The organism is Microbacterium sp. AG157, assembly GCF_003385695.1.
GTDB lineage: Bacteria > Actinomycetota > Actinomycetes > Actinomycetales > Microbacteriaceae > Microbacterium > Microbacterium testaceum.
In genome coordinates, this window is the sequence record NZ_QRDK01000002.1 from 568263 (window position 1) to 778189 (window position 209927).

General features: G+C 70.6%; 203 protein-coding genes, 4 tRNA genes and 1 pseudogene (1 of these 208 only partly in view). 80 read left to right on the forward strand and 128 right to left on the reverse strand.

The features are described from left to right. Together DEU35_RS08520 and DEU35_RS08525 are read left to right on the forward strand one after the other, a co-directional pair. Window positions 1-155, forward strand: partial view of an HSP90 family protein gene (locus DEU35_RS08520; protein WP_116239222.1) — the final stretch only. The gene continues 1669 nt to the left of window position 1, outside the view; 155 of the gene's 1824 nt are visible here — the last part of the coding sequence; its start codon lies beyond the left edge, outside the window; the stop codon is at window positions 153-155. Beyond that, a complete protein-coding gene (locus DEU35_RS08525; protein WP_116239223.1) occupies window positions 152-2935 on the forward strand; it encodes a hypothetical protein in 2784 nt (927 codons plus the stop codon). The genes DEU35_RS08520 and DEU35_RS08525 overlap by 4 nt, the downstream gene beginning before the upstream one ends. 62 nt (window positions 2936-2997) lie before the next feature. Here DEU35_RS08525 and DEU35_RS08530 read toward each other — a convergent pair whose 3' ends face one another. The 5 genes from DEU35_RS08530 to gabT form a co-directional block, all read right to left on the reverse strand. Beyond that, complete coding sequence (locus DEU35_RS08530; protein ID WP_103205964.1) at window positions 2998-4359, reverse strand: NAD-dependent succinate-semialdehyde dehydrogenase; 1362 nt, start codon at window positions 4357-4359, stop codon at window positions 2998-3000. Between the two features lie 22 nt (window positions 4360-4381). Continuing rightward, entirely contained in the window at window positions 4382-5941 is a 1560-nt protein-coding gene (locus DEU35_RS08535; protein ID WP_116239224.1) for an APC family permease, read from the reverse strand. Beyond that, entirely contained in the window at window positions 5938-6810 is an 873-nt protein-coding gene (locus DEU35_RS08540; protein WP_103205962.1) for a universal stress protein, read from the reverse strand. The genes DEU35_RS08535 and DEU35_RS08540 overlap by 4 nt, the downstream gene beginning before the upstream one ends. Further along, a complete protein-coding gene (locus DEU35_RS08545) occupies window positions 6807-8267 on the reverse strand; it encodes an NAD(P)/FAD-dependent oxidoreductase (protein ID WP_116239225.1) in 1461 nt (486 codons plus the stop codon). The genes DEU35_RS08540 and DEU35_RS08545 overlap by 4 nt, the downstream gene beginning before the upstream one ends. Window positions 8268-8353: 86 nt before the next feature. After that, window positions 8354-9703: a 4-aminobutyrate--2-oxoglutarate transaminase gene (gene gabT, locus DEU35_RS08550; RefSeq protein WP_116239226.1), complete on the reverse strand. Its 1350-nt coding sequence runs from the start codon at window positions 9701-9703 to the stop codon at window positions 8354-8356. Window positions 9704-9794: 91 nt separating this feature from the next. On the opposite strand from gabT, the gene DEU35_RS08555 reads away from it, so the two are divergent. Then, window positions 9795-11324, forward strand: a complete 1530-nt coding sequence (locus tag DEU35_RS08555) for a PucR family transcriptional regulator (protein WP_116239227.1) — start codon at window positions 9795-9797, stop codon at window positions 11322-11324. Between the two features lie 140 nt (window positions 11325-11464). On the opposite strand, the gene DEU35_RS08560 is transcribed toward DEU35_RS08555, so the two are convergent. The 6 genes from DEU35_RS08560 to DEU35_RS08585 are packed head-to-tail and all read right to left on the reverse strand — an operon-like array spanning window position 11465 to window position 16416. Beyond that, window positions 11465-12313 (reverse strand): MurR/RpiR family transcriptional regulator, encoded by an 849-nt coding sequence (locus tag DEU35_RS08560; protein ID WP_103205958.1) that lies wholly within the window; start codon window positions 12311-12313, stop codon window positions 11465-11467. Then, a complete protein-coding gene (gene phnE, locus DEU35_RS08565; protein WP_116239228.1) occupies window positions 12303-13127 on the reverse strand; it encodes a phosphonate ABC transporter, permease protein PhnE in 825 nt (274 codons plus the stop codon). Before phnE (DEU35_RS08565) ends, DEU35_RS08560 begins: the two co-directional genes overlap by 11 nt. Then, window positions 13124-13918 (reverse strand): phosphonate ABC transporter, permease protein PhnE, encoded by a 795-nt coding sequence (phnE, locus tag DEU35_RS08570; protein WP_103205956.1) that lies wholly within the window; start codon window positions 13916-13918, stop codon window positions 13124-13126. Before phnE (DEU35_RS08570) ends, phnE (DEU35_RS08565) begins: the two co-directional genes overlap by 4 nt. Continuing rightward, on the reverse strand, window positions 13915-14733 hold the full coding sequence (gene phnC / locus DEU35_RS08575; RefSeq protein WP_103205955.1) for a phosphonate ABC transporter ATP-binding protein: 819 nt from the start codon (window positions 14731-14733) through the stop codon (window positions 13915-13917). Before phnC ends, phnE (DEU35_RS08570) begins: the two co-directional genes overlap by 4 nt. Further along, on the reverse strand, window positions 14730-15704 hold the full coding sequence (locus DEU35_RS08580) for a phosphate/phosphite/phosphonate ABC transporter substrate-binding protein (RefSeq protein WP_103205954.1): 975 nt from the start codon (window positions 15702-15704) through the stop codon (window positions 14730-14732). The genes phnC and DEU35_RS08580 overlap by 4 nt, the downstream gene beginning before the upstream one ends. 25 nt (window positions 15705-15729) lie before the next feature. Further along, window positions 15730-16416: an HAD family hydrolase gene (locus DEU35_RS08585; RefSeq protein WP_103205953.1), complete on the reverse strand. Its 687-nt coding sequence runs from the start codon at window positions 16414-16416 to the stop codon at window positions 15730-15732. 124 nt (window positions 16417-16540) lie between these two features. On the opposite strand from DEU35_RS08585, the gene DEU35_RS08590 reads away from it, so the two are divergent. Further along, complete coding sequence (locus DEU35_RS08590) at window positions 16541-17164, forward strand: amino acid deaminase (RefSeq protein WP_116239229.1); 624 nt, start codon at window positions 16541-16543, stop codon at window positions 17162-17164. A gap of 123 nt (window positions 17165-17287) precedes the next feature. Here DEU35_RS08590 and DEU35_RS08595 read toward each other — a convergent pair whose 3' ends face one another. The 14 genes from DEU35_RS08595 to DEU35_RS08660 all read right to left on the reverse strand — a co-directional run bounded on the left by DEU35_RS08595 (window position 17288) and on the right by DEU35_RS08660 (window position 35644). Next, window positions 17288-18415, reverse strand: a complete 1128-nt coding sequence (locus DEU35_RS08595; RefSeq protein WP_116239230.1) for a LacI family DNA-binding transcriptional regulator — start codon at window positions 18413-18415, stop codon at window positions 17288-17290. 10 nt (window positions 18416-18425) lie between these two features. Continuing rightward, a complete protein-coding gene (locus DEU35_RS08600; RefSeq protein WP_116239231.1) occupies window positions 18426-20285 on the reverse strand; it encodes a glycoside hydrolase family 3 protein in 1860 nt (619 codons plus the stop codon). 106 nt (window positions 20286-20391) lie between these two features. After that, entirely contained in the window at window positions 20392-21288 is an 897-nt protein-coding gene (locus DEU35_RS08605) for a carbohydrate ABC transporter permease (protein WP_103205949.1), read from the reverse strand. Window positions 21289-21299: 11 nt separating this feature from the next. Beyond that, entirely contained in the window at window positions 21300-22247 is a 948-nt protein-coding gene (locus DEU35_RS08610) for a carbohydrate ABC transporter permease (protein ID WP_103205948.1), read from the reverse strand. A gap of 4 nt (window positions 22248-22251) precedes the next feature. Continuing rightward, window positions 22252-23514 (reverse strand): extracellular solute-binding protein, encoded by a 1263-nt coding sequence (locus DEU35_RS08615; protein WP_103205947.1) that lies wholly within the window; start codon window positions 23512-23514, stop codon window positions 22252-22254. Window positions 23515-23736: 222 nt separating this feature from the next. Continuing rightward, complete coding sequence (locus DEU35_RS08620) at window positions 23737-24342, reverse strand: TetR/AcrR family transcriptional regulator (RefSeq protein WP_116239232.1); 606 nt, start codon at window positions 24340-24342, stop codon at window positions 23737-23739. Window positions 24343-24418: 76 nt separating this feature from the next. Next, window positions 24419-26020: a glucoamylase family protein gene (locus DEU35_RS08625; RefSeq protein WP_116239233.1), complete on the reverse strand. Its 1602-nt coding sequence runs from the start codon at window positions 26018-26020 to the stop codon at window positions 24419-24421. 260 nt (window positions 26021-26280) lie between these two features. After that, window positions 26281-27789 carry a helix-turn-helix domain-containing protein gene (locus DEU35_RS08630; RefSeq protein WP_116239234.1) on the reverse strand — a complete coding sequence of 503 codons (1509 nt, stop codon included), beginning with the start codon at window positions 27787-27789 and terminating at the stop codon, window positions 26281-26283. Window positions 27790-27895: 106 nt separating this feature from the next. Further along, window positions 27896-28903, reverse strand: a complete 1008-nt coding sequence (locus DEU35_RS08635; RefSeq protein ID WP_116239235.1) for a DUF917 family protein — start codon at window positions 28901-28903, stop codon at window positions 27896-27898. A 2-nt stretch (window positions 28904-28905) separates the two neighbouring features. Continuing rightward, the gene (locus tag DEU35_RS08640) at window positions 28906-30033 is read right to left on the reverse strand and encodes a DUF917 domain-containing protein (RefSeq protein ID WP_116239236.1); all 1128 of its coding nucleotides are present in this window, start codon (window positions 30031-30033) and stop codon (window positions 28906-28908) included. Next, window positions 30030-31118 carry a DUF917 domain-containing protein gene (locus DEU35_RS08645; RefSeq protein ID WP_116239237.1) on the reverse strand — a complete coding sequence of 363 codons (1089 nt, stop codon included), beginning with the start codon at window positions 31116-31118 and terminating at the stop codon, window positions 30030-30032. The genes DEU35_RS08640 and DEU35_RS08645 overlap by 4 nt, the downstream gene beginning before the upstream one ends. After that, window positions 31115-32668 carry a hydantoinase/oxoprolinase N-terminal domain-containing protein gene (locus DEU35_RS08650; protein ID WP_116239238.1) on the reverse strand — a complete coding sequence of 518 codons (1554 nt, stop codon included), beginning with the start codon at window positions 32666-32668 and terminating at the stop codon, window positions 31115-31117. The genes DEU35_RS08645 and DEU35_RS08650 overlap by 4 nt, the downstream gene beginning before the upstream one ends. 31 nt (window positions 32669-32699) lie before the next feature. Beyond that, complete coding sequence (locus tag DEU35_RS08655) at window positions 32700-34040, reverse strand: cytosine permease (RefSeq protein ID WP_116239239.1); 1341 nt, start codon at window positions 34038-34040, stop codon at window positions 32700-32702. 125 nt (window positions 34041-34165) lie between these two features. After that, window positions 34166-35644, reverse strand: a complete 1479-nt coding sequence (locus DEU35_RS08660) for an XRE family transcriptional regulator (RefSeq protein WP_258027826.1) — start codon at window positions 35642-35644, stop codon at window positions 34166-34168. Between the two features lie 130 nt (window positions 35645-35774). Between DEU35_RS08660 and aceA the strand changes: the two genes are divergently transcribed. The 3 genes from aceA (at window position 35775) to DEU35_RS08675 (ending at window position 40394) form a co-directional block, all read left to right on the forward strand. Further along, window positions 35775-37091, forward strand: coding sequence for an isocitrate lyase (aceA, locus tag DEU35_RS08665; protein WP_103205938.1), 1317 nt, complete (start codon window positions 35775-35777; stop codon window positions 37089-37091). Window positions 37092-37302: 211 nt separating this feature from the next. Continuing rightward, window positions 37303-38916 (forward strand): malate synthase A, encoded by a 1614-nt coding sequence (aceB, locus tag DEU35_RS08670; protein ID WP_396652086.1) that lies wholly within the window; start codon window positions 37303-37305, stop codon window positions 38914-38916. A gap of 185 nt (window positions 38917-39101) precedes the next feature. After that, on the forward strand, window positions 39102-40394 hold the full coding sequence (locus DEU35_RS08675) for a lipase family protein (protein WP_116239241.1): 1293 nt from the start codon (window positions 39102-39104) through the stop codon (window positions 40392-40394). 64 nt (window positions 40395-40458) lie between these two features. Here DEU35_RS08675 and DEU35_RS08680 read toward each other — a convergent pair whose 3' ends face one another. After that, on the reverse strand, window positions 40459-41250 hold the full coding sequence (locus DEU35_RS08680; RefSeq protein WP_103205935.1) for a DeoR/GlpR family DNA-binding transcription regulator: 792 nt from the start codon (window positions 41248-41250) through the stop codon (window positions 40459-40461). A gap of 75 nt (window positions 41251-41325) precedes the next feature. On the opposite strand from DEU35_RS08680, the gene DEU35_RS08685 reads away from it, so the two are divergent. From DEU35_RS08685 to DEU35_RS08695, 3 genes are read left to right on the forward strand one after another with little or no spacing between them, the layout of a single operon-like run. Further along, the gene (locus tag DEU35_RS08685; RefSeq protein ID WP_116239242.1) at window positions 41326-41976 is read left to right on the forward strand and encodes a bifunctional 4-hydroxy-2-oxoglutarate aldolase/2-dehydro-3-deoxy-phosphogluconate aldolase; all 651 of its coding nucleotides are present in this window, start codon (window positions 41326-41328) and stop codon (window positions 41974-41976) included. Window positions 41977-42032: 56 nt separating this feature from the next. Then, the gene (locus tag DEU35_RS08690; RefSeq protein WP_116239243.1) at window positions 42033-43325 is read left to right on the forward strand and encodes an MFS transporter; all 1293 of its coding nucleotides are present in this window, start codon (window positions 42033-42035) and stop codon (window positions 43323-43325) included. Window positions 43326-43379: 54 nt separating this feature from the next. After that, window positions 43380-43958 (forward strand): AAA family ATPase, encoded by a 579-nt coding sequence (locus DEU35_RS08695; RefSeq protein ID WP_116239244.1) that lies wholly within the window; start codon window positions 43380-43382, stop codon window positions 43956-43958. 23 nt (window positions 43959-43981) lie between these two features. Here DEU35_RS08695 and DEU35_RS08700 read toward each other — a convergent pair whose 3' ends face one another. Next, window positions 43982-45277 carry a chloride channel protein gene (locus tag DEU35_RS08700; protein WP_116239245.1) on the reverse strand — a complete coding sequence of 432 codons (1296 nt, stop codon included), beginning with the start codon at window positions 45275-45277 and terminating at the stop codon, window positions 43982-43984. Between the two features lie 207 nt (window positions 45278-45484). Between DEU35_RS08700 and DEU35_RS08705 the strand changes: the two genes are divergently transcribed. Then, entirely contained in the window at window positions 45485-46684 is a 1200-nt protein-coding gene (locus tag DEU35_RS08705) for a pyridoxal phosphate-dependent aminotransferase (protein ID WP_103205930.1), read from the forward strand. Between the two features lie 190 nt (window positions 46685-46874). On the opposite strand, the gene DEU35_RS08710 is transcribed toward DEU35_RS08705, so the two are convergent. The 4 genes from DEU35_RS08710 to DEU35_RS08725 are packed head-to-tail and all read right to left on the reverse strand — an operon-like array spanning window position 46875 to window position 49698. Beyond that, window positions 46875-48011: a UDP-N-acetylmuramate dehydrogenase gene (locus tag DEU35_RS08710; protein WP_116239246.1), complete on the reverse strand. Its 1137-nt coding sequence runs from the start codon at window positions 48009-48011 to the stop codon at window positions 46875-46877. Beyond that, complete coding sequence (locus DEU35_RS08715) at window positions 48011-48415, reverse strand: MaoC/PaaZ C-terminal domain-containing protein (RefSeq protein ID WP_103205928.1); 405 nt, start codon at window positions 48413-48415, stop codon at window positions 48011-48013. The genes DEU35_RS08710 and DEU35_RS08715 overlap by 1 nt, the downstream gene beginning before the upstream one ends. Next, window positions 48412-48861, reverse strand: a complete 450-nt coding sequence (locus tag DEU35_RS08720; protein ID WP_116239247.1) for a MaoC family dehydratase N-terminal domain-containing protein — start codon at window positions 48859-48861, stop codon at window positions 48412-48414. The genes DEU35_RS08715 and DEU35_RS08720 overlap by 4 nt, the downstream gene beginning before the upstream one ends. A gap of 39 nt (window positions 48862-48900) precedes the next feature. Then, on the reverse strand, window positions 48901-49698 hold the full coding sequence (locus tag DEU35_RS08725; RefSeq protein ID WP_116239248.1) for a sulfite exporter TauE/SafE family protein: 798 nt from the start codon (window positions 49696-49698) through the stop codon (window positions 48901-48903). Window positions 49699-50037: 339 nt separating this feature from the next. On the opposite strand from DEU35_RS08725, the gene DEU35_RS08730 reads away from it, so the two are divergent. Continuing rightward, window positions 50038-50673 (forward strand): NADPH-dependent F420 reductase, encoded by a 636-nt coding sequence (locus DEU35_RS08730; protein ID WP_103205925.1) that lies wholly within the window; start codon window positions 50038-50040, stop codon window positions 50671-50673. A gap of 323 nt (window positions 50674-50996) precedes the next feature. Here DEU35_RS08730 and DEU35_RS08735 read toward each other — a convergent pair whose 3' ends face one another. The 6 genes from DEU35_RS08735 to DEU35_RS08760 form a co-directional block, all read right to left on the reverse strand. Next, window positions 50997-52157, reverse strand: coding sequence for a cystathionine gamma-synthase (locus DEU35_RS08735; RefSeq protein WP_116239249.1), 1161 nt, complete (start codon window positions 52155-52157; stop codon window positions 50997-50999). Next, the gene (locus tag DEU35_RS08740; protein ID WP_258873438.1) at window positions 52154-53242 is read right to left on the reverse strand and encodes a pyridoxal-phosphate dependent enzyme; all 1089 of its coding nucleotides are present in this window, start codon (window positions 53240-53242) and stop codon (window positions 52154-52156) included. Before DEU35_RS08740 ends, DEU35_RS08735 begins: the two co-directional genes overlap by 4 nt. 44 nt (window positions 53243-53286) lie before the next feature. Beyond that, window positions 53287-54135 carry an SDR family oxidoreductase gene (locus DEU35_RS08745; protein WP_103205922.1) on the reverse strand — a complete coding sequence of 283 codons (849 nt, stop codon included), beginning with the start codon at window positions 54133-54135 and terminating at the stop codon, window positions 53287-53289. A gap of 72 nt (window positions 54136-54207) precedes the next feature. Continuing rightward, window positions 54208-54528, reverse strand: a complete 321-nt coding sequence (locus DEU35_RS08750) for a hypothetical protein (RefSeq protein WP_103205921.1) — start codon at window positions 54526-54528, stop codon at window positions 54208-54210. Then, window positions 54525-55097 carry a hypothetical protein gene (locus DEU35_RS08755; RefSeq protein ID WP_116239250.1) on the reverse strand — a complete coding sequence of 191 codons (573 nt, stop codon included), beginning with the start codon at window positions 55095-55097 and terminating at the stop codon, window positions 54525-54527. Before DEU35_RS08755 ends, DEU35_RS08750 begins: the two co-directional genes overlap by 4 nt. A gap of 5 nt (window positions 55098-55102) precedes the next feature. Then, complete coding sequence (locus DEU35_RS08760) at window positions 55103-55645, reverse strand: RNA polymerase sigma factor (protein ID WP_103205919.1); 543 nt, start codon at window positions 55643-55645, stop codon at window positions 55103-55105. A gap of 216 nt (window positions 55646-55861) precedes the next feature. Here DEU35_RS08760 and DEU35_RS08765 point away from each other — a divergent pair, with 216 nt between their 5' ends. From DEU35_RS08765 to DEU35_RS08780, 4 genes are all read left to right on the forward strand, one after another. Next, a complete protein-coding gene (locus DEU35_RS08765; protein ID WP_103205918.1) occupies window positions 55862-56704 on the forward strand; it encodes an NAD(P)-dependent oxidoreductase in 843 nt (280 codons plus the stop codon). A 62-nt stretch (window positions 56705-56766) separates the two neighbouring features. Further along, on the forward strand, window positions 56767-57060 hold the full coding sequence (locus DEU35_RS08770; RefSeq protein ID WP_116239251.1) for a hypothetical protein: 294 nt from the start codon (window positions 56767-56769) through the stop codon (window positions 57058-57060). A 72-nt stretch (window positions 57061-57132) separates the two neighbouring features. Then, window positions 57133-58542, forward strand: coding sequence for an NAD(P)/FAD-dependent oxidoreductase (locus DEU35_RS08775; RefSeq protein ID WP_258873439.1), 1410 nt, complete (start codon window positions 57133-57135; stop codon window positions 58540-58542). 12 nt (window positions 58543-58554) lie between these two features. Next, window positions 58555-59202, forward strand: coding sequence for a TetR/AcrR family transcriptional regulator (locus DEU35_RS08780; RefSeq protein WP_116239253.1), 648 nt, complete (start codon window positions 58555-58557; stop codon window positions 59200-59202). Between the two features lie 222 nt (window positions 59203-59424). On the opposite strand, the gene DEU35_RS08785 is transcribed toward DEU35_RS08780, so the two are convergent. Further along, window positions 59425-60744, reverse strand: a complete 1320-nt coding sequence (locus DEU35_RS08785; protein ID WP_103205914.1) for an MFS transporter — start codon at window positions 60742-60744, stop codon at window positions 59425-59427. A 122-nt stretch (window positions 60745-60866) separates the two neighbouring features. Here DEU35_RS08785 and DEU35_RS08790 point away from each other — a divergent pair, with 122 nt between their 5' ends. From DEU35_RS08790 to DEU35_RS08805, 4 genes are all read left to right on the forward strand, one after another. Next, window positions 60867-61259 carry a PaaI family thioesterase gene (locus DEU35_RS08790; protein WP_103205913.1) on the forward strand — a complete coding sequence of 131 codons (393 nt, stop codon included), beginning with the start codon at window positions 60867-60869 and terminating at the stop codon, window positions 61257-61259. Window positions 61260-61560: 301 nt separating this feature from the next. Then, window positions 61561-62076 carry an RNA polymerase sigma factor gene (locus DEU35_RS08795; protein ID WP_181904613.1) on the forward strand — a complete coding sequence of 172 codons (516 nt, stop codon included), beginning with the start codon at window positions 61561-61563 and terminating at the stop codon, window positions 62074-62076. Beyond that, the gene (locus DEU35_RS08800; protein ID WP_116239255.1) at window positions 62063-63058 is read left to right on the forward strand and encodes a hypothetical protein; all 996 of its coding nucleotides are present in this window, start codon (window positions 62063-62065) and stop codon (window positions 63056-63058) included. Before DEU35_RS08795 ends, DEU35_RS08800 begins: the two co-directional genes overlap by 14 nt. Next, window positions 63055-63438 carry a hypothetical protein gene (locus tag DEU35_RS08805; protein ID WP_103205910.1) on the forward strand — a complete coding sequence of 128 codons (384 nt, stop codon included), beginning with the start codon at window positions 63055-63057 and terminating at the stop codon, window positions 63436-63438. The genes DEU35_RS08800 and DEU35_RS08805 overlap by 4 nt, the downstream gene beginning before the upstream one ends. 7 nt (window positions 63439-63445) lie before the next feature. On the opposite strand, the gene DEU35_RS08810 is transcribed toward DEU35_RS08805, so the two are convergent. Both DEU35_RS08810 and DEU35_RS08815 read right to left on the reverse strand, forming a co-directional pair. Next, window positions 63446-64366, reverse strand: a complete 921-nt coding sequence (locus DEU35_RS08810; protein WP_116239256.1) for an aldo/keto reductase — start codon at window positions 64364-64366, stop codon at window positions 63446-63448. Window positions 64367-64400: 34 nt separating this feature from the next. Then, window positions 64401-65870: an MFS transporter gene (locus DEU35_RS08815; RefSeq protein ID WP_116239257.1), complete on the reverse strand. Its 1470-nt coding sequence runs from the start codon at window positions 65868-65870 to the stop codon at window positions 64401-64403. A 157-nt stretch (window positions 65871-66027) separates the two neighbouring features. On the opposite strand from DEU35_RS08815, the gene DEU35_RS08820 reads away from it, so the two are divergent. Beyond that, window positions 66028-66231 (forward strand): zf-TFIIB domain-containing protein, encoded by a 204-nt coding sequence (locus DEU35_RS08820; protein ID WP_116239258.1) that lies wholly within the window; start codon window positions 66028-66030, stop codon window positions 66229-66231. Window positions 66232-66301: 70 nt separating this feature from the next. Here DEU35_RS08820 and DEU35_RS08825 read toward each other — a convergent pair whose 3' ends face one another. The 9 genes from DEU35_RS08825 to DEU35_RS08865 form a co-directional block, all read right to left on the reverse strand. Beyond that, the gene (locus DEU35_RS08825; RefSeq protein ID WP_103205906.1) at window positions 66302-66751 is read right to left on the reverse strand and encodes a MarR family winged helix-turn-helix transcriptional regulator; all 450 of its coding nucleotides are present in this window, start codon (window positions 66749-66751) and stop codon (window positions 66302-66304) included. A 126-nt stretch (window positions 66752-66877) separates the two neighbouring features. After that, window positions 66878-68044, reverse strand: coding sequence for a thiolase family protein (locus DEU35_RS08830; RefSeq protein WP_116239259.1), 1167 nt, complete (start codon window positions 68042-68044; stop codon window positions 66878-66880). Window positions 68045-68047: 3 nt separating this feature from the next. Beyond that, the gene (locus DEU35_RS08835; protein ID WP_116239260.1) at window positions 68048-68686 is read right to left on the reverse strand and encodes a 3-oxoacid CoA-transferase subunit B; all 639 of its coding nucleotides are present in this window, start codon (window positions 68684-68686) and stop codon (window positions 68048-68050) included. After that, entirely contained in the window at window positions 68683-69426 is a 744-nt protein-coding gene (locus tag DEU35_RS08840; protein ID WP_116239366.1) for a 3-oxoacid CoA-transferase subunit A, read from the reverse strand. Before DEU35_RS08840 ends, DEU35_RS08835 begins: the two co-directional genes overlap by 4 nt. A gap of 112 nt (window positions 69427-69538) precedes the next feature. Then, window positions 69539-70300, reverse strand: coding sequence for an IclR family transcriptional regulator C-terminal domain-containing protein (locus DEU35_RS08845; protein ID WP_258873441.1), 762 nt, complete (start codon window positions 70298-70300; stop codon window positions 69539-69541). 96 nt (window positions 70301-70396) lie between these two features. Beyond that, window positions 70397-70470 (reverse strand) — tRNA-Met (locus tag DEU35_RS08850). Between the two features lie 34 nt (window positions 70471-70504). Beyond that, a tRNA-Thr gene (locus tag DEU35_RS08855) sits at window positions 70505-70576 on the reverse strand. A gap of 67 nt (window positions 70577-70643) precedes the next feature. Next, on the reverse strand, window positions 70644-72092 hold the full coding sequence (locus tag DEU35_RS08860) for a M23 family metallopeptidase (protein WP_116239262.1): 1449 nt from the start codon (window positions 72090-72092) through the stop codon (window positions 70644-70646). A 253-nt stretch (window positions 72093-72345) separates the two neighbouring features. Further along, complete coding sequence (locus DEU35_RS08865; protein ID WP_116239263.1) at window positions 72346-73143, reverse strand: inositol monophosphatase family protein; 798 nt, start codon at window positions 73141-73143, stop codon at window positions 72346-72348. 62 nt (window positions 73144-73205) lie between these two features. On the opposite strand from DEU35_RS08865, the gene DEU35_RS08870 reads away from it, so the two are divergent. Then, window positions 73206-74789, forward strand: coding sequence for an NAD(P)/FAD-dependent oxidoreductase (locus DEU35_RS08870; protein ID WP_116239264.1), 1584 nt, complete (start codon window positions 73206-73208; stop codon window positions 74787-74789). A gap of 123 nt (window positions 74790-74912) precedes the next feature. Here the strand turns inward: DEU35_RS08870 and DEU35_RS08875 are convergent, their stop codons facing one another. Both DEU35_RS08875 and DEU35_RS08880 read right to left on the reverse strand, forming a co-directional pair. Further along, window positions 74913-75716 carry a MerR family transcriptional regulator gene (locus DEU35_RS08875; protein WP_116239265.1) on the reverse strand — a complete coding sequence of 268 codons (804 nt, stop codon included), beginning with the start codon at window positions 75714-75716 and terminating at the stop codon, window positions 74913-74915. Window positions 75717-75733: 17 nt separating this feature from the next. After that, on the reverse strand, window positions 75734-77173 hold the full coding sequence (locus DEU35_RS08880) for a PLP-dependent aminotransferase family protein (RefSeq protein ID WP_116239266.1): 1440 nt from the start codon (window positions 77171-77173) through the stop codon (window positions 75734-75736). Window positions 77174-77254: 81 nt separating this feature from the next. On the opposite strand from DEU35_RS08880, the gene DEU35_RS08885 reads away from it, so the two are divergent. Next, complete coding sequence (locus tag DEU35_RS08885) at window positions 77255-77929, forward strand: pyridoxamine 5'-phosphate oxidase family protein (RefSeq protein WP_103205897.1); 675 nt, start codon at window positions 77255-77257, stop codon at window positions 77927-77929. Between the two features lie 99 nt (window positions 77930-78028). Here DEU35_RS08885 and DEU35_RS08890 read toward each other — a convergent pair whose 3' ends face one another. Next, on the reverse strand, window positions 78029-81496 hold the full coding sequence (locus DEU35_RS08890; protein WP_116239367.1) for a bifunctional proline dehydrogenase/L-glutamate gamma-semialdehyde dehydrogenase: 3468 nt from the start codon (window positions 81494-81496) through the stop codon (window positions 78029-78031). 99 nt (window positions 81497-81595) lie between these two features. Between DEU35_RS08890 and DEU35_RS08895 the strand changes: the two genes are divergently transcribed. Then, window positions 81596-82483, forward strand: coding sequence for a LysR family transcriptional regulator (locus DEU35_RS08895; RefSeq protein ID WP_116239267.1), 888 nt, complete (start codon window positions 81596-81598; stop codon window positions 82481-82483). A 3-nt stretch (window positions 82484-82486) separates the two neighbouring features. Here DEU35_RS08895 and aztD read toward each other — a convergent pair whose 3' ends face one another. The 4 genes from aztD to aztB are packed head-to-tail and all read right to left on the reverse strand — an operon-like array spanning window position 82487 to window position 86725. Next, complete coding sequence (gene aztD, locus DEU35_RS08900; RefSeq protein ID WP_116239268.1) at window positions 82487-83689, reverse strand: zinc metallochaperone AztD; 1203 nt, start codon at window positions 83687-83689, stop codon at window positions 82487-82489. 32 nt (window positions 83690-83721) lie between these two features. Further along, a complete protein-coding gene (gene aztC, locus DEU35_RS08905) occupies window positions 83722-84621 on the reverse strand; it encodes a zinc ABC transporter substrate-binding protein AztC (RefSeq protein ID WP_116239269.1) in 900 nt (299 codons plus the stop codon). A gap of 1 nt (window position 84622) precedes the next feature. Next, the gene (locus DEU35_RS08910; protein ID WP_116239270.1) at window positions 84623-85837 is read right to left on the reverse strand and encodes an ABC transporter; all 1215 of its coding nucleotides are present in this window, start codon (window positions 85835-85837) and stop codon (window positions 84623-84625) included. Window positions 85838-85870: 33 nt separating this feature from the next. Further along, the gene (gene aztB / locus DEU35_RS08915; RefSeq protein WP_116239271.1) at window positions 85871-86725 is read right to left on the reverse strand and encodes a zinc ABC transporter permease AztB; all 855 of its coding nucleotides are present in this window, start codon (window positions 86723-86725) and stop codon (window positions 85871-85873) included. Between the two features lie 56 nt (window positions 86726-86781). Between aztB and aztA the strand changes: the two genes are divergently transcribed. Continuing rightward, window positions 86782-87432 (forward strand): zinc ABC transporter ATP-binding protein AztA, encoded by a 651-nt coding sequence (gene aztA / locus DEU35_RS08920; RefSeq protein WP_220340844.1) that lies wholly within the window; start codon window positions 86782-86784, stop codon window positions 87430-87432. Here the strand turns inward: aztA and DEU35_RS08925 are convergent. Further along, a complete protein-coding gene (locus tag DEU35_RS08925; RefSeq protein WP_174799688.1) occupies window positions 87404-87832 on the reverse strand; it encodes a MarR family winged helix-turn-helix transcriptional regulator in 429 nt (142 codons plus the stop codon). The genes aztA and DEU35_RS08925 overlap by 29 nt on opposite strands. 140 nt (window positions 87833-87972) lie before the next feature. On the opposite strand from DEU35_RS08925, the gene DEU35_RS08930 reads away from it, so the two are divergent. Together DEU35_RS08930 and DEU35_RS08935 are read left to right on the forward strand one after the other, a co-directional pair. Next, on the forward strand, window positions 87973-88341 hold the full coding sequence (locus DEU35_RS08930; protein ID WP_103205888.1) for a hypothetical protein: 369 nt from the start codon (window positions 87973-87975) through the stop codon (window positions 88339-88341). 91 nt (window positions 88342-88432) lie between these two features. Then, window positions 88433-88780, forward strand: a complete 348-nt coding sequence (locus DEU35_RS08935; RefSeq protein WP_103205887.1) for a hypothetical protein — start codon at window positions 88433-88435, stop codon at window positions 88778-88780. A 60-nt stretch (window positions 88781-88840) separates the two neighbouring features. Here the strand turns inward: DEU35_RS08935 and DEU35_RS08940 are convergent. The 3 genes from DEU35_RS08940 to DEU35_RS08950 all read right to left on the reverse strand — a co-directional run bounded on the left by DEU35_RS08940 (window position 88841) and on the right by DEU35_RS08950 (window position 90389). After that, window positions 88841-88922: transfer RNA gene (locus DEU35_RS08940), tRNA-Tyr, on the reverse strand. Window positions 88923-89010: 88 nt separating this feature from the next. After that, window positions 89011-89892 (reverse strand): PfkB family carbohydrate kinase, encoded by an 882-nt coding sequence (locus DEU35_RS08945; protein WP_116239273.1) that lies wholly within the window; start codon window positions 89890-89892, stop codon window positions 89011-89013. Beyond that, on the reverse strand, window positions 89889-90389 hold the full coding sequence (locus DEU35_RS08950) for an FBP domain-containing protein (protein ID WP_103205885.1): 501 nt from the start codon (window positions 90387-90389) through the stop codon (window positions 89889-89891). The genes DEU35_RS08945 and DEU35_RS08950 overlap by 4 nt, the downstream gene beginning before the upstream one ends. 88 nt (window positions 90390-90477) lie before the next feature. Between DEU35_RS08950 and DEU35_RS08955 the strand changes: the two genes are divergently transcribed. From DEU35_RS08955 to DEU35_RS17135, 3 genes are read left to right on the forward strand one after another with little or no spacing between them, the layout of a single operon-like run. After that, a complete protein-coding gene (locus tag DEU35_RS08955; RefSeq protein ID WP_103205884.1) occupies window positions 90478-90966 on the forward strand; it encodes a YajQ family cyclic di-GMP-binding protein in 489 nt (162 codons plus the stop codon). Window positions 90967-90988: 22 nt separating this feature from the next. Beyond that, window positions 90989-91630, forward strand: coding sequence for a dihydrofolate reductase family protein (locus DEU35_RS08960; protein ID WP_116239274.1), 642 nt, complete (start codon window positions 90989-90991; stop codon window positions 91628-91630). Beyond that, entirely contained in the window at window positions 91627-91764 is a 138-nt protein-coding gene (locus tag DEU35_RS17135; protein WP_181904614.1) for a hypothetical protein, read from the forward strand. The genes DEU35_RS08960 and DEU35_RS17135 overlap by 4 nt, the downstream gene beginning before the upstream one ends. Window positions 91765-91773: 9 nt before the next feature. Here DEU35_RS17135 and arr read toward each other — a convergent pair whose 3' ends face one another. The 8 genes from arr to DEU35_RS08995 form a co-directional block, all read right to left on the reverse strand. Beyond that, entirely contained in the window at window positions 91774-92181 is a 408-nt protein-coding gene (arr, locus tag DEU35_RS08965) for an NAD(+)--rifampin ADP-ribosyltransferase (protein ID WP_116239275.1), read from the reverse strand. A gap of 15 nt (window positions 92182-92196) precedes the next feature. Then, complete coding sequence (locus DEU35_RS17140) at window positions 92197-92337, reverse strand: hypothetical protein (RefSeq protein WP_170210686.1); 141 nt, start codon at window positions 92335-92337, stop codon at window positions 92197-92199. 47 nt (window positions 92338-92384) lie between these two features. After that, complete coding sequence (locus DEU35_RS08970; RefSeq protein WP_116239276.1) at window positions 92385-94088, reverse strand: AMP-binding protein; 1704 nt, start codon at window positions 94086-94088, stop codon at window positions 92385-92387. Window positions 94089-94108: 20 nt separating this feature from the next. Then, window positions 94109-95071, reverse strand: a complete 963-nt coding sequence (locus DEU35_RS08975) for an alpha/beta hydrolase (RefSeq protein WP_116239277.1) — start codon at window positions 95069-95071, stop codon at window positions 94109-94111. A 199-nt stretch (window positions 95072-95270) separates the two neighbouring features. Next, a complete protein-coding gene (locus DEU35_RS08980; protein ID WP_116239278.1) occupies window positions 95271-96644 on the reverse strand; it encodes an FAD-dependent oxidoreductase in 1374 nt (457 codons plus the stop codon). A gap of 43 nt (window positions 96645-96687) precedes the next feature. Then, window positions 96688-97749, reverse strand: a complete 1062-nt coding sequence (locus DEU35_RS08985) for a polyprenyl synthetase family protein (protein ID WP_116239279.1) — start codon at window positions 97747-97749, stop codon at window positions 96688-96690. A gap of 61 nt (window positions 97750-97810) precedes the next feature. Continuing rightward, on the reverse strand, window positions 97811-98530 hold the full coding sequence (locus DEU35_RS08990; protein WP_116239280.1) for a demethylmenaquinone methyltransferase: 720 nt from the start codon (window positions 98528-98530) through the stop codon (window positions 97811-97813). Between the two features lie 9 nt (window positions 98531-98539). After that, the gene (locus DEU35_RS08995; RefSeq protein WP_116239281.1) at window positions 98540-99103 is read right to left on the reverse strand and encodes a DUF402 domain-containing protein; all 564 of its coding nucleotides are present in this window, start codon (window positions 99101-99103) and stop codon (window positions 98540-98542) included. 168 nt (window positions 99104-99271) lie between these two features. Between DEU35_RS08995 and DEU35_RS09000 the strand changes: the two genes are divergently transcribed. Then, a complete protein-coding gene (locus DEU35_RS09000) occupies window positions 99272-100486 on the forward strand; it encodes an isochorismate synthase MenF (RefSeq protein WP_103206412.1) in 1215 nt (404 codons plus the stop codon). A 1-nt stretch (window position 100487) separates the two neighbouring features. Here DEU35_RS09000 and DEU35_RS09005 read toward each other — a convergent pair whose 3' ends face one another. From DEU35_RS09005 to DEU35_RS09015, 3 genes are read right to left on the reverse strand one after another with little or no spacing between them, the layout of a single operon-like run. After that, window positions 100488-101345, reverse strand: coding sequence for a polyphosphate kinase 2 family protein (locus DEU35_RS09005; RefSeq protein WP_116239282.1), 858 nt, complete (start codon window positions 101343-101345; stop codon window positions 100488-100490). 54 nt (window positions 101346-101399) lie between these two features. Beyond that, entirely contained in the window at window positions 101400-103175 is a 1776-nt protein-coding gene (gene menD / locus DEU35_RS09010) for a 2-succinyl-5-enolpyruvyl-6-hydroxy-3-cyclohexene-1-carboxylic-acid synthase (protein ID WP_116239283.1), read from the reverse strand. Window positions 103176-103178: 3 nt separating this feature from the next. Further along, entirely contained in the window at window positions 103179-103595 is a 417-nt protein-coding gene (locus DEU35_RS09015) for a PLD nuclease N-terminal domain-containing protein (protein ID WP_116239284.1), read from the reverse strand. A 109-nt stretch (window positions 103596-103704) separates the two neighbouring features. On the opposite strand from DEU35_RS09015, the gene DEU35_RS09020 reads away from it, so the two are divergent. Next, on the forward strand, window positions 103705-104040 hold the full coding sequence (locus tag DEU35_RS09020) for a DUF4229 domain-containing protein (protein ID WP_103205872.1): 336 nt from the start codon (window positions 103705-103707) through the stop codon (window positions 104038-104040). A gap of 73 nt (window positions 104041-104113) precedes the next feature. On the opposite strand, the gene DEU35_RS09025 is transcribed toward DEU35_RS09020, so the two are convergent. The 3 genes from DEU35_RS09025 to DEU35_RS09035 are packed head-to-tail and all read right to left on the reverse strand — an operon-like array spanning window position 104114 to window position 107173. Continuing rightward, window positions 104114-105085, reverse strand: a complete 972-nt coding sequence (locus DEU35_RS09025) for a 1,4-dihydroxy-2-naphthoate polyprenyltransferase (RefSeq protein WP_103205871.1) — start codon at window positions 105083-105085, stop codon at window positions 104114-104116. An 11-nt stretch (window positions 105086-105096) separates the two neighbouring features. Next, a complete protein-coding gene (locus DEU35_RS09030; RefSeq protein ID WP_116239285.1) occupies window positions 105097-106254 on the reverse strand; it encodes an AMP-binding protein in 1158 nt (385 codons plus the stop codon). 16 nt (window positions 106255-106270) lie between these two features. Beyond that, window positions 106271-107173, reverse strand: a complete 903-nt coding sequence (locus DEU35_RS09035) for a 1,4-dihydroxy-2-naphthoyl-CoA synthase (RefSeq protein WP_103205869.1) — start codon at window positions 107171-107173, stop codon at window positions 106271-106273. A 103-nt stretch (window positions 107174-107276) separates the two neighbouring features. Here DEU35_RS09035 and DEU35_RS09040 point away from each other — a divergent pair, with 103 nt between their 5' ends. Further along, window positions 107277-107456, forward strand: a complete 180-nt coding sequence (locus tag DEU35_RS09040) for a hypothetical protein (RefSeq protein WP_116239286.1) — start codon at window positions 107277-107279, stop codon at window positions 107454-107456. A 39-nt stretch (window positions 107457-107495) separates the two neighbouring features. Here DEU35_RS09040 and DEU35_RS09045 read toward each other — a convergent pair whose 3' ends face one another. Then, on the reverse strand, window positions 107496-108293 hold the full coding sequence (locus tag DEU35_RS09045; RefSeq protein WP_103205867.1) for an LLM class F420-dependent oxidoreductase: 798 nt from the start codon (window positions 108291-108293) through the stop codon (window positions 107496-107498). Between the two features lie 94 nt (window positions 108294-108387). Between DEU35_RS09045 and DEU35_RS09050 the strand changes: the two genes are divergently transcribed. Then, on the forward strand, window positions 108388-108567 hold the full coding sequence (locus DEU35_RS09050; protein ID WP_116239287.1) for a hypothetical protein: 180 nt from the start codon (window positions 108388-108390) through the stop codon (window positions 108565-108567). Between the two features lie 16 nt (window positions 108568-108583). Further along, a complete protein-coding gene (locus DEU35_RS09055) occupies window positions 108584-109585 on the forward strand; it encodes an o-succinylbenzoate synthase (protein ID WP_116239288.1) in 1002 nt (333 codons plus the stop codon). Here the strand turns inward: DEU35_RS09055 and DEU35_RS09060 are convergent. Continuing rightward, the gene (locus DEU35_RS09060) at window positions 109572-110198 is read right to left on the reverse strand and encodes a TetR/AcrR family transcriptional regulator (protein WP_116239289.1); all 627 of its coding nucleotides are present in this window, start codon (window positions 110196-110198) and stop codon (window positions 109572-109574) included. The two genes, DEU35_RS09055 and DEU35_RS09060, sit on opposite strands and share 14 nt — an antisense overlap. A 116-nt stretch (window positions 110199-110314) precedes the next feature. On the opposite strand from DEU35_RS09060, the gene DEU35_RS09065 reads away from it, so the two are divergent. The 3 genes from DEU35_RS09065 (at window position 110315) to DEU35_RS09075 (ending at window position 116448) form a co-directional block, all read left to right on the forward strand. Further along, complete coding sequence (locus DEU35_RS09065; protein ID WP_103206411.1) at window positions 110315-113203, forward strand: MMPL family transporter; 2889 nt, start codon at window positions 110315-110317, stop codon at window positions 113201-113203. After that, entirely contained in the window at window positions 113200-115251 is a 2052-nt protein-coding gene (locus DEU35_RS09070; RefSeq protein ID WP_116239290.1) for a YhgE/Pip domain-containing protein, read from the forward strand. The genes DEU35_RS09065 and DEU35_RS09070 overlap by 4 nt, the downstream gene beginning before the upstream one ends. Before the next feature lie 294 nt (window positions 115252-115545). Next, the gene (locus DEU35_RS09075) at window positions 115546-116448 is read left to right on the forward strand and encodes an endonuclease domain-containing protein (RefSeq protein WP_147301854.1); all 903 of its coding nucleotides are present in this window, start codon (window positions 115546-115548) and stop codon (window positions 116446-116448) included. A 288-nt stretch (window positions 116449-116736) separates the two neighbouring features. On the opposite strand, the gene ccsB is transcribed toward DEU35_RS09075, so the two are convergent. From ccsB to DEU35_RS09110, 7 genes are all read right to left on the reverse strand, one after another. Continuing rightward, window positions 116737-117744 carry a c-type cytochrome biogenesis protein CcsB gene (gene ccsB, locus DEU35_RS09080; protein WP_103205861.1) on the reverse strand — a complete coding sequence of 336 codons (1008 nt, stop codon included), beginning with the start codon at window positions 117742-117744 and terminating at the stop codon, window positions 116737-116739. Window positions 117745-117748: 4 nt separating this feature from the next. Continuing rightward, a complete protein-coding gene (locus DEU35_RS09085; RefSeq protein WP_116239292.1) occupies window positions 117749-119464 on the reverse strand; it encodes a cytochrome c biogenesis protein ResB in 1716 nt (571 codons plus the stop codon). Beyond that, the gene (locus tag DEU35_RS09090) at window positions 119445-120194 is read right to left on the reverse strand and encodes a cytochrome c biogenesis CcdA family protein (RefSeq protein ID WP_116239293.1); all 750 of its coding nucleotides are present in this window, start codon (window positions 120192-120194) and stop codon (window positions 119445-119447) included. Before DEU35_RS09090 ends, DEU35_RS09085 begins: the two co-directional genes overlap by 20 nt. Then, window positions 120191-120796: a TlpA disulfide reductase family protein gene (locus DEU35_RS09095; RefSeq protein WP_103205858.1), complete on the reverse strand. Its 606-nt coding sequence runs from the start codon at window positions 120794-120796 to the stop codon at window positions 120191-120193. Before DEU35_RS09095 ends, DEU35_RS09090 begins: the two co-directional genes overlap by 4 nt. Next, window positions 120796-121440: a histidine phosphatase family protein gene (locus tag DEU35_RS09100; RefSeq protein WP_103205857.1), complete on the reverse strand. Its 645-nt coding sequence runs from the start codon at window positions 121438-121440 to the stop codon at window positions 120796-120798. The genes DEU35_RS09095 and DEU35_RS09100 overlap by 1 nt, the downstream gene beginning before the upstream one ends. Before the next feature lie 85 nt (window positions 121441-121525). Further along, window positions 121526-122251: a DedA family protein gene (locus DEU35_RS09105; protein WP_174799687.1), complete on the reverse strand. Its 726-nt coding sequence runs from the start codon at window positions 122249-122251 to the stop codon at window positions 121526-121528. Between the two features lie 100 nt (window positions 122252-122351). Further along, on the reverse strand, window positions 122352-122741 hold the full coding sequence (locus DEU35_RS09110; RefSeq protein ID WP_103205856.1) for a DUF6264 family protein: 390 nt from the start codon (window positions 122739-122741) through the stop codon (window positions 122352-122354). Window positions 122742-122800: 59 nt separating this feature from the next. Here DEU35_RS09110 and aspS point away from each other — a divergent pair, with 59 nt between their 5' ends. Both aspS and DEU35_RS09120 read left to right on the forward strand, forming a co-directional pair. Continuing rightward, entirely contained in the window at window positions 122801-124138 is a 1338-nt protein-coding gene (gene aspS / locus DEU35_RS09115) for an aspartate--tRNA(Asn) ligase (RefSeq protein WP_116239368.1), read from the forward strand. 74 nt (window positions 124139-124212) lie between these two features. Then, on the forward strand, window positions 124213-125277 hold the full coding sequence (locus tag DEU35_RS09120; RefSeq protein ID WP_103205855.1) for an ABC transporter ATP-binding protein: 1065 nt from the start codon (window positions 124213-124215) through the stop codon (window positions 125275-125277). A 38-nt stretch (window positions 125278-125315) separates the two neighbouring features. On the opposite strand, the gene DEU35_RS09125 is transcribed toward DEU35_RS09120, so the two are convergent. The 8 genes from DEU35_RS09125 to DEU35_RS09160 form a co-directional block, all read right to left on the reverse strand. Then, window positions 125316-127310 (reverse strand): hypothetical protein, encoded by a 1995-nt coding sequence (locus DEU35_RS09125; RefSeq protein WP_116239294.1) that lies wholly within the window; start codon window positions 127308-127310, stop codon window positions 125316-125318. Further along, window positions 127307-129079, reverse strand: coding sequence for a S8 family serine peptidase (locus DEU35_RS09130; protein WP_116239295.1), 1773 nt, complete (start codon window positions 129077-129079; stop codon window positions 127307-127309). Before DEU35_RS09130 ends, DEU35_RS09125 begins: the two co-directional genes overlap by 4 nt. Window positions 129080-129187: 108 nt before the next feature. After that, window positions 129188-129490, reverse strand: coding sequence for a Dabb family protein (locus DEU35_RS09135; RefSeq protein WP_103205852.1), 303 nt, complete (start codon window positions 129488-129490; stop codon window positions 129188-129190). Then, window positions 129487-129765: a glutaredoxin family protein gene (locus DEU35_RS09140; RefSeq protein WP_103205851.1), complete on the reverse strand. Its 279-nt coding sequence runs from the start codon at window positions 129763-129765 to the stop codon at window positions 129487-129489. Before DEU35_RS09140 ends, DEU35_RS09135 begins: the two co-directional genes overlap by 4 nt. Window positions 129766-129831: 66 nt before the next feature. After that, on the reverse strand, window positions 129832-130125 hold the full coding sequence (locus DEU35_RS09145; protein WP_103205850.1) for a rhodanese-like domain-containing protein: 294 nt from the start codon (window positions 130123-130125) through the stop codon (window positions 129832-129834). A gap of 82 nt (window positions 130126-130207) precedes the next feature. Then, window positions 130208-130306 carry a 30S ribosomal protein bS22 gene (locus tag DEU35_RS09150; protein ID WP_003792170.1) on the reverse strand — a complete coding sequence of 33 codons (99 nt, stop codon included), beginning with the start codon at window positions 130304-130306 and terminating at the stop codon, window positions 130208-130210. Between the two features lie 82 nt (window positions 130307-130388). Next, entirely contained in the window at window positions 130389-130580 is a 192-nt protein-coding gene (locus DEU35_RS09155) for a helix-turn-helix domain-containing protein (protein WP_103205849.1), read from the reverse strand. Between the two features lie 139 nt (window positions 130581-130719). After that, window positions 130720-131115 (reverse strand): helix-turn-helix transcriptional regulator, encoded by a 396-nt coding sequence (locus DEU35_RS09160; protein ID WP_103205848.1) that lies wholly within the window; start codon window positions 131113-131115, stop codon window positions 130720-130722. Window positions 131116-131183: 68 nt separating this feature from the next. Between DEU35_RS09160 and DEU35_RS09165 the strand changes: the two genes are divergently transcribed. Beyond that, window positions 131184-132626: a TrkH family potassium uptake protein gene (locus tag DEU35_RS09165; protein WP_116239296.1), complete on the forward strand. Its 1443-nt coding sequence runs from the start codon at window positions 131184-131186 to the stop codon at window positions 132624-132626. Beyond that, complete coding sequence (locus tag DEU35_RS09170) at window positions 132619-133290, forward strand: TrkA family potassium uptake protein (protein ID WP_116239297.1); 672 nt, start codon at window positions 132619-132621, stop codon at window positions 133288-133290. Before DEU35_RS09165 ends, DEU35_RS09170 begins: the two co-directional genes overlap by 8 nt. Before the next feature lie 16 nt (window positions 133291-133306). Here the strand turns inward: DEU35_RS09170 and DEU35_RS09175 are convergent, their stop codons facing one another. Together DEU35_RS09175 and proC are read right to left on the reverse strand one after the other, a co-directional pair. Then, on the reverse strand, window positions 133307-133594 hold the full coding sequence (locus DEU35_RS09175; RefSeq protein ID WP_103205846.1) for a DUF1905 domain-containing protein: 288 nt from the start codon (window positions 133592-133594) through the stop codon (window positions 133307-133309). A gap of 2 nt (window positions 133595-133596) precedes the next feature. Further along, window positions 133597-134442: a pyrroline-5-carboxylate reductase gene (gene proC, locus DEU35_RS09180; RefSeq protein ID WP_116239298.1), complete on the reverse strand. Its 846-nt coding sequence runs from the start codon at window positions 134440-134442 to the stop codon at window positions 133597-133599. A 122-nt stretch (window positions 134443-134564) separates the two neighbouring features. On the opposite strand from proC, the gene DEU35_RS09185 reads away from it, so the two are divergent. After that, window positions 134565-135677, forward strand: coding sequence for an alpha/beta hydrolase (locus DEU35_RS09185; RefSeq protein ID WP_103205844.1), 1113 nt, complete (start codon window positions 134565-134567; stop codon window positions 135675-135677). Between the two features lie 30 nt (window positions 135678-135707). Then, entirely contained in the window at window positions 135708-136637 is a 930-nt protein-coding gene (locus DEU35_RS09190; RefSeq protein ID WP_103205843.1) for an LLM class F420-dependent oxidoreductase, read from the forward strand. 4 nt (window positions 136638-136641) lie between these two features. Here the strand turns inward: DEU35_RS09190 and tadA are convergent, their stop codons facing one another. After that, window positions 136642-137073 (reverse strand): tRNA adenosine(34) deaminase TadA, encoded by a 432-nt coding sequence (gene tadA, locus DEU35_RS09195; RefSeq protein WP_103206408.1) that lies wholly within the window; start codon window positions 137071-137073, stop codon window positions 136642-136644. Window positions 137074-137160: 87 nt separating this feature from the next. On the opposite strand from tadA, the gene upp reads away from it, so the two are divergent. Then, window positions 137161-137793, forward strand: a complete 633-nt coding sequence (gene upp, locus DEU35_RS09200) for a uracil phosphoribosyltransferase (RefSeq protein WP_103205842.1) — start codon at window positions 137161-137163, stop codon at window positions 137791-137793. On the opposite strand, the gene DEU35_RS09205 is transcribed toward upp, so the two are convergent. Then, window positions 137778-141371 (reverse strand): bifunctional RecB family nuclease/DEAD/DEAH box helicase, encoded by a 3594-nt coding sequence (locus DEU35_RS09205; protein WP_116239299.1) that lies wholly within the window; start codon window positions 141369-141371, stop codon window positions 137778-137780. The genes upp and DEU35_RS09205 overlap by 16 nt on opposite strands. Window positions 141372-141480: 109 nt before the next feature. Between DEU35_RS09205 and DEU35_RS09210 the strand changes: the two genes are divergently transcribed. After that, window positions 141481-143541 carry an NAD(+) synthase gene (locus tag DEU35_RS09210; RefSeq protein WP_103205840.1) on the forward strand — a complete coding sequence of 687 codons (2061 nt, stop codon included), beginning with the start codon at window positions 141481-141483 and terminating at the stop codon, window positions 143539-143541. Between the two features lie 45 nt (window positions 143542-143586). Here DEU35_RS09210 and DEU35_RS09215 read toward each other — a convergent pair whose 3' ends face one another. Next, window positions 143587-144084, reverse strand: coding sequence for a DUF427 domain-containing protein (locus tag DEU35_RS09215; RefSeq protein WP_116239300.1), 498 nt, complete (start codon window positions 144082-144084; stop codon window positions 143587-143589). A gap of 99 nt (window positions 144085-144183) precedes the next feature. Here DEU35_RS09215 and DEU35_RS17145 point away from each other — a divergent pair, with 99 nt between their 5' ends. The 4 genes from DEU35_RS17145 to DEU35_RS09230 all read left to right on the forward strand — a co-directional run bounded on the left by DEU35_RS17145 (window position 144184) and on the right by DEU35_RS09230 (window position 146260). Beyond that, entirely contained in the window at window positions 144184-144381 is a 198-nt protein-coding gene (locus DEU35_RS17145; RefSeq protein ID WP_103205839.1) for a hypothetical protein, read from the forward strand. Continuing rightward, window positions 144378-144521, forward strand: a complete 144-nt coding sequence (locus tag DEU35_RS17150) for a hypothetical protein (protein WP_170210685.1) — start codon at window positions 144378-144380, stop codon at window positions 144519-144521. Before DEU35_RS17145 ends, DEU35_RS17150 begins: the two co-directional genes overlap by 4 nt. A gap of 75 nt (window positions 144522-144596) precedes the next feature. Beyond that, window positions 144597-145541, forward strand: a complete 945-nt coding sequence (locus tag DEU35_RS09225) for an aldo/keto reductase (protein ID WP_116239302.1) — start codon at window positions 144597-144599, stop codon at window positions 145539-145541. 161 nt (window positions 145542-145702) lie between these two features. Then, on the forward strand, window positions 145703-146260 hold the full coding sequence (locus DEU35_RS09230) for a nucleoside phosphorylase (protein ID WP_116239369.1): 558 nt from the start codon (window positions 145703-145705) through the stop codon (window positions 146258-146260). Window positions 146261-146284: 24 nt separating this feature from the next. On the opposite strand, the gene DEU35_RS09235 is transcribed toward DEU35_RS09230, so the two are convergent. The 7 genes from DEU35_RS09235 to DEU35_RS09265 form a co-directional block, all read right to left on the reverse strand. Then, the gene (locus DEU35_RS09235) at window positions 146285-147787 is read right to left on the reverse strand and encodes an MFS transporter (RefSeq protein ID WP_246078262.1); all 1503 of its coding nucleotides are present in this window, start codon (window positions 147785-147787) and stop codon (window positions 146285-146287) included. A 79-nt stretch (window positions 147788-147866) separates the two neighbouring features. Further along, entirely contained in the window at window positions 147867-148049 is a 183-nt protein-coding gene (locus DEU35_RS09240; protein ID WP_103205837.1) for a hypothetical protein, read from the reverse strand. An 84-nt stretch (window positions 148050-148133) separates the two neighbouring features. Further along, window positions 148134-151226 carry an AAA family ATPase gene (locus tag DEU35_RS09245; RefSeq protein WP_116239303.1) on the reverse strand — a complete coding sequence of 1031 codons (3093 nt, stop codon included), beginning with the start codon at window positions 151224-151226 and terminating at the stop codon, window positions 148134-148136. Further along, on the reverse strand, window positions 151223-152377 hold the full coding sequence (locus DEU35_RS09250; RefSeq protein ID WP_103205835.1) for an exonuclease SbcCD subunit D: 1155 nt from the start codon (window positions 152375-152377) through the stop codon (window positions 151223-151225). Before DEU35_RS09250 ends, DEU35_RS09245 begins: the two co-directional genes overlap by 4 nt. 118 nt (window positions 152378-152495) lie before the next feature. Next, on the reverse strand, window positions 152496-152813 hold the full coding sequence (locus tag DEU35_RS09255; RefSeq protein WP_103205834.1) for a hypothetical protein: 318 nt from the start codon (window positions 152811-152813) through the stop codon (window positions 152496-152498). Window position 152814: 1 nt separating this feature from the next. Further along, window positions 152815-153024 (reverse strand): hypothetical protein, encoded by a 210-nt coding sequence (locus DEU35_RS09260; RefSeq protein WP_116239304.1) that lies wholly within the window; start codon window positions 153022-153024, stop codon window positions 152815-152817. 91 nt (window positions 153025-153115) lie between these two features. After that, window positions 153116-153415, reverse strand: a complete 300-nt coding sequence (locus DEU35_RS09265) for a GNAT family N-acetyltransferase (protein ID WP_116239305.1) — start codon at window positions 153413-153415, stop codon at window positions 153116-153118. 435 nt (window positions 153416-153850) lie between these two features. On the opposite strand from DEU35_RS09265, the gene DEU35_RS09270 reads away from it, so the two are divergent. From DEU35_RS09270 to DEU35_RS09285, 4 genes are all read left to right on the forward strand, one after another. Further along, entirely contained in the window at window positions 153851-154570 is a 720-nt protein-coding gene (locus DEU35_RS09270) for a winged helix-turn-helix domain-containing protein (protein WP_116239306.1), read from the forward strand. A 72-nt stretch (window positions 154571-154642) separates the two neighbouring features. After that, entirely contained in the window at window positions 154643-155632 is a 990-nt protein-coding gene (locus DEU35_RS09275; RefSeq protein ID WP_116239307.1) for a DNA-3-methyladenine glycosylase, read from the forward strand. Between the two features lie 53 nt (window positions 155633-155685). After that, the gene (locus tag DEU35_RS09280; protein ID WP_103206404.1) at window positions 155686-156099 is read left to right on the forward strand and encodes a VOC family protein; all 414 of its coding nucleotides are present in this window, start codon (window positions 155686-155688) and stop codon (window positions 156097-156099) included. 21 nt (window positions 156100-156120) lie between these two features. Further along, window positions 156121-156342 (forward strand): hypothetical protein, encoded by a 222-nt coding sequence (locus DEU35_RS09285; RefSeq protein ID WP_103205829.1) that lies wholly within the window; start codon window positions 156121-156123, stop codon window positions 156340-156342. 88 nt (window positions 156343-156430) lie between these two features. On the opposite strand, the gene DEU35_RS17530 is transcribed toward DEU35_RS09285, so the two are convergent. Then, on the reverse strand, window positions 156431-157399 hold the full coding sequence (locus tag DEU35_RS17530; RefSeq protein ID WP_220340845.1) for a GNAT family N-acetyltransferase: 969 nt from the start codon (window positions 157397-157399) through the stop codon (window positions 156431-156433). A gap of 183 nt (window positions 157400-157582) precedes the next feature. On the opposite strand from DEU35_RS17530, the gene DEU35_RS09295 reads away from it, so the two are divergent. Further along, entirely contained in the window at window positions 157583-158446 is an 864-nt protein-coding gene (locus DEU35_RS09295; RefSeq protein ID WP_116239308.1) for a sulfurtransferase, read from the forward strand. A 75-nt stretch (window positions 158447-158521) separates the two neighbouring features. Here the strand turns inward: DEU35_RS09295 and DEU35_RS09300 are convergent, their stop codons facing one another. After that, window positions 158522-159844, reverse strand: a complete 1323-nt coding sequence (locus DEU35_RS09300; RefSeq protein ID WP_116239309.1) for an NAD(P)/FAD-dependent oxidoreductase — start codon at window positions 159842-159844, stop codon at window positions 158522-158524. Window positions 159845-159962: 118 nt separating this feature from the next. Then, a complete protein-coding gene (locus DEU35_RS09305; protein ID WP_116239310.1) occupies window positions 159963-161414 on the reverse strand; it encodes an amino acid permease in 1452 nt (483 codons plus the stop codon). A gap of 130 nt (window positions 161415-161544) precedes the next feature. Here DEU35_RS09305 and DEU35_RS09310 point away from each other — a divergent pair, with 130 nt between their 5' ends. Next, the gene (locus DEU35_RS09310; RefSeq protein ID WP_116239311.1) at window positions 161545-162747 is read left to right on the forward strand and encodes a PLP-dependent aspartate aminotransferase family protein; all 1203 of its coding nucleotides are present in this window, start codon (window positions 161545-161547) and stop codon (window positions 162745-162747) included. 4 nt (window positions 162748-162751) lie between these two features. Here DEU35_RS09310 and DEU35_RS09315 read toward each other — a convergent pair whose 3' ends face one another. After that, on the reverse strand, window positions 162752-163561 hold the full coding sequence (locus DEU35_RS09315; RefSeq protein ID WP_258873455.1) for a Cof-type HAD-IIB family hydrolase: 810 nt from the start codon (window positions 163559-163561) through the stop codon (window positions 162752-162754). Window positions 163562-163683: 122 nt separating this feature from the next. Between DEU35_RS09315 and DEU35_RS09320 the strand changes: the two genes are divergently transcribed. The 3 genes from DEU35_RS09320 (at window position 163684) to DEU35_RS09330 (ending at window position 165678) form a co-directional block, all read left to right on the forward strand. Then, window positions 163684-164178, forward strand: coding sequence for a GNAT family N-acetyltransferase (locus tag DEU35_RS09320; RefSeq protein WP_116239312.1), 495 nt, complete (start codon window positions 163684-163686; stop codon window positions 164176-164178). Between the two features lie 214 nt (window positions 164179-164392). Then, on the forward strand, window positions 164393-165013 hold the full coding sequence (locus DEU35_RS09325; protein ID WP_116239313.1) for a histidine phosphatase family protein: 621 nt from the start codon (window positions 164393-164395) through the stop codon (window positions 165011-165013). 233 nt (window positions 165014-165246) lie between these two features. Next, on the forward strand, window positions 165247-165678 hold the full coding sequence (locus tag DEU35_RS09330) for a MarR family winged helix-turn-helix transcriptional regulator (protein WP_103205822.1): 432 nt from the start codon (window positions 165247-165249) through the stop codon (window positions 165676-165678). Window positions 165679-165695: 17 nt separating this feature from the next. Here the strand turns inward: DEU35_RS09330 and DEU35_RS09335 are convergent, their stop codons facing one another. Then, window positions 165696-167192, reverse strand: coding sequence for an L-serine ammonia-lyase, iron-sulfur-dependent, subunit alpha (locus DEU35_RS09335; RefSeq protein WP_116239314.1), 1497 nt, complete (start codon window positions 167190-167192; stop codon window positions 165696-165698). A gap of 150 nt (window positions 167193-167342) precedes the next feature. Between DEU35_RS09335 and DEU35_RS09340 the strand changes: the two genes are divergently transcribed. After that, window positions 167343-167415: transfer RNA gene (locus tag DEU35_RS09340), tRNA-Arg, on the forward strand. Between the two features lie 136 nt (window positions 167416-167551). Here the strand turns inward: DEU35_RS09340 and DEU35_RS09345 are convergent. Further along, window positions 167552-168184: an asparagine synthase gene (locus DEU35_RS09345; RefSeq protein WP_116239315.1), complete on the reverse strand. Its 633-nt coding sequence runs from the start codon at window positions 168182-168184 to the stop codon at window positions 167552-167554. Window positions 168185-168227: 43 nt separating this feature from the next. Further along, a complete protein-coding gene (locus DEU35_RS09350; protein WP_103205819.1) occupies window positions 168228-168656 on the reverse strand; it encodes a YdeI/OmpD-associated family protein in 429 nt (142 codons plus the stop codon). A 251-nt stretch (window positions 168657-168907) separates the two neighbouring features. Here DEU35_RS09350 and DEU35_RS09355 point away from each other — a divergent pair, with 251 nt between their 5' ends. From DEU35_RS09355 to DEU35_RS09370, 4 genes are read left to right on the forward strand one after another with little or no spacing between them, the layout of a single operon-like run. Further along, window positions 168908-169318 carry a DUF4383 domain-containing protein gene (locus DEU35_RS09355; RefSeq protein ID WP_103205818.1) on the forward strand — a complete coding sequence of 137 codons (411 nt, stop codon included), beginning with the start codon at window positions 168908-168910 and terminating at the stop codon, window positions 169316-169318. Window positions 169319-169320: 2 nt separating this feature from the next. Continuing rightward, on the forward strand, window positions 169321-169851 hold the full coding sequence (locus DEU35_RS09360) for a hypothetical protein (protein ID WP_116239316.1): 531 nt from the start codon (window positions 169321-169323) through the stop codon (window positions 169849-169851). A gap of 46 nt (window positions 169852-169897) precedes the next feature. After that, a complete protein-coding gene (locus DEU35_RS09365) occupies window positions 169898-170830 on the forward strand; it encodes an oxygenase MpaB family protein (protein WP_116239317.1) in 933 nt (310 codons plus the stop codon). Then, complete coding sequence (locus DEU35_RS09370; protein ID WP_116239318.1) at window positions 170827-171384, forward strand: DUF1992 domain-containing protein; 558 nt, start codon at window positions 170827-170829, stop codon at window positions 171382-171384. The genes DEU35_RS09365 and DEU35_RS09370 overlap by 4 nt, the downstream gene beginning before the upstream one ends. 149 nt (window positions 171385-171533) lie before the next feature. On the opposite strand, the gene DEU35_RS09375 is transcribed toward DEU35_RS09370, so the two are convergent. Both DEU35_RS09375 and DEU35_RS09380 read right to left on the reverse strand, forming a co-directional pair. Next, a complete protein-coding gene (locus DEU35_RS09375; protein WP_116239319.1) occupies window positions 171534-172367 on the reverse strand; it encodes an aldolase/citrate lyase family protein in 834 nt (277 codons plus the stop codon). Then, complete coding sequence (locus tag DEU35_RS09380) at window positions 172364-173818, reverse strand: cation:dicarboxylate symporter family transporter (protein ID WP_103205814.1); 1455 nt, start codon at window positions 173816-173818, stop codon at window positions 172364-172366. The genes DEU35_RS09375 and DEU35_RS09380 overlap by 4 nt, the downstream gene beginning before the upstream one ends. A gap of 136 nt (window positions 173819-173954) precedes the next feature. Here DEU35_RS09380 and DEU35_RS09385 point away from each other — a divergent pair, with 136 nt between their 5' ends. Both DEU35_RS09385 and DEU35_RS09390 read left to right on the forward strand, forming a co-directional pair. Continuing rightward, window positions 173955-175559 carry an ATP-binding protein gene (locus tag DEU35_RS09385; RefSeq protein WP_103205813.1) on the forward strand — a complete coding sequence of 535 codons (1605 nt, stop codon included), beginning with the start codon at window positions 173955-173957 and terminating at the stop codon, window positions 175557-175559. Next, a complete protein-coding gene (locus DEU35_RS09390; protein WP_103205812.1) occupies window positions 175556-176239 on the forward strand; it encodes a response regulator in 684 nt (227 codons plus the stop codon). Before DEU35_RS09385 ends, DEU35_RS09390 begins: the two co-directional genes overlap by 4 nt. Before the next feature lie 153 nt (window positions 176240-176392). Here the strand turns inward: DEU35_RS09390 and ald are convergent, their stop codons facing one another. Continuing rightward, window positions 176393-177478, reverse strand: a complete 1086-nt coding sequence (ald, locus tag DEU35_RS09395; protein ID WP_103205811.1) for an alanine dehydrogenase — start codon at window positions 177476-177478, stop codon at window positions 176393-176395. Window positions 177479-177633: 155 nt separating this feature from the next. Here ald and DEU35_RS09400 point away from each other — a divergent pair, with 155 nt between their 5' ends. Both DEU35_RS09400 and DEU35_RS09405 read left to right on the forward strand, forming a co-directional pair. Beyond that, window positions 177634-178107: an Lrp/AsnC family transcriptional regulator gene (locus DEU35_RS09400; RefSeq protein ID WP_116239320.1), complete on the forward strand. Its 474-nt coding sequence runs from the start codon at window positions 177634-177636 to the stop codon at window positions 178105-178107. Between the two features lie 94 nt (window positions 178108-178201). Then, on the forward strand, window positions 178202-179110 hold the full coding sequence (locus tag DEU35_RS09405; protein WP_116239321.1) for a hypothetical protein: 909 nt from the start codon (window positions 178202-178204) through the stop codon (window positions 179108-179110). A gap of 37 nt (window positions 179111-179147) precedes the next feature. Here DEU35_RS09405 and mmuM read toward each other — a convergent pair whose 3' ends face one another. The 3 genes from mmuM to DEU35_RS09420 form a co-directional block, all read right to left on the reverse strand. Next, the gene (mmuM, locus tag DEU35_RS09410; RefSeq protein WP_116239322.1) at window positions 179148-180002 is read right to left on the reverse strand and encodes a homocysteine S-methyltransferase; all 855 of its coding nucleotides are present in this window, start codon (window positions 180000-180002) and stop codon (window positions 179148-179150) included. Next, a complete protein-coding gene (locus DEU35_RS09415; RefSeq protein WP_103205807.1) occupies window positions 179999-180505 on the reverse strand; it encodes a MarR family winged helix-turn-helix transcriptional regulator in 507 nt (168 codons plus the stop codon). Before DEU35_RS09415 ends, mmuM begins: the two co-directional genes overlap by 4 nt. A 265-nt stretch (window positions 180506-180770) precedes the next feature. Then, on the reverse strand, window positions 180771-181772 hold the full coding sequence (locus DEU35_RS09420) for a LacI family DNA-binding transcriptional regulator (RefSeq protein WP_103205806.1): 1002 nt from the start codon (window positions 181770-181772) through the stop codon (window positions 180771-180773). 175 nt (window positions 181773-181947) lie between these two features. On the opposite strand from DEU35_RS09420, the gene DEU35_RS09425 reads away from it, so the two are divergent. The 4 genes from DEU35_RS09425 to DEU35_RS09440 are packed head-to-tail and all read left to right on the forward strand — an operon-like array spanning window position 181948 to window position 187498. Next, entirely contained in the window at window positions 181948-183231 is a 1284-nt protein-coding gene (locus DEU35_RS09425) for an extracellular solute-binding protein (protein WP_116239323.1), read from the forward strand. An 11-nt stretch (window positions 183232-183242) separates the two neighbouring features. Further along, window positions 183243-184256 carry a carbohydrate ABC transporter permease gene (locus tag DEU35_RS09430; protein WP_103205804.1) on the forward strand — a complete coding sequence of 338 codons (1014 nt, stop codon included), beginning with the start codon at window positions 183243-183245 and terminating at the stop codon, window positions 184254-184256. Then, window positions 184253-185137, forward strand: a complete 885-nt coding sequence (locus tag DEU35_RS09435; RefSeq protein ID WP_103205803.1) for a carbohydrate ABC transporter permease — start codon at window positions 184253-184255, stop codon at window positions 185135-185137. The genes DEU35_RS09430 and DEU35_RS09435 overlap by 4 nt, the downstream gene beginning before the upstream one ends. Before the next feature lie 6 nt (window positions 185138-185143). Next, the gene (locus DEU35_RS09440) at window positions 185144-187498 is read left to right on the forward strand and encodes a glycoside hydrolase family 3 N-terminal domain-containing protein (RefSeq protein WP_116239324.1); all 2355 of its coding nucleotides are present in this window, start codon (window positions 185144-185146) and stop codon (window positions 187496-187498) included. A gap of 114 nt (window positions 187499-187612) precedes the next feature. Here DEU35_RS09440 and DEU35_RS09445 read toward each other — a convergent pair whose 3' ends face one another. Together DEU35_RS09445 and DEU35_RS09450 are read right to left on the reverse strand one after the other, a co-directional pair. Next, window positions 187613-188461, reverse strand: coding sequence for an alpha/beta fold hydrolase (locus DEU35_RS09445; protein ID WP_258873458.1), 849 nt, complete (start codon window positions 188459-188461; stop codon window positions 187613-187615). Between the two features lie 86 nt (window positions 188462-188547). Then, on the reverse strand, window positions 188548-189168 hold the full coding sequence (locus DEU35_RS09450; RefSeq protein WP_116239326.1) for an aminotransferase class V-fold PLP-dependent enzyme: 621 nt from the start codon (window positions 189166-189168) through the stop codon (window positions 188548-188550). Between the two features lie 106 nt (window positions 189169-189274). On the opposite strand from DEU35_RS09450, the gene DEU35_RS09455 reads away from it, so the two are divergent. Further along, on the forward strand, window positions 189275-190831 hold the full coding sequence (locus DEU35_RS09455; RefSeq protein WP_258873459.1) for a deoxyguanosinetriphosphate triphosphohydrolase family protein: 1557 nt from the start codon (window positions 189275-189277) through the stop codon (window positions 190829-190831). Between the two features lie 279 nt (window positions 190832-191110). Here DEU35_RS09455 and DEU35_RS09460 read toward each other — a convergent pair whose 3' ends face one another. After that, complete coding sequence (locus DEU35_RS09460; protein WP_116239327.1) at window positions 191111-192193, reverse strand: SDR family oxidoreductase; 1083 nt, start codon at window positions 192191-192193, stop codon at window positions 191111-191113. Window positions 192194-192286: 93 nt separating this feature from the next. On the opposite strand from DEU35_RS09460, the gene DEU35_RS09465 reads away from it, so the two are divergent. Next, window positions 192287-192940: a hypothetical protein gene (locus tag DEU35_RS09465; protein ID WP_116239328.1), complete on the forward strand. Its 654-nt coding sequence runs from the start codon at window positions 192287-192289 to the stop codon at window positions 192938-192940. Window positions 192941-193465: 525 nt separating this feature from the next. Here DEU35_RS09465 and araA read toward each other — a convergent pair. The 8 genes from araA to DEU35_RS09505 all read right to left on the reverse strand — a co-directional run bounded on the left by araA (window position 193466) and on the right by DEU35_RS09505 (window position 203191). After that, window positions 193466-194977, reverse strand: a complete 1512-nt coding sequence (gene araA, locus DEU35_RS09470) for an L-arabinose isomerase (RefSeq protein ID WP_116239329.1) — start codon at window positions 194975-194977, stop codon at window positions 193466-193468. 20 nt (window positions 194978-194997) lie between these two features. Next, complete coding sequence (locus tag DEU35_RS09475; RefSeq protein WP_116239330.1) at window positions 194998-196581, reverse strand: xylulokinase; 1584 nt, start codon at window positions 196579-196581, stop codon at window positions 194998-195000. After that, the gene (locus tag DEU35_RS09480) at window positions 196578-197294 is read right to left on the reverse strand and encodes an L-ribulose-5-phosphate 4-epimerase (protein ID WP_116239331.1); all 717 of its coding nucleotides are present in this window, start codon (window positions 197292-197294) and stop codon (window positions 196578-196580) included. The genes DEU35_RS09475 and DEU35_RS09480 overlap by 4 nt, the downstream gene beginning before the upstream one ends. Window positions 197295-197467: 173 nt before the next feature. After that, window positions 197468-198478: a LacI family DNA-binding transcriptional regulator gene (locus DEU35_RS09485; protein WP_116239332.1), complete on the reverse strand. Its 1011-nt coding sequence runs from the start codon at window positions 198476-198478 to the stop codon at window positions 197468-197470. 200 nt (window positions 198479-198678) lie between these two features. Beyond that, window positions 198679-200070, reverse strand: a complete 1392-nt coding sequence (gene xylB / locus DEU35_RS09490) for a xylulokinase (RefSeq protein ID WP_116239333.1) — start codon at window positions 200068-200070, stop codon at window positions 198679-198681. Between the two features lie 365 nt (window positions 200071-200435). Further along, entirely contained in the window at window positions 200436-201623 is a 1188-nt protein-coding gene (gene xylA / locus DEU35_RS09495) for a xylose isomerase (RefSeq protein ID WP_103205792.1), read from the reverse strand. A gap of 101 nt (window positions 201624-201724) precedes the next feature. Beyond that, window positions 201725-202621 carry a triacylglycerol lipase gene (locus tag DEU35_RS09500; RefSeq protein WP_103205791.1) on the reverse strand — a complete coding sequence of 299 codons (897 nt, stop codon included), beginning with the start codon at window positions 202619-202621 and terminating at the stop codon, window positions 201725-201727. Window positions 202622-202705: 84 nt separating this feature from the next. Next, a complete protein-coding gene (locus DEU35_RS09505; protein ID WP_103205790.1) occupies window positions 202706-203191 on the reverse strand; it encodes a glutathione peroxidase in 486 nt (161 codons plus the stop codon). 217 nt (window positions 203192-203408) lie between these two features. On the opposite strand from DEU35_RS09505, the gene DEU35_RS09510 reads away from it, so the two are divergent. Continuing rightward, window positions 203409-204569 carry an ROK family transcriptional regulator gene (locus DEU35_RS09510; RefSeq protein WP_116239334.1) on the forward strand — a complete coding sequence of 387 codons (1161 nt, stop codon included), beginning with the start codon at window positions 203409-203411 and terminating at the stop codon, window positions 204567-204569. A 174-nt stretch (window positions 204570-204743) separates the two neighbouring features. Next, window positions 204744-205991, forward strand: a complete 1248-nt coding sequence (locus DEU35_RS09515) for a D-arabinono-1,4-lactone oxidase (RefSeq protein WP_103205788.1) — start codon at window positions 204744-204746, stop codon at window positions 205989-205991. Window positions 205992-206152: 161 nt separating this feature from the next. Here DEU35_RS09515 and DEU35_RS09520 read toward each other — a convergent pair whose 3' ends face one another. After that, window positions 206153-206881 carry an SDR family oxidoreductase gene (locus tag DEU35_RS09520; RefSeq protein ID WP_103205787.1) on the reverse strand — a complete coding sequence of 243 codons (729 nt, stop codon included), beginning with the start codon at window positions 206879-206881 and terminating at the stop codon, window positions 206153-206155. 236 nt (window positions 206882-207117) lie between these two features. Here DEU35_RS09520 and DEU35_RS09525 point away from each other — a divergent pair, with 236 nt between their 5' ends. From DEU35_RS09525 to DEU35_RS09540, 4 genes and pseudogenes are all read left to right on the forward strand, one after another. Then, window positions 207118-207807, forward strand: a complete 690-nt coding sequence (locus DEU35_RS09525; protein WP_258873461.1) for a nucleoside/nucleotide kinase family protein — start codon at window positions 207118-207120, stop codon at window positions 207805-207807. Further along, window positions 207804-208580, forward strand: coding sequence for an ATP-binding cassette domain-containing protein (locus DEU35_RS09530; RefSeq protein WP_103205786.1), 777 nt, complete (start codon window positions 207804-207806; stop codon window positions 208578-208580). The genes DEU35_RS09525 and DEU35_RS09530 overlap by 4 nt, the downstream gene beginning before the upstream one ends. Then, a complete protein-coding gene (locus DEU35_RS09535; protein ID WP_103205785.1) occupies window positions 208577-209662 on the forward strand; it encodes an ABC transporter permease in 1086 nt (361 codons plus the stop codon). The genes DEU35_RS09530 and DEU35_RS09535 overlap by 4 nt, the downstream gene beginning before the upstream one ends. 60 nt (window positions 209663-209722) lie before the next feature. After that, window positions 209723-209927 (forward strand): annotated as a pseudogene (locus DEU35_RS09540) (hypothetical protein); the annotation flags it as partial.

The following is a 209927-nucleotide window of genomic DNA, read 5'->3' on the forward strand; positions in this document are numbered from 1 at the left end:
TCGCCGCGGGCGTGCAGGTGCTCTACGTGCAGGCGCTGCTCGCCGGTCACCATCCCCTCGGAGGGGGAGACCGGGCGCTGATGTCGTCGGCCCTCGCCGATCTGATCGAGCTCGCAGCCTCTTCCCCCGACCCCCTCACGAAAGGACCCGAATGACCGCCGCCGCCGAGAGCATCCGCGCTCTGTTCGACGAGATCGACCGGACGCCATGGGGTCCCCGGGAGCGCGCCCTCGTGGCCGAGGCCGTGGCCCGCGCGCAAGAGAGCGGTGACGCGCGCCTCGAGTACGAGGCGCGCCTGCGTCAGACCTCGAGCGCCAACATGATCGGCGACACCGATCTCATGCTGACCTCTTTCGCGTGGTGCCTCGCGCAGCACGACGCCGATCCCGAACGTTTCCCCGCCGAGCTGGAGCCGGCCGGCGATCTGCTCTGGCAGTACAAGTGGATGGCCGGTGCCCTGCGCGGCTCGCCCGAGTTCTCGAGCGAGCAGATCGACGCCGTTCTCGATGACATGGAAGAGCACTACCACCGCGCCGGCGTCGGGCCGAGCGGTGCGATGATGGCGCGATTCGAGGACGCGTGGGCGGCCGGCCGCATCGACGAGGCCGCTGCTCTCCGCGAACGCCTCGAGGCGACACCGCGTGACGAATACAGCCACTGCGACGCCTGCGTCCGCAGCCAGTTCGCCGGGTTCTTCGCCGAGACAGGGCGCGAGGACGAGACCATCCGCCTCGTCGAAGAGATGGTCGAGGGCGGCTTCACGTGCGGCGAGGAGCCCGAACGCGCTCTCGCTCTCGCACTTCTGCCCCTGTTGCGAGCGGGCCGCCTGGATCAGGCCCGCGCGTTCCATCTGCGCAGCTACCGGCTGGCGAGGGAGAACCCCGACAACCTCACGATCATCGCCGACAACGTGGTCTTCTGCGCGCTGACCGGCAACGAGGCACGCGCCCTGAGCCTCGTCGAGAAGCACCTGCGGTGGTTGGCCCACGACGGTCTCAACGCCGAGGCGCACCAGGAGGCCTTCGCCGCCTTCGCGCTGGCTCTCGACGCCGTGACCCGCGCCGGCCACGGAGACACCCCCGTACGGGGATCGGATGCCGCCGAGCTCGCGCCGCTGCTCGGTGGGCGCGAGGCGATGCTGGCGGCATCCGAGCTGGCCTCCCTGTGCTGGGCACGGGCCGACGAGATCGCGGCGGCATTCGATCGACGCAACGGCAACGACGCGCACGCACGCCGACTGGAGCGCACGCGAGCGCTCGAGCGAGAGCACTACGACGTCCCGCTGTCGTCGTCGGGTTTCTCCGCCCCGGCCGCCGCCCCTCGTGAGCGGAACCTCGCCGAACGCATCGAGCGCGCCCAGGTGCTCGCCGCCGTCGGCACCCCGACCGCGATCGACGCCCTCGCCGACGTGCTCGACGACGCCGACGCCGCCGATCGCGTGACCCTGACCTTCGCGCTCCTGCGCGCGCTCGTCGCCGAAGCACGCCACGGCGACGCTGCAGCCGTGCTCGAGGCGCGCGTGGAGGCTCTGCGCGCGCTCGGACGAGACGATCGTGCCGACATCGAGGCCGAACGTGGCCCTGCCCTGTTCGGTGTCGACGACGAGGTCGCTCGCCGGACACTCGATGCTCACCCCGACGCTCCCGCTGACTTGACGGCTCACCTGCTGACGGTCATCGCCTTCCGCCACCTCGTCGAGAATCGGCTCGACGATGCCCTCGACGCGAGTCGCCGCGCCCGGGATCTGTACGCGCGGGAGGGCGATATCGAGCGCACGCACGCCCTGACTCATCTCGAGGCGGATGTGCGACGAGCGGCAGACGAGCCCGAGCGGGCGCTCGAGGTGCTCGACGCGCTGCTGTCCGAGGACACGGTCGCCCCGGGGCGACGCGTGCGACTGCTGATGGATCGGGCGACGATCCAGGATGCGCTGGGCGAGCCCCGGAGGGGTGCCGACGATGCCGACGAGGCCGCGCGACTGCTCCTGGTCTGGGACGTCGACGACCACGCCGTCGCGAGCGCCCTGTCGTTGGGCGCGCAGCTCGCGGAACGCGCGGGCGAGAACGACCGAGCCGTCGCCGGCTACCGGGTCGCCCTGCAGCGCCTCGAGGCCACGGGTGAGCCGACCACCGGGCTTCTCTACGGGCTGGGCCGCGCCCTCCTGGCTGCCGGCGCCCCGCACGAGGCGATCGAGGTGATCGACGACGTACTCGAACGGGAGACGGCGGCGAACGAGGCACCGGGGTCGCGGGCCATCACGGTGGGGCTGCTCGCTCGAGCCTTCGAGCACGCCGAGGAATGGGGCAACGCCCTGCGCGCGTGGGAGATCACGGCCGACCTGCACGTCGAGGCCGAGGAGCCGGCCCGCCGCGCATCGGCACTCGTGGCCCGTGCGCACCTGCTCGGTCGGCTCGGCGAAGAGGACGAAGCGGTCGAGACGTTGACGACGGCGGTCGCGGCCGCACGAACCGACCCCGACAATCGCGGCATGCTCGCCGATGCCCTGCACTCCCTCGCCCAGGCCAAGGCCCAACGCGGGGACGACGACGCCCTCGCGATGCTGGACGAGGCGCTCGAGATCGGTCGGGCCGACGAGGCGGGGTGGCTCGTGGCCGACCTCCTCGACACGCGCGCGCGGATCCTCGGCGGCACCGGTCGCATCGACGAAGCGGTCGCCAACGCGCTCCAGGCGGCCGACGGATTCCTCGCCGCCGGGGGCGCGCCGCAGGCGGGAGCGTCGGAACTCCTCGCGGCCCGGATCCTGCGGGATACGGAACGCATCGAAGAGGCCGCCGCGGTGCTGCGCTCGGCTCACGAACACGCCGAGGGACAGGAGCAGCTGCGCCAGGCGATCGCCATCGACCTCGGCGACGCCCTCGAGGCGCTCGGCCGCCACGGCGAGGCGGCGGAGGTGCGCAGCACACTGCGCAGCTGACGGGTTCCTCACGAACGACGACGGCGGCACCCCTCCGGGTGCCGCCGTCGTCGTTCGTGAGGTCAGGCCGTACGGATGAGCTTCTTGTTGACGAACTCGTCGGCCGCCAGCAGGCCCATCTCGCGCGAGGTGCCGCTGCGCTTGACCCCGCCGAACGGCAGCTCGGGCGAGTCGGCGAGCACGACGTTGACGTAGACCATGCCGGCCTCGATCCGATCGGCGATGCGCTGAGCCTGCTCGGCATCCGTCGTGAAGACGTAAGAGCCGAGACCGTAGCCGGTGTCGTTCGCGAGATCGACGGCCTCGTCCTCGCTCGAGACGCGGTAGACGGTGCCGACCGGGCCGAAGAACTCCTCGCCGTAGGCGTCCATCTCGCGCGTGACACCCGTGAGCACGGTGCCCGGGTAGAACGCGCCGTCACGGGTGCCGCCGACCTCGACCGTGGCGCCCTGCGCGACCGCGCGCTGCACCTGCTCGTCGAGACGCTCGGCCGCAGCCAGCGACGAGAGGGGGCCGAGGACCGTGTCGTCGGCGAACGGGTCGCCCACCTTGGCCTCGCCGAGCGCAGCCGAGAACTTCTCGAGGAACGCGTCGTAGAGCTCGTCGATCACGATGAAGCGCTTGGCGCCGTTGCAGGACTGACCGTTGTTGTCGAGACGGGCGTCGACGGCTGACTGCACCGCCGCATCCAGATCCTCCGTGGAGAGCAGGATGAACGGGTCGGATCCGCCGAGCTCGAGCGCGACCTTCTTGAGGTTGCGACCGGCGATCTCCGCCACCGCCGCCCCCGCACGCTCGGACCCCGTCACCGACACGCCCTGCACGCGGCGGTCGGCGATGACGGTCGCCGCCTGGTCGTTGGTGACGCGGATGTTCACGTACGCCCCCTCGGGCAGGCCCGCGTCGCGGTAGATCGCCTGCAACGCCTCGGCCGATTCGGGGCACTGGGGCGCGTGCTTGAGAAGGATCGTGTTGCCGACGGCGAGGTTCGGGGCGGCGAAACGGGCGACCTGGTAGTACGGGAAGTTCCACGGCATGATGCCGAGCAGCACCCCCAGCGGAGAGCGGCGGATCACCGCCGTACCCTCGCCCAGGATGTCGAGCGGGCTGTCGCCGGTGATCTTGTCGATGTTGTCGGCGTAGTACTCGGTGATGTCGGCGGCGAAGTCCACCTCGCCGAGCGCCGCCTCGAGGGGCTTGCCCATCTCGCGGACGATGATCGCGGCGAGGTCGTCGCGGCGCTCGCGGTGCAGCTGGGCGACGCGGCGCAGGCCCTCGGCACGCTCGGCCGGGGCGGTGCGCGACCACACGCGGTATCCGTCGTGGGCGGAGGCGATCGCTGCTTCGACTCGGGAGTCGCTCAGCGTGTCGTACTCGGCGAGGGTCTCACCGGTCGCGGGATTGACGACGGCGTAGTCGCTCATGGTGCTCCTTTTCGTTTCGTTGTCAGGACGTGATGCGGCGGCGGGCGCTGGCGGGGGCTTGTCGACCCAGGGTCTCACCGCGGAAGAAGCCCGGGCTCGCCACGCGCTGGGCGATCATGAGAACGAGTCCGACCACGATGATCACCACGGTGATCACGAACACGAGACCCACGCCGCCGATCTCGGAACCCGAGCCGTAGTCGGGGCTCGCGCTGTCGATGAGGGTGGTCACGAACAGCACCGCGAGGATCAGCCCGCCGACGAGGGGAGCGAGCAGCGTCAGGAAGACGTTGCGCACCGAATCGAACCATTGCCTGCGGAAGTACCAGACGCACGCGAAGGCGGTCAGGCCGTAGTAGAAGCAGATCATCGCGCCCAGGGCGGTGATGGTGTCGGTGAGCACGTTCTCGCTCAGCACCCGCATGACGGCGTAGAACGCCGACGCGACGATCGCCGAGGCGACGGTGGCGTAGCCCGGGGTGAAGAAACGGGGACTGACCCTCGCGAATTTCTTGGGCAAAGCGTCGTAGTGGGCCATGGCCAGGAGCGTGCGCGCGGGCCCCACGAAGGTCGCCTGCAGCGAGGATGCCGAGCTGGTGAGCACCGCGAGCGAGACGAGGAACGCGAGGGGTCCCAGAATCGGGCCCGACAGGTGGAAGAACACGTTCTCCTGGATGTCCTCGTTGCCCAGGCCCAACTCCCCCGTGCCGTTGCCCGCGAACATGAGCAGCGCGACGGCGATCAGCAGGTACAGCGCGACGATCAGGAACACGGTGACGGTCGCCGCACGACCCGGCGTCTTGTCGGGATCCTTCGTCTCCTCGTTCATCGTGAGGATGACGTCCCACCCCCAGAAGATGAAGATCGACAGCGAGAGCCCGGCGGCGAACGAGCTGAAGGACGAGACCTCGAAGGGGTTGAACCACGACGCCTGCACGGGACTCGCGTCGAAGGCGTTGCCGTTCATCATCTCGACGACGGCCGCGCCCGCGAAGATCAGCAGAACGAGGATCTGGAAACCGACCAGGCCGTACTGCAGGCGCTGGGTGGTCTGCAGGTCGCGGTACGACACGATCGTGGCCAACAGCATGAAGATCAGGCAGACGGCCACGTTGATCGGGACCACACGGGTGAGCTCGGCGATCTCGGCGTTGCCGGTGAGCTGCGCGATCAGCAGGAACAGGAAGTCCACGGCGATACCGGCCAGGTTCGACAGCACGATGACGGTGGCGGCGATCAGGCCCCAGCCCGCCATCCACCCCACCCACGGCCCGAAGGCGCGGGCTGCCCAGGTGAAGGAGGTGCCGGCATCCGGCATTCGCGAGTTCAGTTCGCGATAGCCGAGGGCGACGAGGAGCATCGGGATGAAACCGACGAGGATGATCGCGGGCACCTGGAAGCCCACGGCCGACACGGTCGGGCCGAGGGCTCCGGTCAACGTGTACGCGGGGGCGATCGTCGAGATGCCGATGACGACGGCGCCGATCATGCCGATCGAGCCGACCCGCAGTCCCTTGTTCGAGATGCCGGTGGTGACGGCGCTGTCCGGTGCCGGACTCGCCTCGTTGCGAGAACTGGTCATGAGGAGGCCTCCGAGGTGCGCGGCACCACGATCATGGGGACGGGAAGGGCGCGGAGGATGCGCCCCGCGGTGGAGCCGAGGAACAGACGGCGGGGCTGCGCGAGACGGCTCGAGCCCACGAGGGCCACCTCGCCCGGCTGCCAGTCGATGCGCGAGACGGCGTCTTCGATGTCGGAGCCCGCACCGACGACGGCCTCGACCTCGATCTCAGCGGGAAGCGCCGTGCGGGCGGCGTCGAGCACGCTCTCGGCGTGCGCGTGACCGGTCAATCTCGTCAGGGACGCATCGACGCGGCCGGGCAGGTCCACGCCCGCGAGCGAGAGGAGCCGCAGGGGCGCTTTCGCCCGACCGGAGAGGGATGCCGCGGCGTCGAGCAGGACCTCGGCTCCGGGGCGCGTGCCGATCGCCGCGGTGACGCGCGGCAGCCCGACAGCCGGGTCGACCTCGCGCGCTCCCTCGGGGGCGAGCGCGACGGGGACGGGCGCGGAGTGGACGAGCTCTTCGGCGGTGGTGCCGAGGCGATGACGGCCGCGGGATCCGCCCCCGCCGGTGCCGACGACGATGACTCCGGCGTCGAACTCCTCGGCCGCCGCCACGAGTCCGTCCGACACCGCCTGGGCGAAGCGGACGTGACCGCGGATGCCGGGGTAGGGCGCGACGGCCTCGCGCAGCCAGCCGCGGGCGGTGTCCTGCACGAGGCGCTCGTAGCCGGCATCCGTCGGGATCGACACGTTGTTCTCGGCCGAGGGCAGTACGACGACCGCGTGCACGGGGGCGTCGAGAGCGGCACCCAGCCGTGCGCCGAGCGCGAGGGCGTCGGCTCCCGCATCGGTGGCGGTGTAGCCGACCACCACGCGACGGGCGGTCACCCGCGCGTCCGCTCGAGGATCTCCTCGGCCGCACGGCGCCCCTGGCGGATCGCTCCGTCCACGTGCTGGAAGCCGGCTCCGGCCATGTCGCTGCACGCGAGGTGGATCGCCCCCACGGGCTCGCGCAGGTCGGCCCCGTAGCGGTGCAGCCCGCCCATGTCGAAGCTCGCGGCGTACGCACCGCGCGTCCACTCCTCGGTGCCCCAGTCGCTCTCGTAGTACACGACGGGGTTCTTCGCCTCGGGACCGTAGTAGTGCGACAGCGACTCGAGGATGCGCTCCTTGCGCTCCTCGGCGCTGAGGCGGAACAGGTCGTCGGCGTTGTGGTCCGAGACGAAGCCCACGAGGGTCCCGCGCTCGTCGCCGTGGTTGGTGTTGTCGTACGCCTCGTGCGCGAGCTCGTAGGGGCTGAAGGCGGTGCCGGACAGACCCTTCTCGCGCCAGAACGGGGTCTCGTACACGGCGTGGACCTTGATGACGAAGCCCATCGAGATGTGCTGGTGCATCTGGTGCTGCAGGCGCGGGAGCGGGGGCTCGAACGAGATGCGCGAGTACAGCACCGGCGCGAGCGCCAGGATCGCGAAGCGGGCGCGGACCGTGACGCCGTCGGCGATCACGGTGACCCCCGCCGAGGAGGTCTTCGCGGCCTCGACGCGGGCGGTCAGCGCGCGCAAGTCGTCGACCCGCTGGCCCGTCGCCGAATCGGCGGGGCGCTCGGGCGTCGCGACGGCGTCGCCCCAGATGATGCGGCGCACCGGCTGGTTCAGCAGCACGTCGTCGCCGAGGCGCTCGGCGAGCAGCTCGGGAACCTGCTGCAGACCCCCCGCGACGCGCTTGTCGAGGATGAAGTCGGCGTCGACAAGATTCGAGTACGAGCCCGCGGATGCCGCCATGTGCAGCGACTGCAGCAGCGAGAACGTGTGCGTGGGCTTGGTCAGCATCGCCGAGCCCGTGGCGAACGCAAGGTTGCGGACGGCCTCGTCGTCGTCGGTCTGCTCGCGCAGCCAGGCGTCCCACGAGATCCTGTCCCACTCGGCGGCCCGCGGGTGCGCCCACGGCCGGTCGGGGTCGATCTCGGCGACCATGGCGTCGAGGCGCGCGGTCACCTCGTCGATGGTCTTCTCGGTCTCGGGCGCGACGGGGAACATCTCTCCGGTGAAGCGCTTCGTCTCGCCGTCGGGGCCGACGTAGACGCTGTCGCCCTCGCGGTAGCGGCTGTAGGTCGACAGCCCCAGGTCGGCGACGGTGTCGATGAGCGCCGTCTGGTCGGGCGACACCCACTGTCCGCCCAGCTCGAGCATCGCTCCGTCGATCACATCGGTCCACAGGCGCCCGCCGACGCGGTCGCGCGCCTCGAGCACCGTGACCGAGAGACCGGCCTTGCGCAGGTCGTTGGCGGCGGTGAGGCCGGCGGCGCCGGCTCCGATGACGACCACGTCTCGGGTGATCTCGTCCATGAAAGCGTCCTTACTTGTCGTGCGGAGTCGAAGGTATGGCCCCGACGGCGGCGGAGTTCGGGTCGACACCGCCGCCGGGACGTTCGTCAGTTGCGGGCGAGGGCGGCCGCGACCACGTCGAGACCCTCGTTGAGGAGTTCGTCGCCGATCGTCAGCGGCGGGAGGAAGCGGATGACGTTGCCGTAGGTGCCGCAGGTGAGCACGATGACGCCTTCGGCGATCGCGGTCTTCGCCACGGCCGCGGTGAGGGTGGCGTCGGGCGCACCCGTGGTGGGGTCGACGAACTCGGCGGCGATCATCGCGCCGTGTCCGCGCACGTCGCCGATGCGCGGATCGGCCTTCTGCAGCTCACGCAGGCGCCCCTTCAGAAGCTCCCCGATCTGCTGGGCGCGCTCGACCAGTCCCTCGTTCTCGAAAGCGTCGATCGAGGCCAGCGCCGCGGCGCACGCGATCGGGTTACCGCCGTAGGTGCCGCCGAGTCCGCCCGTGTGGGTGGCATCCATGATGTCGGCGCGGCCCGTGACGGCCGCGAGCGGCAGGCCGGCGGCGATGCCCTTGGCGGTGGTGACCAGGTCGGGGACGATGCCGAAGAGCTCGCTCGCGAACATCGCGCCGGTGCGCGCGAAGCCCGACTGCACCTCGTCGGCGATGAAGACGACGCCGTTGGCGCGGCACCAGTCGACGATCGCGTTGAGGAAGCCGTCGGCGGGGACGATGAAACCGCCCTCGCCCTGGATCGGCTCGATGATGACGGCGGCCAGGTTGTCGGCGCCGACCTGCTTCTCGATCAGCGAGATCGCCTTGGCCGCGGCATCCGGGCCCGACAATCCGTCACGGAAGGGGTAGGACAGCGGCGCACGGTAGACCTCCGCCGCGAAAGGACCGAAGCCGCTCTTGTACGGCATGTTCTTCGCCGTGAGCGCCATCGTCAGGTTGGTGCGACCGTGGTAGGCGTGGTCGAAGGCGACGACGGCCTGGCGTCCGGTGAACTTGCGGGCGATCTTCACCGCGTTCTCGACGGCCTCGGCGCCCGAGTTGAACAGGGCGCTCTTCTTCTCGTGGTCGCCCGGGGTGAGGCGGTTGAGAGCCTCGGCGACCGCGACGTACGAGTCGTAGGGCGAGATCATGAAGCACGTGTGGGTGAAGGCCGCGACCTGCTCCTGGACGGCCTTGACCACGGCGGGGTGGGCGTTGCCGACGCTCGTGACGGCGATGCCCGAGCCGAGGTCGATGAGCGAGTTGCCGTCGGCGTCGACGACCACTCCCCCACCCGCGGCGACGGCCTGGATGGGCACGGTATGACCGACACCGGATGCCACGGCGACGGCCTTGCGGTCCAGCAGCTCCTGCGAGCGCGGGCCGGGGATGGCGGTGACGAGGCGGCGCTCCTGGGCGAGGGACGGACCGCCGACGAGGGGAAGGGTGTCGAGGCTCATGGCGCGATGCTACGGACGCCGTCACGAGACATGCACTCTCCTCCATGTACAGTCACAGGCACCGTCGTATACGAGTCGTACAGGAGCTGCCATGGTCGACACCGCCGTCGCCCCGCCGAGTCTGCGGGCCCTCCTCGCCCGCCGCGACCTGCACCTGCGCCTGGTGACCGGTGAGGACGAACTGTCACCGGGGAGCATCGACCGCCCGGTGAGATGGGTGCACTCCAGCGACCTCGTCGATCCCACGCCGTTCCTCAGCGAGGGCCTCGTGCTGCTGACGACGGGGACGCAGTTCGTCGACACGGCCGACTACACGGCGTACGTGGATCGGCTCGTCGCCCGGGGCGTGCGGGCGCTCGGCTTCGGTACCGAAGTGGTGCGCGACGGCATCCCGGCGGGACTCGCCGCGGCTTGCCTCACCGCGGGGATGCCGCTGTTCGAAGTGCCCTACCGCACGCCCTTCATCGCGGTGGCCCGGGCCGGCGCCGAGACGATCGCCGCCGACGCCTACGCCCGCCGCAGTTGGTCGCTCGCCGCTCAACGCGCCGTCTCTCTGGCGGCCCTCCGCCCCGACGGGCTGACCGCCACCCTGGCAGAGCTGTCGAGGCAGCTCGACTGCTGGGTCGGGCTGTTCGACGCGGCCGGGGCCCTGCGCACCGCGTACCCCGCCGGTTCCCTCGCCACCCCGGCGGTCGACGCGGTGACGACGGAGGTGACCACGATGCTCCGCCGCGGGACGCGAGCGGCATCCAGCCTGCGGGTCGCGGGATCCGCCGTGAGCCTGCAGACCCTCGGGCGGGGCGGGCACCTGCGCGGAGCCCTCGCGATCGCCGACGACGACCTCGACCACGAGGCGCGCAGCGTCGTCACGGCCGTCGTGGCCATGGCCGCCCTCGCCCTCGAACAGCAGGACGGGCTGAGCCGGGCGATCGGTACGTTCCGCGCCGGGCTCGTGCAGTCGCTCGGCACCGACGATCCGACCCTCGCGCGGCGCGCGTCGCGCGACCTGTTCGGCCCCCTCCCCTCGGCCCCGGTGCTCGTCGCCCTGACCCCTGGCACGTCGTCGCGATCCGCCGCCCTCGGCGAGTGGCTCGAGATGCGTGCCCAAGAGGGGCGCGGCGAGATGTTCTTCGGCCGCGGGGACGACGGACTCGTCATCGTCGTGCCCACCGCGGGACGCGCCCTGCTGGAAGAAATAGCCGACCGCTTCGAGATCGTCGTCGGGTGCTCCGCCCCCACCGGATACGACGCGTTCTCGAGCGCCCTCACGCAGGCGCGTACGGCGCGCGAGCGGCTCTCGGCGCCCGGGGTCGCCGACTTCGCCGACACGGCGCGCGCGGGGCTGCTCGCCGCCCTCGGTTCCGAGGCCGCACGCAGTGTCGCGGCGGGCGCGCTCACTCCCCTGCGCGCCCACGATGAGGCACAGGGATCCGCGCTGCTCGAGACTCTGGACGCCTGGCTCGCCCACGATTGCTCGCACGAGGCCACCGCCCAGGCCCTCGGCATCCATCGCCACACCGTTCGCGCGCGCATCGGTCAGGCCGAGCGCGTGCTGGGCCGCGACCTGTCGTCGTTCGCCGCGCGGGCGGAGATCTGGACCGCCCTGCGGCTCGCGGAGTAGCGGGGTCGGGCCCGGGCCGTCGGGCGGAGTCCGTGCCCGACACGCCGGGCGCTGGCATGCCGAGTCGGCGTGTCGGCCGCATGACGGCACGGACGAACGCCGCGGCGGAACGGGGTGCCGCAGGACCGGGCCCCGGAACCTCAGCCGGCGTCGCCGAGGTTGTCGGACAGGATCTCGAGCACGCGCTCGCGGGCGAGGTCGGCGTCGCCCGCCCGGGCGCGAGCGACGGCGTCGACGAACGCCTCGGCGAAGACCGCGTGGGCGATGCGGGAGGTGTGCTCGAGCTCGTCGCGGAAGGTCCCGCCCGAGGCGAGGACGAGCGACAGATCGGCGCGCTCGGTCAACGGCGAGGCGACGAACGAGGTCAGGGCGATCACGCGCGCTCCGGCCGCCCGTGCCGCCGAAGCCGCCCGCAGGCTCGCCTCGTTGGCGCCCGAACCGCTGATCACCACGCACACGTCGTCGGGCGACAGGTGGCGCGCGGCGATCTGCTGACCGATCGGGTCGCCGAGAGTCTCGGCCGGGCGCCCCACGGCGGTCAGGCGCATCGCGAGGTCGGTCGCGACCGGGGCGGACAGGCCGCTCGCGACGACGAGCAGGCGCCGGGCGGTCACCACCGCTTCTACCGCGGCGTCGACCCCGTCGGCATCCAGCAGGCCCGTGGCGGTGCGCAGGTCGTCGGCGATGCGATCGATCGACGAACGGATGCCGCCGAGGGCGCCGTCCTGGGCGACCGGGGGCACCGCGCGACGGCCACGTTCGGCCGCGAGCGCCACGCGCAGTTGCGGATAGCCGCGGTACCCGAAGGTCTGGCAGGCGCGCACCACCGTGGATCGCCCCACCCCCACGCGATCGGCGATCTGCTGGGCGGTGAGTTCGATCACGGCATCCGGATCGTCGACGATGAGATCGGCGACGCGACGCTCGCTCGGCTGGAGGGAATTGCGGACGGCCGCGATGCGGGCGGTCACGGGGACCTCAGCGGACACGCGGACCCTCCATGATGCGGCGGCGGATGCGGCCCGAGACCGCGTCGATCGCGACGGTGACGACGACCACGACGATCAGGAGCATCCCGACCGTCGACCACTCACGGTACTGGGTGTACGAGGTGAGCATGTCGCCGATTCCGCCGACCCCGATCAAGCCGAGGACGGCCGACGCACGCACGTTGATCTCGAAGCGGTACAACCAGAACGACAGGAACGTCGGCGACGCCTGGGGCCACACGCCCCAGCGGAGCACCTGGGCGGTGGAACCGCCGGCCGCGCGGGCGGCCTCGATGGGGCCCGGCGCGACGTTCTCGACGGCCTCGTAGCCCCACTTGCCGAGCGTTCCGACACCGCCGATCGCGAGTGCGAGCGCCCCGGTGAGCGGGGTGAGTCCCGTGACCGACAGGATGATGATCGCGAACACGAGCTCGGGGACCGCCCGCACGAGCGAGAAGACGAAGCGCAGCACCGCGCGCACGGGCGCCGGTCCGAAGCCGCGCGCCGAGATCAGCGAGAGCGGGGTGGCGATCAGGATGCCGAGCACCGTGCCGATCCACGCCATCTCGACGCTGCGCCAGGTCTGCCACAGAGCCTCGGGGAGCTTCGACCAGTTCGGGGAGCCGAACATGAGCCCCAGGTAGCGCGCGATCTCGGCGGGCAGCTCGCCGAGCCGCGACCACGCGATGTCGGCGGACCAGAACCCGGCGATCACGATGACGCTGACGACGACCCACGACAGGGTGCGCAGGGGGCGCCGGCGCCGGGGCGGCACGACGAGCGCGGCGGGTCGTGCGGGGGCGAGGGCGGTCATACGAGCCTCCGGCGGATCGCGTCACTGACGGTGTCGAGCACGACGACGATCACGAGGATCTCGACGATGACGAGCGACAGCTGGTCGTAGCGGTAGAAGGTGCGGACGGCGTCGATGAGCAGGCCGATACCGCCCGCGCCGACGAGCCCCAGCACGGTGGACGCGCGCACGTTCAGTTCGAAGACGTAGAGCGTCTGCGACACGAAGGCGGGCCAGGTGTCGGGCAGGGCGATCGCGCGGTTGATCTGCGTCTGCGTCGCGCCCGCGGCGCGGCCGGCCTCGAGGGGGCCGAGGTCGGTCGCGTCGATCGACTCGGAGACGAGTTTGACGATGATGCCGACGTTGAACAGCACCAGCGCCAGGATGCCGGGAAGAGCCCCCACCCCGACCATGGCGACGAGTACCGCCGCGTAGACGAGCTCGGGAACGGCACGGACGACGTTCAGGATGCCGCGCACCGCCGCCCGCGTCGGGGTGAAGGGGTTCGTGGGCCGGGCCGCCCAGAAGCTCACCGGCAGAGAGATCGCGGCACCCACCGCGGTGCCGATGACCGCCATCTGCAGCGTCTCGAGGATCGGACCGACGGTGCGCGGGAAGAACGACCAGTCGGGGGTGAGCAGTTCGCCGACACGCAGCGCGCCCTGCTGCCAGTTGCGCGCGATCGCGGCGACGTCGAGGCCCACCCCGACCACGGGCAGGCACATGAAGACGGTCACCGCGACGACGACGCTCGCGGCGGTCCACGGCATCCATCGCCCCTTCGGACGCGGCGGAACGGTCAGCACCGTCATCGCTCGAGCCTGTCGGCTGCGGTCACCGAGCGGCCGTAGATCTGCGCGAAGTCGTCATCGGTGGCGGATGCCGCGGGGCCGTCGTACACGATCTCTCCGGCGCGCATGCCGATCATGCGCGTGCCGTACTCGCGGGCGAGATCCAGCAGGTGCAGGTTGACGAGGACCGTGATGCCGAGGTCCTCGTTGATGCGACGGAGGTCGTCCATGACGCCGCGGGCCGTGGGCGGGTCGAGGCTCGCGACCGGTTCGTCGGCGAGGACGATGCGCGGCTGCTGCGTCAGCGCGCGGGCGATGGCCACACGCTGCTGTTGCCCGCCGGAGAGGGCCGACGCGCGGTCCCAGACCTTGGGCAGGAGGCCCACGCGGTCGAGGGCCTCGAACGCCAGGCGACGGTCGCCCTCGCGGTAGGCGCCGAAGAGCGTGCGCCAGAGGGGGGTGTGAGCCAGACGACCGACGAGCACGTTGTTGAGCACCGTGGTGCGCCCGGCCAGGTTGAAGCTCTGGAACACCATGCCGATGTGCCCGCGGAGTTCGCGCAGTCGACGACCCGAGGCGCCGTCGACGCGGCGACCACCCACTTCGACGATGCCGGAGGTCGCGGGCACGAGGCCGTTGATCGTGCGGATCAGAGTCGATTTGCCGGACCCCGAGAGCCCCACCACGGCGATGAGTTCTCCCGGCGCGATGTCGAGCGAGACGTTCTTGAGCCCCACCGTGCCGTTGGGATAGCGCACCGAGACGCCGTCGAGGCGGATGCCCCAGGGCGCCGAGGCCAGAGCCTCGACGCCCGGGGTGAGCGTTCCGGTGGTCACTGGAGCCCGAGCTGCTGAGCGGCGCGGGCGACCACGTCGAGCGACGAGGGGTCGGCCGGGGCGAGCTTGGTGATCGAGTACACGGCCTTGAGGGCGGCGGAGCCCTCGTCGGTCGCGGAGTAGTCGGCGAGCGCCGTCGAGATCTTCTGCTGCAGCTCGGGCGAGAGGTCCTTCGACACGGCCACCCCGTCGTTCGGGATCTCGTTGGTCAGGCCGAAGACGACGACCTTCTGGCCCACGTCGGACTTGTCCTTCTTCACCAGGGTGCGGGCGTCCCAGAAGCTGAAGCCGACCTCGGCGTCGCCGTTGTAGACCGCGAGCACCGAGGCGTCGTTGGCCGTGACGGGCACCTTCTGGAAGCCGCTGTCGATGTCGACGCCGGCCTCTTTCAGCGCGAGCATCGGGTAGATGTAGCCGGCGGGCGAGCCGGGTCCGAGCACGGCGACCTTGGCGCCGGCGATCTTCGAGATGCTGTCGAGACCCGCGGGGCCCTGCAGGGCGTCGGCACCGTTGCAGAACGACATGCCGTCGCGCTCCACGACCGGGGTCTCGCAGTACTTGTCGGGGTTGTTCGTCATGAACTGGCCCGGGTAGGTGATGTTGCCGTTGCGCTCGGTCTGCAGCACGACCGAGGCGCCGTAGCGGTCGTTCGCCTGCCACAGCTGCAGCGAGGGGAGGAAGCCGATCTGCGCCTGGCCCGCCCCCATCGCCTCGACGGCGGCCTGGTAGTCCTTCGACACGACCCCGGTGACCGGGATGCCGAGCTTCTCGGTGAGCATGTCGGTGAGGGGCTTCGCGGTGTCGACGAGGTTCGCCTGGTCCTGCGAGGGAACGAGCGCGAGCACGAGCGAGCTCGGGTCGGCGGCGGGACCGGAGGCGGCGCCCGCGGTTCCGGAGCAACCGGCCAGGGCGATCGAGGCGAGGGCGGCGGTGGCGAAGGCCGCGGCGAGACGGGTGCGACGAGTGTTCATGATTCCTCTGCGGTTCGGGTGGGATTCAGGCGTGAGAAGGGAGGTGTGCGGCGGGGGGAACGTCGACGTGGGCGGCGTCGACCCACGCGGCGAGTGCGGGCAGCAGCTCGTCGAGGGTGTCGGCGCGGAAGGTCGGAGCGGCGGCGGCATCGGCGTATCCGCCGACGAGAGCGGTGTCGAGACCACGGGCGTGGGCGGGGGCGAGGTCGTTGCGCCAGACGTCGCCGACCGCGAGCACGCAGATGCCGTCGTCGAGGTCGTCGAGCAGGGTCTCGAGCCCTGCGGGCTTGGAAGCGTCGGTGACGATGCGGTCGAACAAGCCGTCCAGGCCCATCGCGGCGAGCGCCTCGTCGAGGCGGGTGGCGGGGGCGTTCGTGACGAGGAGCCGCTCGGCATCCACGTCTGCGAGGAAATCCGCGAGGCCGCGAGCCGTCGACACCGGCGCGTCGACACTGCCGAGCTGCGTGCGGCTGAGGGCGTACGCCGACGCCAGGTCGTCGTCGTCGACGCCGGCCTCGAGGGCCGCGCGACGGACGGCGTCGTAGCCGTCGATGACGTCGTCCGTCGGGGCGGCGAGGTGGGCGGCGACGGCCGAGACGAAGTCGTCGGCGGATGCCGTGTGCACGGCGACCGCGCGGGCGTAGGCCAGCAGCGGGCCGTCGCCGACGGCGACGGTGCCGTCGAAGTCGAAGATGAGAACGGGGCGGGGCACGGGGAGACTCCTGTCGTGGACGTTGCGTCCATGTTGCACCTCAAATGTGGACGCAATGTCCACGCCGTGTAAACGCTGGATGAACGGCACCTGTGCGCCCCCGCTCCGGCTCTAGCGTGGAGCGGTGACCTCCTCCGCCGCCCTCGACGCCGCCGCCGCCCGGGCCCTGTCCGACCCCGCCGCCGCGATCTCGTCTCTGCCGTGGCTCTCGACCGCGCTCGCCGACGACGCCGCCGCGGGACGCTTCGCCGCGTGGGGGCGCTCGAGCGTGATCGACGAGAACGTCGCAGCCGCGGTCCTCGCTCGCCCCCTCTTCGACGAGCTGCACGCGCGGGCGGGGCTCGAGGCCTCGTGGCCGGTGGGGAACGCCGGTGTGCTGCACGTGTACGGCTACCTTCTCTCGACCACGCCGACCCCCTACGGTCTCAAGCGCGAGCGGTGGCTGACGGGCGAACTCGAACGCGCGTGCGGGCTCGACGCCGGGGCGTTCGTACCCTGGGCCGGCACGCAGACGCTCCTGTCACGCGCCACCGCGGCCGCGACCGTGTTGCTGGCCCGCCCGGATGCCCTCACCGAGGAGGCCGAGGGCCGCACCGCGCGCATCGCGCTCGGCGCCCCGCTTCCCGAGGGCACCGCGGCTCTGGCCTACGCCGTCGACGGACTCCTCGTCACGATGTTCCCGGTGGCCGATCCCGCGGCATTGCGGGCGGGCCTGGGCGCCCCGCGGCTGCGGTGGAACGCGGTCTGAGCCGAACGGTCGCGGACCGTCCCGCGGAATCCAGGCCGGATGCGCCGCGACACGGCATCCCGAACCGGCGCGTCATCCCCGACCTCCGCCCGAGGGCACACCCCCCGCGAGGGCGGACGGGGCTCAGCAGCCGCAGCTCCCCCGAACCAGCACGCGCGGCTCGAACACGACATCGAAGGTTCCGCCCCTCGGCGGCGAACCGGCCGTTCCGGCGAGGATCCGCGCGGCCGCGCGTCCCATGGCCTCCATGGGCTGGCGGACCGTCGTCAGCGGCGGAGTGGTCAGGCGCGAGCCGAGCGTGCCATCGAACCCGGTGACGATCACGTCGTCCGGCACCCGTACCCCCTCGGCCGCCAAGACGTCGAGAAGGGTGAACGCGTTCTGGTCGGTCGCGCAGACGAAGGCGCGCGGCATACGCCCCCCGGCCAGGAGCGCGCGCACCTGCGGCACGAGCTCGTCCTCGCCGCGCACGGTCGCGTCGATGGAATCGAGACGGGGGCGGATGCCGCGGGCCTCGAGCTCCGCGATCATCGCGTCACGACGCTCCACCGCATCCGTCGCCTCGAGGCGTCCGACGAAGGCGATGTCGGTCGCGGCGTGCTCCTCGACGAGGTGGGCGACGAGGTCGCGCATCCCTCGCGCATTGTCGACCCGCACACGGTGGTGGGGATCGTCGGCCGGGGCGGCGCTGAAGAGCACGATCGGAATGCTCGGAGTGTGTCGAGCCAGGGTCGGCGCGGTCTGCGGGGACGGGAAGATCGCCAGCCCGTCGACACGACCCACGGTGTCGGCGACCGAGACATCGGCATCCGATCCGCTGCTGAGCATGACCGGTCGCCCGAGCGCCCAGCACTCCAGTTCGAATCCCCGCTGGACCTCGTCGACGTACAACGGAAAGGCGCGGGGATCGGACAGCACGTCGTCGTCGGTCTGGTCCCAGGCGATCACGCCCCCGGCATCGAGCGCCGGCGACTGCATCCCGCTGAGCGGCTGCGCCCGCGGGTCGGCCCGCTCGAGCAGCAGGTCGAAGGCGTGCAGGCCGAGGATGCCGGTGCGTCCGCGCGCGAGCCCGCGGGCGGCGCCGCTGGGCGCATATCCCAGCCGCCGAGCGGCATCGAGCACCCTCTCGCGAGTCGCCTCGCTGAGCTTGTCGGGACGGCGGAAGGCGAACGACACCGACGCGATCGAGACGCTCGCCTCCTGCGCGACGTCGTAGACGGTCGGTCGACGCGTCGTCTGCTCCTCCGGCATCGGATCGGCCCTACCCCTCCTGCAGCGCGACGAGCTCCTCGAGCTCCAGCCCGTGGTGCACGGGGAAGACGGGATCGCCGCTGTCCGACGGTACATCCTCGCGCGAGGAACGCACGGCATCCATCGACCGGGGGATCTCGATCGGCAGCCGACCGCGCGGGGCGACGCGCCCCGTGAGCGCATCGAGCACCGCCGCCGACGAACTGCCGTAATCGGCGACGATCGCCGCAGCATGGCCGACGAACGGCGTGAGGATCGCGGGGCGGTCGAGGTTCACCACGATCACGAGGGGGCAGGATGCCGCGATCCGGTTCAACCGGTACACCAGACCCGGCGCGAACTCGAGCGAGCCCTGGTGGAACCAGGCCTCGAGGAAGAGATCGTCGCGGGGCTCGAACGGCGCACCGATGCGGACCAGGGCGAGATCGGCCTCGGCGGGGTCGGACACCACGCGTCCGAGCTCGGCCACGTCGTCGGCGCGGAAGCCCTCGACATAGACGCTCCCGGTGGGGCGGAGAGGCAGAGTCGACCCCTCGTTCACCAGCACGGTGAGCGAACGCGCCTGCGCCCGCTCGCCGAGGGCCCGGAATTCGGGATTGCCCACGAGGCGCTCGGCCGCGTCGACGTCGACGTAGGGATCGTCGAAGAGTCCGAGCTGGAACTTCACCCGCAGCAGGCGCCGCACCGACGCGTCGAGACGCTCCTCGGACACCCGGCCCGAGCGGACGAGATCCACGAGCATCTCGACGCATTCCTCTCCGCCGAACTGGTCGCTGCCGGCATCCAGGATCTTCTCCATGCGCTCGACGGCGGTGAGGTGTTCGACGCCCCAGGCTCGGGCGGGGAGCACCTGGTCGCCGACATGGTTGTCGTTGACGAGTTCCCAGTCGGTCACCACGACGCCGTCGTAGCCGAGCTGCTCGCGGAGCAGGCCCGTCACGATCTGCCGGTTGTACCCGAAACCGACCTCCTCGATCGGCTCCCCGTCGACCTCGAGACCGACGGGCATGCCGTAGTACGGCATCATGCCCGCCGTCCCCCGGCGGATCGCCTCGCGGAACGGCTCGAGGTGATAGTCGAACATGCCGCCGGGATACACCTGCTCGCGCCCGTAGGGGAAGTGCGCATCCTCGCCGGAGAGCTGCGGGCCACCGCCCGGGAAGTGCTTCGTGGTGCAGGCGACGCTGTCGGGTCCGAGCTCATCGCCCTGGAAACCCCGCAGATACGCCGCGGTGAATGCGGTGACCCGGTCGGCATCCTGACCGAGGGTCTGCGCCTGTCGACCCCACCGCGGTTCGGTGGCGAGGTCGATCTGCGGGTGGAGGGCCGCACGGATGCCGACGGCGACGTACTCGCGCCGCGCGACCTCGGCGAACTCGCGCACGGTGTCGACGTCGTCGAGCGCGGCGAGGCCCAGACCCTCGGGCCACTGCGAGAAGGGACCTGCCGAGAAGGCGACGCCCGTGTTCTCGACGAACGCGTGCCGCGGGTCGGTGCTGATCGTGACCGGGATGCCGTGGGGCGTCGTCTCGGCGAGCGCCTGGAGGTTGTTGTTCCAGGTCGCCGCCTGGCGTGCGGTACGGATCGCGTGCACGTTGAAGTGGTTCATGTTCTTGTGCACCACGACCGTGGTCGTCGGGGACTTCGAGATCTTGCCCGGCGTTTCGAGCAGCTCGCCCTCGTCGCCGACCTCGATGACGGTCTGGAACATCAGACCGGCCTTCTCCTCGAGGCTGAGGCGGTGAAGGAGGTCGTCGGTGCGCTCGTCGACGCTGAGCGTGGGGTTCTCGTACGGGTCCATCATACCGTTGCCGTTGAGATCGCGGAAGCGCGTTCCGTCGGGTGCGGTGAGGAAGCGGGCGGAGGTCATGGGGGGGGTCCTTTCGGGGCCGCCGGTGCAGGCGCGGGCGGCGGAGCTCGGGGGTCGGACCGGCACGGGGGCCGGGCGGGCCGCGGTGACGCGACCCGCCCGCGCCTCACTTCAGACCGGTCGAGGCGATGCCCTGGATGAAGTAGCGCTGCAGGAAGACGAACAGCAGGATGATCGGCGCGATCACCAGCACGGAGCCGGCGAGCAGCAGGCCGTAGTCGGTGGCGCTCTGGCCCGTCGAGTACAGCGAGAGTGCGACCGGGAGGGTGTACTTCGCCTCGGTCTGCGCCGCGACCAGCGGCCAGAGGAAGTTGTTCCAGGAGGCGAGGAAGGTCAGGATGCCGAGGGTCGCCAGCGGCGGCCCGCACAGCGGCATGACGATCCGGGCGAAGATGCGCAGCTCGCCCGCTCCGTCGATCCGCGCGGCCTCGAGGAGCGGATCCGGGATGCCGAGCATGAACTGCCGCATGAGGAACACGCCCAAGGGGGTCGTGACGAACGGAAGGATGAGCGCCGCGTAGCTGTCGACGAGGCCGAGCGAGGAGACCATGACGAACAGCGGCACGAAGGTCACGACGCCGGGGACCATCAGGGTCACCATGACGACGACGAACAGCGCCTTCTTGCCGGGGAAGTCCATCTTCGCCAGCGCGTATCCGACCATCGAGCAGAACACGAGGTTGCCGGCGACGGTGAACAGCGCCACGACGATGCTGTTGCCGAAGAACTGGCCGAAGTTCAGCTGCCCGAACCAGGCGCCGAAGTTCTCCCAGGTGAACTGCTGCGGCCACCAGGTCGGCGGGCGCTGCAGGATCTCGCGCTGGGTCTTGACCGAGCCCAGCAGCATCCACGCGAAGGGCAGGATCCAGACGACCAGGCCGACGATCAGCACCGTGAAGGTGAGTGCGCGCCCCGGGGTGACGCGCTTGTCGGCGCGCCGGCGGCGCGGCGGCTCGGTCGCTTCGACGACGGCGGCCGGAGCCGCGGGAGACGTGAGTGTCATGGCATCCGCCCTCAATCCTTCGCGCGCAGCACGCGGAACTGCACGAGGCTGAGCAGCGCGATCGCGAGGAACAGCAGGTAGCTCGCGGCCGAAGCCGCGCCGTACTGCCCGAAGCCGAACTGCTTGAACGTGTAATAGGCCACCGAGAGGGTGGAGTTGAGGGGGCCGCCCTGTGTCATGACGAACGCCTCCTCGAAGAACTGCAGGAAGCCGACGGAGATGAGCACGGCACCCAGCAGCAGCGTCGGGCGCAGCAGCGGGAGGGTGACCGACGTCAGCCGCCGCCACGATGAGGCGCCGTCCATGAGGGCCGCCTCCTTGACGTCGGTGGGGATCGCCTGGAGCCCGGCGAGGAAGATCACCATCAGCGTGCCCACGTTTCGCCACACCGCCATCGCGATGAGCGAGGGCAGGGCGGTGCGGGTGTCGTTGAGCCAATCCGGGCCCTGGATGCCGATGATCGCGAGCGCCGAGTTGAGCAGGCCTTCCGGTTGCAGGATGTAGCGCCACACCACCGCGACGGCGACGATGCTCGTCACGACCGGGGCGTAGAAGCCGACGCGCAGGATCGAGACGAAGCGGCCCGTGCGGGCGTTGAGCGCGAGCGCGAGCGCCAGGGCGATCGCCATCGTGACCGGGATGCCGACGACGACGAACGTGGCGGTCACGCCGAGCGAGGTGAGGAACACGGGGTCGGACAGCACGCCGATGTACTGCTGCAGTCCGACGAAGTTCACGGAGAACGGCGATCGGATGTCGCGCGCCGTGAAATCGGTGAACGACATCGCGAACGACCCCACGATCGGCACGACCATGAAGATCGCGAAGACCGCGACGAACGGCAGGGCGAAGCCCCACGCGACCCATCCCTGACGCCGGCGGCGGCTCGATGCCCCGCCGGCGCGGGTGCGACCGCGGGCCGGAGCCCGTCCGGTCGCACCCACGACTGCCTGCGTCATGATCTCAGCCCAGACCCAGCTGGTCGGCGGTGGCCTGGAGCTCCTTCAACCCGTCGGCCGGCGTCTGCTGGCCGAGTCGAAGCTTCTCGAGCATCGCGTCACCGGCCGCGGCGACCTGCACCCACGTGGTGACCGCGGGCACCGACTTCGCCGTCTCGAGCTGCGTACCGAAGGCCGCGAGGGTCTTCGACGAGGCGAGGGCGTCGGTCTTCCAGGCATCCTGCACCGCGGGGAGGTCACCGGTCGCGGCGTACCACGCGGCCTGCGTGTCGGGCTGGGTCAGCCACTGCACGAGCTTCCACGCGCTCGTGGCGTTCTTCGAGTTGTCGAACACGGCGAGGTTGGCGCCACCGCTGAACGACGTCGACGACTCCTTCGTCGGCAGCACCGCGGTCGTGAACTTGTCGCTGAAGCCGGCGCCGCCGAGTTCTTCGAGCTGGCCGATGAGGAAGGGCCCGTCGATGAGCATCGGGGTCTTGCCCGAGACGAAGTCCGCCTCCTGCGCCCCGGCCGAACGATCGGCCGCCGGATTGGCCACACCGTCGGTGTAGAAGCTCTGGTAGTACTGGAACGCCTCGGCGGTCTCGGGGGTGTCGAGGGTCCATTTCGATCCGTCCTCGAGCTGAGCGCCGTTGGACCACGGCATCCACAGGTTGCCCTGGAACGAGTCGTTGCCGGCGGGGAAGCGGATGCCGTAGTCGGCGCCACCCTTCGACTGCATGTCGGCGGCCATCTTCTTCAGGTCGTCCCAGGTGGCGGGCGCCTTGTCCCAGCCTGCTTGGGCGGCGATGTCGGTGCGGTAGTACAGCACGCGCGTGTCGACGTACCAGGGCACGCCCGTCGCGCGATCGTCGATCTTCGTCGAGTCAAGGGCTCCGGGGAAGATGCCGTCGGTGGACAGGTCGCTCGGCACCGTCTGCAGCGCGTCACCGAAATCGGCCATCCACGTCGAGCCCACCATCGCGAGGTCGGGGGTGTTGCCACCGGCGATCGCCGTCTGGAACTTGCTGTACGCGGCGTCCCACGGCACGGGCGTCACGTTCACGGTGACGCCGGGGTTGGCCTCCTCGAAGGTCTTCACGAACTCCGGCAGCGCCTCGCCCTCGGCACCCATCGCCCACATCGTGAGCGTGCCCTCGGCCTTGGCGTCGCCGATCGTGCCCGCCTCCGCCGCACCGGCACCGGTGTCGGAGGGCCGGCCGCAACCGGTGAGGACGATCGCCGCCGCGGCGATCACGGCCACGGCGCTCCATCGGGTCTTCTTCATGTGTTCCTCCTCGAACCAGGCACCCGCCGTCGGGTGCTCCCTGCACGTCACGTCCAAGTTTAAGCGCATAACCAGACCGGTGCAACCCATCTCCTCGCGCGACCGGGGCGCGAAATGTGCACTGGGGCGGACGTTTCGCGCCCCGCTGCATATTTCGCGCCCCGCTCCCCCACGATGCCCTCGCGCGCATCCATCGGCGGGGGCGGGAGGGATGCCGATGGCTCAGGCCGGCGACTCCAGGTAACCCCGCACGAACTCGGCGAAGAGCGCGGGCATGTCCACCGTCTCGTCGAGGAGCCACTGCTGCTGGAGACCGTCCATCACGGCGCTCAGCAGCCGCGCGGCGCGCTCCGGGTCGACGTCGGCGCGCACCTCCCCCGCGGCCTGCCCGGCCCGCAGCAGGTCGGCGGCCGTCGCGGCGCTGCGGCGGTACCGCTCGGCGAAGGCCTCGTGGGAGGGGTGGGCCGGGTCGCTGGCCTCGGCGACGACCAACGTGTACAGCGACGTCAGGCCGCGCGTGGTCGCGTTGTGCGCCACGACTTTGCGCATCTGCTCGACGAGGGTGTGCTCGTGCGGGTCCCCGGCGGCGGCGCGGACGCGCTCGTCGCGCTGGCGCAGCACCTCGGCGAACAGCTCCTCCTTCGAGGCGAAGTGATGCAGGAGCCCCGCGGGGGTCAGGCCCACACGGGTGGCGACCTCGCGGAGCGACCCGGCCGTCACGCCGGAGCGTCCGAAGACCACGACCGCCTCGTCGACGATGCGCTGTCGGGTCTGCTGCCCCTTCGCGTAGCTCCCGCGGCGACCGCGCGGTGCGGGTGCGTCGGTCATCGGCATCCTCTCCCCCGTCCGAACACACCGATGCCCGGCACCTCCGCGAGGCACCGGGCATCGAGCGGTCGAGCCGTCAGCGACGCGAGGCGCCCCACGACGAGCCGAAGACCTGCTGTTCGATGGCGGGCCGGAGGTTCTGCTCCATCCTGTCATCGACCATGTAGTCCTTCAGCGTGTCACCGGTCAGCGCGTTGCCGATCGCCGCCATGATCATCGACTGGTCGAGCGACAGGTATCGCTCGGCGACCGTGCCGCTCTTCACCGCGACGGCGTCGTAGAAACCGCCCGGGCCGTAGGCACCGAGCTTCTTCTCGATGCCTCGCAGGTTCTTCAGCACACCGGCGCGGTCGTACGGCAGCGCGAGGAATGCGGCGTGCGGGGTGACGACGCCGTCGCCGAAGGTCGGGTCGGGGTTCGTCCCCTCGGCGCAGCCCGGGCGGTCGATGTCGACGTCGGTCTTCTCGGCATCCGAGGTGTATCCGTCGGACCGGATGCCGGCGATGTCGACGCCGTACTCGCTGTAGCCGCCGAACGGGTTGCTGGCGGGAGAGAAGCCCCAGTAGCCGTACCCGGCTTCCTTCAGCCCGTGACGCTTCTGCACCTCGACGGTGATCGGGTGGTTCAGGCCCCACGAGCGCGGGCCCCACTCCGCCTCGGGAATGAGCAGATCGGGCATGAGCGCCTCGAACATGCTCCCGCCCCAGCTCGGCGCGAACGACATGCCGTCGTACGAATACACGCCCTCGTAGACGTCGACACCGTCGTAGGTGCGGGTCTGACCGGTGGGCAGCTGCTCCTGCCACGCCCAGTCGCAGCCCGCGGGCATCGTGCGGTGGGTGCCGTACAGGCCGGATGCCGGGATCGCCCCCTCCGAGATGCCGAGGTAGGTCGCGATGCGGCTCTCGCTCACGGTCGTGTCGTAGTGGTGACAGGTGTAGAACGCCTGCTCTCCGCTGCCGTTGTACATCGGCGCCTCGACCGCGCAGCCGTCGCCGGGAGGGGCCTCCCAGAAACCGCCGCGGTTCGTGCCGGCCGGAAGTCCCGCCGCCCCCGCCGCGTCGAAGAACGCCGCGAAGTCCATCGACCGGTAGAGCGTGTCGGCCCGGTCGGCGAGCGTCGGCTCGGCCTCGCGGACGATCCTCAGCCCCGCCGCGAGCCAGCCGTTGTCGACCGTGCTGAGGAACGGGTGAATGACCTCGCCCGAGGTGGGGAAGATCTCGAGCTTGGCGCCGGTGTCGGGCGCGTACCAGTTGTAGTACATGCCGCTGGCGTCGTTGCGCTCCATCGTCTCGAGCGTCGACACCGTCGCGGTCAAGCGATCCCGCGCCTCGTCGGCGTCGATGATGCCGAGGTCGCGCGCGGTCACCGTCGACCACAGGTACCCGCCGATGTTGGTCGGCGAGGTGTACCCGGATGCCGTGGACTCCTCCAGCGCACCCCCGATGTTGTCGTCGGGAAGGCCGGTGTTCTCGTGGGCCATCGCCGCGAGCGAGGCCCACGTGTCGGCGGCATAGCGCTCGAGGTCACGTGCGCCAGGTCCGGCGTGGGCGGGCGGACCGGCGTGGGCGGGCGGACCGGGCTTCTCCGGGGGTGCGGCGACGGCGGGGGATGCCGCGGCGACACCGCCCAGGACGAGTCCGACGACCGCGGTGGATGCCGCGAGGGTGTGCTTCATGGCTGGCTCTCCTCATCGAAAGCGCTCCGGGGGGACGGAGCTCACTGCTCCAAAACCTTTCACATGGTAGGTATTCACGCAACCCCTCCTCCGTCGCACCGCGGGATCGGTGCTCGCGGCGTGAACCGTCGCGCGGAGTTCGTCCGCGACGCGCCGAGTCATCGGCATCCCGGACGGAGTGTCAGGCCCACACTCCGCAGGACGGCGAAGGCCGACGGCCGCGGGGCGCCAGGCGCGCGGCGCAGCTCGCCGCGACGGGCTCAGCGCAGCGCGCGGCAGGCGAGGTGCAGGGCGAGACGGGCGTCGGTATCGGTGAGGTCGACGCCCAGCAGCTCCTGCGCACGAGCGATGCGCATCGCCACGGTGTTCCGGTGAAGACCCAGGGCAGTCGCCGTGGCCGAGACGCCCGACTCGTGGTCGAGGTACGCGGTGAGGGTCTCGAGCAGTTCGGGGCCCTGTGACACGATCGGCGCGAGCAGCGCCTCGGCGGCGGGCACGAAGGTGTCGGACCCGGCCCACGACAGCAGTACCTGCTCGATGCCGAGGGCGTCGACGCGCACGAACCAGCCCGTCGCGGCGCGTCCGGCGGCGATGCGCGCGCCGTCGACCGCGCCGTCGATGCTGCGCAACAGCCCGCTCGCGCCGCTGTCGAGCGAGCCGACGCCGGTTGCGACGTCGAACGAACGGCGGACGTTGTCGTGCAGGGCTCGGACGGCGGCGACGTGCTCGTCGAGGCGGTCGGCTGCCGGTGGCTCGGCGAAGCTCAGCCAGCCGGTGACGCCGCGGCCACTGGTCACGGCCTGCGAGTCGACGGGCAGTGCGGCCAGGTTCCGGCGCACGAAACGCAGCAGTTCCAACGTTTCGAGGCGGCGGCGGCCCGCAATCCGAAACGCGAGGTGGTACCCGCCCATGCGCCACCCCCGCTCGCTCATGCGCTGCTCGACGTCGGGATCGCGGGCGTCGCGGGCCTCGAGGAACTCCCGGAGGAGACCGGATGCCACGGCGGCATCGCTCACGTCGGCCACCTCGTCGATGAGGATACGGGCGGCGACCGCCGGCATCGCCACCTCGGCGGCCACGGCCAGGGCCGCCAGCTGCGCGGGGCTCAGCCCGGAGCCGAACACGGCCAGGCGCAGCCCGGCGCGGCTCGGGCTGTCGACGCGTACCGAGGCAGCCGCTCCCTCCGCGACCGAGACCGCATCCTGCCAGAGTCCGAAATCGATGGCAGCGCGTACCGCCTCGGGCAGGTCGCCGCCGGCCTGCAGCAGTACGCCCTCGGCGTCGATGAGGGCCACGCCGTGACCGACGCTGGCCGAGAGGTGGCGGAGCAGGTCGGCCAGGTGCGCGGCGGAGTACTCGATCGACTGCGCGACGCGTCGCACGTATCCGAGCGTCAGTGCGTCGCGCCCCTGTACGAGCTCCCACGCGGCGCGGGCCAGGGCCATCGGGTCGTCGACGGCGAGCAGGGTGAGTCCGAGCCGGGCGGCGAGGCCGCGGCTGCCGGCACCCAGCGCCTCGGCTCCGGAGAGGGCGAGACCGCGGAAGCCGCGGTCGCGCACCCGCCGCACGAGGGCGTCCTGCTGCCACGGCGCGGAGGGCGGAGGCTCGGTGAGCGCGGCGAGCTCGCCGTCGCCTCGCTCGGGCAGCAGCGTCTCGCGCGCGGCGACGACCACGCCGGCGAAGGCCTCCGCACCCGCGGACTCGACGAGCACGCGTGCGCGGCCGTTCGCGGGGTGCGCGAGCAGGGCACGGAGGTCCAGGGGCGTCATGGCGTCCCCCTCGGATCGCGGAGAGCACGACACGGCACGCTCACCATGACTCGACCTCGCGGTCGCGCAGGCCGCGGGCGGCGGGGCATGCAGGGCCGCACGGGCGTCACGACTCCATCTCCAGGTCACGCAGCCCGTAGGCGGCGGGCACCACGTGCGCGAGGCGCTCGGGTGACTCCCTCCACCACTCCGGCGCCGGAAGCGACAGCACGCGCACGTGCCGAGCGAGGGTCACGGCGTCGACCTGCAGCACGTCGCCCGAGACGGTGTCGATCGCGACGAGGACGTCGGGGGATGCGGCGATTGTGCGCCCGTCGCGAGTCACCGCGAGAAACTCCGAACGCGCGACGAGCCGCAGCAGCGCACCGTCGTCGCCCGTCAGCTCGACCGACCTGGCGAACGCGTCGTCGGGCACGGCATCCACCGCGCTCACCCGCCCCGCGCCCAGGATCCGCGCCCCGAGAAGCCCGCCAGCGGAGACGTCGGACTCGCCGAGCGCGAGCGCTCGAGCGAAAGTCCCCCGGATGCCGTGGGCCACGAGGTCGCCGACGGTGAAGCCCGCGACGAGGACCGCGCCCGCTCCCCCGGCCCGGATGACGCTCGCGCGCACGAGGCTCTCGACGTCGGCGGCCCGCGCCGACTCGACGACCATGACGCCCCCGCCCGTGTCGGCGACCAGCACGACACCGGGCACCGCGTCGACCACGAGGGAGAGCTGGTCGATCCCGGGCAGCGCGCGGCCCATGAGATCGGCATCGACGAGGGTGCGACCACGGGCGAGGAGGAACGGGGTGAGGCCGTTCAAGCCGGCCCCCTCCAGCGCGCACACGGCCACGGCCGCCACCCCGGTCCAGCGCTCGGCGGCGGCCAGGAGCGGCGCGAAAGCATCTTCCGCCGGCACGCGCTCGCCCAGGAGGTACGTCGACCCGGCGAAACCGACGGCGACGCACGGGGTGAGCGGATCGAGGTCGTCGAGGTCGTGCAGCGCGACCGGACCGTCCAGCACCTCGGCGGCCATGAGCTCGAGGAGCGTCGTCGCGCCCCCGCCGCCCGCGCCGAGCAGGGCGAACCCCCGGGCCAGCGCCGGCAGGCGGTCGGGCCCGAGGGTTCTCATGCTCACAGGGTAATGAGCCGCCGCACGTCGGCGCCTCGCAACCGCTCGACCGGCTCGAACGCGTCGGCGAGACCGAACGCCGACGGGCCGAACGCGGCGAGCGCACCGGGCGTGCGCATGATGTCGGGCGTCGAGATGCCGAGCACCCGCACGCGCTGGCCGTAGCGCAGGCCCTCGGTGGTGATGGGCTCGGCCGACTCGATGTCGGTGATGCAGATGAGATCGGGCACGATCGCCACCAGCTCGCCGTCGCGGCGGGCGACGAGGTTCTCGTTCTGGAACGCCACCTCGAGCGCCGCGTCGTCGTCGGGGTCGAGCGCGGTGATGGTGGCGCGTCCCTTCGCGAAGCCGTCGGTGGTGCGTCGCTCGACGTCGGTGACCTTGCCGACGAACAGCTCCCGCACGTGCGGGTACAGCGTGGTCGAGAGCACGTCGGCGATGGCCTCGAAGGGCGAACGGTGCTGTTCCCGTGCCTCGCGGATGCCGCGCCCCAGCGCCAAAGCCATCGACAGCGTCCGCGGAATCGCGGTGCGGCGCACGTCGGCGCCGGTCATGGCGTACTCGGCGATGTGCGACACCCCGCCGAGGCGGATCGTGACGCCGCGCGCGAGCCACTCCATCTGCCGGTCGTCGTCGCCGGTGTCGATGATCGCCGTCTCGCCGCGCTCGCCCGCGAGGGCCAGGGGCGAGCCGTGCACGCCGTAGACGGCGAAGGTCTCCATCGACAGTTCGGGGAACGCGCGGCCCATGCCGTCGGCATCCACCACGGGAAGCCCCGTCTCGGCGGCGACGAGCAGCGGGATCATGGAGTTGATGCCGCCGCATTCGATGGGCATGGTCGCGTCCGCGGTGCGGCCGAGGTGCTTCTCGAGGGTGCGCAACGCCAGCGTCGGCTCGGTGCCGGCCGGGATCTTCTCGATCATCACGGTCGGGGCGCCCATCTGCGCGGTGGGGATGACGAACAGGTCGTCGGCGATCTCGTCGGGGTCGAGCACGGTGATGCTGCCCGCCCCCAGCACGCGCTCGACGAGCTTCTGCCCGATGTAGGGGTCGCCGCCGCCCCCGGTTCCCAGCAGCGTCGCACCGCGGGCCAGATCGGGCAGGTCGGCGGCGGTCAGGGTCCAGCTCATGCGGCGGTCTCCGAGTTCTCGATGGTTCCGTCGAAGCGGTGGGAGGGCAGGTCGTAGCCGAAGTATCCGGGGCCGACCATCGCGAGGGCTTCGGCGCTGTGCCACCGCTCGTCGCTGGGCGCGGCGATGACCCGCACGCGCTGGCCGTAACGCAGGCCCTCGGTGGTGATCGGCTCCGCGGTCTCGGCATCCAGGACGATGATGAGGTCGGGAGTCGTGACCAGGATGCCGGTGGTGGTGCGCGCGATAAGGTGCTCGTTCTGGAACGACAGCGTCACCGTGTCACCCCGGCCCTCGATGCGGGCGTTGCCGCGGGCGAACCCGGCGGTGGTCCCGCGCTCGACATCCACGACCTTGCCCTCGAACACCTCACGTCCACCCAGGGCGGCGACGACCGCGGCGACCGGGTCGGTCTTCGCCTCGCGCGCTTCGACGATGCCGCGTCCGATGGACAGGCACGCCGACAGCGAGGCGGGGACGAGGGCCTCACGCGCGCTCGCGCCCGACATGGCGAAACCGGCGAGCATGACCGAGCAGCCCATCTCGACGCACGCCACACGGGCGATCCGCTCGGTCCAGGTGTTGTCGATGGTCGACAGCACCGCGGTGTTGCCCTTCTCGTCGGCGAACGCGAGCGGCGATGCGGTGATGCCGTAGAGCGTAGGGAGCACCATCTGCAGCTCGGGAAACGCGCGCCCCATGCCGTCGGCATCCAGCAGCGGCAGCCCCAGGGCGGCCGCGGCGGCGATCGGGATGGTGGAGTTGACCCCGCCGGCCTCGGCGCACGCGATGTGCGTGACCGGGCGACCGAGCGAGGCGCCGAGCGCGTGCACGGGGGCGACGACCTCGTCGAGGCTCGGGAGCTTCTCGACCATGACGGTCGGCGCGCCCATCATCGCGACGGTGAGCACGAGGGCGTCGTCGGGCAGTTCGTCGAGGCCCACGACCGTGACCGGCCCGTGGACGGCGAGTGCCTGGCGGGCGAGCAGCGCCCCGATGTAGGGGTCTCCCCCGCCTCCGGTACCGAGCACCGCGGCACCGCGGGCGAGATCGCCCACGATCGACGGGGTGAGCTGCCAGCTCACGCCCGCACGCCCATGTCGAGGTCGCCCACGGCCTTCACGCGCACCCGGGTGGCATTGCCCGGCAGGTAGGGAATGGGCACCTCGTCGAAGTCGACGATCGACACCGACGACGGTCGCGCGCCCGCGGCGATGGCCTTGTCGACGGCCTCGGCGCGAATCGCGGCGATACCCTCGTCGCGGCGGCCCGCCTCGATCGCGTAGACCTTGTCGATCTCACCGCCCACCTGGGCGATGGATGCGCCGATGGCGTTGGCGACGGCGTAGTTGCGCGGGCGGTGCACGGCGCCGAACATCGGCAACTCATCGGGGAGCAGGATGCTGCCGCCGCCGACCGCGACGACCGGGATCGGCTCGGGCGAGGTGCGCATGCGGTCGACGGCCTCGGCCACGCGGTCGGCGATGCGTGCGAGCACGCGCTCGACGAAGGCGGGGTCGAGGTGCGCGACGCGCGAGGGGTCGCCCACGTTCGCCCGCCCGGCGGCCACGGCGATGTCGGTCGCGGTGAGGGTGGAGCCGCCGAAGACCAGCGCCTCCTCGGTCAGGCGGTACCCCACGGACGCGGGCCCCACCTCCGCGGTGTCTTCGTCGACGATCGAGCCGCCGCCGATGCCGATCGAGAGCACGTCCGGCATCCGGAAATTGGTGCGGATGCCGGCGACCTTGACCTCGTTCGCGGTCTCGCGCGGGAACCCGGCGTTGAGCAGACCGATGTCGGCCGTCGTGCCGCCGATGTCGACCACCGCGCACGTCTGCAGGCCGCTGGTGAGTGCGGCGCCCCGCATCGAGTTCGTCGGGCCCGAGGCGAAGGTCGCGACCGGGTAGAGGCGCACGTAGTCCTCGTCCATCAGGGTGCCGTCGTTCTGACTGAGGAAGATCGGTGCCTGGATGCCTTCGGCGCGCACCGCGGCCGTGAGGCCGTCGACGATCTCGGAGGCGAGTTCGCGGAGCGCGGCGTTGATGATCGTGGCGTTCTCGCGCTCGAGCAGGCCGATACGACCGATCTCGTGCGAGAGCGAGATGGCCACGTCGGGCCCCAGCACGTCGCCGAGGATCTCGGCCGCGCGCACCTCGAGGTCGTGGTTGACCGGCGAGAACACCGACGAGATCGCCACGGAGCGCACGCCGTTCGCCTTCATGTCGTCGGCGATGCCGCGCAGCTCGTCTTCGTCGAGCGGTGAGATCGGGCGCCCATCGAACTCGTAGCCGCCGTGTGCGAGATAGCTCCGCGCCTGGATCGCGTCGGTGAGGACAGTGGGCCAGTCCACCAGCGGCGGCAGGGCCTTCGTGGCGGGGAGGCCGAGTCGTACCGCGGCGGTCGGGGCGAGGCGCTGGGCCTGCACGAGAGCGTTGATGAAGTGCGTCGTGCCGATCATCACCGCGTCGATGTCGGCACCGGCGAAGTCGCGTTCGGCGCGCAGGGCCGCGATCGCGTCGACGATGCCGGTGGTGACATCCGGGCTGGTGGACTTCTTCACGCCGGCGAGGGTGTCCTTGCCGTCCATGAGCACTGCGTCGGTGTTGGTTCCGCCGACGTCGATGCCGATGTGCATGGGTGGAGCTCTTTTCGTTCCGGGGGGTGGGTCAGGATGCCACGGGGGCGGCGTCGCGCACGGGAACCTGCGCGGTGGTCGCCTCGCCGACACCGCGCACCCAGCCGAGCTTGCCGGCGACGGTGTACAGCACGATCGAGAGCACGAGCGAGGAGATCGCCGGGATCCCCCAGGTCACGAAGTAGCCGACGAGGGCCGAGACGAGCCAGACCACCAGGGTCACGGGAACCAGGCGCGGAGCCGTCGCCGGCAGGCGGCCCTCGGCGCGCGAGGCGTCGAGTTCGCCGCGCCAGCGACGCACGATGAAGTACTCGGCGACCATGATGCCGGCGATGGGCGGGAAGACGACGCCGAGGATGATGAGGAAGCCGGTGAACTGCGACAGGATGCCGGCGGCGGCGAGGATCGATCCGACGACGCCGAGCACGATGGTGGTGCTGACGCGGTGCAGGTTCTTGCTGAACGCGGTGGAGATGAAGTTCACCAGGCCGAGGGTCGACGAGTACAGGTTCCAGTCGTTGATCTTCAGCGTGCCGGTGATGACGATGATGAGTCCCACCAGGCCCACCGACGAGGTGACGATCGCGACGATGTTGCCCGACTGGGCCGCGTGGGCGAGGAGCACTCCCGAGAGGCCGATGACGAACTCGCCGAGCGAGACGCCCACGACCGTCTGCTTGACGACGTCGGCCTTGGAGCGGTTGAAGCGCGTCATGTCGGCGGTGATGATGGCGCCGACGATGAGGCCGCCGGCGACGATCGCCGTGCCCTGCCACACCGACATGGTGGGTCCCGGGGCGGGCGAGGTGATCAGGTCGCCGATCGAGTGGTTGCTGAGCTCGGTGATGATCGACCAGCCGACGAGCACGAGGAACAGCGGCACGGTGATGTTGGCGAGCCACTGCATCCCGACGAAGCCGACGGCGACGATCGCCGTGACGGCGAGGCCGAAGAGCAGGCTCCACGCCCACATCGGCATCAGGCCCGGCAGGAGCGAGTCGAGCGACTCGGCCGAGATGGCCGATTGGATGCCGAACCAGCCGATGAGGCTGATGCCGATCGCGAGGCCCACGAGTGAGGCCCCGATCTCGCCGAAACCGGTCCAGCGGGCCAGGAGCGCCGTGTTCAGGCCCTCCTTCTGCCCGATGATGCCGACGATGCACATGATGACTTCGAGGATGATCGAGCCGAGCAGCAGCGCGAGGAACGCCTCGCTGAAGGTCATCGCGTAACCGAGAGTGGCGCCGAGAAGGAACTGCGACAGCGCCGAGACCTGACCGAAACGCTGCACGGCGATGCCGAACCAGTGCTTCTGGGCGTCGGGGGTCACGCGGCTGAGGGCGAAGTCGTCGGCGTGGGCCATACGTGCCATGGGGGTGTCCTTTTGCGGAAGAGGGACGGTGCGGGTGCTGCACACGCTATTGCCGCCGCTCGACGCACGACATGGGCACCTCGCCCCACATTGCCCCGCCGTTGTGCATGTTGCACACTGCGCGCTTACTCGCCCGGCGCGTGCGCCTCGAGGAACTCGTACAGCTCCGTCGTGTCGACCCCCGGGAACGCCCCTGTCGGCAGGGTCGCCAGCAGCGTCCGCGGTGTCCGCACGTTCGGCCACGCCTTGTCGCGCCACGCGGCCTCGAGCTCCGCCGGCGCGCGGCGACAGCACGTCTCGACCGCATGCCGGGAGACGCCGCGATTCGGGGTGTCCCGCCCGCGGAACCACCTCGTGTCGTCGAAGCGCACCCCCACGCTCACCGAGTGCGCCCCCTCGCTCGACTGCTCCACGCGGGCAGTGCACCAGTACGTCCCGTTCCCGGTGTCGGTGTACTGGTAGTACGGGTTGAACAGGTCGTCCTCGTCGAAGACGACGCGGCTCGTCCAGCGCCGGCAGCACATCTGCCCCTCGATGGAGCCGAGGCGATCGGTGGGGAAGTTCACGTCGTCGTTCTCGTACGCCTTCGTGATCGTCCCCGACTCGTGCACCTTCAGAAAGTGCACCGGGATGCCGAGATGCACCGTCGCGAGATTCGTGAAGCGGTGCGCGGCGGTCTCGTACGACACCGAGTAGGCGTCGCGGAGGTCCTCGATGCTGAGGGCGCGTCGCTCCTTCGCCTCGCGCAGCGCCGGCACGACGTGCGCCTCGGGCATGAGCAGCGCCCCGGTGAGGTAATTCGTCTCGACGCGCTGTCGGAGGAACTCGTCGTAGCTCGTCGGCTCGCCATGCCCGAGGATCCGGCTCGACAGCGCCTGCAGCACCGCCGCGCGCGGGTCGCCCTTCGCGACCTTCGTCGACAGATAGAGCCGGCCGTTCTTCACGTCGGCGATGCTGCGCGTCGACGAGGGGAGGTCGGGAACGTAGTGGAGCGTGAAGCCGAGATGGGCGGCGATATCGCTCGCGCCCCGCTGGGTGAGGGGTCCACCGGGGTGCTCGATTCGATCGAGAATCCCGGATGCCACCCGCTCGAGCTCGGGGAAATGGTTGTCCTGCGTGCGCATGAGTCGCCGCAGCGCGACGTTCGCGCGCCGCGCCTCCTCGGGCGTCGCCGACCGCTCCTCACGGAGGCGTTCGATCTCGGCCTGCAGCGCGAGCATCGCGGCGAGCGCCTCGTCGGGCACCGCGCGACCCACGCGGAACGGCTCGATCCCGAGCGCCTGGAACGTCTGGCCCCGCATCGCCCGCTCCACCGAGAGCTCGAGGGCGGCGCGGGCGTCGAGGGGCTCGGCATCCAGGATCTGATCCAGCGTGCACTCGAGCGCGCGGGCAATCGCCTGCAGCAGCGTGAGCTTGGCCTCGCGGCGCCCGTTCTCGATCATCGACATCTGGCTCGGGGCGCGGCCGACCGCTCCGGCGAGATCGTCGAGGGTCATCCCGCGCGCCGTGCGCAATTGCCGGATGCGTCGTCCGATGGTGAGCGTGTCCACCTCCCCATCGTCGAAGGGGAGGGATGCCGAAGAAGTCGAGACGCCGGTGCCCATACGCCACGTTCTCACAAAAACAGAAGATCGCGCGATCTTCACACGATGAATCCGGTTTCGACCCCGTGTTCTTCGCCCACAGTGGTCGTCACGGGGCACCGCCGCCCCGGCATCCGAGAGGAGAACGCTCATGACGATCCAGGCCACCCCCGCCCAGCAGCCCCTGCGCCCCGGCGACCAGACCGAGACCGCCGACGAGATCCGCGCCGCGTGGGAGAACGACCCGCGCTGGGACGGCATCGAGCGCACCTACACGGCCGACGACGTCGTCCGTCTCCGCGGCAGCGTCCGCGAGGAGTCGACCCTCGCCCGTCGCGGAGCCGAGAACCTCTGGAACCTCATCCACACCGAGGAGTACGTCCGCGCCCTGGGCGCCTACACCGGCGGTCAGGCCGTGCAGCAGGTGCGCGCCGGACTGAAAGCCATCTACCTCAGCGGTTGGCAGGTCGCCGCCGACGGCAACCTCGCGGGGCAGACCTACCCCGACCAGAGCCTGTACCCCGCGAACTCGGTCCCCGCGGTCGTCCGCCGCATCAACAACGCCCTGCTGCGACAGGACCAGATCGAGCGCGCCGAAGGGGAGATCACCCGGGATTGGCTCGCCCCGGTCGTCGCCGACGCCGAGGCCGGGTTCGGCGGACCGCTCAACGCCTACGAACTCGCGCAGTCACTCATCCAGGCCGGGGCCGCCGGCATCCACTGGGAAGACCAGCTCGCGAGCGAGAAGAAGTGCGGCCACCTCGGCGGCAAGGTTCTCGTGCCCATCCAGCAACACATCCGCACCCTCAACGCCGCACGGCTCGCGGCCGATGTCGCGGGCGTGCCCACGGTGATCATCGCCCGGACCGATGCTCTGGCCGCCGACCTGCTCACCAGCGACGTCGACCCGCGCGACGCGGAGTTCCTCACCGGCGAGCGCACCACCGAGGGGTTCTACCGCGTGCGGCCGGGCCTCGACTCCGTGATCGCGCGCGGCCTCGCCTTCGCCCCGTACGCCGACCTGCTCTGGGTCGAGACCGGCGAGCCCGACATCGAGCTCGCTCGCCGCTTCGCCGAGGCCATCCACGCCCGCTACCCGGGCAAGAAGCTCGCCTACAACTGCTCGCCGAGCTTCAACTGGAAGCGCCATCTCGACGACGAGCAGATCGCCACGTTCCAGGCCGACCTGGCCGCTCTCGGCTACGCCTTCCAGTTCATCACCCTGGCGGGTTTCCACGCCGTGAACCACTCGATGTTCGACCTCGCCCGCGGCTACGCCGAACGCGCCATGAGCGCGTACGTCGAGCTGCAGGAGGCCGAGTTCGCCGCCGAAGCCCACGGGTACACCGCCACGCGCCACCAGCGCGAAGCGGGCACCGGCTACTTCGACGTCGTCTCGACCGCGCTCAACCCCGACAGCGCCACCCTCGCCCTGGCCGGCTCCACCGAGACCGCCCAATTCCACTGACCCTCGCCGCGCGCGCCTTCGTGCGGACCATGTCCCCCTTTGGGCAGACCTTGTCCCACTTTTGGTCGCCCGGGCACACCTCAGGCAGCCACTTCTGGGACATGGTGCTCAAAGGAGCGACGGGCAGCGACACAGACAGAAAGACACGACCATGACCCTCATCACCTCTCCCCCGCCCACCTCGACCCCCACCCGCACCGACGGATCCCGGATGCCGGGCACCTCGGCATCCGCCCCGCACCTTCGTCTCGAGCGCTCCCTCGAGGGACGCGACGGCGAGATCCTCACCCCCGCGGCGATCGCCTTCCTCGCCGAGCTGCACGACCGCTTCGCCCGGCGCCGGCACGACCGCCTCGCCGCGCGTGAGCGCCGCCGCTTCGAGATCGGCACGGGCGATGACCCGCACTTCCGCGCCGACACGGCGCACATCCGCGACGACCCGTCGTGGCGTGTGGCCGGCGCTGGTCCGGGTCTGGAGGACCGCCGCGTCGAGATCACCGGCCCCACCGATCCGAAGATGACCATCAACGCGCTGAACTCCGGCGCGCGGGTGTGGCTGGCCGACCAGGAGGATGCCACGAGCCCCACCTGGCGCAACGTCATCGGCGGTCAGCTCTCGCTGTTCGACGCGATCCGCGGACAGTTGTCGTTCACGAGTCCCGAGGGAAAGCGCTACGAGGTGACCGCCGAACGGACGCCGACGATCGTGATGCGCCCGCGCGGCTGGCACCTGCCCGAGAAGCACGTGACGTTCGTCGATCGCACGGGGCGGGAGCTGCCGGCATCCGGATCCCTCGTCGACTACGGACTGTACGTGTTCCACAACGCGCACGCCCTCGTCGCGGCCGGCCGGGGCCCCTACTTCTACCTGCCGAAGATCGAGTCGGCCGAGGAGGCGCGGCTCTGGGACGACGTCTTCTCGTTCACCGAGGAGCGGTTGGGCCTCGCGCACGGCACGATCCGCGCGACGGTGCTGATCGAGACGCTGCCCGCGGCGTTCGAGATGGAGGAGATCCTCTTCGCCCTGCGCGACCACTGCGCGGGGCTGAACGCCGGGCGCTGGGACTACATCTTCTCGATCATCAAGACCTACCGCGGTCGCGGGGCGCGGTTCGTCCTGCCCGACCGGAGCGAGGTGACCATGACGGTGCCGTTCATGCGCGCCTACACCGAGCTGCTCGTGCGCACCTGCCACAAGCGGGGCGCATACGCGATCGGCGGCATGAGCGCCTTCATCCCGAATCGCCGCCGCCCCGAGATCACCGAGGCCGCCTTCGAGAAGGTCGCCGCCGACAAGCGGCGCGAGGCCGGCGACGGCTTCGACGGCACGTGGGTGGCCCACCCCGATCTCATCCCGGTGGCCCGCGCCGAGTTCGACGCGGTGCTCGGCGATCGCGAGAACCAGCTCGACCGCTCGCGCGAGGACGTGTGCATCGAACCTCGGCAGTTGCTCGACCTGCGCATCGGCCTGCCGGTGACCACGGCGGGTGTGCGCGCGAACGTGTCGGTGGCGATCCGCTACATCGAGGCATGGCTGCGGGGCCTCGGCGCCGTGGCGATCGACGACCTCATGGAGGACGCCGCCACCGCCGAGATCTCGCGCTCGCAGATCTGGCAGTGGATCCACCAGGACCGCGAGACCGCCGAGGGCACCGCGATCACACGTCCGTTCGTCGAGGGCCTGCTGGCCGACGTCCTCGCCGAGGTGCAGCGCTTCGACGGTGACCGCTTCGACGACGCCGCCGAGGTGTTCCGCGAGGTCGCACTGCGGCCGGAGTTCCCGGCGTTCCTGACGCTGCCGGCTTACGCGAAGTACCTCGACTGACCCTCTCTCGGGTTCCCCGCGTCGCCCCGCCGAGCGGGGGCGGGGAACCCGAGGGGAGTTCTTCGCACTCCACAACGTCACCGTCCGCGCCGCGTCGCGGTGTTGTACGGATCCTCACTGTTTCCCCTCGGTCCCCCTCGGTTTCGAGACAGTCGCCCCACCTGCATCGTTCAAAGGAGAACCGCATGCGCCGCCTCACCGCCGCCATCGTCGTCGCCCTCACCGTTGCCGCGCTCACCGCCGCACCCGCGCATGCCGCCGCAGCCCCCGGCTTCTACGACCCGCCCGTCACCCTCCCCCACGACAACGGCGCCATCGTGCGATCGGAGCCCATGCCCCTGGGGGCGTCCGTGCGCCTCACCGGAACGACCCGCGCCCTTCCCGGCACGGCCACGCGACTCATGTACCGCTCCACCGACGCCGTCGGCTCGGGCGTCGGCGTGACCGGCGTGTACATCGAGCCGACACTGCCCTGGAGAGGGAGCGGCGCTCGGCCGCTCGTCGCGTTCGCGGCGGGGACGCAAGGCCAGGGAGACTCGTGCGCACCGTCGAAGAGCCTCGAATCGGTCGTCGTGGTCGACGCCGACGGGACGGGGTTCGGGTACGAGATCCCGTCCATCTACGGCCTCCTGTCCCGGGGGGTCGCGGTGGTCGTGACCGATTACGTGGGGCTCGGGACCACCGATCGCGTGCACAGCTACACCACCCGCCTCGACATGGGCCATGCCCTGCTCGATGCCGCCCGCGCCGCTCTGCAGCTGCCGGGCACGTCGGTCGACGACCGTTCGCCGATCGGGCTGTACGGATACTCGCAAGGCGGGGGCGCCTCCGCATCCGCCGCCGAGCTCGCGCCCTCGTACGCCCCGGAGCTGAATCTGCGCGGAGCGTACGCCGGAGCACCGCCCGCCGACCTGTTCGGCGTTCTGAAGACCGCCGATGGATCGAGCCTGACCGGGGTGGTGGGCTACGCGTTCAACGGCATCCTGCAGTACTACCCGGAGGCGAAGTCGTTCCTCCAGACGCAGCTGAACGGCACGGGCACGGACGCCCTACGGCGCGTGAGCACCCAGTGCATCGGCGAGACGCTTCTCACGGCCGGGTTCGCTTCGACGTCGTCGTGGACCCGTTCGGGGCAGTCGTTCCTCTCGATCGCGACCGCGGATGCCGCCACCCGCCGCGCCGTCGAGGACCAGCGGATCGGCACGCTCCGACCGGCGATCCCCGTGCAGGTGCTCACCGGCACCCGGGACGACATCGTGCAGCACGCACAGGCCAAGCAGCTCGCCGCCGACTGGTGCGCGAAGGGGGTCGACGTCACATACGTGCCCGTCGTGCAGCCGCTCCCCTCGGGCGGCACGGGGACGAACCATCTGGTCCCCGCCTTCTCGCGCATCGCCCCGAGTCAGCAATGGCTCGTGGACCGCCTCCAGGGCGTCCCCGCGACGTCGAACTGCGGAGCTCTCGCGGCCCTGCCCTGACCCGACGACCGAGCTGGGGCCACGCTGTCCCCGGCTCGGTCGATGGGGCCTGCGACGACCTCGGTCAGTCGGTCGCCGTCCACAGCTCGACGCCCATGTCGGCGATCGCCGCGGCCGCGCTCTCGGGCAGCTCCGCGTCGCTCACGATGACGTCGAGCGCGTCGAGCGGCACGACCCGGAAGCGCTCGGCGGTGCCGTACTTCGTGCTGTCGGCGACCAGGGCGCCCGAGGTCGCGGCATCCAGGACCGCCCTCTTGAGCACGACCTTGTCGAGCTCGGGACTGGTCAACCCGTGGGAGGTGTCCCAGGTCCCGGTGCTGAGGATCGCGAGGTCGAGAGTCATGGCCGAGATGGTCGCGGCGGCGAGGGCTCCGCTCGATGACCCGCTCGCGGCATCCACCACTCCACCGGTGTGGATGACCTCGATCGCGGGGTGCGCGAAAAGCGCCGAGACGGTGAAGAAGTCGTTGGTCACCACGGTCAGTCCGCGGCGCGACGTCAGATGCGGGACGAGCGCCTGACACGTGGTCCCCGCGTCGATGAACACGGTCATGTCGTCGGTGATGAGAGCGGCCGCACGACGGGCGACGGCTTCTTTGCGGGGGAGCTCCAAGGCCGCACGGGAATCGCGTTCGCGCGGGGGCTCCACCCCCGTGTGCTCGCGCAGGCGCACGCCGCCCTGCACGGCGTCGACGAGGCCCTCGTCTTCGAGCGTGGCGATGTCACGACGCACGGTCATGTGCGACACCCCCAGCGACGAGGCCAGGTGGCGGATGCTGAGCGCGCCCGCCCCGCGCAGCAGACGCATCAGCTCTCGCTGGCGCTGTTCCGGGATGAGGGGTGGCGGTGTCGACATCCCCTCGAGCCTAAGCCTCCACTCGGTGAGAGACTGTGTTCTCTCGTGTTAATCCACGTGATATCGTGTGCAACGATGTTAAAGAAACATGAAGTCCTCTCCGCCGTGGTCGACAGCGGCGTCGTCCTGATCGTTCGCCTCGACTCCCCCGACGAGGCGCTCGCCGTCTCGCGCGCCGCGGTGGCGGGCGGCATCCGGGCCCTCGAGATCACCCTCTCGGTCCCCCGGGCGCTCGAGGTCGTGCGCACCCTCGCGGACGAGGTCGGTGACCACGTGGCGGTGGGCGTCGGAACGGTCCTGGATGCCGAGATGGCCGTCGCCTCCGTGCAGGCCGGGGCGCGCATGCTGGTCAGCCCCAACCTCAATCCCGACATGATCCGCGCCGCCAACCGCTACCAGGCGCTGACCATCAGTGGCGCGTTCACCCCGACGGAGATCGTGCAGACGATGGAGGCCGGCGCCGACATCGTCAAGCTCTTCCCCACCGAGATCGCCGGACCCGACTACCTGCGCACCGTCATGGCACCCCTGGCGCACGCGCCCATCCTCCCCGCGGGCGGCGCCACGCGCGACAACGTCGGCGACTGGTTCGCCGCCGGGGCGCTCGCCGTCGGCGTCGGCAGTGCGATCACCAAGGCCGCTCGCGCGAGCGGCGACATCGACGACGTCACGCGCGCGGCCGCCGACTTCCTCGCCGCGGTCGAGAGCGCTCGCACGACTTCCTAACCCCCTCACGGCGGACCGCGACGTCCGCCCCTCACCCGAACACGAAGGAGTGGACCATGAGCGAGACGACGGCCGACGCGCCCGTACTCACGCGCGACGAGAAGAAGACGATCCGGATCCGGTGGTTCCTGGTCGGCTTCCTCATCCTCGGCGGGGTGGTGAACTATCTCGACCGATCGACGCTGAGCGTGGCCAACACCACGATCGCCGGTGAGTTCGGGCTCGACCCGTTCGCCATGGGACTGCTGCTGTCGGCCTTCTCGTGGCCGTACGCGATCGCGAACCTTCCCGCCGGCTACCTCGTCGACAAGTTCGGGCCGAAGAAGATGTTCGCCTTCGCCGCCGGAGCGTGGTCGCTCGTGTCGATCGTGACCGCCGCCGCGAACTCCTTCGGCCTGCTGTACGCGTGCCGCGTCGCCCTCGGCATCGCCGAGTCGCCGTTCTTCACCTCGGCGCTCAAGGTCAACGAGCGCTGGTTCAACAAGTCCGAGCGCGCTCTACCCGTCTCCCTCGTCAACACCGGTTCCCAGATCGCCAACGCCATCGCGCCTCCCCTTCTGACGTTCCTGCTGCTGACGATGAGCTGGCGCGGCATGTTCGTCATCGTGGGCGCTTTCGGCATCGTGGTGGCCCTGGTCTGGCTGCGCATCTACCGCGACCCGACGCTCAAGGAGCAGGCGCTCATCAAGGGCGCCGAGGCCGAGGCCCGCGTCGCCGAGTCGGTCGAGAAGGTCGGCTGGGCAGGCCTGATGCGACAGGCCAACACCTGGTTCATGGTGCTCGGCGCGTTCGGCATCTTCTACACCGTCTGGGTGTACCTCACGTGGCTCCCCAGCTACCTGCAGACGGCCCGCGGCTTCAGCCTCGCGCAGAGCGGGTGGCTCGCGTCCCTGCCCTTCCTCTGCGGCATCGTGGGCGTGATCTTCGGCGGCTGGCTGTCGAACCGGCTCGTGCGCCGCGGCGTGGCCACGGTGCGCGCCCGCAAGATCCCCATCGTCGGCGGAGCGATCCTCGCCGCCGCCGCGGTGCTGCCTGTCGCGTACGTCGACAGCACCCCGCTCGCCGTCGTCCTGCTGTCCGTCGGCTACTTCGCCTCGCAGGTGCCCATCGGGTGCCTATGGACCCTCGCCTCCGACGTAGCCCCCTCCAACCAGGTCGCCTCGCTCGGCGCGATCCAGAACTTCGGCGGATTCATCGGCGCCGCCGTCGCCCCCGTCGTCACCGGCGCGATCCTCGCCTCCACCGGCGGCAACTACACGACGGTGTTCCTCATCGGCGGCGTGCTGCTGCTGGTGGGCGCCCTGTCGTACGGCCTGTTCGTCAAGGACCGCTCCGTCGCGGCATCCTGATTCCGCGCGGGGAGGACGACCTGTCGTCCTCCCCGCCCTCCGGAAGGAACCCCCATGACCGCACGACTGTTCTTCGTGATCGGCCCGGCCGGCAGCGGCAAGTCGACCGTGAGCACGCTCATCGCCCGCCGCATCCGCGCGACGTACCTCGACAAGGATTCCGTCGCCACCGCCTTCACCGAGGCTCTCCTCGAAGCCGCGGGCAGCGACAAGAACGAACGCGACAACAACCCCTACTACCAGAGCGTGGTGATGGGGCTGGAGTACGCGACGCTGCTCCGCCTCGCCGGCGACAACCTGCGCCTGGGCAACGATGTCGTGCTCGACGCGCCCTTCGTGCGGTACTTCACCGAAGAGGACTACCTCGAGCGCGCCGCAGCCGCGCACGACTGGCCCACCGATGTCGTCATCACCGTCGTGCACGTGACGGTCGACGGTGGCCTCGTCCGTGACCGCGTCGACTCACGCGGCTACGACCGCGACGCCTGGAAACTCGCCCACTGGGACGAGTTCTGGGCCACGGCGCAGGCCGCCGACTGCCGCTGGCGCGGCGCGCACCACGTACTCTTCGACAACAGCGCCTCGGGCGCCGACCCCGCGGCGCTCGAGGCCGCCCTGGCCGCCTTCGTCTGAGCCGCCGCTCACGACGCCGGTGATCAGGGGCGCGCCGGGTCGATCGGCGTGAACCGCCGCAGACTCGCGCGCGAGCTGAGCCGCGAGGCCGCGAGCGATCCCGCGACGGCGAGGAAGATCGGCAGCAACAGGGTGAACCCGGTGTCGGTGAACTCGATGATCAACGCGATCGCGGTGAAGGGCGCTCGCATATTGGATGCCAGGAACGCGGCCGCCGCGATGATCGCGAGCGCCGTGCCGTCCGCGCCGGGCCAGACGAACGCCCACCCGGCCGCCGCGGCCGCACCCAGAGCCGCGCCGATCGCGACCGAGGGTTGAAGGGTGCCGCCGATCGCGCCGGAGCCGAGCGAGATCGTCGTGGCGACGTACTTCAGCAGGGCGAGCAGCAGCAGGAGGAGCGCCGGCTGGGACAGGTCGAAGCCCGCCGTGGCCAGGGCGCGACCGTTGCCGAGGATGAGCGGGAAGAACGCCCCCAGCAGACCGACCGCCGCGAACGTGAGGGGAAGGACGACGAGGAGCTTCCAGCCCTTCGGGCGGAACCGCCCGAGCGCCTTGGTCACGGTCGCGAAACTCGTCGCGCCCCAGCCCATGAGCGGCCCGATGAGGACGGCCGCGACGACGAGCGAGGCGTTCACCTCGAGCGCGGGCACCTGGTACAGCGACCCGCCGCCGACGAGGGGCCGCGCGACGAACGTGGCGATCGCGCTGACCGCGAGGGCGACGACCGCCCCGCCCACGCTGAACTGGGCGAGCAGGATCTCGATCGCGAACAGGGCGCCCGCCAACGGCACGTTGTACACCGCCGCGAGACCGGCACCTGCCGCCGAGGCGATGAGGATGCGCCGCCAGCGGGGGTCGAGACCGAACCAGCCGACGATCTTCGAACCCGCCATCGCGGAGAGCTCGCGCGGAGCCACCTCCTTGCCGATCGAGGCACCGAGGGCCACCGACGTGACCTGGATGACGGTGTCTGCGAGGGTTTCCCACCACGGCATCCGAACCCCGTCGACACCCTGCTCGACCGTGGCGAGCGTGCGTCCGAAACGCCGCAGCAGGTACCAGCCGAGAGCGGCGACGACACCCGCGCCGCCGACGGTGACGACCGGCAGCCACCACGGAGACGGCAACGGGAGCCCGTCGAGGAACGGCCCCTCGTCGTGCCCCCAGACGAGGTGCTCGATCGAATGGACGATCCACACCAGCAGGAGCACGGCGAGACCGGTGGCCAGCCCGACGATCAGCGTGGCGAGGCCGAGCTTCAACAGCGCGAGGACGGCACGGCGATGCGGGCGCGTCGGCGCCAGGGGGTCTGCTGTCACCCCGCAACGTTAACGGACCCGCGTTACCGTCCCGTGACGTGGTCCCCGGTGACGCCCGCGCGGCCCTGCCCGACCGGACGCGAGCGGGGACGGCGTGCGGGGTCGCCGCGGCGGGACCCGGCATCCGATGCTCCTCCCGCCGGGCGCGGGCGAAGAGCTCGGTCACGGCTCTCGTCGCACGCGGGCGCGGACAGTAGGCTCGGAATCGTGACTTCCCGCGCCCCGCTCTCCCGCAAGCTGTCCGCCATCGCCGAGTCCGCGACCCTCAAAGTCGATGCCAAGGCCAAGGCCCTCCAGGCCGCCGGTCGACCGGTCATCTCGTACGCGGCCGGAGAGCCCGATTTCGCCACCCCGTCCTACATCGTGGATGCCGCGGCGAAGGCGCTGCAAGACCCGAAGAACTACCGCTACACGCCCGCCGCCGGTCTCCCGGTGCTGCGCGAGGCCATCGCCGCCAAGACGCTGCGCGACTCGGGCCTCGAGGTCGCGCCCTCGCAGGTCATCGTCACCAACGGCGGCAAGCAGTCGGTGTACCAGGCGTTCCAGACCGTGGTGAACCCGGGCGACGAGGTGCTGCTCCCGGCTCCGTACTGGACGACCTATCCCGAAGCCATCGCCCTCGCCGAGGGCACGCCCGTCGAGGTCTTCGCCGGCGCCGACCAGGACTACAAAGTCACCGTCGCCCAGCTCGAGGCCGCCCGCACCGACAAGACCACGGTGCTCGTCTTCGTGTCGCCGTCGAACCCTACCGGCTCGGTCTACACCCCCGAAGAGACCGCCGAGATCGGCCGCTGGGCCCTCGAGCACGGCATCTGGGTCATCACCGACGAGATCTACCAGAACCTCACGTACGAGGGCGTCCGCGCCGTGTCGATCGTCGAGGCCGTGCCCGAGCTCGCCGACCAGACGATCCTCGTCAACGGCGTCGCGAAGACCTACGCCATGACCGGATGGCGCGTGGGCTGGATGGTGGGACCGGCGGATGCCATGAAGCTCGCCGGCAACCTGCAGTCGCACCTGTCGAGCAACGTCAACAACGTCGCGCAGATCGCCGCGGCGGCCGCCCTCACCGGGCCGCAGGACGAAGCCGAGCAGTTCCGTCTCGCCTTCGACCGCCGCCGCCGGCTGATCGTGGCGGAGCTGTCGAAGATCGACGGCGTCGAGGTGCCCAACCCGCTGGGCGCCTTCTACGCCTACCCCGACGTGCGGGGCCTGCTGAACCGATCGTGGGGCGGAGTGACCCCGACCACCTCTCTCGAGCTCGCCGACCTGATCCTCGAGCAGGCCGAGGTGGCCGTGGTGCCGGGTGAGGCCTTCGGCCCGAGCGGGTACCTGCGCCTGTCCTACGCCCTCGGCGACGACCAGCTCCTCGAGGGCATCCAGCGCCTCCAGCGCCTGTTCGCCTGAGCCCTCGCCTCCGGCCGATGCCGGTCACCCGTCGCGGTGACCGGCATCGCTGTTCGTTCGCCGGCGCTGCGCACGCCGAGCCGTCGCGCGGAGATGCCCGCCGACACACCGCGTCTACGGCATCCGGAACCGCCGCGTCACCCGCGAACTCCGCCCTGCGGCACGGCACGACCGGGCGAGCCGCCCGGGACTACAGCTCGACGTTGATCAGGACGGGCTCGGGCTGCAGGACTAGGCCGAACTCCGACGCCACGCGGTTCTGCACGAAACGCGCGAGCTCGGCGATCTCGGCCGCCGTCGCCTCGCCGCGGTTCGTCAGAGCCAGCGTGTGCTTCGTCGACAGGCCCGCGCGCGAGCGCGGGAACCGGAAGCCTCGGCGAAGCCCGGCGTTCTCGATCAACCACGCCGCGCTCACCTTGACGTCACGCGTGACGACGGGGGGCGGGGGCAGGATGCCGTCGAAGGCGGCGAGCGGGATCACCGTCACCGGATCGAGCACCGGCGCGAGGGGCCACTTCGGGCACTCCGCGGGAAGGGTGCGCGCGAAGGCCTCCGAGACGATCGCGTTCTGGAAGAACGAGCCGGCACTCCAGGTGTCGGGGTCTTCGGCGTCGAGCACCATGCCCTTTCGAGCGCGGGTCGCGAGCACGTGGTCCCGGATCCACCGCAGCGACACCGCCTGATCGGGCTCGAGCCCCAGGGCGCCGCGCAGCTGCTCTCCCGCGATGGGCCGCTCCTCGCCGCCCACACGCTCGAGTTCGAGGGTCACCGACAGGATGACCGCGGGCCGCTCGGGCACCGAGCCGTAGTGGTGCTTCAGCACCGAGGTACGAAAGCCCAGGCCGAGCTCCGAGGCCGGAACGGTGGCGACCTCGCCCGTCGACTCGTCGATCAGCTCCACCTCGACGAGGGTCTGCACGATCTCCTGGCCGTACGCCCCGACGTTCTGCACGGGCGCCGCGCCGACCGTGCCGGGGATACCCGACATGGCCTCGATGCCCGCGAGCCCGCGCTCCACCGTCTCGGCGACGAGGGCGTCCCAGTCGTGGCCGGCCTGCACCCGGAGCCGCACCGTGTCGGCGCGCGAGCCCGGCAGCTCGTCGATGCCGGTCGTTCGCACCCGGATGACGGTGCCCTCGAACGGCTCGTCGCCGACGAACAGGTTCGACCCGCCGCCGAGGACGAACCACGGCTCGCCCTGCGCCCACACCTCGCGCAGTGCGCCGACCAGTTCGTCGGGCGTCTCGGCCTCGACGAGACGGGCGGGTTCACCCCCCGTCCGCAGGGTGGTCAGCCGAGAGAGGGGAACGGGGGTGATCTCGGGCATCAGGTCAGCCGCACCCGCACCTGCGCCTTGCCGAGGACGGTGGTCTCGGCGAACGTCACGGTGAGGTCGATGCGCGCGGTCTCGTCGTCGACGGCTCCGACCTTGGCACTCACGTGCAGGTCGGCGCCGGTCTCGGGGTCGACGACCACGGGGCGCGTGAACCGCACGCCGTACTCGGCGATGCGACCGGAGTCTCCCAGTGCCTCGGCGAGCGTGCCGACCGCGATGCCCATCGTGAGCATGCCGTGCGCGAGCACGCCGGGAAGGCCCACGGCGGCGGCCACGTCGTCACGGTAGTGGATGGGGTTGAAGTCGCCCGACGCACCGGCATAGCGCACGAGCGACTCGCGGGTCAGGTGCACCGATCGCTCGGCGACGACGTCTCCGACGGTGAACGCGCTCATGCTCCGGCCTCCCCGGCGAGGAGGACACTGGTGGTGGTCACGACGTGGGCGCCGTCGGCATCCACGATCTCGGCCTCGCTCGTGATCATGGCGTTGCCGCCCATGGTGCGGATGCCGGTGACCGACTGCGTCGCGACGAGTTCGTCGCCCGCGACGATCGGGCGCGTGTACCGGAAGCGCTGCTCCGCGTGCACGAGACGCGAGAGCTCGATGCCCGAGTCGGGCTCGGCGAGCAGCTGCTGGAGCGCGAGATCCTGGACGACCATCGCGAAGGTCGGCGGCGCCACCACGTCGGTGTACCCGAGGGCGCGGGCGGCCTCGGGGTCGCTGTGCTGCGGGGCGTCGGCGAAGACGGCGCGGGCGAACTCACGCACCTTCTCGCGGCCGACCAGATAGGGAGCGGTCGGCGGGAAGACTCGACCGACGAGTTCGGGGTTCACGGGCACTCCCCCAGTCTACCGAGCGGGCCCGTGAGACCGGGGGTGTCAGCGCTGGTGGCGACCGCGCACGGCCTTCACCGCGATCTGCGAGGCGATGAAGACGAGGAAGATCGAGAACAACACGTTGGCGACGAAGGGGTCGACGGCCTTGGCGATCTGCGCGCCCACGGCGGTCGTCGCGCACGCCGCGAGCCCGACGCACAGCGCCGCCGGCAGGTCGACGTTCGACCGGCGGAGGTTTCCGACCGTCCCCGACACCGCGGTCGGGATCATCATGAGCAGCGAGGTGCCCTTGGCGACGAGGTCGCTGGTTCCGAAGAACAGGAGCAGGGCGGGGACGACGATGATCCCGCCGCCGACACCGAGCAGCCCCGCCAGGATGCCGGTGATCACACCGAGCAGCGCGAGCCCGGGGCCGGTGATCCAGGTGAGTTCCAGCTCGGCGTCGCGAGAGGGGATGACGAAGTACAGGCTCACGATCACCGCGAGGAGGAAGGCCACGAAGGCCCAGCGCAGGGCCGTCTGCGAGAGCTTGGGCAGCAACCACGTGCCGATCTGCGCTCCCCCCACGGCCCCCGCTGCGAGGATGAGGGCCGGCAGCCATGCGACGTGCCCGTCGACGGCGTAGGTGATGACACCGACCGACGCCGTGGGAACGATCGCGGCGAGAGAGGTTCCCGCGCCGAGGCGCTGGTCGAAGCCGAGCAGGAGCACGAGCAGAGGAACGATGACCGTGCCGCCGCCCACGCCGAACAGGCCCGACATGAGTCCCGCGAGCAGACCCACGCCGACGCAGACGGCGTAGAAGCGGGCGATGCGGGGCGGGCGGATGGCGGTCGTCACGAAGCGATTCCTCGGGGTCGGGGCGGGTCCGATCCCGCCGGCATCCAGTGTCCCACCGGTGCGCCCCCCACCCGGACGAGGCGGGAGAAGAAAGCGGCCCCCGGTGGTCCGAAGCCGCGTCCACCGGGGGCCGTCGCCCTCACAGGTCAAGCAGGACGGTGACCCGAACACCGGACTGCGACCACTCGCGTGAGGGTGCGACAAGATGACGATAAATCCCGTCATTCCCGGGCCGGGACCGCTTGACACCGATTACTCATCCTGCTAACTATTCAGTCCACTGAATTCTTGGTACCGCTCCCGGGAATGCGCGAGCGGGCGCACCGGTTCTGCACTCGCATGACAACCGTAGGAATCATCGGAGCAGGACACATCGGCTCGGCCCTCGCCAAGGGCTTCGCGAAGAACGGCTACGACGTCGTGATCGCGAACTCCCGCGGACCGGAGACCCTCGCCGACCTCGTCGCCGAGGTGGGCGACAAGGCGCGCGCCGCCACGGCACAGGATGCCGCGGAGGCCGGCGACATCGTCGTGGTCACCGTCCCGCTGAAGGCGATCGACGCCGTGCCCGCCGCTCCTCTCGCCGGCAAGACCGTGCTCGATACCAACAACTACTACTTCGAGCGCGACGGCCACATCGCCGCTCTCGACGAGAAGAAGACCACCACGTCGCAGATGCTGCAGGAGCACCTGCCCGAGTCGACCGTCGTGAAGGCGTTCAATCACATCCCCGCCGCGGACATCCTGACCGACGGCGCTCCCGCCGGCTCCGAGAACCGTCGCGCCCTCGCCACCTCGAGCGATTCCGACGAGGCCGTCGCCCTCGTGACCCGTATCTACGACGAGTTCGGTTTCGACACCGTCAACGTCGGCCCCCTCAGCGAGAGCTGGCGCGTCGAGCGCGACCAGCCCGCCTATGTCGTGCGCCAGAACGCCGACGAACTCGCGCAGAACCTGGCCCGCGCCGCGCGCTGACCTTTCCACCCCCGGCCGCAGGACACGCATAAACGCGATCCGCGCTCGTAAACGCTCTCTACACGCGTTTATGGGCGCGGATCGCGTTTATGCGTGAGTACCGGGCCAGCGCGTCGCCGACGGCAGGCGCACGCCGGGCCAGGCACACGCGAAGCCCGGCACACGCGGAGCCAGGCACACGCGAAGCCCGGCACACGCGAAGCCCGGCACACGCGGAGCCCGGCACACGCGAAGCCCGGCACACGCGAAGCCGGGCACACACGGAGCCGGGCACACGCGGAGCCGGGCGCGTGCGAAGACAGGGACGCGGGGGGCGGTCGCGCTCAGAGCGCGGCGAGCGCCTGGTCGACGTCGGCGACGAGGTCGTCGACCGACTCGATACCCACCGACAGGCGAACGATGGTGTCGGGCACCGCGAGTTCGGTACCGCGAACGGAAGCGTGGGTCATGGCATCCGGGTAGTTCACCAGCGACTCGACGCCGCCGAGCGACTCCGCCAGAGTGAACAGACGCGTCGACTCCGCGAAGCGGCGGGCGGCCGCGCCGTCGGCGAGCGCGAGCGAGACGATGCCGCCGAAGCCGCTCATCTGGCGCGCCGCCAGCTCGTGCCCGGGGTGCGAGGGCAGACCGGGATAGTAGACCTGCGCGACCCGATCGTGCCCGGCGAGATGCTCGGCGACGGCCTGCGCGTTCGAGCTGTGGCGCTGCATGCGCACGGCGAGCGTCTTGATACCTCGCGTGGTCAGGTACGCGTCGAAGGGACCCGACACCGCGCCCGCCGCGAACTGCAGAAACTGCACCTTCTCGGCGAGCGCCGCGTCGGCGAAGGCCAGCGCTCCGCCCACGACATCGCTGTGCCCGCCGAGGTACTTCGTCGCGGAATGCACGACGACGTCGGCACCGAGCGACAGCGGCCGCTGCAGAGCGGGCGAGGCGAAGGTGTTGTCGACCACGACGATCGCGCCGGCCTCGTGACCGAGTCGGGCGAGACCCGCGATGTCGGTGATCCGCAGCATGGGGTTGCTGGGGGTCTCGACCCACACCATCCGCGGCGCACGCTCGGCGATGGCGGCGGCCACGGCATCCAGATCGCTCATGTCCACGACGCGCAGCTTCACGCCCCACGGCCCCAGCACCCGCGCGAGCAGACGGTAGGTACCGCCGTAGACGTCGTTGCCGAGGAGGACCTCGTCACCCGGGACGAGGGCGGCGCGCAGCAGGGCATCCTCGCCCGCGAGACCCGAGGCGAACGACAGCGCGCGCGTTCCACCCTCGAGGGCGGCGATCTGCGTCTCGAGGGCGGTGCGCGTGGGGTTGCCGCTGCGGCCGTACTCGTAGCCGCCGCGAAGGCCGCCGATGCCGTCCTGCGCGTAGGTCGTCGAGACGTGGATCGGCGGGATGACCGCGCCGGTGGTCTCGTCGGGCGCCTGTCCCGCGTGGACGGCGAGGCTGTCGAAGCCGCGGGCGGCGTCATGGGTGCTCATGCGGAGTGCTCCTCGGAGGGGGTCGGGAGAAGGGATGCCACGGGTGCAACGTCGTAGCCGCGCTCGATCATCCAGTCGTCGTCGAAGATCTTGCTCAGGTAACCGCGACCGTGGTCGGGCAGGACGACGACGACCACGGCGTCGGCGGGGAGATCCCGTGCGACGCGGAGAGCTCCGACCACGGCCATTCCGCTGGAGCCGCCGACGAGCAGGCCCTCCTCGCGGGCGAGGCGACGGGTCATGGCGAAGGACTCGGCATCCGAGACGCGTTCGTAGCCGTCGACGAGGGAGGGGTCGAAAGCGAGAGGCCAGAAGTCCTCGCCAACGCCCTCGACGTCGTAGCCGTGGATGTCGCCGCCCGAGTAGATCGAGCCGACCGGATCGACCCCGACGATGCGCACGGCCGAACCCGCGACCTCGCGCAGGTAGCGGCCGGTACCGCTGATCGTGCCGCCCGTGCCGACGCCGGCGACGAAGTGCGTGAGTCGACCGTCGGTGTCGCGCCAGATCTCGGGACCGGTGGTCTCGTAGTGGCTGCGCGGGCCGTTCGGGTTGGCGTACTGGTTGGGTTTGAAGGCGCCGGGGATCTCGCGGACGAGGCGGTCGGACACGCTGTAGTACGAGTCCGGGTCGTCGGGCTCGACGTTCGTCGGTGTGACGACGACCTCGGCGCCGTAGGCGCGCAGCACCGCCCGCTTGTCCTCGGCGACCTTGTCGGGAACGACGAAGACGCACCGGTAGCCGCGCTGCTGCGCGATGAGCGCGAGCCCCACTCCGGTGTTGCCGCTGGTCGGCTCCACGATCACTCCGCCCGGTTGGAGCAGACCGTCGCGCTCCGCGGCGTCGACGATGTTGGCCGCGATGCGGTCTTTCGCAGACCCGCCGGGATTGAAGTACTCGATCTTCGCGAGGACCGTCGCGGCGATGCCGTCGGTGACGCGGGAGAGGCGGACGAGGGGGGTGTTGCCGACGAGGTCGGCGACGCTCTGGGCGTAACGCACGATGGAGTCCTGAAGGTTGGTGCGCCCGGTGCGGGCGCGGCTGACGGGGTCGTCGAAAGGGAACGCGGGGGCGTTCAGCGACAACAGCGACAGGTCAGCACGCCGTCAGCATACCCGAGGACTCCCGGTCACGACACGGCGCCGAGAAACTCCTCGAAACTCTGGGCGGGGCGACCTGTGACGCGCTCGACGTCGTGCGAGACGGCGGCTTGGTCGCCGCTCGCGATCGAGGTGTACGTGCTCACCCACGCATCGACCTGCCACCGTGGGGCCCCGAACGCCGCGCGTGAGGCATACGCCTCGTCGACCGTCTCGTCGACGAAACGCACCCGGTGCCCGCGCACCGCCGAGATCTTCTCGGCGACCTCGGCGAGAGTCAGGGCCTCGGGCCCGGTGAGGTCGTACGACGCGTCGGCGTGCGCTGCGGGATCGAGCAGCACCGCGACCGCCGTGGCCGCCACGTCGGCACGCGAGACGAGAGAACAGCGGCCGTCCCCGGCGGGGCCCCGGATGACACCGTCGTCTCCGGCGAAGAGCTCCATCATGTCCATGTAGAAGTTGTCGCGGAGGAAGGTGTACCTCATGCCCGAGGCGCGGATGATGTCCTCGGTGGCGGCGTGATCGCGCCCCAGCGTGAAGACGGCGTCCGGGGCAGCGGCGAAGAACGAGGTGTAGACGATCGAGCGCACCCCCGCGGCCGCGGCCGCCTCGACGAAGGTGCGATGGTGCTCGACGCGGTCGGCCGTCTCGGAAGCCGACACCATGAAGAGCGTCTCGACCCCCTGAAGCGCCGCGCGGGCGGCATCCGCGTCGGAATATCGGGCGACGTGCACCTCGGCTCCCTCGAGCGAGGGGGCACGCGAAACGTCGCGGACGAGCAGACGCTGGGGGATGCCGCGGGCGGCGAGGTCACGCGCAACCCGACCCCCTACGGCTCCGGTGGATCCGGTGACGGCGATGACGGGCGGCGTGGACATTCGGCCTCCGGGGACGAGTGGGCGGTGCCTCCAGGGTAAGCCGGTTCTCCCTTCCCTCGGCCGGGACGCTCCTCAGGAGCGCGGAGCGATCAGGCGCGCCACGCGGACGCGCACCGAGGACGGGATGTCGTCCTCGCCGGCTCCGCGGGCGGCCGTCGCGACGGCGGCGGCCACCACGGCCGCGTCGTCCTCCGACGAGACACCGATGCAGACCGTGACGGCGCGAGTGCCGGCAGCCTCGGCGACGTCGGCGAGCGAGCCCTCGACGTCGGTCAGATGCTCGACGGCGCGGGCCACGACCGGACGCGCCGAATAGCACTCGCGCACCCCCTCGACGGCGGTCACGGCCAGGTCGATGCGCGGTGCGAGTTCTGCCGCGGAGATGGTCGTCATGAGTGTTCCCCCTCATCGAGGTGCACGTCGCCGACGGTGACGTCCACCCGTCCGACCCGAAGGTCGCCGTGTCGTTCGATGGCCGCGCGGATGCCGTTCCGCATCTCGTCGACCGCGATGTTCATCGCTCGGCCGAAGCGCACGCTGACGCTCACGCGCACGTCGAGAGGGGCGTCGGGCTCGAGCTGGTCGAGTCGCACCCGACCCACCAGCAGCCCGTCGATGCCGTCTCCGACCGCGCGGATCAACTCGTAGAGCGCACCCTCGGTCACCACCAGTTCGGTTCCGTCATCGGCGCGCGCGAGGGGGATGTCGCGTCCGGCTCGGAATTCGCGCATGACCTCGCGCATGATGCTGTCGTACCAGGATTCCGAGAGCGGCTCGGTCGCCTGCTCCTCCACGATCTCGCGGGACAGTCGGCCCATCCGCTCCATCGATGCCAGGATCGCCTGGCACTCCGCGTTGCGCTCGACGGCGGGGATCCGGGGGATGCGTCCGCGGTCGAGGTACGCCGAGAGGTCCTCGAGGGAGTAGCCCGACCCGCCGATGTCGTCGTTGTTCTCGCTCACTGGGGTCACCTCCACTCCTCCATGCGTTCCAGCACCGTTCTCCTCGCCCGGGCGAGACGCCCGCGCACCGTGGCGGCCGATTCGCCCACCTCGACGGCGATCTCGTCGTAGCTGTGACCACCGACCTCGCGCAGCACCCAGACGACGCGGAGTTCCTCCGAGAGCTCGCCGAGGACCTTCTTGAGCGCGTCCATCTGCGAACTCGCCACGACCGCGCGTTCCGGGTCGTCTCGTCCCGAGACCATCTCCTCGTCGATCTCTTCCGAGATCTTCCGAGAGCGGAGACGGTCGGTGGCCTTGCGCGACACGATGGTCGTGAGCCAGCTTCGCACCTTCTCGGGATCCGTGAGATCGGGCAGACGTCGCCACGCCGTGATCAGCGCCTCTTGGACGCAATCGTCGGCGTCGGCCCGCGAGCCGGTCAGCCGGGTCGCGAAGGCGACGAGGAACGGCGCATGCCGACGCACCAGCACCCCGAAAGCGAGCTGATCGCCGTCGGCCGCGCGCGACGCGAGGAACGCGTCGGTGGCGGAGGTCAAAGAGGGCATCGAGATTCCTGTCGGCAATCGTTCCGTCTCGAGCCGTGACAGTTCACGAATCGAGTCCGTCCACATAGCGAAACACCCCGAGGTCGGAACACCCCGGGATCTTGACGGGAGGACGCTCGTCGTGGCATGTCGGGTTCCCCCGCGGCGGTCAACCCACCCGAGGGGTGTCGGCGACCGCCGGTATGGTCGGCTCATCCCCGACCCCGAAGGACACCCATGCGCATCGCCCTCACCGGTTCGTCCGGCAAGCTCGGCACCGTCGTCGCTCGCGAGCTGCGTGCCGCCGGCCACGACGTGATCGGTTTCGACGTCCGCGGCGAACGCGGCCCCGGCTTCGTGCAGGTCGACCTGACCGACTACGGCCAGGTCGTCGACGCCCTCACCGGGGTGAACGACCAGCACGACGGTTTCGAGGCCCTCGTGCACCTCGCCGCCATCCCGGCTCCCGGCATCCGCTCCGACATCGCCACCTTCCACAACAACATGGCGAGCACCTTCAACGTGTTCTGGGCCGCCACGCGGCTCGGCATCCACAAGATCGTGTACGCCTCGAGCGAGACCGTGCTGGGCCTCCCCTTCGACGTGCCGCCGCCCTACATCCCGGTCGACGAGGAGTACGCGCCGCGGCCCGAGTCGGTCTACTCGCTCGTGAAGACCCTCGAGGAGCGCCTCGCCGTGGAGTTGGTGCGCTGGAACCCCGAGCTGTCGATCACGGCCCTGCGGTTCTCGAACGTGATGGTTCCCGAGGACTACGCCGAGTTCCCCTTCGACGACGACGCCCGCACCCGCAAGTGGAACCTGTGGGGCTACATCGACGCCCGCGACGGCGCCCAGGCCGTGGAGCGCGCCCTCGAGACGGCCCCGGCCGGCTTCGACACCTTCATCATCGCGGCGGCCGACACGGTCATGACCCGCCCCAACGCCGAGCTCGTGGCGGAGGTGTTCCCCGGCGTCGCGACGCGCGGTGACCTGGGCGAGAACACCACGCTCCTCTCGATCGACAAAGCCCGCCGCCTGCTGGGCTACGACCCCCGGCATTCCTGGCGAGACGGGCGCTGACGCGCCGGCCCGGGTGCTCGTCGCCCGGGCCGAGGCCCCTCGCCGCGTGACAGACTCACCCCATGGACGCCGACGCACGCACTCCCCCCTCTTCGCCGACGCCCGCGTCGGATGAGCCGGTCATCCCTCTGCCGAACGCGCGCGAGAAAGAGGTCAGCTTCGTCGCGCGCAGCGGTGCGGTGGTCACGCTCCGCCTCATCGACACGGGGCGCTTCGAGCTCAAGCTCGATACGCGAGGCGACTACACGGCCGTGCTCCTGCACGACGGAGAGACCTTCGAGCTGCACCCCGCGCCCGGCGTCCACGCCCTGGGCCGCACGGGCCTCACACCCACCCAGATCTACGAGGGGTTCTGACCCACGGCGCAAGCCCCGCGTTCAGGTCGTCGGCGCGGGATTGACTGAGGCTCTCGACCCGGGAGGACCATCGTGAGCCACGACGCCGACAGCTACGACATCGCCGTGATCGGAGCAGGTCCCGCCGGAACAGCCGCGGCCCTCCGCGCTGCGGAACTGGGCGCCTCGGTGGTCGTCCTCGAGGCGGACCGCGTCGGCGGCACCTGCGTCAACACCGGGTGCGTGCCCACCCGCGTCCTCGCGAAAGCGGCGCGCCTCATGCGCGAGACCCGCTCCGCCGACGATTACGGCATCGTCGTCGACGAGCCTCGAGTCGACTGGGCAGCCGTGGTGTCGAGGGTGCACGAGCGGGTGGATGCCGTGCGCTCCATCAAACGCGAGGCCGAACGCTTCGCCGAGGCCGGCGTGGATCTCGTGCACGAGGGGCGTGCGCGCTTCGCGGACGAGCACACCCTCGTGCTCGACAGCGGTCGGCGAATCCGCGCGGAATCGATCCTGGTCTGCGTGGGCGGCCACTCCCGCCGCCTGCCGATCCCGGGGGCCGACCTCGCCACCGTCCCCGAAGACGTGCTCAGCCTGAGCGAGCTCCCCCGTCGCGTCGTCGTCATCGGCGCGGGCAACACCGGCGCCCAGCTCGTGACCGTGTTCCGCTCCTTCGGTTCGGAGGTGACGCTGCTCGATGTCGCGCCTCGCGTCCTCATGGCATCCGATGCGTCGATCTCGCGCGTGATCGCCGAGTCGCTCACGGAGCACGGGGTCGACGTGCGCACCGGGATCGACACGGTCGAGCGCCTCGATCGCGCCGACGACGGATCGCTCGTCCTGGCCTGGCGCGAGGGCGGCTCCCCGTGCACCGTCGATGCGGACGTCGTCATCATGGCGACCGGTTGGCCCGCCGACGTCGAAGACCTCGGGCTCGAGAACGCCGGTGTGGAGGTCGAGCGCTCCGCCATTCCGGTCGACCGCTACTTCCGGACGATCGTTCCCCACATCCTCGCCGTCGGCGATGCGAACGGCCGCGACATGCTCGTTCAGGCGGCGCAGTTCGAGGGCGAAGCGGCGGCCGAGAACGCCGTTCTCGGCGCCAACCGGCGAACGCCCCACCACCTGCTTCCCGCTGGCGGCTTCACCGACCCCGACTACGCCGGCGTCGGACTGACCGAGGAGCAGGCGCGCGACCGCGACCCCTCGTGCGTCGTGGCGACCGTTCGGTTCGCCGATCTGGACCGCGCCGTGATCGACGATCGGGAACGCGGGTTCCTCATGCTCGTCGCCGACCGTCGCCGCGAGCTCGTGCTCGGCGCCCACGCGGTGGGGGAGAACGCCGTCGAGGTCATCCAGTCGGTGACCACCGCGATGGCGGCCGGGATCGACGTCTCGACCCTCGCCGGTGTGCGCTTCGCCTACCCGACGTACAGTGCGGTGATCGGCAACGCGGCGCGCGCGCTGCTGCACGCGGACTCCCCCGCGCTGCTGGAGTGACACACTGAATCCGTGACCGCCGATCCCGCGACGACGCCCGCGACCGCCGACGACTCCGAGCCGTCCCGCGAGGCGCCCGCGCGCCGAGGACGGCCGGGGTACGACCGCGACGGCCTGCTCGCCGTGGCCGTGCAGCTCTTCAACGAGCAGGGGTACGACGCGACGAGCGTGTCCGATCTCGCGCGGCGACTGGGGCTGACGAAGTCTGCGCTGTACCACCACTTCTCCTCGAAGGAGGAACTGCTGGCCGTCGCCCTCGAGGCCGCTCTCGGCGGGTTGGAGGCTGTGCTCGACGAGCCCGGCGCCCGCGAGGGCGCGGCATCCGATCGCCTCCGTTTCGTGCTCACGGGGGCGACCGACGTGCTCGTCGCGCAGCTCCCCGCGGTGACCCTGCTGCTGAGGGTGCGCGGGAACAGCGAGGTCGAGCAAGCCGCTCTCGAACGACGACGACTGTTCGACCACCGCGTGACCGCCCTGGTCGCCGAGGCTCAGGCCGAGGGCGACGTGCGGGGCGACGTCGATGCGGCGGTCGCCGCGCGTCTGCTGTTCGGGATGATCAACTCCGTCGTCGAGTGGTATCGCCCCGATGGCGGGGTCGACGGCGACCGCCTGGGCGCCGACATCGTGCGCATCGCGCTCGACGGCCTGCGCACCGCCTGACCGGCGCCCTGCCCGCCGGGTCGCGCCGCGGCAGGCGCACATCCCCGGTCCGTCCTGCGGATATCGCGGCGGCACGCCGCCACCGGCGACCCGGCATGCCGACGGCGGGCGACGAAGTCCGCGGTACGGCGCACCGCCCTACGGCCGACGCCGACGAACCGCTCCCGGCGACGCGCAACGGGGCCCTCGCCGACGCGAAGGGCCCCGTCACGGCATCCGGGATCACGCCCGCAGGTCGACGCCCTTCGTTTCCTTGATGAGCGAGACGGCCCCGAGAGAGACGAGCGCGGCAACCGCGATGTACAGGCCGATCGTCCATGAGGCGCCCGTCGAGCGCAGCAGCGCCTCGGCGATCATCGGCGCGAAGGCCCCGCCCATGATGGCGCCGAGCGCGTAGCCGATCGAGACGCCCGAGTAGCGGACGTTCGCGGGGAACATCTCGGCGTACAGCGCCGCCTGCGGCCCGTACGACAGCCCGAGACCGAGGGTCATCACGAACAGCGCGACGAAGTACCAGAAGATGTTCGCGGTATCGATGAGGAACCACATGGGCACGGCCCAGACGGCCAGCAGCAGATAGCCGAGCTGGAAGGTGCGGATGCGCCCCAGGCGGTCGGAGAGCCTGCCGCCCCAGAGCGTGAAACCGAGCCAGCCGAAGGAGGCCAGGGTCGTGGCCAGCAGCACGGTCGGGCGTTCCATGCCGAGGACCGACACCGAGTAGGTCGCGAAGAACGCGATGAGCAGGTAGCCGGCGGCGTTGTTGCCGATGAACACGAACGCGGTCAGGGCGACCTCGCGCCAGTTCTTGCGGAACAGCTGTCCGAGGGGAGCGGACGACTCTTTGCGACGGCGAACGAGGTCTTCGAAGACCGGGCTCTCCTCCACCGCGCGGCGGATGAGGTAGCCGACGACGATGAGCACGATCGAGAAGAGGAAGGGAACGCGCCACCCCCACGCGAGGAAGGCCTCGGCCGACATCGACGAGGTGAGGATCCACAGCGTCGCCGTCGCGAGGATCATGCCCACCGGCACGCCGATCTGCGGGTAGGCACCGAAGTAGCCGCGGCGGTGGACGGGGGCGTGCTCGACCGAGAGCAGCGCGGCACCGCCCCACTCTCCGCCGGCGGAGAAGCCCTGCAGAACCCGAAGGAGGATGAGCAGGACGGGGGCGGCCACCCCGATCGCGGCATAGGTCGGCAGCACGCCGATGAGGGCTGTCGAGACGCCCATCATGATGAGCGTCAGCACGAGCATCTTCTTGCGGCCGAGGCGATCGCCGAGCCAGCCGGCGACGACGGCGCCGAGCGGGCGGAAGAGGAACGAGATGCCGATGGTGGCGAACGAGAGCACCTGGGCGATCGCGGGATCGCTCTGCGCGAGCGGTGCGAGAAACAGCGGCGCGAGCACGAGCCCGGCCGCCTGGGCGTAGATGAAGAAGTCGTACCACTCGATCGAGGTGCCCACGAGGGTCCCGGCGAGCACGCGCCGTTCCTCCCGTTTCATCCCGGTGGCAGGGGCGGATGCCGAGGTCAGCGAGGCCATGAGAACTCCGTCGTTCTGTGGGGCAGGGTGGAGAGGCTCGAGCGACACTGTTACCGACCGAGCGTTCAGTAATAGTGTCAGAGGGGTGCGCCCCCGACAAGAGGGCGGCGGAAGGAGCACCCATGACGCCCTGGACCATCACCCCCGGCGCCCTCGACGAACGCCTCGGCATCACCGTGACCGAGCAGTCCGCGGATCGGGTCAGCGCGTGGATGCCCGTCGAGGGGAACACGCAATCGCTCGGTCGGCTGCACGGCGGCGCGACGGCCGCGCTGTCAGAGGCGGTGGGGTCCTGGGCCGCCATGATCCACGCCTCCGCGTTCGGCCTGGTGTGCGTCGGCGTCGATCTCAACATCACCCACCACCGCGGAGCCGAGGACGGGCGCATCCACGCCGTGGCCACACCCGCCCATCGCGGTCGCCGTCTGGCCACCTACGACGTCCGCGTGGTCGACGACGACGACCGTCTGATCGCGACGGCGCGCATCACGAACCTGCTGGTCGATCCCGCCTGAGAGACGGGCGCCGTCTCGCGGCACCCACCGTCTCTGCCATTGTGGATCGCATGAAGAAGATCCGAGGGGTTGCGCCGCCCCCAAGCGGCGCAACCCCTCGCCCGTCGCCGTCAGACCCGAACATCGGACGACGGGCGTATGGGTGCCTTCTCGAAGCCGGAGTCAGCACCCACCCCCGCATATGTCGTGTCCGGCGTGCGCCTTTCCTTACACACCGATCCGGAAATCTTTTCTCCCGCGCATCCGTAAGGTTCGCGACCACCCCGACACAGCCCCCGTACACGCACGAGGAAAGACAGCGGTGACGGACGACGCGGATTTCGTGGCGCTCTTCCGCGAGCACTACAACGCCGTTCGGCGATTCATCGAACGGCGCGTGTCGGACCGCGATGCCGCCGACGACCTCACGATGGAATGCTTCGAGATCGCCTGGCGCAAGCGCGATCCGCGAGAGCCGTTCGGGCTGCCGTGGCTGTACCGCACGGCGCGCAACCTCATCGCGAACGAATACCGACGACGAGACCGGGAGGGGGCACTGTGGACGCACATCGAGGACCAGGTCCGCACCCTCTCGAACGAGTCGGAGGGCGAGATGCTCGACAGGCTCGTCGACGCCATCCGCGGCCTGTCCGAGAAGGAGCGCGAGATCCTCTGGCTCACCTACTGGGAGGACCTCTCGGCCGCCGAGGTCGGCCTCGTCGTCGGCGCGAGCGCCGGGACGGTGTGGACGCGGCTGAACCGCGTGCGGGCCAAACTGCGCCCGCTCCTGTCCGGAACGCCCCTGTCCGCGGAAGAGGTGTTCGATGAGCGACGATGACCTCACCCGGGCGATGCGCCGGCTCGATCCCGCGCGAACCCCCCTCGACGCGCCGATTCCTCTCGACGCCGAGCGTCGGGCACGCGACTTCGCGGGGAGCGCGCAGCGAACGCGCCGCCGACCCGCGTACGCCGTGTGGGGCTCGGCCGCCGCGGTCGTCGTCCTGGTGCTCGCGATCGTCACCGGAGTCCTGTGGATGCCGGGGAGCCCGGCATCCGCCCTCACCCCGGAACCACTCGTGTTCACCTCGATCTCGGAGGACGCGTCCCAGGTGATCGCGCAGGCGCAGGAGCGGTTGACCGACGGGTCGGGCCCCTCCTCACCCGAGCGACGGTCGCTTTCGCTCGGGTGGTACTACAGCGGTTCGCCCGACGAGGCCGAGGCGACGGTGTTCCGCCGCGAGTGGATCGACGTGCGCTGGAATGCGGATCTTTCGGGCTCGGTCGTGACCACTGCCGCCGAAGCGACCAACGCGGCCGGTGACACGGTGCCCGCGGGCGAGCCGACGCCGGGAACCGTCGTCGGCGACCTGCAGTTCGTGCAGAACCAGTTCTCGCCGCTCTCCCCCACCGCTCCCGAACCCACCGTCGAGGCGATGCGAGCTCTCGTGCTCACCTCGACCGGTGCCGGGGATCAGCTCACGGCGGGCGACGCGATGCTCGGCGCACGCGCCCTCCTGGGCGAGTGGACCCTCACCGGACCGCAACAGGCCGCCCTGCTCGAGGTCGTCGCCCAAGCTCCCGGGCTGCGCGTCGTCGGCACGGCCTTCGATCGCCTCGGCCGCCCCGTGGTCGGGTTGGCCGCGGTGCCGTCCGGGCTGACCACCTCCGAGGCGACGCTGCTGCTTTCTGCCGACACGGGACGCATCGTCGGTTTCGAATCCGAACTCCTCGCCGACAACGACAGCCTCAAGCTCCCCGCCGGATCCATCACCGACTACACCCTCTGGGACGTCTCCGAGAGAAAGGCACGCACCGAATGACCACGACCGATCAGCTGCACCCCGACATCGCCGCGGCTCTCGCCGAGATCCCCGGCGGGGTCGTCATCGATTCGCATCACGCGCAGTGGCCGGAACTCGGGATGACCATCGACGTCCCCTCCGAGCACGAGCGTGCCGTCGGCGGGTGCGCCGACGGCAACGTCTGCGCCTTCAGCGGGTCGAACCTCTCGGGGACGCGAGCGTCGTTCTCGTACTGCGGCACGTACTCCCCCGGCATCACCGTGCGCTCCATCGCCAACGCGCGATCGGCCGGATACGTGCAGGCCCGCTCCTCGTCCGGGTCGGTGCTCGCGACCGCGATCGCCACGTCGTGGGCGAACGTCTCGGGCACGGTCGCGACGCTGAACTGCGTGCCCTGACCGCCGCTCAACGCCAGGGGCGTTCCGACCGGCGACGCCAGTAATCGACGGGGTCCGTCGCCAGTTCCCCCGCGGTGTCCACCGGCCGCGCGCTCGCGCCTCGTCGCAGGTGCGCGAGCGTGGTCGCGCCGCTGAGCACGATGTCGGCCCACGGCTGCGCCAGCGCGGCGCCCAGCGCGAACACGTCGGACGGCATCCCGGATGCCAGGGCCTCGAGGCGACTGCCCGATTCGGCGCGGGCGAGGTCGCCGTTGGCGAGGGCCTCTTTGACGACGACCGTCCAGTCGGCGTCTCGCGCGGCCTGCAACGCGGGGGCGACCGATGGCTCGAGGAGGTTCCACGTCGACTGCACGACCGTGAACGGCGAGTCCCGGAGCGCGAGAGCGCTGCGGATCACCTCGCCCTGGTGCGGCCCGCTGGTCGACAGCCCTACCCGCACGCCGTTCGCCCGTAGGCCGCGCAGCCGATCGAGAAGCCCGGTGTCCGCCAGAGCCGTGCTCTCCGGAGTCACCGAGTGGATCAGGTAGTAGTCCGGGGCCGACCCCAGAGCCTCGAGCGTCTCGGGCCACTGCTGGTCGAACAGGGCGACCGAGTGCTCTTTGCGCTCGTGCACGGCGGCATCCATCCGCCACTCTCCGACGTAGGCGTAGCCCCACTTCGACCCCACGGTGAGCAGCTCGCGTCGGCCCGGGTGGGCGTCGAACCACGACCCGAGGAAGTGCTCCGCCCGACCGTAGGAGCGCGCAACGTCGACGTATCGGATGCCGAGCGCCCAGGCCTCGTCGAGCAGCAGGTGCGCACGCTCGCGCATCGCGTCGACCGAGCGTTCGGCGGGGTCCCCCAGGTCGCTGTCACGCGCGGTCGTGATGTAGGCCGGGCGACCGACGGCGGCGAGGCCGAGACCCAGACGGGCGGAGGTGACATGCATGCCTCGACGCTAGCGTCCGCGCGCCCTGCTCGCGTCAGCTGCGACGGCTCCGGTGTACCTCGACGGCACTGAGCACGATGGCCGATCCCGAGAACACCACCGACACCGCGAGAGCCAGAGTGAGCGCGTCGGCGAAAGCCCGCGGGTCCGCGGCGGGGGTACCCGGGCCCGCGGCCGCCGCGGCTCCCACGACGGCCAGCGCGAAGGCGGTACCCAGTACCGTCTGCCCGATCGAAGACCCCACCCGCTGGGCGGTCTGCACGACTCCCCCGGCGACGCCGCCGCGGCGGGGGTCGACGTCGGCGAGCGTCAACGTCTGATTCGGGGTGACGATCGCTCCGCCCGCGATCCCGAGGACGAACAGGGGCACGCAGAGCCGCAGGATGACGCCCACCGGATCGGTCGCCTCGGCACCGGCCTGCACCAGCAGCCCCAGAACGACCGTGACGCCCGTGAACACCGCGACCGCGCCGACGAGCAGCGGGCGTCCCACGCGCGAGACGAAGCGCCCGGCGACGGGCGCTCCCACCACCGAACCGATGGCGTAGGCCGTGACCCCCAGGCCCGATTGCAGGGCGGTGAAGCCCAGACCGTCCTGGTAGTACAGCGCGAGCACGAGGGGAATCCCGGTGTTGCTGCAGAAGAAGACCACGGCGAAGACCACTCCCGTGACGAACGAGCGGACGCGGAACAGGCGCAGATCCAGCAGGGGCCCGGCATCCGCCCTCGTCAGGCGCGCCTCATGCCGCACGAGCGCCAGGAGGAACCCCGCGGCGGGGAGCAGGAGGAGGAGGGTCACGGGGCCGCCACCCTGGCCCGTCTCGACGATGGGGAACAGCAGGCACAGCACACCCGCGCCGAGCAGGAGCGCGCCGAGCAGGTCGATGTGGCGGGCGGATGCCGTGGAAGACGGCTCATCGGCGGGAACCCACCGGCGAGCGAGCAGCACGGCCGCGATCCCGACCGGCACGTTGATGAAGAAGACCAGCCGCCAACCGATGTCGGGGCCACCAGCCGAGATGAGCAGACCCGCGATCACCGGACCGAGCGCCGTCCCCGCACCGACGGTGAGGCCGAGCCTGCCGAAAGCCCGCCCTCTCTCCCACGCCGGGAAGGCGTTCTGGATGAAGCCCGACACCTGCGGGCCCATCATGCCGCCGAACAGCCCCTGCACGACCCTGGCCGCGATGAGGAGCCCCGCGTTCGGCGCCAGACCGACGGCCGCGCTGGCGATCACGAACCCGAGCACGGCGATCGTGAAGATGCGTCGCCGACCCCGCTGGTCGCCCAGCCGTCCCCCGATGACGGGGACCAGCGCGAAGGCGAGCACGTACCCGGTCACGATCCACTGCAGCTCGTTCGAACCCGCCCCGGTGGAGCGCCCGATCGAGGGCAGGGCGACGTTGGTGACGCTGACGTCGAGGAGGGCGGCGAACTGGCCCATGAGCATGACCGAGAGCGCGCTCCAGCGCCTCGGATCGGGAGCGGGGATGGATGCCGTCATGCGGCCTCCGCCACCGGAGCGGAGCCCGCGGCGACGCGAGGGTTCGGCATGGGCCGAGCCTATGCCTGCGGCGAAGCGTCCGGGTCGGAGATCATCGCGGGGAACATCGCGGCGACGCGGGGAGTTGTCCTCCCCGAGAGCCGACGAGCGGAACGCGATGACGTACAGAGACCCCTACGACGACACGGCACAGCCGATCTGCCCCTCGTGCGGGGTGACGATGCACCCGCTTCTCGAAGAGGGCGGCGGCGCCGACGAGTGTCGTGAGTGCGGCTTCCGACTGGAGTGGTCGACGGGGGCACCCGCTCGCAATGACGACGACGACGACCGCCCGCGGGATCGCTGGATCGACGAGTCCTAGCTGTCGCCGGCGACGTCACCCTCGACCGGGATATGGACTGCACGCGTCGGCGACATCCTGCGTCGTGCACCTAGCTCGCTGACGGGGCGAGCGCCGCCGAGCGGGTGGCGGTGTCCAAGACAGCCGCCACGCTCTCCTGCAGCTCGGATCCGACGTTCGCGAGTGCCGCTTCGAAAGCGTCGTCGAAGCGGGTGAGGCATCTCCACGGATCGGTCGTCAGGTCGACCATCGCGTAGACGTGGGTCACCCTCCGGTCATCCGGGTCGAACTCCCGGCGCAAGACGTCGCGACGCACGAGACGATCGACGATCGTCGTCACCCCCGCCCCGGTGATCCCGAGGTGTCGCCGGAGGTCGGAGGGGCGCACGCCCGGGTTGCGCGCGACATGGATGATCGCGACGACATCGATGTCGTTCAGCCCCATGGTGCGACGGGCCTCCGCCAGGCACCGGGTCCTCTCGAACAGGTAGCGCGCGAGAGCCAGTGAGATGGGCGAGATGTCGTGAGCGAGTGCAGTCATCGGCGGTGCCGTATCGATTCGTTTCGTGTCACCGCGCCCATTCGGACGCGCGACCTCACGGTAATCGGCGCCGCGCGGTTATGCGGCCGCGCCCGGCCCTGTTGACAAAGGGGCAGCAACCGTATCTCAGCGCTCGAGGACCACCGCGAGCCCCTGGCCCACGCCGATACAGATCGCCGCGACGGCGACTCCCCCGCCGCGACGCTTCAGCTCGTGCGCGGCGCGCGCGATGATGCGGCCGCCCGACGCTCCGAGGGGGTGCCCGATCGCGATCGCCCCACCGTGCGGGTTGAGAAGCTCGGGGTCGAGCTCGGTCCACAGCTTGGCGCACGCGAGCGACTGCGATGCGAAAGCCTCATTGAGCTCGACGAGGCTCACGTCGGCCCAGGTGCGACCGGCGCGCGCGAGCGCGCGGTTCGCCGCCTCGACGGGGGCGACGCCGAAGACGTCGGGATCGTTACCGAACGCGGCCCGACCCGCGATGCGCGCGAGGGGCTCGGCATCCAGGATCCCCTCCGCCCCGAGCAGCACCGCCGAGGCGCCGTCGTTGATGGGTGAGGAGTTTCCCGCCGTGACCGTGCCGTCCTTCTGGAATGCGGGTCGGAGGGTCGCGAGCACCTCGGCGGTCGAATCGTCGCGGATACCCTCGTCGCGCGCGAGCGCGTGGCCTTCGACCTGCACGATCTCGTCGTCGAAGCGTCCCTCTGCCCACGCCGCGGCAGCGAGACGGTGGCTGCGGGCGGCGAAGGCGTCCTGCTGCTCACGCGTGATGTCGTAGATCTCGGCGAGCTTCTCGGCACTCTCGCCGTTCGAGATCGTCCAGTCCGCCCTCAAGCGCGGGTTGGTCATGCGCCAGCCGATCGAGGTGTTCCACATCGTCTGGTTCGCCGCGGGGAAGGGCCGCGGGCTCTTCTCGACCACGAAGGGGGCCCGCGTCATCGACTCGACGCCGCCGGCGAGGATGACATCGGCATCGCCGGCCTCGATCGCGCGGGAGCCCTGGATCACGGCATCCAGCGACGATCCGCACAGCCGGTTGATCGTCGTCCCCGGCACCGACGACGGGAAGCCGGCCAGCAGCGCACCGAAGCGCGCGACGTTGCGGTTGTCTTCGCCCGCCTGGTTCGCGTCGCCGAAGATCACGTCTTCGATGCGCGCGGGGTCGATTCCGGTGCGCTCGACGACGGATGCCATGACGGTGGCCGCCAGATCGTCGGGGCGGACGTCGGCGAAGGCCTTGCCGTGGCGCGCGAAAGGGGTGCGGACGGCGTCGTAGACGAAGGATGCGGGCATGTCTCAGGCCTCCAGGCTCAGACCGAGCAGGGACTCGATCTCTTCGTGCGTGTTGTCGCCGAAAAGCTCCCGCACGCGGAAGCCGTCGGGGGTGACGTCGAAGACGCCGTGGTCGGTGTAGACCCGCGAGACGCAGCCCACACCCGTGAGGGGATAGCTGCAGGCGGCGACGAGCTTGGGCTCGCCGCCCTTGGTGAGCAGGTCGGTCATGACGTAGACGTCTTTCGCGCCGATCGCGAGGTCCATGGCGCCGCCGACCGCGGGGATCGCGCCGGGCTCGCCGGTCGACCAGTTGGCGAGGTCGCCGCCGGCCGACACCTGGAACGCCCCCAGCACGCACACGTCGAGGTGCCCGCCGCGCATCATCGCGAACGAGTCGGCGTGGTGGAAGTACGCAGCCCCCGCGAGCGCGGTGACCGGCTGCTTACCCGCGTTGATGAGATCGGGGTCGACGCGCCCGCGCTCGGGAGCGGGGCCCATGCCGAGCATGCCGTTCTCGGTGTGCAGGACGATCTCGAGTCCCGCCGGCAGGTAGTCGGCGACCAGGGTCGGAGCACCGATGCCGAGGTTGACGACCGCGCCCTCGGGAATGTCGGATGCCACGCGGGCGGCGAGATCGCGCCGCGAGATGCGAGTTGTCATTTCTCCTCCTCGGATGCCAGAGCCCGGCCCTCGATGTCGACGCCGCCGACGAACGCGCCGTCGCGGAGCCATGCGCGCTCCCCCACCGCGACCACGCGATCGACGTAGAGACCCGGGGTGACGACCGACTCGGGATCGAGCGAGCCGAGCTCGACGATCTCGTCGACCTGGACGATCGTGGTGGTTGCGGCCGCGGCCATGATGGGGCCGAAGTTGCGCGCCGTCGCGCGATAGACGAGGTTGCCCCAGCGGTCGGCGGCGCGGGCGCTGATCAGGGCGGCATCCGCGCGGATGGGGTATTCGAGCACGTAATCGCGGCCGTCGATGCGCCGCGTCTCTTTGCCCTCGGCGAGCTGCGTCCCGAACCCGGTGGGGGTGAAGAACCCGCCGATGCCGGCGCCGGCCGCACGGATGCGCTCGGCCAGGTTGCCCTGCGGCACGAGCTCGAGCTCGACCTCGCCGGCGCGGTACAGCCCGTCGAAGACCCATGAGTCGCTCTGGCGCGGGAAGGAGCAGATCATCTTGCTCACCTGCCCGGCCGCGAGCAGGGCGGCCAACCCGGTGTCGCCATTGCCCGCGTTGTTGTTGACGACGGTGAGATCGCGCGCACCGTGCGCGATGAGCGCGTCGATCAGTTCGACGGGCTGACCCGCGCGGCCGAAGCCGCCGATCATCACGGTCGCACCGTCGGCGATGCCGGCGACGGCCGCCTCGAGGTCGGGAACGGTCTTGTCGATCATGCGGAGCACCCTTGCTTGTTCGCTCTGCGTACATACGTACGTCCCGCGAACAGGATACGCCGACCACCGCGAAGACGGCAAGGGAGGACCGCTCTGGGCCCGTAGCCCGGATTCAGACCAGGCGGAGGTCCGCGTCGATCTCGCCCGCGGCGGCCCGCAACGCCGGCAGGCACCGCTCTCGCCACTCGTCCGCGTCACCGCGGGAGCTGGCCGAGATGTTCACCGCCGCAACCACCGCCCCCGAGCGGTCGTGGACGGGCGCCGCGAGGGAGCGCAGCCCCTCTTCGAGCTCGCCGTCCACGAGAGCCCACCCCTGAGCACGCACCGCCTCGAGCTCGACGGCGATCGCATCGACGTCCGTCCGCGTGCGCGGGGTGAGAGAAGCGGGGTGCGAAGCGGCCACGATCCGTCGCGCGTCCGCGTCGGGAAGCGCCGCGAGCAGCACGCGCCCCATGCTGGTCGCGTAGGCGGGGAAACGCGTGCCGATCGTGATTCCGACGCTCATGATCCGTCGCGTGGGAACACGGGCGACGTAGACGATGTCGGCCCCGTCGAGCACAGCCGAGGAGACGCTCTCCCCCACCTCGCGCGACAGACGCTCGAGATGCGGCTGGGCGAGCGCGGGCAGCGAGAGCGCGGAGAGATAGCTGAAGCCGAGCTCGAGAACGCGCGGCGTCAGCGAGAAGACCCGGCCGTCGGCGCGCACGTAACCGAGGGTCTCGAGCGTCTGGAGGAACCGGCGAGCCGCGGCACGGGTCAGATCGGCGCGGCGGGCGACGTCGCTGAGGGTCAGCGCCGGGTTCTCGGCGTCGAAGGAGCGGATCACCTCGAGGCCGCGAGCGAGGGATTGCACGAACTCTCCCGAATCACTCACGCGGCTCACCCTATCGGGGCGCCGTGAGGACCTCGTGCGGGAACGCGTCGGAGAAAAGCGAAAGCCGCCCCGAAGGACGGCTCTGCGGCGAATCTGTAGCGGGAGCGGGGCTTGAACCCGCGACCTCACGATTATGAGTCGTGCGCTCTCACCAACTGAGCTACCCCGCCGCACGGCATCCAGGATTCAGATGTGGATGCCTTGAGCCCCGAGTCAGGATTGAACTGACGACCCCTTCCTTACCATGGAAGTGCTCTGCCACTGAGCTATCGGGGCGTACCCGGATCGCTCCGGGCAACTAGAAGAGAATATCAGACCTCGACACTCTCTTACGAATCGAGCCTCAGCCGCCGGCGTGCTGACGCAGCCACGCGATCGGGTCGATCGGGGTGGTGCCGTTCTGCAGGATCTCGACGTGCGTGTGCGCGCCGAACGAGCGACCCGTGTTGCCGGTGCGTCCGAGGAACTGACCGACGTGCACCTTCTCGCCCGGGGTGACCTGCAGCGAGCCGTACTGCATGTGGCCGTACCGGCTCGACACGAGCTGGCCGTCGATCACGTGGTCGATCAGCACGGTCACGCCGAAGGCGCCACCCTGCTCGGTCGCGATGCGGACGGTGCCGTCGGCGATCGCCTGCACGGGCGCGCCCTCGCCGGGCACGAAGTCGGCACCCTCGTGGAAGCCGCCGTCGCGCATGCCGAAGCCGTACGAGATCGACACGCCGACCGCGAAGGGCCACTGGATGGGCGACGTCGGGTTGTTGACGTAGAAGTTCGTGGGGTACTTGATGCCCGAGTCGACGGCCATCTTGGAGTACGTGGTGGCGCTGTAGCCGTCGGCGCGGTCGACGACCGCGGCCTGCGACTGGGCGGGCGCGACGTAGGCCTGGATCGCCCCGTCGGGCGAGGCGACGTCTCCGCCGACCGCCAGACGCGTGGTCGCGGTGTCGGCGGCGGGAGCGGTGATGCTGTCGGTGCCGCTCGCCGAGGCGATGGCGCTGACGGGCATGGTCATGCCGACCGTCAGAAGACCGACGACGCCCATGACGCCGACCGAGAACGACGTCGCAGCGATGCGGCGGACGTTGCGGCGGGTGCGGGGAGCGGCCGCGGCGGGCAGCCCCTCCGAGACGGGCTCGGGAGCGGGGGTGACGGGGGCCGCCTGCTGCGTGGGCGTCTCGCCCGTGAACGAGAACAGGCGTGCGGCGGTGGCGAACTCGTCGGCCACGGTGTCGTCGGGGGTGCTCGATGCGACGGCGGACTGCTCGATGGCGGCCTGCTCGACGACGGGCTTCGACGGACGCGGAACGGACGTCTTCGCCACCCGGTCGGCGGAAGACTCGACGACCGGCTCGGCCGAAGCCTCGTCGACGGTCGAGTCGAGGATGACCGATGCCTGGGGGCGTCGACGCGCGCGGCGACTCACGGGAAGCGTGATGGGCGAGGTCGGGAGGGACACCGGGGTGGTGGCGACGGCGCCGTCCGCGCTCTGCAGGATGACCGCGACGTCGTCGGCACGACGCTGCTCGTCGACGACCGTGACGTCGAGTGCGTCGGAAGCCGTGGCATCCGGGGTCTGGTCGGCGGAAGGCACGGCGGTGTCGCGAGGCGGAAGCGTGGGCTCGATGGTCGCGGCGATGACGGTCTCGACCACGGCGGCGGCAACGCTCTCGATCAGTTCGGGCTGAGAGGCGGCGTCGGCGTCGACCGGTGCGGGATCGGCGGCCTTCTGCTCGGACGCGGGGGCGTCGAGCGTCGCGACGGGGTTTCCGCTCGCGGCGAGACGGCGCATCTCGGCTCGGGTCAGCCGGGGGGTCGTCTCGGGAGCGGGCGTGGAGAGGGGGCGACGAGACCGTCGGGTGACGGCGGGCTCAGTCTCAGAGGCTTCTGACGGCAACGCGGAAGGGCTCTCGTGTCGTGTCGCAAAAAGCGACGGCTTCGGGCTTGGGGGCTTGGCCATCTCCGCAAATTCGGGTTGCGGAAGATAACGAACTGGTAAACACCCTACCTCGGCTGGTCTGGGAATGCCATGGGCGCGACCTCTGTCACCGCTCGTAGTCGAGCAGCGGCTCGAGACGGCGGTAGAAGTCGGGGCCCGCGGCGATCACCATGCCGTTGCCGGGGCGTCCGCCGGGCGCTCCCCCGATCATTCCCCCCGCTTCTTCGACCAGCAGCGAGCCCGCGGCGTGATCCCACGGCTGCGTGCCGCGCTCGTAGTAGGCGTCGACGCGACCGGCGGCCACCGAGGCCAGGTCGAGAGAGGCCGCGCCGATGCGGCGCACGTCGCGGGCGATCGGCATGACGCGAGACAGCTGTGCGAGCGCGGGTCCGTGCGTCTCGGGGTTGTAACCGAAGCCGGTGGCGACGAGCCCCCCGGCCGGACCCACCTCGCCCACGGACAAGCGGGTGTCACCGAGCCAGGCTCCCCCGCCGCGCGAGGCCCGGAACAGCTCGCCCGTCACGGGGTTGAAGACCGCCCCGGCGAGCGCGGTCCACGACGCGGTCTCGGCGGTGCCCTCGACGGCGGCGATGCTCACGGCCCATGCCGGAATGCCGTAGGCGTAGTTGACGGTGCCGTCGATCGGGTCGACGACCCACGTGATCCCGCTCGTTCCCTCTTCGGCCCCGGATTCCTCGCCGAAGAAACCGTCATCGGGCCGCTCTCGAGCGAGCTCCGCCCGAATGAAGGCTTCGACCTCGCGGTCGGCGGCGGTCACGATGTCGGCGGCGGCCGATTTGGTCGCCGCGACCGTCACGCCCTCGCGACGGCGACGGTGGGCGAGTTCACCGGCCTCTCGGGCGATACGCGTGGCGATCTCGAGCAGGTCGGCTGCGGAAGTCATGGCATCCAGGCTACGTGCGCCACCCCCTGCGACGAATTCGCCGCTGTCGTTAGCGTGGGCTCATGACCGCTTCGGATTCTCGCCGGTACGACGTCGTCATCGTGGGGGGTGGGCACAATGCCCTCGTCGCCGCGGCCTATCTCGCCCGCGCAGGGCGCCGGGTGGTGGTGATCGAGAGATCGGATGCCGTGGGCGGCGCCGCCGTGTCGGAGCGCCCGTGGGCGGGAGTCGATGCACGCCTGTCGCGGTACTCCTACCTCGTCAGCCTGCTGCCGCAGCGGATCATCGACGACCTGGGCCTGCGCATCGAGCTTCGCCGGCGCCGGTACTCCTCTTATACGCCCGACCCGACCGACCCCACGCGCGGCGTGCTCGTCGATACCCGGGATGCCGAGGCCACCGCCGCCTCGTTCGCGCGCACCCTCGGCGACACCCACGAGGCGGCGCGTTTCGCGGCGTTCGGCGAGCGTCTCGCCCCGGTGGCCCGTGCCGTCTTCCCGACGATGACCGAACCGCTGCCCACGTCCGACGAGCTGCGCGAGCGCGTGGGCGACGACGAGCTCTGGGATGCCCTCACCACCCGCCCGCTCGGAGATCTCCTGCGCTCCTCGCTCGACAGCGACCTCGTCCGGGGCGTCGCGCTCACCGACGGGCTCATCGGCACCTTCGCGTCGTCCGACGACCCCTCCCTCACGCAGAACCGGTGCTTCTTGTACCACGTGATCGGCGGCGGGACCGGCGACTGGGACGTTCCCGTCGGTGGCATGGGCGCGGTGACGGCCGAGCTCGAGCGCGCCGCCCGCGAGGCGGGGGCCGAGATCGTCACGGGTGTCGAGGTCGTCTCGGTCTCGCCCGACGGCGACGTGCACACGATGACCGATCGCTCCGAAGTCTTTCGAGGCGACCTCGTGCTCAGCGGCGTCGGCCGCGCGGTGCTCGACCGGCTGCTGACCGCCGGCGGATCAGCGACGACCGGCGCCGAAGCGCCGGAGGGTGCACAGGTCAAGGTGAACATGCTGCTCTCGCGCCTGCCACGTCTGCGCGACGAATCGGTGACCCCCGAGGCCGCCTTCTCGGGTACTTTCCACGTCAACGAGACCATGACCCAGTTGGATGCCGCTCACGTGGCGGCGTCCGGAGGACTCATCCCCGAACCACTCCCCGTCGAGGTCTACTGCCACTCGCTGACCGACCCGTCGATCCTCGGCGAGGAGCTGCGGGCGTCCGGCGCGCAGACGCTCACGATGTTCGGTCTGCAGGTGCCGCACCGCCTCATCGACGACACCGATCCGGTCGCCGCGGGAGCGCGCCTGCTGGCCGCCGCCCAAGCCTCGTTGGATTCCGTCCTCGCCGAGCCCCTGCGCGACTGCATCCTGCGGGCGCCCGACGGGCGACTCTGCATCGAGGCCCGCACCACCCGCGACCTGGAGGAGTCGCTCGCCATGATCGGCGGCGACATCTTCCACGGCGCCCTGTCGTGGCCGTGGCTGTCGGCTCCTGCTGACTCCCCCGCCGCGCGCTGGGGTGTGTCGACGTCGCACGCCCGCATCCTGTTGTGCGGGGCGAGCGCTCAGCGCGGCGGGGCGGTGAGCGGCATCGGCGGCCAGAACGCAGCGATGGCGGCGCTGGAGATCCTCGGGGGGTAGGCCGAGGCCCTGGCATCCCGGCCGTCCCGCGGACGCCGAGGCGACACGCCACACGCGCCTCACCGCACCCGGCACGTCGGCGTCGGAGTCCGCACGACGCCCCGGGGTGCGAGGGTCGTGGCTTCAGACCACGACGACCGGCTGCTGCAGTTCGGTCACCCAGTCGGACTGGTCGTCGGACTCGGCCCGCACGTACAGCTCGCGGCAGGGTCCCGATGGCACGTACCCGCGGTCGAGGATCTGCGCGTGGATGGACTGCCAGCTCTCACCGATCCGTTCCATCGATCCCAGATGGATGCCGCACACGGCTATCTCGACGGCGGGGAGTTCGACGATCTCTATGCCGTCGTGCACTGTTCCGAGATAGAGATACCCGGCGATCACCTCCGTGCCGTCCTCGCGAACCGCGTATTGCGCGACGGGGGTGTCGAGTGCTCCCTTCTCCGCACCGATGACTGCGGCGACGGCGTCGAAGGCCGGTCCGACGACGTCCGCCATCTCCGCGCCGTCGGCCACCAGGCGACGACGGGCGGCAAGGCGGAGGGCAGGCAGTGACTTCTGGACGATCTCGATCTCTCGCATGTGCTTTTCTCTCTCGATGAGGTGGAGGCGCCGCTCCACGTCGACGAGCCGTGCGGCGGCGATCCGATGCTCACGCTCCACCTCGACGCGTCGCTCCCGCAGCAGCACCGCGATGCGATCGGCACCCACACCCTGGTTCAGAATCGAGGCGACGTCGTCGAGGCCGAAGCCGAGCTGCCGCAGCGCCACGATTCGGTGCAGCCTCTCGAGCTGCGACGGATCGTACGAGCGGTAACCGCTGTGCTCGTCCACGTGCGCGGGCACGAGCAGACCGGCGGTGTCCCAGTGCCGGAGCATCCGGTGGGTGACCTGGCCGATCTGCGCGAACGCTCCGATGGACAACATGCTTCTGTTCTCCTTCCTCACACCGTGTCAGGGTCAAGTCGCGGCCCAGAAGCGACGGCGCGCACGATCGCGATGAGTTCCGCGACGGCGGTCATCAGCACCGGCGTCGACGGCTCGGCGTAGCCGAACACGATTCCCGCGGGCACATCGACAGCGGCCCCCGGCACCGCATACCCGGAGAGGGGCGACACCAGGATGCGGCGGGCTGCGAGCTGGTCGACCACGGCCTGCTCGGTCGCGGCCCCGGCGACGGGCAGCAGGACCACGGCGTGCAGCCCGCCGTCCGTCGCGGTGAGCTCGACCCCGTCGATCCCGGCGAAGGCCTCCAGCAGAAGGCGGCGACGGTGGCGGTAGTCGCGCCGGCGACGGGCGGTGTGCCGCGCGAGCGCGCCCTCGCCGAGGTACAGGGCCAGGGCGCGCTGCTGCACCTGCGAGACCGGCGGGTCGAGGTCGGCCCGCGCCGCGACGAGGCGATCGCGCAGCTCGCCGGTGGCGACGATCCACCCGCTCCGCAGCGACGGGCTGAGGACCTTCGACAGGGTGCCGATCATGACGACCCGCCCCGGATCGAGCAGGTGGAGCGGGGGCAGCGGCGCGCGACCGTGGGGGAACTCGCTGTCGTAGTCGTCTTCGACGATCACCGCGCCGGTGCGCGCGGCCCAGGTGAGCAGTCGCGCGCGGGCAGCGGCATCCAGCCGTGTTCCGAGGGGGTAGTGATGGTGAGGGGTGACGACGAGGGCGTCCAGGTCGGCGCGGGCCTCGACGGCGTCGAGATCGAGACCGTCGTCGAGGCGTACCGGGAACGGCACCACCTCGACCCGAAGCCGGTGCAGGATGCGACGGACGCGCGGATACCCCGGGTTCTCGATGCCCACGCGGAGCGGGCGGCCGACGTTCCGGGGCGTGAGAGCGAGCACCGTCAACAGCACCGCGTCGCTCGTCCCCGCGGTCACGATGACCTCGTCGGGCACGACGTCGAGCCCGCGGGTGCGTCCGAGGTGCCGGGCGATCTGGTCGCGCAGAGGCGGGTGGCCGCGCACGTCGTCAACGTCGGATACCGGATCGACACCCCCCGCCCGCCGCCAGGCCGAGCGCCATGCGGCATCGGCGATACCGGTGGTGTGGGGGCGCCCGGGGCGCAGGTCGACGACGGCGGGAGCCGTCTTCGCAGAAGCGTGGTCTCCCCTCGCGACCGGGCGGGTCGACGAGCCGACGACCTCGGCCACGACGGTCCTCCCGCCGGGGCGGGTCGAGAGGTAGCCCTCCCCCGCGAGGATCTCGTACGCGGCGACCGCGGTGCCGCGCGCGATCCCCAGATCGGCCGCGAGAGCGCGAGTCGAGGGAACCGCATCTCCCCCGCTCGCTCTCCCGGCCACGATGGTTGCACGCAGGTTGTGGGCGAGTTGCTCGTGGAGGGGCACGTCGGAATCGCGATCCAGGATGCCGGCGGAGATCATGCCCCCACCCTCTCACTGGTCCATCGACATCCGCGAAAAGCGGACTACGCGCTGGACCAGCCGTTCACCTGGAATGGTGTCATGACCGACCTCCCCCTCACCGCCCTGACCCGCGTGCGTCGCGGCGCACACCACCAGCGCACCGACCGCGCCGCCCTCTACGACGTGATCGACGCAGCCCTCTACGCCACCCTCGCCATCGTGCGCGACGACCGGCCGGTGGCTCTGCCGGTGGGGATCGGCCGCGACGGCGACGATCTGCTCATCCACGGCTCGACGGGCAGCGACTTCTTCCGCCGCATCGCCGCGGGTGCCCCCGTGAGCCTCACGATCACGCACCTGATGGGCCTGAAGTATGCGCGTTCGCTTTTCGACAGCTCGATGCGGTATCGCTGCGCGGTCGTGCACGCCGTGGCATCCGTCGTCCCTCCCGAAGAGAAAGAAGCAGCCCTGCTCACGCTGTCGGAACACCTCATGCCGGGGCGCAGTGCCGACGTGCGTCCGATGACCGCGCGGGAGATCGCCGCGACCCTGGTGCTGCGCGTTCCGCTGACGGAGGCGAGCGTGAAGGACAACGCCGGCTCGCTCGTCGAGGTCGACGACGATGGCGAGGACCGGTCGGTCTGGGCGGGCATGCTGCCGCTGCGGGCGGTCGCCGGTGAGCCCGTCACCTCGGCTCAGACCGCGGCGGGCGTGGCGGTTCCGGACTCCGTGCGCCGAGCGGCCGAACGGGTTTCGGCGGCGGGCACGTCGTAGCCGCGGCCCGGGTCCGTCGACGCGCACGTCGGGCGTGAATCCGCTCCCGGACGTGGCGACGGGGCCGTCCCCGAGGGAACGGCCCCGTCGTCGGGGGGATCAGCCGACCAGCGGCGGCACCTCGTACCGCCGGGGCGTGCCGAAGCGGTGGGCCGTGATCGACACGGCCTGCTCGCGCAGGAACGGCAGCAGTTCGACGTGCCCGGCACGGGTGACCTCACCGGCGTACACCGCGACCGCGGGCGAACCGCCGGTGGCCTCGGCGAGAACTGCCGGCGAGCCCCCGAGCAGGCGCACACGCCCACCGGTGCGCACCAGACGTGCCGCGCGGCGGCTCCAGTCGGCGGTGTCCTCGACGGCGGCGCGGACGCCCACACCCTCGAGCCACGCGCGGACGGCGGGCGACAGCTCGCGCGCGGCGCTGACGGTCACGGTGGAGCGCGCCCGGACCCCGGCGGCGACCACTCGCACGAGCGCGGCCTCCGACGCGTCCTCGAGGCGCACGGTGACCGGCACCGCCGCGTAGCGGAGGACGTTCTGCTCCGACTCCAGACCCGTCACGTCGCGAGCCAGCGAGAACTCAGCGGCCCACGCGGCGGCGTCGCTCGAGAGGGCGGATGCCAGCCACTCGCGGCCGCGCGCGGGCACGGCGGCCACGGCGGCGGCGGCGAGGGCGTCCGGTCGGGAGGGGCCGGACACCTCGGCATCCGCCCACGTTCCGAAGCCGGACAGGTAGTGGGGCCCGCCGGCCTTGGTGCCCGCGCCGACGGCCGACTTCTTCCATCCGCCGAACGGCTGGCGCTGCACGATCGCACCCGTGGTGCCGCGGTTGACGTAGACGTTGCCGGCCTCGATGCGCGAGAGCCACTGCTGGATCTCGGCCTCGTCGAGCGCGTGCAGGCCCGAGGTGAGGCCGTACTCGATCGCGTTGACGATCTCGATCGCGTCGTCGAGGGTCTCGGCGGTCATGATGCCGAGCACGGGCCCGAAGTACTCGGTGCGGTGGAACTCGCTGCCGGGCTGCACGCCCTCGCGGATGCCGGGACGCCACAGCATCCCCTCGTCGTCGAGCTTCTGCGGCTCGACCACCCAGCGCTGGCCGGGCTCGAGGCTCGTGAGGGCCGTCAGCAGCTTGCCGTTCGCGGGCTCGATGAGCGGTCCGACGCGCGAGGCCTCGTCCCACGGCAGGCCGACCTCGAGCGAGGTGACGGCGTCGACCAGCTGGTCGCGGAAGCGGCGCGAACGGGCGACCGAGCCGACGAGCACGACGAGGGATGCCGCGGAGCACTTCTGTCCCGCGTGACCGAAGGCCGACATCGCCACGTCCTTGGCCGCGAGGTCGAGGTCGGCGCTGGGCGTGACGATCACGGCGTTCTTGCCGCTCGTCTCGGCGAGCAGCGGCAGGTCGGGGCGGAACGAGCGGAAGAGCTCGGCCGTCTCGTAGGCGCCGGTGAGCACGACCCGCCCGACGGCGGGGTGGGTGAGCAGCTGGCGACCCAGGTCGTTCTCGGACAGCTGTACGAGCTTCAGCACCCCGCGAGGGACGCCCGCCTCCCACAGCGCCTCGACCATGACCGCGCCGGAGCGCTCGGCGAGCACCGCCGGCTTGATGACCACGGCGGAGCCGGCGGCGAGCGCGGCGAGAGTGGAACCCGCGGGGATGGCGACGGGGAAGTTCCACGGCGGGGTGACCACGGTCACACCGACCGGGGTGAAGGTCGCCCCGTCCACGTTCTCCAGCGTCAGCGCCTGCTCGGCGTAGTAGTGCGCGAAGTCGATCGCCTCCGACACCTCGGGGTCGCTCTGCTCGATGACCTTTCCGCACTCGGCGCCCATGACCTCGAGCAGGTCGGCGCGGTGCTTCTCGAGCACGTCGCCGGCGCGGTGCAGGATCTCGGCGCGGCCGGCGGCTCCGAGCGCGCGCCAGGCGGCGGCCGAGTCCGCGGCATCCTGGATCACCGCGTTCAGCGCCGATTCGTCGGTGACCGTGTGCGCGGCGATAGTGTCGCGACCCAGGGCGGAGCCCTCCATGCGCTGGATGATCGCGCGTGACCAGTCGCGGTTCGCGGCGATCGCCGGGTCGGAGTCGGGGGTGTTGCGGAAACCGTGGGTCGGCGCGGGAGCGGCCTCGGACGAGCGGTCCTGCACGCGGTTCGAGGCGGGAACGCCCTCGGGCATGTCGGCGAGGGATGCCAGGAAGCGGTCGCGCTCGCGAGCGAACAGCGCCGCGTGGGTGTCGAGGTCGAACACCGCCGACATGAAGTTCTCGCTCGAGGCGCCCTCTTCGAGGCGGCGGATGAGGTACGCGATCGCCACGTCGAACTCCTGCGGGTGCACGACGGGGGTGTAGAGCAGGATCGAACCGACCGTGCGACGCACGACCGCCTGCTGGGCGGTCGCCATGCCGAGGAGCATCTCGACGTCGATGCCCTCGGTCACCCCGCGCCGCTCGGCGAGGAGCCAGGCCAGGGCGACGTCGAAGAGGTTGTGACCGGCGACGCCGATCCGCACGTTCATCGTGTGCTCGGGTCGCAGCGCGTAATCGAGGACCGCCTTGTACGAGGCGTCGGTCGCCTGCTTCGACGGCCAGGTGGCGAGCGGCCAGTCGTGCACGTCGGCATCCACCCGCTCCATCGGCAGATTCGCGCCCTTGACGACCCGCACCTTGATGGGGGCGCCCCCGGATGCCACGCGCGCGGCGGTCCACTTCTGCAGGCGGATCATGGCGGCGAGTGCGTCGGGCAGGTACGCCTGCAGCACGATGCCCGCCTCGACGCCGCGGAACTCGTCCTCCGACAGCAGCGCCTCGAAGACGGCGAGGGTGAGGTCGAGGTCCTTGAACTCCTCCATGTCGAGATTGAGGAAGGTCCCCGTCTCCTTCGCCACGCGGTACAGGGGGCGGAGGGCGGCGACCGCATCGGCGACCGCGGCGTCGAAGGCCCACGGCGTGTGCGGGGCGACGGTCGACGAGACCTTGATCGAGACGTAGTCGACGTCGTCGCGCGAGAGGAGCTTGCGGGTGCCGGCCAGACGGCGCGCGGCCTCCTTCTTGCCGAGGATCGCCTCGCCGAGAAGATTGACGTTGAGACGGATGCCGTCTCCCCGGCCGCGGATCGAGGTGATGGCCTCGCCCAGCTTGCGGTCGGTCGCGTCGACGATGAGGTGGCGCACCATCGAGCGCAGTGCCGTGCGGGCGGCGGGTACGACGACCTGCGGGAGGATCGGCGCGGCGAGGGCGCCGAGGCGGATCGCCGCCTTGAGGTGCAGCGGCAGGAAGCCCGGGATGAGCGGGGTGAGGGCGGCGAGGTTGCGCGCGGCGACGCGCACGTCTTCGGGGCGCACGACCCCGTCGACGAAACCGACGGTGAAGTCGAGGCCGTGCGGGTCGCGCAAGACACCCGCGAGGCGCTGAGCGGCGGCGTCGACGGGCTCGTTCCGACTCTCGGCGAGCCAGCGGCGCACGAGGGCGATCGCGTCGTCGGCGAGGTCGGCGGGGGCGACCGGAGCGGCGGGGGTGGGGCCGGACGTGGGGGCCGACGTCGTGTCGGGGGCATCGGTGAGCGACATGGCGATCCTTCCTCGGATGCTCTCAGTGTGGAGCGAGCGTTCGTTCGAGAAAAGCGATGATTTCTGACGCATACTGTTCGACAGAGCCGAAGGGATGCCATGTTCGATCTGCGCCGTCTGCGCCTGCTGCACGAGCTGTCGGTGCGGGGCACTCTCGCCGCCGTCGCCGACGCCCTGTCGTACAGTCCGTCGACCATCTCGCAGCAGCTCGCCCTGCTCGAGAAAGAGGCCGGGGTGCCCTTGCTCGAGCCCGACGGCCGTCGCGTGCGCCTCACCGCGCAGGGAGCCGCCCTCGCCGCCCACGCGGCGCGCATGCTCGCCGCCGACGAGGCAGCCCGCGCCGAGCTGGAGCACATGCGTCCATCGCTGGCACCCGTGCGGGTGGCGGTCATGCAGTCCGCCGCCCACGGCCTGCTCCCCGGAGCCCTCGACGCCCTGGCCGAGAGCGAGCCGCAGCTGCGCATCGAGGTGGCCGAACTCGCTCCCGAGGAGGGGCTGTTCGAGGTCGCGGCGCGCGGTTTCGATCTCGTCGTCGCAGAGCAGTACCCGGGTCACACCCGCGAGCACCGCGAGGGTCTCGAGCGCAGCCTGCTGGGGAGGGATGCCATCCGTCTCGCCGTCTCGAGCGACGATCCGGCGCAGAGCCTGGAGGACCTGCGCGAGCGCGCCTGGGTCATGGAGCCGGTGGGCACCGCCGCCCGGCAGTGGGCCACGCAGCAGTGCCGCGCCGCCGGGTTCGAGCCCGACGTGCGCTTCGAGATGGCCGACCTGACCGCGCACGCCCGGCTCGTGGCATCCGGTCATGCCGTCGGCATGATCCCCGATCTCGTCTTCGCGGGTGAGACGCCGCCCGTGCGACTCGTGGGCCTCCCGGGCCAGCCGCGACGCGAGGTGTTCACGGCCGTCCGTCGAGGAACGGCCGACCGCCCCGGCGTACGCGCGGTGCGCGGAGCACTGCAGGTGGCGTACGACCGGGGCGGTCGGTGACGGTCAGCGCGTCAGCGCGATCTCGTTCGGCGTCTTCTCGAGGGTGACGCTGTTCACGACCTCACCGGTGGTGAGATCGACCGCGTGCACGGCGTTCTTCGCGGGCTCGGTCACGTAGGCGATGTCGCCCGAGACCTTGATGGCGGGGTGCGCGTCCTGCCACTCGGCCGGGCCCTCCCACGCGTCGATCACGGGGAAGGCGTCGGTGAACGTCCCCTTCTCGAGGTCGAGCACGTGGATCGCACCGTCAGAGGCCAGGACGTATCCCATATCCCGCGGACCGCGCGCCAGGTCGCGGAAGGTGTACTCGGCCCCTGCGGGCATGTCGATGACGGTCTGCGTCTTGGCGGCCGTGTCGACGACGGAGACGCGGTGCAGCAGGTAACCCTCGGCGTCACGGTCGTCCTTGTAGTCGCCGAGCACGAGCGGGCTGGTCTCGCTCACGAACATGTTGCCCGAGCGTCCGTACGGCTGGTCGGGGGCCTCGATCTTGGTGATCTGACCCTCGTCGAGCACGAGAGCGCCGTTGTCGCACCCGAAGACGACGACCTCGTCCTTGGCGGTGCCTTCACCGTGCACACCCGGGCAGGCCGCGTTCTCGGCGATCGTCGCACCGGAGGAATCCTTCACCACGATGCCCGTGCGACCGTTGGCGTTGCCCACGGTGGTCACGAACGAGCCGTCCTCGAGCACGATCGACACACCGTGGTGCGCCTCGACGCCCGGAACCGTCTCGACCGCGGGCAGGGACTCGGTGGATGCCAGCAGGGCATCGGTGTCGAAGATCGTCGAGTCGCTCGTGCCGTCGGCGTAGAGCACCGTCTTTCCTCCGTGCGTGACCACGTGACCGGGCTTCGACGCCGGGAAGACGAGGTCGGTGAGCTCGGGCTCGGCGGCCGAGGTCCCGGCATCCAGAACCTGGAAGCCCTCGCTCATGGTCACCATGATGTGCTGGCCGTCGCCGGCGGAGTTCAGGCGGGTGAACTCCTCCGACGGGAAGTCGCCGACGGTCTCGAGGGTCTGACCGTCCAGCACCAGGATGCCGCCGGGGTATGACAGCGCGACGCGCGTGGCCGCGTCAGCGGGGGCGGTCGACGCCGGGGCGGCGGACCCGGGAGCGGTGCCGCCGGCGCAGGCCGACAGGGTGACGGTGGCGCCGATCGCGAGGGCGACAAGGCCCGCGCGGGGCAGGGAGAAGCTGCGCATTGGTGTCTCTTTCTTCGGTGGGGTGGGTCTCGTCAGGGAGAGAGCCCGGTGGCGATGCGCTCCGTGTTGACGCGCATCATGGTCAGGTAGTCGGGGGCGTCGCCCGCGGCGTCGGTGAGCGACTCGGTGAAAAGCTCGGTCACCTCGACGTGGCGGTCGGCTTCTTCGGCGAGCGCGCGTACGAGCCGGTCGGGAGACGAGGACTCGGCGAAGATCGTCGGCACCTTCGCCTCGTCGATGGCCGCGACGAGGTCGGCGAGGTCGCTCGTACTCGGAGCGGCGAGGGTCGTCCCGCCGGGGATCACCGCCCCGATGAGGCGGAAGTCGAAGCGATCGGCGAGGTAGCCGAACACGTGGTGGTTGGTGACGAGGGCGCGCCGCTCGGCGGGGATCGCGGCGAAGGCCGCGGTCATGTCGGCATCGAGCTTCTCGAGCTGTGCGCGATAGGCGACCGAACGCTCGGCGACCTCCGCTCCGCCCAGACCTTCGAGCACGGGCGCGAGCCGGTCGACCACGGCGATCATCTGCGCGGGATCCGTCCAGAAGTGCGGATCGTCGGCTCCCTCCGCATCGGCCGAGGTGTACGGCAGCACGGTGACCACGTCGCCGGCGACGACCGTGTCCACCCCGTCGGCGGCCGCGGCGTCGAGGTGCTGCTGCAGGCCCTCCTCGAGACCGAGCCCGTTGGCGACCAGCAGGTCGGCCGAGCGCATGCGCGCGGCCTCGGCGGCGGAGATCTCGAACGAGTGCGGGTCGGCCCCCGGTCGCATGAGCGTCAGGACCTCGACGTCGTCGCCGGCCAGCTTCGACACGACGTCGCCGAGGATGTTGGTGGTCACCACCACCAGGGGACGATCGGATGCCGCGATACCGCTGCATCCGGTGAGGCACAGCAAGGCGGCCGCGGCGAGGACGGCGAGGATCCGGCGCATGTCAGCGTCCCGTCTCTGCGAAGAAGAGCGGCGTGCGCTCGGGGGTGAACTCGCGCGCGATGCGTGCGCCGTCGGCGTAGTCGATCTCCCACATCCGGTTCTCGGCCGGCCCGTTGAGGTAGGCGCGCTGCTGATCGGCGACGAGGGTCACCGGCTGGCCCGCGGCGAGACTCCCCGAGACCAGGGGGTCGGATGCCGCGCGCACCGCGCCGGTGTCGCCGTCCAGCACCAGCACCCGCCCACCGGCGGTGAGGGCCAGGAGGTTCGCGTTCTTGTCGTCGACGGCGGTGACCTGCACGAGCGGCTCGGGGGCGGCCAGGAGTGTCCACGCACGCTCGCGGGTGTCGAGGATCCAGACGCCGGCGTCGCCCGCGAGAGCGGCGACGCTCGGTCGTCCCTCGCGATTGTGGAAGGCCGTGGCGCGGGGCGTGGTGGTCCCGGGCGGGTAGGCGATGACCTCGGCGACCGGCTGCTCGCCGTCGACACTCACGAGCACGGCGCCGTCACGGCATCCGATCACCGCTCCGACGCGTGTCGTGATGGTGCCCGCGGGATCCGCGCACGGGGTGGTCGACCCCAGGGCCGTGCCGTCCGCCGCGTGCAGCGACACCTGCCCGGCGGCGGCGATCGCCGCGAACGACCCGGCGGGGACGACGAGTCCGGCGCCCGGCTCCGTGGTCACGCGGAACTTCTCGGCCACTTCGCCCTTCGACAGCGCCTCGGTGTCGAGCAGGACCGCCTCACCGGAGTCGGGGAAGAACACCCCCGTGCCGCCCGTGGTCGACGAATTGGAGGTCGCCACCGTGGCCACGCCCTCGCCCGCGACCTCGCCGACCACCCGGGCGGGAGCCCGGTAGTAGTGGAAGTGGTCGACGTGATCCCACGTCCACACCCCGCTGTCGACGATCGAGACGCCGTCCGCATCGGCGGAGAAGAGGTAGCGACCGTCGGAATGCACCGCCGCGGGCGCGCGGACGGTTCCGAGGTCGGCCGTCGACTCGTCGAGGAGGTCGAGGTGCGAGACCCGGCCGTCGGCGTCGATCGAGGTGAGCCCGAGCGCGGGCTCGGCGAGCTCTGCGGCGCCGTCGACCTGACCGTGCGCGTCGACGAGAGGGGTGGAGGTCGCCGCGGACGGCGCAGATGGGGCGGCGCAGCCGGCCAGGGCCACGAGCAGAAGGGCGCCGAGGGGCGCGAGGCGTCGGGTGGGAGGGAGCATGGGGGGGCTTTCCAGGGGGAACGGGAAGGAACGTCAGGCGGGTACAGGCAGGAGGGCGGGAACGCGTCGACGCACCTCGTTCGTCGCGAGGCGCAGCAGCCACGAGACGCCCGCGGCCACGATCGCGGTGGCGGCGATCGTCGCTCCGGCCGCCGTCGCGGCGTGCCACGACACGAGCAGCCCGCCCGCGACGGCGACCGCACCGATACCGGCCGCGAGCACCATGGTCGAGGGGATGCGTTCGGTCCACTGCCGCGCCGCGACGGCGGGAGCGACGAGCAGCCCCACGACGAGCAGCGAGCCGACGGCCTGGTACGAGGCCACGACCGCCAGGGTCACCAGACCGACCAGCACGGTCTGTGCGAGGCGCGGGCCGAGGCCCAGCACTCGCGCGACGCGCTCGTCGATCGCGAGCGCGACGAGGGAGCGGTGCGTCAAGGTCACGGCGGCGATTCCGACCACCACCGCCACCGCGAGGACGACGAGATCGGCACTCGTGACGGCGAGGATGTCGCCGAAGAGGATGGCCGTGGCATCCGTCGCGAAGCTACGCGCGTGGGAGATCACGATCACGCCGAGCGCGAGCATGCCGACGAACAGCAGGCCGATGCTCGTGTCGTACGAGAGCTTCGCGCGCCGCTGCACGGCGCCGATGCCGAGGCTCATCATGACGGCGCTGAGCGCCGCCCCGATCAGCACCGGCACGCCGAGCACCGTGGCCAGGGCCACACCGGGGAGCATGCCGTGCGCGAGCGCCTCGCCGAGGAAGGCCATACCCCGCACGATCACCCAGGTACCGGCCACCGCGCACAGCACCGCGACGAGCACGCCGCCGAGGAGGGCACGCTGAACGAATTCGAGCGAGAAGGGATCGGTGAGCCAGGACACGATGTTCGACCGTAGCGTTAACTGAGAACGGTTATCAAACTCATATGATGGAGCCCATGACGATCTCCGCCCTGCGCGCTCGCGGTCTCCGCGTCGAGTTTCCCGGAACGGTCGCCCTCGACCGCGTCGACCTCGACCTGCCCCCAGCGGCCCTCACCGTGATCGTCGGCCCCAACGGCGCGGGCAAGTCGACGCTGCTCGAAGTCCTCGCGGGCGCGCGCCCGCCGACATCCGGGACGATCGAGACCGGCGACCGGTCGATCGCCTTCGTCCCCCAACGTGCCGCCGTCGCGGAACACCTCCCCCTCACCGTCCGCGATGTGGTGACCGTGGGGGCGTGGGGCCGCGTCGGCCCGTTCCGCCGCCTGGGGCGCACCCATCGAGAGGCGATCGACCAGGCGATGCGTCGGCTCGACGTGGCGCACCTGAGTCGGCGTCCGTTCTCCTCCCTGTCCGGAGGGCAGCGCCAGCGCGCGCTTCTCGCGCAGGGCCTCGCGCGCAGAGCCGACATCCTGCTGCTCGACGAGCCGACCACGGGACTCGACGCGGAGAGCGCGGAGCTGAACCGCTCGGCGATCGATGACGAGATCGGCCGAGGTGCGACCGTCGCGTGCGTCAGCCACGACGAGAGGCTGATCGCCGAGGCCGACGTCGTGGTCCGCCTCGAGGCGGGCCGACTCAGACCCGCGTACGCACCCGTTCCGTGATGCGGTGGAGGAGGGCGGCGGCGGCCTCGGCGACCTCGCGCGGCTCCAACAGCACGGCGGCTTCGACCTCGGTCGGGAAGCGGCGCAGACCGGCCCAGGGCTCCACGGTGAGGTCGATCTCGAGATAGATGTGGTTCACGCGCCGGTCGTCCGCGTCGAGTTCGCGGCGCAGCAACCCGCGGCCGATGAGGCGATCGACGAGGGTGGTGACACCTGCCGGCGTCACCCCGAGACGCGATCGCAGGTGCGACGGACGGATGCCCGGCTCGTCGCCGATGCAGCGCAGAGCCGCCGCCTCGAGCTCGCTCACACCGAGGTCGATTCGCGCCTTCGCGGCGATCTCATCTCGTGCTCCGACGTACTCGTCGAGCGCCACTGTCAACGCAGAGGACTGTGTCATTTCCGCCACTTCCCCTTCCGGCCCGGCCGGCCACACCTCCACCATAGTGAACATCTCGAATATTTTGCGTAATTAATTAAATCTGTGAAATACGTGCTACCTTAAAGATTAGCCCGCGACCCCAAGCGAAGGAGATCGTCATGGCCACGTTGTTTTACGGATCGGATCTGAACCCGATCGTTCTGCCCGATCGCCTGATGGGATACATCAAGGTGATCACCTCGACCAAGCTCCGACGCGGTGAGTCCTTCACCCTGACGTGGACGGGCACGGCCGAAGAGACCGGCCGCTCCACCATCTGGCTGCAGCCCTCGATTCCCCTGCGCTTCGTCTTCGACGCCGTCGAACCGGAGCAGCTCGTCGGGGAATACCTCCGCTCCCTCGCCGACCAGGCGAACGCCGCCTCGGGTCTCGTCATCGACACGCGCACGTGGGAGACCGCCGAACAGGCCGTCCACGCCCCCGCACGCGTCACGCGCCCCGCCGGCCGTTCCATACGCGCTGCTTGATGCCATTTCGAGCCAGCCCGATGCCGCCCGACCCCGCACCGTGCATACTGTGGGGGTGCGACACATTCGCGCGAATGGATCGGAGAGGCCCGTGCCGGTACGCACTCTGCTCGACAAAGCACTGCTCGAGGCGTGGCTGACAGAATTCCGCACGCTCGGCTACCTGACGGGCAGCGACATCCGCGTCCTGGATCAGGAGGACGACACCGACCCCGACACCGGGCTGATCGTCGTCGACCTCACCGAGGCGAAGACCATCACGTACCTGCAGCCCATCACGGGCGAGGACGGCGCGTGGAAGGCGACGATGGAGGCGCGGGACGCCACCATCGAGCTCGGGGCTGTCGCCCTGGTCAACCTCGGCAACGAGGTCAACGTGCTCGGCGCACTCGTGAGCTTCCTCGAGGCGAAGTCGAAAGCACTGCTCGCCGCGAGGTGATCCGGACGTCGCATCCGGAACGAAAAAGGGCACCCGATCGGGTGCCCTTTTCTTTCTCGGTGGCGAGTGAGGGATTCGAACCCCCGAATGCAATGCAGTCTGATTTACAGTCAGATCCCTTTGGCCGCTTGGGTAACTCGCCAGGTGCGCACCCGTCCGGCTTTCTCAGTCGACCGGAGGCGCGATAGACCACTCTACTATCCCGCGAGGGATGCTCGAAACCATCCCGGTCACTCGGGCGTGCGCAGCAGGGCACCCTCGTGCCGGCAGGTCGCGGCGGCGACGTCCATGGCCCGCGAGAGCACGGCATCCCACTCCCCTGCATCCGCGGGAAGCCGGTCGCGCACGAGAGCGGCGGTCGTCGCGAGCACCGCGTCTCCTCCGCCCATCGTGTCGACGATGCGGCCGGGCAGATCCGAGATCGGGCGCGACACCGAGCTGCCGGCCGCGTCGATCGCGGCCCCGCCCGCGCCGTACGTGGCGAGCACCGCACCCACACCCAGGTCGACGAGTCGCGCGCGCAGGTCGTCGAGCGGTCCGTCGTACAGCAGCTGCGCGTCGTCCTCGCCGACCTTCACGATCAGAGCCCCGGATGCCGCCCGCTCGAAGCCACGGACGAACTCGGCACGGTCGTGCAACATGCCACTGCGCGGGTTGGGGTCGATCGCGAGGGGCGTCGAGGGCGAGGCAGTCGCCTCGACCAGCAGGGAGGTCTGCTCGGGATCGTCGAAGGGGAAGCAGCTCACCACGACCATCGGCGCCGCGGCGATTGCGGCGCGTTCGGCCTCGCCGTACGCCACGCGACGGTTCTGGGCTGTCTCGTTGAAGACGTACTCGGGCTCGCCGCCCGGTGAACGCGTACTCACGGCGCGCGACGAACCGTGCTCCGCGGGGCTCGCGAGCAGTTCGACATCGTGCTCGTCGAGGAAGGCGCGGATCTGCTCGCCCGCCGCATCGTCGCCGACCATGGCGATGAGGGATGCCGGCACCCCGAGCCGCGACAGGCCCACGGCCACATTGAGCCCGGCGCCGCCGACGAACTCGCGAACGCCGGTCTCGTCGCGGATCTCGTCGATCAGCGCATCGCCGATCACGACCACCCGGCCGGTCATCGCGGGACCTCGGCGGTGTCGAGCACGCGGGCGACGAAGTCTTCGGTGCGGCGCTTGGTGCCGTCGATCTTGCGGTCGACGCTCGCGCGGATCTCGCTCGGGGCGAGCGGGGCCGCCAGGCGCACGGTCTCATGGCACGACATGTCGGCGCAGATGTAGGTGCCGACCGTATCGCCGTGCTCGCCCGCGTCTCCGGCCTTGCGCGCGGTGAACAGCGACACCTGGTCGCCGGGCTGCATCGTGTGGCAGAGGTTGCACATCGCCGACCGCGCTCGCGACTGCCCCTCGGCCGCGCGCAGCACGATCGCGGCGGGTTCTCCGTCGGCCTCGGTCAGGATGTAGCCGCGTCCGCGCGTGCGCGGATCGCGCCACGCCAGGAAGTCGAGGTGGTCCCAGTCGGTCAGGACGAAGTCGTGCGGAAGCTCGACGACCCTCAGCTCCTCGGGGGCGGCGTTGACGAACGCAGCCCGCACCTCTTCTTCGGTGAGTGCTCGCATGGCATCCGAGTCTACGAGCGCCTCTACCCGTGTGGGTCGGACGATGTCGAGGGGGTGTCGACGCAGGGGTCGCGAATAGAATCGATCCATGGCTGATTCTTCGTTCGACATCGTCTCCAAGATCGACCGGCAGGAAGCCGACAACGCGCTCAACCAGGCGCACAAAGAGGTGGAGCAGCGGTACGACTTCAAGGGCACCGATGCGTCCATCGCCTGGAGCGGCGAGTCGATCGTCATCAAGGCGAACTCCGAGGAGCGCGCCAACGCCGTGCTCGACGTCTTCCAGACCAAGCTCATCAAGCGCGGGATCTCACTGAAGAGCCTCGAGACCGGCGAGCCCGTGCAGAGCGGCAAGGAGTACCGCATCACCTCCACGCTGAAAGAGGGCATCTCGCAAGAGAACGCCAAGAAGGTCAACAAGATCATCCGCGATGAGGGCCCCAAGGGCGTCAAGTCGCAGATCCAGGGCGACGAGCTGCGCGTGCAGTCCAAGTCGCGCGACGACCTGCAGGAAGTGCAGCGCATCCTCAAGGCCGCCGACCTCGACGTCGACCTGCAGTTCACGAACTACCGCTGAGCCCCACAGCCGGAGGGATGCCATGGCCGTCCGCGTCGATCTGAACATCTCGCTCGACGGGGTGGCCATGCCCGCTGACCCCTCGCCGGAGAATCCGATGGGCGAGGACTGGGGGCGCCTGGTCGCCGACTACATGGCGACCCGGACGTTCCGCGCGCGTGTCTTCGGCGACACCTCGGGCGCCGGGACCACCGGTATCGACGACCGGTATGCCGCGGCATACTTCGAGGGCGTCGGAGCCGAGGTCATGGGCGCGGCCATGTTCGGACTCCAGTCCTTCCCCGACGATCCGGATTGGCGCGGCTGGTGGGGAGACGACCCGCCGTTCCTTGTTCCGGTGATCGTGCTGACCCATCGCGAGCGCGCCCCCCTCGCCTTCGCCAACGGCACGCGTTTCGAGTTCTTCTCCGAGAGCATCACGGATGCCGTGGCCCGAGCACGCGCTCTCGCCGGCGACGCGGACGTGCGCGTGGGAGGCGGACTGTCGACCGTCCGGGCCGCTCTCGCCGCCGACCTCGTCGACCGCCTCCACGTGGCCGTCCGACCCGTGATCCTGGGCCGCGGAGGTCGGTTGTGGGACGAGCTGCGCGAGCTGGACACGCGGTACACCGTGACGAGCGAGGTCGCCGAGAGCGGCGTCGTCCACGTCACGTTCGCGCGGTGAGCACTCCCGACGGGTTGCCCCGCTGCCCCACGTGCGGTGACCCCCTGCGGTTCGAGGTGCTCGACGACGAGAGGTTCCTCGTGGCGTGGTCGTGCGTGACCTGCGGCCTCATCCGCACGACCGAGCCCAACTGAGCCCACCCGTCAGTTGATGATCTCGGCGTTCTCGTCGCGCATCGTCGTCAGCCTCTCGCGCCAGGCCGCGAGCGCCTCGGGTGTCAGGCGCGTCCAGTCGTCGCGCTCGGCGACGATCCGCAGGGGCGCCGCGCTGCGGAACGACCGCGTGGGGTTGCCGGGGAACTTCTTGTCGGTCACGTTGGGATCGTCCTCGAACGCGCCCGTCGGTTCGACCTCGTAGACGCGGGGCGGCCCGTCACCCGGAATGATCTCCGCGGCCAGGCCTGCACCGTCCAGACGCGAGGTGAAGTACACGTGGTTCATCACGACCTCGGGCCGGTAGTTCGACCGGAACCCGGGTGTGAGCAGATCACCCACAGCGAGGTGGGCCTTCGTCCCGTGGAAGAACGGTCCGGTGTCGAGGGGTTCGACCATCGGCGCGAGGGGCCGTCAGCCCTCGATGCCGTTGATCATCTGCGTGATCTCGCGCTCGGTCTCACGGCCGACGTTGCGCTGCTCGGTGCGCGAGGGCATGTCGCTGTCGTCGTCGACGGTCGGGTTCTCGAACGGCTGCTTCTTGTCCTTGTCCATCTGTCGATGGTGACACGCCGGGGTGGCCGGCGCGAGGGGCTTGCACGTCAGCGATCGCCCCGCAGGGCGGCGTCCGTCCACTCCTCGCAGGTGATCTCGCCGCGCGCGACGGCCTCTTCGCGCTGGCGCAGCTCGACCCGGCGGATCTTGCCCGAAATGGTCTTGGGCAGGTCGAAGAACTCCACGCGGCGCACGCGCTGGAACGGAGCGAGCCGTTCGCGCGCGAAGCGCAGGATGTCGAGCGCGACCTCCTGACCCGCCTCACGGCCCGCGGCGAGAACGATGTACGCCTTCGGCACGGCGAGCCGCAGTTCGTCGGGGGCGGGCACGACGGCGGCCTCCATCACGGCGGGGTGCTCGATGAGCACACTCTCGAGCTCGAACGGACTGATCTTGTAGTCCGACGCCTTGAAGACGTCATCGGTGCGCCCAATGTAGGTGATGCTGCCGGTCTCGTCGCGGCGCGCGACATCGCCCGTGTGGAAGAGTCCGTCGGCGAAGGCCTCGGCGTTGCGCTCGGGGTCGCCCACGTAGCCGGTCATGAGGTTCACCGGACGTTCGGTGAGGTCGATGCAGATCTCGCCCTCGTCGACGCGCTCACCGGTCACCGGGTCGACGAGCACGATCGGGCATCCGGGAAGGGGGCGTCCCATCGATCCCGGCACGAGCGGGGCGCCGGGCGTGTTCGCCACCACGGCGGTCATCTCGGTCTGCCCGTAGCCGTCGCGGATGTCGAGGCCCCACGCCCGCTGCACCGAGGCGATGACCTCGGGGTTCAGCGGCTCGCCGGCCGAGACGACCTCGCGAAGCGCACCGCGGCGCCCGGTGAGATCCGCCTGGATGAGCATGCGCCACACGGTCGGCGGCGCGCAGAAGGTCGTCACGCGGTCGTTCTCGAGCTCCGACAGCAGCCGCTCGGCCGAGAACCGCGAGTAGTTCAGGGCGAGCACGGTCGCCCCCGCGATCCAGGGGGCGAAGAACAGGCTCCACGCGTGCTTCGCCCACCCCGGCGAGCTGATGGCGAGGTGCACGTCGCCGGGCTGCAGCCCGAGCCAGTACATCGTGCTGAGGTGGCCGACCGGGTACGACGAATGCGTGTGCTCGACGAGCTTGGGCTTCGACGTGGTGCCCGAAGTGAAGTAGAGCAGGAGGCGGTCTTCGGCGGTGGTCCCCGGATGCCGGGCCGGCTCGGCATCCGTGTGGAACGCGTCGTCGTACGTCGCCCAGCCGGCGTACTCGCCGCCCACGACGATGCGGCCCAGTCCCTCGGGCAGGTCGTCGAACTTGTCGGCGTCGGCCGCTCCGACCACGACGTGCCGGATCTCGGCACGCACGATGCGGTCGGCGAGATCGACCCGGCCGAGAGCCGTGGTGGTCGGGGCGATGACCCCGCCGATCTTCATGATCGCGAGCATCGCCTCCCAGAGCTCGACGCGATTGTCGAGCATGAGCAGCACCGACTCGCCGCGACGGACACCGCGGGATGCCAGCCACGCCGCGACCTGGTCGGAGCGGCGCGCCAGCTCGTCGAAGCTGCGCTGGTGGTGGGTGCCGTCGTCGTCCACGACGATGAGCGCGGGCGCGTCATTGCCCCGCGCCATCGGGTCGAACCAGTCGATCGCCCAGTTGAACGCACCGTCGAAGGTCGGCCAGCGGAAGGACGCCGCCCGCTCGGGGTCGGTCCGCGCGGCGAGGAGTTCGTCTCGAGCGGCCCGGTAGCGCTCGGTGGCGGACGCGTCGGTGGGGATCATGGTGCTCCTTCGATCGCGTTCTACGCTATCCGTCCCACCCAGGATCCGAGCGCGTCGAAGGCCGCGGCGCGCGCGGCCGGCGCCGACAGGAACACGTCGTGCACCGCCCCTTCGATGCGCGAGATGGTGACGGTGCGGGCGATGCGGGTGGCGGCGCGCGCGATGTCGTCGACCACGAGCACCGAGTCGGTCTCGCGCATCGCGTCGCTCCATCCGAGCGTCACCGTCGATCGGGCCGACAGCAGCACCAGCGTCGGGCACCCCACATCGACCCCGGATGCCACCCGCGCATGACCCGCGATGATCGCGGCGAGCCAGCCGGGATGGGTCGGGAACCCCTGGGCCGGGCGCCACCCCTCGGGACCGTCGGGGAGGGTGCCCAGCTCGCGCTGGGCGCGCGTGTAGAAGCCGAGGTCGACGACCGGATGCGTGCCGAGCGGGTCGAAGCGAGCGCGCGCGTTCACGATCGGGGCGAGAGCCTGGCGACCGAGCGGACCCAGCTGCAGCTCGAGCCACGGGCTGTTGAGCACGAGGGCATCGGCGACACCCGGATGCCGAGCCGCCCAGAGGGTCAGCGTGAGACCGCCGGTGCTGTGTCCGAGCAGCAGGAGGCGCCGCCCCGCGCTCTTGGTGCCCATGGCATCCAGGGCTGCCTCGATGTCGGCGTCGTACACGTCGAGCGCCGCAACGTAGCCCGGGGTCTGACCGGGTCGCAGACTCCGGCCGTACTTGCGCAGGTCCAGGGCGCAGAAGCGGGCACCGCGATCGGTGAAGAACCGGGCGAGATCGGCCTGGAAGAAGTAGTCCGACCACCCGTGCACGTACAGCACGTCGGTCTCACGCAATTCGCCGAACAGACGGGCACCGGGGTGGGGACGCGAGCGCACGAGGGTGGCGACGACCTCGCCCTCGGTATCGCTTCCGAGCGGCAGAGTCTGCTGTTCGAACCCGTCGCCGAGGATATCCGGATGCCACTCCCCCATCGCGCCAGCCTACGGCGGGCGCTTCGCGCACACGACGGGCTGCCGAAGCCGCATCGAACTCCTGAGGCGCACCGCCCAGCGGACTCGACAGGGCGGTTGGCGTCGTTCTCGGCGCCATGTCTCAGGAGTTGCGCACACGCGGCCCGTAAGACGAACGCGAACCGCCCCGTCCGAAGACGGGGCGGTTCGATCGAGAGGTCTACTCGCCGCGCGAGATCGCGATCATCTCGTCGCGCGGAACCACCTTGATGCGCGCACGCTCGTGCGGCGCACCCAAGGCCATCTCGTGCTCGTCGAGGCGGTGCCAGCCCTCGAGGTCGGTCCAGCGCACACCACGCTGCTCGAGCAGGGCCGGGATCGCGTCTTCTTCGGGGTGCGCGGGCTGCCACCACTCACTCGCGTCGTTGATGACGTGGCGCACCGTCTCCATGGCATCCGACTTGGTGTGTCCGATGAGGCCGACGGGGCCGCGCTTGATCCAGCCGGTGGCGTAGACGCCGGGGATCCGCTCGTTCGAGTCGGCGGACAGCACCTGACCCTCGTGGTTCGGGATGACGCCGTGCTGCTCGTCGAAGGGGACGCCCGTCAGCGGCGATCCGAAGTAGCCGACCGCGCGATACAGCGCCTGGATGGGTACCTCGCGGATCTCGCCGGTGCCGACGACACCGCCCTCGGCGTCGGGCTTCGTGCGCTCGTACCGGAACGCGGCGACGCGGCCCCCGGCATCCTTCACGACCTCGACGGGCTTCGCCCAGAAGTGCAGGTGCAGACGGCGCGACGCCTCTCCGCCGGCGTTGTTCACGCCCGGGCGGGTGCGCCACTGCTGCAGGACGCGGTCGATGACCTTGACCTGCTTGTTGGTCTGGATCGCGGCGAGCGACGCCTCGTCGTAGTCGAAGTCCTCGTCGTACACGACCATGTCGACGTCGCGCAGCTCGCCCAATTCGCGCAGCTCGAGCGGCGTGAACTTCACCTGCGCCGGACCGCGACGGCCGAAGACGTGCACGTCGGTGACGGGCGAGGCCTTGAGCCCCTGGTACACGTTGTCGGGCACTTCGGTGGGCAGGAGGTCGTCGGCGTGCTTGGCCAGCATGCGGGTCACGTCGAGCGCCACGTTTCCGTTGCCGATCACCGCGACCGACTCCGCCTCGAGGGGCCACTCGCGCGGCACGTCGGGGTGGCCGTCGAACCAGCTGACGAAGTCGGCGGCGCCGTAGGAGCCGTCGGCGTCGATGCCGGGGATGTCGAGGTCGGCGTCGCGGATGGCGCCGGTCGAGAAGATGACGGCGTTGTAGTGCTGCTTGAGGTCGTCGAGGGTGATGTCCTCGCCGAAGCGCACATTGCCGAAGATGCGGATGTCTCCGCGGTCGAGCACCTCGCGCAGCGCCGTGACGACGCCCTTGATGCGCGGGTGGTCGGGAGCGACGCCGTAGCGGACGAGACCGTACGGCGCGGGCAGCTGCTCGAACAGGTCGATCGACACGTCGAACTGACGCTCGGACTTCAGCAGGATGTCGGCGGCGTAGATGCCGGCGGGGCCGGCTCCGACGATGGCCAGGCGCAGCTTCGTCATGGGTTCCTCTCGATCGCGATCGGGGGGGGGTGGAAAGGGGGGGTCAGGCCGAGCGATCGGCGACCGCGCGGGCGAAGCGCGTCAGCGCCTCGCGCACGGCGCCGTCGGGCAGCGGCGCGAGGGAGTCGATCGCCTCTTGCGACCACTGGTGCGCGAGGCGCAGCGTCTCGTGGGTGGTGTCGTGTTCGCGCAACTCGGCCAGCGGGCCGTCGAGCACCGAGGGGTCGGCTCCGGCGGCGATGCGCTGCTGGCCCTCGTCGATGCGCGCGCGAAGATCGGCGGATGCCGCGTCAGAGCGGTGCCCGAGCAACAGGTACGGCATGGTGGGCACGCCCGCGCGCAGGTCGGTGCCGGGCACCTTGCCCGTCTCGGAGGGGTCGGGCGACAGGTCGATCACGTCGTCGAGCAGTTGGAAGGCCACACCGGCCTTCTCGCCGAAGACGACCATGGGCTGCTCGAACTCCTCCGGCGCACCGGAGTAGATGACCCCCGACTGCGCGGCGGCCGCGATCAGCGACCCCGTCTTGTCCGCAAGCACCTTGAGGTAGAAGTCGACGGGCTCGTCGCCCTCTTGCGGGCCCACGGTCTCGTGCATCTGGCCGAGGACGAGACGCTCGAAGGTGTCGGCCTGCAGCTGGATCGCGCGCTCCCCGCGGCGGGCCATGAGCTGGCTGGCACGGGCGAAGAGGAGGTCGCCGGTGAGGATGGCGATGTTGTTGCCCCACACCGTCTGCGCGCTCGGCACCCCGCGGCGTTTGTCGGCACCGTCCATCACGTCGTCGTGGTACAGCGAACCGAGGTGGGTCAGCTCGAGGGCCGTGGCCACCTCGACGACCTCTTTCGTCGTTCCCTGACCGAGCTGAGCGGTGAGGATCGCGAGCATGGGCCGCACCCGCTTGCCGCCGGCCTCGTAGAGGTAGCGCGCGGTGACGTCGGCGAGCTTGTCGGCGCTGCGGACCTCGCCCTCGAGCTCGGTCTCGACGCGCGCGAGACCCGCCTCGACGGTGGAGAGCAGGGTGCGCGAACGCAGGCCGGCGAAGATGCGGTCACTCAGGCCCAGCTTGCCCGACAGGCGGGTGCCGGCCGCGGGCGGTCTCGGGGTCACGGTTTCAGCCTATCCTGGCGCGCTGAGGGCCCGCCGACGGTTTCTCGACGGTTCACAGGGGTTAGGAAGCGGAGCGGATGCCGCGGTGCAGCGCGACGATGCCGAAGGTGAGGTTGCGGTAGGCCACGTCGTCCCACCCGGCATCCCTCATCCACGCGGCGAGCGTCGGCTGGTCGGGCCAATCGCGGATCGACTCGTTGAGGTAGTCGTAGGCTTCGGCGTTGGAGCTCACGGCCTTCGCGACGATCGGGAGCACGCGATCGTTGTAGAAGCGGTAGAGCCCGTTGAACGCGCGGGACGGCGGGTGCGAGAACTCGCACACCACGATGCGCCCGCCGGGGCGCGTGACGCGCCGCAACTCGCGGAGCGCCCGACGCGGGTCGATGACGTTGCGGAGCCCGAACGACATCGTCACGGCGTCGAACTCCCCGTCGGCGAAGGGGAGGTCGGTGGCGTCGGCCTGCACGAACTCGAGGTTCGGCACGTCACCGTGACGGCGACGCCCCTCTTCGATCATGCCGCGCGAGAAATCGGCGGCAACGACGTGCGCTCCACTCGGCACGAACGCCATCGACGAGGTCCCGGTACCGGCCGCCAGGTCGAGGATGCGCTCCCCCCGCTGCGGCGCGACGGCGCGCAGCGTGGCGACGCGCCAGAGACGGTCGTTGCCGAGGCTCAGCACGGAGTTGGTGCGGTCGTACGCTGCCGCCACCTGGTCGAACATGCCGCTGACGCGCTGCGGATCTTTGCCGAGGTCGGCGCGGTTGGGTTCGCTGCTCACCCGTCGAGTCTAGGCGCGTGCCGTCGAGGGGTCTTCGGGGGTTGCCAGCGCGGCGAGACGTTCGAGCCAGGGGCCCGTCACGGCGTCGGAGAACGGCGCCTCGCGCGAGAGCACCCGGCGTTCCAGGTCGAGGGCCGTCGCCTCGAGGTGCGCGACGATCTCCGCCGGGTAGCCGTACCGCACGCGGTGCTCGTCCCACTCGTCGCGGTCGTCGATCCACGTGCCGCGCTCGTCGGTGCGGCGGACGACGTCGAGATCCATGTCGATGCCGCGGGGCACGCCGTCATCGTGCCAGCGCACGTCCCATCCCAGGTCGATGTAGACGGCCACCGGGTGCGGGTCGGCGTTGTGGGTGAAGGCCCAGTCACCCGTCGCCGGGACCAGCGTGACGTTCGGTTGACGACACACGAACTCGGCCCCCGGCCGAGCACTCCGCCATCCCACCTGCTGGCCGAACCACTCGCCCCACTCGTCGGAACCGAGGTAGACACTGTCCTGCACCCAGTGCGGCGAGCCGTCCCACTTGCGCCACTCGAACATCAGGCGGGTGCCGGGCTCGGGTCGAGGATCCATGTCCGGAGTCTAAAACGCGCGCGGACGCCCGCGTCTCGCTCAACGCCGAAGCATCCCGGTGCCGCGTCCCTCCGGCCCGCCGAACGCGGGTCTACGCTGAAAGACGTGCTGGAACCCGCGGAAGACGTCGTGCCGCGCCTGCGCGTGATCACGCGCGAGCTGCCCCCCATGGACGATGTCCTGGCGTACACGACCCCCTACGACCCCCTCTTCTGGAGTCGCCGCGGCGAGTCGCTCGCCGCCTTCGGCGACCTCCTCACCCTGCGCTACACCGGGGAGCAGCCGGGGGATGCCACCGCGTCGGAGCGCTGGCGTGCGATCGCCGCCGCCGCGGAGGTCGACGATCCCGTCCAGCTCCCGGGTACCGGCCTGGTCGCCTTCGGATCGTTCGTGTTCGACCCCCAGTCCGAGCGCGAGAACGTCCTGCGCGTCCCCGGGATGATCGTCGGCCGGCACAGCGGTCGCGCCTGGGTGACCCGCCTCGCCTTCGACGACACCCCCGACGAGCCCGAACCCGAGCTCCCGCCCCGATCCCCCTTCGGTCCGCACTGGTCCGCCACGCTCGGCCCCGGGAGGCAGACGGCGGAGAAGTACCAGGATGCCGTCCGCCAGGCCATCGAGGCCATCGGCCGTCGCGAGGTGGGAAAGGTGGTGCTGGCGCGCGACATCACCGGCACGGTTCCCGCCGGCTCCGACCTGCGTCGCCTGGTGCGCTCCCTTCTCGAGGGCTACCCGGACTGCTGGGTCTTCGCCGTCGACGGCCTGATCGGCGCAAGCCCCGAGACCCTCGTCACCGTCTCGGGCGGAACCGTCACCGCGCGCGTCCTCGCGGGCACGGTGGCGCGCGGCGGCGACGCCGACGCCGACGTCGCGGCATCCGTGGGTCTCACGCGGAGCACGAAGGACCAGGACGAGCACCGGTTCGCCGTGCAGAGTGTGCTCAAGGCCCTCGCCCCCCACACCTCGGCTCTCGCCGCCGCCGACGAACCCTTCACGCTCAAGCTTCCGAACGTCTGGCACCTCGCCACCGACGTCGAGGGCGAGCTGAGCGAGGATGCGTCTTCCCTCGACCTGCTCTCGGTCCTGCACCCCACTGCCGCCGTGGCGGGTACGCCCACCGCCGTCGCCATGGACGTCATCCGCCGCCTCGAGCCCTTCGACCGCGGCCGCTACGCCGGGGCGGTCGGCTGGACCGCCGCCTCGGGCGACGGCGAGTGGGCGATCGCCCTGCGGTGCGCGCAGATCGACCGTGCGGCCCCCTCGTCGCCCACGGCGCCGATCACGGCCTACGCCGGGGCGGGCATCGTCGCCGACAGCGTGCCGGAATCGGAGCTGCTCGAAACGCGCGTGAAGTTCCGCCCGATCGTCGAGGCACTCGCCTGACTCACGAGTTCGCGAGCCGCTCCTTCTCGACCTCGACGTCGTAGTCGGCCGCGGGCCACCGCGGGTCGATGTCTTCGAGGGCGTCGATCAGCAGTTGCTGGACGGCGAGGCGGGCGTACCACTTGCGATCCGCCGGAACGACGTGCCAGGGAGCGATCGGCGTCGACGTCCGCTCGATCGCGACCTGGTATGCATCCATGTAGGCGTCCCAGAGCTTTCGCTCGTCGACGTCGGACGGGTTGTACTTCCAGTGCTTGTCGGGACGCTCGAGACGCTCGCCCAGGCGCTCGCGCTGCTCGTCCTTCGAGATGTGCAGCATGACCTTGACGACGCGGATGCCCATGTCGGCCGCCCGCGCCTCGAACGACACGATGGCGCCGTAACGGCGTTCGATCTCGTCGCGCGGGGCGAGTTCGCGCACCCGACCGATCAGCACGTCCTCGTAGTGCGACCGGTCGAAGACGCCGAGGCGACCGGCATCCGGCAACCGCTTCTCGATGCGCCAGAGGAAGTCGTGCTCGAGCTCTTCGGCGGTGGGCTTCTTGAACGAGGCGAGCTCCACGCCCTGCGGGTCGACCGCTCCGACGACGTGCCGCACGATCCCGCCCTTACCCGCGGTGTCCATCGCCTGCAGCACGAGCAGCACCGAACCCGTGGCGGTGCCTGCGACGCTCTGCGCGAAGAGACGCTCCTGCAGTCCCTCGAGCGGTGCACGGCCCGCCTCGAGGTCGGCTCGGCCGTCGTTCTTGTCGCCGTCGTAGCCGGGCGTCGAGCGGGGGTCGATGTCGACGAGGCGGAACCCGGGCTCCACCCGCAGGGCGTCGGCGGCGGGCGTGGACCAGCGATTCTTCGAGCTCATAGGCTCATGCTGCCGCGGCATCCGGGATCATCGCCACCCGTTGACGGCCCGGATTCAGCGCGGGAGGGGGACCTCGATCAGCTGCCGGCCGCCGGTAGGGGCGGTGAGCACCTGGTCGAGGGCGACGCGGGTGACGCAGCGGTGATACTCCCACCCGAAGGCGAGGGCGAGCTGCTCGAGGCGGGCCGTGTGCGGCGTGTACTGCACACGCGCCATGGCATCGTCGCCCGCGACCGTCGCCACCTCGAGACCGTCGAAGATCGTGCCGCCACCGTCGTTCCCGACGACGACCTGTAGGCGCGGTTCGGTCTCGCCGGGGGGCAGCATCAGCGCGCCCACATCGTGCAGGAAGGCGAGGTCGCCGAGCAGCAGGCGCGTCACACCGGGGCGCTCCTCGACCTGGCTGGCCAGGGCGACCCCCGTGGCCGTGGCGATGGTTCCGTCGATGCCGGCGAGCCCGCGGTTGGAGTGCACGGCGACCTTCTTGCCGCCGAGCAGCTCGTCGGCGACACGCACGATGCGCGACGAACCGAACACGAGGCGGTCGTGGGGCCAGGTCGCGCGCCAGAGCGCGTCGACCAGCGCGGGGCGATCGAGGGGCGCGCGCATGACCTCGACCTCGGCGTTGATCGCCCCGAGCCGCTCGTGAGGGACGACGGAGGCGAGTCCGTCGGCGTCGGGGGCGGGCGGCGAGAGGTCGACGGCCCGGGCGCGCGAGGCACGCATCCACTCCCCCAGCCACGCGCGGTCGCCCTCGCCCACGCCTGCGCGGACGGCGTCGACGGCGAGGGTGGAACCGTTCAGATTCACCGGTTCACCCGGTCCGCGCACCGCGATCACCTCGACGTCGTCGCGCATCAGCAACCGGGTGACCTCGCGACTGAGCGTGGGCCGACCGAACACGACCGCGCGTTCGATGCGTCCGCCGAGTTCGGGGGCGTTCACGAGCGCGCGGTATCCGTGCACGATCTGCCGACCGAAGCGCGAGCCGCTGACGATCTCGGCGATCAGGGGGAAGCCCCCGTCGTGGGCGAACTGCTCCGCGGCGGCCCCCGCATCGGCGCCCGCGACGACAACCGTTCGCGGCCCGGGCTCGACCACGTACGCCGCCTCGGCCTCGGGCGCCACGTCGGCTTCGCCGATGCCCCCGCCGCCCTGGTAGAGCGCTCCGGAGCCGTCGACGTTCTCTCCGGCGGGACGGGCTCCGGATGCCGCCCGCTCCGCCACCCACGACGGAGCCGCCCCCGCGAGCGGCTCGCGGAACGGGACGTTCAGGTGCACGGGACCCGCGGCCCGCGCACCCTGACCCCGCGCCGCGGCGAGCGCGGAAGCCGCCACGGCATCGAGCTCGGCGGTCTGCGCAGAGCTCGCGTCGTCGTCGGTGACCGTGGGGACCGCCAGGTCGGCTTCGAGGCGGACGGCGGAGCGGAACAGCCCGGGCTGCCGCGTGGTCTGGTTCGCGCCGACCCCGCGCAGTTCGGGCGGCCGATCGGCGGTGAGCAGCAGGAGGGGTACCCCGGCGTGATGCGCCTCGAGGGCGGCCGGCACGAGGTTGGCCACGGCGGTGCCGGAGGTGCAGACGACGACCGCCGGCATCCCGGTCTCACGCCCGATGCCCAGGGCGGTGAAGCCGGCGACACGCTCGTCGATGCGTACGTGCAGGTGAACGAGTCCCTGGCGTTCGAGCTCGGCGGCGACGAGCGCCAGGGCCTGGGATCGGGAACCCGGGCTCACGACGATGTGACGGACGCCGCGGGAGACGAGACCTGCCAGGAGGGCGGCGGCCGCGTCCGTCGCCGGCGCGGCCGCGCGCGCGTTGTCGAGGACCACGACTCAGCCGACGGCGCCGCGCTGACCGCGGGTGTCGTCGTCACCCTTGCCGGGGGTGTCGTCCGGGTCGGTCGTCTTCTTCGGGGGCTGCGGGTCGTCGGCTTCGGAGTCGAGCTGCGCCAGCTCCTCTTCGAGACGGCGGATGCGCTCGTCCTGCTCGGCGCGCGCCGACGCGGTCATGCGACCGAGGAACTCGGGGTCGTCGTCGGGGGCGCGTCGCACGACCGCCTGGGTCGCACGGCCCCGACCGATGGCGAACCACAGGATGCCGCCGAGCACGGGCAGAAGGATCACGATCGCCAGCCACGCGGGCTTGTTGACGCCGCGATGGCGAGAGGGGCTCTGCACGGCGCAGTCCACGATCGTGTAGACCCAGAAGACGGTCGCCACGAGCGCCAGGATGAGAAGCAACCGTGCCATGACCTGATTCTACGTGCGCCGGCTGGGCAGGGGCCCGGAGCCGGCGCGCGGTCTTCCACGCTCGAACCACCCGGGATCGCCGCAGAAGCGCCCGCCGTAGAATGACGGTATGCGCGCTCGTTCGGCCCTCGTCTACACAGTGCTGCGATTGCTCGCCTTCCTCGTGCCCCTCGGGATCCTGCTGCTGTTCCCGGTGTTCCAGGAACTGCCCTGGCTCGCCGCCATCTTCGCCGCTCTGATCGGCTTGAGCCTGTCGACGCTGTTCCTGCGTCGTCCGCTCGACAAGGTCACCGGCGGTCTCGCCGAGCGTCGTGCGCAGCGCACCGCCACCGGTCGCCGGACCGGTGCTCAGACCGACGCCGACGCCGAAGATGCGGTGGTAGATGCCACGCGCAGCGACGTCGCCGAGGACCCGAGCGCGGCGGGCGAGGCTTCGCGCGGCTGATCGCCGCCCCTCGAAGGTGTCGACGGGCCGGTTCTCGCGCTGACGCCCGAGGGCCGCTTCGCGCGAAGCGCCGTCAGACCGCGAACGCCCCGAACAGGACCGCGCCGTACGCGACCGAGGTGAAGCTCGTCACCTGCAACGCCGTGATCAGCTCTCGCGGGGCACGGTAGGTCCACACGATGAGAATCGCGGCGAGACCACCGAGCAGAGGGATTGCCTCCAGCCACGCGACCGGGTAGACCTGCGCCAGGAACGCCGCGATCCCGAACGGCACGAGCACGAAGACCGTGAAGATCACCTGCGTCGCGCGGCGCCCGATGAGCACCGAGAGCGTGCGCTTGCCCGCGAGACGGTCCTGCTCGATGTCGCGCAGATTGTTGGCCAGCAGCACGGCGCACGCCAGAAGACCCGCCGAGACCGCACCGAACCAGGCCTCCTGCGGCAGCGACAGCACCTGCAGCCACGTCGTCCCGAGGGTGGCGACGAGACCGAAGAAGACGAAGACGAAGATCTCGCCCATCGCGTTGTAGCCGTACGGGCGCTTACCGCCGGTGTAGAACCACGCCGCGACGATGCAGACGGCGCCCACCGGGAGGAGCCACCACTGCCCCGTGCGGATCACGAGCGCGAGACCGATGATCGCGGCGAGCGCGAAGAACGCCAGGGCGACGAGCAACACCGTTCGCGGCTTCGCCTTCTTGCCGCCGGTCAGACGCCCCGGCCCGACACGCACATCGTCGGTGCCGCGGATGCCGTCGGAGAAGTCGTTCGCGTAGTTCACGCCGATCTGCAGGGCGAAGGCGACGGCCAGGCACGCGAGAGCGATGACCCAGTGGAGATCGTCGTCGACGAGGGTGGCCGCACCGGTTCCGATGAGCACGGGGGTGATGGCCAGCGGCAGGGTGCGCAGGCGTGCGGCGGCGATCCAGTCGCGCGCGGTCGCCGGGGCGACGGCTCGGGGAGCACCGCTCTTCGCCCTCTGCGGGTTTCCGCCGGGACGACGCTTCTTGGCGGTGTTCGGACGCTTGCGAGACTGGGCTGCCACGAAGGGTCAGTCTAATCCCGCGGGTTCTGCCCGCCCTCGCCGACGAGGCGCCGCAGCATCGCACGATCGGGCTTGCCCGATCGCAGCGTCGGGAGCTCGTCGACCGCGACGACGCACGCCGGCCGCGCGGGCGCTCCGACGGCCGTACCGACGACCTCGCGGATCACGGCGAGCAGATCCCGTTCTCGAGACGCCGCGATCCCCGGCACCACCACGGCCGATCCCTGGCCCCAGGCGGCATCCGGGATCGGTACGACGACGGCGGATTCCAGACCCGGGATGCCGCGCACAGCGGCCTCGACCCGGTCGAGCGAGACGTTCACCCCTCCCGAGACGATCACGTTGTCGAGGCGACCGGTGACGTGCAGCACGCCGTCGTCGATCTGACCACCGTCGCCGGTGCGGTACCAGCGCGTGCCGTCGGCGCGAGGGAACACGGACGCCGTGCGCTCGGGATCGCCGAGGTAGCCCTCGGCCAGAGTCGGACCCGACAAGCGCACCTCGCCGTCGACGATCGCCATGCCGACGCCGTCGAGGGGAACGCCGTCGTACACGCAGCCGCCGCTGGTCTCACTCGAGCCGTAGGTGCGCACCACGCGCGCCCCGGCTGCCTCGGCCCGCTCCCGCACCGAGGGAGCGAGTGCCTGCCCCCCGATGAGGATCGCCTCGAACGAACGCAGCGCCTGGGCGACGGTGGCGTCGTGCTCGGCGGCATCCAACAGTCTCTGCAATTGCGCGGGGACGAGCGAGGTGTAACGGGGGACGCGGGCGCCGTCGAGGTGCGAGGCCATACCGAGGGCCGCGGCGGCGAACGGCTCCGGCCGGAAGGGCCCGGCGACGACCGCGGGCTCGCGATCGGCGAGGAGTGCCCGCACGATCACCTGGACACCCGCGACGTAGGTCGCCGGGACCGCGAGCAGCCACGCGCCCTCCCCGATGCGGGCGGCCGTGGCGTACGCGCTGCTGATGAGGGCGTTGCGGCTGATGACGACCGACTTCGGCACACCCGTCGAGCCCGAGGTGGTCACGACCACGGCGGTGCCCGGTGGCACGTCGCCGAGAAGCCCCGCGCCGCCGAGGGCCACGGCCGGCCCCGCACCGAGGACGGCCGCACGCAGAGAGCGCACCACGTCGCGCGGATCGTCGGATGCCGGCGCCTCGAGCCTCACGCGACGACCTCGCCGGTCAGTAGTGCCACGGCACGTCGGACCAGTCGGGGTCGCGCTTCTCGAGGAACGAATCGCGCCCCTCGGCGGCCTCGTCGGTGCCGTAGGCGAGACGGGTGGCCTCTCCGGCGAAGAGCTGCTGGCCCACAAGTCCGTCGTCGACGGCGTTGAAGGCGTACTTCAGCATGCGGATCGCGGTGGGCGACTTCGTCAGGATCGTCCGCGCCATCGACAGGGCCTCCCGCTCGAGCTCGGCGTGGGGTACGACGCGGTTGACCGCGCCCATCTCGTAGGCGCGCTCGGCCGAATACTCCTCGGCGAGGAAGAAGATCTCGCGCGCGAATTTCTGCCCGATCTGGCGCGCGAAGTACGCCGAGCCATACCCGGCGTCGAACGAGCCGACGTCGGCATCCGTCTGCTTGAACCGACCGTGTTCGGCACTTGCGATCGACAGGTCGCAGACGACGTTGAGCGAGTGCCCGCCGCCCGCAGCCCACCCGGGGACGACCGCGATGACGACCTTGGGCATGAAGCGGATGAGACGCTGCACCTCGAGGATGTGCAGGCGTCCGGCGCGACCCGGGTCGTGCACGGTGGTCTCGTCGGTCGAGTACTTGTAGCCGTCTCGACCACGGATGCGCTGGTCGCCACCGGAGCAGAACGCCCACCCGCCGTCCTTCGCGCTGGGGCCGTTGCCGGTGAGCAGGACGACCCCGATGCGGTGGTCCTGGCGAGCGATGTCGAGGGCGCGGTACAGCTCGTCGACGGTGTGCGGCCGGAAGGCGTTGCGCACCTCGGGCCGGTCGAATGCGATGCGCGCGACGCGCCCATCGTGCGTCACGTGGGCGGTGATGTCGGTGTAGTCCGCGGCGCCGGGCGCCAGGGTCCATTCCGTGGGATCGAAGAGCTCGGAGACGGTCACCCGATCAGCCTACGCGCGGGGGTCTCCGCGAGCGGGGGTTCGAGGGCGGTAGACGACCGCCGCCGTACCCCGTAGCCTGAACGACCCGACGATCGGAGTCATCATGGCGAAGAAAGTGTCGATCCTGGGCCGCATCCGCGAGTACTTCCTCGGAGCGCCCGCACACGAGCAGTCCGAAGACGCGCGGCGGTCGCTGAACCACCAGAGCGAGAGCGCGTACTACCAGGGCGAGGCCGCGAAGAACTGGACGGGGACGTCCGGGGGCGCGCAGTTCACACCGTGACCGCGACGGCGCCCCGACATCGCCGGGGCGCCGTCGTCGTCACGCGTTCTTGCCGTCGCGCCAGCGCAGCCAGCGCTCGACGAGCGAGTAGTCCCAGTCCGGACCGCCGAAGCCGAGGGTGAACAGGCGCGTGCCGGCGTCGTAGAGGGCGTCGGCGACGTCTTCGTCACGATCCTTCAACTCGTTCGAGACGACGAGGCCCGACAGGTCGCGCTGCTCGGCCTCGGCCCACTTCTCGATCACCCCGAACTTGTGCGGCAGCTCATCGGGGGTGACGAAGCTGTGCCAGATGTCGGCGTGACGCGCGACGATGCGCAGCGTCTTCTGCTCGCCCTTGCCGCCGATCATGACGGGGATTCTGCGGGTGGGTGCCGGGTTGAGCTTGCCCCACCGCGCGACGACCCGGTCGAGGTCGGTCGCCAGGGCGTTCAGCCGCGAACCGGCGGTGCCGAAGTCGTAGCCGTACTCGTCGTAATCGCGCTGGAACCAGCCCGAGCCGGTGCCGAAGATGAAGCGACCCGTGTCGCCGCCCTTCTTGCTGATGTGGTCGACGGTGCGGGCCATGTCGGCCTGCAGATCGGGATTGCGGTAGCTGTTGCAGTTGACGAGGGCGCCGAACTCGACGCGCTCGGTCTGCTCGGCCCAGGCGGAGAGCATGGTCCACGACTCGAAGTGCTCGCCCTCGGGGTCACCGTAGAGGGGATAGAAGTGGTCCCAATTGAACAGGACGTCGACGCCCATCTCTTCCAGACGGAGGACGGCGTCGCGGATGTCGGAATACTGCACGTGCTGCGGCTGGATCTGCACGCCGAGCCGGACGGGGGTATCGAAGAGCATGGCGTCAGCCTATGCCCGTGTCTGCGCGCCGAGACGGGTGGACCGCGAGATCGATCTCACATAGCGTGGAGGGCTACCGACGATCGGAGTCAGCATGACGAAGAAGATGTCGAAGCTCGCGCGGCTACGCGATTACCTCTTCGGTCCGCGCCGCACGCACGAGCAGGCCGAGAACGCTCAGCAGTCGCTCGATTCGCAGAAGGACCTGTCGTCCTACACCGTCGAACGCCAGACGTTCTGGCTCGGCGGGTTCGGCGGCGGCGGACCGCGCTGAGCGGCAGGATGAGGGCATGAGCACCGTCGCCCTCCCCCCGCTCGCCGACATCCTCGCAACGGCGCGCGTCGTCGCCCTCCCCCTGGCCGCCCGTTTCCGCGGGATCGAGACGCGCGAGGCGCTCGTCTTCGAGGGGCCCGAGGGCTGGACGGAGTTCTCGCCCTTCGTCGAGTACACCGACGGCGAGGCGGCGACCTGGCTCGCCGGTGCCATCGACTTCGCGTGGAACGCCGCACCCGCCCCCCTGCGTGATCAGGTGCGCGTCAACGCCACGATGCCCGCCGTCGCGGCATCCGAGGTGCCGAGGATCCTCGCCCGGTACGACGGATGCCGCACGGTCAAGGTCAAGGTCGCCGAGGCGGGCCAGACGCTCGCCGATGACGTCGCACGCGTCCGAGCGGTCCGCGAGGCGATCGGCCCCGAGGGGCGCGTGCGCGTCGACGCCAACGGCGCGTGGAACGTCGACGAGGCCGAGCGGGCTGTCCACGCCCTCGCCGCGTTCGACCTCGAGTATGTCGAGCAACCGTGCGCCGAGATCGAAGAACTGGCCGAGCTGCGCGAGCGGATCGGCTACCTCGACATCCCCATCGCCGCCGACGAGAGCGTGCGCAAGGCCGCCGATCCGCTGCGGGTGGCCCGCGCGGGCGCCGCCGATCTGATCGTCATCAAGGCCCAGCCCCTCGGCGGCGTCCACGCGGCGAGAGAGATCGTCGCGCTCGCGGGGCTCCCCGCCGTCGTCTCCAGTGCCCTCGACACGTCGATCGGTCTGTCGATGGGCGTGGCTCTGGCCGCCTCGTTGCCCGAGCTCGACTACGACTGCGGTCTCGGCACCGCGTCGCTCTTCACCGCCGACGTGGTGGCCTCCCCCCTCGTCGCGCGCGGCGGAGCACTGACACTCGACCGCCCCCGGCCCACCTCGGCCGACCTCGATCGAGTGGCCGCCACCGCACAGCGACGCGAGTGGTGGATGGACCGGCTGCGACGGTGCTACGCGGTGCTCGAGCTCACTCCAGGATGAGGCGCACGATCTGCGACAGACGTTCCCCCAGCTGTGCCCGAGAGGCGGCGGGAGACATGCCCGTCATGACGGCGGTCTCGGCCCCCGAGATCCATGCCGACAGAAGCAGCTCCGTGGCGACGTCCGCGGGCAGGCGCAGGGTCAGTCCCTTCGCCTCGGCGATGTCACGGACGAGCTGCGTGACGCTCTCGCACAGGGCACCGTTCGACGAGAGGTACGCGGCGGCGAACTCCGGGTTTCGCAGCGCCTGGACACGCGTCTCTGCACCGAGGAGCACATCGAGCCGGTCTTCTCCCGCGACCTCGAGCACCTCCTGCACGAGATGCAGGACCTCGCCCGCGGCATCCAGCCCTCGGTCTTCGATCGAGGTGACGCGTTCGCGCACGGCGGCGATGGTGGTCTCGGCGGAGCGCGCGCACAGGGCGAGGAAGAGCTCCTCCTTCGAGGCGAAGTTCGAGTAGAAGGCACCGCGCGTGAAGCCCGCGCGGTCGCAGATCGCTTCGACGGAGGCAGCGTCGATGCCGACCTCGGCGAACATCTCCGCGGCGGCGTCCATGAGACGCGTCCGGGTGTTCTCGCGCCGACGCGAGGGGGCGGGTGCGGTGTCGGTCATCCGCGTCTCCTGTTCTGGGTGGACGTCCAGCTAGGATCGCACCCTTCAGGTCTACGATACATTGATGTATCCGATACGGTGATGTATCGACTCGTTCACCGATCGTGGGAGCCGCCGTGTCGACATTCCTCTACACCCTGGGCCGCTGGTCGTTCCGCCACCCCTGGCGCGTGCTGACCGGTTGGCTGCTGATCCTCGCGATCGCGGGCGGCGGCGTCGCCGTGTTCGCGAAGGGCACCGACAACACCTTCGCGATCCCGGGCACCGAATCGCAGGCCGGTCTCGAAATGCTCGATCGCACCTTCCCCCAGGTGAGCGGCGCGAGCGCCGAGATCATCGTCGTCTCGGCCGAGGGCTCGAGCGTGCGCGATCAGGCCTACCAAGACACGATCCAGAAGGCAGAGGGTGAGATCGGCACGCTCGACTTCGTCGAGGCCGTCACCGACCCCTACGACGCACGGATCTCGGGCGGGATCTCCGACGACGGACGGGCGGCGATCGTCCGCATCCAGTTCGCCGGCGAATCGACCGCCGTGCCCGCCGACACGAAGGACGGGCTCCGAGCCGCCACGACGGCCCTCAGCACCGACCTCCCCTCCGGATCGCAGGCGATCCTCGGCGGCCAACTGTTCGCCACCGAGATCCCCGGCGCCTCGCTCACCGAAGCCGTCGGCGTCCTCATCGCCGCGCTCGTGCTCATGATGACGTTCCGCTCGTTCCTCGTGGCCGGGATGCCGCTGGCCACCGCCATCCTCGGCGTCGCCCTCTCGATCGGGCTCATCTTCATCGCGACCGGCTTCGCCACCGTGTCGTCGACCACGCCCCTGCTGGCGGTGATGCTGGGCCTGGCGGTCGGTATCGACTACGCCCTCTTCATCGTGTCGCGACATCAAGACCAGACGCGCGCCGGAATGGACCCCGAGGAATCGACCGCCCGTGCCGTCGGCACCGCCGGATCCGCGGTCGTCTTCGCCGGAATCACGGTGCTCATCGCGCTCATCGGCCTGAGCTTCGCCGGCATCCCGTTCCTGACGACCATGGGCATCGCCGCCTCCGTCGCCGTGGCGATCGCGGTCTGCGTGGGACTCACTCTCACGCCCGCCTTCCTCGGGTTCGCGGGCCACCGCGTCGTGGGGTGGGGATACAAGCGACCGAAGAAGGGCGCTCACGGCGCCCCCGCGAACGACGACGACGAAGCGCGCGAAGCGGACGCCGCCGAGCGCGCAGAGAAGGCGAAAGCCGCCAAGGCGCGCGCCGAACGCAACGGACCGGCCACGCGTTGGGTGGGCCTGGTGACTCGGCATCCCGTGGTCACGACCGTCGCCGTCATCGGCCTGCTCGGCGTCACGGCGATCCCGGCCGCGTCGCTCGCTCTCACGCTCCCGAACGCCGGCCAACTGCCGAAGGGCGACGAGGCGCGCGTCGCCTACGAGCTGACCGACGAGTACTTCGGGCCCGGCGCCAACGGTCCCCTCATCATGACGGGCACGATCGTCACCTCGAACGACCCGCTGAACCTCATGACGAGCATCGGCGACGAGATCGCGAAGATCCCGGGGGTCGCGAAGGTGGCCCTGGCGACGCCGAACGCCACCGCCGACACCGGCATCGTTCAGATCGTGCCCGAGACCGCGCCCGACGACCCGCGCACCGCCGACCTCGTGCGTGCTCTCCGCGCCGCCGAGCCCCGCCTGTACGACCAGTTCGGCGTGCACCTGCTCGTCACCGGCTACACCGCCGTGACGATCGACATCTCCGACCAGCTGGGTGCCGCACTCCTGCCCTTCGGTCTCTTCGTGGTGGGCCTCTCGCTCGTCCTGCTGATGATCGTGTTCCGCTCCATCTGGGTGCCGCTGACCGCTGCCGGCGGGTACCTGCTCTCCGTCGCCGCGTCGTTCGGCGTCGTGGCCGCCGTGTTCGAGTGGGGGTGGTTCGCCGATGCCCTGCACGTGGCGAAGGTCGGCCCCATCATCAGCTTCATGCCGATCGTCGTGATGGGCGTGCTGTTCGGCCTGGCGATGGACTACCAGGTGTTCCTCGTCTCGCGTATGCGCGAGGACTACGTGCACGCGAACCGCGAGGGCCGTACGCCTCGCGAGGTCGCGCTCGGTGCTGTCCGCAGCGGCTTCTCGGCCTCGGCCCGCGTGGTGGTCGCCGCCGCCGTGATCATGTTCGCCGTCTTCGTCGCCTTCGTCCCCGAGGGCGACTCGAGCCTCAAGCCCATCGCGCTGGGCCTCGCCGTGGGCGTCGCGGTCGACGCGTTCCTCGTCCGCATGACCCTCGTTCCGGCGATCCTCGCGCTGCTGGGCGCGAAAGCCTGGTGGATGCCGCGCTGGCTCGACCGGATCCTGCCGAAGCTCGACGTCGAGGGCGAGGCCGTCGAGCGCGAGGTGCGCCTGGCCGATTGGCCGAGCGAGCCCGCAATGGCGATCGCCGCCGACGATCTGCGCGCGATCGGACCGACGGATGCCGAGGAACCGGTGTTCTCGGACGTGTCGCTGCGCCTCGCCTACGGCGGCACCCTGCTGGTCACGGGCGAGACCCGCACGACGCGGACGCTGCTGCTCGCCCTGTCGGGGCGACTGTCGCAGATCGACGGACGACTGCGTGTCGACGGCCTCCTCGTCCCCGAGCGCGCCGGAGCCGTCCGCGCCCGCGTCGGAGTCGCTCTCCTCGACGACCCCGCCGCGGCCGCGGCTGACGTGGCGCAGGCCGCCGCGCGCGGTACACGTGTGCTGCTCGTTTCCGACATCGACCGTCTCGACGACGATGCCCGCGACGACGTCGCCGAGGTGCTCCGTCACGCCGCGACCGAGGTGCGGGCGCGTAGCGAAGACGATGCGTCGGCGTTCACCCTCGTCGTCTCGGCGCGCGACGAACGCCGCGCCCTGGCCCTCCTGGCCGAAGCGCAGCGACCGCACATCGCCTCCCTGCACCTGCCGACCCCTCGTCGTCACCGCACCGAACCCGAAACCTTCGCCGATCTCTCCGAGGTGTTCGCATGACTCTCCCCGTCGAGCGCTCCCGTTCGCGCCGCCCCGTCACCTGGCTCACGCTCATCGGCGTGCTGCTGCTGCCCGCCGTGATCGGCGGCATCCTCGTCGGAGCGCTCTACAAGCCCACCGACCGCCTCGAGAACATCACGGCCGCGATCGTCAACGACGACAAGGCCGTGGAGCTCGACGGGCAGCTCGTCCCCCTCGGGAGACAGCTCACCGGCGGTCTCGTCAAGGGCGCCGACGACCAGCCGAGCAACATCGACTGGGTCATCTCCAACGACGAGGACGCCGCGGCGGGGCTCAAAGACGGCACCTACACGGCCGTCGTGACGATTCCCGAGAACTTCACGGCCGCCTCCCTCTCGACCCGACCGGGCGAGACACCCGAGAAGGCCACGATCGGCGTGCAGACGGCGCCGAACGCCCGCGTGGTCGACGGCGCGATCACCGGGGCCCTGGCATCCACCGCCTCCAACGTCTACGGCAGCACGCTGTCGTCGCAATACCTGAAGAACGTCTTCCTCGGCTTCACGACCCTCAGCGACCAACTCGGTACGGCCGCGAGCGGGGCACACCAGCTCGCCGACGGCGCCTCGCAGGCGTCCCACGGAGCCGAAGGACTCCGCGACGGCCTCGGCCAGCTCTCAAGCGGTGCCGCCGGCCTCGCCGACGGCGCCTCGAAGCTCGCCGCGGGAGCCGGGCCTCTGACCGACGGGGCGACACAGCTCTCGACGGGAGCGGGGGCACTGGCGAACGGGACGCGCTCCGCGGCGGCGGGAGTCACTCAGCTGGCCGACGGCAACGCGGAACTGGCCAGACAGATCACGGCCCTCGCCGCCCAGATCCCGCCCGGATTCGCCGAGGACGCACAGCAGCTGTCGGCCGCCGCGCCGCAGATCAACACCGCTCTCACCGATGCCGCCGCCGCTCTGCGGACAGCCGCGGACACGTGCACCGGAACCCCCGAGCAGTGCGCAGCACTGCGCACCGCCTCTGACAACGCCAACGCGGCCCTGCCGAAAGCGAAGGCGACCGTCGCGCAGATCGGCGGTCTGTCGGCGGAGGCGTCGAAGCTCCCGGCCGGGTTCAGCGCCCTCGCCCAGGCGAACCAGAAGCTCGCCGACGGCGGCTACGACGCCGCGAAGGGCATCGGCACGATCGCGAGCGGCATGGACGGCATCGCGGGCGGAGCCACCACGCTCGCCGACGGCGCCCGCCAGTTCGGCACGGGAGCCTCGGCTCTGGCCTCGGGCGCCGGTCAAGTGGCATCCGGAGCCTCCGGCGCCGAGACCGGAGCAGGCCAGCTCGCGGACGGCATCACCCAGGTCGCGACCGGAACGGCATCCCTCGCGGACGGCCTCGACACCGCCGTCGCGAAACTGCCCACCTACACCGACGCGCAGGCCACGAACCTCGCCGACGTCGTCGCCGACCCCGTCTCGGCGTCGGGCAGCAGCGACTCGCTCTTCGGCGTCGCGGCGGTACCGCTGCTGGCGATGGCCGTGCTGTGGTACGGAGCTCTCGCATCGTTCGTGGTGTTCCAGGCGGTCTCGGCCCGCGCTCTCACCAGCCGGCGTTCATCGGGTCTCGTCGCGCTGCGCGGCTTCGCTCCCGCGGCGGTGGTCGGAGCCGTGCAGGGAATGCTGGTCGCGGGCGTCGTGCAGGTGGCATCCGACTACGACTGGGGCGACTGGGCGTTGTTCGCCATGATCTGCGTGGTCGCGGGCGTGGCCTTCGCGGCCGTGAACCAGGCGCTCGTCGCGCTCTTCGGCGGTGCGGGCCGTTGGATCGCCGCGATCGTCGGCGCGCTCGCCCTCGCGACGAGCATCGTCTCGACGGTGCCGCCCGTCTTGGCGGCCTTCGCCTCGCTGCTGCCGACGGCCCCCGCATACAACGCGATGCTCGGCGCACTCTCGTCCGTCGGCGGCGTGGGAGCGGGAGCCGCGGGACTGGTCGTCTGGGCCGTGCTGGCGCTGGTGGTCACGACGCTGGTCGTCGTGCGCCGCCGTACGGTGTCGGCGCGGGCCGCGAGCGCCGTCGCCACCGCGGGGTAGCCGGCGGCGCGCTCGCGCCCCGCGTCCCGCGCCCCGCGTGCCCCGCGCCCCGCGCCGCCCGGCGCCCGGCGCCCCGCGGTCCGCGCCCCGCGGTCCGCCCCGTTGAGTGTCCAAGACACCCGGACGGATTCGAAAATCGTCCGGGTGTTTTGGACACTCAAGGTGCGCGCGGGCCCAGATGCCGCGCGAGCAGTTCGCGAGGCGGCTCCTCCCCCGTGTTCACGCTTCCGCGCCTCTCCACAACGGGCGTCACGACGCGCGCGGGCTCGCATCGCGACGCGCTGAAGTAGGTGCGTGCAACGCCGACAACTCCCCGAAGAACTCGGAACGTCCTTCACTGTGCGCGAGGCGACGCGGCTCGGGGTGCCGCGCGACCGGCTGACGGCGATGGATCTGCGCTCACCGTTCCACGGAACGCGCACCTCGGTCCACCTCCACACCACCGCCGATCGATGCCGCGCCTACGAGCCCAGGCTCACCGCCGCGCAGTTCTTCAGCCATCAGACGGCGGCGCTTCTCTGGGGCTTGCCGCTGCCCGGCCCTGTACCGCAGCACCTTCACGTCTCGGCGATGCCACCCGGACGTGAGCCGCGTACGCGCGGCGTCATCGGGCACCGACTCGAGATGTCCCCCGACCAGCTGACGCTACGCCACGGCCTACCCGTTGCGAGTCCCTCGGAGACGTGGGCGCAGCTCGCCAGCACGCTCGGCGAGGACGACCTCGTCGCCGTGGGCGATGCGATCCTGACAGCCGATCTCGCTGATCGCGCAGACCTCGTCGAAGCATCCGAGCGCCCACGCCGTCGCGGCGCGAAAGCGCTCGCGGCGGCGGTGCCGTTCCTGCGGGCGGGAGCCGAGTCGCCTCGCGAGTCAGCCGTCCGTCTCGTGCTCGTGCGCGCAGGTCTGCCCGAACCCGAGCTCAATTGGGTACTCCGCGACGCCGCCGGGCGCTTCGTCGCCCGCCTCGATCTGGCCTACCCCGACTACCGGGTAGCCGTGGAGTACGACGGGCGCCAGCACGCTGACCTCGAGCAGTTCCGTCGGGATGCCGACCGGTGGCCGGCCATCGCCGGACAGGGCTGGGTGCTCATCCGCGTGCTCGACCACCACCTTCGCGAGCCCCGAGGCCGCGTCGTCGAACCGACGCGGAAGGCTCTGCAATCACGCGGCTGGCCGTGCTCCCCCGTCGTCGGGTGAGCGTCCCCGGACGAACCCACGAACCCACGAACCCACGAACCCACGAACCCACGAACCCACGAACCCACGAACCCACGATGAGTGTCCAAAACACCCGGACGGATCCGAAAATCGTCCGGGTGTTCTGGACACTCATCACAAGGACAGAGCCACCCAGGGCGCCGACGGAGTTGTCAGGACATCACGCGCTCGGGCGCCAGACGCACGGCACCACCCGCACGCACACCACACCCCCGGGCACCGCACCACGGGCACCGCCCACGCCACGCCCCGGGGGAGCAGCCCGTGTCAGGTGGTCAGGCCGCTGTAGGCGTGCAGGCCCTTGAAGAACACGTTGACGATCGTGAAATTGAACAGCACCGCGGTGAAGCCGATGATCGACAGCCAGGCGGAGCGGGTGCCGCGCCAGCCGCGCGTCGCGCGGGCGTGAATGTATCCGGCGTAGAGCACCCAGATGACGAAGGTCCAGACTTCCTTCGTATCGAAGCCCCAGAAGCGGCCCCACGCGTCGTTCGCCCAGATGGAGCCGGCGATGAGGGTGAAGGTCCAGAAGATGAAGCCGACGATGGCGAAGCGGTACGCCAACGACTCCAGCGCCTCGGCGTTCGGGACGGTGCGCAGGAAGCTGCGCTTGGTCTCGGCATCCGTGGGACCGTCGAGCAGCTTGCGCTCGCGGCGCGTCTGGATGAGCTGCACGACCGACAACCCGAACGCGAGCGCGAACAGGGCCGTCGCGAGGCTGGCGACGAACACGTGCACGACCAGCCACACCGACTTCAGCGGGTCGGCCAGGGGCACGACCTCGACGTGGAAAGCGAGGGTCGCCCCACCCAGCAGCAGCACGGCCAGACCGGTCATGAGCGAACCGAGGAAGCGCAGGTCGTAGCGCGTCAGCACCACGAGGTAGACCGCGATGATCAACAGCAGACCGGTCAGGGCGAACTCGTACATGTTCGACCACGGCACGCGTCCAGCCGCGACTCCACGCAGCACCGTCGCGACGAGGTGGAAGACGAAGCCGAGCGCGGTCAGGACCGTGCCGAGTCGCGCCCAGAGGTAGCGGGGCTTCGCCGACGAAGCGGATGCCGGAGCCCCGGAGCCCGACGAGATCACTCCCCCGCCGCCCGCGGTCACCAGCTCGCGAGCGACGATCTGGTCTTTCGCCTTCAGCGCGAGGTCTGAACGACGGGCGAGATCGATGGCGTAGGCGATGAACGCCAGCACGTAGATGGCGACCGCCGTCCACACCAGGAGGAGGGAGATCTCGTCGAGGAGAAGCGGGTCGGTTCCGGGCATGGTGTCAGTCTACTTTTCCGGTGTCGGGGTGGCTCTGGGAGGGAAGGGTCGCGCCGTGCTTGTCGGCGAGCTGATCGACGGCTGCGGCGAGAGTAGGGTCTTCACCGCGGGCCAGGCCCGCGTATTCGATCTCGACGCTGCCGTCCCGCGGAGTCGCCTTGACCCACATGCGCCGGCGCGGCACGAAGAGGGCCGCGAGCAGACCGAACAGAGCGAGAAGCGCGAAGCCCAGAACCCAGGGACCGGCGAGGTCGCGGTGGATCGACAGCGACGCGAAGCGCTTGACCGACTGCTCGTAGCCGACGGCTCCGGGAGGGGCCTCGTTCTCGAAGGTGATGGTGCCGAGTCCGTTCGGCAGGTCTTCGGTCTGCCCCGGCATCAGCTGGATCGCGGGGTTGCCGCTGTCGCCGCCCGCGATCTGCGTCATCTTCGACGGGTCGAGCGTGTAGACCGACCGCGGCGTACCGTCGTCGATGCCGAGATCGCCCTCGTACACGCGAAGCGTGAGCGTCGGGTACTCGAGGGCGCCGTAGGTCGATGTCAGAGCACCCGAATCGAGCACGTCCATCGTCGGATAGAAGAACCCGAGCAGGCCGAGCTGCTGCGGAAGCCCGTCGGCGACCTTGATGACGCCGAGCGAGGTCATGTTGGCGTCCTGGGGCAGGAACGCGACCGAGTCGTGGAACACCTCTTTGCCGTCGGCGTCGCGGATCGTGACGGTCGGGGCGTACCCGTTGCCGAGCAGGTAGACGCGGTCGCCCTGCACATCGAGGGGGTGGTTGACCCGCACTTCGCCGTCCTGCGCATCGCCTCCGGGTGTCTGGGTCGTCACGTGCGCGACGAAGTTGCCGGCCTGCCCCGAACCGGGCTGTCCGGGCGGGACGTAGGTGACGTCGAACTTGTCGAGGGTCATCGAGTACGGCGTCAGGGTGTCGCCCCCGACGAATCGACCGGGATTGAAGGAGGAGTAGTCGAGCAGGCTGTTGCTGAACGCCTGTCCTTCCACGAGCACGCGCTGACCGGTGTACGTGAAGCCGCCGCCGACGCCCACCGCGATGAGGACACCGACCAGAGCCCCGTGGAACAGCAGGTTGCCGGTCTCACGCAGGTAGCCGCGCTCGGCCGACACCGAGAAGCTGCCCCGGGAGTCGTAACGCGCCACGCGATAGCCGCTCTTGCGCAGCTGGGCGGCCGCGCTCTCCACGGCGGCCGCGGCCACGGCATCCGCGTCCGCGTCGACCTGGATCGTGCGGGTGCGGTGGTCGTCCAGTCGCGACAGTCGGGCGGGGGTGCGCGGAGGCTGCGAGCGCAGGGCCTTCCAGTGGTGCTTGGTGCGCGGCAGCACGCAACCGATGAGCGAGATGAACAGCAGGAGGTAGATCGCCGAGAACCACGGCGAGCTGTACACGTCGAAGAGGCTGAGCTTGTCGAGCACCGGTGCGAGATCGGGGTTGTCGGTGAAGTACTGCGTAACGCCGTTGGGGTCGGCGGTGCGCTGCGGCACGAGCGAACCGGGAACGGCCGCGATGGCGAGCAGCAGCAGCAGCACCAGAGCGGTGCGCATCGACGTCAGCTGGCGCCAGCCCCAGCGAAGCCAGCCCACGACTCCGAGGCGCGGCTGCGTGACCTCGTCGGAGGTCGAGTCGGCGTGGTCGGAGGGACGCAGCGGGTCGGTCACGGTGTTACCTCGGTCGGAACGATCAGAGCGGGAGCTGGACATTGCCGATCACCCCCTGCAGGGTCGACATCCACTGGCCCCAGAACCCGGTCACCATCAGCAGGCCGAGCACGATGAGCAGCGCTCCTCCGATGAGGTTGACCACGCGGATGTGCGTGCGGACGAACGCCACCGACTTCGTCGCCCATCCGAATCCGAGGGCGAGGAGCAGGAACGGGATGCCGAGACCCAGCGAGTACGCCAATCCCAGGAGCGCGGCCCGGCCGGGGTCGCCCAGGTTGTACGACACCGACAGGATCGCGGTGAGCGTGGGCCCGATGCAGGGCGTCCACCCGATGCCGAGGGCGATGCCGAGGAGCGGGGCGCCGATGAGGCCGAGGTTGCTGCGCGACTGCATCCGGATCGAGCGCTGCGCGAGGCCGAAGAGACCGATGAACACCAGCCCCATGAGGATGATGACGACGCCCATGACACGGGTGATCACGTCGGCGTACTCGACGAAGAAGCGACCGAGCGCTCCCCCGAGCACGTTGATCGCCATGAAGACGAGAGTGAAGCCCGCGATGAACAGCAGGGTTCCGCCGAGCAGGCGCCCTCGGCTGGAACCGGATGCCGAGCCCCCGCGGGGAGCGACGGCACCGCCGATGTAGCCGAGGTACCCCGGCACGAGCGGGAGCACGCAGGGCGAGAGGAAGGAGATGAGGCCGGCGGCCAGGGCGATGGGAACGGCGATCCACAGCGCCCCGTCGAAGACGAGGGCGCCCGGGCTCACGCGTTCTCCGCGACCAGCGTGCGCACGATCGACTCGAGGATCGAGGCCTCGGGCAGCTCGCCGACGATACGCGCGGCGACGCGGCCCTGCTTGTCGAGCACGAGGGTCGTGGGGGTGGCGTTCAGGGGTGCCGCGTCGGTGAAGGCGAGCTTGAGCTGCGCGTCCCCCACGGCCATGGCGCTGGAGTACGACACCCCGTGATCGCGGGCGAACGACAGGGCGGTGGCCGGCTGATCGTACGTGTTGATGCCGAGGAAGGCGACGTCCTGGCCCTGGAACGTCTGATACGCCTGCTCGAGGCGCGGGGCCTCGATGATGCACGGGCCGCAGGTGGCGTACCAGAAGTTGACGACGAGCACCTTGCCGGCGAAGTCGGCGCTCGAGACGGCGGAGCCGTTGTCGAGAGAGCCCGTGAATTCGACGGGGTCGCCGCGGTTCTCGGGAGGGATCTCGGTGGTCTGGAAACCGTTGGCGGCGATGTAGCCCTTGTTGTCACCCTCGCGGTACTGCGCGGCGAGCGGGTCTTCCGCGCACGCGGACAGACCCACGACGAGAGCGACCGCGGCGGCGATCGACCCCGCGGCGGTGAGGAATCTGCGCATCAGACGGCTCCTACATCGACGGCTCCGGCGGTGCTCGCCGGCTCGGCGTACGCCACCTCGACCCAGCGCGTCGAGCCGTCGGCGCCGTCTCGCCGTTCGAAGCTCGTCACGCTCGACAACGCGCAGCGGCGCTTGCGGGGGTCGTGGCGGGTGGGTTGGTGGGACAGGGCGAGGTGCGTCACCCAGATCGGGAGTTGATGCGACACGACGACCACATCGCCCGAGGGGACGCGGTCCCAGGCGTCGGTCATCGCGGAGGTCATCCGGGCGACGATGCGCTCGTACGGCTCGCCCCAGCTGGGCACGGACGGGCGGCTCAGGTGCCGCCAGTTGAGGGGGTTGGCGAGGGCCTGCTTCATGCGCCGCCCCTCGAAGACGTTGGTGGGCTCGATGACCCGGTCGTCGATGTACGGCTCGATGTCGAAGAGCTCTTCGAAGGGCTCGGCCGACTCGCGGGTGCGCTGGAGGGGCGAGACCACGAGGGCTTCGACCGGGCGGTCGAGGCCCTTCACGTACTCGGCCGCCTGACGCGCCATCCGGCGCCCGTCCACGCTGAGGCCGAATCCGGGGAGCCGACCGTAGAGCACGCGACGGGGGTTGTGGACCTCTCCGTGGCGCACGAGATGAAGGCGGTCGGCGGGCACGGCGCCAGTCTACGGGCGGGTTCTGTGGTCTGACTGAGTCCGGATGCCGGTTGCCTCGACGTGGAGATAACCCGCGGGACGACTTTCAGGCGTCGCGCGGCGCGGGTGCGGACCCATCGCGATCGCCCTCGCGCTTCGAGGCCAGCAGTGAGCGGACGCGGGAGTACAGGAACCAAGCGACACCGATGGCGACGACGGCGATGACCACGTACTGCAGGATCGAGGCGTACTCCTCGACGATGTGCCAGTTCTCGCCCAGCAGGAAGCCCGAGAGCACGAAGATCGTGTTCCAGATGAGACTTCCCGCGCCGGTGAGCAGACCGAAGCGCCACAGCGGCATCTTCGAGACCCCGGCGGGGATCGAGATGAGGCTCCGGAAGATCGGGATCATCCGCCCGAAGAACACCGCCTTGCCCCCGTGCCGCTCGAACCACGCGACGGTGCGGTCGACGTCTTCGGGGTGCAGCAGCGGCATCTTCGACGCGAACGCGCGAAGTCGCGCGGCCCCGAGCCAGCGCCCGAGGCCGTACAGCATGAAGGCGCCGACGACCGATCCGATCGTCGTCCACAGCAGCGCCTCGAACAGCGTGAACGAGCCGCGGCTGGCGGTGAGCCCCGCCATGGGGAGCACGACCTCGCTGGGCAGAGGCGGGAACAGGTTCTCGAGGGCGATCGCGACCCCGGCACCGACGGGGCCGATGATCTCCATGAGCGAGACCGTCCAGTCCGCGAGCGACGTCAGCCAGGACTGTCCCTCCCCGGATCCGGACGTCGACCGCAGCGGGACGAGAGAGACGGTGGTGTCGGTCATCGGGTGCCTTCGCGCTCGGTGATCGGCCGCCCGGTGCGGGCGCCCGCTCTCAGGTTAGGTCGCGCACCCCCACCCTCCCTGGGGGTTGCCCCCGAACGGATCAGGATGCCGAGACTCCCGCGCCCACGAGGGCAGCGGCGACGAACCACACCGCGACGATGGCGACGACCGTGACCAGCGGCACCCAGAAGGCGAGGCGATGACGCACGAGTCGGACGATGGCGACGATCACCCCGATCAGGAGCACCCCCCAGGGCGAGACCACCGCGGTCCAGAAGCCGATGTTCATCAGCCCGGTGTTGCAGGTCGTCGAGACGCACGCGTCCGAGGCGTACGCGAGGAGCACCCCCGCGTACGAGGCGGCGAGCGCCAGGAGCGGGAGCAGCACGAGCAGCACGATCGTGAGGGCGACATCCCATCCGCGCGACCTGCGCACCGTCGGTTCCGGGCGCAGTGTCCGGAACGACTCGGGCGGCATCGAGAAGGTCACGCCCCCATCGTAGGTTCGCGCCCGGTGTCGTGCGGACCGCGCACGTAGACTGGTCGATCGTGAGCGAACGCGTCCTGGTCAACCAGCTGAAATCCCTCCCCGCCGGCCCCGTCGAGGTGTCGGGATGGGTCGAAACCGTGCGCGATCAGAAGAAGGTGCAGTTCGTCGTCCTCCGCGACGAGACCGGCGCCGTGCAGCTGGTCAACCCGGCGACCCGCCCCTCCGAAGAGACGGAGCAGGATGCCGCCGCCCTCGCGTTGACCGAGACGATCGGCGCCCTCGCGACCGGCACGTTCCTGACCGTTCGCGGCGAACTCAAGCACGACGAGCGCGTCAAGCTCGGCGGCGTCGAGATCAAGGTCGGCGAGCTCGAGATCGCGGCCGCCGCGAACCCCGAGACCCCGATCGCCAGCGACAGCAGCCCCGACAAGCGCATGGACTGGCGCTTCATCGACCTGCGTCAGCGCCGCAACAACCTCATCTTCCGCGTGCAGACGACCCTCGAGCACGCCATGCGCACGTACTGGGTGGAGCGCGACTACATCGAGGTGCACTCCCCCAAGCTCATGGCATCCCCCTCGGAGTCCAACGCCGAGCTGTTCGAGGTGCCCTACTTCGAAGACAAGACCGCCTACCTCGCGCAGAGCCCGCAGTTCTTCAAGCAGATGGCCCAGGTCGCCGGCTTCGGCAAGATCTTCGAGATCGCGCCCGCCTTCCGCGCCGACCCCTCGTTCACCAGCCGTCACGCGACCGAGTTCACCTCGATCGACGCCGAGATCAGCTGGATCGACTCGCACGAAGACGTCGCGCGCATGCAGGAGGAGCTGCTCCACACGGCGTTCCAGGCCGTCGCCGACAAGCACGGCGACGAGATCCGCGAGCTGTTCGGCGTCGAGGTCGAGGTTCCTGCGGTGCCCTTCCCGCGCATCCCGTTGGCCGAGGCTCGAGAGATCGTCGCGGCCCGCGGCTACGACATCCCCCGTACCGACGGCGACCTCGACCCCGAGGGGGAGCGTCAGATCGCCGCTCATGTGCGCGAGACGTACGGCCACCCCTTTGTCTTCATCACCGACTACCACCCCGAGATCCGTGCGTTCTACCACATGCGCGACGAGGAGACCGGGCTGACCAAGTCGTACGACCTGCTGTTCAACGGCGTCGAGATCACGACGGGCGCGCAGCGCGAGCACCGCGTCGACATCCTGATCGAGCAGGCGAAGGAAAAGGGTCTCGACCCCGAGCACCTCGACTTCTACCTCGACTTCTTCCGCTTCGGAGCCCCGCCGCACGGCGGTTTCGGCATGGGCCTCGCGCGCATCCTCATGCTCATGCTGGGCGAGTCGTCGATCCGCGAGGTCACCTTCCTCTTCCGCGGCCCCACCCGTCTCGCCCCGTAAAGGTTCGAGTGAGCGACGCCCGGGGTTCACCGCCCGGGCGTTCGTGCGTCATGCGCTCTTTCTAGCGTGAGCGAATGGTCGCCGTCACCCCCATGGATCCGTCGCCTCTCGGGGAGGCGCCGCGATCGGGGTGGTCCATCGCCCTGCGGGGCGTGCACAGGGAGCGCGCCGGGGTGTCGATCCTGCGCGACATCGACCTCGACGTCGCGCCCGGGACCATCGTCGCCCTCGTCGGCCCGTCGGGCTGCGGAGCGTCGACCCTCCTCCGCGTCGCGAGTGGCGTGGAGCGAGCGGATGCCGGCACGGTGATCGTCGAGGGACGCACGGGCGCCGCAGCGCCCCGCATCGCGGAGGTCCGCGACCGTACGCCGGTCGCTCGCTTCGGACGCGTTCGCGCGGCGATCTCGGCGGCGGCACGGCACGCCGGCGACGACGACCCACGGGCGGAGACCGATCGGCTCCTCGATGTCGTGGGCCTCGACCCCGCCGACAAGAGCGTGCGCCGCCTCTCGCACGGTGATCGACAGCGCTGGGCTCTCGCGCGTGCCCTGGCCGCACGACCGCAGGCCCTCGTCCTCGACGACGCCCTCGCGGCGCTCCACACGACCGCTCGCGCCGAGACCCGCGACCGGCTGGTCCGCGAGCTGCGCGATCGCGGCGTCACGACCCTCTGGGCGACGCGCGACACCGCCGAGGCTGCGGCCGTCGCCGACCACCTCGTTCTCATGGACGAGGGACGCATCGTGGCCGCGGGCCGCCCCGACGAGGTCTACGCCCGCATCGCGGACGCCGCGGTCGCCGAGGTCCTCGGACCGGTGAGCGCGGTCCCCGGAATCGTGGAGGGACTCACGGTCGAGGTCTGGGGCCAGGAGCTGCCCCTCGCGGAGTCCGCGCACGACGGTCACTGCGAGGTCGTCGTCCGCCCCGAGAACGTCCTGCTGGTCGGGGCGGACTCGCCCGGTGTCGACGGAGTGGTCGAGGACTCGACCTTCCTGGGCAGCGTCCGCCGCTCGACGGTCCTCACGAGCGACGGCAGCCGCGTCGTGGTCGAGCATGCTCCCGAGCAGCGACTCGAGGACCGCGACACGGTGCGCCTCGCCCTCGCGATCGTGCCGGCGACGGTGCGGCCGATCGGCTGACAGGAGAGGGCCCCGGGACGCGCCCGGAGCCCCTTCCCTCACCCGCGTCCCGCGCGACGGCGTCGGGTGAAGACGATCAGGACGCCGCCGCCGACCGCCGCGAGAACACCCGCGATGATCAGCCCGGGAACGGCCGAGACTTCCGCGCCGGTCTTCGCCAACGCTGTCGACGTCGATGCCGCGGCACCGCCCACGGCGCGGACGTCGTCCTTGCCGATGGGGCCGGGCGTCAACTGCTCGGGAGACGAGCCGTCCGAGGGCCGAGGCTGCGGTGCCGGCTGGCTCCCGGACCCCGGATCCGACGAGTTCTGCGGAGCATCGGCCGTGACGACGCCGACGCGCACGAGGGCACCGAGGCCGCGACGGTCATCCACTTGGAGCGCCACAGCGGTCTGCGCCTGCCCGTCGAGCGCCTGCGCGTTCAGCGTGACGACCGCCGTCCGCCCCGCCACGGCGAAGCGGGTCCCCGCCGCCACCGCGCCCGCCGGAACCGTCTGTCCGGCGACCGTTCCGCCCCCGGTGGTCAGTGTCGTCCCGACCGCGGTGACCCGGAGGCGCACGTCCCGCAGGGATACCTCCATTGCCGTCCCGGGGTACAGGACGAGGTCGTCCACCCCGACCGAGGCAGCCGCATCGGAGCTGGAGGTCTCGATGCCCCGCACCGCGATCTGCCCGGCGAAACCGTCGGTCACCGCCGTCGCATCGGCGCCGGTCGATGCGACGTGAGCGGTCATCGTCTCCCCGGGCGCCGCGACGAACGCCGGGGCGATGGCCGAGGGGCCCGTGGCGTCGACCGCGAAAGCGTATCGCCGCGGCAGGGGCGGCGCGGTGGTCGTCGTCGGCTCGGGAGTGGGCGTCGGCCCGGCCGCCGCGGGAGACCACCGCACGACACCGAGGCTGACCGCAGGGTAGGCACCGGTGAGGTCCTCGTAGCGCAGCGCGGTGATGAGCACGCTGCCGTCGCTCTGTGCGACGCGCTCGTTCAGGTGCACGCGCACGCGCGGCGAGCCCGTGGCATCCACGCCCGTGTAGAGGTCGGTTCCCGTGTTGATCCAGATGCCGTTGACGAAGACCGCGGACCCCGTATCGGCGAAGGTCAGGCGCGACGAACCATCGCTGTCGACGCTGAGACGCAGACCGTACACGCGCAGGGCCGACCACATGTAGTCCCCCACGGACGACGTATCCGGCACCTGACGGAACGATCCGACCGAGACCGCGCTCGATCCGTCCGCCGCGTGTGCGACCGAGACGTCGGAGGCCGTCGACGCCGGTGCGGTTCCGCTCACCGCCTGTGCGGAGACCGACCCCTCGGCATCCAGGTGCGGAGCTCCCGGAATGAGGACGGCTCCACTCGGCGCCGTGACGGTGACTCCCGAGACCAGGGCGGGAGATGCGAGGGCCGCAGGAGCGCAGACCGCGACACCGAGACGCACGCGCCAGATCTCCGACCACCCGGCTTCGGCCTCAATCCGAAGGGCCGTCACCTGGGCCCGGCCACGGTCGACCGTGCGTTCCCCGACGATCAGCCGCGTCGACCCCCATGTGGCGGACGTCGGCAGTGCGACCGTGTATCCCGCCGACAGCTTCGACGTGTTCAAGACGTTCTTGCCGTCGACGGTCAGGGTGTCGAACGTCACCGATGTGCTTCCATCGGTCCCGCAGCTGGCACGAAGACCGGTGAAAGCGATCGGGACGCGGTCCCGCAACTGGAAGAGTCCGCTGTCGATCGTCGCCTGCGCCCCATCCGAGGCGGCTCGAGCGGTCACCCCGGTCGTGCGGGTGGTGTTGAGCTTCAGCACGTCGCCGGTCTGAGCGAGGGAGTTCTCCACGGTCGCCCCGCCGGTCCATTCGCTGAGGGGCGCCGGTTGCTGGAGCGCCCCGCCGTCGGCATCGAGCATCTGGATGCCGGAGGCGGAGGTCGAGGCGATCGTCGCCGCTCCGCTCGCGGGGACGACGCCCGCGACGATCGCGGCCGTCACGACCGCGCCGAAGACGAGGGTGAGGAGTCCGGTGCGAGGACGCGTGATCACTTTTCTGCTCCGAATCGGTCGAGGAAATCGGTTCCGGTGGGGATGCCGACACCGGTGACCGGGTCCCACCCGGTCGCGGATTGGAGGGATTGCGGGCGCGCGTCCCACAGGTACAGGGTCTCGAGCCACAGTTGGCCGGTGCTCTTGTCACGCCGGTACCAGGTCCCGGCGGAAGCGGGAACGACGTCGCGGATCGCGCTCGACCCGCTCAGCGCGTAGAGGAAGGGCGCGGCGAGGCCGACGTCCACCCCCGTGCGCGCCTTGGCGATCGCCACCATGCTGGCCACCATCGGCGTTGCCAGGCTCGTGCCGCCGTGGGCTTCGTACGACACGGCTCCGTTGCGGGGAACCGCGACGGTGAAGCCCGTGTTGGGGTCGGCGAGCGAGGCGACGTCGGGGACGAGACGCCCCGATCCGGAGTGCGCGATGCGTTCGCTCTGCCAGCTGGGGCGCGGGTAGAAGGCCGACTCCCCGCCCCCGGCACCGTAGAGGAACCCCGGCGGGATGATGCCCCCGTTCTGCGCGAAGCGGGTCTGCACCTCCCACCCGGCCTCGACGGCGATGCGGTTGTCGGCATCGAGCCCGACGCTGGCTCCACCCACGGCGGTGACGTAGGGGCTGGAGGCCGGGGTGGCCACGTCGGTCTCGTCGTGGTGGTCGCCGGCGAGGGAGTAGTCGCCGTCGTTGCCGCTCGAGGCGAAGACGGACACACCGCGAGACGCGGCCTCGACGAGGACGCGGTTCAGCAGAGTTCGATCGGCATCGGTGTCGAGTTCCTCCGGACCACCGAAAGAGAGCGAGACCACGCTCGGAGTGACGGGCGCTTCCACGGCGTCGAGAACGCGCAGGTAGAGCGTCGCCGCGAGGCAGTCGTCGGCGCCCCAGTAGACGATGTCGGCGTCCGGCGCCATCGCGCGCACCGCCTGGACGTCGAGATGCTGCTCGACGGTCCATGCCGAGGGGCCTCCGCAGCGGGTGACGTCCGGGTTCGCGGAAGCGTGGTGGGTGTACTGTCCCTCCCGGAGAGTGGGCAGACCCTCCCGCGCGAAGTACGCGTCGGTGTTCGCGGCGACCGTGTCGTCGTCGAAGACTCCGACGATCGCCACGGTCGCTCCCGCGCCGCGTGCATCCGCCGGGAGCTGGTGGATGGCGCGCAGTTGCGTGGGCCCGTACCCGCATAGTGCATTCGAGCGATGCTCGACCTGGACCGACGACGGCCACGACGACGAGAGCGTCTGCCCCCAGTACGCGGCGCAGTCGTCGCTGCGCACGGGAGCGGCGTCGGTGCTGGGGCTCATCGCGTCGGTGTCGACGAGACCGGCGACGGACTCGATGGCACCGGCCTGGCGAGGGACGGACAGATCGCGCGTGGGCGCGACGGCCGCGCGACCGTCCACGGTCGTCTCGCCGAAGGCGGTGTCGAAGGCCGAGGCGAACGCTGATGCCGGTCCGGTCACGGAGAGCGCTCGGACACTCTCGCGCTCTCGGATGACGTCGATTCCGGCGGTCTCGAGCCACGAACGCGCCGCGCTCGTCTCCGCGGCCGTCGCCGAGTCGGCGAGCAGCACGGTGGCCGTCAGGCGCGCGTCGAGCGACACCTCGGCGGCGCTGGAGGCCCACCCCGGAGCGGTTGCCGTCAGCACTCGACGGTCGTCGACGGAGCCGGGCGATGCGACCGGCGGGGCGCTACAGGCGGTGGATACGGTCGCCGCTGTGAGCAGCAGGGCGGCCAGGGAAGTCGTCGATCGACGACGGAGACGTGGGGGCATGGACAGCTTTCTCGGTCGGAGGCTCGGGTGAACCGATCGAGAGCTTATCGATATTGAGAACCGTTATCATAAACGGGCGAAGAAAGAGGAACCGCAGGGGCCTCCCGCTCAGAACGGGTAGTCGACTGAAGCCCTGTCCGCCACGACGGAGCGCACGAAGGCTGCGACCTCCTGGTGGGCGGGGTGCACCTGGTAGCGCTCGAGCGCGTCGACGTCGGCGAACTCGCTGACCAGAGCGACGTCCCAGTTCGACTGCGGGCTGACGACGTTGCGCCCCACCTCGATGTGCTGGATCTCGTCGATGACCGCGTCGAGAGCCAACAGGCGCTCGGCGATCTGTTCCGCGTGCAGCGCACGCGTATCGGCGTCGTCGGCCGAGAGCTTCCACAGGACGATGTGACGGATGCTCACGCGGAGGCTCCTTGGGTGTCTGCCGCGAGAAGGGCGGCGCGGAGACGGTCGGCCGAGACGCGCCAGTGCGCGTGGAGCTCCCCGTCGATGAGGACGACGGGGATCTTCTCCCACCACTTGTCGTAGAGGGCGGCGTCGTCGGCGATCGAGGCCTGCGTGATCGTGACGCGGTCGGCGGCACCCTCGGGGAGCCCGCCGACGACCGTCTCGACGATCTGCTCCGCCACGTCGCAGAGATGGCAGTCGGGCTTTCCGATCAGCGTGAGAGTCGTCACCTTGACCATCCTAGAAGGCAGGGGAAGGGCGAGACCCGGTGCGCGACGGGCGTGTCCGCTCGCGGCTCAGGACTCGACGTCGTAGCCCGAGGCGATCCACTCGCCCGTGCCACCCTCGACGTTGGTCGCGTCGTGTCCGCGCGCCGTGAGGGCTTCGACGACCCGCGCGGATCGCCCGCCGGCCTGGCAGATGACGTCGAAGGGCTCACCGGGGAGCGCGTCGAGGTGCTCCCCGATGGTCGACATCGGGAGGTTCACGGCGCCGGGGACGTGACCTGCGGCGAACTCGTGCTCCTCGCGCACGTCGATCAGGGGGCGTTCACGCCCCGCGTGCAGGTCGTGGACCGAGATGGACTGCATGCTTACCTCCGGAGAGACGAACGGGACCGGATACACGAAGCGCCCGTCGCGAATCGGACAGGCGCTCGGTGTGGTGGCCGCTTTACTTCTTGTTGCGGCGCTGGTGACGAGTCTTACGAAGCAGCTTGCGGTGCTTCTTCTTCGCCATGCGCTTACGGCGCTTCTTGATGACAGAACCCACGGAAAACCTCACTAAGTCGGGGTCTGGGTGCCGATTTCGGCCCCCGGGAACAGCAGGCGTTGAAAAAAAGCCTCGGATCAGTCTAGCCGACGTCGGACACCGGTCGTTGCACGGCATCGGCGACGGCCGATTCGGGCACTCGGTAGCTGCGACCGAAACGAACCGCGGGCAGTTCCCCCGCGTGCACGAGACGGTAGACCGTCATCTTCGATACGCGCATGAGTTCTGCGACCTCGGCGACCGTCAAGAACCGCACGTCCGGCAGCTCGGCCATCGCTCACCCCTCGTTCCGGGTGAACTCACCCTCCTGATGCTGACCACACTCTAGGGTCTGTCCGGGACGGCTGTAAACCTATGGGCCCACTGTGACGAATGTGATTCACGGATGCCGGGATTCCGGGCATCCGCGGGGCTCATCGCCCCGGGAGCTTGCGGAACGCGGTCGAGAAGGAGTGCTTCACCGACGCGGCGGCGCGGCCCACGACTTCGGCGGCATGCATCGCGGAATCGGGGAGGGCCGGCTCGTGCTCCTCGTCGATCGAGAAGAACGGCACGAGCCAGTCGTCCACCTCGTCGAGCGGGGCGACCGCGAGGCTGTAATAGCGGTGCTGCCCTTCTTCGCGAACGGATACCAACTCGGCCTCACGCAGCACCTTGAGGTGCTTGGAGACGGTGGGTTGACTCACACCGAGGGCCGCGACGATCTGCGACACACTCGTCCCGCGTTCGCCGCCGGTCGCCCGGTCGAGGAGCAGCTGAAGGATGTCGCGACGCGTTCCGTCAGCGATCACGTCGAAGATGTCCGCCATGGCATCAGATTAGCGGCGCCCCGGCCCGAGTACCATGATTCGGGTTCGGGCACCGAAGGGAGCGGCGCATGGCGGCGACGCCGAACGAGGCTCGACGGGCTGCGCGGCTGCGTCGCATCGCCTACGAGGCATGGGATCGTCTGCGCAACCTGACGACCGCTTCACCCGCGCGATTCGCGGTGCTCGTGTTCGTCACGCTCATCGCGCTGTTCACCGTGCTGTTCTCGCTCCCCGCGGCGTCCGCAACCGGTGAACGCATCCCCTTCGCCGACGCCCTGTTCACCGCGGTGTCGACGATCTGCGTCACGGGACTGTCGACGCTGAACATGTACTCCGACTTCTCGCCCCTGGGCCGTGTCATCACCTATATCGGCGTCAACGTCGGCGCGCTGGGTGTCCTGACCCTCGCTTCGATCCTCGGCCTGGTCATCTCGAAGCGGCTGGGGCTGCGCGCCAAGCTCATCGCCGCGGGCGACAGCAACCCCCTCCGGGTCCACGGCGGTCCGGTCAACGAGGGTCAGACCGTACGCCTCGGCGAGGTCGGCCAGCTTCTTCGCACGGTGGCGCTGTCGACGCTCGTGATCGAAGCGGGACTCACCGTCCTCATCTACCCCTCGCTGGTGGTCGGGGGGATCAATCCCTTCGTGGCTCTGTGGGAGGCTCCGTACTACGCGGCGATGGCGTTCACGAATACGGGATTCGTCCCGAATCCCGACGGGCTGACGCCCTTCGCGCAGGACTACTTCCTCCTCTCGGTGCTGATGGCGGGCGTGTTCCTGGGATCCATCGGTTTCCCGGTGATCTTCACACTGTGGCGGCACTATTGGCGTTTCCGCCTGTGGTCCCTGCACGCGAAGCTCACGATCATCACGACGGTGATCCTGTTCTTCGCCGGAGCCGGAGTCATTCTGCTGCTGGAATACGACAACCCCCTCACATTCGGGAGCATGGATGCGTGGGACACCACGTTCCAGGCGTTCTTCCTCTCCGCCATGACGCGCTCCGGCGGGTTCAGCGTGATCAACATCGGCGATCTCAACGGCGCGACCCTCATCGTGGGCTCGATGCTGATGTTCGTCGGGGGCGGTTCCGCCTCCACCGCGGGCGGCATCAAGGTCACGACGCTCGCCGTGCTCGCCCTCGCGGTGTTCTCCGAGGCGAAGGGGCGCCCGTCGGTCCAGGCGTTCGGTCGCCGTATCCCCAGCGACGTCCAGCGCGTCGCCCTCTCGGTCGTCGCGTGGGGCGCGACGATCGTCGCCCTTTCGACCGTCACGATCAGCCGCATCACCGACGCCCCCATCGAGCACGTTCTGTTCGACGTGGTCTCGGCGTTCGCGACCGTCGGCCTGTCGACGGGCCTCACCGCCGAGCTCCCCGAAGCCGCGAAGTACGTGATGGCGGCCACGATGTTCATGGGGCGCATTGGTACAGTGACACTCGCTGCGGCAGTGGCTGCGTCGTCCCGGTCGCAGCTGTACGCGCTCCCCGTGGAAAGGCCCATCGTTGGTTGAACGCATCCGCAGTGACGCGCCCGTCCTGGTGATCGGGCTCGGCCGCTTCGGCGCCGCCTGCGCCGGGGAGCTCGACCGTCTCGATCGCGAGGTCCTGGCCGTCGACGGAAATCTCGAGCTCGTGCAGAAGTGGTCGGAACGCGTCACGCACGCCGTCCAGGCGGACGCCCGCAACATCGATGCCCTGCGCCAGATCGGCGCCCAGGACTTCCAGGTCGCGGTCGTGGCCGTGGGCTCGCTCATCGAGGCCTCCGTGCTCATCACCGCCAACCTCGTCGACCTCAAGGTGCCGCAGATCTGGGCGAAGGCCGTCTCGCAGTCGCACGGCAAGATCCTCTCCCGCGTCGGCGCCAACCACGTCATCTACCCCGAGGCCGAGGCCGGCGAGCGTGTGGCCCACCTGGTCAGCGGCCGCATGCTCGACTTCATCCGTTTCGACGACGACTTCGTGCTCGCCAAGATGTATCCACCCAAGCTCGTGCGCGGGGTGGGACTCAACGAGTCCGGCGTGCGGTCGAAGTACAACGTGACGGTGGTGGGCGTGAAGAGTCCCGGCCGGCCGTTCCGCTACGCCGAGGCCAACACGGTCGTCACCAACCACGACCTCATCATCGTGTCGGGGACGAACTCCGACATCGAGCGGTTCGCCTCGCTCGACCGCTGAGCGCCCGGCGCCGCACTCAGGCGTCGATGTCGAGCGTGACCTCGACCTCGTCGTCGACGCAGAGGCCCTCGGCATCCTGGAGCGCTTTCTTCACCGGAACGACGTAACCGCCGTCCTTCGGCCAGAGCGAGGTGGTCGTGGTCGTACGGCCGATCGTCACGGAGGCCGGGATCATCCCCCACCCGTACGTCACGACCGCGGCGACCTCGGCGATCATCGCGGCCTCGGCCTCGGGCACCGAGACGAAGTGGAACGGCGCGGGGCCGCGCCAGTACCAGATCGTCCCGGTGAACCGCAGGCGCATGGTCAGTTCCCCTCGGCGAGCTCCTTCGCCCGGGCGAGGGCGGCGTGGGCGGCGGTGGTGAACGTGTCGTCGAGGCGGGCATCCTGCAAGACGGCCACGGCGCGCTCGGTGGTGCCCTTCGGGCTGGTGACACGGCGTCGGAGTTCGGCGGGATCCACATCGGCGGATGCCAGGAGCGCGGTCGCCCCGATGAAGGTCTGCTCCGCGAGCAGACGCGCCTGATCGTCATCGAAGCCCATCCGCACGGCCGCCCGCGTGAACTCCTCGACCAGGAGGAAGACATAGGCGGGGCCGGAGCCCGAGATGGTCGAGAGGGCGTCGATCTGCGACTCGGGGATTTCCAGGACCGACCCCACGGTCTCGAAGAGCGCTCGGACCAGGGCGACGTCATCGGCGGTCGCGGCGGACCCCGCGGCGAGACCGGTGACGCCCTTGCCGACGAGCGAGGGGGTGTTGGGCATGGAACGCAGCGTGGCGACGCCCTCGCCGAGGTGCGCGGCGAACGTGTCGAGGGTGACGCCCGCGGCGAGGCTCACCACGATCGCGCCGGGTCGCAGGTGCGGGGCGATCTCGTCGAGCAGGTCGGGCACCATGGCGGGCTTGACACCCACGAGCACGATGTCGGCGGCGGCCACCGCATCGGTGTTGCCCGCCGGATTCACCTCGAGAGCGACGCTGGTCACCCCGTCGAGGTCGGCGAGCTCAGCGGCCTTCGCGATCGAACGGTTGGTCGCCGTCACCCCTCCCCCGGCGAGGCCGGACGCGACGAGGCCGTGGAGGATCGCGCCTCCCATGGAACCGGCTCCGAGGATCGCGATCGGGGGCAGCGAGGTCGTGGCATCCGTCATGCGAGCCAGTCTACGAACCGGGCTCGGCCCGCGGGGCAAGTCTGAGTGCGACTGATGGGGGCGCGCGTTAGAGTCGGAAAACGGTGTGCCGGAGCACCGGCGAGCGACACGGAGGACTAGCGATGACTCTCTTCGACGGCATCACCGCCCGCCTGGTCGAGACCGACCGGCTGGGGGTGAACGTGCTCGAGCGCGTCGGCGACAGCCCCGCCACCTCTCCCGAGCACACGGTCGTCTTCGTGCACGGTCACGTCGCGTCCTCGCTGTTCTGGCAGGAGATCATGCAGGACCTGCCGAGCGAACTCCGCGTCCTCGCCGTCGACCTGCGCGGCTTCGGTCGGACCGAGCACAGCCCCATCGACGCCACCCGCGGCGTGCGCGACTTCAGCGACGATCTGCACGCGACGCTCGAGGCCCTCGGCATCCCGGCCGCTCACCTCGTCGGCTGGTCGATGGGCGGTGCCGTCGTGCAGCAGTACGCGCTCGATCACCCCGTTCTCTCTCTCACGCTGCAGTCACCCGTATCGCCCTACGGCTTCGGCGGCACGCGGCGCGACGGTTCGCGCCTGAACGACGAGGGCGCGGGTACCGGAGCGGGGGCCGCGAACCCCGACTTCATCCAGAGACTCATCGACCACGACACGACCGCTGAGGCCCCGACCTCGCCGCGCTCCGTGTTCCGCTCGGGCTACGTCGCCGCGGGCTACCAGAGCGAGCACGAGGACGTGTGGGTCGAGGCGATGCTGTCGACCTCGACGGCCACCGGCAATTACCCGGGCGATTCCATCGCCACCTCGACCTGGCCGGGCTTCGCCCCCGGCACGACCGGTGTGCTCAACGCGCTGGCCCCGACCTACTTCGATGTCTCGGGAATCGTGGACCTCGCCGACAAGCCCCCGATCCTGTGGATCCACGGCACCGCCGACGCGATCGTGTCGGACGCGTCGTTCTCGGACGTCAATCACCTGGGTGCGCTCGGGGTGGTTCCCGACTGGCCCGGCGCCGACGTCGCCCCCGCGCAGCCCATGGTCTCGCAAACGCGGGATGTGCTCGCCGCTTACGCCGAGAAGGGCGGTGAGGTCACCGAGGTGTCCGTCGAGGGAGCCGGGCACTCCGTGCACCTCGAGCGACCGGCGCAGTTCCGCCAGGCGCTGCTGACGCACATCGGCTACGTCGGTCGGCCCGCCGACCCGGCGCCGCCGACCGAGGCGATCATTCTGCGTTCCGCCGACTGACGTTCCCCCATCCCGCCCCCGGAGGCCCCCGTGGAGTACTGCCTGTTCACCGAGCCCCAGCAGGGCTTTTCCTACGACGACCAACTCGCCTTCGCGCGTTCGGCGGAGCAGCACGGCCTCGACGGCTTCTTCCGCTCGGACCACTACCTGCGCATGGGCGACGGCGATCCGCGTCCCGGCCCTACCGATGCGTGGACGACCCTCGCCGGCCTCGCGCGCGAGACCTCTCGCATCCGCCTGGGCACGCTCGTGTCGTCGGTGACCTACCGCGTCCCGGCGATCCTCGCGATCCAGGTCGCGCAGGTCGACGCCATGTCGGGCGGACGCGTCGAGCTGGGCCTCGGTACCGGCTGGTTCGAGCGCGAGCACGCGGCCTACGGCATCCCCTTCCCGGCGAAGCGCTTCGACCTGCTCGAGGAGCAGCTCCAGGTCGTGACGGGTCTCTGGTCGACTCCGGATGCCGAGACCTTCACGTTCCGCGGGAAGCACTACACGCTCGACGCGGCGCCGGCGCTGCCGAAGCCGGTGCAATCGCCGGTGCCCGTGATCGTGGGAGGCGGCGGGCCGAAGCGCACCCCCGCTCTCGCCGCGAGATACGCCACGGAATACAACATCGGTTTCGTCGCGGAAGACGTCGTGGCCGAGAAGTTCGCGGTCGTGCGCGCCGCGTGCGAGGCGGTCGGCCGCGACCCGCAGACGCTCAAACTCTCGGTCGCCCTGCCGACCATCGTCGGGTCGGACGACGCGCAGATCGCGCGCAGGGCCGAGGCGATCGGCCGCACGCGCGAGCAGTTCGACGACGGCGCGAACATCATCGGCACGCCCGAGCAGGTCGCCGAGAAGGTCGAACGACTGCGGGCCCTCGGCGCCGAGCGGGTGTACTTCCAGCTCATGGACCTGCGCGACGTGGATCATGCCGATCAGATCGGGGGCGAGGTCCTTCCCCTGCTCCCGCGCTGAGCGATCAGCGGCGATCCTCGAAGAACGCCCGCAGCTGCGCGGCGGCCCGATCCTCCTCGACGCCGCCGACCACCTCGACGCGGTGAGGAAGACGCCGATCACGCAGGACATCGTAAAGAGACCCTGCGGCCCCTGCCTTGGCATCCCACGATCCGAAGACGACACGCCCGATGCGTGCCTGGAGGATCGCCCCCGCGCACATCACGCACGGCTCGAGGGTGACGACCAGCGTGGAGTCGGTCAGGTGCCACGAGCCCAGGTGGCGGGCGGCCTCGCGCAGCGCCACGACCTCGGCGTGTGCGGTGGGGTCCCCCGTCACCTCGCGGAGGTTGCGTCCCTCGCCGATGATGCGACCAGTGGCGTCGACGACGACGGCGCCCACCGGAACGTCCCCGCCGGCAGCGGCGGCGTCGGCGAGTTCGAACGCCCGCCGCATCGCGGCGAGGTCGACGGTGGTGGGCGTCACGGGGACTCCGGAAATCGGGGGCGGTGGCGTGCGGGTGGAGCGGTTAGCCTTGAGCCTATGCGTGTCCACGTCGCCGATCACCCGCTCATCACCCACAAGCTCACGGTGCTGCGTGACGTGCAGACCTCGTCTCCGGTCTTCCGCCAGCTCACCGAGGAGCTCGTGACGCTCCTCGCCTACGAGGCGACCCGCAACGTACGCGTCGACCCGGTCGAGATCCAGACCCCGGTCACCACGACCACGGGCGTGAAGATCAGCGAGCCCCGCCCGATCGTCGTGCCGATCCTGCGTGCCGGCCTCGGCATGCTCGAGGGCATGGTGAAGCTCCTCCCCACCGCCGAGGTCGGCTTCCTCGGCATGGTGCGCGACGAAGAGACCTTCGAGCCGACGACCTACGCCGAGCGCCTGCCCGACGACCTCAGCGACCGCCAGTGCTTCGTGCTCGACCCCATGCTCGCGACCGGCGGCTCGCTCGGCGCGGCCATCAAGTTCCTCTTCGCGCGTGGCGCGCAGGACGTCACCGCGATCTGCCTGCTGGGCGCGCCCGAGGGCGTCGCGGCGATCGAGAAGCAGGTCGAGGGCCACGACGTCACCCTCGTGCTCGGTGCCGTCGACGAGCGCCTCAACGAGAAGGGCTACATCGTGCCCGGTCTCGGTGACGCGGGCGACCGCCTCTACGGCACGGCCTGATCGCCCACCAGTCGAGCGAATCCACTGAGCCGCGCGACCCCCTCGGGGGTCCGCGGCAGATCGTCGAGCAGGGCCGGCGAGTACACCACGTAGGCGGCTTGCATCGCGCGCGAGATCGCGACGTTGATGCGGTTTCGCAGCAGCAGGAACTCCAGCCCGCGCGGCGCCTCCCGGCCCGATGACGCGGCGAGCGTCAGGATCGCGACGACCGCCTCCTTGCCCTGGAACCGATCGACCGTACCGACCGGCACGTCGGCGAAGCCCGCGGCGGCCAGAGCTTCTTCGACGGCGACCTGCTGAGCGTTGTACGGGGTGATGACGATGATGTCGTCTGCCCGCAGCGCGCGGGGTTCGAGCACGGCGGCGGAATCTCCGGCTCCCCCCTCGGCGCCCGTCCACTCGCGTCCGACGAGTTCGGACACCACGCGCGCAACCTCGGCGGCCTCTTCGTGCGAGAACGTCGAGTTGCCACTGTGCCGCACCGGAACGACGTGCAGGCCGGGCTCGACGCCGTCGAGACGACGCAGGGCGGTGGAGGGGTGCGCAGCGAGACGCCCCTCGTACGACAGCCGTGACACCGGCTCGGCGATGGCGGGATGCATGCGGCGCGTGCGGGCGAGGAAGTAGCCGAACTCCTCCGGCACGACCTCGGCGCCGTCGATGATCCAGCCGAGGGCCGAGGTGTCGACGGGCTCGGGGTGCGTGCCCTGGCTCACCTGCGGCAGCTGCTGCGGGTCGCCCAGCAGAAGCAGACGCTGGGCCGCGAGCGACACGGCGATCGTGGAGGCGAGCGAGAACTGTCCTGCCTCGTCGATGACGAGGAGGTCGAGACTCCCGCGCGGGATGCGCGCCTCGTGGCTGAAGTCCCACGCGGTCCCCCCGACGACGAAGCCGGTCGAGACGTTCTCGGCGGTGAACGCCGCGACGCCGTTCTTGGGAAGCACGGTGAAGGCATGCGGAGCGCCCGGGTCTTTCGGAGCCTTTCCGACCCGGGATGCCGGCACACCGGCCGCGATCACCTGATCGAGCATGTGCTCGATGGTCGCGTGGGATTGCGCCACGACCCCGATGCGATATCCGCGCTCGGCGACCAAGCGTGCGATCACGTGCGAACCCACGTAGGTCTTTCCCGTACCGGGAGGGCCCTGGACGGCGAGGTAGCTGCGATCGAGGTCGGCGACGCTGCGAGCGATGGCGGTGACCTCGTCGTCGCCGGTTGCTCCGTCGACGCTCGTGACCGGCGAGAGAGACCCCGACAGCGTGCGCGGAGGGATGCGGCGCAGGATGTCGGCGGCGGCTCCCGCGGGGATGCGCGGAGCGGCCGCGAGGACCGCATCGGCCCACGCGTCGATCGCCTTCTGCTGATTGCCCGCGCGCGGAGGCGCGGGCGGGGTGAGCGCGAGCGGCAGATCGTCCCAGGTCGCGCCGTCGGCGGCGGTCTCTTCGACGATGGCCCCGTCGTCGAGCACCTCGCGCACGGTGACCCGGCGCGCGCCGTGGATCCATCGAGGGCGCGTCTCGAGCGGAAAGGGCGCGGGAAGGTCGTAGACCGCGTAGGGCTCGCCGTCGACGCTGAGGCGCGTTCCGGGGGCGACCTCACCGCGGAGCTCGACGAGGCGACGCTGCGATCCGCGGCCCGACTCGGGGAAATGCCAGTCTTCGACCACGCGCGAGCGCTCAGCGTCGATCACGACGACATCGCGGGTCTCCTCCCACACCGAGAGCGGTTCGCGCAGACGCAGGAAGTGCGTCGCCCAGTAGGTCTTCTCTTCGCGGGGGTAGTAGTCGATGGCGGCCGCAGCGAGGCGGAGCGCGGTCGCGTCCGCTCCGATCGCACCGGGGTCGGCGGGACGGGGGTCGGCGGCACCGGGAGCGGTCGCCTCGGCCGCCCACCTCTGCAGAGCGGTCGCTCGGGGGGACGGTTCGTAGACCTGCTCGTCGGGCTCAGCCCCGGGCGAGGGCACGGCACCCGACTCCCGAGCGCGATCGACGAGCCAGTCACGCAAGCGCCGCGTCGAGACGCAGTCGTAGCGGTTGTAGTCGGCGAGGTCGTCGAGCACGTGCTGTGCGGCGACCGAATCGCCGTCGGCGGCGAGCGCACGGGCCTCGACGTACTTCACGATCGAGTCGTCGCCGCGCTGCACGTCGCTCGTACGCACCTCGTCGCCCATGTACAGGGGCTCGAGCTTCTTGATCGAGTACGAACGGGACCCCACCCGCAGCGCCCTCCGGACGACGGGGTACAGATCGACGAAGACACCGTCGCGCAGAAGCCGATCGACGTCGGCCTCGCGGACGCCGTATCGGGCGGCCATCGCGAGCAGGTGCGTCGGTTCGTAGGGGGCGTAGTGGTAGATGTGCATGCCCGGGTACTGCTGGCGGCGCAGCGCGACCATGTCGAGGAAACGCTCGAGCGCGACCCGCTCTTCGTCGAAGGTGTGCGCCCAGAGGGCTCCATAGCTCTCTCGGGTGTCGACCCACCCGAAGAGGTAGTCGATGCCCCAGTGCGTGCCGACACCCTCGGTGTAGAGCGGATCGCCCTCGAAATCGAAGAAGAGGTCGCCGTGGTCGGGCCGAGGCAGCACGCCGAGCGACTTCGGCGCGACGACCTCGAACGTCGGCACGGCGTGAGCGGTCGCGTCAGCGCCCGGGACCCCGGCGGGGCTCTCGAGTTGCAGGCGCGCCTGTGTGCGCAGCGACGCGAAAGTGTCGGCGCTCATGGCCGCGGGCGGTGCGGACGCAGCCGCCAATCGGTCGATCGTCTCGATGCCACCCGCGCGCAGTCGATCGCGCTGGACGGGCCGCATGCCCGCGACGAGCAACAGGTCGCGGTGGGCGACGACCTCGAGCTCGCACGTGGCGCACCGGCCGCACGCGATGACGCCGAGATCGCCGCGCGAATCGCCCCACGCGATCACGGGACCGGCGACACCGAGGTCGACCCGGCGGTCGGCGATCAGGGCGCGCAGACGCTCGCGGCGCAGGCCGAAGACGGGGAGCAGATCGTCGACGCGATGCGTGCTCGTCGACCCGTCGCCGAGCAGCAGCTGCACCTCGTCGGAGCGCGGTACGCCGAGACGATCGAGCTGATCGACGTAGGCGGCGAGCTGCATGAGCGCCGTCACGCGCGCCCGGCGCGCGAGCTTGGTGTCTTGCACGATCCACCGGCGCGTTCCGTCGGACGACGTCTCCGGTTCACGCACGAGGAAGTCGGCGAACCCGACGAACTCGTCGGTGGCGAAAGCGGCCTGGTAGACCACCTCGACGGACGGGTCGGCGAGCGCCTCGTCGGTGAGGCGCACCGCCTCGGCGAGCGCCTCGGCATCGGACGATCGCGCCGCGGGGATCTCGCGCACCGCCGCGCCGAAGCGGGCGCGGTCGGCGGCGAGCACACGCAGTTCGTGCGCGGTCCCCAAGCGGGCCGCGCGCTCGAGGGTGGCGTCCTCGGGATCGTCGACGGGGGCGATACGCCCGATCTTCGCGTCGATGGCGCGCAGCCACGCGAACTCGCACTCCGCCGCCGCCTTGAGGTCGCTGGCGCTCCAGACGATCCGCCCGTTCTGCTCGATGTACCGCATGGTGTTCCACGCTAATCGGGGCCACCGACATCGGCTGCCGCCGGTCCACAGGCAGGTCGCTCCCGCAACCGGGCTGCACGGTGTCCGAGGGTGCTGACAGACTGAGGGGGTGATCACCGATCTGCCGTTCGAGAACGTGTACCGGCACGGGTTCGCGCGCGTCGCCGCGTGCACGATCCCCGTCGCGGTCGCAGACCCCGCCACGAACGCCGATGCCGTGCTCGACTCGGCGCGCGCCTGCGACGCCGAGGGGGTCGCCGTCGCGGTCTTCCCCGAGCTGTGTCTGACCGGCTATGCCATCGACGACCTCGTCATGCAGGATCCCCTCCTCGACGCCGTCGAGACGGCCCTCGAGCGCCTGGTGCTGGCATCCGCAGACCTCCTCCCGATGCTGCTCGTCGGGGCGCCGCTGCGCCACGGCAACCGCCTGTTCAACTGCGCGGTCATGATCCACCGCGGCCGAGTGCTGGGCGTCGCCCCGAAGGCGTATCTGCCCACCTACCGGGAGTTCTACGAGCATCGCTGGTACGCCCGCGGAGACGATCAGGCCGGCCAGCACATCCGCGTCGCGGGCGAGACCGTGCCGTTCGGCCCCGACCTCCTCTTCGAGGCGGTCGACGTGCCCGGTCTGACGGTGCACGCCGAGGTCTGCGAAGACGTGTGGGTACCGATCCCGCCCTCGTCCGGAGCAGCGCTGGCCGGGGCGACCGTGCTCGCGAACCTGTCGGGCAGCCCCATCACGATCGGGCGCGCCGACGACCGCAACCTGCTCTCGCAGTCGCAGTCGATGCGGTGCCTCGCCGCCTACGTCTACGCGGCCGCGGGCCAGGGCGAGTCGACCAACGACGTCTCGTGGGACGGCCAGACCATGATCTACGAGGGCGGGCAGTTGCTCGCCACGACCGAGCGTTTCCCCGACGGACCGCGGCGCAGTGTCGCCGACGTCGATCTCGACCGACTCCGTCAGGATCGCCTGCGTCAGGGCACGTTCGACGACAACCGCCGCACGACGGCCCCCGCGTTCCGCTCGGTGACGTTCGAGCTCGCCCCGCCCGCGATCGACCTCGGCCTGCGCCGCGCCGTCGATCGCTTCCCGTTCGTCCCCGACGACCCCGCCCGCCTCGCCCAGGACTGCTACGAGGCGTTCAACATCCAAGTGTCGGGCCTTGTGCAACGCCTGCAGGCGATCGGCAACCCGCGGCCCGTGCTCGGAGTGAGTGGCGGACTCGATTCCACGCACGCCCTGCTCGTCATCGCGCGCGCCATGGACCGGATGGGGCGTCCGCGCAGCGACATCCTCACCTACACGCTTCCCGGCTTCGCGACGAGCGAGAAGACCAAGGGCAACGCCATCGCGTTGGCGAAGGCGGTCGGCGCCTCGATCGAAGAGATCGACATCCGCCCCGCGGCGACCGAGATGCTCTCGCGCATGGGGCACCCTTTCGCTTCGGGACAACCCGTGCACGACGTCACCTTCGAGAACGTGCAGGCGGGCCTGCGCACCGACTACCTCTTCCGCCTCGCCAATCAGAACGGCGGGATCGTCGTCGGCACGGGCGATCTGTCGGAGATCGCGCTCGGGTGGTCCACCTACGGCGTGGGTGATCAGATGAGCCACTATTCGGTGAATCCCGGGGTGCCCAAGACGCTCATCCAGCACCTCATCCGGTGGGTGATCTCGTCGGGGGAGCTCAGCGACGACACCGTGCAGGTTCTGCAGGCCGTCCTCGACACCGAGATCAGCCCCGAGCTGGTTCCGGCGGGGCAGGACGGCCGGATGCAGTCCACCGAAGACCGCATCGGCCCCTACAACCTTCACGACTTCACGCTCTACCACGTGCTGCGGTTCGGCTTCCGACCGTCGAAGATCGCCTTCCTCGCGGCGCACGCCTGGCAGGATCCAGATGCCGGTGCCTGGCCTCCCGGCTACCCCGAGGGAGGGCGTCCGACGTACGACCTCGTCACGGTGGCGAAATGGCTCGAGGTGTTCCTCACGCGCTTCTTCGGGTTCGCGCAGTTCAAGCGCTCCGCGACTCCGAACGGGCCGAAGGTGTCGCCCGCGGGGTCGCTCTCGCCGCGCGGCGATTGGCGCGCCCCCTCGGACGGCAACGCGCGGGTGTGGCTCGCCGACCTGCACGCGGCCGTGCCGCAGGCCTTCCGCGGCGACTGAGTCACGGCATCCGGTCGCGGTCCTCTCGGCGCCTCGCGGCGCGGGTCACCACCCCATCGAGCCGGGGACGCCCTTGAACGGACCGGCGAGATCGCTCGTGACCCAGCCGCCGTAGAAGCCGCCCGGCTGGGGCTGGACCGTCTCGCCGCCCAGGACGACACGATCCATGGGGCCCGCGTAGACGGCGACGCGGTCTTCGAGCAGCTCGTACCCCGGCATGGGGTGCGGGTAATTCCAGGCTGCCCGAGGTGCGACCGCTCCCCCGCCGCCGTGCACGTCGAAGTATCGAGCGCCGCCCTTGAACTCGCAGAACGAGGCGCCCTCGCCGAGGGTCAGGGCATCGCCGAACGCGGCGATCGGCACGTAGTAGACGGGCGGGTGGCTGGTCTCGAGTACCCTCACGACGTCGTCCGTGTCGGCGATGCGCACGCCGCCGAAATCGATCTGCACGCGCTTGCGAACGCGCTCCACCCGTGGAGGACGAGGGTAATCCCACACGGATTCCTGGCCGGGGAGGACGGGGTCGGGTACGGGGCGTGGCATGCGCCCACGGTACGCCGCGATCCGCATACTCGGGCGATTCCCCGCCTATCGGCTCAGGAGGCGCACAGCTTTTCGGTAGCCTGGAGCGGAGGGGGCACCGTGAGCGAACACCAGACCACGCCGGTCAGCCGGCGCTATCGCGTCTACCAGATCATCGGCATCGTGCTGGCTCTGCTCTTCCTCGCCCTCGGCGTCATCGCCTACCTCGCCGGCGGAGGACCCATCATCGCCGCCATCGCCGTCATCGGAGGTCTCGCCGTGCTCATCGTCTCGATCATCACGATGGTGCGCTCGTGAGCGCCCCCGAGACCCCGGGTGGCTCCGACGGGAAGAAGAAGTACCCCGCGGGCACCGTCGTCATCTGGATCGCCGGGGCGGGCATCGGCCTGTGGCTGCTCGTCAGCGGACTGATCGGCATCCTCTCCGGGGGCAGCTGAACCCGCGCGTCGCGGGAATGTCCTCGAGTCGTCGTCGTTGACCCTCACGTCAACGATTTCGATAGGAAGGGCATCATGACGCGTATCGGACGCAGCGACGTCGACATCCTCCCCCTCTCCCTGGGCGGCAACGTCTTCGGCTGGACCGCCGACCGCGAGACCTCGTTCGCGGTTCTCGACGCCTTCCACTCCGGGGGCGGGAACTTCATCGACACCGCCGACGCGTACAGCGCCTGGGTGCCCGGCAACTCGGGCGGTGAGAGCGAGACCCTCATCGGCGAGTGGCTGGCCTCCCGCAAGCCCGAGAACGTCGTCGTGGCCACGAAGGTCAGCCAGCACCCCGAGTTCCGTGGGCTGAGCGCAACGAACATCCGCGCCGCCGCGGAAGCCTCGCTCACGCGTCTCGGCGTCGACTCGATCGACCTGTACTACGCCCACTTCGACGACGCGGAGACGCCTCTCGAAGAGACCGTCGCCGGTTTCGCCGACCTCGTGCGCGACGGACTCGTGCGGTACGTGGCGGTATCGAACTACACCGCGGCGCGCATCCGCGAGTGGATCTCGTTGGCCGAAGCATCGGGAGCCGACCTCCCGGTCGCTGTCCAGCCGCACTACAACCTCGTGCACCGCACCGAGGTCGAGAGCGAGATCGTGCCCGTGGCCGAGCAGCACGGCATGTCACTCGTGCCCTATTACGCGCTCGCGAGCGGATTCCTCACCGGCAAGTACCGTTCGTCGGATGCCACCGGCACCTCGCCCCGGGCGGAAGGCGCCGCGAAGCTGGCCACTCCGGCCGGACTGGCGCTGATCGACGCGCTCGAAGAGGTCGGCGACGCGCACGGTGCCTCGATCGCGACCACGGCCCTCGCGTGGCTGCGTGCCCAGCCGACCGTCGCCGCTCCCATCGCGAGCGCCTCGAAGGTGGAGCAGGTCGCGGACCTTCTCGCCAGCGCCTCTCTCGAGCTGACGGCCGACGAGGTCGCGCACCTGTCGTCGGTGTCGGAGGCCGCCCAGGGCTGAGGAGGGCGGGATGCGCGGGTACAGCCCACGCCTTTGCTCCCTCGACCTAGGAACGCCCGCCGTACGGGGATCCGCGTGCAGCGTGTTCCCCCCCCCTACGGCGGGCGTTCCTCGCGGTGGGACTCGCTGCGTCGACACCCGCAGTGGGCGAGAATGAGGACGTGAAGCTCCTCGTTGCCGCCCATGCGTCCGAACTGATCGCCTTCGAGGCGGAGATCCCCGGTTTCGAGCGTCTGCTCACCGGCGTCGGAAAGATCCCCGCCGCCTACGCGCTCACGCGGGCTCTGTGCGAGGGAGACTACGACGAAATCGTTGTCGTCGGCACGGCGGGAGCGATCGACGATGACGTCGAGGGCGGTATCTACGACATCGCTGCAGCGATCCAGCACGACGTGAAGGGCCTGGACGGCACATTCGGAGAGCATGTGTCGCTTCCGTCCCGCGTCGAGACCGGCTCCGAAGGCATGGTCATCGCGACCGGAGACCACTTCGTCGACGACGCAGAAGCCGTGCGCCTCATTCGCGGCCTCGGTGCCCGCCTGGTCGACATGGAGTCGTACGCGTTGATCTGGGTCGCGCAGCAGTTCGGCGTGCCCATCCGCATCCTGCGCGCCGTCTCGGACCGGGCACAGGACGGCGCCACCGAACTGTGGGACGACGTCGTCGAACGGTGCAGCCACGAGTTGCACGCCGAAATCCGCGCCCGCTACGGCGTCTGATTCCGCTCCGGGGATCGCGCGCGCCTAGGGTGTCTGCGACCCCGATCGCGCGCGACCCGCGAGATCGGTGACGCCGACGACGAGCGCGAGCGCGAGGAAGATGCCCACCGTGATCATGCCCGACGCGTAGGCATCGTGGTAGAGCACGGCCGCGTCGTCGACGCTGGCCTGCTCGCGATAGACCGTCGCATAGAACAGAGCGAGGGCGATGGCCGTGCCGACCGCGGTGCCGATGCGTTGCCCCAGTTGCCCCACGGATCCCGCGACACCGCCGCTCTTCACGGGGATCTCGGCGAGGGTGAGCGTCTGGTTGGGCGAGATGACGAGACCGCCCGCAAAGCCGCCGAAGGTCATGACGGCGGCCATCGCCCACGGGGTCCATTCCGGGGGCGTGAAGAGAGCGGCCAGGACGAGGCCCCCGGCGGTGACGACCATGCCCACAATGCCCCAGACCACCAGCGGGCGCCCGAGTCGGGTGACGAGGTTTCCGCCGATCCACGAACTCCACGCGGATGCGACGGCGAAACCGATCGTGACCATCCCGGCGAACACTGGCTCGAGGCCCAGACCGCCCTGCAGGAAGAGCGTCCCGAGCAGGAACATGGCGGGGACCGCGGAGAAATAAGCGGTCGAGATGAGCACGCCGTTGCGATACGACGAGAACGAGAAGATCGCGAACGGCATGAGCGGCATCCGTCCCCGCTCTGCATAGCGGCGCTCCCAGAACACGAACCCCGCGGCGAAGATCACGGACGCCACCAGGAACCACCAACGGTGCGGGTTGTCGTCCGGGCTCCCCGTGGTGAACAGGAACGGCCACATGAGCGACAGGATCGTCAGCGCGAAGAGCACCACACCGACCGGATCGAGATCGAGCTTGCGGTGCGACCTGGTCCGCGTGTCGGGTAACAGCCACGCCGCCAGGGCGATGACGATGGCGACGAGCGGGACGTTGATCCAGAAGATGAGGCGCCAGCCGTCGGTGTCTCCGCCCAGGGCGATGAGCAGACCGCCCAGTGTGGGGCCGAAGGCCGTCGCGATGCCGATCGTCGCACCGAACAGGCCGAACGCGCGGCCTCGCTCCTTGCCCTGGAACAGCTGCTGCACGAGACCGAGAACCTGAGGCATCTGAATGCCGGCGGCGACGCCCTGCAGCAGGCGCGCGACGAGGAGCACGGTCGTGTTCGGGGCGAGAGCGCACGCCAGGCTCGTGACGAGGAACAGCGAGAGCCCGACGAGGAACAGCATGCGTCGCGAACGGAGATCTCCCAAGCGTCCGGCCGGGACGAGCACCAGCCCGAAGGTGAGGATGTATCCCGAGACCACGAGCTGCAGCTCGGTCGGACCGGCATTCAGCGCCGCCTCTATCGAGGGGAGCGCGACGTTGACCTTGGTGAGGTCGAGGATCGTCAACGCGGCGACCGCGACCGCCACCCAGTAGGCGCGCCACCGGTGCTTCGGTGACAGCACGATGTCGCGGGTGGGGGGATGGGCGGAATCCGTGGGCGCGGAAGATGGAGGAGTCATCGCTGCCGACGGTACTCCGGGGCTCGGACACCCGATCCGGGGTTGCGCGGCGGGGCGCGATGACCTCGGGACGAACGCGTCAGTCGGCGTCTCGGCGCGCGAAGACCGCGCGCAGCACGAAGAAGACGATGAGCGCGACGACCGCGACGGCGAGGAGGCGGAAGACGAACGCGATGAGCGAGAACAGGATGTTCACCAGAACCCACGCGATGATCACGGCGACGACGACGCCGAGGATGGTCCACAGGGTGCTCTTGCGCATATGCCCAGCCTAGAGCGGAAGGCTGGCAGATGACCCGGCCCGGGCTTCTCCCCCTGGGCCTGCCGTCCGGCGAAGCGGCCCCTCTCAGGCCATCAGCGCCGGGGCGTCCTGTCGGATCACGCTCGGTCCCCTGGGCGTGGCCGTGACGTGCAGCTGCGCGGGGAGCTGGTCTTTCATCGCCGCGACGTGGCTGATGACGCCGACCGTTCGCCCACCCTGCCGCAGTTCGTCGAGAGTCCGCATGGCGAGGTCGAGCGTGTCGTCGTCGAGCGAGCCGAAGCCCTCGTCGATGAAGAGCGTATCGAGCCGGATGCCGCCCGCTCGCGCCGTCACCACCTCGGCGAGGCCGAGGGCCAGCGCGAGGGAGGTGAGGAACGTCTCACCGCCCGACAGCGACTGCGGGGGCCGGCTCTGCCCCGTGAACGCGTCGACCACCTCGAGCCCGAGTCCGCTCGCCGCTCCGCGGGCGGCCAGGGCGTCGGTGTGCTGAAGACGGTAGCGACCGGACGACATGTCGTCGAGGCGCAGGTTGGCCGCTGCCACGATCTCTTCGAGCTCGGCGGCGAGCACGAAGGTCTCGAGGGTCATGCGACGTGTGTTCGGCGCACGCCCGGCGACGGTATCGGCAAGTCGAGCGATGACGGCGTGCTCGTCGGAAAGCGCCGCCACAGCCGCGTGAGCGTCGTCGGCGCGCTGGGCGAGCCCTCTCAGCCGATCCGCGAGAACCCGAGCGGACGAATGCGCAGCGGTGGTCTGCTGGACGACCTCGCGGGCGCGGGCGACGGCCTCGGCGTACGGGGCGGGGTCGACGGGGTCATCGGGTGCATCGACGAGGAGGAGCTCGAGCTCGAGCAGCCGTTGGCGAACCGAGGCTCTCGCCGCATCGTGTTCGGCGATGGCGGTATCGAGGCGACGGCGATCGGCTGCCGGCCGGAGCGCCCGGATCACGGCGTCGACGTCGGCGAAGGAGCTCTCGCCCACGCGCGACGCGACCGTGTCCGCCGCCTCGAGCTCGTGCGCGGCCGCCGCCTCGACCGCGTCTCTTGCCGCGACCAGCTCGCGCACCGCATCTCGCCGGGAACGCAGATCGCTCTGGCGAGCGGTCACGCTGTCGAAGTCTCCCCGCGCGGCGGCCACCTCGCTACGCAGACCCGTCACCCTCTGCTCGGCCAGAGCGAGATCCTGTCGCGTGCTCGCGAGCCTGCTCGTAAATGCGTCGATACGCGAGGCGACCGCCGCATCGAGGTCGGCCACGCGCGCCCGTTCCGCGTGGAGGCTCTCGCGCTCGGCGACCTCGGCCGAGGCCGCCACGAGCGCCTCATCGGCATGAGCCAACCTCTCCTCGAGGGCTTCGACGCTTTCTCCCCCCGCCAGGGCTGCGGCGAGCGCGTGAGCGTCACGCGCGACGCGAGCAGCGTCGGAGGCGAGTCGGTCCTGCTCGACCGCCGCGTTCTTGCGGTCTTCTGCGGCGGTGATCTCGTCATCGGTCACGGGCTCTTCGTCGCCGCGAGCGGGAGCGGGGTGCTCCCGTGCACCGCACACGGCACACGGCTCTCCGACGACGAGGTCATGGGCCAGCTCGACGGCCGCGCCTGCGAGTCGGCGACGCAGGAGGCTGGTCCACGAGTCGACGGCGCGCTGCACCTCGTCGGCGCGCACCAGAGATGCGAGATCGGCCTGATCGCGTTCGTCTTGCAGCTGCGCCGCACGGCGCGCGGCCTGCACGCGGCGACCCAGGTCGTCGCGCGCGCTCGTCGCGGTGGTCTTGCGGGTCTCGGCGCCGGCGAGCTGTTCGAGGCGCTCGTCGAGAGCACGCAGGGCCTCGGGAACCTCGGCTCGTCCCTCGACGAGAGCATCGCGATCGGCGGCGGTCCGGGCGACCAGGGTCGTGAGCCGATCGAGCTCAGCCTCGAGGACGTCGAGCTCGGCTTCGGCGCTCAGGGCGGACTGTCCCCGCGCGAGCAGCGCGGTGAGCTCGTCGTCGCGGGCGACGAGAACGGCCCGATCGAGGGCGGCTCCGCCGGGAGGGGCGGGGTTCGCCGTCGTGTCCGTCGAGGGTCCGACGGCGGCGCCCGCGCTACGCGGTTCCCCGAGCAGACCGGCCTTCTCTTTCGCCGTGTCGGCGGCGTCCACGGCGGATGCGAGCGCCTTCCGTGCGATCTCGGCCGCATCGATCGCGGCCCGCATCGTCTCGGCCTCGGCCGCGCAGCGCGACTCCTCGCGCGCGGCGGTGATGCGCGCGTCGTCCGCCTCGAGAACCGCCAGACGGTCCCGCAGTCGCGATCGATCCTGCTGGCGTTCATGGAGCGTGGCCGCTTCCCGCTGAGCGGCCAGGGCCCGATCGAGTCGCGCATCGCTATCGTCGCGCTCTCGCGCGGCGGTCTCGACGCGATAGTCGGCGCGTTCCACGGCTCGAACGACGAGGGCGAGCCGTTCGCTCACGCTGACGGGTGCACCTGCCGGGGTCTCGACGACCTCGGCGGCGGCGAGGTCGTCTTCGGGATCGAGTTCGCCGGCAAGACGCTCCGCCTCGTCGAGAAGCGTCGTCACCTCGACGCCCTCGGCAGCGAGACGTTGCGCCGCGCTCTTGCGACGCTCGTCGAGGTCGGCCGCGTACTGCTCGAAGGAGCGCGTCCCGAACAGCGTTCGCAGCAGGCTCAGGCGCTCGTCGTTCTTGGCGAGCAGGAACCGTGCGAACCGGTTTTGCGCGAGCAGGATGACCTGCAGGAACTGCTGCTGGGTCAGGCCCAGGATCTCGTCGAGGCGCGCGGCGACGTCGACGGGCCGTGCGGCCACTCCGGTCCAGCCCTCGGGGGCGAGGATCTCGAGGAGGGCGCGGTGCGGTTCCTTCGTCGTCCCCCCACCGCGCCGTTTCGGACGTTCGAACTCGGGCGAGCGGGTGATGCGCCACCGCTCCCCCTCCGCGCTGAACTCGAGCGTGACGCGCGTGGGGTCGTCGGGTCCGCAGTGGTCGCTGCGCAACCGGCGGTCGGCGCCGTCGTATCGCGGCACGCCTCCGTAGAGGGCGTAGCAGACACCGTCGAGCACGCTCGATTTGCCGGCGCCCGTGCGCCCCGTGATGAGGAAGATGCCGTCTGGCGTGAACGCGTCGAAGTCGACCGTCTGCGCCTCGAGGAACGGACCGAACCCTTCGAGGACGAGGCTGTGGAGTTTCATGCGTTCGCCTCCGCGACGGACCGCGCGTCGAGCACGTCGCGGATGAGCGCACGTTCGGCTTCGGACGCCCCCTCTCCTTCACGGACGTGAGCAAGGAACGTATCGACGATCTCGGCGTCGTCGCGTGCGGCGCGCACACGTCGCGCGTACCCGGCGCCGTCGTCGGCTTGCGTCTCGGCGGGCAGATGGACCACCGTCGCGCACCAGGGGAAGCGCGACTGCAGTCGCCGCATCGGATCGGGCTGAGGCGTGGAATCGGTGTACTCGGCGCGCACCCAGTGCTCGTCGTGGCCTGCGAAGCGCTCGTCGGTGAGCAGCTCGTCGAGGCGGGCGCGAAGCGTCACGAGCGGACGGGGCACCGGCAGATCGAGCCAGGTCACGTCGGCCAGCCCCTCGGCGTCGAGGTCGACCAGCCACGAACCACGGGGTTTTCCTGCCTCGCCGAAGCTGTAGTGCACCGGGGCGCCGGCGTAACGGACGCGATCGGACAACTGCTGACGACCGTGGATGTGGCCGAGGGCGACGTAGTCGGGCCCGTCGAACGCGGGGAGCGGGACGACGTCGAGGCCGCCCTGTCGGATCTCGCGTTCGACTCCCGGGGTGGCATCGACCCCCGCGGCGAAGCAGTGCGCCGCGACCACCGAACGCCCGCCGCGTTCGCCGAGGTCGGCGCGGACGAGGTCGAGCGCGTGCTGCATCGTCTGCGCCTGGCTGCGCAGCTCGACGCCGTCCCAGAGGTGGCGAACGATGGCGGGCTCGAGGTACGGGATGCCGTAGATGTGCACGGGACCGTCCTCGTCGTCGACGGTCACCGGGGTGCCGACGGAACGGGGATCGGTGACGACCGTGATCTCCTTCCGAAGGAGAGCGGACTGGAAACCGAGGCGGGCGGCGGAATCGTGGTTGCCGCTCGTGACGACGACCCGTGCGCCGGCATCGGCGAGCGCGGCCAAAGTGGACGAGAGGACCGGGTAGCAGGCCGCGGAGGGGGCGGCGGAGTCGAAGACGTCGCCCGCGACGATCACCACGTCGACCGCATGCTCGCGGACCTGCGTGACGAGGGCTTCGAGGACGCTGCCCAGTGCGTCGAGCGTCGAGTGCCCGTGGAAGGAGCGCCCGATGTGCCAGTCGGAGGTGTGCAGGATCCGCATGCAGACACGGTACGTCGCCCCTCCGACATCGGCTCGCAGCAAACGCCCGACCACGCTCCCCGCAGACGCGAAAACGCCCCACCGCCGGGTGTTCCCGGGGCGAGGCGCTATCGCGGGGTCAGGAGCCGGCGACCTCGGCGGCCAGTGCCCGGATACGGTCGTCGCCCAGGTCGAGACCGATGTCGAGGAAGCGCTGGCGCAGCACGTCGGCGATCCGCTCCTCGCTCTTGTCTCCGACGTCGGCACGCGTCTGCACGACGACGCCCTGGATACGGGCAGTGTCGTCGGTCGCATGCATGTCCATCGCCGGTTCCGACTGCTCGTCGGGGTGCGAGAGCTTGCGGTCCTGGTGGACAGCGCCGCCCACCGAGTCCGCCGCGTCGGCGCCGCCGCCGGGGCCGCTGCTGGGCTGGGGCGCCCGGGTGTCATCCGACATGTCAGTCCTCCGTGCTCAGATCGGGGTCGATGCCCTGGCTGGCGGCATCCCCCTCGATGGGGTCCGAGGGCTCCGCGTCGTTCAGTCGCGGCGAGCCCTTCGCGTGCTCGTTCTGTTCTGCGGTCTCGCCGTCTGCGACGGCGTCACTCTCCCAGCCACCGGCGGGGTCGGCGTCGATGACGCCCTCGGGCAGGTCGCGGTCGTCTGTCATGACTTCCCCTTTCTCCGGGTACAGCTTCGTCTCGCCGGCATCCGACCGGGCAGGGGTTGACGACCGCTCACGGGCTGCGTAGGCGCCGGACTCAGCCCGCGGGGCGCTGGTGCAGCAGGCCCGCGCGCTCGGGGTGCGACTCGAACCACTCCCCCACGTACCAGCAGACGGGCAAGATCTCACGGTCGCCCGCCGCCTCGATCGCATCGACCGCCCGCTCGGTGATCACGGCCGCGTACCCGTGGCCGCGGAAGGTGGGGATGGTGAACGCGCGCGTGAGAGCGACGGTGCGTCCGTCGTCGCGGTAGTCGAGAACGGAGACGAGGTCGTCTCCGTTGTGCAGGGTGTAGCGGGACGCGGTCTTATCGTCGGCGAAAAGCAGATCGGCCATGGTCGAGAGGCTACGCCGATGACGACCCCCTGGCTCTGTTCGCGCAGATTGCACGGTCCGAAGCCCCAGGAAGCCACCCGATCTGAGCAGGATGCTCCATACTCGAGCACCTCGTGCGATTTGACGAAGTCCGACGTCCTGCGTCATAATCCCCCCATGACTCTCAACGCGCGTTCTCTGTCCGCCCGGGAGGCGAACAGGACTGCCGGCATGATGATGCCCGGCCGCGTTGCGATGTGTTGTCGAATGTGCCGCTAACAGCGACCCTCGCTCGGACCACCTCGGTTTCTGAACACCGACGTCGTCTCCGGTCGTCTGACGTCCGCGTCGATCACGCGCACCCCGACAACCGCACTCCGGCCCCTCGGCCTCTACCTCCCGTCGAACCCCGCTCTCGTTGACGCCCGGGTTCACACACCCAAGGACTTTCTCCTCATGTCGATCTCCGCCGTTCTCGACCGCCCCGCGACCACCGCCGTCCGTCCCGCCACTCCCCGCGCCACGGCGGGAGTGACGAGCGCCGCCCCCGCGGCACGTCCTGCCGCGCCCGCGACGACCGCCCCGCGCGGATTCGCCCTCTACGTCGGCATCGACGAGGCCAAGGCCGCCGCCGCGGGCGTCAGCCTCGGCACTCTCGTCGAGGCTCTGCGCCGCACCCTCGGCGAATTGGCCCCTGCCGCCGAGACCTACGCCACCGTCGCCCTCGCCCCCGTCGGCTCAGGCGGCCGCGATGTCGATGTCGTGCGCCTCGCGCTGCACGAGCCGTCCGCCGTCGCCCGCACGAAGGACGAGCCCGCTGAGGAAGATCGCGCGCCCGGCGGTGTCGTGGTCGACATCTCACGCAAGCGCGTCCTCATCGACGGCGAATCGGCCGCCTTCACGTTCAAGGAATTCGAGCTGCTGCAGTACCTCGTGCTCCGTGAGGGCCGCACGATCGAGCGCACCGAGCTCGTGGCATCACTCTGGGAGGGCTCGACAGACGACGAAGCCCCGGGTGAGCGCACCATCGACGTGCACGTGCGCCGTCTGCGGGCGAAGCTCGGCGTGTACGAGGACATCGTGCGCACCGTGCGCGGCGTCGGGTACCGCTTCGACCGTCACGCCGACGTGTCGATCCGCTACGGCCACGGAACCCCTTCGCCCGATCGCTTCTGAGCGGCGGCTCGACCGATCGGCCGCGATCGCCCCGGATGCCGCGTTGTCGGTGGGGCGACGTAGGGTGTCGGCATGAGATCGACCGGGGTGCGCGCGCGGCAGATACCGCGCGAGCTCGCCGCCTCGGTCGAGAAGCCGGTGGAGTCCGAGTACCGACCGACGGTTGCCACGGACGTCGGTCGTGCCGTCCTCGCTCAGCGGCACGGCCGCAACGACCCGACATTCACCGCGTCGACCCCCCTGTCGGCGGGAGGCATCGTCTGGCGGGCCAGCCGCACCCCGCTGGGCGTCGCGACCCTCGCCCTGAGACAGAGCGCGGCCGGTACCGTCCGGGCCGCGGCCTGGGGGCCGGGCGCCGAGTGGGCCCTCGACCAGGTGCCGGCCTTGTGCGGCCGCGATGACGATACGGACGGCTTCGACGCGTCGCGGCATCCCTCCGTCTCCGAGTGGCACCGCCGGCACCCCGATCTGCGCATCGGCCGCACCGACCTCGTCTTCGACGCGCTCGTCAGCGCGATCATGGAGCAGAAGGTCACGAGCATGCAGGCCTTCTCCGCGTGGCGGAGCATCGTCACCTGGTACGGCGAGCGCGCACCCGGGCCGACCCCGCGCCCGATGTTCGCCCCACCGACCGTCGACGGCTGGCGTCTCATCCCCTCGTGGGCGTGGCATCGCGCAGGTCTCGAGCCGCCGCAGTCCCGCACGATCGTCGAGACGTCCCGTCGAGGCGCCTCGATCGTGCGCGCGGCGAGCACGGCCGCCGACGGCGAGGCCCGCGACCGCGTCTTCATCAGCCTCCGCGGCGTGGGCATCTGGACGAGTGCCGAGACGCGCATCCGCGCTTTCGGCGATCCGGATGCCGTGAGCGTCGGCGACTACCACCTCGCCCACCAGGTCGGTTTCGCGCTCACCGGGCACCGTACCGATGATGACGGCATGCTCGAGTTGCTCGAGCCCTTCTCTGGACACCGCCAGCGCGTCATCCGTCTCATCTACGCCGGCTCCGCACTCGAGCCGCGCCGCGGCCCCCGACTCCATCCCGAAGACCACCGAGCCCGCTGAGCGAGCTCACCGTGCCGGGTGACAGTCTCGGCTCGACGGTGCACACTGGCGGCATGACAACCGCACTGGTGGCATACCTGCAGTTCCGCTCCTGCACGCGCGAGGCGATGGAGTTCTACCATTCGGTCTTCGGGGGCGAACTCGACGTCGCGAGCTTCGACGACTTCCAGATGCCCGTCGTCGAGGGCGAGGGGCATCTCGTGATGCACGCGCGGCTGCGGACGCCCCGGGGTTTCGTCCTCATGGCCTCTGACACGCCCTCGGGGATGGATGTCTCCCCCGTCGGCGGCTTCTCTCTGGCGCTCACCGGCGACGAGGAGGACACGCTGCGCGAATGGTTCGACGCTCTCGCGGCGGGCGGCCGGATCGACATGCCGGTCGACGTGCCGCCGTGGGGCGGGCTCTACGGGACGCTCGTCGATCGCTTCGGCGTCGCGTGGATGGTCGCCGTCGGCGAGGGCGACTGAGCACTCCCCTAGGCTGGGCGCATGACGCAGACGGGAACCGGCTGGCCGCGAGGGCGCACCTACTGGGTGCTCGGGAGTCTGCTGCTCCTCGGGCTCGGCGTGCTCTTCGGACTGGTGTGGCAGAACGTGTGGCTCGGCATCGTCATCGCCGCCGCGGTGTCGGTGGGATGGCTGATCGCCTACGAATCGAGCCGCGGCCGCAACGTCGGCGTCAACGACGAAGACAACGGCATCCACCTCTGACCACGCAACGCGAGCACGGCGCCGGCGGGCCCGACCCGTCGCCGTGGACCGCGACCGGTGGATGCCGGCCGGATCGCACGGACGGCCCCTAGGCGCGCCCATCGGAGACGTACAGTTCGCACTCCGCGTCGTAGTAGTCCCTCGTAAGGCCCGCGGCAGACATTCCGATGCGCCCCGCCACGCCACCGGAGGCGGTGTTCGCCGGGTTGGTCACGGCGACGACGCGATCGATGCCGTGCCGATGGGCCAGGGAGAGCACCGCGGATGCCGCCTCGGTCGCGTACCCGTGTCCCCAGGCATCGGGGTGAAAGTGCCAGCCGAGCTCGATCTCCTCGTCGCGACCGGTCGCGACGGCCTCCGACCACGGGATGCGCTTGAGCAGCACCGAACCGATCCGCTTCCCGTCGGCGGTTTCGACGGCGCGCACGCCGAGAATCCCCGCGCCCATCCCCTGCCAGCGGTCGAGCAGGACGTCGACCTCGGCGGGATCCGTCATGACCTGACCGTTGGCGAGATACCGCCGCACCTGGGAACGACGGTACATGTCGAAGAGGAAGGCGCGATCGTCGTCGGAGCGCGTCCACTCGCGCAAGATCAGACGCTCGGTGGCGAGGTGCGTGCGCCGCATCGGCACGTGCGGGATCCCGTCCTCGGCGAAGGGCGCGCCCGACACGACGAAGCCGAACCGCCCGTACCAGGGAGCGAGGTGGGCCTGGGCATCCAGCAGGATCGGGATGCCGGGGGCCTCGGCATCCAGCACCTCGATCGCCGCTCGCATGAGCTGGGCGGCGATGCCGCGGCCTCGAGCTTCGGGGGCGGTGGCGACGCGACCGATGCGCGTGTTGGCGGGCTCGCGGAGCACACGGAGCGTTGCGAGGACGTCGTCGCCGTCTGCGGCCCAGAGCAACTCGGCGCCGGGTTCGATGTCTCGCCCGTCGATCTCGGGGTAGGCGGCCTCTTGCTCGACGACGAAGACGGCCACGCGCATCCAGAGGATGCGGTAGAGCGTGAGCGGGGCGATGTCGGCGACGGGCGAACGGTGCACGGAGACGGGCATCCTTCGACCGTACAACGCTGCCCCCTGGGCTCGCTCTCGGCCCGCGCCTGCTCGCGGAAGGCCCCGACGACCCACACGTGAGACCGGTGGATGCCGCCGATGGGCGACCTACCGAAGATGCTGACGGAGCCGGCGACCGCCCCCGTGTCTTGGCTGCTCGGGCCGAGAGGACAGACTGGACACATGGCCTCGATCCTCACCACCGCCGAAGAGTTGCACGACGCCCTCGCCACCGGCCGCTACGACGACGGCGGACCGGTCCGCCTGCTCGACGTGCGGTGGCGCCTCGACCGCCCCGACGGGCGCCCGGACTACCGCTCGGGCCACATCCCCGGGGCGCAGTACGTCGCCCTCGATCACGACCTCGCCGACCATGACGCTCCCGTCACCGAAGGTCGGCATCCGCTCCCCTCCATCGACGATCTGCAGGCGACGGCACGTCGATGGGGGATCGACGCCGGCGATACCGTCATCGTCTACGACGACGCGAAGAACATGGCGAGCGCCCGGGCCTGGTGGCTCCTGCGCTCTGCCGGCTTCGCCGACGTGCGTCTGCTCGACGGCGCCCTGCGCGCGTGGATCGATGCGGGTTACGAGACGGAGGAAGGGGATGCCGCGACCCCGGCACCCGGATCCGTCGAACTCTCCTACGGGGCACTCCCGTCGCTCGCTCTCGACGACGTCGCCGGATTCGCGGAACACGGACTGCTGCTCGACGCGCGGGCGGGCGAGCGCTACCGCGGCGAGACCGAGCCGATCGATCCGCGCGCAGGCCACGTCCCGGGAGCGGTGAGCGCACCGACCACCGAGAACACGAGCGAGGACGGACGGTTCCGTTCGCCCGAAGACCTGCGGTCGCGGTTCCGCATGCTCGGCGCCGAGGACGGCATGAGCGTCGGCGTCTACTGCGGGTCCGGGGTCACCGCGGCGCACCAGGCCGTTGCGCTCAGCCTCGCGGGCTTCGAGCCTCGACTGTTCCCGGGCTCGTGGAGTCAGTGGTCGAACCACCCCGAGCTGCCCGTGGCGACGGGGCCCGAGCCTCGTTAGAGCGGTCGCGCAGCTCCGTCACGGCGGCCGCACTGCACGAAGGCGGCTGAGCCTGCCGGGGCACGGGCTCCGCGGCTACGCCCAGAGGTCGCTGACCGGAATCTTCGCACCGAGCACGTTCTGCGCCGCCCGGTGCCCCGACAGCAGGGCGCCGGGGACGGTCGCGGGATCGTCGCCCCACGTCGCCTCCCCGGCGAGGTGCAGGACGCCGTCGACGGGCTCCGCGAGATCGTCGTGGTCGGCGCCGATCGAACCGGGGAGCATGAACGCGTACGAGCCCCGCGAGAACGGATCGTCCTGCCAGCGGGTGACGATCGCGCTCGTCGGGTCGGGCACGGCCTTCCCGTACAGCCGCCGCAGTTGCGTCAGCGTCGAGGCGACGATCTGCTCGTCGCTCCAGGTGCGCGTGGCGACCGCGGCGGGGCCGGCCGCGAAGGTGAGTAGCGCCGGCTCGTCGTGGAGTCGTCCGAGGTCGTACCAGGAGTGCCACCACTCCCCCTCGTCGCCGAGCTGACGGATGCCGTAGACCCCGGCATCCCAGAATCGTTCGGCGAAGCGCAGCACGACCTTCTCGAACGCGTTCATGCGAAGCAGACCGAGGGCGCGCTGGTGCGCCTCGGGAAGGGGGGGCTCGATCGACAGATCGCCCGCATGGAGGATCCCGACGGGGACCGTCACCACGACCTCGCGCGCCGCGAACGTTCCGCGGTCGGTCTCGACGACGACGCCGGCGGGGGAACGCTCGACGCGCGACACCACGTGCTCCAGACGCACGTCGAGGCCCGCGGCGAGGTTCGTCGCGAGCTCGTCATAGCCGCGAGGGAAGACCACCTCGTCACCGTCGACGGTGTCGTCGTCGAGGCCGTGCGCCCCGAGCTCGCTCATGCCGATGCCGTACTGCTCCTGCGCCCGGCGGTCGTTGTACTCGCGCACGCGTTCCGCGCGCTCGGAATCCCAGTCCTGCTCGGCGAGAGCGCGCTCGACCGCTTCGGCGTAGGTCGCCTCGGGCTCGGCCCGGGCGATGACCTCGGTCAGCGTCGCATTGAGCGTGCGGATGTCGGCGGCGTACTGCCGCACCGCGTCGGAGCCCAGTCGCTGCCCACGGGCGTCGAAGTAGGCCAGCGGCCGGGAGTCGGGCTGGTACCCGCCGACGGTGAACTCGATCATGGGCATGCCGAAGGCGCGGGCCGCGGCGGCCACCGGACTGTCGTTGATGCCGTGGATCCATGAGGCACCGCGGTCGGTGACGTGCCCGCCGGAGCGATCGGTGAAGACGCGTCCGCCCACCCGGTCGCGGGCTTCGAGCACCACGACCCGGCGCCCGCCCCGCGCGATCAGGCGAGCGGCGGCGAGTCCCGCCACCCCCGCCCCGACGACGACGGTGTCGACGGTTTCCATGGGTCCTCCCGCGTGCTCGGTGTTGCGGCGACGCTACTGCGGGCAGCGGGGTCCCAGCATCCGCCACCCCGGCGCTCGGGAGGGGCAGGACTGGACGCGGTGTACAGCCCCTCTCGGCTCAGGCGACGGGCGCTTCTTCGTCGCGGCGCGTGGGCGCGAGGCCCCGGCGGCCGTAACGCAACCAGAAGATCAGATAGCACAGGCCCACGAACGGGATGCCGAAGTACAGCGCCGCGACCTGGTTCGGGTCGAACGCGATCGCCACGATCGACGCGGTGAGCAGCACGAACGCGAGGATCGGGACCAGCGGGTACAGCGGCGTGCGGTAGGCGAGGGTCGAGAGGTCGCCGCCCTCGCGCAGGAACGCGCGCCGGTGGAAGAACTGCGCAGCGACGATCGCCATCCACACCGCCACGGCCGCGAACCCGGCGATCGACACGAGCACGATGTACACCGTCTCGGCTGCGACGACACTCGTGATGAGCGAGACGAGGCCGATCGCGAGGCTGACCACCAGAGCCACCATCGGGATGCCACGGCGCGTCAGCTTCGTGAACGCCCGCGGCGCATATCCCTCTTCGGCGAGCGAGAACAGCATGCGCGCACAGGAGTACAGGCCGCTGTTGCCGACCGAGAGCAGGGCGGTGATGACGACGAAGTTCATGATGTCGGCGGCATACGGCACCCCGACGATGTCGAAAACCTCGACGAAGGGGCTCTCGCTGACGCCGGCTTCGTCGTACGGCAACAGGGCGGCGATCACGACGATCGACCCGACGAACAGCACGAGCAGGCGGAGCACCGTCGAGCGCAGGGCCCGCGGGATGTTGCGGGCGGGGTCCTTCGTCTCACCGGCGGCGACTCCGACGATCTCGGCACCGCTGAAGGCGTAGAAGACGGCGAGCGAGGTGATGAGCACGCCGCCCAGACCGGCGGGCAGCAGCCCCTCGGGCGTGACGAAGTTGCTCAACAGCACCGCTTCGTGCGGCTCGGACGACAGAGGGGTGAAGCCGAAGATGGCCATGCCCCCGAGGACGATGAGCGCCACGATCGCGAGCACCTTGATGAGGGCGAACCAGAACTCGGTCTCGCCGAACACCCGCGCCGAGATGGCGTTGAGGGTGAACAGGATGGCGGCGAAGACGACGCACCACACCCACACATCGACGTTCGGGAACCACCTCTGCATGAGGATCCCGGATGCCGTGAACTCCGACCCGAGAGCCACGACCCAGCACAGCCAGTACAGCCAGGCCGTGGCGAAGCCGGTCGCCGGCCCCATGGTGCGCGCGGCGTAGATGTGGATCGAGCCCGACACGGGGTAGGTCACCGCGAGCTCGCCCAGGCACACCATGACCAGCCACACAACGAACGCACCGAGCAGGTACGCGAGCACGGCGCCGAGCGGACCCGCCTGCGCGATCGTGTACCCCGAGCTGAGGAAGAGTCCCGACCCGATGACGCCGCCGAGGGCGATCATGACGAGGTGGCGAGCATTCATCGCCCGACGGAGCTGCCGCGGCTCGGACGACCCGGCGGTCTCGTCGGAGGGACCCGAGGGTCGGTTCATGAGGGATCTCGCATTCGTCCTCGAGCCCGCGCGTTCGGGCGACCGCAGGTCAGAGTAGTTCATGAGCGCTGGCTACGCTGATCGAGGCGCGCGCACCGAGTCCGGAAGGTGCGACAGGAAGGACGCCGTCATGGCCGAACGCCCCGACCGCACCGACAGCGGCACCCTCGCCGAGGCGAGCCTCGCCGTGCACGGCGGCAAGCTGCTCGACAGCACGAGGGCGCTGCGCACGCCGCTGGTCATGTCGAACTCGTACGAGCTACCCGAGGACCCGAGCGAGATCAGCTGGTCGGCCACCGCGCCCGGGCTCTACACGCGCAATACGGGCGTCAACCAACTCGCGCTGGAGCGCAAGCTCGCCGCCCTCGAGGGCGGCGAAGAGGCCGTGGCCCTCGCCTCGGGCGTCGCCGCGCTTCACGCGGTGTTCTTCACGCACGTGAGCGCGGGCGATCACGTCGTCGTGAGCGATGTCGTCTACGAAGCGACCTGGCGGCTGTGGACCGAGCTGCTCCCCCGGCGCTACGGCATCCGGGCCACCTTCGTGGACATCTCGGATCCGGATGCCGTCCGCGCGGCCATGCGACCCGAGACACGGCTCGTGTGCGTCGAGGCGATCGCGAACCCGACGACGAAGGTGACCGATGTCGCGGCCGTCGCCGAGATCGCCCATGCCGCCGGGGCCCTGCTCATGGTGGATTCGACCTTCACCCCTCCGCCGTTCTACCGACCGCTGGCGGACGGCGCCGACCTGGTCGTGCACTCGCTGACGAAATACATCAACGGACACGGCGATGCGATGGGCGGGGCGGTGATCGGAAGGTCCGAGCTGATCGAGCCGATCAAGGCCGACGCGATGGTCGACGTCGGCGGGGTGATCTCGCCCTTCAACGCGTGGATGATCGAGCGCGGATCGGTCACGCTTCCCCTGCGCCTGCGCCAGCACCTCTCGTCGGCGGAGCGAGTTGCCGCATTCCTCGACGCCGACCCGCGGGTGGCGTTCGTCGCCTACCCGGGGCTCGAGTCCCATCCCGAGCATGGGATCGCGCGACGCCAGTTCGGCGGGCGGGGGTACGGCGGAATGCTGGCCTTCGCCATCGACGGCGGTCCCGAGGCGCAGAACCGCTTCGTCGCGCACCTGCGGTTGATCACCTCGGGCTTCTCGCTCGGGCACGACGACAGCCTGATCGTGCACACCGCCGCCGACGGGCCGCGAACGGCGACCTACCCGGAGGAGTTCCGACAGTACGGACACCTGCGCCTGTCGGTCGGGCTCGAAGATCCCGACGACCTCCTCGCCGACCTCGCGGCGGCGTTGGAGGCGTCGGAGGTCTGAGCGCTCAGGCGTCGGGGAACAATTCGTCGATGGTGGTCAGCACGCCGTGGTCGAGGTGGGACGGGGCACGGTATCGGGCGCGGGCGACGACCTCGGGATGGGCTTCACGCATCGCGTACGACCAGTCCGCGGCATCCAGCATCTCGAGATCGTTGAGGTAGTCGCCGAACGCCGCCGTCTGCGCCGACGTGAGGCCGAGGCCCTTCTGAAGGCGGCGAAGGGCCGCGCCCTTGTCGACGTCGACGTTCATGATGTCGACCCAGTGGCGCCCCGACACCACGACGCGGTGCGTACGGGCGATCTCGTCGAGGGCGGGCGCGACGCTGTGCTCGGCGACGGCGAAGTCGTAGATCGCGATCTTGAGAATGTCGTCGTCGACCGCGAGCACGTCGTCCACGGCTTCGAGGGCCGCGTAGTACGCGTCGGCCTCGGCACGGAAGGCATCGTCTGTGCGCTCGATGTACGCCGAACGCTTCCCGCACAGCACGACACCCAGGTCGTACCCCCGCTGACCCAGGTCGCGAAGGTGCCGGATGACGCGCTCGACGACGACGCGGTCGATGCTGTCGGACGACACCTCGACGCCCTTGCTCACGACGTAGGCACCGTTCTCGGCGATGAACGTCATCTCATCGGCCGCGTCGCCGAACGAGCGCTGCAGTGTGGCGAGCTGTCGCCCCGAAGCCGGCACGAAGGCGACCCCGCGCTCCGCCAGGCGCGGCAGGAGCGTCCAGAGTGGCGCGGGGATGTTCCCCTCACCGTCGAGGAGGGTGCCGTCCATGTCGACGGCGATGAGGCGGATGTCGTGGGGCACGGTTCCATCCTCCCAGGCCGCTCACCGACGTCCGGGCCCGAGGCGCCCGACGTGTGGCTCGAGGTGGGTCCCGACACGGGGGTGACACACGGGTGAGCAGGCGGTGCTGGTTGACTCGAGGAGTGAGCCTCGAGCGGTGTCGACCGACGGACGTCGACGCATTGACCGACTTTCTCGCTGCCGTCGACCTCACCCTGAGCGGCCTGGATGCACCGACGGTGCGGCTCTGGATCGAGCGCGACGCCACGGGGACGGTGACGGGAAGCACCGGGTACGAACTGAGCGGCGACGGCCGCCACGCCCTGATCCGCAGCGTCGCCGTCAGCCCGCACGCACGTTCTCGGGGGCGCGGGACCGGGCTGGCGCGCTTCGCTCTTGCGCGGGCCGCCGACGAGGGCGCGTCGCGGGCGTGGTTGTTCAGTCGGCGCTCGGGGCCGTTCTGGAGGAGCCTGGGCTTCGTCCCCGCCGATCGCGACGACCTGGCTGCGGCGCTAGCGGACACCCATCAGGTGCGCCTGTTCTCGAGCACGGGCCAGCTGAACCGTGAGGTGGCATGGTCCCGCGCACTGGCTCGAGGGGAGTCCGACGGAAGGCCCGACCACGGACGCAACCTATGAAACAGAGAAGAACGCTGCGACGCCTCTTCCGCACCGTTACCTCACCGTTATAGAGTGCTCGCACGGTAGTTGTTTTGCTGTGGCAGCTGCCGACATGTGATTGCAGGACACTCTGGTGCAGGAAAGGGCCGGTCGGGAATCTCCCGACCGGCCCTTCGTCCGTTCCGTGCCCGCCGTCGCCCCTGCGTCGGCGCTCACAAGGCAGGATGAAGACGTGAAGGACGACGACCTGACCGAACCCGACGGACGCCTCGTGCTCGTGCGCCACGGCGAGACCGAGTGGAGCCGCACGGGCAAGCACACGGGACTCACCGACATCCCCCTCACCGAGACGGGCGCCTACAAGGCCGAGCTCGCGGGCACCCTCCTGGCGACCCGCCATTACGACCTCGTGCTCACGAGCCCTCTGGAGCGCGCCGTCGAGACCGCCCGTCGTGCGGGGTACCCCGGCGCACAGCCGGAGCCGCGCCTCGTCGAGTGGGATTACGGCGCGTACGAGGGCTTGACCACGCCCGAGATCGTCGAGCAGCTCGGTCGCCCGTGGACGATCTGGCAAGCGGGCGCCCCCGCCGGGGCCACCCCGGGCGAAACGGTGGAACAGGTCACGGCTCGCGCCGAATCCCTCCTCGACGACCTCCGCCCGCGCGTGCGCGCGGGAGAACAGGTGCTGGTGTTCTCCCACTCGCACTTCCTGCGCGCCCTCGCGGGCACGTGGCTGGGTCTGACGGCCGCGGGCGGCCGGTACTTCGTGTTGGGCACTTCCGCGGTCAGCGAGCTCGGCTTCGAGCACGGCTCCGAGGTCATCACGCAGTGGAACCACGTGCGCGGGCGCTGACATCAGCCCGGTCGAAAGAGATCACGAAAATATAACGGCAGCCTCTTCCCCTCCGTTACCTCACCGTTATAGAGTGCAAGCACGGTAGTTGTTTTGCTGTGGCAGCTACCGACATGTGATTGCAGGACACTCTTGGTGCAGGGACAAGGGCCGGTCGGAAGCCTCTCCGACCGGCCCTTACTCTTGCGTCACACGCGGGACGAACGGGTTGCCGACGGCTCTACGCTGAACGTATGACCGATCGCCGTCTCGCCGTGCAGGCCTGGGAGAGCCTCTTCCGCGCTCAGCACGAAGTCTTCGAAGACATCCGGTCGGATTTCGACAGCACCGAGTTGACCCAGGCGGAGTACGACGTGCTCCTCACCGTCACGCGAGCGCCTCGCATGACAGCGCGCTTGCGCGACGTGACCGGCAACATGCTCATCAGCCAGCCGAGCGTCTCGCGCCTGGTCGAACGCATGGTCTCCCGGGGGCTGCTGACCAAGTGCGCCGACCCCGAGGACGGGCGCGGCTCGCTGGTGACCGCCACCGAGAACGGCGCCGTCATGTTCCGCCGCCTCGCCGCCGCGCACGGCCGCTCGATCGCCGAGCGCATGGCCCGTCTCGACAACGACGAGCTCGCGCAGCTCCACGCCCTCACCGCGAAGCTGCGCGGACGGGACTGACCCCCGGTCGGTGCACTTCAGCACTCGATGACGTTCACCGCGAGACCGCCCTCGCTGGTCTCCTTGTACTTCGTCGACATGTCGATACCGGTCTGACGCATCGTCTCGACCACGGCATCCAGCGACACATAGTGCGACCCGTCGCCCCGCAGCGCGAGCCGCGCCGCCGTCACGGCCGTGGACGCGGCGATCGCGTTGCGCTCGATGCAGGGGATCTGCACGAGGCCGCCCACCGGGTCGCACGTGAGCCCGAGGTGATGCTCCATCGCGATCTCGGCGGCGTTCTCGATCTGCCGGTTCGTTCCGCCCATCACCGCGGTGAGGCCCCCGGCGGCCATCGCGCACGCCGAGCCGACCTCCGCCTGGCACCCACCCTCGGCGCCGGAGATCGACGCGTTGGCCTTGAAGAGCGACCCCAGCGCCGTCGCGGTGAGGAGGAACCGGCGGATACCGCGTCGGCGGTTGGCCTCGGCCACGTCACCGTCGTCCCATCCCGCCACTTCGCCGCGCGTCACCGCGTGTCCGTCGTAGCCGAGCAGTGCACTGCCCACGAGCTCGCCGTAGGGCGTGACAGCGTTGCCGGCGCCGAGACCCGAGTCGGCCAGGAACCGCCACCAGTACATCGCCACCGCGGGCAGGATGCCCGCCGCGCCGTTCGTGGGCGCCGTGACGACGCGCCCACCGGCGGCGTTCTCCTCGTTGACCGCGAGGGCGAAGGCTCCGAGCCACTCCCCCGGAAGTTCCCGGTGCCCCTCGGCCTCGATGGCATCCAGCTGCCCTCGAATGACCGCGGCTCGCCGTTTCACTTTCAGGATGCCGGGGAGCACGCCGTCGTTCTCGAGCCCCGCAGTCACACACGCCGCCATCGCGTCCCAGATGCGGTCCAGACCCGCCGCGATCTCTTCGTCCGAGCGGAGTGCGGCCTCGTTCAGGCGCGCCGCCTCGGCGATCGTGATGCCGCGCTCGTCACACAGCTCGATCAGGGTCGCCGCGTCGTCGAAGTCGAGCGGCACCGGCACTGCGGCCACGCGCGCCGGCTCGCCCTCACGGCGGATGAAGCCGCCGCCGATCGAGTAGAACGTGTCCTCCGCGACGACAGCTCCCTCGCTGTCGCGGGCGATGAGCGTCATCGCGTTCGGGTGGCCGGGCAGGCGCGTGCGTGGCTCGAGAACGATGTCGGTCTTGCGGAACGGTATCCCGTGCCGGCCCGCGAGCGCCAGACTCTGCCCCTCGGGCCAATCCGACCACGCCCGCCGGACGGCATCCGGATCGACGGTCTCGGGATCGAGACCCTGCAGACCCGCCACGACCGCGTCGGGGGTGCCGTGGCCGATACCTGTCGCACCGAGCGAACCGTAGAGGGCGCACGAGACGGATGCCACCGTGTCGAGGACGCCGTCGTCCTCGAGTCGCGCGACGAAGTGGAGGGCGGCCTTCATGGGGCCGACGGTGTGGGAGCTCGAGGGTCCGATCCCGATGGAGAACAACTCGAACGCGGAGGTGTATGCGCTCATGCGGCCAGCGTACGTCGCGCCCCGTCAAGACACCTGGTCGCCACCGCCGCGCCACGCCCGGGATGCACGCCGTTCCGGGCCGATTAGACGTCTCCGTCGGCCCCGGCTATGCTGGACCACGGCCTGCGCGCCGTTTCGCGCGGAGGCCCTGCGCCCGTAGCTCAATGGATAGAGCATCTGACTACGGATCAGAAGGTTAGGGGTTCGAGTCCCTTCGGGCGCACACTGTGTTGAGACAGTATGAGAAGCCCTGGCGTGAGGAAACTCCGCCGGGGCTTTTTCTCTGCCCGGATGCCGAGACCCCGGCCGAGCCACGAGCCCTCAGGCCTCGTCCGGGTGTGCCGCGCGCGGGAACGGGGTCAGCGCGCGGTGGATTTCTTCTTCTTGCCGCTCTTGCCCGATTCGGCTGCGTCGCTCGGCTCCTTCGCCTCGTCTGCAGCGGCGCGATCCTTCGCCCGGCGCTTCGCCTGCGAGGCGAGGCGGGCGAGGTCGACCATGCGAAGGGCGTCCATGCGCGCCTTGCGCATCTGGGCGTACTCGGGATCGGCATCCGCCGTCATGCCCTCGACGTCGAGTCGTTGGCTGAGGTTCGCCTCGACATCACCCCAGGCGGCGATCCGCGCATCGCCGACCAGCGCCTTCACCCGCTCGGGATCGTCGGCGAGCGCACGCAGTTCTTTCGCGACGCCGCGGGACTGCTTCGCGCGACGACGAAGGTTGCGCGTGTCGCGGTCGCGGTAATCGTGGGTGCCCGACGAGTCGGAGAACCGGCCCCAGGCGCGCTTGCGCTGATGCGTCACGCGCTCGGCCGCCTGGTCCTGCTCGTCGGCGAGAGAACGCAGCGTCTCACGCGCGAACTCGGCGAAGACCTCGCCGTCGAACTGACCACCGCGAGCGATCGTGTCGACGAGGATCCGGTTGCGCACGGCGAGCCGCGCCGCGGCTGTCGCGATCGACAGTCCCTCGGCGATGGCCTCCTTCGTGCGCCCCACGTGACCTCCCCGTCCAGGCTATCGCCCGGGGCGCATCGGCCGCTCAGGTGAGCTTCGCCACGACGGTTTCGATGCGACGGGTGCGGGTGTCGGCGGTCTTCGCTGCAGCGACGTTCGTCACGTGCGCCTTACGCGCGCTCGGCGAGAGTGCGTCGAACGCCTCGCGCACGCCCGCGGAGCCGAGGGCCGCGGCCAGGTCGTCGGGCACCTCCACCGTGCGGGGCACCGTGTCGAGGGTGAGCTCGACGGAGATGGCATCCCCTCCCGACAATCCCGTGGCGGCGCGTTTATCGGCGGAGAAGGGGATGAGCGATTTCCCACCCATCGCTCCGATCGTGCTGGGGAAGGTGAACCCGTTCACGTCGACGACGACAGCGGCACGCTTCCCGCCGCCCAGACCGTCGATCACCTCGGGCGGTACCTCGATCCCCGTGTTGTTGCCCATCTGCAGCAGGGTCGTCTCGAAACGCATGGCGAGAGTGTGGCAGACAACCGAGTATGTGACCAGCAGCCGAAATGCAATCCCCTCCGCCCGCACGGGGGGTCTGTCTATCGTCTCTTCTGTTGCGGAGGGCCTCGGAGAGTACTCGGGGGCCTTCTGTCGTTTCCGCGCTCATAGCGGACATGACCGGTGCGCGCAAAGCCCAATCCGAATTGAGCATTGTCTCCGAAGATGTGGTGAAGCGACCGGACGGTCGCTGCCAACAATCTGGGAGGTTCATCATGAGCTCGTCACCCAACCGTCTCGTGGCCACCGTCTTCGGCGCTGTCTACCTGCTCGTCGGTCTGCTCGGCTTCGCCGTCACCGGCGGGGTCGGTTTCATCGCGACACAGGGCGGACTGCTCCTCGGCATCTTCGAGGTCAACCCGCTGCACAACATCGCCCACCTTCTGATCGGTGCCGCGCTGCTGGTCGCCGGTCTGGCCAACGCTCGCGCCGCCAAGGGCGTCAACACGACCGTCGGTGCTGTCTACCTGCTCCTCGGTATCGTGGGCTTCTTCCTGGTCGGCACCGCCGCGAACATCCTCGCGCTGAACGTGCCCGACCACTTCCTCCACCTCGCCAGCGCCGTCGTGCTGCTGGGTGTCGGCCTCGGCACCGAGCGCAACGTCCCGCGTACCGCGGCGGTCTGAGCATGACTGCTGCGACCTTCGTGAGGTCGTGGCCCTCCGTATCCGCGTGGGGGGCCGGTCTCATCACCGCCGCCCTCGGCGCGGGTGCCGTCATCCGTCCCGATTCCGGGGCCGTCGCAAGCGGCCTCGGAATCGGGATGGTGATTCTCGGCCTCGCCTCCCTCACCTGGGGAGCGGCCACCCTGTCGGCGGGGCGACTCGTGGTCCCGCGCACCGCTCTGGCGGGCGCCCTCGCCGCTCTCGCGCTCACGACGGCCCTGATGTTCGCCGCACCGGCGCACACGAGCATCCTCGGCGTCGCTGCGGCATCCGCTCTGCTCGTCGTCGTGGGAGCCACCGCTGCCGTCCACCTTCGTCGCGCGAGCCGCGGCCCCGGTGCGACGCGCACCGCTCAGCCGATGAGCGTCGTCGGACTCCTCGTCGCCGCCGCCGTCATCGCCGTGGTCGTCACCCCCGCTCTCGGGGCGACGCAGAACGCCGTGCTGCTGCGCGACGACGGCACCGTCCCCGTCATCTCCCACGAGGGACACTGAGCACTTTCCCGGGGCCCACCCGCTCAGACGGTGGCACGCTGGAAGAGTGACGATCGCCCCCTCTTCTTCCGTTCCCGGATGGATCTCGTCGCTGCGCGGCAAGATCCTCGTCGCCCTGGCGGGGGATCCCACCGGCATGGCGCCGTACGTCCGCGCCATCGCCGACGGAGACGACACCGGCTACTTCGTCGAGAACGGCCCCGCGTGGACCGTGCACGCCGGAATGGGCACGCTGGTGGCCGGCATCCGGGCTCTGCTCCTCCAAGCCCTGCACCCGGGCGCTCTCGCCGGCGTGCACGACTGGTCGCGCTATCGCGAGGATCCGATCGGCCGGCTCACCGGTACCGTCCGGTGGGTCATCACGCTCACGTACGGCTCGCGGACGCAGGCGGATGCCGAGACCGCGCGGGTCGCGAGATTCCACCGCCGGGTGAAGGGCGAGTACGTCGGCGGCGACGGGAGCGAGCGCGCGTACACCGCCGACGCGACCGACCTCGTGCGCTGGGTGCACCTCGCCTTCACCGATGCGTTCCTCGCCGGGCACGAGGTGTCGCGCACGGCCATCCCCGGGGGGCCCGACGCCTACGTCGCCGACTGGGCGACCGCGGGCCGGCTCATGCGGGTCGTCGACCCTCCCCTCACGCGTGACGCCCTGCGGGCCGAGATCGACGGCTTCGCCGACCGCGGCGAGCTGCGCGGCGACGAGCGCGTCGCCGACGTCGTGCGATTCCTGCGCAAGCCGCCGTTCCCCGGCGTGATGGGCCTGTCGTATCGCGTGCTCTTCGCCGCCGCGGTCGCGACCATCCCCCGTCGCTACCGGAAGATGCTCGGGGTGCGGCGGTGGCCGCTTCCTGTGCTGACGCTCACGCGGCTGATCCTGCGCGTCACCGAGCGCGCGCTGGGCTCCGGTCCGCGCGCCCAGGACATGGCGCGGCTACGACTGGCCCGGCTGGAGCGTGAGGGACGGGAGGCCGCGTGAACGACGACGCCCGCCAGGCGGCCGAGCGATATCGGCTCGACCGACAGCTCCGCGACGCCGGCCTCGAACCCGAACCCGCCGAACCCGAGGGGCCCGCGCGGGGCTCGACCGCCGAGGAGCGCGCCGCCTTCGTCGAGACCTCGATCCAGCAGGCGATCCGCCGCGGCGAGTTCGACAACCTCCCCGGCGCGGGCAAGCCCCTGCCCGACCTCGGCGGCTCCCACGATCCCGACTGGTGGATCCGCCGCAAGATCGAGACCGAGCAGCTGACCGGTCTCGGTCCTCCCGCGCTGACCCTGCGCGTCGAGCACAGAGAGATGGCCGAACGGCTGGATGCCATCGCCCGCGAATCCGAGGTGCGCGAGGCGGTCGAGGACTTCAACCGCCGTGTGATCGAGGCACGGCGGCAGCTTCAGGGCGGCCCTCCGGTGGTGACGCCGACGGTGGACGTGGATGCCGAGGTGGAGGCGTGGATCGAAAGGCGTCGGGCGCGTGCGGATGCCGCCGCGATGGCCGCGCCGACGCGGCGGCGGCGGTGGTTCCGGCGCGCCTGACCGGTGTCCGCTCGGCCGCGGCGGGCATGGAGATCCCCCGATCGGAGCGAGTTCACGCGTTCCGGCGCTCGTATCGCGACATCTCGAGAGGACCGTGCGATCTCGCGGGGCGCAGAGCCGGGGAGGACGAGCGCGGGACCCGTCCGCCGTCAGAGCGCCGCCAGCGCCTCCGCGCGCTCGACCAGCGCTCGCGCGCGAGCCAGCGTCGGCGCGTACGAGCCGTCGACCGGGCCGTCGGGCGTCGTCGACAGCAGGGACCGAGCCGCCTCCACCTCTGCGGGCGCGGGCGTGAACCCGGCATGGGCGCCGGAGACGGCGGCATCCCGCAGCGCGAGCGTTCCGGTGAAGCCCATCGCGACGGCGTGCAGGGCGGCATCCCGAGCCTGATCGACCGGACCGCACGGGCCGTCGATCGGCCCGGCGATCCCTGCCGCAGCGGAAGCGACGACGAGCTGTGCGCGCGGCCACGACAGTGCGATGCGATCGGCGGCCATCCCGGTGTCGCGGCGGAAATCGCCGGTACCGAAAGCGAGGCGACGGGTCGCGGGGTGGGCGGCGATGGCAGGGGCGGCCAAAAGCGCCGCGGCCGACTCGACCATGGCGACGATCGGGACGCCGGAGGGGAGGGATGCCGCGACGTGAGCCACGTCGTCGGCACTCGCGCACATCGCCAGGACGACGCCGGCGAGGCGGTCGTCGAGGTCGCGACCGAGTGCGAGATCGGCTTCTCCGTCGCTCGTTCCGGCAGCACTGATGCGCAACCACACGGGTGCCTCAGCGGCCGCCCGGCGAGCGCGGTCACGTCCCTCGGCCTTGCGTCCGGAGGGCAAGCCGTCTTCGAGATCGAGGACGAGGACATCGGCCGCGGTCTCGAGTCCCCCCGCGAGGGGCGAGCGGAGCATCCACGTGCGCGCGAGGTCGACGCGCGCCGGGGCGGGGGCGGCCGAAGCCGCCCCCGCCGAGGTGTTGTGCGTGAGGGTCACGAGCGGCCCCGTGCGGCGGCCTCGGCCTCCGCCTGCGCGCGGAAGGCGTCGAGCGACTGCGTGTCGACGGTCGCGGCGGGGCCGGTACCCGCCTGTGCCGACGCCTGTTCCTTGGCATCCGCTGCGGGCGTCGCCGAGTGGTCGTGGCCGGTCAGCAGCGTCTCGTCGAAGGGGATGTTGCCGGCGAGGACGTCGCGGACACGCTGACCGTCGTACTCCTTCGTCCAGACACCGATGAGCATCGTGGCCACGGCGTTGCCGGTGAAGTTGGTCACGGCGCGTGCCTCGGACATGAAGCGGTCGATACCGACGATGACGCCGACGCCGTCGACCAGGTCGGGGCGATAGGCCGACAGACCACCGGCGAGGGTGGCGAGACCGGCACCGGTGACACCTGCGGCGCCCTTGGAGGCGATGATCATGAAGATCATGAGACCGATCTGCTCACCGATCGACATGGGCGAGCCCATCGCGGTGGCGATGAACAGCGAGGCCATCGTGAGGTAGATCGCCGTGCCGTCGAGGTTGAACGAGTACCCGGTGGGGACCGTGATGCCCACCACGGGCTTCGAGACACCGAGGTGCTCCATCTTGGCGATGAGACGGGGAAGAGCGGCCTCGGACGACGAGGTGCCGACGATGAGCAGGTACTCGCGGCCCAGGTACTTCATCAGCGTGAAGATGTTGACGCGGGTCACGACGTACAGGAGCGTGCCGAGCACCACGGCAATGAAGAGGAAGCACGTGATGTAGAAGGCGCCCATCAGGATGCCGAGGCTGATCACGGCCTGGAACCCGGTCTTGCCGACGACCGCGGCGATCGCGCCGAAGGCGCCGATGGGCGCGAGCCACAGGATCATGCCGAGGATGCGGAAGACGAGCACCTGGAAGTTGCGGATGCCCTCGACCATGCGCGCGCCGCGCTCGCCCATGCCCTGCAGGGCGAAGCCGACAAGCAGGGCGATGAACAGCACCTGCAGGATGCTGCCGCCGGTGAAGGCCGAGAAGAAGGTGGTCGGGATGATCCCGAGGATGAACTCCTGGGTGGAGGTCGCCTCGGCCGCGGGGGCGTCGTACTGGGCGCCCGCGATGTTCAGTCCCTCACCCGGGTGGATGATGTTGCCGACGACCAGGCCGATGATCAGGGCGAACGACGACATGACGAGGAAGTAGACCATCGCCAGGCCGCCGATCTTGCCGACCGTGGAGGCCTTCGCGATCGAGCCGATGCCCACGACGATCGTGCAGAAGATCACCGGGGCGATCATCATCTTGATGAGGCTGACGAAGCCCTTGCCGATGGGCTCGAGAGCGGTGGCGAACTGCGGCGCGACGAGGCCCACGATGACACCGGCCACCACCGCGACGATGACGGAGATGTAGAGCCAGTGATTGCGGTCGATCTTCTTACGCGGCCGGCCGTCGCGTGTGGTGCGGAGTGAGAGTGCCATGAGCGACTTCCCCTTTTCTAACGCCTTCGTTGAGTCCGGCGGGGGCGCCGGTTGATGTGACGACTGTGGTCGACGCGGGACCTGCGGGCGATTTGTGGTCGTATTGTTCACGGCAGGCGCGACGAAGGGCGGGGTGATGAGACTGAGCGTGGGTGGTCGGCTGGCGTTGGTATCCCTGGGCGTCGTCGTGCTCGTCGCGGGCGTCCTGGCGGCGCTGCTGTCGGTGCAGTTGAGCGACTCCGGCAGGCGCGAGGCCGAGAAGGTCACCCGCTCCGTGGCCGAGACGCTCGCGCACGAACCCGACGTCGCCGCTCTCGTCTCGCTGCGCGACTCGGACGCCCTGCAGCCGATGGTCGAACAGATCCTCCCCGACGCCGACCTGTCGTTCGTCACGATCATGACGCCCGACGGCATCCGCCTCACGCACCGCAACCGCTCCGAGATCGGCGACCAGTACCTCGGGTCTCGCGCCGAGGCGCTGGCCGGACAGACCTTCACCGAGGTTTACGACGGCACCCTGGGCCCCTCGGTGCGCACGATCGCGCCGATCCGCGACGGAGGCGACGAGAGCGGCGACATCGTGGGTCTCGTCGCCGTGGGGGTCACGCTCGGCGCGGTCCAGCAGGATCTCGCCGCTCGCGCACCGCTGATCGTCCTGGCATCCGCCGCCATCGTCGGCCTGGGCGTGCTGGGCGCTGTCTACGTCCGACGGAGTGCGCGACGCGTGACCGGCTCGTACACGCCCGCCGAGCTGTCGCGCCTCGTCGAGAGCTACGAGACGGTGCTGCACTCGCTGCGCGAGGGTCTCGTCGTGACCGACCGCTCGGGGCAGATCGTGCTCTACAACGACGAGGCCGCCGACCTGCTGGGACTGCCCCCGGCCACCTCGGGGCAGGTATCGCTCGACCCTCGCGACATCGACATGGATGCCGGCCTCGCCGAGGCGATCGCAAGCGGTCGGCGCATGGTCGAGGAGACCGTGGTCAACGGGGAGCGGGTCCTGCTGGTCAATCAGGAGGAAGCGCGCGATCTGGCGGGACGACGCGCCCCCGAACGCGGTCGCGTCATGACCCTGCGCGACCGGTCGGAGCTGCAGGCACTGCTCGGCGAACTCGAGGGCGTCCGCACCCTGAGCGACACCCTGCGCTCGCAGACCCACGAGCACGGCAACCGCCTGCACGCGCTGCTGGCCCTGCTCGAGCTCGGGCGCATCGACGAGGCCCGCCGCCTGATCGTGGCCTCGACCGGTGACCGCCAGGAACTGGCCGACCGCCTGGTCTCGGACGACGACGACGCCGTCGTCGTGGCTCTGCTGCTCGGCAAGCTCGACGAGGCGGCCGAGCGCGGCGTGCGTCTCGACCTCGACGTCGCCGAGCCCACCCCCGCTCTCCCCCTCGCCGCGGCCGAGGCGGTGACGGTTGTCGGAAACCTCGTCGACAACGCCCTGGATGCCGCCGCGACCGGGGCGGAACCCCGCTGGGTGCGCGCGGTGCTCCGCGAGGGCGGTGGCGATGTGGTGGTCGAGGTGTCCGACAGCGGCACCGGCTTCGACCCCGCGCTCGCCGACCCCTTCGCCTTCGGCGCCTCGACCAAGCCCGCGCACTCCCCCGGCGGTCGGGGCGTCGGTCTCGCCCTCGTGCGCGATATCGTCGCGGCGCACGGCGGAACCTTGCAGATCGCCCAAGACCCCACGACCGTGCGCGTCTTCCTCCCCGCCGCGATCTCGGAGGTGGTTCCGTGATCCGCGTGCTGGTCGTCGACGACGACGCCCTCGCCCTCGAGCTGCACCGCGCCTACGTCGAGCGCGTGCCGGGGTTCGAGGTCGCCGGCCTCGCCTCCGGTGCCCGCGCGGCGGTCACGGCCCTGGCCGACCCGGATCGCGAGATCGACCTCGTCCTGCTCGACATGACCATGCCCGACGGGTCCGGACTCGACGTGGCGCGGCGCCTGCGTGCGACGGGATCGCGCGTGGACATCATCGCCGTGACCGCGGTGCGCGATGCCGCGACGGTACGAGCGGCCGTGTCGATCGGGGTCGTGCAGTATCTGATCAAGCCGTTCGCGTTCGCGGCGTTCCGCGAGCGTCTCGAGGCCTACCGCTCCTATGTGGAGGGGCTGGACCGCGCTGCGGGCGAGGCCACCCAGTCCGAGGTCGACGCTCTGCTCGGGTCGCTGCGCGCGGTGACGGCGCCCGCCCTTCCGAAGGGTCTCAGCGATGAGACGCTGCAGGCCGTCGCCGAGCACGTGCGCACCGCCGCAGGAGCCGTGTCGTCGACCGAGGTCGGCGAGAGCGAGGGGATGTCGCGCGTGACCGCCCGCCGCTATCTCGAGCACCTCGCCGACGTGGGCCGCGTGCGCCGCGTCCCCCGCTACGGCGGCCCGGGCCGCCCCGAGATCACCTACGCCTGGGTGCGCGCGTAGAGCCCGGCCGTCGAGGCTGCGCGCTGCTCACCACTCACCCCGGGCGTCGTACTGCCCTTTGAGTGTCCAAAACACCCGGACGTTTCCGAAAAGCGTCCGGGTGTTTTGGACGCTCACGCGAGGGGCGAGCCCGCGGCAGCGACGTGGCCGCGGCTACAGGGAGAACGCGGCGCGGACGCCCTCGTTCACCACGACGCCGGCGCGCACGTTCAGGCCCTTGGCCAGGGCGGGATCGGCGGATGCCGCGGCCTCCCATCCCTGGTCGGCGATGCGCGTGATGTAGGGCAGGGTGGCGTTCGAGAGGGCTCGGGTCGAGGTGTGCGGCACCGCGCCGGGCATGTTCGCGACGCAGTAGTACAGCGACTCGTGCACGCGGAACGTCGGGTCGTCGTGGGTCGTGGGACGCGAGCCCTCGAAGCAGCCGCCCTGGTCGATCGCGATGTCGACGAGCACCGAGCCGGGCTTCATCGCCGCGACCATGTCATCGGTGACGAGCTTGGGGGCGGCGGCCCCCGGAATGAGCACCGATCCGATGACGAGGTCGGCGTCGGCGAGCTGCTCGGCGATCTCGAGGCGGGTCGAGGCGCGCGTCTCGATCGCGCCGCCGAAGCGCTCCTCGAGCTGGCGGAGCTTGGGCAGCGAGATGTCGACGACCGTCACACGGGCCCCGAGACCCAGGGCGTTCGCGGCGGCGTGCTCGCCGGCGACGCCGCCGCCGATGACGACGACCTTCGCACGAGGGGTACCGGGAACGCCACCGGGGAGAAGCCCGCGTCCGCCCGAGGCGCGCAACAGGTGGTGGGCGCCCTCGATGATCGAGAGGCGTCCGGCGACCTCGCTCATCGGCGCCAGCAACGGCAGGGCGCGATCGGCGGTCTGCACGGTCTCGTAGGCGACGGCCGTGGTTCCCGCGGCCACGAGCGCGTCGGTCAGGGGCCGATCGGCGGCGAGGTGGAGGTAGGTGAAGAGAGTGAGGTCTTCGCGCAGGAAGCCGTATTCGGGCGAGATCGGCTCCTTGACCTTGACCAGGAGCTCGGCGCGCGCCCATGTCTCTTCTGCGGTGGCGATGATCTCGGCACCGGCTGCGCGGTACTGCTCGTCGGAGAAGCCGCTGCCCTCGCCCGCGCCGGCCTGCACGAGCACCTCGTGGCCGCGGTGCACGAGCGCATCGACCCCCGCGGGCGTCATCGCGACGCGGTTCTCGTTGTTCTTGATCTCGGACGGCACAGAGACGCGCATGGGGTTCTCCTCGAGCGGATGAGCGATGCGGAGAGAATCGCAGGAAAAGGTGTTTCCGTGGTGTTTCCCCGTAGATACTTCGGCTATCCCGTCAGGAGAGCAGATATCGTCGTATAACGGGGGCCCAACCGGCCCTCGGATGCGAAGGATCTGCGATGACCGAAGACGACCTCCACCCGCTCGACGCACGGATCATCGAGTTGCTCTCCGCCGACGCCCGGATGACGAACGCCGCCCTCGCCGACGCGCTCGGGGTCGCGGCATCCACTGCCCATGCCCGCCTGCGAGGCCTCACCGATCGTGGTCTCATTTCGGGTTTCCACGCCGCCGTCGACCAGAGCCGTCTCGGCCGCGGCCTGCAGGCGATCGTCGGGGTGACCCTGCGCCCGGGGCAGCGCCAGGAGAGCATCCGCGCGTTCGCACACGAGGTCCGTCGCCACCCGGACGTCATCCAGCTGTTCTTCCTAGGCGGGGCCGACGACTTCCTCGTGCACATCGCGGTCGACGATTCGTCGGCTGTGCGCCGCTTCGTCGTCGACCACCTCTCGGCGCGGCACAGCGTGGCCTCCACCCGCACGAGCATCATCTTCGAGTACCACCGCAACGCGCTGGCGGCCGATTTCGACTGAACCCCGCCCGCGTCGATAGCTTCTCGCGCAACCGGCGTCAAGACGGACGGTGCACCCCACCACGCCGCCATGATGAGACCCCGGAGGGGGTTCCATGGTGCTGTCGATCGGTGTGGCCGTGATGTGCGTCGGGCTGGCGATCGGCGTGGTGTGGGTGATCCTCCCGCGCATCGGCTCCACGGGTCCTCTGGGGGTGTTCCTGCGCGTCGGGGCCCTCTCGGGAGCGGTCTCGGTCGGCGCGGGTGTGCTGGACATCATGGCCTCGAGCGGCGCCGGAGACCTCAGTCGCGTGGCGGCCGACGCCGCGATGGTCCTCGCCCCCGCGTTGCTGTGCGCCGCTCTCGTCGTCGCGCCCGGTCGCCCCCTCGCTCGATCCCTGCCGATAGCGGCGACGGTCGCGGCCGGCGCCGCCCTGAGCTTCGCCCTCGTCCCCGCCGCGGCTCCGACGATCAAGGCGTTCACGCTCACAGCGGCCTGCGGCCTCTGCGCGGTGCTGGCGTTGCGGGCGCCGGCTCTCCCCCGCCGATCCCGCTTCGTGCTCGCCGCCACGATGGGCTCCTACGGCCTGTATTCGGCTGTGCGCGGGGTTCTCTCCGTCACGGGTGACTCCCTGGGCCCCGCGTTCGCTCCCCACGGCGTCATCGTGGCCGGCATCGCGGCGATGCTGTCGACGGGTGTCTCGATCATGATGGTCGGTCTGCCCTCCGCGAGCGGTGCCACCGGGGGACGCCGGCGCGGGGCGTCGATCTCGATCGGCGACTGGAATCTCGCCACCGCCGCCCTCGGCCGCGAGCGCGTGCGCGTTCTCCTGCTCGATCTGCGTCTGGCCGCGCGCGATCTGGACCCCGCGGCCATCGACGGACCGCGCGGTGTCGAGACCTCGCTGCCGTCGGCGGCAACGGCGCTGCGCGAACGCCTGGCCACCGGCTACGGCTGGCGCCCCGAGGAGGTCGAATTGATCACCGACGCGACCCCCCGGCGGCGATTGCGCATCACCATCTGAGCGTCGCGATCGCTGGCCGCTGTGCCGGGGTGGCGGCTCAGCCCACCGCGGCCGCGATCGCCGCGATGTCGGCGGGCGTCGAGCGGCAGCAGCCGCCTACCAGGCGCGCACCGGCAGCGACCCACGAGGGAGCATCGTCGGCCAACGCCGCCGCGCCCCCATGCCACGTTCGCGTCGCGGCATCCCACCGCTCACCGGTGTTCGGATAAGCGAGGAGAGGGATGCCGGGAGCTTCGCCGAGCGCCGAGAGCACGGAGCCGGGCGCGCAGCAGTTGACGCCGACGGCGAGCACGCTCGAGACGGATGCCGCGACGCGCAGGGCTTCGGCCCGCGAACCGCCGGGCGCGAAACCCGTGCTGTCGGCGGAGACGCTGACGAAGGCGGGGACACCGAGGCCGTCGAGTTCGAGGGCGAGGGCTTCCACCTCGAGAAGGGAGGGAATCGTCTCGACCGCGAGAACGTCGGCGCCCGACTCGGCCACCACGTGCAGGCGTCGGCGGTGGGCCTCGCGCAGCTCATCGAGGGTCAGTCCGTAGGCACCGGTGTATTCACTGCCGTCGGCGCGCAGGGCTCCCACCGGGCCGACGGATGCCGCAACCACCACGTCGGCGGCCTCACGAGCAACAGACACCGAGCGGCGTAGGAGCGCTTCGACCTCGGCATCCGGGATCGCTCCGCCGTAACCCAGCTGGTAGGAGGCGGTGATCACGACCTCGGCCCCCGCGGCGGCGAACTCGGCATGGGCAGCGCGTACCTCGTCGGGCTCGTCGCGCAGCACTCGTGCCGACCACAGTGCGGAAGTCACGTCGTTGCCGCGCGCTTCGAGCAGAGTGCCCAGGCCACCGTCGAGGACGACGGGGCGCTGCGCGAGAGCGGTGGCGAGGTCGATCACGCCTCGTGCGTCTCGCCCGCGGCCAGCACACGCAGCGCGCTCGCGAGCAGGGCCTGATCCTGACGGCTGACCTCGCGCAGAGCCTCGGCCTCGAGGCGCACGAGTTCGGTCATCGCGGCATCCACGCGCTCGATGCCCTCGGGGGTGATCGCGACGAGGATCGCCCGGCCGTCGGAGGGGTTGGGGCGGCGGTTGACGAGTCCGCGCTCGGCGAGCTTGTCGAGCCGGTTGGTCATGGCGGCGCTGCCGATCATCGTCGCGGTGATCAGGCGCGTGGCGCTGAGCTCGGTGCCGGCGCGGCGGAGGACGGCGAGCACGTCGAACTCCCAGACGGCGATCTCGGCGCTGGCGAAGGCCTTGGCCCGGAGCTTCGACAGATGAAACGCCGCGCGGCGCAGGCGCGACATCACGTCGAGGGGCGTCAGATCGACGTCGGGAAGCAACTGCGACCACGCGTCGATGAGGAGGTCGACCTCGTCGTCTTTACTGCTGGCAGTGGGCACCCTCCGACGGTACCCGAGCCGCGGGGTGGTGCGGTGCGCGACGGGCGGGGTGGGCGTTTTCACATACTCCCGGGGTGGAGCGCGTCGAGTGTCCAGAACACCCGGACGTTTTCTCGGGGCGTCCGGGTTTCTTGGACACTCACCGGGCCGATCGGGGCGATGACCGCGGTCGAGACACCCGATCACGTCTCGCGGCGCGGCTCACCGGCGGCGCGGCTCACCGGCGGCGCGGCTCACCGGCGGCGCGGCTCAGCGCGAGCGCAGCTCAGCGCGAGCGCGGCGGCGCGGTCGTCCCCCGCGCCACGAGGCGCGTGGCGAGTTCGATGTGCGTCTCGGGCAGGGTCTCCCCCGCGAGGAGCGCCAGCACCATCCGCACGGCCTCGGCACCGAGACGCTTCATCGGCTGGCGGACCGTGGTCAGGGCGGGCTGCGCGCGAGCGGCCTCGGGGACGTCGTCGAAACCGACCACCGACAGGTCGTCGGGCACTCTCAGCCCGCGCGCGACGGCGACCTCGATGATCGACAGCGCCGAGAGGTCGTTCGCGGCGAACACCGCCGTGGGCGGGTCGTCGAGCGAGAGCATGGCCTCGGCGGCTTCGCGCGCGACGTCCTGTTCGTAGCGTCCGACCCCGACCAGCGCCGGGTCGAACGGCAGGCCCGCGGCCGCGAGCCCGGCACGGTACCCCGAGGCCCGCGCGACCGCCGAGCGCAGATCGGGCCGCCCCGCGATGAAGCCGATGCGCCGGTGACCGAGCTGCGCGAGGTGATGCACGGCCTGCTGCGCGCCGGTGTAGCTGTCGGACTCGACGGTGGGCAGGTCTCCGCGACCCGTGTGGGGGTCGATCGCGACGATCGGCACCTCGCCCGAGACGGTGACGACGGTCGGCGTGACGATGATGGCCGCGTCGATCAGCGTGCCGCTCAGGCGGCTCAGCGAGCGGCGCTCCCATCCCTCCCCGTCGCGGCGCGCACCGGTGTAGGCGAGCAGGTCGTACCCGGTGCCGGAGAGGGCTCCGCCGACGCCCTTGAGGATCTCGGCGGAGAAAGGCTCGATGTCGGCCACGAGCACGCCGATCACACCGGTGCGGCGCGAGCGCATGCTGCTCGCGACGAGGCTCGACTCGTATCCGAGGGTCTTCACGGCGTCCAGCACCCGCACGACGGTCTCGGCCGACACCCCGTAGCGACCGTTCACCGCTTTCGACACCGTGGCCACCGAGACTCCGGCCGCCGCGGCGACGTCGTGGATGGTCGCGCGCCTCGTCATGGCATCCGACCCTAGCGTGGAAAACATTTTCGAAAACGTTTGACGACTCCGCGACCGCCGGGCGACACTGCTCACACCTCGGCGGGCAGCAGACCCCGAGAAGCGCACGAACGGCGAAGCAGCCGAACACCGACGCGTCCCACGGCGCACCTCGACGAAGAGAAACGGGAATCACATGAACACGCGCAAGATCCTCGCCGGAGCGGCCCTCGCCGTCGCCGGAACACTCGCGCTCGGCGGCTGCGCCGCGGGCGGCGGCGGGCAGAACGCCGACGGTTCGGTCACTCTGACGCTGTGGCACAACTCCACGACCGGCGACGGCAAGAAGTACTGGGAAGACACGGCCGCAGCGTTCGAGGCGGCCAACCCCGGCGTCACGATCGAGATCCAGGCCGTGCAGAACGAAGAGATGGACGGCAAGCTCCAGACCGCCCTCAACTCCGGCGACGCCCCCGACCTGTTCATGGCCCGCGGAGGCGGCAAGCTCGCCGACATCGTCGCGGCCGGCCAGGCGATGGATCTCACCGACAAGATCTCAACGGATGCCAAGACCGCCCTCGGCACCTCGCTCGGCGCCTTCGAGGTCGACGGGAAGAACTACGGCATGCCCGTCGCCGTTCTGCCCTCGGGAATCTTCACCTCGCAGGACCTCCTCACCGCGGCCGGGGTCACCGCCGCCCCCGCCACGATCGACGACCTCAAGGCCGCCGACGCGAAGATCCGCGCCACGGGCGTCGCCCCGATCGCCGTCGGCGCGAAGGACGCCTGGCCCGCGGCTCACTGGTACTACAACTTCGCGCTCCGCGCCTGCTCGAAGGACGTCCTGGACAGCGCGGCACAGAGTCGCAGCTTCGACGACCCGTGCTGGCTCCAAGCGGGCGAGAACCTCGAGTCGTTCCTGAAGACCCAGCCCTTCAATGACGGCTTCCTCACCACGGCCGCCCAGCAGGGCGCCGGTTCGTCGGCGGGACTTCTCGCCAACCACCAGGCCGCCATGGAACTCATGGGCGCCTGGAACCCCGGCGTGATCGCCTCGCTCACGCCCGACGAGAAGCCCCTCGCCGACCTCGGTTGGTTCCCCTTCCCCGAGGTTCCCGGGGGCAAGGGCGAAGAGGGCGCGATCATGGGTGGCGTCGACGGCTACTCCTGCTGGGTCAACGCCCCGGCGCAGTGCACCGACTTCCTGAACTTCCTCGTCAACAAGGAGAACCAGGAGAAGTACGCCGCGGCCTTCCAGACCATCCCCGCCTCGAGCGAGGCGACGGATGCCGTCACCACCCCCGCCCTGCAGTCGGCGCTGAAGGCGTACACCGACGCCCCCTACGTCTCGGTCTGGCTCGACACGCTGTACGGGCAGAACGTCGGCAACGCGTTGAACGTCGCCGTGGTCGACCTGTTCGCCGGCAAGGGCAGCCCGCAGGGCATCGTCGACGCCGTCAACGCCGCCGCCTCCCGCTGAGGACACCGACCATGACCACCCAACTCGCCGTTTCGGCGACCGACGCCGGGTCTCGTCGCCCGGCCGGGGAGGGCGCCACGCGCGCCCCCTCGGCCGGGCGGCCGCCCGCGCGGCGCCGGCTCGAGAACTGGCGCATCCGCGGCGAACTCGCGATCCTCCTGGGCCCCGCCCTGGTGGTGTTCGTGTCGTTCGTCATTCTGCCCGTCGCCCTCGCCGCTTACTACGGCTTCTACAAGTGGTCGGGCTTCGGCGCTCCGGTCGACTTCGTCGGACTGCGCAACTACGTCACCATCCTCACCGACCCGGCCTTCCACGAGGCCCTCGGCCACAATGCGTTCATCGTCGTCGGCTCCCTCGTCCTGCAGGGGCCGCTCGCGCTGGGTCTCGCACTGCTGTTGAACCGCAAGATGCGCGCGCAGTCGCTCATCCGCGTGCTGATCTTCGTGCCCTACGTCATCTCCGAGGTCGTCGTGGGTCTCGGGTGGGGCCTCATGCTGCAGTCGGGGGGCGCGCTCAACGGGGCTCTGGAGAAGATCGGGCTCGGCTCACTTCGCGCGGACTGGATCTCCGACCCGGCACTCGCGATCTGGACGCTGCTCATCATCATCACGTGGAAGTACATCGGCTTCGCCGTGATCCTCTTCCTCGCCGGGCTCCAGGGCATCCCCGAGGAGCTGAGCGAGGCTGCCGCGATCGACGGCGCCTCGTACTGGCAGATCCAGCGCCACATCGTTCTTCCGCTCATGGGTCCGACGATCCGCATCTGGGCGTTCCTGTCGATCATCGGCTCGCTGCAGTTGTTCGACCTCGTCTGGATCATCTGGGGTCAGTACGTCGCCTCGACGGCGGGCACCTCCACCATGGCCACCTACATGGTCGCCAACGGCCGCAACGCCGGCAGCTTCGGCTACGGCAGCGCCGTCGCCGTGGTGATGTTCCTCATCTCGCTCGCCGTCGCCCTCATCTACCAGCGCTTCGTGCTCCGCCGCGACACGGCCGGCGCTCTCACGGGAGGCACCTCATGACCGCCACCGCCACCCTCGTCGCCCCGAAAGCTCCGCGGTCGGTGCGCCGCGCCCCGGCCGGCTCGAAGCGCTCGACCGGCGTCGTCGTCGGCTTCGTCGCCCTGCTGCTCATCGGGCTGATGCTCGCCCCCGTGGTGTTCATCATCCTGGGCGGCTTCCGCTCCAATGCCGAGATCACGGTCGACCCCTCGGGCTTGCCGACCACGTGGAACTGGCAGAACTACGCCGACGTGCTGACGAGCGGCGTCTTCTGGGGACAGGTCGGCAACTCCGCGATCGCCGCGATCGCCACGACACTGTTCGTCGTCGCGCTGGGTCTGATGGCCGCCTACGGCCTGTCTCGCTATCGATTCCGCGGCCGCGGCGCGGTGTTCGCGCTGTTCACCGCGGGGCTCATGTTCCCGATGACCGTGGCCATCACGCCGTTGTACATCCTCGTGCGCAACCTCGGCCTGATGAACTCCCTCGCCGGCGTCATCGTGCCGCAGATCGCGTTCGCGTTGCCGCTGACGATCATCATCCTGTCGCCGTTCCTCTCCGCGATCCCGCGAGAACTGCAGGAGGCGGCATCCATCGACGGACTCGGTCGCCTCGGCTTCTTCTGGCGCATGGTGCTCCCCCTCGCGGTGCCCGCGGTGGTGACGGTCGGCATCCTGGCCTTCGTCAACAGCTGGAACTCCTACATGCTGCCGCTATTCATCCTCAACAACGAAGCCGCCTACACGCTGCCGCTCGGCACGCAGGCCTTCGCCTCGCAGTACTCCGTCGACACCGCGCGAGTGCTCGCGTTCACCTCGCTGTCGATGATCCCCGCTCTGCTGTTCTTCAGCGTGTTCGAGCGGCGCATCGTCGGCGGCCTCACCGGCGCCGTGAAGGGCTGATCCCCCATGACCATCCAGAACACCGACGTCGGTGCTGCCCGCGCACCGGGAATCTCCCCCCGCGTGCTGGCCCTCGTGGCCGACATGACCCTCGACGAGAAGCTCGCGCAGCTCGTCGGGTACTGGGTCGACCAGGGCGACGAGGTCGTCGCGCCCCTGTCGGGCGAGAAGATCACCTCGGCGGCCTACACGGATGCCACGGTGCACGGCCTCGGGCACCTCACGCGCGTCTACGGCACGCGGCCCGTCGACCCGGTCGAGCGCGCCGCCTGGCTGTGGGGCGAGCAGCGCCGCCTGCAGACCGACACCCGCCTCGGCATCCCAGCTCTCGTGCACGAGGAGTGCCTGACCGGGTTCGCGGCGTGGAAGGCGGCGACCTTCCCCACGCCCCTGGCCTGGGGTGCGTCGTTCGACCCGGAGGCCGTGGAGCTCATGGCCTCCGCGATCGGTCGCTCCATGCGCGAGGTGGGGGTTCACCAGGGCCTGGCTCCGGTGCTCGACGTCGTGCGCGACGCGCGGTGGGGCCGGGTCGACGAGTGCATCGCCGAGGACCCCTACGTCGTGGGCACGATCGGCACCGCGTACGTGCGCGGGCTGCAGGCGGCGGGCGTGCACGCGACGCTCAAGCACTTCGTGGGCTACTCCGCCTCACGCGCCGGCCGCAACCACGCACCCGTGTCGGCCGGTCGGCGCGAGCTGCAGGATGTCTTCCTCCCCCCGTTCGAGATGGCGGTGCGCGACGGCGGGGTGCGGAGCGTCATGAACTCGTACACCGAGATCGACGGTGTGCCCGTCGCCTCGAACCCCGAGCTGCTGACCGACCTGCTCCGCCGCCGCTGGGGCTTCGACGGCACCGTCGTCTCGGACTACTTCGCCGTGGAGTTCCTCCGATCGATGCACGGGGTCGCGGCCGACCGCGGCGAGGCCGCGCAACTCGCGCTCGAAGCGGGGATCGACGTCGAACTCCCGGGGCCCGACGCGTATCCGCACCTGGCCGAGCGGGTGGCATCCGGAGACCTCCCCGAAGCCGTCGTCGACCGCGCCGTCGCGCGGGTGCTCGCCGAGAAGGAAGATCTCGGACTCCTGGATGCCGACTTCTCCGCGGCCCCGACCGATATCGACCTCGACGATGCCCAGCACCGAGCGCTGGCCCGCCGTCTCGCGGAGGAGTCGGTCGTGCTGCTGCGCAACGACGGGGTGCTGCCGCTTCGCGCGCCGGGACGGATCGCGGTGATCGGCCCGAACGCCGACAGCACCGACGCCCTCATGGGCTGCTATTCGTTCGCGAACCACGTACTCGCGCACCACCCGAGCTTCCCGCTCGGCTTCTCGCTGCCGACCGTGCGCGAGGCCTTGGTCGAGCGCTTCGGCGAGGTGGCGTACGCGGAAGGATGCGCCGTGGAGGGCTCGGACCTCTCGGGGCTGGATGCCGCCGCCGCCCTCGCCCGCGAGGCCGAGGTCGCGATCGTCGTCGTCGGCGACCGTGCCGGGCTCTTCGGCCGCGGAACCGTCGGCGAGGGCAACGACGCCGACTCGCTCGACCTGCCGGGCGTGCAGCGCCAGCTCGTCGAGGCGGTCGTGGCGACGGGAACCCCCGTCGTGCTCGTCCTGCTGACGGGGCGCCCCTACGCTCTGGATTGGGCGCTCGACACCGCAGGCGGTCCCGCCGCGGTGTTGCAGGCGTTCTTCCCCGGCGAGGAGGGCGCGCCGGCGCTCGCTGCGCTCGTGGCAGGGGATGCCACCCCCTCGGGCCGTCTGCCCGTCTCGCTCCCCCGTTCGGCCGGCGCGCAGCCGTACTCGTACCTTCACCCGCTCTTGGGCGGACCGTCGGGTGTGACGAGCACCGACTCGACGCCCGTGCGTCCGTTCGGGTTCGGGCTGTCGTACACGTCGTTCGAGCGCGGGGGGTTGACGGTGGACGGGGTCGCGGCGGCCGCAGCTGCCGGTGGCGCCGGTGTGCCGGCATCCGGAGCTTCTGTCGAGGTGCGCGCCGGTGACGCGTTCACCGTGTCGGCGCGCGTGACGAACACCGGAGACCGGCACGGGGCGGACGTCGTGCAGGTGTACGCGCACCGCGCGGTGGCCAGCGTCACACGCCCGGTGGCGCAGCTCGTAGCGTACGCGCGGGTCGAGCTCGCGCCCGGCGAAAGCGCCGAGGTGCGCTTCACCGTGCCTGCCTCGCGGCTGGCCTACAGCGACCGTTCGATGCGGCGCGTCGTCGAGGCGGGCGAGGTGGAGCTGCGGCTCGGGTCCTCGTGCGCCGACATCGACGAGGCGGTGGCGCTGCGGATCGTCGGGCCGACGTACGAGCTGGGCGTCGAGGACGCGCGGATCGTCGAGGTCGAGGTGCGGCGGGGCTGACGGCGCGGGCGGGGTGCGAGACAGACCACCGCATCGGCTCTCGCACCGGTTTTCACACCTGCTCGGAACCGCGCGGCGAGCAGTGGCGGCCGGTGACGCACGCAGCCCCGCGCTTCAGCTGGTGCTGTCGAGGATGAGTCGTGTCGCTTCGTGGGGAACGTCCCATTGCGGAAAGTGGCCGCATCGTTCGAACCAGTGCAGCGAAGCGTCGGGGAACAGGTGGATGGCGCGATCGGCCTGTTTGGGCACGGTCACCAGGTCGCGCCGACCCCACCCGATCGTGACCCGGCCGGGTACCGTGCCCGCGGGGGCGCCCTGTTGCAGGGGGCCCTTGGTGAGGGCATTCATGGCGGCTCCGACCGAGGGGGAATCGGCCAGTCCGCGCACGTCCGGCAGCACCGTTTCCCGCGAAAGGACCCACGGTCGCGCTGACAATTGCGCCAGAAGCACCGTCCGTCCGACGGGGTTACTGAGCAAGGCGGGCAGAACGCCGCGCAATGCGCGAACCAGCACGATCGACGGCCGCAGCGTGGCGGCGAAGACAGCGCGCTCGCGGGGACTCCAGAACCCGCCAGGGTCCAAAGCGACGCTGTCCCCGCCCACTCCGCGCCGCGCAAGCTCGAGCACGATTCGGCCGCCCATCGACTGCCCGACGGTTGAGACCCCCTCCAGTCCCTGCTCGCGGATGAAGTCCGCGACGGAGTCGGCCAGCGTGGCAATCGAGACGTCACCGGACAGCGGCGGTGTCTCACCGAATCCCGGCAGGTCGACGGCGATGACCTCACGGTGCCGGGCCAGCTCATCGAGGATCGGAGTCCAGGATCGCCAGCCTGCGCCCAGGCCGTGCACCAGCAGCAGTGGGCTGCCACTCCCGCGTCGAACATGATTCAGCGTCATGCTCGCAACGCTAACCCGGGTACTTTTCGAGCGCTCGGCGACTCGGACGATTGCGTCGGTCAGCATCGAGGCGTATAAGAGGGAGCTGCGTTTTCCCAGCGAGCGCCACGGTCACTACGGTGCCGCCCGGCGTGGGCGCCGGGTTCGGGTTTTCACGGCCGGCGGGATGCTAGGAAGTCAGCAGTCGCGTTCAGGAGCCGGTCGGCGTCGTCCCGCGTGTTGTACGGCGCGAGGCCGACCCGGAGAGCGCCACCATCGCCGAGTCCGAGTCGTCGTGAGGCTTCGATGGCGTAGAAGTGACTGGCCGGGGCATTGATGTCGCGGCTGGCGAGAAAACGGGCGAGTTCCTGATCGCGACCGCCCGCGACCGAGACGAACAGGGTCGGAGACCGACGCGCGGCACGCGAGTGCACGGGGAGGTCGTCGAAGGCGGCGAAGCCGGTCTCGATGACTTCTCGCAAATCGGTCTCGTGCTCGTCGATCGCTTCGATCGCTCGGACGAGGCGTTCGCGGCGGGTTCCCTCGGGGCCGCCGATCGCGGCGATGAAATCGACCGCGGCAGTCGTGCCGGCCATCAGCTCATAGGGCAGGGTGCCGAGCTCCCGGCGGTGACTCGGGTGAACGACCCGGGCCTGGACGGGGACAGCCAGCACCAGAAGGCCTCCCGGGTTCTCCCCCACGGTTCGGGGAGCAGGGTCTCCTTCGAGCTGAACGCCACCCCGCAAGAGACCGACGAGGTGCCGCGGGAGCGGCGACCGTCTCTCTCGTCCCACGCAGGAGAGCCGTCGCCGCCAGAACCACCGCCGTCAACGGGGAACGACACGGCCGAGACGGCGCGTTAGCGTGGATCCACGTCGTCGACGCCGCGAGAGGACCGCTTTGCTCCACAACGAGACCACTCCCCCGGCATTCGCTGCGCGCCCGGGGCACGTGAACGTCGACCAAGACGCCGTCGTCGGCAACCCGGCATCCCGCGTGCACCCCGACCACGACGACGCTCGCGCCGACCCGTGGTCGATCGATCTGGAGCGCATCCAGTTCTCGCCGTACTTCTCGCGGCTGTCGGCCGTCACGCAGGTCGTGTCGCCGTCGATCGGCGGGGCGCCCGTGCACAACCGACTCACCCACACACTCAAGGTCAGCGCGATCGCGCGCGTCGTCGCCCAGCAGCTCAACACCCGTTCGCGGCAGGCCGGCGAGGGCGACGTCTGCAACGCCACGGTCGTCGAGGCGGCCGCCTACGCCCACGACCTCGGCCACCCGCCGTTCGGCCACCTCGGCGAATCCACCCTCGACCGCCTCGCGCGCGACGAGCTGGGCCTGACCGACGGGTTCGAAGGCAACGCCCAGACCTATCGCATCCTCACCGCCCTCGACGTGGTCGAGAACGCCCCTCGGGGACTCAACCTCACCGCCGCCGTGCGCGCCGCGTCGGCGAAGTACCCGTGGGCACCGTCGGTCGAGGCGGCCGACGTCGAGCGGATCGGCCCGCCCCGTGGCATCCGCCGCTCCGCCGACGGCGCGTATCGGGTGCACAAGTACTCGGCGTACGACCTCGATCTCGCCGACCTGGCCGCCGCCCGGGAGGGGGTGGATGCCGCGCCCCTGCGCCAGAGCATCGAGGGCGCCGTGATGGACCTCGCCGACGACATCGCGTACTCGGTGCACGACGTCGACGATTTCTACCGGGCGGGGATCCTGGACCACGCGCCCATCGCGGCGGAGTTCCGCGGCTGGCTCGACGACGTGCTCGAGTGGCGCGACCGCGACGACGCCGAGGTGCGGGCCGAGCTCATGCCCGGGGCGGGCCTGGAGCGCCTGCGCCGCAAGATGCGCCGCGACGACCCATGGATCGCCGACGACGAGGCCTTCCTCGACGCCGTCAGCGACGTGGATGCCGAGATGGTCACCGACCTGCTCGCCCGCCCCTTCGACGGCTCGCTGACGGCCGAGCGCCGGCTCGCGGCCTTCACCGATCGGTGGATCCGTCGGTTCCAGGAGTCGGCGCAGCTGCGGCCCCTCGACACCCCCCGAGCGGGGCCGGTCGTGCTGTCGCCCTGGGCCTGGCACCACGTCGAGGTGCTGAAGTTCGTGCACAAGCGCTTCGTGCTGAGCCGCCCCGACCTGGCGATCCAGCAGCGCGGGATGAGTCGCATCCTCGCCCGCTCGGTGCGGGCACTGGGCGAATGGCTCGACGACGACCTCGACCGCGCTCGCACGCCCCGCCGCTTGCGGGAGCTCATCTCCCTGGCCCGTGAGCAGTACGCGACCCTGCCCGCCGAGCGTCGACCCTCGGATGCCGAGGCCGAGACGCTCGCGCGATCCCGCGGGATCGTCGACTACGTGGCATCCCTCACCGATTCGCAGGCGTTCGCGCTGTCGGAGGCGATCTCGGGGCGCGCGGACCGGCTCTGGGCGCTGGGGCAACGGCTGTAGGCCGGGGCCCTTCCCCCTGTCCCGAGATGTGCGGCGGGACGCGATGGAAGGTGCACGGAGTGGGACATCTCGCGCGAGCGTCACCCGCCGACAGCCGTGTCCCAGAATGCGCAGACGGACGCGACGAGAGCTGCACGAAGTGGGACACCACCGCACTGACTTCGCGCAGCGACACACGCCAGCGGATGCCACGGCAGCCGTGTCCCCACATGCGCAGCCGGACGCCACGAAAGTTGCACAAAGTGGGACATCTCGCGCGAGCGGACCGCGTGCGCGAGCTCAGGGAATGAGACGCGCCGCCCGGTACCGCTCGAACAGGCGCGAGAACGAGTCCCGCGTGCGGTGATGCTCGACGAAGCCCGCCAGGCGGCTCTTCGACATGTCGGTCATCACTTCGATGTCGCGTCCGAGATCGGCATCCGTGTGCCACCACGAAGCGACACGCGCAAGGTCCGGCTCGACGAGACCGTGCTTCTCGACGATCTCGGCCCACACCGGCGCCGCATCCGCCATCTGCTGCTCGAACGGTCGAGGCGCGGTGTCGAAGCCCTCGGCCTCCACACCGAGGTCCGACGCGATGCGCGGCCACATCCAGCGCCAGCGGAACACGTCGCCGTTCGCCGTGTTGAAGGCCTCGTCGGCGCCCTCGGGGTGAGTGGCCGCCCACGCCATCTGGCTCGCGAGCAGATCGGCGTCGGTCACGTCGGTCAGGCCGTTCCACTGCGTCTCGCTGCCGGGGAAGACGAGCGGGCGACCGGTGTGGGGGCTGATCGCCGCGGCCACGGCGATGGTGAGGCCCATGTTCATCGCGTTGCCCACCGCGTGCCCGAGCACGGTGTGCGAGCGGTGCACCGACCAGGTGAAGCCCTGGCGCTTCGCCGCGGCGAAGAGCTCATCCTCTTGCGCGTAATAGAAGTTGTCGACGTCGAGCCGCGGCTCGTCCTCGTGGAACGGGGTGTCGGGCATCTCGCCCTGACCGTAGGCCTCGAAGGGCCCGAGGTAGTGCTTCAGCCCGGTCATCAGAGCGACGTGCCGCACCGGCGCCTCGGCGAGCGCGGCGAGCAGGTCGCGGACCATGCCGCCGTTGACGGCGATGTTCTCGGCCTCGGTCTCCTGCCGTGACCACGCGGTGAAGAAGACGTGCGTGACGGGGACGCCCCGCAGGGTCGAGGTCAGCGCCTCGAGCGAGCGCAGGTCGGCCGACCGCCAGGTCACTCCCGGTCGCGCCGGGCCGGGCCGCCGCGACAACGCCGTCACCTCCCAGCCGTCGTCGACCAGTCGATCGAGCAGGGCGCCGCCGGCGATACCGGTCGCGCCCACCACGAGGGCATGTGAGGAGTCAGTCAAGAGGAGGGTTCCCATCGATCGAGGTGAACGAGGGGCAACCACGGGTGTTCGGCGGGTATTCCTCGGTACGGGGTTCCGTTCCGCGAGCGACCGCGCGACCCTGGAGTGATGCAGTCCACCCACCCGATCCCGGGAGACCCCTGGCCGCACGACATGATCCTGGCCATCGAGGACGACCCGCACGAAGCGATCGAGATGCTCTGGGTCCGCGAGGCTTTCGCGCTCGAGGTCGCCGGCGACGTTCCGCCGCCGCTGATCGACACTCCCGCCCCGGGCGCGCGAACGCTCGGCGAGACCGAGCGTGCTCGATGGCAGTCCGCCTGGGCCGCTCTCTGGGCTCGGGTCGTCGCACACGCGGGGCGCCCGACCGGCTCCCCCGCCATGAACAGGCTCATGCGGCAGGATCTGCCACCCGAGGAGCGCGCGGCCCTGCTCGCCGAGGTCACCGGCCCCTCGTGGCGCGAGGAATTCGGCGACGGCGTCTTCGACGATCCGTCGTTCCACGACGCGCGGGACCGCGCATCCGACGCGCGGCGTTCGGCACGGCCGCACTCGTTCGCCGACATCCCCGAACGCCGCGATGTCGAGGCTCTCCTCCCCGCCTGGCGGCAGGGCCTCGTGCGGATCGTGGTCATCCCGTGCCGGGGAGCGTACGCCCGGTCCCTCGGCGCGACGGGCCTTCTCGTCACACCCGGGGTCCGTGCCGACTCGTCCGTCTACCGCGCCGCGCTGGCATCCTTCGCGCCGACGGCGGCGTCTTGATCGGTCGCCTGACACCGCGACCCCGGATGCCACGGCATCCATGTCCCAAAAAGGGCGGCCTCAGCACTCCGCAGGCCGCACAACTTGGGACACGACCCCGCCGAAACCGGGACACGGCCCCCACCACCGGATGCCACGGCACCCATGTCCCAAAAAAGGCGGCCTCAGCACCCCGCAGGCCGCACAACTTGGGACACCACCCCACCCAAACCGGGACACGGCCCCCACCACCGGATGCCACGACACCCATGTCCCAAAAAAGGCGGCCTCAGCACCCCGCAGGCCGCACAACCTGGGACACCACCCCACCGAAACCGGGACACGGCCCCCTCGCGTGGACCGAGCACCCCCCCGCACCAGAAGTGCCCCGGATCCCGGGCAGCCCACCGCCACCAGGGATCCGGGGCACGGTCCGCTCGCCGAGGCGGTAAGGGGCACCTCGGCGAGCGGGGCGCGTTCCGAGCGAACGGAACGCGCACGTGCCGCACCGCCCCGGGGCATCACGCTCCCGGGGCGGCGGGGGTCTTACAGGCCCTGGGCCAGGCGGTAGTACGCCTGGTTCCAGCGCAGCTCGCTCTGGAAACCGCGGACCGTGGTGTCGTCGTCGATGACGACGAGCTCGGTCTTGGCGATCTCGGCGAAGTCGCGGAACACCTCGATGCCCACGGCCGTCGTCATGACGGTGTGGTGCGCGGCACCCGCGGCGAGCCAGCAGCCGGCGGAGGTCGCGAAGTCGGGGGCGGGCTTCCACACCGCGCGGCCCACGGGCAGCTTCGGCAGGTCGGGGGCGTCCACGTTCTCAACGACGTTGGCCACGAGGCGGAAACGGTCGCGCATGTCGCTCATCGCGACGACGAGGGCGGGGCCGGCGTCGGCCGTGAAGACCAGGCGCACCGGGTCGTCCTTGCCGCCGATGCCCAGCTCGTGGATCTCGAGGCGCGGCTTCTTCGTGGTCAGCGAGGGCGAGACCTCGAGCATGTGCGCACCCAGGATGCGCTCCGACCCGGGCACCAGGTCATAGGTGTAGTCCTCCATGAGCGAGGCGCCGCCGGGCAGGCCCGCACCCATGACGTTGGCGACGCGCACGAGGATCGCCGTCTTCCAGTCACCCTCGGCGCCGAAGCCGTAGCCCTCGGCCATGAGGCGCTGCACCGCGAGACCGGGAAGCTGCTTCAGCGCGCCCAGGTCTTCGAAAGAGGTGGTGAAGGCGCCGAAGCCGCCCTCCTCGAGGAACGAGCGCAGGCCCAGCTCGATCGCCGCGCCGTCGCGCAGCGACTGATGACGCGCGCCGCCCGGGAGCAGTTCGTCGACGACGTCGTAGCTGTCGACGTACTCCTGCACGAGGGCGTCGATGTCGGCATCCGATGCCTGCTCGACGGCCTCGACGAGCTCGTTGACGCCCCACGTGTTGACCTGCACGCCGAAGCGCAGTTCGGCCTCGGTCTTGTCGCCCTCGGTGACGGCGACGAAGCGCATGTTGTCGCCGAAGCGCGCGAGCTTGAGGGTGCGGGCGGCGGTCCAACCGGCGGCGGCGCGCTCCCAGTCCTCGATCTGCTGGCGTACGGCCGGGTTCGACACGTGGCCGACGACGGTCTTGCGCGACACACCCAGGCGCGTCTGGATATACCCGAACTCGCGGTCGCCGTGGGCGGCCTGGTTGAGGTTCATGAAGTCGAAGTCGATGTCGTTCCACGGCAGCTCGACGTTGGCCTGCGTGTGCAGGTGCAGCAGCGGCTTCTGCAGCGCGTCGAGGCCGGCGATCCACATCTTCGCGGGGCTGAACGTGTGCATCCACGCGATCACGCCGATGACGTCGTCGCGACCGTTGATCTCGAGAGCCATGCGGCGGATGCTGTCGGAGTCCTTCAGCACGGGCTTCCAGACGACCTTCACGGGCAGGCCGGAAAGGCCCTCGACGACGGCCTGCGACTGCTCGGCGACCTGCTTCAGCGTCTCTTCGCCGTAGAGGTTCTGGCTGCCGGTGACGAACCAGACCTCGTAGCCGTCGAGGTCGTTCTTGAGGGGAGAGCGGGTCATGACTGTTCCTTTTCGAGTGATCAGAGGGATGCCACGGCGGCGGCCTCGACGGCGAGTCCGGCGCGGTAACGGTCGAGGTAGGTCGAAAATCCGGCGACATCGGCCGGGTCGGGGTCGGCGGTGACGATCGGCGCGTCGGCGAAGATCGCCTCGCGCAGGTAGGTGTCGAGATCGCGGCCCTGGCCGTCGACGACGTAGGCCGCGAGCACGGCGATGCCCCACGCGCCGCCCTCGGATGCCGTCTCGGCGACCGCGACGGGCGCGTCGAGGGCTGCCGCGAGGAAGCGCTGAGCGACACCGGCCGTGCGGAACATGCCGCCGTGCGCGTACATCCGGTCGAGCTGCACGCCCTCGCCGTGGAGCACGTCCATGCCGAGCGCGAGCGTTCCGAACACGCCGTACAGCTGCGCGCGCATGAAGTTCGGCAACGTGAGGCGGCTGTCGGGCGTGCGCACGACCAGCGGTCGACCCTCGTCGAGACCCGCGATGGGCTCACCGGCGAGGTGGTTGTAGGCCAGCAGTCCCCCCGCGTCGGGCTCGCCGTTCAGGGCCGCTTCGAACAGCGCCGCGTACGTGGCATCCGGGGTCACGGGTGTGCCCGCCGCGGCAGAGAACGCGGTGAACATGTTGGCCCACGCGGCCAGCTCGCTCGCGCCGTTGTTGCAGTGCACCATCGCGACCGCGTCGCCCGAGGGCGTCGTGACGAGGTCAAGCTCGTGGTGCACCTCGCTGAGCGGGCGCTCGAGCACGACCATCGCGAAGATGCTCGTGCCGGCGCTGACGTTGCCCGTGCGGGGGGCGACGGCGCAGGTGGCGACCATGCCGGTGCCCGCGTCGCCCTCGGGAGGTGCGAACGGGATGCCGGGACGCAGGGTTCCACTCGGGTCGAGGAGCTGAGCCCCCTCATCGGTCAGGTTCCCGGCGGAGGTGCCGGCGACGAGCGACTGCGGCAGCAGGTCTTTCAGCGCCGGGACGCGGCCTGCGGCCACGTGGTCGTAGCGGGCGACGAGCTCGGCGTCGTAGTCGCGGGTGGCGGAGTCGATGGGGAACATGCCCGAGGCATCGCCCACGCCGAGCACCTTCTCACCGGTGAGCTTCCAGTGGACGTAACCCGCGAGGGTCGTGAGGAAGCGGATCTCGGGCACGTGGGGCTCGGCGTCGACGACGGCCTGGTGCAGGTGGGCGATCGACCAGCGGAGCGGGATGTTCACGCCCAGCAGCTCGGTGAGCTCGGCGGCCGCGACCCCGGTGTTGGTGTTTCGCCACGTGCGGAAGGGCGCGAGCAGCTCGCCGTCGGCATCGAACGCGAGGTAGCCGTGCATCATCGCCGACACCCCCATCGCGGCGTACCGCTCGGGGGTGACGCCGTACTTCTGCTGCACGTCGGCGACCAGCTCGGCGTACGCGGCCTGCAGGCCCGACCACACGGCATCCAGGGAGTAGGTCCAGAGCTTGTCGGCGTAGACGTTCTCCCACTCGTGGGAGCCGGTCGCGAGCACCTCGGCGTCGGGGCCGATGAGGCACGCCTTGATGCGGGTCGAGCCGAGCTCGATGCCGAGGGAGGCGCGGCCTTCTTCGACCAGGGCGGTGATGCGGGCGTTCATCGGCGGTCGTCCGTGCTCTGTCCGTAGACGTTCTGGTAGCGGTTGTAGAGGGCGTCGATCTTGTCCTGCGGGATCGGGATGAGCGGGCCGGCCTCACGCGCGATGTGCACGGTGCGGGCGACGTCTTCGAGCATGACGGCGGCCTTGACGGCGTCTTTCGCGTTCGTGCCGATCGTGAAGGGACCGTGGTTCTGCATGATCACGCCGCGCGAGCGGTGGCCGCGCAGGGTCTCGACGATGCCGCGACCGATCGAGTCGTCGCCGATGATCGCGAAGGGGCCGACAGGGATGGGACCGCCGAACTCGTCGGCCATGGCCGTGATGACGCAGGGGATCTCTTCGCCGCGTGCCGCCCAGGCGACGCCGTAGGTGGAGTGCGTGTGCACGACGCCGCCGACCTCGGGCATGTTGCGGTAGACGTAGGCGTGCGCCGCGGTGTCGCTCGAGGGGCTGCGTTCGGAGCCGGGGGTGCCGGGGATGGCGTTGCCGTCGAGGTCGCAGAGGATCATGTTCTCGGGCGCGAGATCGTCGTACGAGACACCGGAGGGCTTGATCACGAACAGGTCGGCGCCGGGCACGCGACCCGAGACGTTGCCGCCGGTCCAGACGATCAGGTTGTAACGCACGAGCTCGGCGTGCAGCTTCGCGACGTCGGCGCGCACGGCGTCGATCGCCTGCTGCACCCCGGGCGTGAACGGGGCGGCGTCGGACACGCAGTCTCCTTCGACGGGGTTCGGGTGATGGGGCGCGGCGCCCTCGTGTTCCAATGTTACCGGTAACATCGCGACGGCGCGAGAGCTTTATGAGCCGAACTCCTGAGCCATCGACGAGCCCGCCCGCTCCACCCGACGATTTCGAGGCTCTCCCGTAGCCTCGACCCCGAAACTCAGGAATTTCGCTCGGTCACCGACCCCTGTCGCGAACGGAGACCACCCGCAGGGGCCGTGGAGTCCCGCACCACCAACTCCGGCTCCGCCGGGAGCTCCGCCGCATGCCCGAGCACGGCGGCCACCGCGTACTCGGCCTCGCCCTCGACGTCGAGACGCACCGTGGTGAGCGAGGGCGTGTAGAACGCGGCATCCGGGTTGTCGTCGAAACCTGTGACCGAGACGTCCGCCGGCACCCGCAGCCCCCGCGCGGCGAGGCCGGCGGTGAGCCCGAGCGCCATCTGATCGTTCGCCACGGCGACGGCCGTGGCCCCGGCTGCGATGCGCCGGGCGACCGCATCGGCGACGGCGGATCCCGAGGCGGCACTCCAATCCCCCTCGACCCGCTCGACGAGATCGAGACCGCGTCGACAGACGGCGTCGGCGACCCCCGCGGTGCGGGCGAGAGCCTCCCGCCAGTCCGCGGGCCCCGCGACCTCGACGATCGCGCGATGTCCGAGGTCGGCGAGATGATCCACGACGAGAGCGGCCGCGTCGCGCTGACGGATCCCCGATTCGCCGTACAGCGGCACGATCGGCACGTCGTATCCCTCAAGAGGAGTGGCACCGTGCGCCGCAACCAGCACGACCCCGTCGACACCCTGCGCGAGCAGGTGCCGCACCGCGGCGTCGATATCGGCGGGGTCGTCGGAATCGGTGTAGGCGGTCGAGATCCACCGCCCGCGCGCCCGCGCTGCACGTTCGAGAGCGGCGATGCCCGCCGCGGGCCCGTGGAGGACGGCATCGGATGCCACCACCCCCACCGTGCGCGTCAGGCTGGTACCGAGCGCACGCGCGGCATTGTTGACGCGGTAGTCGAGGTCGGCGACCGCGGCGAGGACTCGTTCGCGGGTGCTCTCGCGGATGCCCGCGTAGCCGTTGAGCACACGCGAGACGGTCTGCGTCGAGACTCCCGCGGCGGCGGCGACCTCGCGCACGCCGATGCGCTTACCCCCGACCTCGCCGCTCATGGTCCCTCACAGTAGCGGCGCGCAACCCCCTCGGCTCACCGGCGTCGCTCGCCGCGCGATGGCGTGATGACCTCGCGCACCGGCATACCCCGTCTTGCCGAGGCGCCCGTGGCACACGCGATCGGCGCCCGATGAGACCGCTCCCGTAGACGGGGCGAACCCGCCGACGCCCCCCTTACAAGACGCCGACGGGCCCGCGTCTACTCTCGCGCACGGAGGGCGGCGATTGCCTCGTAGTTGCGGCGGATCAGCTCACGGTGGTTTGATTCGACCGCGCGTGTCGTCGCGACCGTCCAGTCGATCGGACCACCCGCGAGAACGCCCGCGGCCTGTCTCGCCGCACCGAGGGCGACGTACTCCCCCGCGGCCGGCACGACGATGTCGGCGTCGAACACTTCGGCGGCGATTCGCGCGACACCGGCGTTGGCCGCCGCCCCGCCGATGAGCAGGATCCGCCGCACCTCGACGCCCTGCGCCTGGATGGCTTCGAGTCCGGCAGCCAGCCCGCTGAGCATGCCCTCGATCGCGGCGCGAGCCAGGTTCGGTCGGTTCGTGGATGCCAGGGTCAGGCCGTTCACCGATGCTTTCGCGTTCGGCAGGTTGGGCGTGCGCTCCCCCTCGAACCAGGGAACGACGACGACACCGCCCGCGCCGGACTCGGCCTGGAGAGCGAGGGTGCCGAGCTCCTCGTGGGTCACACCCAGGAGACCCGCAATCGCATCGAGCACGCGCGCCGCGTTCAGCGTCGCGACGAGCGGCAGGAATCGGCCGGTCGCATCCGCGAAACCCGCGACAGCGCCCGTCGTGTCACGTGTGGGAGCCTCGGCGACGGCGAACACCGTGCCCGACGTCCCCAGCGACACCACGACGTCGCCCGGGCCCGCCCCCAATCCCAGGGCCGCACCGGCGTTGTCGCCCGCGCCGGGGCCCACAAGCGCACCCCCCGGCAGCGTGCCCGCGCTCTCCCACGGCTCGAGGACGCGCGGCAGCACCGCATCGTGGCCGAGAGCGCGACGGAAGAGATCGAGGTCGTAACCGTCGGCGCCCCAATAGGCGGTGCCCGAGGCGTCGGAGCGGTCGGTGACGAGTTCTTCGAGCACCGCGTTGCCCGGGCCGAAGCCCCGTAGACGCCAGGTCAGCCAGTCGTGCGGCAGCGCGACCGCGGCCACGCGCGCCGCGTTCTCGGGCTCGGCGTCGCGCAGCCACCGCAGTTTCGTGCCGGTGAACGAGGCGACCGGAACCGCGCCGGTCCGCTCCGCATAGGCGTCGGCACCGACCTCGTCGATGAGGTCGCGCGCGGCCTGCGCCGAACGGGTGTCGTTCCACAGCAGGGCGTCGCGGATCACCGCGCCGTCCGCGTCGAGCACGACCATGCCGTGCTGCTGACCGGCGATCGACACCGCCGCGACGTCGTTCAGACCGCCGGCCTGGGCGATGGCATCCTGAAGCGCCCTCCACCACGCCTCCGGGTCGACCGACGTTCCGGCCGGGTGCAACGCACGCCCCTCGCGCACGACCCGCCCGGTCTCGGCGTCGACGACGACGACCTTGCACGACTGCGTCGACGAATCGACTCCCATGACGAGCGCCATGCTCTGCCTTCCTCTCCGCCGCGCCTCCGTCGGCACGGCCCATGTTGTCTGGTGCGGGGCATCCGCCCCAAGCGTCGAGTGGCAGCCGCGGCCCTGACCCCACCGGTGAGTGTCCAAAACACCCGGAGGACTTTCTGAGCCGTCCGGGTGTTTTGGACACTCGACACGGCTAGAGCGCGATGCGCCTGGCACGTCCTCCCACCGCGCGCGAGACGCGGGGACCGCGCCCCGGCTCCGACCGCGCCCCGCTTGAGTGTCCAAAACACCCGGAGTGATTTCGAGATCGTCCGGGTGTTCTGGACACTCAACGCGGGTGCGCGGCGCCGGGACGGGCCTGGATGCCGCGGTATCCAGGCCCGAGAGGCTCAGCGGGCGCCGAGCAGGTGCTCGGTGGCGAGCTGCTGCAGGCGGACGAAGCCGAAGCCCTTGCCGCCGAGGTACGCGTCGGCGTCGAAGTCCTCGTAGGCCGAGCGGTCGGCGAGGAAGTCGTCGTAGGTCTCGCCCTCGTTGAGCGTCGGCTGTGCGAGCTCGGCGACCTTCGCGGCCTCGAGGGCCTCCTGCACCTCGGGGTCGGCGCGGAAGGCCGCGGCGCGCTCCTTGAGCAGCAGGTAGGTGTTCATGTTGGCCGAGACGGAGTCCCAGACTCCGGTCTCGTCCTCGGTGCGAGAAGGCTTGTAGTCGAAGTGACGGGGGCCGTCGTACGCGGGGACCCCGCCGGGGCCGCCGTTCTCGAGCAGGTCGACCAGGGCGAAGGCGTTGTGCAGATCGCCGTGGCCGAAGACGAGGTCCTGGTCGTACTTGATGCCGCGCTGACCGTTGAGGTCGATGTGGAAGAGCTTGCCGTGATACAGCGCCTGGGCGATGCCGGCGGCGAAGTTCAGGCCCGCCATCTGCTCGTGGCCGACCTCGGGGTTCAGGCCCACCAGCTCGGGACGCTCGAGCGAGTCGATGAACGCGATGGCGTGTCCGAGGGTCGGCAGCAGGATGTCGCCGCGGGGCTCGTTGGGCTTGGGCTCGATCGCGAAGCGAATGTCGTAGCCCTTGTCGGTGACGTAGTCGCCGAGCAGGTTGACGGCCTCGCGGTAGCGCTCGAGCGCCTGGCGGATGTCCTTCGCCGAGTCGTACTCGGCGCCCTCGCGGCCGCCCCACATGACGAAGGTCTTCGCGCCGAGCTCGGCGGCGAGGTCGAGGTTGCGCAGCACCTTTCGCAGCGCGAACCGGCGCACCTGGCGGTCGTTGGAGGTGAAGCCGCCGTCCTTGAACACGGGGGCCGAGAAGAGGTTCGTGGTCACCATCGGCGTGATGATGCCGGTGTCCTTCATCGCGCCCTTGAGGCGGTCGATCTGCGTCTGGCGCTCGGCGTCGGTCGAGCCGAAGGCGAACAGATCGTCGTCGTGGAAGGTCAGGCCGTAGGCGCCGAGCTCGGCGAGCTTCTCGACGACGTGAACGACGTCGAGGGGCTCACGGGTCGGGCCGCCGAAGGGGTCGGTGCCGTTGTAGCCGACGGTCCAGAGTCCGAACGAGAACTTGTCATCGCGGGTGGGGGTGGGCATTCCTGCTCCTTCGCATGGACGCACGAGCACGCGGTGGCGCGCAGCGGGTTTGTTGGTGCTCACAACATATATCCCGGATGCCGTGGCGTCCAGCGCTCGGCTCAGATTCCCAGGGCCGAGTCCACGACGGAGAACACCGCGGGATCCCACGTCAGCGCGCGCTCCCAGGGCAGCCCGAACCCGTCGGCGAAGAAGATGCTGTGGACGTGGTCGGGGAACGAATGCCGGTCGATGACGGGCACCACCTCGAGGGGGACGTCGTCGGCCCGGCCGCTTCGCAGCGAGACCAACCCGTCGTGCGGCCAGAGCTGCGCGGGCTCGCTCGCGGCCGCGAAGTGCCCCGCGCCGATCGCGGTGACGGGGATGCCGTCGAGCACACCCGCCTGCTTCTCATTCCAGGTCCGCAGGAACCGACGCGACACCTGCTCGGCCGCCCCTTGAGAGTGGGCCGCAGCGTAGGCGAGCGCCTGCGCGAGAATGGTCGTCGTCGCCGGGTCGCCGTGGGCATCGGCTTCGGTGATGTCTCCCGCGACGGCGTCGCCGAGGACCGCCCCGTCCCACGGCGTTCCGAGCGTCACCAGTCTCTCGACCCGCGGCCCGTCGGGGCGCAACTCGCGGATCGCCGCCCGCGAGAACAGACCGCCCATCGAGTGACCGACGAGGTCGACGCTCTCGAACCCGTGCTCGGCGCCCAGCCAGCGGACGAACGCGGCGAGCGCGACACCGGCATCGTCGACCGCCCCGACCGCGTTGACCGTCATCTCGGCGGGCAGCACGAGGGGTACGTCGTCGAAGCCCTGCCACCCGGCATCGCGTTCGACCGTGCCCACCCCCATGCGGGCGGGCGCTGTGAAGACCGGCACGCCCGCCGAGACGACGTGCGCGCGAAGCGCGGTGAGAGTGTTGCCCGCGGCCAGACCGGTCGCCGCGGCGCGTTCGGGCTCGGTGTACGGCGTGACGGCGGCACCACCGGAGACGAGGACGACGGCATCTGCCACGGGGACTCCTTCGCGGGTCGGATCCCGGTCAGGATAGGGCAGGCCGCCGACATCGCCGGCGCTTGCGGAACCGGAGCCGGGGCGTCAGCGCGGCAGCGCGTCCTCGATCGCGGCGACCACCTCGGGGGCGTCGGGCTGCGTACGCGGGCTGAAGCGCGTGATCCGGCCGTCGGGGGCGACGACGAACTTCTCGAAGTTCCACGAGATCCGACCGGCCTTGCCCTCGGCATCCGGGGTCGTGGTCAGCTCCTTGTAGAGCGGGTGGGCGTTGCGCCCGTTGATCTTCACCTTCTCCGACATCGGGAACGTGACACCCCACGTGGCGGAGCAGTACTCGGCGATCTTGTCCTCGTCGCTGAGTTCCTGCAGGAACTGGTTGCTGGGGAAGCCGATGACCGTGAAGCCGCGGTCGCCGTACTTCTTGTGAAGCGCCTCGAGGGTTTCGTACTGCCCCGCGAGGCCGCAGCGCGAGGCCACGTTCACCACGAGGGCGGCTTTGCCGTCGGTCAGCGCGCCGAAGGTCGTCTGTTCGCCGCGGATGGTCGTGATCGGGATGCCGGAGAGGTCCATGCTCCGATCCTGGCACCGCCCGCTCTGCCCGGGGTGGGAATGAACAGGTCGATCACCGATGCATAAACGCGATTCGCACGCATAAACGCGCTGTGCACGCGTTTCCGCGCGTGGATCGCGTTTATGCGAGAGAGACGACCCGGTCGGGCCGCGCCACACGGGTCGCCTCGCACCGGACGCCGCGACGGCGCGGCTCGGCGCGTGGCACAGTGGTCGGATGGTCACCGCGGGCAGTCGGGGCGACGGCATGCGCCGCGCCAACCTGTCGCTCGTGCTGCGCACCGTGCACCGCGACGGACCACGCTCCCGCGCGGCACTGACCGAGGCGACGGGACTGAACCGTTCCACGATCGCCGACCTCGTCGGGGAGCTGCACCGCGCGGGACTCGTGCGCGAGCGCGCGTCCGAGGCGCTGGGGCGTGTCGGCCGCCCCTCCCCGATCGTGGAGCCCGATCCCCGGGTTGTCGCGGTGGCGGTGAACCCCGAGGTCGACGCCCTCGATATCGGAGCCGTCGCTCTCGACGGGGCGATCGTCGCGCGCGAACGCCTCGATCAGCCGTCGCTGCTCACGCCCGAGCGCACGGCCGAGCTCGTCGGCATCCATCTCGATCGATGGCGCGGCGGTGTTCTCGCCCAGGCGCGTCTGATCGGTGTGGGCGTCGCGGTGCCGGGCCCCGTGCGGGCGACCGACGGGCTCGTGCGCGACGCGCCGCACCTCGGGTGGACCGACGCCCCGCTGGCGCGTCTGATGACGGATGCCACGGGCCTGGCGACCCACGTCGCCAACGACGCAGCCCTGGGCGCCGTCGCGGAGCACCTCTTCGGGGCCGCGCGCGGGGCGCGCGATGTCGTCTACCTCAACGGCGGCGCGAGCGGTATCGGCGGCGCGGTCATCGTGGGCGGGATCCCGCTGGGCGGAGCGGGCGGCTACGCCGGCGAGTTCGGCCAGAACCGCCCGGGCATCGCGGATCCGTCCGACCGTCGAGCCGTCGACGGGGTGCTCGAAGACGAGGTGAGTCGGTCGTTGCTCCTGGCGGCGGTGGGGCGCGAGGCCCGCGACGACACCGCCCTCGCCGCGGCCCTCGCGGACAGTAGCGACGCCGCGGTGCGCGCGGAGACGGACCGGCAGCGGCGCATCCTCGCCACGGCGCTCGCGAACGCCGCGAACGTCATGAACCCCGCCGTGATCGTGCTCGGCGGCTTCCTCGCCGCGCTCGCCGAGCTCGACCTCCCGGGCCTCGACCGGGCGGTTCGGGCGCAGACGATCCCCGCGTGCGCCGAGGGCCTGCGCCTGGCCGTCGCGGAGCTCGGTGAAGACCGACTCCTCGTCGGGGCGGCCGAGGCCGTGTTCGAGGCGGCACTGTTCCCGACACGCTAGCTCCCGGAATCGGACGGTGGGCGGAGGGGATCCGCGCAGCGGAGGACGTCTCGCACCCCTGCGCCCTCCTTCCGCAGCATCTCCTCCCGTAGCCCGCGGTCGGTCCGGCGCGACCCGCATGTCGGTGGGGCGGGGCAGGATGGAGGCGTCCGCCCCGACCCCGCAGGAGACCCCATGATCGAGACACGTTCCGCCGGAGCCACCTGGTCGGGCAATCACCGCTACCGCGCCACCGAGGTGCTGCTGCCCGCCGACCTCGGCGAACTCGCCGAGGTCGTGGCCTCCTCGCACTCCCTCCGCGTGCAGGCGACCCGCCACACGTTCAACGACATCGCCGATTCCGAGGCCGCGCTCGTGTCGCTCGAGCGTCTGCCCGTGCGCATCGAGATCGACGGCGACCGCGTGCGCGTCGAGGGTCTCGTCACCTTCGCCGAACTCGCCCCGGTCCTCGAGGCCGAGGGGCGGGCGCTGCACAACCTCGGCTCGCTCCCCCACATCTCGATCGTGGGGGCCACCGCCACCGGTACCCACGGCTCGGGCGTGCGCAACGGAAACCTCTCGAGCGCCCTCCGCGCCGTCGAGATCATGGATGCCGACGGCCGCACACACCGTATCGATCACACGCACGAGTGGTTCGGCGCGGCCGCCCTCGGCCTCGGCGCCCTCGGCGTCGTCACCGCCGTCGAGCTGCAGACCGAACCCACGTACGAGGTCACGCAGCAGGCCTACACCGGCGTCGCCTGGGAAGACATCGTCGGAGACATCGAGGGGGTGTTCGGCGGCTCGCGCAGCGTGAGCGTCTTCACGACCTGGGGCGATCCCGAGCACGACCTCGTGTGGGCGAAGAGCGACGACGGCGCACCGTCGTGGGTCGAGGAGCTCGGCGGCCGAGCCGTCGGCGACGACATCCACCTCGGCCGCATCCGCACGGTCGACAACACCACCCCGCGCGGCACGCCCGGCCCGTGGCACACGCGCCTTCCGCACTTCCGTGCCGACGCCCTGCCGAGCGACGGCGACGAGATCCAGAGCGAGTACTTCGTGCCCCTCGCCTCGGCGCGCGAGGCCCTGGCAGCCGTGCGAGCCCTCGCCTCGACGTTCGACGATCAGCTGCTCGTGACCGAGCTGCGCACGGTCGCAGCCGACGACCTGTGGCTGAGCCCGGCGTACCGGCGCGATGTCATGGTCATCCACTTCACGTGGCGCAACGACACCGACGGCGTCCTGGCGGTGCTCCCCGCGATCGAGCAGGCGCTCGCCCCCTTCGACGCCCGCCCGCACTGGGGCAAGGCCTTCACCATGCCCGGCGAGCGGATCCTGTCGACCCTCCCCCGCTCGGACGACTTCCTCGGCGTGGCGCGAGAGATCGACCCGCGCGGTGTCTTCCGCAACGACTACGTGCGGCGGACGCTGGGCTTGTAGCTCGGGACGGGCCCGCGCACGCTCAGCGCCCCGCACAAAGTCACCCCCGAGGCCCGAAACCCGACTGAGCTCGCGCGAATCCCCGAGGGTGCGCGACGCGCCCGCCCCGAACCGCGAAAGCGGCGCCGCCCACCGCGGCGCCGCCTCCGCGGCATCCGGGATCAGCGGCTGGAGTAGCCGCCGTCGATGGGGAGCGAGACGCCCGAGATCATGCCGGCGGCGTCGCTGAGCAGGAAGACGATGGGGGCGGCGATGTCGTCCTCGGTCGCCCACTTGTGCAGCGGCATGGCCTCGAGGAAGGGGCCCTCGATGTCGGGGCGGCCCCAGTACCAGGCCGACATCGGCGTCATCACGACCGTCGGATTCACGCTGTTCACGCGGATGCCGTAGCCGCCGAGCTCGAGGGCCGAGACGCGCGTGATGTTGTCGAGCGCCGCCTTCGACGAGCCGTACGAGATGTGACCGGTGAGAGCGACCAAGCTGGCCTGGCTCGAGACGTTGACGATCGCGCCGCCCTTGCCGACGCGGATCATCTCGCGTGAGGCGTACTTGGTGACCAGCAGCGAGCCGCGGGCGTTGATGCTCATGACCTTGTCGAAGACGTCGATGTCGGTGTCCATCGGGGTCGCGATCTCACCGCCCCATCCGCCGCAGTTGACGACGCCGTAGAGGTCGCGGCCCTCGATCGCGGTGCGGATCTGCTCCTCGGACTCGAGGTCGAAGACGACGGGCTCGGCTCCGGTCTCCGCGGAGATCGCGGCGACGCTTTCCGCGTCGCGACCGGCGGCGAGGACGGTCGCCCCGGCGGCGACGAGGTGGCGGACGGTCGCTCCGCCGATGCCGCCGCCGGCTCCGGTGACGAGGATGGTGCGGTCGGTGAGTGCGGTCATGGGAGGGCTCTTTCGCGGGTCCTGGTGGCGGGGACGACGTCGGTGTCGTCGCGGCCCATGATAACCACAGAATCACGCGGATGACTTCGGTGTCATGACGAATTGATCACGGGTGTTGACACCGGTGTCACGGTGGGCTTACCGTAACCGGAGTTCGACCGACGACTCGCTCGCCGGAACCGCTTCATCGACGCAGCACACCCGACGTGCGGCGTCCCCGGAAGGACCACACCGCCGTGACCCCCACCTCGGAGAACGCCGCGCCGACCACCGCAGCTACCGTGCACCTCGTCGACCTCGTCGAGCGTGCGCGGCAGCTGGTCGCGACCGGCGAGCGTCGTGTGCTCGGGCTGTGCGGAACCCCCGGCGCGGGCAAGTCCACCGTGAGCGACGCCCTCCTGGCCGCCCTGGGCGACGATGCCGTCCTCGTCGGCATGGACGGCTTCCACCTCGCGAACGAGGAGCTCCTCCGCCTCGGCCGGCGCGACCGCAAGGGCGCACCCGACACCTTCGACGTCGACGGCTACGTGTCGCTGCTCGATCGCATCCGGGCCGGTCACACCGTGTACGCCCCGCGCTTCGACCGCGGGCTGGAGGAGTCGATCGGCTCCGCGGTCCTCGTCCCCGCCGACGTCCCGCTCGTCGTCACCGAGGGTAACTACCTCCTGCACGACGAGTTCGGGTGGGATGCCGTGGCTCCCCGCCTCGACGAGGTGTGGTTCCTCGACATCGAGGCGCACGCCCGCCGCGAGCGACTCATCGCCCGCCGTCTCTCCCACGACCACCCCCACGACGAGGCCGTCGCCTGGGTCCGCGAGGTCGATGAGCGCAACGCGCTCGTCGTCGAACGCGGACGCCACCGCGCCGACCTGATCGTGACCGTCTCCGATGCCCCCATCGGTCTCCACGAAGGAGCTTCCTCATGAGCACCACCACGACCGTGCCCGTGCTGCAGGCGCGCGGCCTGTCGCGTCAGTTCGGATCCGTCCGCGCCCTCAACAACGTGGACTTCGAGGTCTACCCCGGTGAGGTCACCGCTCTCATCGGCGACAACGGCGCCGGCAAATCGACCCTGGTGAAGGCCCTGTCGGGCAACCTCGCGGTCGACGAGGGCGAGATCCTCTTCGACGGCAAGCCCATCGACATGTCGAACCCGCAGATCGCCTCGAGCCTCGGCATCGAGACGGTCTACCAGGACCTCGCTCTCGCCCCCCACCTCGACCCGGTGCAGAACATGTATCTCGGCCGCGAGATCCGCCGCCCCGGCGTGGCGGGGGCCCTGGGCTTCATGAAGACCAAGGACATGGCGAAGGCCTCCCGCGCGGCGTTCGACGAGCTCGGCGCCACGGTGCGTTCCCTCACCTCGCCCGTCGGCGAGATGTCGGGCGGTCAGCGCCAGGCGATCGCCATCGCCCGCGCGGTGCACTGGGCGTCTCGCGTGGTGTTCCTCGATGAACCGACCGCGGCCCTCGGTGTGCGGCAGACCAAGAACGTCCTCGAGACCATCCGACGCGTCCGCGACAAGGGCATCGCCGTCGTCTTCATCTCCCACTCGATGCCGCACGTCATCGACGTCTCGGACCGCATCCAGGTGCTGCGCCTGGGCACCCGCGTCGCGAACGTCGATGCGAAGAACACCTCCATGGAAGAACTCGTCGGGCTCATGACCGGCGCCGTCACGAAGGACGACCAGAAGTGAGCGTCAAGACTCCCCCGACCGAGACCGTCGCCATCGGCACGTTCGATGACAACAAGAAGACGAACCCCGTCGTCGCGGCCCTGCGGACCCAGGCGTTCCAGATCCTCCTGGTGCTGCTGGCGATCATCATCGTGTTCAGCATCATCGCGCCGGACTCTTTCGCGCAGTGGTCGAACTTCCGCCTCATCATCCAGAACGCCTCGATCCTCGCCGTCCTCGCGGTGGGCATGACCTACGTCATCATCACCGCGGGTATCGACCTCTCCGTCGGCTCGGTGCTGGTGTTCTCCGGCGTCGTCTCGGCGCTCGCCATGCGGGCGATGGGCGGAGAGGGCTGGGGCGTCGCGACCGTCGGAATCATCGTCGCCGTGCTCAGCGGTGTGTGCTGGGGCCTGTTCAACGGCTTCCTCATCGCGAAGGCGAAGATCCCGCCGCTCATCGTCACGCTCGGCTCGCTCGGCATGGCCCTGGGCCTCGCGCAGATCCTCACCGGCGGCGTCGACATCCGCGACGTGCCCACCGTCCTCACGGTCTCCATCGGGTACGGCAACGTCTTCGGGTCCGTCCCGATCATCAGCGTCATCGCCCTGGTCGTCGTCCTGATCGGCGCGGTCGTGCTGCACTTCACGCGCTTCGGTCTCTACACGCTGGCGGTGGGATCGAGTGAGATCGCCGCCCGCCGGGTCGGCGTGAAGGTCGACGCGCAGTTGATCAAGATCTACACGATCTCCGGCGCCCTGGCCGGGCTCGGCGGCATCCTGTCGCTCTCACAGTTCTCGACCACCGCAATCGCGGGTCAGTCGCAGACCAACCTCAACGTGATCGCCGCCGTCGTCATCGGCGGAACGTCGCTCTTCGGCGGCGTCGGCACGATCATGGGCACCGTCGTCGGCCTGTTCATCCCCGCGGTGCTGCAGAACGGCTTCGTCATCACCGGCGTGCAGCCCTTCTGGCAGCAGGTCGCGGTGGGCGCCGTCCTGATCGCAGCGGTCTACGTCGACCAGGTGCGTCGCACGGCCGCGACCCGCGGCAACTCTCAAGGCCTCTGGCGCAAGTTCGTCAGCGGAGGCCGGCGCGGCTGAGCCGCGGCGGCGTCCCTTTCCCCAACCCCCTACCAACCCGAACAAAGAACGGTGAACACAATGAAGTGGAACAGCAAGGCGACCGCCCTGACGGTCTTCGGTGTCGCGGCGACCCTGACCCTCGCGGGCTGCTCCGGCGGCTCGGCCTCGGGCGGCGCGTCGGGCGGAGCCGACGGCGGGTACAAGATCGCGTTCGTGCAGGGCGTCGCCGGGGATGAGTTCTACATCTCCATGCAGTGCGGCATCCAGTCCGAAGCCGCCAAAG

Excerpts from the sequence above, each read along its gene's own strand:
- DEU35_RS09105 (WP_174799687.1), bottom strand. The coding sequence starts at position 122,251 with ATGACCGACACCACCGTCTCTCTCGTCCCGCTGCGGTCGACGTCCGGA.
- DEU35_RS08835 (WP_116239260.1), bottom strand. The coding sequence starts at position 68,686 with ATGACAACTCGCATCTCGCGGCGCGATCTCGCCGCCCGCGTGGCATCC.
- DEU35_RS09400 (WP_116239320.1), top strand. The coding sequence starts at position 177,634 with ATGACCGAAGACGACCTCCACCCGCTCGACGCACGGATCATCGAGTTG.
- DEU35_RS09160 (WP_103205848.1), bottom strand. The coding sequence starts at position 131,115 with ATGGCGGACATCTTCGACGTGATCGCTGACGGAACGCGTCGCGACATC.
- DEU35_RS08630 (WP_116239234.1), bottom strand. The coding sequence starts at position 27,789 with ATGACGCCCCTGGACCTCCGTGCCCTGCTCGCGCACCCCGCGAACGGC.
- DEU35_RS09305 (WP_116239310.1), bottom strand. The coding sequence starts at position 161,414 with ATGAACCGACCCTCGGGTCCCTCCGACGAGACCGCCGGGTCGTCCGAG.
- DEU35_RS17140 (WP_170210686.1), bottom strand. The coding sequence starts at position 92,337 with ATGGACAAGGACAAGAAGCAGCCGTTCGAGAACCCGACCGTCGACGAC.
- DEU35_RS09380 (WP_103205814.1), bottom strand. The coding sequence starts at position 173,818 with ATGGCACTCTCACTCCGCACCACACGCGACGGCCGGCCGCGTAAGAAG.
- DEU35_RS08680 (WP_103205935.1), bottom strand. The coding sequence starts at position 41,250 with ATGTCGACACCGCCACCCCTCATCCCGGAACAGCGCCAGCGAGAGCTG.
- DEU35_RS09255 (WP_103205834.1), bottom strand. The coding sequence starts at position 152,813 with ATGTCGGATGACACCCGGGCGCCCCAGCCCAGCAGCGGCCCCGGCGGC.
- DEU35_RS08815 (WP_116239257.1), bottom strand. The coding sequence starts at position 65,870 with ATGACGGCATCCATCCCCGCTCCCGATCCGAGGCGCTGGAGCGCGCTC.
- DEU35_RS08650 (WP_116239238.1), bottom strand. The coding sequence starts at position 32,668 with ATGCACATCGGCATCGACGTCGGCGGAACCAACACCGACGCAGTGCTC.
- DEU35_RS09045 (WP_103205867.1), bottom strand. The coding sequence starts at position 108,293 with ATGCTCTTCGATACCCCCGTCCGGCTCGGCGTGCAGATCCAGCCGCAG.
- DEU35_RS09430 (WP_103205804.1), top strand. The coding sequence starts at position 183,243 with ATGACCACCCAACTCGCCGTTTCGGCGACCGACGCCGGGTCTCGTCGC.
- DEU35_RS08950 (WP_103205885.1), bottom strand. The coding sequence starts at position 90,389 with ATGCGAGCACTCACCGAAGAAGAGGTGCGGGCTGCGTTCGTCAACGCC.
- DEU35_RS08790 (WP_103205913.1), top strand. The coding sequence starts at position 60,867 with ATGACGCCCTGGACCATCACCCCCGGCGCCCTCGACGAACGCCTCGGC.
- gabT (WP_116239226.1), bottom strand. The coding sequence starts at position 9,703 with ATGAGCCTCGACACCCTTCCCCTCGTCGGCGGTCCGTCCCTCGCCCAG.
- aztC (WP_116239269.1), bottom strand. The coding sequence starts at position 84,621 with ATGCGCCGGATCCTCGCCGTCCTCGCCGCGGCCGCCTTGCTGTGCCTC.
- DEU35_RS09040 (WP_116239286.1), top strand. The coding sequence starts at position 107,277 with ATGGCGAAGAAAGTGTCGATCCTGGGCCGCATCCGCGAGTACTTCCTC.
- DEU35_RS08970 (WP_116239276.1), bottom strand. The coding sequence starts at position 94,088 with ATGATCCCCACCGACGCGTCCGCCACCGAGCGCTACCGGGCCGCTCGA.
- xylA (WP_103205792.1), bottom strand. The coding sequence starts at position 201,623 with ATGCCCACCCCCACCCGCGATGACAAGTTCTCGTTCGGACTCTGGACC.
- DEU35_RS08960 (WP_116239274.1), top strand. The coding sequence starts at position 90,989 with ATGGCCGTCCGCGTCGATCTGAACATCTCGCTCGACGGGGTGGCCATG.
- DEU35_RS09175 (WP_103205846.1), bottom strand. The coding sequence starts at position 133,594 with ATGCGCCTGCGGTTCACCGGGACGATCTGGTACTGGCGCGGCCCCGCG.
- DEU35_RS09245 (WP_116239303.1), bottom strand. The coding sequence starts at position 151,226 with ATGAAACTCCACAGCCTCGTCCTCGAAGGGTTCGGTCCGTTCCTCGAG.
- DEU35_RS08750 (WP_103205921.1), bottom strand. The coding sequence starts at position 54,528 with ATGACGACCATCTCCGCGGCAGAACTCGCACCGCGCATCGACCTGGCC.
- phnE (WP_103205956.1), bottom strand. The coding sequence starts at position 13,918 with ATGACGGTGCTGACCGTTCCGCCGCGTCCGAAGGGGCGATGGATGCCG.
- DEU35_RS08745 (WP_103205922.1), bottom strand. The coding sequence starts at position 54,135 with ATGTCCACGCCGCCCGTCATCGCCGTCACCGGATCCACCGGAGCCGTA.
- DEU35_RS08820 (WP_116239258.1), top strand. The coding sequence starts at position 66,028 with ATGACGTACAGAGACCCCTACGACGACACGGCACAGCCGATCTGCCCC.
- DEU35_RS08785 (WP_103205914.1), bottom strand. The coding sequence starts at position 60,744 with ATGGCCTCGCTGACCTCGGCATCCGCCCCTGCCACCGGGATGAAACGG.
- DEU35_RS09465 (WP_116239328.1), top strand. The coding sequence starts at position 192,287 with ATGCAGTCCACCCACCCGATCCCGGGAGACCCCTGGCCGCACGACATG.
- DEU35_RS08625 (WP_116239233.1), bottom strand. The coding sequence starts at position 26,020 with ATGAAGCACACCCTCGCGGCATCCACCGCGGTCGTCGGACTCGTCCTG.
- DEU35_RS08910 (WP_116239270.1), bottom strand. The coding sequence starts at position 85,837 with ATGCTCCCTCCCACCCGACGCCTCGCGCCCCTCGGCGCCCTTCTGCTC.
- DEU35_RS08925 (WP_174799688.1), bottom strand. The coding sequence starts at position 87,832 with ATGACACAGTCCTCTGCGTTGACAGTGGCGCTCGACGAGTACGTCGGA.
- DEU35_RS09165 (WP_116239296.1), top strand. The coding sequence starts at position 131,184 with ATGGCGGCGACGCCGAACGAGGCTCGACGGGCTGCGCGGCTGCGTCGC.
- DEU35_RS09060 (WP_116239289.1), bottom strand. The coding sequence starts at position 110,198 with ATGACCGACACCGCACCCGCCCCCTCGCGTCGGCGCGAGAACACCCGG.
- DEU35_RS08580 (WP_103205954.1), bottom strand. The coding sequence starts at position 15,704 with ATGAACACTCGTCGCACCCGTCTCGCCGCGGCCTTCGCCACCGCCGCC.
- DEU35_RS08885 (WP_103205897.1), top strand. The coding sequence starts at position 77,255 with ATGACCGACCTCCCCCTCACCGCCCTGACCCGCGTGCGTCGCGGCGCA.
- DEU35_RS09405 (WP_116239321.1), top strand. The coding sequence starts at position 178,202 with ATGGTGCTGTCGATCGGTGTGGCCGTGATGTGCGTCGGGCTGGCGATC.
- DEU35_RS09130 (WP_116239295.1), bottom strand. The coding sequence starts at position 129,079 with ATGCCCCCACGTCTCCGTCGTCGATCGACGACTTCCCTGGCCGCCCTG.
- DEU35_RS09085 (WP_116239292.1), bottom strand. The coding sequence starts at position 119,464 with ATGTCCAGCTCCCGCTCTGATCGTTCCGACCGAGGTAACACCGTGACC.
- DEU35_RS09145 (WP_103205850.1), bottom strand. The coding sequence starts at position 130,125 with ATGCAGTCCATCTCGGTCCACGACCTGCACGCGGGGCGTGAACGCCCC.
- DEU35_RS08975 (WP_116239277.1), bottom strand. The coding sequence starts at position 95,071 with ATGGGGGAGTGGCATCCGGATATCCTCGGCGACGGGTTCGAACAGCAG.
- DEU35_RS09505 (WP_103205790.1), bottom strand. The coding sequence starts at position 203,191 with ATGGACCTCTCCGGCATCCCGATCACGACCATCCGCGGCGAACAGACG.
- DEU35_RS09280 (WP_103206404.1), top strand. The coding sequence starts at position 155,686 with ATGACAACCGCACTGGTGGCATACCTGCAGTTCCGCTCCTGCACGCGC.
- arr (WP_116239275.1), bottom strand. The coding sequence starts at position 92,181 with ATGGTCGAACCCCTCGACACCGGACCGTTCTTCCACGGGACGAAGGCC.
- DEU35_RS08675 (WP_116239241.1), top strand. The coding sequence starts at position 39,102 with ATGCGCCGCCTCACCGCCGCCATCGTCGTCGCCCTCACCGTTGCCGCG.
- DEU35_RS09205 (WP_116239299.1), bottom strand. The coding sequence starts at position 141,371 with ATGCGGTACATCGAGCAGAACGGGCGGATCGTCTGGAGCGCCAGCGAC.
- DEU35_RS08770 (WP_116239251.1), top strand. The coding sequence starts at position 56,767 with ATGGACGCCGACGCACGCACTCCCCCCTCTTCGCCGACGCCCGCGTCG.
- araA (WP_116239329.1), bottom strand. The coding sequence starts at position 194,977 with ATGACCCGCTCTCCCCTCAAGAACGACCTCGACGGCTACGAGGTCTGG.
- DEU35_RS09350 (WP_103205819.1), bottom strand. The coding sequence starts at position 168,656 with ATGCGTTTCGAGACGACCCTGCTGCAGATGGGCAACAACACGGGGATC.
- DEU35_RS08545 (WP_116239225.1), bottom strand. The coding sequence starts at position 8,267 with ATGGACGAGATCACCCGAGACGTGGTCGTCATCGGAGCCGGCGCCGCC.
- tadA (WP_103206408.1), bottom strand. The coding sequence starts at position 137,073 with ATGCGGCGGGCGTTCGAACTCGCCGACGCCGCCGCTGCCGGCGGGGAC.
- phnE (WP_116239228.1), bottom strand. The coding sequence starts at position 13,127 with ATGACCGCCCTCGCCCCCGCACGACCCGCCGCGCTCGTCGTGCCGCCC.
- DEU35_RS09185 (WP_103205844.1), top strand. The coding sequence starts at position 134,565 with ATGACTCTCTTCGACGGCATCACCGCCCGCCTGGTCGAGACCGACCGG.
- DEU35_RS08830 (WP_116239259.1), bottom strand. The coding sequence starts at position 68,044 with ATGCCCGCATCCTTCGTCTACGACGCCGTCCGCACCCCTTTCGCGCGC.
- DEU35_RS08735 (WP_116239249.1), bottom strand. The coding sequence starts at position 52,157 with ATGAGCACCCATGACGCCGCCCGCGGCTTCGACAGCCTCGCCGTCCAC.
- DEU35_RS09275 (WP_116239307.1), top strand. The coding sequence starts at position 154,643 with ATGAGATCGACCGGGGTGCGCGCGCGGCAGATACCGCGCGAGCTCGCC.
- DEU35_RS09295 (WP_116239308.1), top strand. The coding sequence starts at position 157,583 with ATGGCCTCGATCCTCACCACCGCCGAAGAGTTGCACGACGCCCTCGCC.
- DEU35_RS08860 (WP_116239262.1), bottom strand. The coding sequence starts at position 72,092 with ATGCGCCGTCTCGCCGCGAGCGGAAACCCCGTCGCGACGCTCGACGCC.
- DEU35_RS08865 (WP_116239263.1), bottom strand. The coding sequence starts at position 73,143 with ATGACTTCCGCAGCCGACCTGCTCGAGATCGCCACGCGTATCGCCCGA.
- DEU35_RS08600 (WP_116239231.1), bottom strand. The coding sequence starts at position 20,285 with ATGACCTCCGCCCGCTTCCTCACCGCACCCGACGGAACGCGCTTCCGC.
- DEU35_RS09335 (WP_116239314.1), bottom strand. The coding sequence starts at position 167,192 with ATGAGCGCATACACCTCCGCGTTCGAGTTGTTCTCCATCGGGATCGGA.
- DEU35_RS09460 (WP_116239327.1), bottom strand. The coding sequence starts at position 192,193 with ATGGGAACCCTCCTCTTGACTGACTCCTCACATGCCCTCGTGGTGGGC.
- DEU35_RS09435 (WP_103205803.1), top strand. The coding sequence starts at position 184,253 with ATGACCGCCACCGCCACCCTCGTCGCCCCGAAAGCTCCGCGGTCGGTG.
- DEU35_RS08695 (WP_116239244.1), top strand. The coding sequence starts at position 43,380 with ATGACCGCACGACTGTTCTTCGTGATCGGCCCGGCCGGCAGCGGCAAG.
- ald (WP_103205811.1), bottom strand. The coding sequence starts at position 177,478 with ATGCGCGTCTCTGTGCCGTCCGAGATCAAGAACAACGAGAACCGCGTC.
- DEU35_RS09355 (WP_103205818.1), top strand. The coding sequence starts at position 168,908 with ATGAGCTCGTCACCCAACCGTCTCGTGGCCACCGTCTTCGGCGCTGTC.
- DEU35_RS08995 (WP_116239281.1), bottom strand. The coding sequence starts at position 99,103 with ATGGATCCTCGACCCGAGCCCGGCACCCGCCTGATGTTCGAGTGGCGC.
- DEU35_RS09015 (WP_116239284.1), bottom strand. The coding sequence starts at position 103,595 with ATGGCACGGTTGCTTCTCATCCTGGCGCTCGTGGCGACCGTCTTCTGG.
- xylB (WP_116239333.1), bottom strand. The coding sequence starts at position 200,070 with ATGGCGCTCGTCATGGGAGTCGATTCGTCGACGCAGTCGTGCAAGGTC.
- proC (WP_116239298.1), bottom strand. The coding sequence starts at position 134,442 with ATGACGGATGCCACGACCTCGCTGCCCCCGATCGCGATCCTCGGAGCC.
- DEU35_RS08555 (WP_116239227.1), top strand. The coding sequence starts at position 9,795 with ATGGTCGACACCGCCGTCGCCCCGCCGAGTCTGCGGGCCCTCCTCGCC.
- DEU35_RS09000 (WP_103206412.1), top strand. The coding sequence starts at position 99,272 with ATGGACGATGTCCTGGCGTACACGACCCCCTACGACCCCCTCTTCTGG.
- DEU35_RS08760 (WP_103205919.1), bottom strand. The coding sequence starts at position 55,645 with ATGCCCTCTTTGACCTCCGCCACCGACGCGTTCCTCGCGTCGCGCGCG.
- aztA (WP_220340844.1), top strand. The coding sequence starts at position 86,782 with ATGACGATCTCCGCCCTGCGCGCTCGCGGTCTCCGCGTCGAGTTTCCC.
- DEU35_RS09270 (WP_116239306.1), top strand. The coding sequence starts at position 153,851 with ATGTCGATCTCCGCCGTTCTCGACCGCCCCGCGACCACCGCCGTCCGT.
- DEU35_RS09260 (WP_116239304.1), bottom strand. The coding sequence starts at position 153,024 with ATGACAGACGACCGCGACCTGCCCGAGGGCGTCATCGACGCCGACCCC.
- DEU35_RS09360 (WP_116239316.1), top strand. The coding sequence starts at position 169,321 with ATGACTGCTGCGACCTTCGTGAGGTCGTGGCCCTCCGTATCCGCGTGG.
- DEU35_RS09440 (WP_116239324.1), top strand. The coding sequence starts at position 185,144 with ATGACCATCCAGAACACCGACGTCGGTGCTGCCCGCGCACCGGGAATC.
- DEU35_RS17530 (WP_220340845.1), bottom strand. The coding sequence starts at position 157,399 with ATGCCCGTCTCCGTGCACCGTTCGCCCGTCGCCGACATCGCCCCGCTC.
- DEU35_RS09420 (WP_103205806.1), bottom strand. The coding sequence starts at position 181,772 with ATGACGAGGCGCGCGACCATCCACGACGTCGCCGCGGCGGCCGGAGTC.
- DEU35_RS09520 (WP_103205787.1), bottom strand. The coding sequence starts at position 206,881 with ATGACCGCACTCACCGACCGCACCATCCTCGTCACCGGAGCCGGCGGC.
- DEU35_RS09310 (WP_116239311.1), top strand. The coding sequence starts at position 161,545 with ATGGCCGAACGCCCCGACCGCACCGACAGCGGCACCCTCGCCGAGGCG.
- DEU35_RS08930 (WP_103205888.1), top strand. The coding sequence starts at position 87,973 with ATGGCCACGTTGTTTTACGGATCGGATCTGAACCCGATCGTTCTGCCC.
- DEU35_RS08660 (WP_258027826.1), bottom strand. The coding sequence starts at position 35,644 with ATGGGCACCGGCGTCTCGACTTCTTCGGCATCCCTCCCCTTCGACGAT.
- DEU35_RS09515 (WP_103205788.1), top strand. The coding sequence starts at position 204,744 with ATGATCGAGACACGTTCCGCCGGAGCCACCTGGTCGGGCAATCACCGC.
- DEU35_RS09120 (WP_103205855.1), top strand. The coding sequence starts at position 124,213 with ATGGTCGCCGTCACCCCCATGGATCCGTCGCCTCTCGGGGAGGCGCCG.
- DEU35_RS08640 (WP_116239236.1), bottom strand. The coding sequence starts at position 30,033 with ATGAGCTGGACCCTGACCGCCGCCGACCTGCCCGATCTGGCCCGCGGT.
- DEU35_RS09050 (WP_116239287.1), top strand. The coding sequence starts at position 108,388 with ATGACGAAGAAGATGTCGAAGCTCGCGCGGCTACGCGATTACCTCTTC.
- DEU35_RS09330 (WP_103205822.1), top strand. The coding sequence starts at position 165,247 with ATGACCGATCGCCGTCTCGCCGTGCAGGCCTGGGAGAGCCTCTTCCGC.
- DEU35_RS08635 (WP_116239235.1), bottom strand. The coding sequence starts at position 28,903 with ATGAGAACCCTCGGGCCCGACCGCCTGCCGGCGCTGGCCCGGGGGTTC.
- DEU35_RS08525 (WP_116239223.1), top strand. The coding sequence starts at position 152 with ATGACCGCCGCCGCCGAGAGCATCCGCGCTCTGTTCGACGAGATCGAC.
- aceB (WP_396652086.1), top strand. The coding sequence starts at position 37,303 with ATGCCGGGCACCTCGGCATCCGCCCCGCACCTTCGTCTCGAGCGCTCC.
- DEU35_RS09070 (WP_116239290.1), top strand. The coding sequence starts at position 113,200 with ATGACTCTCCCCGTCGAGCGCTCCCGTTCGCGCCGCCCCGTCACCTGG.
- DEU35_RS08825 (WP_103205906.1), bottom strand. The coding sequence starts at position 66,751 with ATGACTGCACTCGCTCACGACATCTCGCCCATCTCACTGGCTCTCGCG.
- DEU35_RS09005 (WP_116239282.1), bottom strand. The coding sequence starts at position 101,345 with ATGAGCTCGAAGAATCGCTGGTCCACGCCCGCCGCCGACGCCCTGCGG.
- DEU35_RS09300 (WP_116239309.1), bottom strand. The coding sequence starts at position 159,844 with ATGGAAACCGTCGACACCGTCGTCGTCGGGGCGGGGGTGGCGGGACTC.
- DEU35_RS08655 (WP_116239239.1), bottom strand. The coding sequence starts at position 34,040 with ATGGCACGTATGGCCCACGCCGACGACTTCGCCCTCAGCCGCGTGACC.
- DEU35_RS08535 (WP_116239224.1), bottom strand. The coding sequence starts at position 5,941 with ATGACCAGTTCTCGCAACGAGGCGAGTCCGGCACCGGACAGCGCCGTC.
- DEU35_RS09445 (WP_258873458.1), bottom strand. The coding sequence starts at position 188,461 with ATGCTGACCGACGCAATCGTCCGAGTCGCCGAGCGCTCGAAAAGTACC.
- DEU35_RS09020 (WP_103205872.1), top strand. The coding sequence starts at position 103,705 with ATGCGCGCTCGTTCGGCCCTCGTCTACACAGTGCTGCGATTGCTCGCC.
- DEU35_RS08895 (WP_116239267.1), top strand. The coding sequence starts at position 81,596 with ATGTTCGATCTGCGCCGTCTGCGCCTGCTGCACGAGCTGTCGGTGCGG.
- DEU35_RS08880 (WP_116239266.1), bottom strand. The coding sequence starts at position 77,173 with ATGATCTCCGCCGGCATCCTGGATCGCGATTCCGACGTGCCCCTCCAC.
- DEU35_RS08805 (WP_103205910.1), top strand. The coding sequence starts at position 63,055 with ATGACCACGACCGATCAGCTGCACCCCGACATCGCCGCGGCTCTCGCC.
- DEU35_RS08690 (WP_116239243.1), top strand. The coding sequence starts at position 42,033 with ATGAGCGAGACGACGGCCGACGCGCCCGTACTCACGCGCGACGAGAAG.
- DEU35_RS08810 (WP_116239256.1), bottom strand. The coding sequence starts at position 64,366 with ATGCATGTCACCTCCGCCCGTCTGGGTCTCGGCCTCGCCGCCGTCGGT.
- DEU35_RS08870 (WP_116239264.1), top strand. The coding sequence starts at position 73,206 with ATGACCGCTTCGGATTCTCGCCGGTACGACGTCGTCATCGTGGGGGGT.
- DEU35_RS08945 (WP_116239273.1), bottom strand. The coding sequence starts at position 89,892 with ATGACCGGCCGGGTGGTCGTGATCGGCGATGCGCTGATCGACGAGATC.
- DEU35_RS09225 (WP_116239302.1), top strand. The coding sequence starts at position 144,597 with ATGACGCGTATCGGACGCAGCGACGTCGACATCCTCCCCCTCTCCCTG.
- DEU35_RS09240 (WP_103205837.1), bottom strand. The coding sequence starts at position 148,049 with ATGCGCAAGAGCACCCTGTGGACCATCCTCGGCGTCGTCGTCGCCGTG.
- DEU35_RS08730 (WP_103205925.1), top strand. The coding sequence starts at position 50,038 with ATGACAACCGTAGGAATCATCGGAGCAGGACACATCGGCTCGGCCCTC.
- DEU35_RS09285 (WP_103205829.1), top strand. The coding sequence starts at position 156,121 with ATGACGCAGACGGGAACCGGCTGGCCGCGAGGGCGCACCTACTGGGTG.
- DEU35_RS09215 (WP_116239300.1), bottom strand. The coding sequence starts at position 144,084 with ATGCCACGCCCCGTACCCGACCCCGTCCTCCCCGGCCAGGAATCCGTG.
- DEU35_RS09385 (WP_103205813.1), top strand. The coding sequence starts at position 173,955 with ATGAGACTGAGCGTGGGTGGTCGGCTGGCGTTGGTATCCCTGGGCGTC.
- DEU35_RS08715 (WP_103205928.1), bottom strand. The coding sequence starts at position 48,415 with ATGAGCGCGTTCACCGTCGGAGACGTCGTCGCCGAGCGATCGGTGCAC.
- DEU35_RS08610 (WP_103205948.1), bottom strand. The coding sequence starts at position 22,247 with ATGACGCAGGCAGTCGTGGGTGCGACCGGACGGGCTCCGGCCCGCGGT.
- DEU35_RS09530 (WP_103205786.1), top strand. The coding sequence starts at position 207,804 with ATGAGCACCACCACGACCGTGCCCGTGCTGCAGGCGCGCGGCCTGTCG.
- DEU35_RS08890 (WP_116239367.1), bottom strand. The coding sequence starts at position 81,496 with ATGTCGCTCACCGATGCCCCCGACACGACGTCGGCCCCCACGTCCGGC.
- DEU35_RS09265 (WP_116239305.1), bottom strand. The coding sequence starts at position 153,415 with ATGGCCGATCTGCTTTTCGCCGACGATAAGACCGCGTCCCGCTACACC.
- DEU35_RS09095 (WP_103205858.1), bottom strand. The coding sequence starts at position 120,796 with ATGCGCAGATTCCTCACCGCCGCGGGGTCGATCGCCGCCGCGGTCGCT.
- DEU35_RS08875 (WP_116239265.1), bottom strand. The coding sequence starts at position 75,716 with ATGTTGTCCATCGGAGCGTTCGCGCAGATCGGCCAGGTCACCCACCGG.
- DEU35_RS08840 (WP_116239366.1), bottom strand. The coding sequence starts at position 69,426 with ATGATCGACAAGACCGTTCCCGACCTCGAGGCGGCCGTCGCCGGCATC.
- DEU35_RS08710 (WP_116239246.1), bottom strand. The coding sequence starts at position 48,011 with ATGCCCGAGATCACCCCCGTTCCCCTCTCTCGGCTGACCACCCTGCGG.
- DEU35_RS09485 (WP_116239332.1), bottom strand. The coding sequence starts at position 198,478 with ATGAGCGGCGAGGTCGGGGGTAAGCGCATCGGCGTGCGCGAGGTCGCC.
- DEU35_RS08615 (WP_103205947.1), bottom strand. The coding sequence starts at position 23,514 with ATGAAGAAGACCCGATGGAGCGCCGTGGCCGTGATCGCCGCGGCGGCG.
- DEU35_RS08620 (WP_116239232.1), bottom strand. The coding sequence starts at position 24,342 with ATGACCGACGCACCCGCACCGCGCGGTCGCCGCGGGAGCTACGCGAAG.
- DEU35_RS09425 (WP_116239323.1), top strand. The coding sequence starts at position 181,948 with ATGAACACGCGCAAGATCCTCGCCGGAGCGGCCCTCGCCGTCGCCGGA.
- ccsB (WP_103205861.1), bottom strand. The coding sequence starts at position 117,744 with ATGCCCGGAACCGACCCGCTTCTCCTCGACGAGATCTCCCTCCTCCTG.
- DEU35_RS08980 (WP_116239278.1), bottom strand. The coding sequence starts at position 96,644 with ATGACGAAGCTGCGCCTGGCCATCGTCGGAGCCGGCCCCGCCGGCATC.
- DEU35_RS09250 (WP_103205835.1), bottom strand. The coding sequence starts at position 152,377 with ATGCGGATCCTGCACACCTCCGACTGGCACATCGGGCGCTCCTTCCAC.
- DEU35_RS09155 (WP_103205849.1), bottom strand. The coding sequence starts at position 130,580 with ATGGCCGAGCTGCCGGACGTGCGGTTCTTGACGGTCGCCGAGGTCGCA.
- DEU35_RS08955 (WP_103205884.1), top strand. The coding sequence starts at position 90,478 with ATGGCTGATTCTTCGTTCGACATCGTCTCCAAGATCGACCGGCAGGAA.
- upp (WP_103205842.1), top strand. The coding sequence starts at position 137,161 with ATGCGTGTCCACGTCGCCGATCACCCGCTCATCACCCACAAGCTCACG.
- DEU35_RS09475 (WP_116239330.1), bottom strand. The coding sequence starts at position 196,581 with ATGAACGCCCGCATCACCGCCCTGGTCGAAGAAGGCCGCGCCTCCCTC.
- DEU35_RS09510 (WP_116239334.1), top strand. The coding sequence starts at position 203,409 with ATGGTCACCGCGGGCAGTCGGGGCGACGGCATGCGCCGCGCCAACCTG.
- DEU35_RS08530 (WP_103205964.1), bottom strand. The coding sequence starts at position 4,359 with ATGAGCGACTACGCCGTCGTCAATCCCGCGACCGGTGAGACCCTCGCC.
- aztD (WP_116239268.1), bottom strand. The coding sequence starts at position 83,689 with ATGCGCAGCTTCTCCCTGCCCCGCGCGGGCCTTGTCGCCCTCGCGATC.
- DEU35_RS08595 (WP_116239230.1), bottom strand. The coding sequence starts at position 18,415 with ATGCCGGAGGAGCAGACGACGCGTCGACCGACCGTCTACGACGTCGCG.
- DEU35_RS08800 (WP_116239255.1), top strand. The coding sequence starts at position 62,063 with ATGAGCGACGATGACCTCACCCGGGCGATGCGCCGGCTCGATCCCGCG.
- DEU35_RS08605 (WP_103205949.1), bottom strand. The coding sequence starts at position 21,288 with ATGACACTCACGTCTCCCGCGGCTCCGGCCGCCGTCGTCGAAGCGACC.
- aceA (WP_103205938.1), top strand. The coding sequence starts at position 35,775 with ATGACGATCCAGGCCACCCCCGCCCAGCAGCCCCTGCGCCCCGGCGAC.
- DEU35_RS09235 (WP_246078262.1), bottom strand. The coding sequence starts at position 147,787 with ATGACTCCTCCATCTTCCGCGCCCACGGATTCCGCCCATCCCCCCACC.
- DEU35_RS08685 (WP_116239242.1), top strand. The coding sequence starts at position 41,326 with ATGTTAAAGAAACATGAAGTCCTCTCCGCCGTGGTCGACAGCGGCGTC.
- DEU35_RS08765 (WP_103205918.1), top strand. The coding sequence starts at position 55,862 with ATGCGCATCGCCCTCACCGGTTCGTCCGGCAAGCTCGGCACCGTCGTC.
- DEU35_RS09055 (WP_116239288.1), top strand. The coding sequence starts at position 108,584 with ATGAGCACCGTCGCCCTCCCCCCGCTCGCCGACATCCTCGCAACGGCG.